Source organism: Microbacterium sp. H1-D42 (genome assembly GCF_022637555.1).
Classification (GTDB): domain Bacteria; phylum Actinomycetota; class Actinomycetes; order Actinomycetales; family Microbacteriaceae; genus Microbacterium.
The window spans coordinates 284,291-511,529 of the sequence record NZ_CP093342.1; the positions used below are offsets into that span (position 1 = coordinate 284,291).

A 227,239-nucleotide genomic window follows, 5' to 3' on the forward strand; every position below is an offset into this window, starting at 1 on the left:
CCCAGCACCTTCGCGGCGCTGCTCGGCGACGAGGATCACGGCCGCTGGGAACTGCGCCCGACCGATCCCGACGCGACCAGCTCTCGTCGCTACGACGACGACACCTTCGTGCTGATCACTCGCTGGGAGGTCGGCGATGCCGTCGCCGAGGTGCATGACTTCATGCCGATCGACCCCGACCCTGGTGTCCACCTGCGCCGCACCGACCTGATCAGGCGCGTGATCGGCGTGCGGGGGAGCATGACGCTGCGGCAGCAGCTCAGCATCCGATTCGACTACTCCCGCGCCCTGCCATGGGTGCGGCAGACCGGCACGCGCGCGCATCCCGAGGTCGTGGCGATGGCGGGACCGGACGCTCTGGTGCTGCGTGGCGGGGCGCTGCGCGCGAAAGGGCACCAGCACGTCGGTGAGGTGACGGTGGGGGCCGGCCAGACACGCGATCTGCACCTGACGTGGTTCCCGTCGTACTACCCCGCGCCCGCCGCGCTCGAGGTCGATGAGGCGCTGGAGGTCACCAAGGGCTGGTGGCAGAGCTGGGCCGACGAGATCGAGCACAGCGGCCCTCATCACGAGGACGTCGTGCGGTCGCTGCTGATCCTGCGTGCGTTGACCAATCACGTCACTGGAGGCATCGCGGCGGCCGCGACGATGGCCCTGCCAGAGGAGATCGGCGGCGAGCGCAACTGGGACTATCGCTACGTGTGGCTGCGCGACGCCGCCCTCACGCTCGAGGCGCTGCTCGACCACGGCTTCGTCGCGCTCGCCGAGCACTGGCGAGAATGGCTGCTGCGGGCGGTCGCCGGTGACCCGGCCGATCTGCAGATCATGTACGGACTGGCCGGCGAGCGGGGTCTCACCGAGTACACGCTCAGCTCCCTGCCCGGCTACGAGGGGTCATCGCCGGTGCGGGTCGGCAACGGCGCGGCGGCGCAGTACCAGGCGGACGTGGTCGGCGAGGTGCTCGTGACCCTGTCCGCCGCGCGGGCGGCTGGACTCACCGAGACGCAGTTCTCGTGGCCGCTGGAGCGCAAACTGCTGCAGTTCGCCGCTGAGGCGATGGATCGGCCGGATCACGGGCTGTGGGAGATCCGCGGCGAGCCGCACCTGTTCACGCATTCGCGCGCGATGATCTGGGCGGCGTTCGATCGCGGGGTGCGCGCCGTAGAGGAGCACGGGCTGGACGGTCCTGTCGATCGCTGGCGCGCGCTGCGCGACCGGATGCGCGCTGAGATCGACAGTCAGGGCGTCACCGACGGGTACTTCACGCAGTACTACGGCTCGACCGAGGTCGACGCGTCGTTGCTGCTGCTGGCCGAGGTCGGCTTCTGCACGCCGGATGACCCGCGGATGCTGGCGACTGTCGAGCAGATCGAGAAGACGCTTCTGCACGATGGGCTCGTGCACCGCTACCGCACCGACACGGGAGTCGACGGGCTGACCGGGGGAGAGAGCCCATTCCTGGCCTGCTCGTTCTGGCTGGTCGAGCAGTACGCCGCGACCGGGCGCCGCGACGAGGCCGAGGCGCTGATGGCGCGGCTGTGCGCGCTGACGAACGACGTGGGGATGCTGGCCGAGGAGTACGATCCGGTCGCGGGCCGTCAGCTCGGCAACACCCCGCAGGCGTTCAGCCACCTGGCGCTGGTGCGCGCCGCGGATGCCCTCACCCGCACCGAGCTGCGCCCGCGGTAGTTCGCTTCGTCCCTGCCCCTGTTCATCGCCCCCGCCCCTGTCTGTCGACGTAAGCCAGGAGGGGCGGCGACGGCCAGGAGGGGCGGCGACGGCCAGGAGGAGCGGTGACCAGGAGGAGCGGTGACCAGGAGGGCGGCGGCGACAGGGAGCTCGGCGGCGAGCGGCATCAGGCGTTGACGAGCAGGGTCTCGTCGATCGGGCGGCGGGTGCGCGGGGCGACCTCGCGTTCCTGCAGCGCCTCGGGCAGCCGTGTCGCATCGCCGAGGTCGCCGAGCGCGAGCACCGTCATCGGGGTCAGACGCTCGTCGATCCCGAAGGTCTCGCGCAGCTGGTCAGCGACGAAGCCGCTCATCTGGTGCACGTGCAGACCGTCGTGGTGCGCCTGCACCGAGAGGTGCGCGACGGCCTGACCGAGGTCGTAGACCGCGTGGCTGATCGGGGCGCCGTCGGCGTCAGTGGTCTCGGTGATCGCGACGATCAGCACGGCGGCGTCGCCGGCCCACACCTGGTTGAAGCCCATCAGCGCCGAGTGGATGCCGTGGTGCGCGGCCGATCCGCGCCGAGCCACGATGAACCGCCAGGGCTGCGAGTTGCTCGCGCTCGGCGACCAGCGGGCGGCCTCGAGAGCGGATGCCAGCTTCGCCTCATCGATGGGAGTCTCGGCGTCGTAGGCGCGGGGGCTCCAGCGCTCGGCGAGCACGTCGAGCACGGGGTGCTCGGTCTGGGCGGCGCGGTCGATGACGGTGTTGCTCATGTGGGATGAGGCCTTTCAAGTAGTGCAGCGAAAGGACCTCATCGTCCACAATCACCCCAGTCTATTCGTCCGCATGTTCCTGTTGCTGATCGTGCTGTCAGCCGCGCAGCGCCTCGCCCAGCTTCACGCGCGCACCCATCCGCAGCAGCGAGTTCTCGTAGATCTTCGCGGCGACCCAGATGGCACCGACACAGCTGGCGATGAGGATCGCGAGCGAGAGCAGCGCCTCCCACCACTGCGCCTCGCCGACGAACAGGCGCATCGGCATGCCCACAGGCGCCGAGAACGGCACGTACGACAGGATCGTCAGCACGACGGGGTTGTCGTTGAAGAAGATCACCAGGAAGTACGGCAGCATCACCAGCATGATCAGCGGCATGGTGGTCGAGCCGATGTCCTCCTGCCGCGACACCATCGACGCCGCCGCCGCGTACAGCGAGGCGAGCAGGATGAACCCGAACAGGAAGAACACCGCGAACCACAGGATCGGCGCGCCGATGCCACTGAGCAGCTCCTGCTGCCCTGTGACGATCAGGCCGACCACGGCGATCGCGGCGAGCAGGATGATCTGCGCCATCGCCAGGATCGTGTTGCCGATCACCTTGCCGGCCAGCAGCACCCGGGTGGGGATCGCCGAGATCAGCAGCTCGACCACGCGGGTCTGCTTCTCTTCCACCACGCTCTGCGCGATCGTGCCGCCGAAGGTCGATGCGGCCATCAGGAAGACCAGACCGAAGCCGAGGGCGACGATGTAGCGCACCAGCGGATCGGTTCCGGCGGGCTCGAGGATCTCGACGGTGGGCGTCTGCGACAGCGCCATCAACAGGCTCGTCGGCGCGTCCTCCTTCGCCAGCAGCACGTATCCGAAGCCGGACTCGTCGCCGGGGATCACCGCAGCGATGACATCGCCGGACTTCACGAGCTTCTCGGCCTCGGCGCGGTCATCGACCTCGGTCACCTTGGTGTTCGGCACGGCTTCGACGATCGACGCGGTCTGCGCGGTCGCGGCGACCGCGTCGGGCTCCGGCGACGCGCTGTTGAACCCGCCGATGAGCACGCCGACGAGGGCTGCGAGCAGCAGGATGCCGGTGGAGATCATGAACGCCTTGCTGCGCAGCTTCGAGGCGATCTCGCGCTCGGCGACGAGCCACACGGCCTGGGGGGTCGAGTTGGTCATGCGATGACCTCCTTGAAGATCTGAGCGAGCGAAGGATGCTGGGGTGCGAACGTCGTGACCGCGCCGCGGGTGACGGCCTGCTGCAGCACGCGCTGCGCTGTATCGGGGGAGTCGACATCGAACAGGGCCGAACCGCCCTCGAAGTCGAGCACCGTCACGCCGGGCTGTGTGCGCAGCCAGCCGACATCGGCCGACGACTGCAGCTCGTACTGCAGCGTGGAGTGCTGCGCGCGCAGCTGCTCGCGGGACCCGGCGGCGCGGATCGTGCCGTCGGCGATGATGATCAGGTCATCGCACAGCCGCTCGACGACATCGAGCTGGTGTGACGAGAACAGGATCGCGGCGCCCTGCGCGGCACGGGCCTGCAGCACGCCGGCGACGACGTCGACCGCGATCGGGTCGAGGCCCGAGAACGGCTCGTCGAGGATGAGCACCTCGGGGTCGTGCACGATGGCGGCGGCGATCTGCGCGCGCTGCTGGTTGCCGAGCGACAGCGACTCGATCTTGTCCTCTAGGCGCTCGCCGAGTCCGAGTTCGGTCAGCAGTGCGGTGGCGCGCTCGGTGGCATCCGACTTCGCGAAGCCGTGCAGGCGCGCGAGATACACGATCTGCTCGAGCACCTTCATCTTCGGGTACAGCCCTCGTTCCTCCGGCATGTAGCCGAAGAGGCGGCGGTCGGATGCTGTCACCGCCGTGCCGTCCAGGGTGACGGTGCCGCCGTCGGCGGCCAGCACACCGAGGATGATGCGCATCGTGGTCGTCTTGCCCGCACCGTTGCCGCCGACGAATCCGGTCAGTCGGCCTGGAGCGACCTCGAACCGGATGCCATCGAGCACGGTCCGCGAGCCGTAGCTCTTGGTGATCCCGTCGAGACTCAGTTGTCCTTGCATACCTCCACGTTATGGAGGCGAGTGGATGCCGGGCATCCCCCCTGCGGTGGATTGTGGGGACTCCGCCGTCCGGCGGACCGGCCCAGCGAGCCCGGGGGCGGGCATGGGGCGAGGTCAGCGCCGGCCGAGGTGCAGCACGGCCCGCACGAGCAGTCCCGCCACCAGCGACCAGAACGCGGCGCTGATGCCGAACAGGGCGATGCCGGATGCTGCCACCAGGAACGTCACGACGGCGGGCATCCGCTCGCCGGGGTCATCGATCGCCTGCTGCACCGACGAGCCGAACGCGGCGAACAGTGCGAGGCCGGCGACTGCCGGGATCACCGCGGCTGGCGCCAGCAGCACCAGTGCCGCGAACACCGCCGAGAACGCGCCGAGCACGATGTACGAGATGCCGGTCGAGACGCCGGCCACCCACCGCCTGGCAGGGTCGGGCTCAGCGTCGGGGGCTGCGGCGAGAGCAGCGCTGATCGCGGCGAGGTTGATGGCGTGCCCGCCGAACGGAGCGCCGATGGCCGAGCCGACGCCGGTGACGAGCATCGCCGGGCGCCACGGCACCTCGTAGCCATAGCTGCGCATCACGGCGATGCCCGGTACGTTCTGTGACGCCATCGTCACGATGAACAGCGGAAGTGCGATGCCGATGCTCGACCCGAGCGTGAAGGTGGGGGAGGTGAACTCCAGCGTGGGGATGAGCAGGGCAGGGTCGACGACCGTGTCGGATGCTGCGATGCCGACGATCACGACGACTGTGGCGGCCACGAACGCCAGCGGCACCGCCCAGCGTGGTGCGATCCGCGCGAACACCAGCCACGTCAGCACGACGGGGACGACGCCCCACGGGTTGGCGACGAGTCCGGTGATCGGGGCGAGGCACAGCGGCAGCAGGACGCCGGCGAGCATGGCCTGAGCGATCGACGGGGGGATCGTGGCGATCAGAGCCCCGATCCGGGGGACGAGGGCGGTCAGCAGGATGAGCGCGGCGACGACGATGAACGCACCGACCGCGGCCGGCCATCCGCCTTCCACTGCGCTGACCGCGGCCAGCAGCGCGGCGCCAGGCGTCGACCAGGCGGCGGTGATCGGCATCCGATATCTCCACGCCAGGATCACGCACGCGATGCCCATCGTGAGACTGAGGATCAGCAGGCCGCTGGCGGCCTGTGCGGGGCTGGCGCCGACCGCATCGAGGCCGGTGAGCACGACCGCGAACGAACTCGTGAAGCCCACCAGGGCGGTGACGACACCGGCCGTGATCGGGCGCGACAGAGAGGTGCGGGCGGCGTCTGTCATGCGTCACTTCACCGTCGCGGTGATCATCGGGTGATCCGACAGGTGCGACTCGACGACCTCGGCATCCGTGACGCTCATGCCCGAGAGCAGCAGATGATCGATCTGCGCTTTCTCGCTGGCGTCAGCGAAGGCATCTTCGGCGCCGGATGCCATCAGCGTGGCCCACGCGGCGGAACCACGCGTCGTATTGAGGTCACCGCCGGCGATGACCGGACTGTCCGCCGACGTGATGGCATCCGCGAACAGAGCGGCCTGCCGATCGGTGGCATCCGTCTCGTTGCCGTCGGGCTGCAGGTGCGTGGCGATGACGCTGACGTCCTTGCCGTCCCAGGTCACCGTGGCCGAGGTGTACGCAGCGCCGGTGAGCGCGTCGAACATCGGGTACTTCGTGGACGAGGCATCCGACATCGGCAGATCGGTGAGGATCGCATCGCCCCACACCGGGTCGGCGGCGGGGCCGAAGACCACGCGCATGTCCAGCATCCGAGCCAGGATCGACAGCTGATCCTGCCCGCCGTTGAGCAGCCACCCGCGATCGACCTCGCTGAGCAGCACCACGTGCGCTCCAGAGGAGCGGATCTGCTCGGCCACCGCGATCGGGTCGAACCGGCCATCGAGGCCGTAGCCCATCCGCACGTTGTAGGCCGTGACGCTGAGCTCGTCGTCAGCCGCGGCTGGGCGCGCGTCGACCGTGGGGACCGTCACGAACGGTGCGACCAGGGCGACGGCGGTCGCCGCCACCGCGCCCACCGCGACACCGGCGACGGCCCTGGCACCCGAATCGTCCATCCTGCGCTCGGCGGCCCGCTCGTCAGCATCCGACATCTCGCCCCCGGCGCGGTAGGCGAGCACCCACGCCGCCATCGCGACCGCCGCCACGACGATCACGAGGTCGGCCCGGTAGCCGAGGTCGTAGCCGGCGTAGTACGCGAAGAACAGCGCCGTCCAGATCACCGAGCCGATTCCCGCTCCCAGCGCCGACAGGCGAACCGAGTGCCCAGGGCCCGCGAACAGCAGCATCCGAGCGGCCGCCGCTGGGCCCACAGCGAACGCGATCAGCGCCCACGGGGTGAGCGACCCCTCGAATCCGGCGCGATCGACCTCGACCAGCAGTGACACGGCGAGCGACGCGACCAACAGCGCGGCGGCGATCCAGGGACGCTGCCGCGGCGACGGCAGCAGCGCGACGACGGCCGTCGCTCCCGTCCCGATCACGACCACTGACGGGCCCCATACGGTGTCGATCGTCGACGCGCGGCCGACATTGCCGAGTGCGAGCAGTACCAGCAGCAGCGTGGGCAGCAGCAGAACAGCCGTGCGCGGCGAGACCGGCTCCCGAGGGGCGTCGGATGCCCCTCGCACCGCGAACGCGAGAAGCACGGCCTGCACGATGAGGAGGCCGATGTCCCAGGCATCCGATCGCCACACTGCGCCGTACCCGCCCAGCATCGCATGCGTCGCCGTGCTCACGGCGACCCCGACGAACACGCTCGGAACCAGCGTGCGGCCGAGCGCCCCGGCGCACAGGCACAGCACAGCGACGACGAGGAGCACGCCGATCGAGCTGCCGTAGAGCTGCACGTCACCGCCGACCGGATTCATGCGGGTGACGATGCGCACGGCGAACGCGGCGATGAGCAGCCACGCCGCGAGCACAGGGGCCGGGCGCGACACGAACGCCACCACCACGAGCGGCGCTGCCATCACCGCCAGCGCGAACGCGCCCATGATCTCGGGCGGAGTCTCGGCGGCCTGCCCGAAGAGCGTGATGAGCGACGGCGTCCACAGCCGCCAGAAGTCGATGAGCAGCCACGCGGCGACGATGCCGACCAGGCTGAGAGAGAGCCTTCGCATCCCCCGAGTCTGGCCTGCCCCGCCGTAGGCGCCGCGCGCCGCGCCGCGTGCGCGAAGAGGGGATTGACAGAGCGGATGCCGGGTGTGAGTGTCAACGGGTCAGCAACGACCATCGATAGGGAGGTCATCATGACCGGCCGCATCATCATCGACATGTTCACCACGCTCGACGGCGTCGCCCAGGCGCCGGGCGGTCCGGAGGAGGACCCCAGCGACGGCTTCCCGTTCGGCGGCTGGCAGGCCCCGCTGCCCAGTGAGGCGGTCGGCCGCAGCGTCGACGAGGGCATGAAGACCCTTGACGCGCTGCTGCTCGGTCGTCGCACCTACGACATCTTCGCGGGGTACTGGCCGAACCACACGAGCGGGCCGGAGGGGTTCATCGGACAGCTCTTCGACCGGGTGCCGAAGTACGTCGCGTCGCGTGACGCCGACATCCGCCTGGACTGGCAGGGGAGCACCAGGGTGGGTGCGGACCTGGCGTCGGAGATCGCGGCACTGCGTGAGAAGCACAACGACGTGCACGTGATCGGCAGCATCGACTTCGTGCAGACGCTGCTCACCGAGAAGCTCTACGACGAGCTGCAGCTGTGGGTCTATCCGATCGTGCTCGGGCAGGGCAAGAAGGTGTTCCCCGAAGGGGCTGCGCCCGCGAACCTGCGGCTGCTGCATGCCGAGGCCGGCGACGGAGGCGCCCTGCTGCTGCGCTACGCGCCGCTCCCCGGCGAGGTGCAGACCGGCGTCATGGGCGACTGACGCCCGCCGCCGTCCGCTCGCCCAGCGGGATCGGGCGCGGGAGCGCAGGGAGCGGTCAGGTCAGGTCAGGTTGTGGCGGTGGGCCAGGACGACGGCCTGCACGCGGTCGCGCGCGCCGAGCTTCTGCAGCACCCGCGACACGTGCGTCTTGACCGTCGCCTCGCCGATGAACAGCGCGCCGGCGATCTCGGCGTTGCTGCGGGCATCGGCCATCAGCGTCAGCACTTCGCTCTCGCGCTCGGTGAGGGGCTCGCTCAGCACTCCAGCGGTCGAACCCGCGCGGGCGACAGCTGTCGGCGTCGCCGTGAGAGGCGCCGAGCTGGATGCTGCGAAGCGGGCCAGCACGCGGCGCGTGACCTCTGGCGCCAGCATCCCGTCGCCGGAGGCGAGAGCGCGCACGGCCGTGATCAGCTCTTCGGGGCCGGCGTTCTTGAGCAGGAATCCGCTCGCGCCGGCATCCAGGGCCTCGAACAGGTACTCGTCGCGGTCGAAGGTCGTCACGATCGCGACGGCGGATGCCAGGTCACTGTCCGCCACGATCAGGCGGGTCGCTTCGAGACCGTCCATGTCGGGCATCTGCACGTCCATCGTGATGACGTCGGGGCGCAGCCGCCGTGCGAGCTCCACACCCTCGGCCCCTGTGGCGGCCTCGCCGATCACCTCGATGTCGGGCTGCGTGCCGAGGATGGTGCGGAAGCCGGCGCGCAGCATCGCGTGGTCGTCGACGAGCAGAACGCGGATGGGAGTGTCAGGCATGTCGGCTTTCCGTCGAGGCGAGAGTCGAGTGGGGGGAGAGAGTTGCTCACGAGGCGGCGGTGAGGGGGATGCTGGCGCGTACCCGGAATCCGCCCTGCGGGCGCGGCAGCAGCTCGATCGACCCGCCGGATGCCAGTGCGCGCTCGCGCATGCCCAGCTGGCCGAGGCCGGGTCGGGGCGCCGCCGTGACCCGACCGGAGTTCACGATCTCGAGTTCGACAGCATCCGACTCGTACCGCACGCGCACGTCAGCCGTCGCGCCGACGCCGGCGTGACGGCGGGCGTTGGTCAGCGCCTCCTGAGCGATGCGGTACAGGTTCACGCCCACAGTGCTCGACACCGGCACGGGGGTTCCGATCACCGTGTAGTCGGTGGGCAGCCCGGCATCCCGCGACGACTGCGCGAGCAGCCCGATGTCGGCCAGGCCGAGCATCGTCGCAAACTCCTCGTCTTCGCCGCCCGGCGCCCGAAGAGTCTCGAGCAGTCGGCGGAAGTCGCCGATCGCCTCGCGCGAGGCCTCCTCGACACTGGTCATGATGGCTCTCGCGCGCTCGGGGTCCTGATCGACGACCAGGCGTGCGGCACCTGCCTGCACCCCCATCACCGACACATGGTGCGCGACGACGTCATGCAGCTCGCGCGCGATGCGCACCCGATCGAGCGCGACAGCCTGCGCAGCGGTCACCTCGCGCTCGCGCTCGAGCTCGTGAGTGCGCTGCTCCAGCGCGAAGCGCTGCTCGGCGGCGTGCCAGGAGCGCTCGCCGAAGTAGTACGCACCGCCGAAGTAGAGTCCGTTCAGCAGCAGCTGGATCATCATGAACGCCAGCACCGGCGAGAACGCCCCTGCTGCGACATCGGCATCGGCCGCACCGCTGATCGCCTCGCCGTACATCACGGCCAGCAGCCAGATGAACATGCCGACGATGATCCCGATGCGCACCCACATGGCCGCCCGCCGGTCGTTCATCCATGCGCCCACCGTGTACATCGCGATGAACATCGTGATCTGCACGACGTAGACCTCTGGCACCTTCAGCGACACGCTCGCGAAGAAGACGACGGCGATGAAGACCGCGACCGGTGCGGGCCAGCGCCGTCGCACGGCCAGCGGAGCGGCGACGCCGAGCACGACCAGCAGCGCAGACCACAGCGGCGCCTGGTCCTCGCCGTACATCTGCGCGATCGATGACAGGCCGGCGCTGATGACACCGCCCACGAGCATGACCGCCGCGAGCAATACGTCCTGTCGCAGGTCACGCGGCGTGGGGGTGCGCGTGAATGAAGCGGATGCGGGCATGCTCCTACCGTAGAGCGGAGCGACCCCCGCCCACATCCGTCGAGCGGGGGATGCGCCGCCGCGCCCGGCCTGCGCAGCCCGGTGCCTGACTCAGACGACGGTGCCTGAATCCGATGACGCGGGCTGATTCAGACGACCGCGAGCGCGTCGATCTCGACGAGCATCTCGGGATGCGGCAGCCCTACGAACACCGTCGTGCGGCACGGCAGCTCGCCGCTCGGCACGTGCTTGTGCACGAAGTCGCCGTAGGCCTCGTTCATGCCGGGGAAGAGGCTCTGCTCGGTGAGGTAGACGCGGAACATCAGCACGTCGGCGACCGAGGCTCCGCCGGCCTCGAGGATCGCCCGCACGTTCTCGAGCGTGCGCATCGTCTGTGCGTACACATCGCCCTCTGCGATGTAGGCGTTGGTCGCCGGATCCATCGGGCCCTGCCCCGAGACCTGAAGCATGTTGCCCTTGCGCAGTCCCTGTGAGAAGACGTGGGCCGGGGCGGGGGCGTCGTCGGTGCGGATGACGGTGGTTTCGGTCATTTCTCTCCGGAGTGGGGATCGGATGGAGGCCAGGCAGTTCAGGTGAAGTGCAGCCGGATCAGGTCGCGCACGCGCAGCTCGTCGTCCACCAGAGGCACGAGACCCCAGCGGTCGAGCGTCGTGCAGGGGTGCGAGATGCCCAACTCGACGAGATCGCCGACCCGAGGTGGGGCGCCGGCGCCGGCAGCATCCGCATCGAATTCGATGAACGCATGCTGGTCGGCGAGCTTGGCCACGCGCCCGACGAATCCGCGTGCGGCGGAGCCGTCGCGCCCGCGCACCCCGCGCACCCCGCGCACCGAAGGCAGGTCCTGATCGAAGCCGACATCGCGTCGCCCGCAGAGCGCGACAGCGAGGCCGGGCTCGGGGATGCTGAGCACCGGCGCCCACACGCGGATCGCCGACAGCAGGTCCGGTGCGCCGTCGCTGCCGCGTGCGCCAGGGGTGGTGCGCGCGTACAGCCCATCGTCGTGAGTGAGGTACGCGCCGCTGCGCAGCAGGATGCGCGCAGCCGGGATGCCGGCGGCGAGCAGCTCGTCGACCGCGACGTCGAAGTACGCGCTGCCGCCGAGGGAGATGATGCTGTCGGCGGGGAGCAGGCCTTCGGCTTCGAGGGTGGATGCCGACGCGGCGAGCTCGCGCACGAAGGCGTGCACCTTCTGCACCTTCTCGCCCTCGGTCTCGCCGCCGAGAGTGCCCTCGTAGGTCGCGAGGCCGATCACGCGGATGCCAGGGGCGTGCGCAGCTTGCGCGGCCAGTTCCCGAAGGGCGTCGAGTCCGCGCACGCCGGTGCGGCCGCCAGGATGTCCGACCTCGAGCAGCACGTCGATCGGGCGCGCCCCCGCTGCGGGTGGGGCGGATGTCGTCGCCGAGGCGGGTTCTGCGAGCAGCGCGAGCCCAGCGGCCGAGTCGGCGTACACCGGGCACACGAAGTGCGGATCGGCGGCGAGCTCGGCACGCAGCCACGCGATCGCACCGGGCTCGACGAGCTGGTTGGCCAGCAGCAGATGCTCGATCCCCGCCGCCCGGTACACCCGCAGCTGTGTCGGCGTTGCCGCCGTGATGCCCCAGGCTCCTGCATCCACCTGCCACTGCGCGAGCTTCGGCGACATCGCGGTCTTGCCGTGCGGGGCGAGCGCTACCCCGCGCGAGCGGACGTACGCCATCATGGCGTCGATGTTGTGCAGGATGGCACTCTCGCTCAGCGCGAGCTGGGGGAAGTCGCGATCAGAGGCGAACAGCGACGTGCCGGCGAGGTCGGTGGTGCCAGCGTCATCGAGCGCCGGGCCGAGACCCTTGGTGAGCGAGAGCGGAGACGATTCGATCATGATGACGGCCTTCCTGTGGTGACGGGCTCTTTCATCATGCACGGCTCGCCGCCGGCGAGGACAGGCCTTCCCGCGACGATCACGTCGGCGATCCCGTCGGCCAGCAGTGTGGGGGAGTCGTAGGTGGCGCGGTCGGCGAGACTGTGCGGGTCGACGAGGCAGAAATCTGCGATGGATGCCAGTCGCACGACACCACGATCGCCGAAGCCGAACCGGCGCGCGGCGCGCCACGACAGGTGCTCGGCGGCTTCAGACCAAGACCAGTCCTGCCAACCCAGGACGTGCCGCCGCAGCATCCGAGCGAAGCTCCCCCACGCGCGGGGGTGGGGATGGGTGCCGAGGAAGATGCCGTCTGAGCTGCCGAGGTGTGCAGGGTGATTCGCGATCGCGCGCACGTCGGCCTCGCCGTTCGCGGCGGGCTGGCGCACGATGACGCCGGCGCCGAGCCCCGTGTCGACGATGAGGTCGCACACAGCCCGACCGATCGAGCGTCCGGCGCGCTCGGCGACGGTCGTCAGCGTCAGGCCCTCGGCCCACGCCCAGTCCGGGTGATCGGCGACGCTGATGGTGAGGCGGGAGAGCAGCTCGGCGAGCGTGGGGAACCAGTCGCGATCGAGCTGTGCGCGGGTCGCGGGGTCCGCGAGTCGCGCGAGTGTCTGATCCGGGCCGTCCTGCTGCAGCTCGGCGGGGAGGGCGAGCATCGCGAGGATCGTGTTGCCGCGACGGTAGGGGTAGGAGTCGAAGGTGAGGTCGATGCCGTTGCCGAGCGCGGCATCCACGATCGGGAGCGCGAGTGCGGCGGGGGCGTGCAGGTGGGCGACATGCACCGCGGCGCCGGTCTCGCGGGCCAGCGCAATCAGCTCGCCGAGACCGCGCGGAGCATCAGCCTCGTAGCCGCGCACATGTGCGACGAGGGGCAGCCCGGTGTCGGCCGCGATCGTGGCGTAGCGGTGCAGCTCGGCGGCGTCGGCGAAGCTGCCCGGCACGTATTCGAGACCCAGTGAGATGCCGGTGGCGCCTTCGGCGATGGCCGTGCGGGTGATGTCCTCGGACTGATCGAGCTGCCGGGCGGTGAGCGGCGCGGCGGAGAAGCCGTTGATCGTGGTGCGCACAGTGCCCGCTGGCACGAGCATCCTGCACGTCAGGCGCGAGACGCGGGCGTAATGGGCGAGCAGCTGCGCGACGCTCAAGCCGCTCTCGTGACCGCTGGGAAGCGGGCCGTTGATGGCCGCAAAGTAGCGCTCGTTCAGAGCGGCGGAAGCTGGTGTCGTCGGTGCGAACGAGATGCCGTCCTGGCCGAGCACGACCCCGGTCACGCCCTGCCGCAGCAGTCCGTGCTCGCGATCATCTCGACCGAGGGCGCCTTCGCCGTGACTGTGCGCATCGATGAAGCCCGGCATCAGGATGCGACCGTCGGCCTCGATGACGTCGGAGCCCGTGGGGAGGTGCGCTGCGTCGATGTCGGGCGGGTGGATGCCGGCGACCTGGCCCTCCGCGATGAGCACGGTGCCGCGTTCGAGGTCAGTGCGCCCCGGGAGGGGGAAGCGCGCGTTCCGGATGGCGAGCGGCCGCTGTGCCGACGTGACCACGATCGCTCCCCAGTTTGTTAGATGCGTGAACTTACTGTGTCACATCTCGGCGGGGCATCGCAAACGCCCGAGCAATCGCGCTGCGGGGTCGATTGTGCAGGCTCGAGGACCCGGGCGGGGGGCACCCTCGACCTGGCACCGTGGCAGTTCGGCGCCGTCCGTAGGAAGGCGTCAGGCGCCCAGCACGCGCTCGATGACGATGGCGACGCCGTCGTCATCGTTAGATGGCGCGATCTCGTCGGCGGCATCGCGCACCGCGTCAACCGCGTTCGCCACGGCGACGCCGTGCCCGGCCCACTGCAGCATCTCGAGGTCGTTGAGGGCGTCGCCGAAGGCGAGCACCTCGCCGCGGTCGATGCCGAGCCGGGTGCAGACCTGCGCGAGTCCGGTGGCCTTGGTCACGCCCTCGGCCATCACCTCGACGAACGGCGCGCCCGAGAGGGTGGCTTCGAAACCTGTCAGCCCCAGCGACTGCAGTGCCGCGAAGATCTCGGGGATCGGCACGGATGAGTGCCTGATCACCAGCTTCAGGCTCGGGGCGCCCACGACCTCGGCCAGCGGCACACCGCCCATCGACTCGGGGTGTCGCTTGTGGTCGCTCAGATCGGCGATCGCCGCGTAGCCCTCCTGCGCGACGAATCCCTCGCCGGCATCGCGGACACTCGCGAACAGCAGATCGGGGATGACGGTCTGCAGCGCGTCGGCGAGTTCCTGCTGCACTGTCGACGGGATCTGCTCGGCGAACAGGTGCTCGCCGGTCGTGAGGTGCACGCCGTAGGCGCCGTTTCCGCACAGTGCCCAGTCGGCGAAGCCGGCCTGCTCGGCTATGGGCCGAAGGCCGATCGGCTGGCGCGCGGTGACAGGGACGGTCGCGATTCCGGCTTCCCGTGCCGCATCGAACGCTGCGCGCGTGCGCGCTGAGACGCGGCCGGCGCTGTCGAGGATCGTGCCGTCGAGATCTGTGGCGATGAGACGGATGCCCGTTGGCCCGTCCGCTGCGCCCGACTCGCTCACGCGAAGATCATCGGCATGTCGTCGTCATCGTCCTCGCCGCCGAGGTCGAGTTCGACGACCACCGGCACGTGGTCACTCGGCTGCTCGCCCTTGCGCTCCTCGCGATGGATGGACGCCCCCGACACAGCATCTGCGAAGGGCTGCGATCCGAGGATGAAGTCGATGCGCACGCCCTCGTTGCGGGGGAACTTCAGCCGCTGGTAGTCCCAGTACGTGAACCCCTCGGGGATCAGCGGGCGCACCACATCGGTGAGCCCGGCCGATTCGAGTGCAAAGAATGCTGCGCGCTCTTCAGGGGAGACGTGCGTCGAGCGGCCCTCGACGATGTCGGGGTCGCCGTTGTCCAAGGCGTACGGAATGATGTTGAAATCGCCGACCAGGGCGAGCGGGCGGCTCGGGTTGGCGGCGATCTCGGCCGCGGTGGCCGTGCGCAGCGCCTCGAGCCAGTGCAGCTTGTAGTCCAGGTGGGGGTCGCCGAGGGCCCGGCCGTTGGGCACGTAAAGGCTCCACACCCGCACGCCGCCCACGGTCACGCCGAGCGCGCGGGCTTCCAGCGGGGCGTCGGGACCCTCATGACCCTTCGCGAAGCCGGGCATCCCGTCGAACGACGTCGACACCTCAGTGATCGGCTCGCGGCTGGCGATCGCCACGCCGTTCCACTGATTCAGGCCATGCACCTCGACGTGGTACCCGGCCTCTTCGAACGGCGCATAGGGGAACTGCTCCGGCTTGCACTTGATTTCCTGGAAGGCGAGCACGTCGATGTCCTCGCGCACGGCGAAGTCGACGGCACGCCCGACGCGGGTGCGGATCGAGTTGATGTTCCAGGTGGCCAGACGCATGCATCCAGCCTAGGCGGGGGAGGGGACACCGGCCGTCCGGCAGCTCACCCCTGCCGGTGGAAGATCGCCGCCGCTTCGGTGCGGTTGGCTGCGCCGACCTTCGTGAGGATCGCCGACACGTGCACGGAGGCGGTTTTCGGTGAGATGAACAGGCGCTGTCCGATCTCGGGGTTGGTCAGCCCCTCGGCGACCAGTTCCAGAACCTGGCGCTCTCGGGCGGTCAACTGGGGCAGGCCGCCGGTGTCGGCATCCGCGAGCCCGGCGCGGGCGGCGAGTTCGCGCGCCCAGCGGGCGACGACGTCGATGCCGTGCGCGGGGGCGCCGTCGCCGATCATCTCCAACAGGGCCGACGCCTCGTCGCGTTCGCCGGCATCCAGCAGCGCCTCGGCGAGGCGGTAGCGCGCGTACCAGAGCTGGCGCACCGGGACGAAGCCGTCGGCGGCGAGGTCGGATGCTGCCCGCCAGGCATCCACGGTCTCCGACGGCGTCCCGGCTGTGCCGCGCGCGGTCTCCGCGGCGACGAGGGCTGCAATGGCCGGGCTCGCCTCATCGGCGCCGTGCCGGTCGAGCACGTCGGCGATCATGGCGCGGACCGGCTCCAGCGCCTCGGCATCCATCCCGGCGTGCATGGCATCGGCGAGCGCCCGCGCGGCCCCGACGACGTGCGGGCGGGAGATGCCGGGCTCCAGCTTCGCCCGCACGATGTCGAGCGCTCCCTCGAATGCCTTCTCGGCCGTGCGGGTGCGCTCGCCGGCATCCCGTGCGATCTCGGCGAGGTTCAGCAGTCGCTCCAGGGTGCAGGTGCCCCAGCCTGCGAGCTCCTCGCCGTCTTCGGCGGTGAGCGCGTCGATCTCGGTACGGAGCTGTTCGAAGCGCTGCCGTGCGAGCTCGGCCCTGTCAGACCAGATGTCAGCGAGACCCAGCAAGCGCCAGCCGTACGACACCATGATCTGAAGGCCGACGATGCCGTCGAGTCCGCGTTCCGCCGTGCGCCGTCCGTCCTCAGCCCGTCCCAGGCAGAACAGCGCCTCGGCATGATTGAGCTCGACGAAGTGCAGTCCGTCGATGTCACGCGGCAGGCCCCGCACGTTCTGCACGGTGGTCTCGTCGGCCTCGGCGTACCGACCCAGGCGCACGAGCACGTCCTGCTCGGAGATGAACAGCACCAGCTCCGTCCGGTTGGTCGGCGCATGAACGAGGTGAGCGCGGAGCCTGTCGAGCGCCCCATGGAGGCTGCCCGCAAGGCAGAGCAGCACGGCCGCGGCGTCGACCACCCGGGACTGCAGGATCGGGTCGTCCATACGCAGGGTGAGGGAGATCGCCTCGTCGGTGAGGCGCTGCAGCTCGGGGAAGTCGTCGCGCCGCAGCGATAATGCGGCTCCGCGCACCCGCGAGAGCAGGCATTCTGCCAGCAGCTCATGCTGGGACGGATCGTCGCGGTCGAGCAGTTCGAGCGCCTCGATGATGCTGTCGCGCGATGCGGCCGCATCACCGAGGATCGACAGGGCGTACGAGGCGATGTTCAGCAGCGCTGCCCTATCCGTGCGGTGCTCGGGAGGCGTCTCGAGCAGCCCCGAGCGGGCGATGCGCAGTGCGCGCCGGGGGTCGTCCAGACCGTCCTCGGCGGTCCGCGCGCAGAACCGCGACCGCGACATGCCGACCCGATCGGCGGCATCCGGGATCTGCGCCCACATCTCCAGCATCCGCTCGCCGATCTGCGACGCCACCATCTCGGGGGCGGTGTCGGTCGCGAATCCACGGGCGACGATGAGCGCGTCGAATGCGCGCACGCTGTCGCGCGCCTGCGCCCAGTGCTCAGCCACCTCTGCGGCCAGTTCGCGGTGCCCCTCGACGAGCCGGACGTCGAGCACGCCGGCGAAGCGGGCGTGCAGCCCGGAGCGGATGCTGGGCAGCACGTCATCGTGCACGGCCTCCTGCAGCAGCGCGTGACGGAAGCCGTATCCGGTGGAATCGGTCACCAGGATGTTCGCGGCCAGCGCCTCGCGCAGCCCGCCGTGCAGACGGTCGCGTTCGATCCAGCCCTGTGCGGCCTCGTCGAGCAGGTCGCTGTCGATGTGCACACCGCCGACGGCCAGCAGGTCGACGGCATCGCGGGCGCCGGTGCTGAGGGATTCGACTCTGGCGAGCAGCAGATCGCGCAGTGTCTCCGGCAGACGATCCTCGTGCAGAGCGACGAGCTCCTCGATAAAGAAGGGCAGACCGTCGCTGCGTTCGACGATGCGCTGGACGGCGGTGGCATCGAGCTCGGGGGCGAGCATGCGGGTCAGCGCCGCCGCGTCGTCTTGGGCGAGGCGCTCGAGGTCGATGAAGGTGACGGCGCGGTTGCGCTCGAGGTCGGCGAGCACGCCGCGCAGCGGATGCCCGCGCCCCACGTCGTCCGTGCGATAGGTCATCACGAGGGTGAGATGCTCACCGCGAAGCGTGAACGAGAGAGTCTTCAGCAGCGCGAGGGTGGCCGTATCCGACCAGTGCAGATCCTCGATGAGCAGGACCAGATGTCGGTCGTGACTGACGGTGTCGAGCAGTGCGCCGAGCGCGTCGGAGACGGTGTCGGCGTCGGATGCTGTGGCGCCGGATGCTGCGGGTGCGGCGATCTCGGGAAGGAGCCCGCGCAGCGCCAGACGGGCGCTCGGTGTGGCGGCGCTGAGGAGCTCGTCGCCGAGTCGGGAATGCAGGTCGCGGAGCAGCCGGCGGATCGGGGTGTACGGGCTGCCGATCTCGCCCATGTCGACGCACTGGCCGGTCGCGAAGACGGCTTCGGCGTCGAGGATCGTCAACTCGCGGTGGAACTCCTGCAGCAGGCGGGTCTTGCCGATGCCGGCCTCGCCGCGGACGATCACGATCTGCGGCGTGCCCTCGCGGCCGGCGTCGAAGGCCTGTCGGAGGGTGGATGCTGCCTCATCGCGGACGATGAGGACTGTCGACGGTGACATGGCCATGGCCCATGGTGACATGGCCGGCTCGGCCGGGCCAGAGGTCACGCGTGACGGACCGCGCGCTGCGTGGCGGTGTGCCGGCGAGCGGCGGGCCGCGCGAACAGGGCGGTGATGCGCCTGGCGGCGCTGGGGCGGTCGACGGTCAGCGTGCCGCGCTCCAGGGCGATGCGACGGCGCTCGAGTTGACGGTTGATGTCTGCGGTGCGCTGCGCGTCGATCATCGATGCGACGTAGAGGCCTGACTGGATCATGATGTTCTCCTTGTTCGGTCCCGCGTGCTGCGGGAGGTCGATGAGAACGACGATCCTCTCTGAGGGGTGGGTGCCGAATCGGGCGAGTGCCTTATCTTCGGGCACGCGAAATGTCTTAGGGGGCGGATTCCACAGCATCCGCCCCCTAAGACCGGCCTACTCGCCGTCAGCGCTGGGCGGGGTCGCCGGTGCCGATCAGGATGCCGCGGGCCAGCGTGTGGAAGTGCCGATTGAAGCCCAGCACGCCCGGCGTCGCTCCGACCTCGAGGTCGAGATGGTCGACGTCAAGCGCGTCGACCACGAAGAAGTAGCGGTGCACGCCAGTGCCGGCAGGCGGTGCGGCGCCGATGTAGCGCTCCAGACGCGCTTCGTTCGGCAGCACCCTGCTGCCTGCGGGCAGGCTCTTCGCCGTGCCGTCGCCGCTGGGCAATGAGCGGGTGCTCTCCGGCAGGTTGTACGCGGCCCAGTGCCAGAAACCAGAGCCGGTCGGGGCATCAGGGTCGAAGCACGAGATGGCGAAGCTGAGTGTGCCGGCCGGTGGCTGCGACCACTGCAGGGTCGGATGACGGTCTTCACCTGCCCGCTCTGTCGACCATGCGAATCCCGGCAGCGGACCGCCCGGCTCGAAGTCGGGGCTGGTCAGCTCGAGCGGCGCGACGGGGCGCAGCACGGCGAGGGCGGCATACGGATCGTACGAGAACATGTGGAGCCTCCTGCCTTCACGGTAGGCCAGCACCGGGCATCCGATGCGGGAACCCACGCCGAATACACTGGATGCCGTGACGAATCTCGCCGAAGACCGCAAGGCCCTGCTCGACCTGATCACCGCGGAGGCCGTGTTCCACGGCGACTTCACGCTGTCCAGCGGAAAGCAGGCGACGTACTACGTCGACATGCGCAAGCTCACGCTCGATCACCGGGCGGCTCCCGCCATCGGGCGCATCATGCTCGACCTGATCAAGGAGCATGACGTCTCCGCCGTCGGCGGGCTCACGCTCGGCGCCGACCCGATCGCGAACTCGGTGATGCACGCCTCGGTCGGCACGGACCGCCCGCTGGACGCGTTCGTCGTGCGCAAGGAGCCCAAGGATCACGGCCGCGGCCGTCAGGTTGAGGGTGCCGACATCGCCGGCAAGCGCGTCGTCGTGCTGGAGGACACCTCCACCACCGGCCAGTCGGCTCTGAAGGCCGTCGAGGTGCTGCGCCGTGAGGGTGCTGAGGTCGTCGCCGTTGCCGTGATCGTCGACCGCAAGACCGGTGCGCAGGCGGCGATCGAGGCCGAAGGCCTGCAGTGGCTGGCCGCATTCGACCTGGATGACCTGGGGCTCGCCCCGCAGTAACCTCGCGCTGGGCGCTTTTCGCGTGTTCGCCGGGCGGAGGCCAACCGCTACGGCCGGCGACCCTCCGCCGCGTCGGCGACCAGTTTCGCGATGCGGTTGGCGCGCGTCTCGGGGCGCTTGGCGATCGCGATCTGAGTGAGGCCGAGCTTCTTCGCGGACTTCGGGAACCCGTCCCAGGCTGCCCTGGCGGCTGGCGCCGCGTCGAGGGCAGTTGTCAGATCGTCGGGTTCGATGCCGGCCTCGGGACCGTCGAGCACCGTCCACGATCCGTCGGCCTTGGCGGCCTCGATCACGCGGATGCCGGCGGCGGCGAGCAGCCCCGCAGCCTCGAGCTCTATCAGGCGTGCCTTGTTCGTCGCCGCCCAACCACTGCCGCGGCGGCGCGGCGAGAACCACTGCCCGACGCTGCCGTCGTCGAAGGTGCGCACCGGCCCGTCGATCCACCCGAAGCAGAGCGCCTGCCGCACGGCGTCCTCGTACCCGATCCCGTCCGACGCGGCCCGCCGCACATGCAGCAGCCATACCCCGGTTGCCGTCTCGTGGTTGTCGGTCATCCAGGCTCGCCAGTCGGCAGCATCCGCCGCTGTCACCCGCTCGCCGTCGTCGAGAGCTCCCATGCGGTCAGCCTAGATCCTCACCCGCTGCTGCTTCCGGGCGCCACGTTCTGGACTTGGCAACGTTTTCATGGAACCCTGCCTCGTATGGGGAAGAAGAGCGGCGCGGACGCGGCGGGGCGGCCGACGATGAAGGACGTCGCGGCGCGCGCCGACGTCGGGCTCTCGACGGTGTCGCGAGTGGTCTCGGGCAAGGGCGGCGTCAGCCGTGCGAAGCGTCAGGCCGTCGAGAAGGCCGTCGCAGCCCTCGGCTACAGCCGCAACGACTTCGCGCACACCCTGCGCACGGGATCTGCGCGCACGATCGGCGTCGTCGTCACGCGCATCTCCGACCCGTTCTACGCCGAGATCATCGAGGCCGTCGAGTCGCGCGCGCAGGAGCGTGAGCTGCTGGTGCTCGTCGCCTCAGCGGGCGATGACTCCGACGAGAGCGAGCAGGTGATCAAGCGGATGCTGAATCGCCGGCTCGACGGCTTCATCGTCGTCGCTCCGGAAGAGGCCGACATGTCGTTCCTCGACGCGGAGCGCGCGGTCGGCACCCCGATCGTGTTCATCGACCGGCCGCCACGCGGGCTGCACGCCGACGTCGTGCTGGTCGACAACGAGCGCGGTTCCACCGATGCCGTGCGCCACCTGGCACGGGCGGGGCACCGCAGCATCGCCTGCATCGCACACGTCTCGGGCCGCTACACGTCCGAGCGCCGTCAGTCGGGCTTCCGCAAAGGGGTGCGCGATTGCGGCCTCGCCGATCGCGCCGAGCTCATCGTCGCCGTCGACGATGAGGTGGATGCCTGTGTCGAAGCGCTGCGCGAACTGTTCTCACTGCCCGATCCGCCGACCGCGCTGTTCACCACCAACAGTCGCACCACCAAGGCCGTGCTCGGCGCGCTGCGGCTGATGCACGCGCAGCCCGCACTCGTCGGCTTCGACGACTTCCCGCTCGCCGAGCTGCTCAACCCGCCGGTGACGACGATCGCTCAGGATCCGTGGACGATGGGAGAGGCTGCAGCCGACCTGCTGTTCGATCGGATCGCCGGCCTGCCAGGACCGGAGCGACACATCATGCTCGGCACCCGACTGATCACCCGCGGGTCGGGAGAGCAGTCGCCGAGCGGGACCTGAACGGCCGTTACGCGGTTGTGATTGCGGGCCTGTTGATTTTGGCAACGTTTTCAGTTTTCATGGCAACAGGTCCGCGGATCTCCGCGGAACACAGTTCCAATGGAGGATCACATGCGCAAAGCACTTGCAGCAGTCGCAGGTCTTGCCGTTGCGGGTCTGGTGCTTGCCGGGTGCTCCGGCAACGCCGACAGCGGCGACTCGGGCGGCTCGAACGACGCCAGCGAAGTCGAGGTGTTCACCTGGTGGGCGGCAGGTTCTGAGAAGGCCGGTCTGGATGCCCTCGTCAAGGTGTTCAACGAGCAGTACCCCGACACGAAGTTCGTCAACGCGGCCGTCGCCGGCGGCGCCGGCTCGAACGCCAAGAACGCGCTCGCATCGCGCCTGAAGGCCAACAACCCGCCGGACTCGTTCCAGGCGCACGCCGGTGCCGAGCTCACCGACTACATCGAGGCCGACAAGCTCGAGGACCTCAGCGGGTTCTACAAGGACAACGGCCTGAACGACGCCTTCCCCTCGACGCTTCTCGACCGCCTCACCGTCGACGGCAAGATCTACTCGGTGCCGAGCAACATCCACCGCGCGAACGTCGTCTGGCTGAACACGTCTCTGCTGACCGACGCCGGCATCGACCCGACCAAGGCGCCAGCAGACATCGACGCCTGGCTCGCCGACATGAAGACGCTCAAGGCGAACGGCGTCGAGACCCCGCTGTCGGTCGCCACCGACTGGACCCAGGTGCAGCTGTTCGAGAACGTGCTGCTCTCGGTGCTCGGCGCCGACGGCTACTCCGGACTGTGGGACGGCAAGACGAAGTTCGACGACGCCAAGGTCACCACCGCGATCGACAAGTACACCGAGCTGCTCACCTACGCGAACACCGACGGCACCGGTCAGGACTGGCCCGTCGCGACCGACATGGTGATCGACGGCACGGCCGCCTACAACGTCATGGGCGACTGGGCGCTGGCCGAGTTCGACGCCAAGGGCAAGGTCTACGGCACGGACTACACCACGTGGCCGACCCCCGGCACCGATGGCATGTTCGACTTCCTCGCCGACTCGTTCACGCTTCCGGTCGGTGCACCGCACGCCGGTGGCGCGAAGAACTGGCTGAAGACGATCAGTTCGGCCGACGGCCAGAAGGCGTTCAACCTCGCCAAGGGCTCGATCCCGGCGCGCACCGACGCCGACCCGGCCGACTACCCGGAGTACCAGCAGGGTGCGATGGCCTCGTTCGCGAAGGACACCGTGGTCAGCTCGCTGGCACACGGCGCCGCCGTGAAGGTCTCGTGGCTGAACGACATCACCTCGGCCATCGGACAGTTCGTCTCGACCAAGGATGGCGCGACGCTGCAGGACGCGCTGGTTCAGGCGCAGACCAAGGCGCTCGGCGAGTAGCATCCGAACCACCTGCGGGGCGGCGTGAATGCGCCGCCCCGCACACACGCTCGCGTCAAGGAGGACACCGATGCGCAAAGGCATCCGCAACTGGGGGCCCCCGCTGCTGCTGATCTCGCCGACGATCGTGCTGCTGGGCATCTTCGTCTACGCGCTCATCGGCGTGAACTTCTCCACCGCCATGACGAAGGACTCGGCGCTGAGCGCCTCGGAATTCGTCGGGCTGCAGAACTTCGTCGATCTGCTGACCGAGCCGCGCTTCCTGCACTCGCTCGCCAACCTCGGCATCTTCACCCTGGTGTTCATGACCGGCACGATGCTGTTCGGCTTCCTGTGGGCGTGGATGCTCGACAAGGGCGTGACCGCAGAAGGCGCGTTCCGCTCGATCTACCTCTTCCCCATGGCCGTCTCGTTCGTGGCATCCGGAGTCGTGTGGCGCTGGCTGCTCAGCTCGGCGACCGGCGATCGCGCCTCCGGTCTGAACCGCCTGCTCGACTCGATCGGCCTCGGCGCCCTGCAGAACGACTGGTACAACCAGCCGCTCTGGGGCATGGCGGCCATGGCGATGCCTGCCATCTGGCAGCTCGCCGGCTACGTGATGGCGCTGTTCCTCGCCGGCTTCCGCGGAATCCCCGAAGAACTGCGCGAGGCCGCCCGCATGGACGGTGCCAGCGAATGGAAGCTGTACCGGCACGTGGTCTTCCCGCAGCTGCACCCCGTGGCGCTGTCGGCCCTCGTGATCGTCGCGCACATGTCGCTGAAGGTGTTCGACCTGATCATGGCGATCACCGGGCCGGTCTACGTCACCGAGGTGCCGGCCACCTACATGTGGATCGCACTGACCGGCGGCGAGTACGGCAAGGCATCCGCCATCGCCACCGTGCTGCTGCTGCTGGTGTGCATCTTCATCATCCCGTACCTGATCTCCACAGCCCGCGCCGAGAGGAAGGTGCGCAGATGAGCGTCACAACCGGCATCGAGCGCCGCACCACCCCCGCCGCGCGCATCCCCACCGCGCACAAGGGCAGGGCCCGCATCGGACGCACCGCAAAGTACGTGCTGCTGGTGCTCTTCGTCGTCATCGTGCTGATGCCGGTGTACGTGCTGGTGGTGACGAGTCTGAAGCCGCCGTCGGACGTCAGCGCGGTCAGCTCGTGGGCGCTGCCCTCGCTGTGGCCGTGGCAGGCGGATGCCGATGGCGCGACCGGCTTCGGCAACTGGTCCGACGCGTGGAGCACTCTCGCAGCTCCCATCGGCCGCACGTTCCTGCTGGCGATCCCGGCGGCGCTGATCTCGGCGATGCTCGGCTCGATGAACGGGTTCGTGCTCTCGCGCTGGAAGTTCCCGTACGCGAACGTCGTGTTCACGCTGATCCTGTTCGGCATGTTCATCCCGTACCAGGCCATCATGGTGCCGCTGGTGCAGATGAAGACCTCGCTCGGCATGCCGAGCAACATCGTCACGCTGCTGATCGTGCACATCATCTACGGTCTGCCGATCTGCACGCTGATCTTCCGCAACTACTACGAGGGCGTGCCTGAAGAGCTGATGGAGGCCTCGCGCGTCGACGGCGCCGGCATGCTCGCCTCGTACTGGCGGATCATCCTGCCGCTGTCGCTGCCCGGGTTCGTCGTGACGATCATCTGGCAGTTCACCTCGGCGTGGAACGACTACCTGTTCGCACTGTTCCTCTCGGATGCCAACCAGGGGCCGGTGTCGCTGTCTCTGGTGAACCTGTCGCAGGGCGCCCAGCTGTCGAACTACGGTGCGTCGATGGCGGGTGCGCTGATCGCGTCGCTGCCGACGCTGCTGGTCTACATCATCCTCGGCAAGTACTTCATCGGCGGTCTGATGAGCGGATCGGTCAAGTCGTAGGGAAAAGATAGGTAGTTCTCCCGATGCCGTCGCGGGCGACGCCGAGAAGAGTGGATGCCATGACACTGGCATCCACGACCGACGCTCTGCGCGCCATTCCAGGACTGCACTTCCCAGACGAGCCCGGTTACGACGAGCACCGGCAGGCCTGGAATCTGCTCGCCGATCAGCATCCACTCGCGATCGCCGTTCCCGACACCATCGATGACGCTGTGCGGGTGGTCCGCGCTGTCACGGACGCCGGCCTTCGGATCGCGCCGCAGGCCAGCGGGCACGGGGCGGCGGCGATCGACGGCGACGCGCTGCGCGATGCGGTGCTGCTGCGGCTGCACCGACTGACCGGGGTCGAGGTCGACGCCGAGAACCGCAGTGCGCGCGTGCTGGGCGGCACCCTCTGGAACGAGGTCATCGCCGCGGCAGCGCCGCACGGACTCACGGCGCTGCACGGCAGCGCCGGAGATGTCTCGGTGACCGGATACATCCTCGGCGCCGGCATCTCCTTCTATGGACGCACGCACGGACTCGCCACGCACCGGATGAGCGCCGTCGAACTGATCACCGCCACGGGCGAGGTCGTACGGGCGACCGCCGACGAGCACAGTGACCTGTTCTGGGCGCTGCGCGGGGGTGGCGGGAACTTCGGCGCGGTCGTCGCCGTCGAGATCGACCTGCTGCCGATCCCCGACGTGCAGGCGGGGTTCCTGCTGTGGGACATCGTGGCGGCATCCGACGTCATCCCCGCCTGGCGGGACTGGACTCGCGGGCTCGACAGGGCGGCGACCACGGCGCTGCGCCTGTTCCGCTTCCCGCCGCTGCCCGAGCTGCCGCCGTTCCTCTCCGGACGCTCGCTCGTCATCATCGACGGGGCGATCCTCGGCGACGACGCGCTCGCCGCCGAGCTGCTCGAACCGCTGCGCGCGCTGCGCCCCGAGATGGACACGTTCGCGCGGATCCCAGCGCAGGCGCTGCTCGAGGTGCACATGGATCCGCCGATGCCGTCGGCCGCGGTCACGGATCACCTCATGTTCGGCGATCTCACCGACGCTGCCGTCACCGCGCTGCTCGATGCGGCGGGACCCGGCGCGGAAGCGGCGCCGATGGTCGTCGAACTGCGGCACCTCGGTGGCGCACTCGGGGACGCGCAGGATTCCGCCGTGCGCTGCTTCGACGGGGAGTACGCGCTGGTCGCCGTGCAGGTGGTTCCGGTGCCCGAATTCGCCCCGCAGGCGGTCAGACTGGTCGACGAAGTGGTCGAGACGCTGCGGCCGTGGGCAGACTGCGCGCCCTACCTGAACTTCGTCGATGTGCCGGTGGGCGCAGAGGTCGGCTTCGACGCCGAGACCATCGAGCGGCTGCGCCGAGTGCGCGAGATGTACGACCCGAACCGGGTGTGGGTGGCCGCGCACGCGCTGCCGGACCCGGCTGTCGCCGTGTGACGGCCGGGTCAGCCGCGCGGGCCTCGGGGGCGATCGTCGTCGTCCCAGGGGCCCTCGTACCACTCGCCGCGATTGTCCCTCTTGTCGCGGCGCAGCAGGCGGAACGAGAACAGGCCGAGTCCGGCCAGCCCGGTGCTGATCAGCACCAGGAACAGCAAGTCGTCCTGAGTCATGGGTTCAGCCTACGTCCCGCGGCTATGCGCTGAGCGGGATTCTCAGGCGCTGAGCCAGACGGCATCTCCGGCGCCGTCCGGCAGGGGGTGTCGGATGCCATCGAGCACGATCCCGTCGGCATCCGCCAGCGCAGGCGCCCCGACGGTCACGCCGATGCCCTCCAGCTGCTGCAGCAGTTCAGGATCGCGATCGCTGACCCGCAGCACGCGGCCGCTGTGCCCCTGCGCGGCGTCGGCGAGCAGCACGAACGGCTCGCGCACGACGTTGCCGTCGGCATCGGGAATCGCATCGCCGTGCGGGTCGAATCGCGGACGCCCGAGGCGCTGGTCGATGGCATCCAGCATCCGATCGCTGATGGTGTGCTCGAGAACCTCGGCCTCGTCGTGCACCTCATGCCAGGCGTAGTCGAACTCGCGCACCAGCCACGTCTCGATCAGTCGGTGGCGACGCAGCATCTGCAGCGCGCGCTCGCGCCCGGCATCCGTCAGCTTCACCGCGCCGTACGGCACGTGCGAGACGAGACCTGCGGCCGCGAGCTTCTTGACCATCTCGGTGACGCTCGACGGCGCGATGCCGAGAGCGGCGGCGAGCTGCGACGGGGTGATCGGCGCGTCCTGCCACTCGGTGTGCGAGTAGACGGTCTTGAGATAGTCGTCGAACGCGGGGGATGCCACGGATCAGCCTCCCAGCGAGACCAGCACCTTGAAGGCCGCGTTCCCCGCGAAGAACAGGATCGCGAATCCGCCCAGCGCCGCCAGCAGCGACAGGCGGCCGTCGTAATCGGTGACGCCACGGGTGCCGATCGCCCGAGCGCGGAATGCGAAGAACAGCGTCATCGCTCCGAGCGCGAGCTGCACCCATGGTCCGCCGACGGGCAGCAGATACGGCCAGATGACCAGGACGCCGCCCAGGAGGCCGCTGAGCAGGGCGAACCAGGTGCTCAGACGCATCGCCCGCACGGTTGCGGGGTCGTCGTGGGCAGGCTTGTCGGCGCGAGCGGAGGGCATGGGTAGAGCCTACCCGCGCCGTCTAGAGCGCCCCTCACCGTTCAGGTCGCAATGGTTGCCGCCATATCGCCGGCGAACCGGCAACGAGTGCGACCTGGAGTGGGTCAGGCGGCGGCGTGGGCGGCGTCGCCGGCGGCGGTGTCGCCTGCGGTGTCGTCTGCCCGTCGCCGTCGCCCCGCGGACAGCATCGCCACGAGTCCGACGATGATTCCGAGCAGGAGGCCAGTCAGCAGCGACACGACGATCGCCGCGAGCAGCTGACCGAGGTATGTGCCGAGGTCGGCATGCAGCAGGAAGCTCTGCCCGACGCTGCGCACGATGTTGCCCGCAGTGACCGCGAGGATCGTCACCCACAGCCCGCGACCGAACGCGCGGGGCATGCTCGGGTAGCGGTTCTTGCGCGATGCGGTGCGCAGCCAGATCCATGCCGTCAGCAGCATGACCGCCACTCCGAGCAGGTCGATCAGCCACAGGGCGACCGTCGTCTCGCCGAGCGGCGTGAATCTCAGGATCGGCCACATCGCCGGAAGGCCGAACGCCGGCGGGAACAGCAGCGCCACCACCCAGGTCGACAACCACCCGATCACTGGGCGGAATCCCGCCAGCCAGGCGAGCACGAGCAGTGAGACGAGCACGCTCCAGCCGACGCCGCCGAGCGCTGCGGCAGGGCGGGCAGGTGCGAGGGGGGAAGGCTCCGATGCCATGGCGGCGATGCTAGCATCCGACACAGACGACACGGCAATGCTGCCGGAAGGAGCCCGATGCGCAACCCGAGCCGCTGGATACTGGCGGGCGCACTCACACTCGTCATGGTCGGAGGGGCGGTCGCGGCTGCGGCCCGCGTCGCACCGCAGGCGACGACGGAGTTCATCACCGACGCTTCAGGGCGCGACCTGGTGCCGAACGGATTCAACACCGCGAGCAGTGCGAAGAGCACGCCCGACGGCATGCCGCTGTTCACAGAGGAGCAGCTCGACGCAGAGCATGCCGATGTCGGCACGAACTTCGTGCGCTTCCTGATCTCATGGCGCTCGGTCGAGCCCGAGAAGGGCGAGATCAACCAGGCCTACCTCGACGACGTCGAGGACCGGGTCGGCTGGTACGCCGAGCGCGGCTACCACGTCATGCTCGACATGCACCAGGACCTGTGGGGTTCGGCCATCAGCCCCGACCACCCCGGTTGGGGCAACGGCGCGCCGGCATGGGCGACCTACACCGATGACCTGCCCGTTGTCCCTGGCGACATGTGGGAGCTGGTGTACCTCGAGCCGGGCACGATCCGGGCGTTCGACCATTTCTGGAACACCACCGGCGAGCATCCCGAGCTGATGGAGCACTATGCCTCGGCGTGGAAGGCTGTCGCCGAGCGTTTCGCAGACAACGAGACCGTGGTCGCGTACGACCTGATGAACGAGCCCTACGGCGGCACTCTGCAGGGCGTCGCGTTCGAATCCGGCCCACTGACCGAGCTGTACCAGCGCACGACGAACGCGATCCGCGAGGTCGACCAGGACAGCTGGGTGTGCGTCGAACCGCAGGCGTTCGGGTTCAACTGGGGCGTGCCCAGCGCGCTCGGAGCGATCGACGACCCGCGCGAGGGCGATGCTCGCATCGCCTATTGCCCGCACCTCTACCCACTGCCGATGGACCTCGGTGATGGCTTCAGCGGCGGCTCGAAGGATCTCATCAAAGCGACGGTCGAGCAATGGGATCACAACGTGATGCGTGCCGCCGAGGTGCTCGGCCAGGGGAACGGCCCCGTGCCGATCATCCTCGGCGAGTTCGGCCTCGACACCACTCGCGACGGTGCGGAGGAGTACGTGAAGCTCGTCTACGACACGGCGGATGCCAGCGGCATGGGTGTCACGTACTGGTCGAGGGATGACGGCAGCTGGGGTCCGTACGAGACCGACGGCACCAAGCGCAATCTGATCGACTGGGTGCACCGCCCGTACGTGCGCGCGGCTGAGGGGCTGCAGTCGTGGCAGTCGGATGCTGACAAGCTGACCTTCACGGTGTCAGGCGGCGGCTCGGCGGAGGTCTACCTGCCCTCGAACACGTTCCAGGGTGAGCCGCAGGTTGACGGGGCTGAGGTCTCATCGTGGGATGCCGATTCGGGCATCCTCACGCTGGCGGTGCCCGCCGACGCGACGGTGACGATCACGCCCTGAGGGCGCGGCGGGTGTCAAGCGCCGGTGGTGATCAGCCAGAGCAGCACGGCGTTCAGGGTGATCAGCAGGATGGCGAAGATGATGCCGAGCACGGTCGTGCCGAGACGATTGGCGTGCACGCCGAGGGTGCGCCGCTGTGCGGTGAGCACGACGAGCGGGATCAGCGCGAACGGGATGCCGAAGCTCAGCACCACCTGACTCAGCACCAGCGCGAGCGTCGGGTCGAAGCCGACGCCGAGGATGATCAGTGCGGGGATCAGCGTCACCAGTCGCCGCGCGAGCAGCGGGATGCGGATGGTGAGCAGGCCGTGCATGATCTCGGCGCCGGCATACGCGCCGACCGAGGTGGACGCCAGGCCGGAGGCCAGCAGACCGACGGCGAACAGCGTGCCGATCACCGCGCCGAGGTTGTCGGTGATCGCGGCGTACGCACCCTCGAGTGAGTCGGTGCCCTCCACCCCGGCGAGGTTCGCCGCAGCCAGCAGCAGGATCGCGAGGTTCACCGAACCGGCGATGATCATCGCGATCGTGACATCCCAGCGGGTGACAGTGAGCAGCGTGCGGATCGACGGGGGATTGGGGTTGCGGGCGCCGGCGAAGCGGTCGCGGGAGAGCGCGGAGTGCGCGTAGATCGCGTGCGGCATGATCGTCGCGCCGAGGATGGATGCTGCCAGCAGCACCGACCCGCTGTCGGTGAATCGCGGGATCATCCCGCCGAGCACGCCCGCCGGGTCGGGCGGGGCGACGAAGAGTCCAGCGACGAAGCCGATCACGATGATCGACATCAGCCCGATGATGACGAACTCGAAGTGCCGTGGGCCGCGCAGCGTCTGCACGGCCAGCAGTGCCATCGAGACGGCGCCGGTGATCACGCCCCCCAGCAGCAGCGGGATGTCGAAGAGCAGGTAGAGGGCCACCGCGCCGCCGAGCACCTCGGCGATGTCGGTCGCCATCGCGACGAGCTCGGCTTGCAGCCAGTAGGCGCGTCGCGCCCAGCGATTGCGGATGCGAGTGCCGAGCACCTCGGGAAGGCTCTGCCCGGTGACGACGCCGAGCTTGGCGGAGAGGTACTGGATCAGCCAGGCCATGATGTTGCCCGCGAGCACGACCCACACCAGCAGGTAGCCGTAGCGGGCGCCGGCGGTCATGTTGCTGGCGACGTTGCCGGGGTCGAGGTAGGCCACGCCTGCCACCAGCGCCGGGCCCAGCATCCACACTCTGCTCTTCCAAGCGCGGCGCAGAGGCGACCGGCTCGGCGTCGTCGGCTGCTCCACCATCAAATTTTTAGGCACGCCTAAAAATTACCACTGAATCGGGCGCGATAGCCTGACGGAATGGATGAGGAGACTCCAGAGCACACCACGCACGGAGTCGGTCCCTACCCCGGTGGCCGCGAGGCGTGGCCCGTCGAGGACTACTTCGACCCCGAGCTGCTCGAGCACGGCGACACCCGCAACGTCATCGACCGGTACCGGTACTGGCGCATGGAGGCGATCGTCGCCGACCTCGATCTGCAGCGGCATCCGTTCCATGTCGCGATCGAGAACTGGCAGCACGACATGAACATCGGCTCGATCGTGCGCAGTGCGAACGCGTTCCTCGCCGACACGGTGCACATCATCGGTCGCCGTCGCTGGAACAAGCGCGGTGCGATGGTCACCGACCGCTATCAGCACGTCGTGCACCACCCCGATGTGGCGACCTTCGCGGCGTGGGCGGCGGCCGAGGGCATCCCGATCATCGCCGTCGACAACGTCGGCGAGGCGGTGCCGGTCGATCGGGCCGATCTGCCCGAGCGCTGCGCACTGCTGTTCGGTCAGGAGGGGCCCGGCCTGTCTGACGAGGCGCTCGCCGCAGCATCCGGCCACATCGAGATCACTCAGTACGGCTCCACTCGCTCGATCAACGCGAGTGCGGCTGCGGCCGTCGTGATGTACGAATGGTGCCGCCGGTACGCCTGAGTGGTCGCCGGACTCCGTCCAATCGGATGCTGAAGCAGTGCTTCCGTCGGGCTTTGGCGCCCGTTGTTGTGGAACGCAGTGTCGCGTACACTGAATCTCAGTTTCAGCGAAGGAGTGCACGATGGCATCCGAGTACATCCCCCCGGTCGATGACTACGCCTTCCTCTTCGGCGAGGCATTCGGGCTCGACCTGCCCGCCCGCAGCACGGGCGGCACGTTCAGCGCCGACGACGCCACCGAGATCATCGCCGGCGCCGGTGAGTTCGCCGCCTCTGTGCTCGCACCGCTCGAGACCGTCGGCGACCGCGAGGGCGCCCGCCTCGAAGACGGCCAGGTGCACCTGCCCGCAGGGTTCGCCGAGGCCTACCAGGCGTTCGTCGAAGCCGGCTGGATCACCGCCGAGGCACCCGAGTCCGCTGGTGGCGACGGCCTGCCGGCCTCGATCCGCGCTGGACTCGGCGAGATCTGGAACGGCTCGAACGCCGCCTTCGCGCTGTGCTGGCTGCTGACGGCCGGGCAGATCCATGCGCTCGACGCGGCAGCATCCGACGAGATCCGCGAGACGTACCTGACCAAGCTCGTCTCGGGCGAGTGGACCGGCACCATGAACCTCACCGAGCCCGAGGCCGGCACCGACCTGGGCGCGATCCGCACCATGGCGACCCCGCGCGCGGACGGCTCGTGGGGCATCAGCGGCCAGAAGATCTTCATCACCTGGGGCGACCATGACGTCGCCGAGAACATCGTGCACCTCGTTCTCGCGCGCACGCCCGATGCTCCCGCCGGCGCCAAGGGCCTGTCGCTCTTCGTCGCCCCGAAGTACCTGCCCGAGGCCGACGGCACCCCCGGCGCCCGCAACGCGGTGACGACCGTCGCGATCGAGCACAAGCTCGGCATCCACGGCAGCCCCACCTGCGTGCTCGCGTACGAGGACGCCACCGGGTACCTCGTCGGCGAGGTCGGCGGGGGACTGGCGGGCATGTTCGTGATGATGAACTCCGCGCGCGCAGGCATGGGTTTCCAGGCCACCGGCATCTCGGACCGCGCCTACCAGCAGGCTGTCGCGTACGCCGCCGACCGTCTGCAGGGGCCGGTTCTCGATCGCCCCGCCGGCACCAGGATCGCCGAGCACCCTGATGTCCGCCGTCTGCTGATCTCGATGCAGAGCCGTATCTTCGCCATGCGCGCCCTCGGCGTGTACCTCGGCGACCTGTTCGACCGCGCCGAGACCGACGGCACCGGCACGCTCGCCGAGTTCCTGGTGCCGATCCTGAAGGGCTGGGCCACCGAGGATGCCGTGGCGCTGACCAGCGACGCGATCCAGGTGCACGGCGGCATGGGCTTCATCGAAGAGACCGGCGTCGCCCAGCACTACCGCGATGCGCGCATCATGCCCATCTACGAAGGCACGACGGCGATCCAGTCGAACGACCTGATCGGTCGCAAGGTCATCCGCAACGGCGGCCAGACCGCTGAGTCGCTGTTCGCCGAGATGGCCCAGACGGTCGAGACCCTGCGCGGGCTCGGCAATGACCTGGCCACGCGCACCGCCGACCGCCTCGAGCGCGCGATCGCCGCGGCGCGCGCAGCGACGGCATCGCTGATCGGCTTCGGCATGACCCGCGATGCGTACGGCGTCAGCGTGCCGTACCTGATGCTGCTCGGCACGCTCGCCGGTGGCTGGATGCACGCACTCGCCGTCGTCGCCGTGCTTGGCCACGAGACGTCGGATGCAACGGACGAGGCGCGCCTGCGCAGCGCCGACTTCTACGGTGCGCACCACCTGCCGCGCGTGCACATGCTGGCTGAGACGGTGGCCGCCGGCGAGGTCGCCTGACCTCTCGTCGCGCTCGATCCGCGGCACCGCCCGCCAGCCGTCGGGCTACGCCCGCGTTTCCTGGGTCGCGCGGCGGTCGAAGTGGGCCGCTGTGCCGGTCAGAATCGAATCACCCGCACCGCAGCGGGACTGACCGACCGATGGAGATCGTGATGACCAACACCTACCCTGCGCCGCCCTTCGACCCCGAATTGGCGGCGGCGCTCGCCCTCGTCGGAGAGATGATTCCTTCGACGCTCACGCCCGAGATGATCCCGCTGATGCGGCAGATGCCCGCTGATCCGACCCTCGCAGATCAGGTCGCGGCGGTCGGCGCAGTCGCGGAGGACCACACGATTCCCGGGTTCGACGGCGCCGAGATAGCCGTCACCGTCTATCGGCGCCCCGACCAGGTCGAGCCGGGCCCCGGGATCTTTCACATTCACGGTGGCGGGATGATCATCGGCGATCGCTTCGGTGGTGTGCAGGGGTTCCTTCCGTACATCGCCAGCCACGGCGCCGTCGTGGTGACTGTCGAGTACCGCCTGGCGCCGGAGTTCCCTGACCCGGTGCCGGTCGAGGACTGCTATGCCGGTCTGCGCTGGACCGCCGACAACGCCGATCGGCTCGGCATCGACGTGACGCGTCTGGTGGTCGGCGGCGCGAGCGCCGGTGGCGGGCTGACGGCGGGCGTCACTCTGCTGGCGCGCGATCGCCAGGGGCCAGAGCTGCGCGCTTCTCTGTTGATCTATCCGATGATCGACGACCGCAACATCACGGTCTCCTCGCACCAGATCCAAGGGATCGGCGTGTGGGATCGCGTCAGCAATGACACCGGCTGGGACGCTCTGCTCGGGGACCGCCGTGGGACGGACGATGTCTCGATCTACGCGGCTCCCTCGCGTGCGACCGACCTGTCGGACCTGCCGCCGACCTTCATCGAAGTGGGAAGCGCCGAGGTGTTCCGCGACGAGGACGTCGCCTACGCCACGGCCATCTGGGCGGCAGGCGGCGAATGCGAGCTGCACGTGTGGCCGGGCGGGTTCCACGGCTTCGACGGTCTCGCGCCGCAGGCGCAGCTTTCTCTCCTGGCGACGGAGGCGCGCCACCGCTGGCTCACCCGCATGCTGGAAGCCTGACGACGACCTGACGGATATCGCTCCGTGCCGTTATGTCCCGCCCGCTTAGGGTGGGGCACAACGGTGAGAGGATGCTGCGATGAGGGAACTCGCCGGCCGGCTCAGCGCCCTGGATCCCGAGGCCAGTGAGACGCTGCGCGTGATCGAGTACTTCGACACGCTTGTCGACGGTCGCGTGGGATCCGAGGGAATGCTGCGCGGGGCGGCCGTGCTGAGCGGGGCGCCGATCGGATACCGCTCATCTGCGGCCTCACCTGCGCGGGTCTTCGAAACGGATCAATCGAAACCGCGCGACGGGAGCCCGGAGGGCTGGCCGTCCATGCGGCTCTCCGACGACGCCGTCGTGTGGATCGAGCGACTGGTCCTGCTCGCGAACGACGGGATGATCCTCGAACGGCTGGCGATCTCGCTGTCGATCATCTCGCGCCGACTCGACACATCCGCACCCACCAGGCGCGCCGTCGAGGCCCTGCTGTCGTCGGATGCTGATGCCGACGAGCGCGAGCAGGCCGTCGCTCACCTCGCCTTCCCCACTCATGCACTGGTTCGAGCGGTCGCGATGCCCCCAGCGGTGACCCTCGAAAGGACTCTTCCGCACGCGATCACCGCCACTCGGTTCGGCGTCGTCCGCGCCGTGCTCTTGCATGACGGAGCAGTACCGGGTGCGCGTGCCGGTATCGGCATCGTCGCGGAGTCGCCACTGGATCTGCGTGAGTCCTGGCGTTCGGCTCTGATCGCGCTGCGATTGGCGGACGCCCAGAGCCCGGTGGTCCGAGCGGACGATCTCGGGGTGCTGCTCAGCGTTGCGGATGCCGAGGATCAGCGTCCGTCGGCACACGCCGATGTCGCTGCGCTGGAGAAGATGCTCGAGTCGGGGTGGTCCGAGGCGGTCCTGCGGGGGATCGCTGCGGGTGCCAGCATCCGATCGCTGGCGTCGACCGCGGGCATCCACCACTCCTCGATGGACGGCAGATTGCAGAAGCTGCCGGAGACTCTGGGCTACAACCCGATGCTGCCTTCCGGGCGGACGCGCCTCGATGTCGCGCTCATGCTGCACCGCCTCGCTCACGTGCGTTTCGACGCCGACGCCTAGGCCGCTGAGGTGGTGTCGAACGGCCGCGACCGCGCAGATCCATCCCCGCCCGGTGGCCAGGCCCGGCGTCGTGCATCAGCTCACGGGCTGAAGAATCCGAGCAGATCGGGCTGGCCGCTGAACGCCCATAGGCCGAAGAGAACGGCGCTGGCGCCGATCGCTCCGACGAGAGCGCGAGTGATCATCCCACCATCGCTATGACGCCTTCGTATGCGCATGTCGCCTCCCCAGGCTGCTGGCTTCACCAGACTCGACACGGTCAGCATAGTCACCAGCGAGGGCCCGCGGGGTAGCAGTCCGTGTCACGATGGGGGCGTGACGGCATCGAGTGGGACCGCCCCCGAGCTGCGCACACCCCTGCTCCTCGGCGTCATCGTCCCCGTGTTGCTCACGGTCGTCTTGCTGCCCGCGTCGCTCATCGCGCTCGTGCAGCCGGTGGCGCTTCCGGTGCCACTCATCATCGTCGCCGCGGCGCTGTTCGTGGCCCTGCACGCCGCGTCGTTCCTGGCATCCCGGCATCCACGCGCGGCGTTCGCCGCGGCCAGCGCGATCATGCTGCTGCTGGCGCTGCTGCCTGTCTTCACCGGCGTCGGAGCCGTGCTGTATCCGTCGGGGCTGGCATATCTGCTGTGCGTGCATCAGGTGGCCGTGCGATGCGAGCGCCGCTATGCGCTTGGCGGCATCGCGATCGCCGTGGTGGGGTCGGCGATCGTCGCGATCACGACGCCCGCCCTGCCGGACCCGCTCCTGCGACTGGGCGTGTTCCTGGGACTCGCCGCAGCGAACGCCGCCGCGTGGGCGTTCGGTCTGCTGCAGCGGGTGCGCGCTGCGCAGGCCATCGAGCGCGAGCAGGTGCGGATGCGCGAGGCGCGCGCGGCGGAGCGCGCCAGGATCAGTGCCGAGCTGCACGATGTGGTCGCGCATTCGCTGACGGTGATGATCGCACAGGCGGATGTCGCGCGCGGCTTTCTGCGCGAGCAGCCCGATGTCAGCGACCGCGCACTCGGCATCGTGCTCGCCAGCGGCCGCGACGCGCTGCGCGGCATGCGCGGAATCGTGCGCGAAGATGTGGCTGGGACCGCCGGGCCGCGCGCCCCGGCGCCGCGCATCGAGACCCTGAACGCCGACCCCCTGAACCGCGAGTCCCTGGCCGCGCTCATCGATGCTGCGCGCAGCCCTGATACCCATATCGATCACAGCGAGTACGGCACGGCGCACAGGCTCCCCGCGCCCGGGCTGGCCGCGCTGCTTCCGGTCATCCGCGAGGGTCTGACGAACGCGATCCGGCATACTGCTCCGCCGCGCGCGGTGCACGTGCGCCTCGACTGGGGCAGCACCGCATTGACTGCGACGATCGATGACGACGGCGGCTCGGCCTCGACTGAGACCGGGCTCGGTTCCGGCACCGGTCTGATCGGCCTGGCAGAACGGGTGCGCCTGGTCGGCGGGTCGATCGACTCCGGCCCGACGCCGGACGGCGGCTGGCGGCTGCGCGTCATGCTGCCGCTCGCGGATGCCGAAACCGATGCCACCGAACAGGAGACCTCATGACTGTGCGCGTGCTGCTCGCCGACGATCAGGAGCTGCTGCGCGAGGCGCTGGCGATGATGCTCGCCCGCGACGAGCGGATCGAGATCGTCGGTTCCATCGGCTCCGGTGACGAGGCGATCTCGTTCGTGCGTGCTCACGCCGTCGACGTCGTGCTGATGGACGTGCGCATGCCTGGCACCGACGGCATCGCCGCGACGGCCGCGGTGCGCAGCATCCGATCCGACACTCGCGTGCTGGTGCTGACGACGTTCGATCTCGACGAGTACGTGTTCGGCGCGATCCGTGCCGGCGCGAGTGGGTTTCTGACGAAGGACGCGACGCCGCAGGCCGTCGCTGACGCCGTCGTCGCCGTGGCGTCTGGTGAGGCGGCGATGGGCGAGCACGCCGTCGCCGCGATGGTCGGGTTCGTGCGCGAGGGTGCGGCTCCGGACACCGCATCGGATGCTGTCGAATCGCTCAGCCCGCGCGAGCAGGAAGTGCTGCGGATGCTGGCCACCGGTGCCGGCAACGACGCCATCGCGCAACGGCTGTTCGTCTCGCAGAACACGGTCAAGACGCATGTGAAGGCGGTGCTCGCCAAACTCGGTCTGCCCGATCGCATCCACGTCGTGATCTGGGCTTACGAGAACGGCCTGCGCAAGCCCGGCGGCGGGCCGAGCTCCGGTCCTCACCCGCGCGGGTGAGTCGGATCGCCCCAGCGGGCGAAGCGGACGGATGCCCGTGATTTCTAGCGTGAAGACATGAACATCCGCACGAGAACGATCATCTTCCTGCTGTCGGCCCTCTGCGCGGCCGTCATCGCTGCGCTGTCGCTGATGCGCCTCACTGTTCCCACCTTCGCCGAGTGGTACTCCGGCCTCTCGCCGGCGCTGCTTGATCGAGTGGTCGACGGCTTCGCCGCCTCACTCATCGGGCTGCTCACCGGCGCCGTGGGCGTGGTCGTCTCGCTGCTGCTGCTCGCCCACAACGCGGAGACGCGCGCCAGCGAGCGAGGGGGCGCGAGAGCACGCGCGAGGGCAGCTGGGCCAGCATCCGTGGACGCCAGCGCGACCGCGGGCCACGTCGCGAGTACGAGTATGCGCACGAGCACAAGCGCAGCCCGGGCGCCAGTTCCTCCCGTGGTCGGCGCTCTCGCCGTGATGGTGGCGATCGCCGCAGTGCTGCTTGTTCCCGGCGATGTCATTCCGGTCGCCGGCTACACGTTCGCGATGGTGGCGATGGGCATCCTGGTCACCGGCGCTGTGCTGCTGACGATCCGGCATCCGCTGCCCGGCATTGCCGTGCTGGCCGCATTCGCCGGGGTCATCGTGTTCTTCACGGTGCGCGTCGACGACCCGACTCTGCTGCTGTCGCTGTTCGCCAGCCTCGGCGCCGAGCTGCCGCAGCTCGCTGTGACGGCCGCCTACCTGGCGCTCGCCGCGGGCGTCGCCCTGAGCGCGATCGGAGACGGGCGCGCGCGAGGCGCCGTCGGCCGCTGGGTGCTCGCGCACCGCATCGCGATCACGGTCGTGGCCGCGGTGTGTTCCGTACCGTACGTGTTCGTGCGGGCCAGCTGGCTTACGCCCTGGCCGCTGCTCTCACCCGGCTCGGACGTGCTCGCCGCCAACCCGGCTGTGCTGGCCACCGGGCTGTCGCTCGGGTTCGCGATGCTGGCCGGCGGCCTGCTCACCCTCGGCCTGGTGCGACCGTGGGGCGAGCGGTTCCCACGCTGGTTCGCCGCGGTGGGCGGACGCCCCGTGCCGGTCGGGCTGCCCGTCATCGCTGCGATGACGGTGGCTGTGCTGTTCACCGCCGGCGGGGTCGGCATGGTGGTGCAGGCCTTCGCCGGACAGTTCGGCGCACTCGGTGCGGTAGCGGTCGTCGAGATCGTGGCGGTCTTCCCGTTCTGGCTGTGGGGTCCCCTGCTCGCGCTGGCGGCGTGGGGATACGCGATGCACCGCGCCGATCGGCAGGCGGTGGATGCCGCTGCGTACGCCTCCACGGCAGGGCGAGTCTCAGCGACAATGTCGCCGCACACCCTGGCTCAGCTCGATGCCTGGGAGAGCCGCGAAGCGTGAGAGCGCATGCGGGGCGGCTCGGCAGGACTGCGGAGTTCCGCAGTCCTGCCGAATCAGCCCGTCCCCGCGGTGTGCGATGTGTGTGCGTCGCGACCACGCAGTAGCAGGTCGCCCCAGGTGCACCTGCCTCCCGCACGCCAGTCGCTTCAACATGCACGCCAGGGCCCGTTCACCGCGCTCGCACCTGCCGCCGCATTCGCGCCGGATCCGACCGCTCTCAGAGCGAGGGTTTGCGGCCCCGCAACCAGCATCCGGAGTGCTTGAGCAGCACGCCAGAGCTCACGCCTCCACCTTCGTCCAGGCGTCGGTGCGCACGCGCCAGCCGAGGGTCGCCAGGCGCGCGAGCATGTAGACACCGAAAAACGCGATCGCGAGCCACACCAGCCCGGCGGCTCCGTCGACGCCGCTCGCCGAGATGATCCACAATGCGGGCAGGAACGGCACGAGGTTCAGCAGCCCGACCACAGCGAGGTAGCGGGCATCATTGGCCCCCATCAGGACGCCGTCGAGCACGAAGACGACTCCGGCGGCGGGCTGCGCGACGGCGAGCACGAGCAGTGCGGGCATGACGAGGGCGGCGACGGCGGCATCTCCGGTGAAGAGGATGCCCATCACCGGCGACAGCGCCGCGATGATCGCACCGACGATCACGCCGAACCACACGCCCCAGGCGACAGTGCGGCGCAGCACGCGGTGCACTTGGTCGATGTCGCCGGCACCGAGGCTCTTGCCGATCAGCGCCTGTGCGGCGATGGCGAGGGCATCGAGCGCGAATGCCGCGGTCGAGAAGATGGTGAACGCGATCTGCCAGCCGGCGAGTTCGGTGGTGCCGATGCCTGTAGCGACACCGACGGTGGCGAGCAGGGCGACGCGAAGGCTGACCGTGCGCAGGAACAGCCAGCCGCCCGAGCGGGCGGTGCCGCGGATGCCGCTGCGCTGTGCCTTCATCGATGCGCCGTGATGCACGGCGAGACGGCGGATGACGATGACGTAGGCGGCGACCATTCCCCATTGCGCCATGACGGTGCCGAAGGCGGAGCCCGCGATGCCCCAGCCGAGACCGTAGATGAAGATCCAGTTGAGTCCGGCGTTCGCGGCGAAACCGAGTCCGGCGATCCAGAGCGGCGTCATGGTGTCCTGCATGCCGCGCAGCAGGCCGGTTGCGGCGAAGACGATGAGCATGGCAGGCAGGCCCCACATCGAGATCGACAGGTACGTGCGGGCCTGTTCGGCGACGGCGTCGGAAGCGCCGAACAGTCCGACCATGGCAGGGGTGGCCAGCGACCCGGCGAGGGCGAGCAGGGCGCCGAGGGCGAGCGCGAGCCACATGCCGTCGATGCCGACCGAGACGGCGTCGCCCGGCTTTCCGGCGCCGAAGCGGCGTGCCACGGCCGGGGTCGTCGAGTAGGCGAGGAACACCATCAGCCCGACGATCGTCTGCAGGACGGCGCTGGCGATGCCGAGCCCGGCGAGCGGTGTCGTGCCGAGGTGGCCGATCATGACGCCGTCGATGATCAGGAACAGCGGCTCGGCGACGAGCGCCCCCAATGCAGGCACGGCGAGCCGCAGGATCTCGCGGTTGAGCGTCGGCGACGCGGAGGGGGATGGCACCACTCGAGCCTATGGGGTGGGTGGGACGCCGCGACCGATCAGGCGGCTATGTCGTAGCGTGCTCGACCGCCGAGGCGCGGCGTTCGCGTCGAGTCGATGTAGGGCGGGGGGATGAACCACACTCGCGCCCGCGTTCCCGTGCCCTCGATGCGGATCTGCCACCCATTGTCGTGGATGCGGTGGTGACACGTCTCGCACAGCAGGATGCCGTTCTCGAGATCGGTGGGCCCGGCATCCCGTTTCCACCAGTCGATGTGATGGACCTTGGTCATTCCCGGTGGCAGCCCGCACATGGCACATCCGCCGTCACGGTCGACGAGGGCGAGCTTCTGCGCCGGGGTGAACAGCCGCCGCCTGCGGCCCCAATCGAGGATCTCGCTGTCCGACCCGAGAACGCACGGGATCACTCCACTCGACGCGGCCATCCGCCGCACCGCCCCGATGCTGATCGGCTGGTCGGTTCCGTCGATCGTGCCGAAGCCGGTGCCGTTTCGCAGATCTGCCAGGTTCACGCGCACGACCACGGTCGCACCGTTCATCGGGACACGGTCGTCATCGCATCCGAGCGCGTGAGCACAGATCCGCGCGAGCGCATCGGCTCGCATCATGGCCACCGTGCGGTGATCCGCGTCCGGACCGTCTGATCCGACCGATTCCTCACGCACGGAGAACTGCGCTGTCACGTTGCCGTCGACGGCGGCGCGCACCTCGGCGCCGGATTCGATGTCGGCGACCAGGTTCAAATGCAGCATCCCGTTGCGCTCGAACATCGTCAGCGAGCGCTGCGCTCGACGTTCCTGCTCGTCGGCTTCCAGATGCTCAGGTGCGAGCGTGGCCTCGGCGCGCGTGACGAGCCTGCGTGCATCGTCGAGTGAGAGCCCCTTGGCACGGTCGACCAGTTGACGCTCTGCCGTGGCGAGAGTGGCGAGCCGGTCGGCGTCTGCGCCGAGTCGCACGCGGTCGAGCATCGTGACGATGAGGCTTGCCGTGGGCGCCCCAAGGGCGCCGGACCTCAGCGCCGACTGCACGGCGGGGTACTTCGGCGGCAGCGGGTCGCCCACCAGGTCGGTGCGCGGCGCCACGGTCTTGCCCAGCTCGACGAGCCTCGCTGCATCTCCTGTCGAGCTGCCCGTCGTCGCCGCGATCATCTGCGCGGGATTGCGGAAGCCGTTCTGCTTCGCGAGGGAATCCGCTCCCAGCTCGGGGCGTGACTCATGAGCGATCTCGGCGGCCACCTCGACCTGCAGCGCATCCAGCTGTCGACGCATCGAGCCGAGCGCCGCCGACGTGGCCACGAGGCTCGGGCGCGACAGGTCGGCGGCAGTCCCGGCATCCGCCCACGTCGCATCGAGAGCCGACAGGGCCTCGTGCAGTGCGGACAGGTGCTGATGCATGAAACAAATCTACGCCAGGTGCCCGCTAGTGTCAATGGAAACCTAGAACAAATATACGATCACCATGCGCGCAGACGGCGCGGAGTGATGGTGATCCGCGTCGAGAAGGTGTCGATGATCTGATCGATGCTCTGCCCGTAGTCCTTGATCGCAGCCGAGTACTTCTGCTCGTAGGCGTCGCGGTGCGCCAGCATCCACTCCGCTGTGCCGTTCTCGGCCACCTCGGCGTCACCGTCGATGATCACCACGTCGTCGCCGTACGGTCCGCCGGCGTGCAGATGGAACTGCACGGGCGACCCGGCGAGCAGGTGGGTCACCTTCGCGGTGCCCGGTTGGGTGAGGACCACGATGCTCGTGTCGTCCCAGTAGAACCACACCGGCACTGAGCGAGGTTCGCCCTGGGCGCTCACCGTGGTGATCCAGCCGATCAGGTCGGACTGCAGCATGCCGAGTGCCTTCGCATCTCGCGTGTCGTTCGTGTCAAGCGTGAACATGTCGTACCTCCGCGACGACGGTAACGCGCACCTCGGACATCGACCCCGTACCCTGGAAGCACCGGAGGTGACGCCATGTCAGATGCGATGAGCGAGGCGGCCCGGTATCGCGCGCGGCAGGCAGCGGGTGAGACGGAGTCGTCGGATGCTGATGCCAAGGCGCCCATGGTGTTGAACGCGCAGAACAAGGCGGAGTTCGTCGAGACGGCGATCCAGATCGCGATCCGCCAGGGCCAGTTCGATAATCTGCCCGGCGCGGGCAAGCCGCTGGAAGGGCTCGGCACCCATCACGACCCGGACTGGTGGATTCGCCGCAAGATCGAATCCGAGAACCTGTCGGGGCTCGGCCCGCCGGCGCTGATGCTGCGGACTGAGGATCGCGCGCTCGACGGTGAGCTCGACCAACTCGGCCGCGAAGACGATGTGCGCACGGTTGTGGAGGACTTCAACCGCCGAGTCATCGAGGCGCGTCGGCAGCTCAGCGGAGGCCCACCCGTGGTCACGAAGACGCGTGACGTGGATGCTGAGATCGACGCCTGGAGAGCTCGTCGGGCATCCGATCCCGCCCGCGGGCACGAGGCCGCAGGCGCGGCCGAAGGCGCCGAGAAACCGCGCACCGGATGGCTGCGCCGTCGCTCGCAGTCACGACGACCGTAACGATCGCCCGCGGCATCAGTCCCGCCGTCACGCACCCCCGCGCAGCGCGAACCCGCCCCCTGGATAGGCTGACCGCGTGAACTCACTGCTCCGATTCGCCGAGCGCCTGCCACGGCCCGTCATCGTCGTGATCGCCATCGCGGCCATCGGAATCGGCATCGCGCTGGCTATCCGTCCCACCACGGCGCTTGGCGTGCTGGCACTGCTCATCGGCGCGGGTCTCGTGCTCGCCGGCGTGCTCGAGGCCGTGTCGCCTGCCGTCGCCGGCGAGAGGATTCGGATGCTGCTCGCCGGGGCCCTGATCGCCGGGGGCATCTTCGTGCTCGTGGCGCCTGGGCTCACGGTGCGCGCTCTCGCGATCGTCGTCGGTGTGACTCTGATCGTGCGCGGCATGATCGGGGTGAGCGCGATCATCGGCGGGCGGAATCTGTCGCTCGATCGTCGAGTTGCCGAGGTGCTGCTCGGCGTCGCCGGCATCACGTTCGGCGTTCTGGCGATGATCTGGCCCGACATCACGCTGCTCGTCGTCGCGGTGGTGTTCGGAGCATCACTTGCGCTGTTCGGCGCCGGCGTGCTGATCCGGATGATGCTCGCCCGTCGACAGAGGAAGCAGACATCAGACCACAAGCCCGAGTCGCTGTCACGTCGCTGGTTCCGCACGATCGGCGCCGTCTGCGCGATCGCCCTCGCCGCCGGAGCGGTCGTCGTCAGCGTCACGCTGCGGGAGGGGAGTCCCGTGGTCGATGACTTCTATGCCGCACCGCGGACGGTGCCCGAGCGGCCTGGGCAGCTGATCCGCGCGGAGGAGTTCACCCGCGACATCCCCGAGAATGCGACCGCCTGGCGGATCCTCTACACGACAACCCACGCTGACGGCAGCTCCGCAGTGGCGAGTGGGATCGTCGTCGTGCCGGATGTCGGTGAGCAGCATCCGGTCATCGCCTGGCACCACGGCACCACGGGGTACAGCCCCGCGTGTGCGCCGTCACTGGCATCCGCTCCGTTCGAATCGGGCGCGCTGTTCGTGACCGACGCGATCATCGATCGCGGCTGGGCGCTCGTCGCCACCGACTACGTCGGGCTTGGAACCGAGGGTCCGCACCCGTACCTGATCGGCGACGACAGTGCCCGCGCGGAGCTCGACGCGGTGCGCGCCGCGCGTCAGCTCTCGGATGCTGAGATCGGCGATCAGACCGTGGCGTGGGGTCACTCGCAGGGTGGGGCGGCGTCCCTGTGGTCGGCTGCGATCGCTGAGGACTATGCGCCAGACGTGCCGCTGGAAGGTGCGGTGGCGCTGGCGCCGGCGAGCGACCTGCCGGCCCTCGTCGCCAACCTGGGCGACGTCGCCGGCGGCAGTGTGTTCGCCTCGTTCTTGATCACCGCGTACAGCAAGATCTATCCCGACGTGAGGTTCGCCGACTATGTGCGGCCCGGCGCTGAGGTGACGGTGCGTCAGATGGCGACGCGCTGCCTCGCCGAGCCCGCCATGCTCGTCTCGGTGCTCACGATGCTGGCGCTGAAGGACGACCCTGACATCATCTCGCGTGACCCGGCATCCGGCCCGCTCGGCGAGCGGCTCGAGCAGAACGTGCCGCCCGCCTCATCGGCGGTCCCGGTGCTGCTCGGACAGGGTGAGGTCGATGATCTCGTGCTCTTCGACATGCAGTCGGCGTTCGCGCAGCGCATGTGCGCGGAGGGAGCGCCGATCGACTTCCGTTCCTACCCCGGGCGCGATCATCTTTCGCTCGTGCAGGTGGGGTCGGATGCTATCGACGACGCATTCGCGTGGACGGACGACCGCTTCGCCGGGGTGGCCGTGGCCGATGCCTGCGGCGTGTGACATATTCGGAAGGACACGCCGCAAGAGCCCGCGCGACCGGAAACGTATACCGGTATTTCGGATGCGGGTGAGCGCCGTTCGTCCGGTCACTACGATGGACGCGTCGTGAGGACTGATTGACAAGCTGATCAGCCATTCTCGCTGTCACGGTCGAGCTGTTCCTGCGGGTGAGACGTCGTTCGCGAGCCCGATGCGGATGGAACCGCTTCCATGGCGTGATCAGAGCGTGATCTATTCCTCTTGCCATCCGGGATGTATTCAAGTCAATATGACTGCCAGGAGTCGCTCAACTGGGGAGACGGCGGCTCTCAACTCTGGGGCCGGAAACGGATAGGCCGGTGTTGCTGGGGCACACCTGTTCAATGAACCCGTTTCCGCCACCCGGGGCGGCTTGTCAGGCGATCACGGCCCGATTCGAGAGCGTGAAGCCAGTGCCGCACAGCGCTGGCAGAGAAGTTGTGCAGAAGCTCGGCCTGCGCGACCGTGTGCAGGCCGTGATCGCCGCGTACGAGTCGGGGCTGGTGGTCCCGGGCGGGGAGCGGTGAGGCAGGCGGGTCAGATGTCGCCCACGCCGCATAGGCTTGACCGCATGACTGACGTTCTGCCCTCCGGCCTTGCCGTCTCGGAGTTCAACCCCTCCATCCGTCCGCAGGACGACCTCTACCGCCACGTGAACGGCACGTGGCTCGAGGCCGCCGAGATCCCCGCCGACAAGGCGCGCTGGGGCTCGTTCCACCTCCTTGCCGAACAGGCCGAGAAGGACGTTCACGCGATCATCGAAGAGTCGCAGACGGCCGAGCCCGGCACTCTCGCCCGCAAGGTCGGTGACCTGTTCAGCAGCTTCATGGACACCGACGGCATCGCCGCCGTCGGCACCGCACCGCTGGTCGACCTGCTCGCCAAGGTCGATGCCATTGACGGCATCCCCGCCTTCCTCTCCACCGTCGGCACGCTCGACCGTGACGGCGTCGCCGCGCTGATCGGCGCGTTCATCGAGCCCGACCCCGGCAACCCCGAGCGCTACGTGCCGTTCGTGGTGCAGGCAGGTCTCTCGCTGCCCGACGAGAGCTACTACCGTCTCGACAACTTCGCAGACACCCGCGCCGCCTACCGCGCACACCTCGAGCGGCTGCTGGCACTGGCATCCATCGACGATGCCGCTGGCAACGCCGACCGCGCCTTCGCGCTCGAGCACGAGATCGCCGGCCACCACTGGGACAACGTCGCCTCCCGCGATGCGGTGAAGACCTACAACCTCAAGACGTGGGACGAGTTCCAGCAGCTCGTCGGCGTCGACCTCGCCCCGTGGCGGGATGCTGTCTCGTCGGCCAACCCCGACTCGTTCGCCGACCTCGTCGTGTACCAGCCCAGCTTCTTCGAGGGACTCGGCGCACTGCTGGTCGAAGACCGCCTCGACGACTGGAAGGCATGGCTGCGCGCCAAGGTCGTGCACGGCGTGGCCGCGTACCTCACCGACGACTTCATCGACGAGAACTTCTCGTTCTACGGCACCGAGCTCACCGGCACCCCGAGCATCCGCGAGCGCTGGAAGCGCGGCGTCTCGCTCGTCGAGGGATCGCTCGGCGACGCGGTCGGCAAGATCTACGTCGAGCGGCACTTCCCTGCCGCCTCGAAGGTCGCCATGGATGAGCTGGTCGCCAACCTCATCGAGGCCTACCGGCAGAGCATCGAGACGCTCGAGTGGATGAGCCCGGAGACCCGTCAGAAGGCGCTCGCCAAGCTCGCGGCCTTCCGTCCGAAGATCGGCCACCCCGATGTGTGGCGCGACTACGAGAGCATCGAGATCTCAGCATCCGACCTCATCGGCAACGCGCGCCGCGCGACCCAGTTCGAACACGACCGTCAGATCAACAAGGTCGGTCAGCCGATCGACCGTGACGAGTGGCACATGCCGCCGCAGATGGTCAACGCGTACTACAACCCGCTGATGAACGAGATCGTCTTCCCCGCGGCCATCCTGCAGTACCCGTTCTTCGACGCGAACCGCGATGCGGCCGCCAACTACGGCGGCATCGGCGCGGTGATCGGTCACGAGATCGGCCATGGCTTCGATGACCAGGGCAGCCGCTACGACGGCGACGGCCGTCTGCAGGACTGGTGGACGGACGCTGACCGCGCCGCCTTCGAAGAGCGCACCAAGGCACTCATCGCCCAGTACGACGCGCTCACCCCGCTCGGCCTCAGCGACGAGCACCGGGTCAACGGTGCACTGACGATCGGCGAGAACATCGGCGACCTCGGCGGCCTCGGCATCGCGCTCAAGGCGTACGAGCTGTCGCTCGACGGCGCCGAGGCTGCGGTGATCGACGGCTACACCGGAGTGCAGCGACTGCTGCTGAGCTGGGCACAGGTGTGGCAGCAGAAGAGCCGCGATGCCGAGACGATTCGCCTGCTCACGATCGACCCGCACTCGCCGAACGAGTTCCGCTGCAACCAGATCCTCAGCAACGTCGATGCCTTTTACACCGCTTTCGATGTGAACGAGGGCGACGCGCTGTACCTGCCCGAGGGGGATCGCGTCACGATCTGGTGAAGTCCGGTGTGAGGGGATGGAGGAGACGGCTACGATGAACACGGCAGTCGGAATCGTGCGCACGGGGGAGTGCGATTTCGAGGGCCGACTCCTCCCCCCTTCCCCGTAAGGAACTGCGTGGTTTCGCACTCCTCTTCCTCCCTCCCCGAACCCGTCGAGGGACCGCGCGCTGCGTTGCGCGGGTCTCAACGCGGCAGCAGGCGCACGCCTCGACGGGCCGCGGTGGGTCGCCGCTCGTTCAGTTCGAGCCTGCGCGCGCTGGAAGAGCTTGCGCAGTCCGGAGCCCAGGTCTCGGTCCACGTCGCCGACCTCGACAGCGGCGATGTCGTGCTCTCCGGCGACGACCACGTCGCGCTCCCCATCGCCGGGCTCGGTGTGGTGCCTGTTCTCGTCGAAACCGCAGCCGGCCTCGACGTCGGCCGGATCGATCCGCTGCAGATCGTAGACCGGGTGCGGGCGCATTTCGTCACCGGTTCGGGCCTGTGGCGCAGTCTGCGCGCCCCTGCGCTGCCGATGATCGACCTCGCCGTCCTCGCCGCTGCGGCCGGGGATCCGAACGCTGCCAACACCCTGCTCGACGTCGTCGGACATGACCAGGTGCGCGCGCGCATGGTCAGCCTCGGGATGCCCCGGAGTGCCGTGCTCGATCGGTTCCGCGACAAGCGCGGCCCGGACGACGCCCCGCACGTCGCCGTCGGCACGACCCGCGAGTTCGCCGGCCTGTTCGCCGCGCTGGTGAACTCCACGGTCGTCAACGCCGCCGTCAGCGCGCAGGTGTCGGAGTGGCTGAGCCTGAACCATGACCTCAGCCTGGTCGCCGCGGCCACCGGGCTGGATCCGTTCGCGCATGAGCAAGACGCGCACGGGCTGCTGTTCATCAACAAGACCGGCCGCGACCGGGGCGTGCGCGCCGAGGCCGGTGTGCTCGCCGGACCCCGCGCCGGCGTCGCCTACGCGCTCACGGTCTGCTTCGACGATCTGTCGATCAACCACCGCCTGCGTGCACATGAGGCGTTCCGCATCCTCGGCACCGACCTGATGGAGTACGTGCACTGAGACCGGGGTCACGGCTCACGGATGCTCGGTGAGCCGGCATCCACTCGTCACCGTCGCTGACTCGCGCCGCGTCGGTTCCGGTCGCAATAAGTCGCGCCTGGCGAGCGCGCAAGCGGGAGAAATTGCGACCGGAACTGTGCGGATGACCGTCGGTGCGGGAGAAATTGCGACCGGAACGCGGGTCGCAGCCCGATCAGTCGCGCAGCGCCGGGCGCTGCTCGGAGTGCGGATGCCGCGGGATGAAGAACGTCAGCACGAAGGCGAGGATGCCCGCCGCGATCGCCAGCCAGAACGAGAACTCGAAGGCGTCGCGGGTGGGGATCGCGACGCCGTCGACCTGCGTGCTCATCGAAGCCAGCACGCCGCCCATGACCGCGGAGGCCGTCGACGTGCCCACCGAGCGGAACAGCGCGTTCAGACCGTTCGACGCGCCGGTCTCGTGGGCGGGCACGGCGCGCATGATGATCATCGGCATGGCCGCGAACGAGAAGCCGATGCCGACGCCGATCAGCAGGTTGGCCACGATCAGGTGCCAGACCTCGGTCGACCACAGCAGCACGAACGCGTAGGCGAGGACGATCGCGGCGGTGCCGACGGTGAACAGCGGGCGCGGCCCGACCGTGCGCTCGAGGAACCCCGACAGGGGCGAGATCACCATCATCACGACGCCGGAGGTGGCCACGACCAGCGCGGCGGAGAACACGTCGAGTCCGAGCCCCGACCCGGTCTCGACCGGAAGCTCGAGCAGCTGCGGGAAGGTCACGTTCGACGCGAACAGTGCGAAGCCCATGCAGATCGCCGCGACGTTGGTGAACAGCACCGCTGGGCGCACGGCGACGCGCAGGTCGAGCAGCGGATCCTTGGCCTTCAGCTGGTACCAGCTCCACAGCACCAGCACGACGATGCCGCCGATCAGCATGGCCAGCGAGGCCGGGGCCGTCCAGCCCCATTCCGCGCCGCGCGATACGTACAGCAGCAGTCCGGTCAGACCGATCGCCAGTCCGATCGCGCCGACGATATCGAGCTTGCCAGGGGAAAGCAGCACATCCGCCGGCACGACCAGCACCACGAGCACGGCGCCGATCAGGCCGAGCCCGGCGGCGAGCCAGAACAGCGCGTGCCAGTCGGCGTTCGCAGCCAGGTAGGCCGCCACTGGCATCCCGATCGCGCCGCCGACGCCCATCGTCGCGCTCATCAGCGCCACCGCGGTGCCGAGGCGCTCGGGCTTGAGCACATCGCGCATGATCGCGATGCCGAGCGGCACCACGCCGGTCGTCGCACCCTGCAGGCCGCGACCGATGATGACGCCGACGATCGAGGTCGACATCGCCGCGATCACCGACCCGACGATCAGGATGATCAGCAGCACGATGACCACGCGCTTCTTGCCGTACATGTCGCCGAGGCGCCCCGAGATCGGGGTGGCGACGGCGGCGACGAGCAGGGTGATCGTGACGACCCAGCTGGTGTCCTCGCGCGAGGCGTTCAGCAGATGGGGAAGGTCGGCCTGCAGCGGCACGACCAGCGTGAACATGAACGCCGAGCACAACCCGACGAAGGCGAGCACCGCGACGATCGCTGCGGGAGGAGGTGTGCGCGTCAGGCGCTTTCTTGCCCTGTCATCCGCATTGCCCATCAGATCAGCGTATCGGCCTCAGTCGTCGAGGTGCGGAAGCACAGTCTCGGCGATCCCGTGCAACTGGGTGATCTGCTCGTCGCTGAGGGTCTTCGTGACGTAGCGGCACACGGCCTCGTCGTAGGCGGTCTTGGCCTTCGCGTGCGCGGCGCGGCCGGCCTGGGTGAGTGCGATCTCCTGCCCTCGGCCGTCTTCGATGCAGGTGTCTCGGGTGATGAGTCCGCGCTGCTCCATGCGACGCAGCTGGTGTGAGAGGCGGCTCTTCTCCCACTCCAGATCGCAGCCGAGTGCGACCGGCCGCAGCGGGGCATCCGATCGCGACAGTGCGCCGAGGATCTCGTAATCCGCCTCGGAGAGCCCGGACGCCGCCGTCAGCTCGCGCGCGATGCGGGCGGCGAGCCGTGCCCGCATGCGCTGGTACGAGTCCCAGGCCTGCAGCGCGGTGGCGTCGGTGTGTTCCATGTGCATCAGTGTAGTTGACGTATCACCTAATTGCGATACACTCGATTCAGCGTCAAGTTGACGTATCAACTACAACTGTTCGGTCGGAGGACCATCGTGGGGGACAAGCCCGTGCTGACGAAGATCGCCGTTCTCGGAGTGGGCCGCGTCGGCACCGCCGTCGCGCGCACCGCAATGCAGGCTGGGTTGGCTGTCAACGTCGCCGCTTCCAAGGGCGCCGAGGAGATCGCGCTGATCGCCGAGATCATCACGCCGGGCGCGGTCGCGATGACCGCGGCGGATGCTGTCGCCGACGTCGACCTGGTGGTGCTGGCCGTTCCGCTGCACAAGTTCCGTACCGTCGACCCGCGCATGCTCGACGGCAAGATCGTCATCGACGCCATGAACCACTGGCACGACGTCGACGGCCCGCTCGAGGACGTCACCGGCGACCCCCGGAGCACATCCGAGATCGTCGCCTCGCACCTGGCGGGCGCGCGCATCGTGAAGGCGCTGAACCACATCGGGTACCACGAGCTCGAAGAGGACGCGCGGCGCGACATCGCATCGGGCGCCGAGGGGCGCGGGCTTGAGAGCCGCCGTGCTCTCGCGTACGCGACCGACGATGCGGATGCTGCCGCAGCGACCCATGAGCTGCTGGACCGGTTCGGATTCGAGCCCGTGTTCGCCGGCGCACTGGCATCCGGAATCGCCTTCGAATCCGGCACCGACATCTTCAACGACAGCTTCGACGCCGTCGGCATGCGCGCTGCGCTCGCCGACGCGGGCATCCCCGCGCTCGTCGCGGCCTGATCATCACTTCACTTCGGAAGGCACATCTCATGCAACTCGGCGCCTACAGCTTCGGCGACACCCCGCGCGACGCGGATGGCACACTCGGCAGCACGTCCGACGCGATCCGCAACCTCTTCGACGCGATCGTGCACGCCGACCAGCACGGCCTGGATTACTTCGGCGTCGGTGAGCACCACACGCTCGACATGCCTGCGTCGTCGCCGGGCGCGATGATCGCCGCGGCGGCGGGGGCCACGAAGAACATCATCCTCGGCAGCGGCGTCTCGGTGATCAGCACCGATGACCCGATCCGGGTGTTCCAGCAGTTCGCGACCGCAGACGCCGTCTCGGGCGGGCGCGTCGAGATCACGGCGGGACGCGGCTCGTCGGTCGAGTCGTTCCCGCTGTTCGGCTACGACCTCGCCGACTACGACCGCCTGTACGAGGAGAAGCTCGAGCTGCTGCGCGCGGCGAACGATGCAGGATCCGATGCCCGTGTGACCTGGTCGGGCACAGTGCGCGCACCGATCGACGGTCTGGAGGTCGTGCCGCGCCCGGTGCGCGGACGCCTGCCGATCTGGGTCGGCACCGGCGGCAGCGCGCCGTCGAGCATGCGCGCAGGGCGACTCGGCATGCCCGTGTCGTACGGCATCATCGGCGGAGCGCCGGCGCGCTTCGCGCCCCTCGTCGACCTGTACCGGCGGACCGCGGCTTCTGCGGGTCATGCCGGGGATGAGATCCGCGTCTCGGTGGCCGCTCTCGGGCTGATTGCACCGACCAAGCAGGAGGCGCTGGACCGCTTCTACCCGGGGTGGCACGCCATGAACATGTCGATGGTCGAGAAGCGGGGCTGGCCGGCACCGCAGACCGAGCACTTCCTCGCCCAGGCGCACGGCGCCGGCGCGTACTACGTCGGCGACCCGGATGACGTGGCCGAGCGGATCGCAGATCTGCACGGACACCTCGGTCACATGCGGCACTTCCTGCAGATGGACTTCGGCGGCCTGCCGCAGGAGCACTTGCTCGAGTCAATCGAGCTGCTGGCCACCGAGGTCAAGCCCCGCGTGGAGCGCCTGCTGGCCGCCAAATAAGGCACCGGGCGGACGGCTTCGTGCTGCGCGTCCATTCGCCGAGCGCACGGCTTCCCGCCCAGTGCACGAGGTATTGACGTGAACAGCTCGTGCGTTCGGCGAGATCCCGTGCTCTCGACGGAGTGAACAGCGGCGACGGAGCGGTAACGTCGGGGGATGCTTCCTGAAGACTGGACGCCGCACCGACGGGACGACGGCGAGCTGCTGGGCTGGATCCATCCGTCCGGCGACGAGTGGGTCGCCGTCGATGTGCTCGGACGTGTGGCATCCGACGCCGTCGACTGGCTCGACGCCGAGGCGGCGCTGGAAGCGGTCGGCCTCGCCTGGCTCGCCGACGTGTGGATGCTGGAGGGCGAAGCCCCCGGCCCGCTGCGCGTCCGCTTCATCGAGGTCACGCCGTCGGTCGGCTCTGAGATCGGCAGGGTCGTGGTGAAGGTCGACGACTTCGGTGACATGCAGCGCCCGCCCACCGAGCGCTTCACCCTGCCGTGGCCGGCGCCCGCTCGTCTGCGCCCCGCTCGCCCCGGCGACCCCGACGGCCGCACGCTCTGACACTGCGCCCGTTGGCGCCGCGTGCACGGCTTCTTGGCGCCGAGTGCACGGCTTGACGCCGAGTGCACGGGAAATCCGCGCGAATACCCCGTGCAGTCGGCGAGATCCCGTGCTCTCGACGGTGGGGGCGGGGCAGGAACCGGGGGTGCGCGGGCCGGTAGGGTGGCGAGCATGAGCAATGTGGCTCCGAACGACCCGGCGGCCGCGCGAGGCATCTCGCGCCGCACGCAGTCCGATATCTACCGCGCAGGCATCAGCGGTGCCCTTCCGGCGGTGCCAATCGACGCGCAGAAGCTGGATGCTGCCGCCGAAGCAGCCCTGACGAAAGAGGCGTACGCCTACATCGCCGGTGGCGCCGGTGGCGAGGCCACGATGAGAGCCAACCGCGCGGCGTTCGACCGCTGGCAGGTGTGGCCAAGGCCGCTGCACGATGTGGCCACCCGCGACCTGTCGGTCGAGTTCCTCGGACGCACCAGGCCCACGCCGCTGCTGCTGGCACCGCTGGGGGTCATGGAGCTTGCGCACCCTGAGGCCGATCTCGCCGTCGCGCGGGCGGCAGCATCCGCCGGCGTTCCCTACGCGATCTCGAATCAGGCATCCTTCCCGATGGAGCGCATCGCGCAGGCCGCCCCTGGCGCTGCGCGCCTCTTCCAGCTGTACTGGTCAGCATCCGACGAGCTCAACGCATCCCTCCTCGGCCGCGCCGAGGCATCAGGATGCGAGGCGATCGTCGTCACACTCGACACGCACCTGCTCGGCTGGCGCACGCGCGATCTCGACCTCGCGTACCTGCCGTTCACGCGCGGGATGGGCATCGCGCAGTACACCAGCGACCCGGTGTTCCAGCAGCTGGTCAAGGACCGGGCATCCGCTCCCGCCGCCGGCGGCGACGCCGTCAAGGTGACGCCGAAGACGATCGCCGCGGGCGTCTCGATCGCACGCAAAGGCGCGGCGCTGACCGGCAGCCGCAGCCTGCGCGACAACCTGCGCTCGCCGCTGCCTCGCACCGCCGTCGAGACGTTCCTCGACGTGTTCTCCACACCGAGGCTCACCTGGGACGACCTCGCGAACGCGCGCGAGTGGACGTCGCTGCCGATCATCCTGAAGGGCATCGTGCATCCCGACGACGCCGAGCGCGCAGTGGATGCCGGACTCGACGGAGTCTGGATCTCGAACCACGGCGGCCGGCAGATCGACCGCTCGGTGCCGACGCTCGACGTGCTGCCCGAGATCGCCGAGAAGGTCGCCGGGCGGGTTCCGGTGGTGTTCGATTCTGGCGTACGCGGCGGAGCGGATGCTGCCATCGCCCTCGCTCTGGGAGCCGATCTGGTCGCACTCGGGCGTCCATACGCCTATGGGCTCGGCATCGCAGGGGAGGCCGGCGTTCGCGAGGTGATCCGCAATGTGCTCGCAGAGCTCGACATCACGCTGGGTCTGGCCGGGTTGACATCGGCGGGGGAGCTGGATCGCGACGCGCTGCGCGCGGTGTGACCTGCGGCCCCGGTGACGGCTGCTCGCTCGCCGCGCGGCACGATCGCGCCCGGTCGTGATTCCATGGACGCATGAGCGCACACGACGAGCCCACTGCTGAGCAGCATCCCGCCGACACCGATTGGCACCGCTGGGCGCCGATCGGGCAGACTCTCGACGCGAGCGGCACGGTCGGCAGTGGTCCGGAGCCCAGCATCGCGGCCTTCGAACTGCTGCCGCTGGAGCCCATGCTGGTGCCGGAGAAGCCGCGCGGCGGAGAGCTCGACCAGTCGCAGTGCCACCACTGCAAGCCGTCGCCCTACGTGATCTGGCAGGACGACGAGTGGCAGGTCAGCGGCGGCATGCAGGGCCCAAGCGGGCTGCCGTTCATCGGCGCCATCTCGCCGCGTCGGCACGTGAAGCTCGAGGATGCCCCGATCGAGGTGCTCGCAGGACTCGGTCCTGTTCTGCAGCGGGTGTCGGAGGCGGCCAAGGCCATCCCGGCCGTCGCCCGCTGCCACTTCTCGCGCTGGAACGACGGCTCGGCGCACCTGCACCTGTGGGCGTACGCGCGCCCGGCCGGCATGATGCAGGGGCGCGGCGCGATCCTGCCGTACTGGGAGCAGAGCATGCCGGCGATGCCCGACGAGATGATGCAGGAGTACCTCGAGATCGTCGCGCACGCGCTCGCCGCAGGTGGCGGCGAGGCGTTCCCGAACCGCTGAATTGACTCTCCTGCAAGGGGAGAGTGGATGCTGGAATCATGTTGGGAATCGGTGAGTTCGCAGGATTGACGGGCCTCAGCGTGAAAGCGCTGCGGCACTACGACGACAAGGGTGTGCTGACACCGTCCGACGTGGACGATCGGTCGGGATACCGGCGCTACACCGAGGCGCAGGTGCGCGCCGGCGTGGAAGTGCGAGCGCTGAGGGATGCCGGTGTCGCGCTGCCGGAGGTCGCGGCCGCGCTTGCCGTCGATGATGCACTCGGGGCGCTGTCGGACCATCAGGAGAGGGTGCGGGTGCGGCGCTCCGAAGAGGACCGCGCGTTCGCCGACGCCGAGACCGCTCTGCGCGCTCTGCGCGTGCCGGTTGAGGTCATGGAGCGGCGCGTGGATGCCGTCCCGTACGTCGGGCGCGTGATCACCGTGCCGGTGGATGCTGCGGACGAGCTCACGGACGACCACGCCAATCACCTGTTCGAAGTGCTCTTCGCGCAGGTTCATGAGGCCGGCCTCGGCCCCGCCGGCACGTTCTGGACGACGATCCGCGCCGGCGACCGCGGTCAGGTGGAGCTGGTGTGCTGCTGGCCGACCGTGCGGCAGGCGGATGCTGGATGGGGTGGCCCCGATACAGAGGTGGCTGTGCTCCCCGCGCGCACCGAACTCATCGCGACGTGGCGGCCCGCCGCCGGCGAGGAACTGCCGGACGGATACACGCACCCGGCCGTGGTGGCCCTGTTCGAAGCCGTCGGAGCGCGGGGGATCGCGCTGTCTGACAGTGAGGTGCGGCAGCGTGTGCACGGCTCGAGCGATCAGGACTGGTGCGTCGAGGTGGCGATCACCATCTGATCGCGCGCGTTCGCCGGGCGCCGGTTTCGGCATCCGGGGTGAGAGGGGCAGACTGGGGTCGTGCGCACGATTCGAGATCTCGACACCGTTGAACTGATCATCGAGGCCCAGGGCCTGCTGGATTCCATCCGCGGACCCGAACGCGTCATCGATGCCGGCACGCTGCGCGCCCTTGAGCAGTCGGGCAACTACGTCGTCGGGCTGTTCGACGGCGATGACGGCGACGAGCGCATGGTCGGCGCGTCGGTCGCGTTCTTCGGCGCCCCTGGCAAGCGCACCATGCACTCGCACATCACGGCGCTGATCCCCGAGTACCGCGGTCGAGGCTGGGGCCGTGAACTCAAGGAGCACCAGCGCCAGTGGGCGTTCTCGCGCGAGGTCGGCCGCATCACGTGGACCTTCGACCCGCTCGTCGCCCGCAACGCGCACTTCTTCCTCACCGTGCTCGGCGCACGCGTGACCGGGTACGTCGTCAACCAGTACGGCATCTTCGGCGGTGGCGACGCGGGCGACGAGAGCGACCGGTTCGACGTGGAGTGGGCGCTCGCCGACATCGCGAAGCCGCCGGCATCCGACGCCGTCGTCGCGACTCTCGAGATCCCGACCGACGTCGAGACCATGCGTCTTTCGGACCCGGATGCTGCGCACGAATGGCGCCTGCGCCTGCGCGGCGAGATCGAGCAGCTGCTCGCCCAGGGACTGCGCGTCGCCGGCTTCGAACCCGCTCGCGGCTACCTCTTCACGAAGTAGGCAGCACGAACGCCCCGGTCTCGCCGGGGTTGATCGCGATCTCCCAGCGGAAGCCGTCCGGGTCGGTGAAGTACCCCGAATAGCCGCCCCACTCCCGGTGGGTGGCGGCCGAGACGCGGGCGCCGAGCGCCGCGGCCTCGGCGAGCACAGCATCCACCTCCGCCTCTGTGGCGAGGTTGTGCGAGAGCGTGATCGGGGCGAGGCCGGATGCCGGGGCTTCGCCGATCTCGGCGGTGAAGCCCTGCACGCTCCACAGTGACAGGATGACGCGGTCGGCGACGGCGAACATCAGCACGTCGTCGGATTCGAAGATCGGATGCCAGCCGAGCCCGTCCACGTAGAACGCGCGACTGCGCTCGACGTCCGCTACGGCAAGGGTGATGAAACTGACGCGCTGATCCATGCCGACACTCTGCCACGGGCATCCGACGTCAGCGCACACCCTTCATCAGCGCGAGCACGGGGCGCGAACCGAGCAGCAGCGCGATGCCCATCGCGATCGCGATGGCGCCGAGGATCAGGAAGTACGGCACCTCGTCGGTCGGGTCGTAGAACTGCGCGAGCCATCCGGCGATCGCGGTGCCCAGCGCCACCGACAGGAAGTACAGCGACACCATCTGCGTGTGGAACCGCGCGGGGGCGAGCTTGGTGGTCACCGAGAGCCCTGGAGGCGAGATGAACAGCTCAGCCACGGTGAACACGAGCAGGATGAACACGATCGCGATCAGCGGTGTCGCGTTGGCCGCGCCGTTCGCCCACGGCAGGAACAGCAGGAACGCGACACCCATGATGATCGCGCCGAGTGAGAACTTCACCGGCGCAGCGGGCGCCCGGTTGCCGAGCTTCGTCCAGACGAGAGCGAACACTCCGGACAGGATGATCACGAAGATCGGCCCGATCGAGTTCACCCAAGAGACGGGCATCTCCCAGCCGAAGATCGAGCGGTTCAGGCGCTCGTCGGAATAGATGGTCAGCACCGTGAACTGCTGCTGGTACAGCGACCAGAATCCGACGTTCACGATGAACAGCGGGATGAATGCCACGACCCGCGATCGGGCATCCGCGTCGATGTGCTTCGACGAGATGATGACGAAGAAGTACGCGATCGCCGCCACAAGGGTCACCAGGATCACGACCGCGGCGAGGTTGTCGGCGCGGATCACGCCGACCAGCACCAGCACGACGAGCAGGGCGAGCGCGCCGACGGCGATCCAGATCATGCGCGCGTAGCGATCCGCGGGGAGCGGGTTCGTCACGACACGGGACGATTCCGGCAGCTGCTTGCGGCCGAACGAGTACTGGATCAGGCCCAGCCCCATGCCCACCGCCGCTGCGCCGAAGCCCCAGTGGAAGCCGACGTTGTTCTGCAGCACACCGGTGATCAGCGGGCCGAGGAACGCACCGAGGTTGATGCCGAGGTAGAACAGCGAGAAGCCGGCGTCTCGGCGCACATCATCTGCAGAGTAGAGCGTGCCGACGACCGCTGTGGCATTGGCCTTCAAGCCTCCGGAGCCGACGGCGACGAGGATCAGGCCGACCCCGAGCCCCCAGACGTTCGGCAGCACGGCCAGTGCGATGTGACCGGCCATGATGACCCAGGCGCTGTAGAACAGCACGCGCTCCGAGCCGAGCAGGCGGTCGGCGAGCCAGCCGCCGAGAATCGTCGACAGGTACACCGTGCCGCCGTAGGCGCCGACGATGCCCGTCGCGATGCCGCGGTCGATGCCGAGGCCGCCCTCTGTGACCGAGTAGTACATGTAGATGAGCAGGATGCCCTGCATGCCGTAGAAGCTGAACCGCTCCCACATCTCGACGCCGAAGACGTGCGCGAGCGCCCATGGCTGCCCGAAGAAGCGAGTGTCATTGTCGCCGGATCCCCGCGTCAGCGATGGTGTGCTCATGTGCTGAAGGTAGCCCGGTACAGGGCCGCGCGGTAGCAGGACCCGCCTCATCCGCCGAGGGAACCGCCGGTAGGATTGAGGATGCCCGCCGTTCACGGGCGATTCCCCGTAGCATCCGACCATTGGAGCCACCGTGGCCGAACAGTCCCGTCTTGACAAGGTCATCGCCCTCGCCCGCCACCGCGGGTTCGTGTTCCAAGCGGGTGAGATCTACGGCGGTTCCCGATCGGCATGGGACTACGGCCCCCTCGGCACCGAGCTGAAGGAGAACATCCGCAGGCAGTGGTGGCAGACCTTCGTGCGCGGACGCGGCGACATGGTTGGGCTCGACTCGAGCATCATCCTGCCCAAGCGCGTCTGGGAGGCCTCCGGCCACGTCGCCACGTTCTCGGACCCGCTGGTCGAGTGCCTGCAGTGCCACAAGCGCCACCGCGAGGACCACCTCATCGAGGCATACGAGGCGAAGAAGGGCCGCAAGCCCGAGAACGGCATGGCCGACATCCCCTGCCCCGACTGCGGCACCCGCGGTCGCTGGACCGAGCCGAAGTCCTTCTCGGGTCTGATCAAGACGTACCTAGGCGTCGTCGATGACGAGTCGGGCCTGCACTACATGCGCCCCGAGACGGCCCAGGGCATCTTCGTGAACTTCTCGAACGTGCTCACCGCTTCGCGCAAGAAGCCGCCGTTCGGCATCGGCCAGGTCGGCAAGGCGTTCCGCAACGAGATCACGCCGGGCAACTTCATCTTCCGCACCCGCGAGTTCGAGCAGATGGAGATCGAGTACTTCGTGCCGCCGGCTGAGGCGCAGGAGTGGTTCGAGCACTGGGTCAAGGCATGCTGGGACTGGTTCATCGACCTGGGTGTCGACCCCGAGAACATGCGCCAGTTCGACGTGCCAGAGGATGAGCGCGCGCACTACTCGGCCGGCACGATCGACTTCGAGTACCGCTTCGGCTTCCAGGGCTCGGAGTGGGGCGAGCTGATGGGTGTCGCCAACCGCACCGACTACGACCTGTCGAGCCACAGCGAGGCCTCCGGCCAGAGTCTGACCTACTTCGACCAGGCGTCGGGAGAGCGTTACACCCCCTACGTGATCGAGCCGTCGTTCGGTCTGACCCGGTCGATGATGGCCTTCCTCGTCGACGCGTACGAAGAGGAAGAGGTGCCCAACGCCAAGGGCGGCACCGACACCCGCACCGTGCTGAAGCTCGACCCGCGCCTGGCGCCGGTCAAGGTCGCTGTGCTTCCGCTCTCGCGCAACGAGCGCCTCTCGCCGCTGGCGCGCGAGGTGGCCGACACGCTGCGCGGCCGCTGGAACATCGACTTCGATGACGCCGGGGCGATCGGTCGCCGCTACCGTCGTCAGGACGAGGTCGGCACCCCGTTCTGCGTCACCGTCGACTTCGACTCGCTCGACGACCGCGCCGTCACCGTGCGCGACCGCGACACCATGAGCCAGGAGCGCGTGCCGCTCGACGCCCTCGAGACCTACCTCGCGGAGCGCCTGCGCGGAGCCTGACCCGCTCTTCTCACACGCCGCCCCTGCTGATCGTCGCCGCCCCTGCTGGACGACGCGATTCAGCAGGGGCGGCGGCGTTGTGCAGGGGCGGCGACGGAAGTGCGCTGGCTAGAGTGAGCGCATGAGTGCACTGTCGGACGCTGGATCGCTGATCGAATCGGATGCTGTCGCACGCGACAACCGGGCGAGACGGCGCACCTGGGTGATCGGCGGCGCGCTGCTGGTGCTGTCGGCGCTGGTCGTATTGGTGCGGGTGCTCACGTATCGTGCCGGCATCGTCGGCGAGTCGCCGGCCTGGGCGTATTACATCAAGGATTGGCTGTGGGGGATCGGCGCATTGATTCTGGTGATCGGCCTCGGCCGTGCGGGCAGCATCACCGGCCGTCGACCATTCGCCACGATCTTGGTGATCCTGCAGATCATCGTCGCCTCGCCGGCGGCAGCGTGGTACCTGTCCACCCGTCTGCCCGATCTTCCGACGAGCACACACGCCGCGGAAGACGCCTGGACCGCCGTGTTCATCCCCTACTACCTCGCGGTCTTCGCACTCACATTCACCGCGGCACTTGCGATCGGCCTGGTGCGTGCGGTGCCAGCGCCCTGGTGCTGGGCGCCGTCGGTGGCGTTTCTCGTCGCGATCGTCTTCGGATCCGCGGTATCTGGGGGAGCGTACGTCCTGGGCGGGTTCAGCGTCGTCTACCTGCCGGTGATCAGCACTGGGCTCCTCGGCATGCTGGCCATCGTGCTGGGCATCCGCGCGGGGCGCGACGAGCCTGCAGAGACGAGAAGACCCCTCCCGGAATTCCAAGAGGGGTCTGCTCAGCGTTAGCTCAGAAGTCTTCGCCTTCGGCCTGCGAGGGGTGCTTGTCGAACCAGTAGGGGCGGCCGATGTGCAGGTGGGCGTCGCTGTCGAAGAGGGTGCTGTCGTCGCGTTCCATGAGTGGCTCCTTTGCGCGTGGATGAGGTCTACCTCCAGCCTCACTCAGGGTTCACCACTCTTATGGCGGATTCGATGCGAAAGAAACGCCATTCCTCAGCGATTGACAAGACGACAGGTGCCGCAGGCCCTGTCGCACCGATTCCGGGCATCCGACGCTGTTGACGAGAAAGGCGATCCGCTCGCAGCAGGTCGATCTCTGAGAAATCGACCTGCTCACGGCGGATCGCCTTTTCCGGGCGGGCGCGCAGCGCGCCGCCCACGTCAGCGCGCCTCAGGCGCGGGTGATGCGCACGGTGCGCACCTCGAACGGGCGCAGCGACAGCTTGCCGCCCGTGCGAGCGTCGTCGAGGTCGTCCTCGATCAGCGAGACCTCGCGGATGCCCGAGTGCGCGAACCCGACCGACAGCGCCCCCGTGGTGCGGCGACCGAGCGACTCGTACACGCGCACGATGACATCGCCGGAGCGGTCGTCGGCCAGCTTCACCGACGACACCACGATGCCTTCGCCGGTCACCGAGACCAGCGGCTCGACCTCGTTCGCTCCGCGGACCAGCGTCGCCGGCGCGTTGAGCTTGATGCCCTCCGCGGTGGCGATGGCGGCATCAGCGCCGATCACGAAGCCGACCTCGATCTCGTGGTGGCCGTGGTCGGTGTCCGGGTCGGGGAAGCGCGGAGCGCGCAGCAGCGAGAGGCGCACGGTCGTGGTGATGTCATCACCGTCGACCTCGCGCGACGTGTCGAAGCCGTAGATCGAGTCGTTCACGAGGGCGGCGCCGAAGCCGTCGTCCTCCTGCGCGAGCACGAAGCGGTGCATCGAGGTCTCGAACTTCGCAGCCTCCCAGCTGGTGTTCACATGCGTCACCCGGCGCTGGAAGCCGAACTGCGTCTCGGCCAGCGTCTCGCGCGCGAAGAGGTCGAGCGGGAAGGCGAGCTTGAGCAGCTTCTCGGTCTCGTTCCAGTCGATGTCGTTGATCAGCAGCACCGTGCGCGAGTCGGCTCGGAGCACGATGGTCTGCTCGATCGTGGACTTCGAGAACTCCCGCTTGATCAGAACGGTCGCCGCGCCGTCGATGACGGATGCCGAGATCGATGCGACCCCGGTCAGGTCGTCGACCCGGTTCTTGTAGTACCGATCGATGTCCCATGCATCCCACATGTTGGGGAAGTCCTGGTGCATCTGGAACAGGTTGGCGGGCTTGCCGGCGGGGATCGTCTCGCGGCCGGTGGCCTTGTCGATCGCCGAGATGATCAGACCCTCTGCCGAGACGACGACCGAGACCAGGTCGTTCTCCAGGCGGAAGCCGTCCGGCAGCTCGGTGAGAGTCGCCGGGCCGCTGCCGAAGTCGGCGGCGGTGACGGCGACGGCGCCGAGAGCGCGGTCATCGGATGCTGCCGTGAGCGAGGTCGGAGTGAAGCGCAGCAGCGTGTCACCCTCGCCTGCGAGGGCGTCGCGTGCCGCGGTGGACAGCTCTTCAGCATCCGAGATCACACCCGTCAGCACCTCGACGGCTTCGCGGTGCACCCACGCGATCGAGGTGCCGGGCAGGATGTCGTGGAACTCGTGCAGCAGCACGAGCTGCCACAGCCGGTCGAGCTCTTCGTACGGGTACTCGGTGCCGTGCTGCACGGCAGCGGTCGCCGCCCACAGCTCGGCCTCGATGAGCGCCTGCTCCGCCCAGCGGTGCAGCGCCTTGGTGGCGTGCTGGCTGGTGAGGGTGCCGCGGTGCAGCTCGAGGTAGAGCTCGCCGACCCAGACGGCGGGGTCGGTCAGCTCGGCGCGAGCGTCGTCGAAGAACTCGTCAGGGTGCTTCCACTCGACCTTCGCCGAGCCCTCGAGGTCGGCCAGACGCGACGCCTTTCCGGTCATCTCGCGGGTCGTGCCGCCGCCGCCGTCACCCCAGCCGACCGGGGCGATCGACATCGTGCCGACACGGTTCTCCTTGAACTGGCGGGAGGCCTTCGCGACCTCCATGCCGCTCAGCTGCGAGTTGTACGTGTCCATCGACGGGAAGTGCGTGAACATCCGCGAGCCGTCGATGCCCTCCCACAGGAACGAGTGGTGCGGGAAGACGTTGCGCTGGTTCCACGAGATCTTCTGCGTGAAGAACCACTCGAAGCCGGCGCGGCGCATCAGCTGCGGCAGCGCGGGGGAGTAGCCGAAGCTGTCCGGCAGCCAGACGCCCTTCGACCGGATGCCGAATTCACGCTCGAAGAAGCGCTGGCCGTGCGAGAACTGGCGCACCAGTGACTCGCCGGTGGGCATGACGGTGTCGGACTCGACCCACATGCCGCCAAGGGGCAGGAACTTCCCGTCGGCGACGGCTGCCTTCACGCGCTCCCAGACCTCGGGGCGGTGCTCCTTGATCCAGGCGTACTGCTGCGCGCTGGACATGCCGTACTTGAAGTCGGGCTGCTCGTCGATGAGCGTCGTCATCGACGAGGTCGTGCGGGCGACCTTGCGGATCGTCTCGCGCACCGGCCACAGCCAGGCGGAGTCGATGTGCGCGTGACCGATGGCGGCGATGCGGTGCGCGCTCGCGTCGGCGGGGGACGCCAGCACCTCGGTCAGCTGGGCACGGGCATCCGACGCGGTCTCGACGATGCGCTGCAGGTCGAGCGCATCCAGCGCGTTGTCGAGCGCCTGCAGGATGCGCATCCGGCGCGGGGAGGTCTCGGGCAGCTCTGCCTGCAGCTCGATGAGCACCTCGAGGTCGAGGGACAGGTCGAACACCTCCGGCTCGAACACGGCGAGGTCCATGTGCCGCACGCGGTACAGCGGCTCGGGGGACGAGGTCTGGATGTCACCCTCCTGCGTCGGCAGGAAGGGGTGGTAGTCGAGCAGCACCGGGTTCGATGCGCCTTCGAGGTAGAACTCGACGGCACTGCCCGGCTCGGCGTCGATGGCCACCCACTGGTTGCGCGGGTTGATGCTCTTCAGGGGCGTGCCGTCGGGGCGGTACGCGAGCGCCTCGCACTGGAAGCCGGGCATGTTGATGTCGAAGCCGAGATCGATGAGCGCCTCGATGCGCTTGCCTGCCCAGTCCGCCGGCACCTCGCCGCGCACGCGGAACCAGGTGGTGCTCCAGGCCGGGCCCCACATGGTGCCGGCGCTGAACGGCTCGAACTCGAGGGCGAGGCCGTCGGCCGGGGCGATCGGCTCGCCGGGCAGCTGGTTCGCGGTGATCTCGAGCGGGACGCGCGCCGAGTGGATGGCGGGCCGCACGCGCTCGGTGAGGACGCGGTTCACGCGTCCGACGGTGAGCGAGGTCTCTTCGTGCATCGGTGTGTCCTCCGGGTGGCGGAATGTGGGGTGGCGGATTGTACGTAAGAATGTGGGGAAGTGCTCGCACTGGGGACGAGCAACTAAAACGATCTAGTACGGTGAGTCTATGTCACGGTCCAAGCGTGTCACCATCGCGGACATCGCGCGAGAGGCGGGGGTCTCTCCCGGCGCGGTTTCCTTCGCGCTGAACGGGCGCCCCGGGGTGAGCGAGGAGACGCGTCAGCGCATTCTCGAGATCGCGGATCGCCACAGCTGGCAGCCGAGCTCGACAGCGCGCGCGCTGGTGGGCGCGAAGGCCGGTGTGATCGGGCTCGCCGTCAACCGCCCCGCGCGGACGCTCGGCACGGAGGCCTTCTTCACCGAGCTCATCGCCGGCGCGCAGTCGTCGCTCGCGACGCGGCGCATCGGGCTGCAGCTGGTGGTGGTGCCCACGATCGAGGACGAGATCTCGACCTACCGGCGCTGGAGCAGCGCGAACCAGGTCGACGGAGTGATCATGCTCGACCCGCGCGACGACGACCCCCGGCTGCCGGTGCTGCGTGATGTGCAGCTGCCGGCCGTGGTGATCGGCAGTGCGCCGCCCGCCGGCGATGACGACGGCACGGTGGCGGTCTGGCTGGATGACGCCGAGGCGGCGCACACCGTCTTCGACTACGTCGCCGGGCTCGGGCACCGCCGCGTCGCCTATGTCTCGGGTCCGGCCGTCTTCCAGCACACGCGCATCCGCGCGGACGTCCTGGAGGGGCTGGCGGCACGGGGGGTCGACGGCGAGACGATCGCCACGGACTTCTCGCCGGCCGAGGCATCGGCCGCCGCGCGCAAGCTGCTCAGTCGCACCGAGCGCCCCAGTGCGATCGTTTTCGACAACGACGTGATGTGCATCGCGGGGCTTCGGGTCGCGCAGGAGATGGGCATCGCCGTGCCGGGGGCGCTGTCGCTGGCATCCTTCGACGACTCAGTGGTCGCGGGGCTTGTGCATCCGTCGATCACCGCCCTCACGCGCGACACGTTCGAGCTGGGCGTCCGCTCTGCCGAGCTGCTGCTCGCGCGACTCGACTCCGCCGACGCACCGCGCGATCGGCAAGGGCCACGACCGACGCTGTCCGTGCGCGAGAGCACGTCCCGCCCCGGCGCCTGATCGCCCCGGCGCCAGGCCGCGTCACGCCGCCGTCAGGACCGCGGAAGCCAGGACACCGGATCCCAGCCGAACTCCGCTGCCCAGCCAAGCAGGTCTGCGCGCAGGGCGGCGGCGATGGTCGGATGCTGGGCAGACACATCCGTGGTCTCGGCCGGGTCGGCTGTGAGGTCGACGAGGATGCTGCTGGCCGGATCGAACGGCCCACCGAGATGCTCCCGTGCCGACAGTGTCAGCTTGTACCGCCCTCGACGGGCGGCCAGCTGCGGACCGTACTCCCAGAACAGGGTGCGCTCATCGAGCAGGGTGCGCTCATCGGCATCCGCTCCTCGCAGCACCTCGAGAACGCTCTGCCCGTCGATGCCCTCAGCGGCAGGGGCGCCGGCGGCCTCGAGCAGCGTCGGCAGAAGATCCATCATGGTCGCCGGCGCAGTCAGCGAGACGCCCTGCGGCAGGCAGGCCGGCCACGAGATGATCGCCGGCACGCGGATGCCGCCATCGAACAGTGAACCCTTGTTGCCGCGAAGGCCGCCGCTCGAACCGCCCTGGTAGTCGATCTCCTCACCGTTCAGCCAGTTGCGGCTCTCGGTCGACGGGCCGTTGTCAGACGAGAAGAACACGATCGTGTCATCGGCGATGCCCGCAGCGTCCAGGGCATCGAGGATCCGGCCGACCCCGTCATCCATCGCGGCGATCATCGCGGCCATGATGCGACGGTCATCGGGCAGGCCGGGGAACCGATCCATATACTCGGCGGGTGCGTGCATCGGGTAGTGCGGCGCGTTGAACGGCACGTACGCGAAGAACGGCTCGTCGCCCGCGCCGGCGATGAAGTCGACCGCCTTCTCGGCGATGACCTCGGTCAGGTACCGGCCGTTGTCGTACACCTCCTCGCCGTCGTCCCACAGGTCGTGCACCGGATTGACGCCCTGCCCCCAGTAGAAGATGTGCGAGTAGTAGTCGACGCAGCCGGCGAGGAAGCCGAAGTGGCGCTCGAATCCGCGGTCGAGCGGGCGGTACCCGTCACCGACCCCGAGGTGCCACTTGCCGAAGATGCCGGTGCGGTAGCCCTCATCACGCAATCGTGTGGCCAGCGTCGGCTGCTCGGGCAGGCCAGGGGTGCCGCGCTTGCCGCCGAGGATCTCCTGCACCCCGGCATGCACCGGGTGGAGCCCCGTGAGCAGCGCCGCGCGCGACGGGGAGCACACCGGGGAGTTCGAATACCAATCCGTCAGACGGATGCCACGGGCGGCGAGTCCGTCGAGGTGCGGCGTGCGCACGTCGTCGCTGCCGAAGCATCCGACGTCGCCGTAGCCCAGGTCGTCCGCGTAGATGACGACGACGTTCGGACGGCCCATCAGCTCACGACGGTGTTGTTCGAGGAGTACGTTCCGACGCCCTTCGTGAGATCGGGGCGCAGCAGCTCGGTGATGCCGCGGGCTGCGAGCACAGTGGCATCCGACGCGTCCTTCGACGTGACGAAGGCAGGGTCGACGCCGTCACTGATGGCATCCACCCATGCCTGGAAGATCGCGCCGCCCGGGCTCATCGCTCCGCGGCTGACCGGGATCTCGTCGTCGTCCACCTCGACGACGATGCCGAGCGTGCGGGCCGGCGTCGCCTGACGCGAGCGCAGTTCGGGGATGATCTCAGCGAAGCGCCTGCCGATCGGCTTGGCCGTGCCGTCGTTCGCGATAAGCCCCAGCGAGTACTCCAGCTCGGGATAGTCGGCGAGCGACCGGCTGACGTCATGCGAGCACCACCAGGTGACGCCCCAGAGATTCTCCGTTCGTGCGGCCGACCGCACGGTCGCCTCCAGGAATCCGGGGGTCTCCTCCGGCGTCAGGCAGTTCGAGGGTGCCCCGACCTCCTGCAGCCAGATGGGCCGGTTCGGGTCGGTCGCGAACGCGCGCGACAGCTCGATCATGTACTCGGCATGACGATCGGATGCCAGGGACGTGCCGCCGTACCGCTGCGCGGTGCCGTTGAAGATCCAGGAGTGCACGGTCGTCATGGCGCCGAGGCGCGACGCGTGGGCGGGCGTGAAGCCGTGCCCGTCCATGTACCAGGCGGCGTCGTACTCGCTGTGCACGTGCTCCTGCCGCGGCGCGGAGCGATCGGCCGCGTCGAGCAGCGTGGTGATCCAGTTCGCCGCCTCTGCCGGGGTGACGGGCCACTGGTGCGGGTGGGTCTCGGCCGAGAACTGGTTGGTCTCGTTGCCCAGCGTGAAGCCGAGGAAGTTGTCGGCGCCGCCCAGCGCAGCACCGAGCCGCTCGACCAGAGCGACCTGGCCGCTGAGGGCATCGGGGTGCGTGAACATGTTCTTGTCGTGCCAGGTGTACAGCCACGACGGCACGAAGTCGAAGCTCGACAGGTGCCCCTGGATGACGTCGACACTGGCATCCATCCCGAACTCGGCCGCCACGTCGACCACCGCGCGCACGTCGGCGACGGCCTGCTCGCGGATCAGGGTGCGGTTCGGCTGCAGCACCGTCCACAGCGGGAAGATGCGCACGTGGTCCATGCCGAGTTCGGCGAGGCCGGCGAAGTCGCGACGCACGTCGTCCAGGTTCAGCGACAGCCAGGAGTGCATCCACTCCGTCGCCGGGGTGTAGTTCGCACCGAAGCGCAGAGGGGTGTCGGGGCTCATGAAGTGCGTCCTTCCGGAACGGGCTGTCGAGGATGCGGGGAGTCGCCGAGCGCGAGTTGCAGATCCCACAGCTGCAGGGTCAGCTCGTCCCGGATGCCCGAATATGCGGGGTCGAGGTGCATGCTGTGCAGTTCGTGAGGATCCTTCTCGAGATCGAACAGCTCCCACTCTGGCGGGTAGGTGACGTTGCTCGCGTTGGGCAGTCCCATGCCGTCGGCGTAGAAGTAGATGAGCTTGTACCGCTCGGTGCGGATGCCGTAGTGCGCCCACACGTGGTGCATGTGGTCGTCGTGCTCGTAGAACCGGTAGTAGTGCGCGGCGCGCACCGGTGCGGGGTCTTCGCCGGTCAGCATCGGGGCGAGGCTCGCGCCCTGCATGGCGGCGGGGGCGGCGACGCCGGCGAAGTCGAGGATGGTCTGCGCGATGTCGACGTTCGAGACCAGGGTGTCGGATGCCCGGCCTGCGGCGACCCGCGATGGATAGCTCAGCACGAGTGGCATCCGCAGCGACTCCTCGTACATGAAGCGCTTGTCGAACCAGCCGTGCTCGCCGAGGTAGAAGCCCTGATCGGATCCGTAGACCGTGACGGTGTCATCGAACTGGCCGTTCTCGGTCAGGAAGCCGGTGAGCGCCTGCACGCTCTCATCGACGGCGGCCACGCAGCGCAGATAGTCCTGCATGTAGCGCTGGTACTTCCACACGGCGCGCTCGGCATAGTCGAGCTCGGTCGGCGGCTGCTGCTTGAGGTCGACGTCGGCCAGGTAGTCGGCGATGCGCATCGTGGCGTGGTGCGCTGGTGTGCCCCGGCCCTCGTAGTCGTCATCGAACGTCGGCGGCAGCGGGATCGGGTCGGTGAACAGGTCGCTGTGACGCGGATGCGGCAGCCACGGGCGATGCGGCGCCTTGTGCCAGACCAGCACGCAGTACGGCTCGTCGCCCTGCTCGGCCATCCAGGAGAGCGCCCTCTCAGTGAGGACATCGGTGACATACCCCTCATGCTGCACTGGGCCGTCAGCGGTGAGGAACTGCGGGTCGAAGTACTCGCCCTGATCGGGCAGCACCTCCCAGTGGTCGAAGCCGGTCGGGTCGTAGCCCTCACCATGACCGAGGTGCCACTTGCCGAACATCGCGGTGCGGTACCCGGCGGCCTTCAGCGCCGTGATGAACGTCTCATGATCGTTCGACAGCTGCGTCGAGAGAGTGGTCACCGCACTGGTGTGGCTGTAGGTGCCGGTGAGGATGGCCGCGCGGCTGGGGGTGCACAGCGAGTTCTCGACCAGTGCGCGATCGAAGCGCATTCCGGCCTCGGCGATCGCGTCGATGCCTGGGGTGGTGTTCACGACCGATCCGTAGGCGCTGATCGCGTTCGAGGCGTGATCGTCGGTGAGGATGAACACGAAATTGGGTCGTCTGTGCACGCTCATCGTGGCCTCCTTGTCGGCGATGCGGAGTTATGCAGGTGTGATTCCAGGGCGTTGGACGCGGGTTGTGTCCTGTGCAATACTTACCGTACTATATCGCTTTAGTAAAGGATGCCCGAGCACACCCGCTGAGGCTCCTGGCCACTTCGAAGGAGAATGCCCATGAAGATCCGATCGATTCTCGCCGCGGGTGCCGCGGCATCGGTCGTTCTCGTCCTTGCCGGTTGCACCGGTGCCGGCGCCCCCCAGAGCGGTGGCTCGGCGGACGGCGAGATCACAGGCGAGATCACGTTCCAGACGTGGTCGCTGAAGAACGACAAGTTCACCCCCTACTTCGAGAACGTGATCGACTCGTTCGAGAAGGAGCACGAGGGCGTCAAGGTCAAGTGGATCGACCAGCCGGCCGACGGCTACGAGGACAAGATCCTGCAGCAGGCAGAGTCCGGCGAACTTCCCGATGTCGTCAACCTGCCCCCGGAGTACGCGGCTGAGCTCGCCAAGGCCGGACAGCTGGTCGACCTGAAGAAGGACTCCAAGGTCATCGGCGACTACGTCGACGGCGGTCTCGCCGGTTACACCTACGACGGGCTCGAGGGCACCTACGGCTTCCCGTGGTACCTCGGCACCAACCTGAACTACTGGAACATGGAGCTGCTCGCCAAGGCCGGCATCACCGCACCGCCGGCGGACTTCTCCGCCACTCTCGACGCCGCAGACAAGCTCGCGGCCGAGGGTGTGCAGATGATGTCGGACATCCCCGACGTCAAGTCGCTGCAGTGGATGGTCACCGACATGGGCGACGAGTACCCCTTCCTCAAGGACGGCACGTTCCTCTTCGACACCCCTGAGGCCGAGGCGATCATCGAGCGCTACGCCGAGCTCTACAAGGCAGGTGGCGTCAGCCCCGAGGCGCTGCAGAACGCCGGCGCCGCGAACGCGAACGTCAACAACTTCAACAAGTCGACTGTCGCGTGGACCACGGCCGGCCCGAACTACATCGACAAGGACGTGGCGGTCAACGCCCCGAACCTGCTTCCGCATGTCAAGGTCAGCGGCGGCTTCGGCGACGCCCCGCTCTTCCTGCAGGGCATCAGCGTCGGCGCCACCAGCAAGAACCCGGCGACGGCCATGGCATTCGCCGAGTACGTCACCGACACGGCCAACCAGATCGAGTTCGTGAAGCTCGCAGCCGGCTTCTTCCCCGGCACCAAGGCAGCGAACGACGACCCCGAGGCATTCGCCGAGACCGCGCAGAACCCCGAGCAGGCTGAGGCGACGAAGTTCGCCGCGGCGCAGATGGACTCCGCTCGCACCCCGGGTGCCCCCGGCTTCTCCGAGGCGATGAACACCTACGCCAAGCAGCAGATCGCCCTCGCCGTGCGCGGCGACATCACGGCGAAGGAGGCCCTGACGAAGGGTCAGGACTACGCCAACGAGAACGCCACCGACTGATCGGTGATGCGGAGAGGGTGAGCAGATGAGACGACAGCGCTGGTACACGCCGTACCTGCTGGTACTGCCAGGTGTGATCTGGGTCGTGGTGTTCGCACTGTGGCCGTTCCTGAACACGGTGGTGCTCGCGTTCACGGATGCTCGCCCTCTCCGACCGGTCCAATTCGTGGGACTGGACAACTTCGCCAAGCTCGGCGGCGATGAGCGCTTCGGCTACGCACTGACCACGTCGCTCGTCTACGTTGCGGTGTGCGTGCCCCTGCTGACGTTCATCCCGCTGCTGCTGGCGCTGCTCGTGCACCGGAAGGTGCCGGGTATCGGCTTCTTCCGCACGACCTTCTACTTCCCGGTGATCGCTTCGGCCGTGGTGGTCGCCATCGTCTGGGAATTCCTGTTCTCCAGCACCGGAACGATCAACGCCGCACTGAAGTTCTTCGGGCTGGCCGACCGGCCGATCGAGTTCCTCTCGGACCGCTGGCTGCTGATCCTGTGCGCCATCGGCCTCACGGTGTGGAAGGGACTCGGCTACTACATGGTCGTGTACCTCGCCGCCCTCGGCAGCGTCGGGCGCGAGCTGCACGAGGCGGCCGCCATGGACGGAGCGGGCGCCTGGCGCCGGTTCTGGTCCGTCACCGTGCCCGGCGTCCGCGGACCGATGATGCTGGTCTCGGTGCTGATCTGCGTCGCCGCGATGCGCGTCTTCACCGAGCTCTACGTGCTCTCCGGCGGGTCCGGCGGGCCTGGTGGCCAATCGATGAGCATGGTGATGCTCATCCAGTCCATGGGCAAGGGGCTGAACGGCCAGATCGGCTACGCATCGGCGATCTCGATCGTGCTGTTCCTGCTCACCCTGGTGCCGCTGCTGATCGTCGGCATCGCCAACAACGGCGACATGATCCGCGAAATGGTGAACAACCGGCGTGCGCGTCGCGCGATGCGCGCCGCCAAGCGTGACGAGGAGGTCGCGGCATGAGCCTGATGGGATCCCGCGAGACGACGGGCCTGGTCGAGCAGACCGAGGAGAGCATCAAGAGGCGAGGCGGCGCCGCACGCGAACCGCGCCACAAGGAGAAGCCGTACCGCACCAAGGGATCGGTCGACATCCTGAAGCCCTCCCTCGGCGGCCTCATCGGCAAGTACGCGCTGATGATCGCGATCTTCGTCGTGATGGTCTTCCCGTTCGTATGGCAGCTCTCCACCTCGTTCAAGGGCGCGACCGAGAACATCTACGACTTCCCGCCCTCGCTCATCCCACAGGCGCCGACGTGGGACAACTACACCGAGGTGTTCCGCACGATCCCGGTGCTGGACTACGCCCGCAACTCGCTCGTGATCGCGGTCGGCACGGTGATCACCAACGTGATCTTCGCCACCCTCGGCGGCTACGCCCTCGGGTGCCTGAAGTTCCGCGGCAAGGGCATCATCATGGTGATCTTCTTCTCGACCCTGCTGCTGCCGGGCGAGGTCACCCTGACCAGCCAGTACCTGACGGTGAAGTCGCTCGGGCTCGCCAACACCCTGTGGGGCGTGTTCCTGCCAGGGGCGATCGCGGCGATCAACGTGCTGCTGATGACCGCTGCGTGCCGCATGATCCCGGCCGACACCCTGGATGCCGCGACCATCGACGGCGCGAACACCCTGCAGCGGCTCCGTCACATCGTGTGGCCGAACATCCGCGGGATGGTCTCGGTCGTCGCTCTGTTCGCCTTCATCGGCTCGTGGGACGAGTTCCTCTGGCCTCTGGTGGTGCTCTCGGACCCGGCCAACTACACGCTGACCGTCGGCATGGACTACCTGAACTCCACCTTCGGCGCGAACCCCCGTGTCATAGCCGCGGGCACGATGATCGCGCTCGTGCCGATCATCTTCCTCTTCGCCGTCCTGCAGAAACAGTTCTTCAAGGGCGTGGAAGAGGGCAGCGTCAAGGGATGACCGTCCGCTGGCTCGCCCTGCCGCAGCCGTCATCGGTGCAGCTGACCGACGATCGGTGGTCGCCCTCCGCCGTCGAGGTCGTCGTCGAGGACGACGGCTTCGCCGCGGAGGCGGCGAGACTGCGCGTCGAGCTCGCCGCCCTCGGCATCGAGCCGGGACAGGAGTCCCGCATCGTGCTGCGTCGCGCAGCGCCACAGGCCGCCTCGTCGGGCACGGCACTGGTTCCGGGGGGAGTCGCCGTTCCCGACGAGGCCTACGCGATCGACATCGCCGACCGGGTCGTCATCACCGCAGCATCCGACGTCGGCGTCTTCCGCGCCACCAGGCAGCTGCTGCACAATCTGAGCGCGCAGGGCTTCGTCCCACGCGGACAGGTCGCCGGCGCACCGGCCGTCGGCGAGCGCGGCATCCATGTCGATGCCGCGCGCAAGCACTATCCGGCGGACTGGATCATCGCGCTGCTGCACGATGCAGCAGACGTCGGGGTGAACGTGTTCCAGTGGCACTTCTCTGAGAACGAGGGGTTCCGCCTGGAGTCGCAGGCCTTTCCTGAGGTCGTCTCGGCCGAGCACATCACGCGCGCAGAGGCGGCGCAGATCATCGAGACAGCGCGGTCGCTGCACATCGATGTGGTCCCCTCGCTCGACATGCCCGGGCATCTGCGTCAGGTGCTCTCGGCGCATCCCGACCTGCGTCTGCCGCCTGGAACCGATCCGGAAGACCCCGCCGAAGCCGGGATCATCGGCACCGACCACGCCCTCGACATCACCCGCGACGAGTCAGTCGACTTCGCCTGCCGGCTGATCGACGACATGGTGGGCGTGTTCCCGCACAGCACGCGATGGAATCTCGGCGGCGACGAGTTCGTCGCGTTCGAGCGCATCGAGGACTATCCGGCGCTGACGGATGCCGCGCACGCGCGCTATGGCGAGAGCGGCACCGGGTTCGACCTGCTGACCGACTTCGTGAACAGGATCGCCGCGCACCTGCGCGGCCTCGGCCTGCAGCCGCGCGCATGGAACGACGGGATGCTGCGCAGCGAGATCGTGCAGCTCGACCCTGAGGTCGAGCTGACGTGGTGGACGAATTGGCACGCCGAGATGCGCCCAGTGTCGGATGCTGTCGCCGCCGGCCACCGGATCGTGAACGTCAACGATGCGCTGTTCTACTACGTGCTCGGCGAGAACGCCGGCTATCGCTATCCGTCTGCGCAGCGCATCTGGGAGGCCGACTGGCACCCGGGGCTGTTCCCCGCGCTGTGGGGTGCTGGCGGGCAGGCCACGCGGCGGCAGGAGCTCGTGGCCCCGTACCCCGACCTGCTGCTCGGCTGCTCGTTTGCGATCTGGTCCGACCGACCGGACGCTCAGACCGTCGAAGAGGCGGCAGCGGGCATCCGATCACCCCTTCGCGCGATGGCGGAGCGAGGCTGGAACGGCGGCAGCGCGCTGTCTCTCGACGAGTTCGTCGCGCTGGACGCGGCGATCGGCCAGACACGCGGCGAGTAGCCGCGACCGAACGCTGACACCCTCTGCTACGGTTCACTAAATCGCTATAGTTCCGGACCTCATCTCGTTCGGGATCGCGGCGATTCGATTCAAGAGATCCCCACTCGAAGAAGAGAGAAGTGACATGAAGAGAACGACAGCACTGGGCCTCGGTGCAGTCCTCACCGGCCTTGCGGCATTCAGCGTTGCACCCGCCATGGCCGAGGAGTCCCCAGCTCCCGTCGGCAACACGGCGCACTGCGAAGCCGAACCGCTGACGATGGCGTACTACCGCACCTGGCGCGATGTGACGGTGCCTCAGAACGCGAACTCGAACCTGCCCGACCCCAACGTCACGCGCATGAGCGACCTGCCCACCGAGATCGACGTGGCGATGGTGTTCGACGCCGGCGACACGGCCGACACCGACTACTGGGACACGTTGCGCGACGAGTACGTGCCGGCGCTGCACGCCCAGGGAACCCGCGCCGTCTACACGCTATGGATCGATGACCTGGCGAAGGCCGACATCCCGCTGACCGATGCCGCGTACCAGGAGTACGCCCAGGAGCTCGTCGACACCTACGTGACGCCCTACGGGCTGGACGGCATCGACGTCGACGTGGAGTCGTACCCCCGCGGCGACGACCTCACGCGTGCGATCGGCGTGTTCAACGCGCTTGGCGAGCTGATCGGGCCGAAGTCCGGCACCGACAAGCTCTTCATCTTCGACACGAACCAGACCGGCAGCACCGACCTGTTCGAGGCCGTCTCGAGCAATGTGTCCTTCGTGCTGCTGCAGGCGTACGGCCGCGACGTCACGCGGATGCAGTCGACGTGGAACACGTTCGCCGATGACATCGCGCCCTGCCAGTTCCTGCCCGGCTTCTCGTTCCCGGAAGAGCAGGATCGCACCCACTGGGGTGACGCCGAGGGTCTCTACGACCCGGCGACGGCTGCAGGCTTCACGGCGCACAAGTACGCGACCTGGCAGCCGGAGGTCGGCACCAAGGGCGGATTCTTCTCGTACGCCGTCGACCGCGACGGAAAGGTCTGGGGCGACAACACGATCACCCCGACCTCGTTCACGTGGATGAAGAACCTCGCCGCCGTGCAGGATGACGCCGCAGGCGTCGCACCGGATGCGCCCGAAGCGGCCCTCGCAGCGGATCGCGTGACCCTCAGCGGCATCGGCGCGCCCGGGGCCACGGTCGAGGTGTCGGTCGCAGGGCCGGGGCGCGTGCCCTCGGCAGCATCCACCACGGCCGCCGTGGACGGAAGCTGGACGATCGTCCTCGATCGCAAGCTCACCGTGCCGCAGACCGCCAGCGTCACTCAGAAGCTCGGCAACACCGGATCATCCGACGCGGTCGACGTGCGCTTCCGCCCGATGGATCGCTGACCGAGCCGAGATGTGAGAGCGGCGGGGTGGGACGCGGTCCCACCCCGCCGTCCTGCGCGGGCCGCGGGTGCCGCTGCACCCGAATAGACTCTCCAAGGCACGACCCGAGAGGATCACCATGACCGAGACACCGAAGAAGCACGTGGACTACAACCCGGGCCCGCGAGTGGGAATCACCTTCTCCACCTTCGATCTGCTGCACGCCGGGCACATCATGATGCTCGCCGAGGCGAAGCGGCAGTGCGACTACCTGATCTGCGGTCTGCAGATGGACCCCACGCTCGACCGCCCCGAGAAGAACGCTCCGACCCAGACGGTCGTCGAGCGCTACATCCAGCTGCGCGGCTGCGAGTACGTCGACGAGATCGTGCCGTACTCCACCGAACAGGACCTCGAGGACATCCTGCGCTCGTTCAAGCTCGACGTGCGCATCGTCGGCGACGAGTACGAAGATCGCGACTTCACCGGACGCGCGTACTGCGAAGAGGCCGGCATCGAGCTGTACTTCAACAGCCGCAACCACCGCTTCTCGAGCTCGGGCCTGCGCAAGATCGTCGCGGCGAAGGAAGCCGAGCGCCTCTCGCGCGGCTGACGCCCGAAACCGGCGTCACGACGCGTGCGTCGCGTTCGGTCGCACGACGCGACCCAGCGACCGTGCGTAATCCTCCTTGACGATGTCGAGGTGGGTCCAGCTCTCCAGCGCGCCCACCTCGGGGAGTGCGCGCAGCTCCTCGAGCACGGCCAGCACGCCGGCTGAGGACGAACCGGCGATCGTGGCGATGAAGTCGTAGACGCCGTGCGTCCGCGCCGCGAACTCGATCGCCCGCTGCTCGAGGATGTACTGGCGCACCGGCTCCGCGTCATCGCGGAGCGTCACGCCGACGCCGACCGCGAGCCGATTGCGCGAGAGTCCGCCGGAGGGGATGGCGGAGATGCGGATGACACCGGCATCGATGAGGCGGCGCACCCGTGCTCGGGCCGATGACGGTGACAGGTGAACTGTGTGGGCGAGTTCCTGGTAGCTGGCGCGCCCATCGCTCTGCAGCGCGGCGATCAGGCGCTCGTCGAGTTCGTCCAGCGTGATGTCAGTGCGTGACTCGGCGACGAAGAAGCCCTTGAGCACATCGGCGTAGGTCGTCACCTTCACCTGCTGCACGGCGGGGATCCGGCGCACCTGCTCCAGCATCGCGTGCAGCTGCCGGTCGTCGCCGTGGCGTGACTCGAACACGAGCGGCCGCGATCCGCTCACCAGCGACACGAACACCGCGTCGCTGATGTCCGCGATCTGCTCGGCCACAGGGCGGGCGGCGCCAGTCAGGCTCACCATGGCGTGAGTGAGCACGTGATGGCCGGCGAAGCCGGGGTCGAGTGCAGCGACGATCCTCAGCCCGCCGCGCTCGGTGAGCGAGCGCAGTCGAAGCGACACGAAGTCGCGAGGCGCATCCAGCAGCCGGGAGAGGTCTTGGATGCTGGTGCGACCATTCTCCTGGAGGGCGTGGATGAGCCTGCCGTCCAGATCGTCCACGTCGCGGTCGGGGCGCGCGGGGGAGCTGTCCAGGCTGATGGCATCCTCCAGTTGTCGACGGGGTGCGAATTCGCCGGATCTGCCGATCGGATGCTACAGATCGTCGGCATAGTGGCGCCTTGCACCCGTGAGTGAAGTCGTTTGGCGGAAACACTAGCGCAGATGTGCGGTCAACGGGGCGCTCGACGTGTGGATCTGCGTGCGGATCGGGCCTATAGTCGGCACATCCCCGACGCAGCAGCCGCCCATGGCTGCCCCACCCTGACAGAGCAAGGGAGCCCTGTATGACCACCTCCGCAGCCCAGCCGGTTGTGCATTCGCACCGCCGAGCCCTCCGGGCCGGCTTCGCAGCCCTGGCCGGCACCTCGATCGAGTGGTACGACTTCTACGTCTACGCGACGGCCGCCGCCATCGTCTTCCCCCAGGTGTTCTTCCCCGAGGTCGATCACGCACTGGGCACGCTCGCCTCGTTCGGCACCTATGCCGTGGCGTTCTTCATGCGTCCGCTCGGTGGCATCATCTTCGGCCACATCGGCGACAAGATCGGTCGCAAGCCCGCGCTCACCATCACCCTGCTGATCATGGGTGTCGCCACTGTGCTCGTCGGCTGTCTTCCCGACTACGCGACCTGGGGGCTGGCGGCACCGGTCCTGCTGATCATCCTGCGCATGGCGCAGGGCCTGGCCGTCGGCGGCGAGTGGGGCGGCGCGAGCCTGATGTCGGTGGAGAGCGCTCCGCCGAAGTACAAGGTGTTCTACGGCGGCTTCACGCAGCTCGGCAACCCGCTGGGTGCGCTGATGGCATCCGCCGCGTTCTGGATCCTGGCCGCGATGGGCGATGACGTGCTGCTCAGCTGGGGCTGGCGCGTGCCGTTCCTGTTCAGCATCGTGTTGATCGGCGTCGGTCTCTGGGTGCGCTTCCGCGTCGAGGAGACGCCGGTGTTCGAGCAGAAGATCGAGGGTCACAAGCAATCCACCCCGATCCTGTTCGCCCTGAAGAACAACTGGTGGCCGATGCTGCTCGGCTTCTGCATCGTGGCCATGTCCTCCGGCGGGTACGTCATCGCGACGACCTTCGTGCAGAACTTCGCGATCAGCCCAGAGGTCGGTCTCTCGGCCGCCATCATCCTGGGTGCGATGACGGTCGCCTCGTTCGTCGAGACGATCGTGACGCTGCCGCTGGCGCTGCTCGGCGACAAGTGGGGCGGCAAGTCGATCATCTACCTCGGCATCGTGCTGTCGTTCATCGTGTTCATCCCCCTCGTCTTCGTCATCCAGAACCACCAGGTCGGCATGATCTTCCTGCTGGTGTCGGTGCTGCGACTGACGCTCAGCGGTGCTTGGGCATCGCTCTCGACCGTGATGACGCAGATGTTCCGCCCACAGGCGCGATACACCTCGATGTCGCTGTCGTACGGCATCGGCGCAGCCGTCTGGGGCGGGCTGTCGCCGGCGATCGCGGCAGGGCTGCTGGTCGCGACCGGAAACTTCTGGTCCGTGGTCGGCTTCTTCGGGGTGCTCTCGGCGGTCGCCCTGTTCGGCGCGGTGTTCGCACCGCAGCATTCCGATGTCGCGCCCGTCACCGCATCCTTCGCCGCTCGCAAGGACACCACCACCATCCGCAACGTCCGGAGAAGCTGAAATGCGCCGACTGGCGACCTACGATTCGCGCGACGCCGTCGCGACGATCGTGACCGCAGAGAACATCCACACCGTCGATGAGCAGCATCCTCATGCCGAGGCGATGCTCACCGTCGGCGGGCGCATCCTGGCGGTGGGCTCTCTTGACGAGGTCGCGGCCGCGGCCGAGGCGGCGGGTCTTGACCCGGTGCGCAGCGACCACCCCGGCGCGACCATCGTCCCCGGTTTCGTCGACGCGCACGCGCACCCCCTGATGTACGGGCAGCTGCTGACCTGGGTGGACATCGGCCCCGATCTCGCCGCCTCGATCCCCGAGATCATCGAGCTCATGCGAGCACGTGCCGAGACCCTGGCGCCGGGCGCACCGCTGCGCGGCTACGGCTACGAACAGCGCAACCTGGCCGAGCGCCGCCATCCCACTCGGCAGGAGCTCGACCTGATCGCAACGGATCGCGAGGTGTACATCATGAACGCCTCCGGCCACGGCGGCGTCGTGAACTCCTACGCGCTGCAGAAGTACGGCATCACCCGCGACACCCCCAACCCCGACGGCGGCGAGTTCTTCCGCGACGCGGACGGCGAGCTGACCGGCGAGCTGTCGGATGCCGCATGCAACGTGCTCACCGGGCTGCACGGGGTGAAGGTCGGCCATCACGGCCCGAACTTCCACCTCGGCGACGAGCCCGCCGAGCATCAGCGCCAGCTCGACGCGGTGCAGCGCGAGTTCCTCGCCGGCGGTGTGACCACGATCGGCGACGCGCAGGTGTCGCAGCGTGAGTTCGCCGCCTACCTGGCGCTCGCCGACCGAGGGGCGCTCGACCTGCGAGTGTCGATGTACTTCCTCTCGCACCTGCTCGACCAGGCCATCGACCTCGGCCTGACCGGGCCGTTCGGCAACGCGTTCCTCTCGGCCGCCGGCATCAAGCTATACGCCGATGGCACACTCGGCGGCTGGACGGCGTACTTCCCAGAGGGCTATCGCGATGATCCCTGCCGCACCGGGCAGCTCTACCACTCGCCGGAGGAGTACACCCAGCTGGTGAGCAAGGCGCACCGAGCAGGCCTGCAGACCGCCACACACGCGCAGTCGCCCACCGCGATCAAGATGGTGGTGGATGCCATCGAGCAGGCACTCGGCGAGCGCCCGGACGCGGACGCACGGCACCGCATCGAGCACTGCGGTCTGCCCGATGCGGCTGAGATCCGGCGGATGGCCGAGCTCGGCATCCGTCCCGTGAACCAGACCCAGCACTACTACAACTGGGGTGAGGGAGTGGAGCAGGCCATCGGCACCCCCGGCGAGCGGTTCAACCCGCTCGGCGAGTTCCTCGAGGCCGGGGTGCCGGTCACGATCTCGTCGGATGCCCCTGTCGCAGAGCCCCGACCGCTCGAGGCGCTGCAGGCGGCGGTGACCAGGGTGACCCGTCGCGGGCACAAGCTGGGCCCTGACTCGCTGCGCATCAGCGCCGCGGATGCGCTGCGCGGGCACACGCTCGAGGGGGCCGCCTCGCTCGGCAGGGATCACGAGCTCGGCTCGCTGACCCCCGGCAAGCGCGCCGACTTCGTCGTGCTCGGCGCAGACCCGCTGGTGGTCGACGGGGAGAGCATCGCCGCCATTCCGGTGCTCGAGACCTGGGTCGACGGCAGTGTGAAATATCGGAGCCAGGAAGGATGACCGTCATGCAGACCGAGACCAGGCGCACCACCGGCTGGGTGATCATGGAGGCCCTGCGGGCCTACGGCATCGACACGGTGTTCGGCATCCCGGGCACCCACAACCTCGAGTTCTACCGGCCGCTGCCCGCTCTCGGCATCCGGCCCGTCACCACCCGGCACGAGCAGGGCGCCGGGTACGGGTCGGACGGCTGGTCGCTGCAGACCGGGCTGCCGGGGGTCGTCGTGACCACCAGCGGTCCCGGCCTGCTCAACGCGCTGTCGGCAGCGGGTACCGCCTACTGCGAGTCGCGGCCGATGATCATCCTCTCTCCCGGCCCTGCCCGCGGCAGCGAGTTCGCCGACGTCGGCACGCTGCACGAGACCAAGGACCAGCTCGCGGCAGCATCCGCCGTCGTGGAGTGGGGTCGTCGTGTCACCAGCGCCGCCGAAGCGGTCGCCGCGGTGCACGACGCATTCGCGCTGTTCGCGACCGGCCGCCCGCGTCCGGTCTACATCGAGGTCCCCCTCGACCTGCTCGAGGAAGAGGCCGTGGGACTCACCGCCGACGACCTGGCCGTGCGCGCGTTCCCGCCTGCCCCGGCCCCCGACTCGCAGGCGATCGCCGAGGCGGCGCGGCTGCTCGCAGCCGCGAGCGACCCTGTCATCCTCGCCGGCGGCGGCTCCCGCCGCGCCGGAGCCGCCCTGCGCGCGCTGGCCGAGCGGCTCGGTGCACCGGTGGTCACGACCGCGAACGCGAAGGGCGTGCTCGACGAGCACCACCCGCTCTCGCTCGGCTCCAACCTGCGTCTCGCCGCCGCCCGCAACCGTGCGCGCGACGCCGACGTGCTGCTGGTCGTCGGCTCGAAGCTCGGCGAGGCCGAGCTCTGGGTGGACCGGCTGGATGCCGGCGGCACCGTCATCCGCATCGACCTGCTCGCCTCGCAGATCGATAAGAACCAGCACGCTGACATCGGGATCGTCGGCGACGCCGCATCCGCCCTCGCAGCCCTCCTGACGGAACTCGGCGACGGCGCACCGCGGGCAGACGCCCGCGTCGCCGAGACCCTCGACGCCGTGCGCGCCGAGACCCACGAGCTGTCGCCGGCGAACGCGGCGCTCGCCGCGGTCATCGCCGACGCGCTGCCCGCAGACGCCGTCGTCGCCACTGACTCGTCGCAGATTGCCTACTGGGGTCTGATGAACGTGCTGCGGGTGTCGAAGCCGAACTCGATGCCGTACATGGCGACCTACGCCACGCTCGGCTACGGGCTGCCGGCCGCCCTCGGCGCTCGCATCGCCGACGACACGCGTCCGGCCTTCGTCGTCACCGGCGACGGAGCGCTGATGTTCTCGATGCAGGAGATGATCACGGTCGTCGAGCAGCAACTCGATGTCACCGTGATCGTCGTCGACAACGGCGGGTACGCCGAGATCAAGCAGAACGAGGCGGATGCCGGCATCGCACCGATCGGCGTCGATCTCGTCCAGCCCGACTGGGCTGCGCTCGGCACCGCGTTCGGAGGCGCCGGCCGTCGCGTCGGCTCGGCTGCCGAGCTCGCCGACGCCGTGCAGGGCGCCGTCGCGGACGGCGGCCTGCAGATCGTCCACATCGACCAGTCGACGTTCGCCCTCTGAGACAGGAACCTCCATGAGCAGCACACCCATCGGGCCAGCTGACGCCTCGAAGACCCCCAGATACGCGGGTCTGTCCACGTTCGCCCGGCTGCCCCGCATCGAGGACGTCGGCGAGACGGACATCGCCGTGGTCGGCATCCCATTCGACAGCGGCGTCAGCTTTCGCCCCGGCGCCCGGTTCGGACCAGAGCACGTGCGCGCCTCAAGCCGTCTGCTGCGCCCGTACAACCCGGCGCAGGACTTCGCCGGCTGGGAGGCGGTGCAGATGGCGGATGCCGGTGACATCGCCGCGAACCCGTTCAACATCCACACCGCCGTCGACCAGATCGCCGAGGCCGCGACCGAACTGGGGGAGCGCGTCGACAGGATCCTCACGATCGGCGGCGACCACACCATCGCCTACCCGCTGCTGAAGGCCATCAGCGCCAAGCACGGCCCGGTCGCGGTGGTGCACTTCGACGCCCACCTCGACACCTGGGACACGTACTTCGACGAGCCGATCACGCACGGCACGCCCTTCCGACGCGCGTCCGAGGACGGCTTCATCGACCGCACGGCGTCGATGCACGTCGGCACCCGCGGCCCGCTGTACGGAAAGAGCGACCTCGAGGACGACGAACGGCTCGGCTTCTCGATCATCACGAGCGAGTTCATCGAGGAGCACGGCGTGCCCGCCGCGATGGAACGGCTGCGGCAGCGGATCGGCGACCGGCCCCTGTACCTGTCTGTCGACATCGACGTGCTCGATCCGGCGCACGCGCCGGGCACAGGCACGCCGGAGGCGGGCGGTCTCACCAGCAGGGAGCTGCTGCGGATCATCCGCGGCCTCGCTGACCTGAACATGGTCGGCGCCGACGTCGTCGAGGTCGCGCCCGCCTATGACCACGCCCAGATCACCGGTATCGCCGCCAGCCATGTCGCCTACGAGATCCTCACCGCGATGGCACGTGCGATCGTCCGCGGACGCGGCGAATGAGTTTCAGGACGGACGACAAGATGAACACCGCACGACCACTCGCCGTCTACACGGACGTCGACGACACAGACCCCGGCCCGGGCATCGCGCTGCTGGAAGCGCACGGCTTCGAGGTGCGGGTGCTCGGCACCCGCGATCCCCACGAGATCGTCGCGGGCGCCCGCGATGCCGTGGCGCTGCTGCCCGGCTACGCCTCGGTCACTCGCGAGATGATCGCAGAGCTGCCGAACCTCGAGGTCATCGCGCTGATGTCGATGGGCTTCGACTATGTCGACGTCGAGGCCGCCGCCGAGCATGGCGTCTGGGTGACGAACGTGCCAGGGGCGGCGACCGAGGAAGTCGCCACCCACGCCCTGGCGATCATGCTGCACAGCATCCGCCAGCTGCGCTTCTACCTCGCCAGCGCGACCCCATCCGGTTGGAACGAGCGCGCGCCGAAGGCGCCGCCGCGGCTCAGCGAGCAGACCCTCGGCATCATCGGTCTCGGCCGCATCGGGCGCGAGCTCGCGCGGCAGGCCGGACCCCTGTTCGGGCGCGTGCTCGGCTACGACCCGCTGATGCCCGATACCGCAGAGGTGCGCGCCGACCTCGAGCGACTCGGGGTGCAGAGCGCGGGCCTCGACGAAGTGCGCGGTGCCGCCGACGTGCTCTCGCTGCACCTTCCGCTCACACCGCAGACCGAGCGCATGGTCGACGCGGCGTTCCTTTCCGGGATGCCGGCGGGGGCGCTCCTCGTGAACGTGTCGCGCGGGGCGCTCATCGACGAGCATGCCCTGGCGGCATCACTCGACGCCGGACACCTCGGCGGAGCCGCCCTGGACGTGCTCTCCGCCGAGCCGCCGCAGCCCGGGCATCCACTGCTGGGCAGGGACGACGTCGTGCTCACGCCGCACATCGCCTACTTCTCGGAACGCACCGAGATCGAGTACGTGCGCATCCAGGCGCAGAACGCCGTGACCCTGCGCGAGACCGGTTCACCCGAGTCGCCGGTGAACCGGCCGGCACCCCGCAACTGAGCACCGCGCAAATGAACACACAGCAAGAGGGGAACTCCGTGGCACACCTGACCGACGAGGCCAAGCAGACCGCCCGCACCTGGATCGACGAGCACCTGGTGCAGCTCACCGAGTGGCACACCCGCATCTGGGAGCTCGCCGAGCCGGCGTGGCGGGAGTACCGCTCGCAGGCCTGGTACGTCGAGCGGCTGCGCGCCGAGGGGTTCGAGGTCGAAGACGGCTCTGCCGGCATGCCCACCGCGTTCAGCGCGGTCTGGAGCAACGGCGACGGACCGACCCTGCTGACCTACGCCGAATACGATGCGGTGCCTGGCAACAACCAGGCCGCGACCACCACGGAGTCGCCGCGCGACGGACTCAGCCGGTTCGCCCCCGGTCACACCGATCCGCACTCCGTGCTCGGCATCTCGACTCTCGCCGGGGTGCTCGGCACCAAGCACGCCATGCAGCAGCACGGCATCGTTGGGACGCTGAAGTACACCGGTGAGCCGGCCGAGAAGATGCACGGCTCCAAGGTCGTGCACGGCCTGCGCGGCTACTACGACGGCGTCGACGCCATCGTGTCGTTCCACCCGTTCTACATGCTGCCGCTGTGCAACACCGCGCGCTGGGACACCCAGTGCGGCGCGTACTACAGCAAGGTGTACACCTTCGTCTGCGATCACCCCGAGACGTGGCAGATCTCCAGTGCTGACCCGAACTCGCCGATCCCGGCGTCGCACTCGGCGGCGCGGGCGCCGGGGGCGAACGTGGCGCTGACGCAGATGTACACCGCGTCGCGCACCATGCTCGACTCGATGCTGCCGGCGACCGGTGGGTGGAGCTTCTCCGACGCGATCCTCAGCGATGGCCAGGCGACAGCAGACAACCTGCCGCACCGGGTGGCCCGCCTGCAGTTCTCGTGGCGCACTCCCGACGTCGAGATGGCCGAGCACATCCTCGCGGTGCTCGACCGCAACGCGACGGCGGCCGCGATGATGGCGCACTGCGACCTCGAAGAGCGGTGGGTGGCGCGAAGCCGACCCGGTCGCACCAATCACGTCATGGCCGAGACGCTCTACGCCAACCTCGAGACGGTCGGCGCTCCCGTGTACGGTCCGGATGCCGTGGCGATCGCGCAGGACATCCAGCGCACCCTCGGATTCGAGCCGAGTGCGAAGCCGTTCCTGGCAGAGACCGAGCAGCTCATCGCCCCGCAGGAGGCGGAGCGGATCCTGCGCGAGCACATGCCGGCCTGGCAGCGCAACTGGACCAGCGATGACTACGTCGAGATGTCGCACTACGCGCCGCTGGTGCGCTTCTACGTGTCCAGGCCCGCGCTGCAGTCGGTGCCGGATGCTGGGCCGTACCCGGCCTGGGTGATGAACGCACTCGGGGGCATCCCCGAGACGATCGCACCGACGATCCTGACGGCCGGCAAGACCATCGCCGGCACGTTCCTCGACCTGCTCACCTCTCCTGAGACCCTCGCCGCAGCCCGCGCTGAGTTCGTCGAGCGCACTGAGGCAGATCCGATGCCGGCCCTGCTGCCGACCGACTTCGCGGCGCCCATCGACCTGCCGTGGCCCGACTACGCCGGCACGGAAGAGCACCGGCGCTGGTAGCGGCGTCAGGCGTCGTCCGTGGCGACGCGGATCGCGGGAACGCTTCGCGCCTTTGGGGTCATCATCCGGTGACGGTCAGTTCGGCCTGCTCGCTGCCGCCGGCCTCGCTCCACGCGAGAGAGCGGGTGAGGATGTCGCGCAGCACCTCGAGATCGACCTGCTCCAGATCCTTGATGTACAGGCATCCGACGCCCGTCGTGTGCGGACCGAGACGGGCCAGATCGTCCGCGTACTCCGCGGTGGACTCCAGGTAGATGGTCGAGGCCGTCTTGCGCGGCGCGAACGCCAGCAGCGGCATGTCGCCCTCGGTGCCGGTCGGGTAGCGGTAGTGGCAGCTGCCGAACCCGACGATCGTGCCCCACAGCACTGGTTCGCGGCCGGAGACGTCCTGCAGCAGGGCGGTCAGCGTCTCAGCATCCCGCTGCCTGCGAGCCGGCGTGACGGCGGCGAGGAAGCCGCCGACGCTGCCCCCGGTGGGCTTCACTGCTTCACTGCCTTCGCCGCGGCCTTCATGGCCTTCTTGTGCTCGCGCACCTTGGTCAGCGACTCGGGCGAGACGATGTCGGCGACGCTGCGGTAGGAGTCCTGCTCGCCGTAGGGGGCGGATGCCTCGCGCCAGCCCGCACCGTTGAACCCGTACTGCTTGCCGAGCAGCGCGAGGAAGATCTTCGCCTTCTGCTCGCCGAAGCCCGGCAGCTTCTTCAGGCGCTTCAGCACCTCGGGCCCGTCAGGGTCGTCGCGCGTCCACAGTGCATCAGCGTCGCCGTCCCAGTCATCGACCAGGGTCTGGCACAGCGTCTGCACCCGAGTGGCCATCGAACCGGGGAAGCGGTGCACAGCCGGTGTCTGCTTGAAGGCTTCGAGGAAGGCGTCCGGATCCATGGCGGCGATGGCACTGGCATCCGACGCTCCGGTGCGCTGCTCGATCTTGAGTGGACCCGCGAACGCGGTCTCCATGGGCACCTGCTGGTCGAGCAGCATGCCCACCAGCAGCGCCAGCGGGTTGTCGGTCAGCAGGGTGTCGGCGGCGGTGTCTCCGGTGATGTGAAGGGCCATGCGTCCAGTGTCGCATCGAGCGGGGTGGCGCGGGGATGCTCGCGCGGATGAGACAGCATCCGACGCGGAGAACAGCGCCTGACGCGGACAGAATCCGTGGATTCATCCGCGTCAAGCGCCGTTCTCCGCGCGAAGCGCACGCCGCTCAGGCGGCGAGTGCCGCCTTCTCAGGAGCGGATGCCACTGGCGCCGCGCCGCGGACGAAGAAGCTCCCGACGACGGCGATCAAAGACAGTGCGGCGCCGACAGTGAAGGCGAACGACACGCCGTGTGCCTGGGCGGCGACGTCGGCCACGCCGGAACCCGCCGCCTGCGCGGTGCCGAACGCCAGCACGCTGACGAAGAGAGTCGTCCCGATCGCTCCGGCCACCTGCTGCACGGTGCCGACGATCGCCGACCCGTGCGAATACAGGCTGGGTCCGAGCGAACCCAGGGCCGAGGTCATCAGCGGGGTCATCATGAACGAGACTCCGAGTGAGATGCCCACCAGAGCCAGTGCGGCGACCGCCGGCGGCGTCTGCTCATCGACGAAGGTCATCGCCCACAGCACCGCCGAGACGAAGATCGCCCCAGGGATCACCAGCGGACGCGGTCCGTACTTGTCGAACAGGCGGCCGACGAGCGGTGCGACGACCCCCATCACCAGCCCGCCGGGCAGCAGCAGGAGCCCGGTCGTGGCGGCGTCGACGCGCAGCACGTTCTGCAGGTAGAGCGGCAGCAGGATGATGGCTCCGAACATGGCTGCCATCATCACGACGATGAGGCCGGCTGCGAGCGAGAACGAGCGCGAGCGGAAGGTGCGCAGATCGAGCAGAGCCCGTTCGGTGCGCTGCAGTGCGATCTGACGCCACACGAACATCGCCAGACCGATAACTCCGGCCAGCAGTGCGACGATGCCAGCCGTGACTGGGGCCTCAGGGCCGCCGCCCACAGTGCTGATGCCGTACACGAGTCCGCCGAAGCCGATCGCGGCCAGCGGCAGTGACGGCACGTCCAGTGGTGTCCTGCTGCGCTCGCCGACGTTCTTCAGCAGCAGTGCGCCGACGGCCGCCATGATGATCGCGACGGGGAGGATCGTCCAGAACAGGAAGTGCCACGACAGCGTGCTCAGGATGAATCCCGACAGTGCAGGGCCGAGCGCGGGTGCGACGGCCATCACGATCGTGATTCGGCCCATGAAGCGACCGCGCTCGTGCGCCGGCACGACGTTCATGATCGTCGTCATCAGCAGCGGCATCATCATCGCGGTGCCGACGGCCTGCACGACACGGGCGAACAGCAGCACCGAGAAGTCCGGTGCGAGCGCACCGATCACGGTACCGATCGTGAACGCCGTCATCGCGAACAGGAATACCTGCCGGGTGGTGAATCGCTGCAGCACCCATCCTGTGGTGGGGATGACGACCGCCATGGTCAGCATGAACGCCGTCGTCGTCCACTGTGCGGTGGAGAGCGTGATGTCGAGGTCGGCGACGAGGTGCGGAAGGGCGACGCTCATCACGGTCTCGTTGAGCATCGTCACGAACGCGGCTCCGAGCAGCAGCCAGATCACGCCGGTGCCGCGGTTCGCGCGCTTCGGCGCCGTGGTGGTCATGGTGGTTCCGGTCATGATGCTCACGCCCCGATCAAGCGCAGCACGACGATCGCCAGCGCGACGAGCATCATCACCAGGTTGGGGGTGAAGGACTCGTTGTGCTTGCGGTGGGCGAAGATCGCGAGGAACTGGATGATCGCGATGCCCAGGGCCGCGAGCGGAGTGAGGAAGGTCAGGGTGCCGGTCAGCGCGGGCAGGATCAGCCCGACGGCGGCGGTGACCTCGGCGATGCCGATCCAGCGCACTTGAGCGGCGCTGTAGTCGTCGAGGGTCGGCATGGGGCGCTTCCCGCCGTGCGGCTGAATGATCTTCATGCTTCCGGCCATGAGGTTGGCGAGTGCGAGGAGGCCGGAGAGCGTCCAGGTGATGATCGTGAGTACGAGCATGAGGGTGAGAGCCTTTCCGAGTTACCTTTCGTAACTGATGTACGATGGGTAAGTATTCCCGATGGGGTGTCAGGAAAAGCAATGTCACCGAGGCACACGCATGTGACCAATGGGGCAGCGAAGGAGTCGAAGATGGTGATCGAGAGCGGCGGGATCCACGAACCGCGCATGCATGAGATCTGCGGTCATGATCCGGCCGAGGCCGAGGTCTTCCGCTCGATCCTGTCTCGCATCGGCGACAAGTGGAGCATGATGCTCATCGGCATGCTTCACGAGGGCCCGCGACGCTTCACCGAGCTCAAGAACATGACGCCGGGGATCTCCGCACGCATGCTGACGCACACCCTGCGTCAGCTCGAGCGCGACGGTCTGGTCGAGCGCGAGATGTTCGCCGAGATCCCGCCGCGTGTCGAGTACCGTTCGACACCGCTCGGCAAGAGTCTCGCCGAGCCCGTGCTCGCAGTCGCCGAATGGGCCTCTGCCAACCAGGCCGGGATCAGCGAGAACCGCGACCGATACGACGCCGCGCTCTAGTTGATGATCTCACCGCGGTTCGCCGCGACCTCGGCGAGGCGATCGCGCCACGTCTGCAGCGCCTCCGGCGTCAGCCTGGTCCAGTCGTGCACCTCGGCGACGACCCGCAGCGGCTCTCTGCTGCGATAGGAGCGGGTGGGGTTGCCGGGGAACTTCTTGTCGGTGACGTTCGGGTCGTTCTCGAACTCACCGGTCGGCTCGACCAGATACACGTGCGGGTCGCCGTCGCCCGCCGCGAGCTCTGCTGCGAGCCCCGCACCGTCGCGCAGCGCGGTGAAGTAGATGTGGTTCATCAGGATCTCGGGTCGATAGTTCGACGGGAATCCGGCCGTGAACAGGCCCCCGACCTGCAGTGCGGCTTTCGTGCCGTGGAAGAACGGGCCCTCATCCAGGATCTCGGTCATCGTTCCAGTGTCGCGCGCGCCGCGTCTGCGCGCGAGCGGCTCAGGCGATTGCGCTGTCGGATGCTGCCAGGCTGGCATCCGGAGCTTCGCCGGCCAGCCCGTACAGGGTCTCCAGCGCGGCGGTGAACTCGTGCCCGCGGCCTTCTGCGGCGAGCTCGTGCGCCCGTGCCGTGGGGGTGTGCAGCAGCACGCCGGCCAGGTGGCGCATCGCCTGCTCGACCAGTCCGTCCTCATCACCGCGGCGACGGGCGCGGTCGATCTCGGTCTCGAGCAGTCCGAAGATGTGGGTTCGGAAAGCCACCACCGCCGGTGCCACGCTCTGCCGCGAGCCGTCGACGTGGAAGCTCTCGGCCGCCTCGCGCACCACGTCGCGTGCGGCGTCGGTGGCCTGCAGCTCCTCCAGCGGGGCGTGCAGCCGGATCGTCTCCAGATCCAGCAGCGTCACGCCTTCGAGGTGCGCCACCTCAGGGTCGACGTTGCGGGGCATCCCGAGGTCGATCACGAGCTGCGAGTGCGGAGCGCCCGGCGCTGTCGAGGCGCCCATCGGGCATCCGGCGCCGGCCGCATTCGACAGACGCGACAGCTGGTCTGGACCGAGCACCGGATCGGTCGCGGTCGTGCAGGTGATCAGCAGTGTGGAGTGCTGCGCGACGGCCGCGTAGTCCGAGACCGCGCGCAGTCCGTGCTTCTTCGCGAACAGCTCGGCGCGCCCCGAGGGCGAGTACACCGAGATGTCGACGGCGCCGCGCTCGCGCAGCGTCGCCAGCGTCACGGCTGCGTACGCCCCGGTGCCGACCAGCAGCACGCGCTCGGCCGACCAGTCCGCGATGCGGCTGTCGGCGAGTTCGAGCGAGAGGCGCACAAGAGAGCGGCCGGCGCGGTGCAGGGCGGTGACGTTCTTCACCTTGCGCTGAGCTTGACTGGCCCGTTGGAACAGTCGCTCCAGTTCGGACGATGTGGTGCCCTGCTCGCGGGCATCCGACAGCGCACGACGCACTTGACCAGCGATCTCGCCCTCGCCCGACACGACCGACTCCAGTCCGGACGCGACGGCGAACAGGTGCTCGGCGACGTGTCGGTCGTCGACGACGCGGTACGAGCCGTCGAGATCGGATGCCGGGATGCCGGTGGCCTGTGCGACAGCATCCACCACTGCGTCGTGATCGAGCCCAGTGCCGTGGTCGAGCTCCGCGGTATCGACGTACGCCTCGAAGCGGTTGCACGTCGCGAGCACCACTGCGCCCTGCGCGCCGGCATCCATCAGGCTCGGCGCGACGATTTCGGGGTTGCGGCTGAGACGTTCCAGCAGTTCGAAGGAGGCGGTCTTATGACTGGCCGTGACGCAGAGCAGCACGGGGTGAGTGTACCCGCGGCATCTTTGAGCCTGCTCAGCGGCACCGATGTGTGTCCGGTCGTTACGGCAGATCGACGCGACAAGGAGACGCATAGGAGCAGATGCCACGATGGCGGCATGAGTGATCTGCTGCGTGCCCTTGCCGGTGAGACCCCCGAGCGCACCCCGGTCTGGTTCATGCGTCAGGCCGGACGTTCGCTGCCCGAATACCGCGAGCTGCGCGTGGGAACGCGGATGCTGGATGCCTGCCTCACCCCTGACCTCGCCGCTGAGATCACCCTGCAGCCCGTGCGCCGACACGGCGTCGACGCCGCCGTGTTCTTCAGCGACATCGTCATCCCGCTGCGGCTCGCAGGCGTGGACGTCGTGATCGAACCGGGGCGCGGTCCGGTGTTCGCGAACCCGGTGCGCACGGCAGCCGACGTCGCCCGCATCACCGCAATCGACCCGGCAGACCTCGATGGCACTGCCATCGCGGAAGCCGTGCGGATCACCGTCGCCGAGCTCGGCGACACGCCGCTGATCGGCTTCGCCGGCGCGCCGTTCACCCTCGCGGCCTATCTGATCGAGGGCGGCCCGTCGAAGGAGCACCTTCGCGCCAGGGCGATGATGCACGCCGACCCCGATTCGTGGAACGCGCTCGCCGGGTGGCTGGCGCGCATCTCGCGTCGGTTCCTCGAGATCCAGCGTGACGCCGGCGCCTCTGTCGTGCAGCTCTTCGACTCGTGGGCCGGCTCCCTCAGCCCGACGGACTACCGCACGCACATCGCCCCGCACTCGCATGCCGCACTGGAGGGGATCGGCCTGCCCAGCATCCACTTCGGTGTCGGCACCGGTCCGTTCCTCGCGGACATGCGGCTCGGTGGCATCGCGGACGCCGTCGGCGTCGACTGGCGGATGCCGCTCGACGAGGCGATCCGCGTGCTCGGCCCTGACGTCGCCGTGCAGGGCAACATCGACCCCGCGCTGCTGCAGGCGCCATGGCCGGTGCTCGAGGCGCACGTCCTGGATGTCATCGAGCGCGGACGCGGTGCCAAGGGGCACGTGCTGAACCTCGGCCACGGCGTGCCGCCCGAGACCGACCCCGACCAGCTCACCCGCATCGTCCGCCTCGCCCACGGCGAGCTCTGACGCTGGGCGCGGCGACCCCGTGAGTCCGGTGACCTGACCGTCGACCCGGTCCGATGGGGATTCCTCCCCATCGGCGGCTGCTCACCGGTCATGTAAATTCACAGGGGAGTTCACCGGGGGATCGAATGAGTGCAGAGAAGGTCGAGATCGACTACGACCTGCTGACGGGGGTGCGCGCATCGCTCACGCAGATCATCGCCGAGCTGGAGGATGCGCCTGAGCGCTCCGGCGACGTCGCGGGGGCTATCGGCGCTCCGTTCGAGCAGTCGCAACTGAGCACCCTGGCCGCCGACTTCCGCGGTGCGTGGGAGCCGAAGCGCGAAGATCTGATCGCCGCACTGGATGGCATCGCCACACACCTCGACGTCGTGATCGACTCGTACAGCGAGCTGGACGAGGGAGCCTGACATGGGGCACGAGTACGTGGAGGGTGGCACGGCCGGCGAGGCGGTCGGCGTCGGCGAGCAGATCCGCACGATGACCAGCGAGCCTTCGACGGTCGCTTCGAACGCGCAGAAGATGGAGGACTACGGCAGCCTGATGGGCACCGTCAGCGCCCAATTGCAACAGCTCGTCGAGGCGGACCTCACCCAATGGGCCGTCTCCGGCGCCGCGGTCGACAAGCTTCGATCGTCGATCGGCGAGAGCGCGCAGCTGCTGGCCGTCGCCGGCGCGATCTACTGGCCGATCGGCGCAGCGCTGAGCCGCTATGGACAGGCCGCCGAGGGGTGCCAGGACGACCTCAACGGGCTTGCCGTCTCCTGCAAGCTGGCCTGGACCCAGTACCAGGCGGCAGTCGACACGGCGCGCAACGCGACCGCACCAGACCCCGCTGCCGAGGACTTCGACCAGGAGAACGCGGACTATGAGCAGGTCCTGAAGTCGGCCGAGAACGCGCGCAGCGCGTGGGGCCAGGTCTCGACGCAGTGGAACAACCGCTTCGTCGGGTGGCGCGACGAATACGACCAGGCCGTGGCGGCACTCGCCGCTCCTGCGCTCGATGAGATCCGCAAGGGCGACAGAATTCCGGCTGTGGGAGACCCTGCGCTGTTCCCGAACGGGATACCGGGCTCGGGGGATGTGACTCAGGGCAGTATCGGCGACTGCTATCTGCTCGCGGCCCTCGCCGGCATCGCGAACGCCGACCCCGAAAAGATCATGGACATGATCACCATGAACGCCGACGGCTCGTACACCGTGCACTTCGCGGATGGCGATGTCGTCGTGACAGCGGACCAGATCTCTGACACCGATCAGGCGCTGTGGGTGCGCATCTTCGAGGGCGCCTACGAGAACCGGATCGGGTACGAGGACCTCAACGACGGCGGCTGGGCGCGCGAGGTCATGCAGGACATCTACGGCGAGGATGCCGACGTCAAGGACCAGGACTCGGGCTTCTGGGACTTCCTCACCGGCGGAAACGACATCGCCGACAGCTACGACGAGATCGACGCCGCGCTGGACGACGGTCTCCCCGTCGTCGCGAGCGCGCAGAACGGTCAACTCGGCTTCGACGGCGGCGGGCACGCCCTCACGGTGCTCAACACCTATGAGCAGGACGGTCAGCAGGTGATCGTGCTCCGCAACCCGTGGGGGCACAACAGCGGCCACGAAGACGCCATCCGCGCTGCCGGCGGCGAGCTGACCGAACCGCCGGACGGCACCTTCACCATGACAATGGAAGAGTTCACCAAGTCGTTCAACGTCGTGGAGGTCGGAAACAGATGATCGCGTCCAGAGCGGCAGGCATCATCGTCGCCGCATCCGTCGCACTGACGCTGACCGCGTGCAGCGCAGGCACTGAGGAGGATCCCATGCCCACCCCCGATTCGTCATCAACGGCGGCCGTTCAGGACCCGAACCCGGCCGAGCCGATCGCCCAGATCGTCTCCGGAGCCGATGTCATCGTGCGCGGTGTCATCGAATCGGTCGAGCCCGCCGTCGAAGACGCCGACAAGGACGTCTTCGCCGCGCAGACTGCGACGGTGCGGGTCGAGGCGGTACTGAAGGGCGATGCGCCCGCCGAGATCAGCGTCGTCAAGCCCGCAGGCACCTACTACTACCTCGTCGACCAGGCGCAGGAGTCGCACGACGCCAAGCACGAGGGACTCTTCGCGCTCAAGAACACCGGTGCGGGGTACGAACTGTTCGGCTTCGTTGGGGTGTTCGATGACTCCGCAGCTCCGCGCACCTTCGCGCGTCTGCTGGCCGGCGGGCCGGAGCGTCTGCCGGAGGCCACGCCCGCGCAGCTGGAGGAGTGGGCGAAGCGCGCCGACATCATCGTGTTCGCCGCGGCACGCGGCGACAGCGACGACATGGTGCTGCACACCCCGCGGATCGACTTCTCGGCCTCTGCGACGCTGGAGCCCATCGAGGTGCTGAAGGGCGAGATGCCGGGACCGCTGAGCGTCGTGCAGGGTCCGCAGCCCGAGGTGCCCGGTGGCACGTGGGCCTTCCCCATCAAGGACTCAGGGCAGACCGGGGTCTACTTCATCGACACCTCTGGCGAGGTTCCCGTGGTCATCAACACCACCGAGCCGAGCCGCATCAATCAGCGCCGCGTGCCGCTGGGAGACTGACCGCTGCGGAACGGGATCTCCACCACCGCACGATGCGAAGGTCGTCCGCGCCGAAGCGGCCGTCGGGCAGGGCGGCGCGGATGCGCTCGTCGCTGAACGGTCGCGACGGGCGCAGGCCGACGGGCAGTTCCGGTGCGGGCGGTGCGGCCTCGCTGACGCCCTCGGACAGCATCTGAGCCTGTGCCTTGGCGACGAGCGGGACGATCATGACCCACTCGGTCAGCTGCGCCAGCACGCGCACGGTCCACACCGGCATCGGAATGTACATCGGGCGCCGCCCCGCGACACGTGCGATGCGACGGATGGCCTCGCCGAGCGTCACCTCGTCTGCTCCCATCACGGCCACGGTGGGCTCGACGATGCGTCCCTCGATCGCGGCGACCAGCACGTCCACGGCGTCACTGACCGGAACAGGACGGGCGGTGCGCTCGCGGAAGCCGACGGTCCAGAAGAACGGCAGCGTGCGCACGGCCCGGGTGACGTGATCGACCATGTGGTCGCCTTCGCCGTAGATCATCCCCGACTTGAGGATGGTGTGCGGGATGCCGGACTCACGGATGATCTGCTCGGCCTGCCATTTGGACTCGTGGTAGGCCGAACCGCAGTCGGGCCGTGCCCGCAGGAAGCTCACCATGACGATGCGCTGCACCCCTGCTCGCCTGGCCGCCTCGACGACCGCACGAGTGCCCTCGACGTGCACGCGCTGGAAGGTCTGGTCGCCGAGCTCGCGGTTGATCCCGGCGCAGTGCGCCACGACCTGGCACCCCTCGAAGGCAGAGGCGAGTGCGTCGACGTCGGTGATGTCCACGCCGCTTCGGCGCGAGATCGGAACCGCCCCGGCGCCGAGGCGCTCGGCCAGGTGGCGGCCGACGAATCCAGTGCCTCCGGTGATCGCTGTTCGCATGACTTCTTCCTTCGCTTATTAGCTAGATGGCTAAAGAGTATCTAGCAAGAGTGCTATATTGCAACCATGACAGACAGTGCGACCGACATCTTCGCCGCGCTGGCGCATCCGACCAGACGGCAGATCCTGCAGGACCTGAAGGACGGCGAAATGGCCGCAGGCGAGATCGCGGCACGCTTCCACGTCAGCGGCCCCACGATCTCTCGCCACCTCAGCGTGCTGCGACAGGCGGGACTGGTCAGTGAGCGGCGCGACGCCAACCGCATCCTCTACTCCCTGGTCGGCGAGAGGCTCGCGCTGTCTGTGGGCGACTTCCTCTCCACGGTCTGCCCCGAGCAGATCGTGCTCCGCGAAGTGCGCAAGCGTCGCCCCACCAAGGCCGACGCTCCGGCATGAGTCGGTGGCGTCCCCGCGGAGCCATCGGACGCATAGACACGGGTGAAAGAATCGGGACATGAGCGATCACGCCCCCGAACTGGCCGCCCGCGCAGCACAGCAGCACATCGTCGTCATCGGCGGCGGCATCGGAGGGCTGGTCGCGGCGCGCGAATGCGCGAAGGTCGGCATGGGCGTGACGCTGCTCGAGGCGTCGGATGCCCTCGGCGGCAGCATCCGCTCGGCTCAGCTCGATGACCTGACGATCGATGCCGGCGCTGAGAGCTTCGCCACCCGCGGTGGGCACGTGCGCGCCCTCGTCGACGAGCTCGGCCTCGCCGATCAGGTGGTGGCTCCCGAAGGGGGAGGGGCGTGGCTCAGCGGCATCCCCGACGCCCCCGATGCGCCGCTGCCGGCCGGCGGCGTGCTCGGCATCCCCGCCAACCCCTTCGTCGACGACGTGCGCCGCATCATCGGCTGGCGCGGCGCATGGCGCGCCTACATCGACCGCCTGCGTCCGCCGCTCACCATCGGCCATCAGCAGAGCCTCGGCAAGCTGGTGCGCTCGCGGATGGGCGACCGGGTGCACGATCGCCTCGTCGCGCCCGTCACCGCCGGCGTCTACTCGGCGCTCCCGGATGATGTCGACACCGATGCGGCAGCCCCAGGGCTGAACGCGACGCTCACCAGGGTCGGATCGCTCAGCGGTGCGGTCGGCGTGCTGATGGGCGAGCGCGAGAAGAAGGCGCCGGGGTCGGCCGTGCTCGGCCTCGTCGGAGGCATGGGGCGCCTCGTCGACGCACTGCGCGCTGACCTCGACACGTACGGTGTCGCGGTGCGCACCGGCGCCCGAGTCACGAGCGTCGAGCGCGACGGCGCGTCGTGGACCGTCGCCTACGACGAGATGGCTGCTGCGGACGACGTGGATGCTGACGGCGCCGATCCGGCAGATGTCGGCGTGACTCTGACAGCAACCGGCGTCGTCGTCGCCACGGCCGAACCCGCCGCGCGGGGACTGCTCGACACCCTTGTTCCCGACCTCGGCACGGCTGGTGCGTCCCCCGAGATCGAGATCGTCAGCCTGCTGCTTGATGCTCCGCAGCTCGATGCCGCTCCGCGTGGCAGCGGAGTGCTCACGGTGCCTGGAAGCCACGTGGCCAAGGCCCTGACGCACTCCACCGCCAAGTGGGGCTGGCTGCGCTCGGCCGCAGGCGATCGTCATGTCGTGCGCGTGTCGTTCGGCACGCAGGGGGAGCCCGCCGCGACCGCCGCACTCGATGATGACGGCGCCGCCCAGCTGGCGCTGTCACAGGCATCCGCTCTGCTCGGTGTAGAGCTGCAGCCGTCTCAGCTGCTCGCAGCGCACCGCGCCAGCTTCGTGCAGGCTCAGCCCACCTCGCTCATCGGCGCCGCCGAGCGGCGCGCCGCTGCACGCGAGGCCGTGCAGGCGGTGCCCGGGCTGGCCGTGGTGGGAGCGTGGATGGCCGGAACGGGGCTCGCGCAGGTGATTCCGGATGCCATCGCCGAAACCGACCGGCTGCGCAGCGCCCTGCTCTGGGAGTGATCTGGGAGAACGCACGCTGAAGGCGAGGGAGTAGATGCCGAATCGGGCATATGCGACTAGCCTGGAAACCTATCGCGCGGGTCAGGCCAGTACTGACCCGGCGAAGACGCCGCAACAGGAAGTCAGGAGGCTCCCATGAAAGGGAAGATCGGACTCGTCGTAGGACTCGGCGTAGGTTACGTGCTCGGCACGCGCGCTGGGCGCGAGCGCTATGAGCAGATCAAGACGCAGTGGCTGAAGGTGTGGCACCTCGATCCGGTGCAGGCACAGGTCACGCGCGTGCAGGACTTCGCGAAGTCGCAGGCCGCCGCGATCCCAGGTGCGCTGTGGAACGGCGCCGTCAAGGTCGCCAAGGCCGTCTCGGACTCCGGCACGCCTGGTGAGAAGCTCGACAACGCGGTCGATGCGGCGAAGGATGCCGCAGGCGACGTGGCGGATGCCGCTGAAGACGCGGCCGAGGCCGTTCAGAAGCGCGCCGAAGCGAACAGCGCGGCCAAGCGCGCCTCGAAGCGCACCTCGACGAAGAGCACGGCGAAGCCGGCCACGAAGAGCACGACGAAGAAGAACGGCTCCTGACATGGGCCGCGGATACCGCGATCGCGCCGATGACAGTCTGCTGACACTGCTCGGCGATCTGCCCGAGCTGGTGCGCAACCTCGTCACCGCCGAGGTCGAAGCAGCCAAGGCATGGGTCTCGCGTGTCTCCAAGGACGGACTGTTCGGCAGCCTCTGGTTCATCATCACCCTGTTCCTGCTGTTCTGGGCGATTCCCGTGCTGCTGGCGTTCGGCATCATCGGTCTGTCGTCGTGGTGGGCTCCATGGGTGGCGGCGCTGGCGGTGTTCGGATTCCTGCTGCTGGGCGTCATGATCTTCGCTCTGCTCGGCATCCTGCGTTTCCGCAAGATCATCAAGAGCCAGAACCCCGGGCAGGCCGTGGCCACTGACATCCGACTCGTGAAGGAGGCCGGAGATGACGAATTCTGATCCGCGACGATCTGACCTGCAGGGCCGGCCAGTGAATCTGCCCCGCACAGCCGTGCCAGATGGCATCACCGATCCGGTCGAGTCCGCCCGCGCCGAGCTCAAGGCCGCGCTTGCCGCCATCGAGGTGCGCGGCAACTTCCCGCGCCGGATCGAGAAGGCCTCACAGCGCGGCATCGTGCGCGCCCGCGCCTTCGCGCACCGCAACCCCGTCGGCGCGGCTGCTGCCGTCGTGGGCGTGGCGGCGACGGTCGGCGGGCTGGTCTGGGTGCTCGTGCGCGCCGCCTCTCGCTGACCCGAGCTCGCTGAACCCGACTTCCGGTTCGCCGTCCTCGGATATAAGGGGCACACTGGAATCATGTCGGAAGCTCGTGATGACAACCCGTCCGGATTCACTCTTTGGGCCGTGTGGCGCCGCAACCCTGATGCGCCGTCCGGCGACTCTGACGCGACCGAACTCGAGACCATCGTCGGATACATCGAGGACTCCGGCGTCACGGTCCGCGGGTTCTACGACGTCAGCGGGCTGAAGGCCGACGCCGACCTGATGGTGTGGCTGCACGGCGACACCGCTGAGGAGCTGCAGCGGGCTCTGCGCCGTATGCGCCGCACCGACATGCTGAAGTCCCTGCTGCCGGTGTGGAACGTCATGGGCGTGCACCGCGACGCCGAGTTCAACCGTGCCCACGTGCCTGGATTCCTGCGCGGCATCGAGCCGAAGGGCTGGCTGTGCCTGTACCCGTTCGTGCGCACCCCCGAGTGGTACCTGATCGACGAGGCCGACCGACGTCGCATGCTCGCCGACCACGGCCGCAAGGGTGCCGCCTTCACGGGCGTAATCGCCAACACCGTCGCTGCCTTCGCGCTCGGCGACTACGAGTGGCTGCTGCCGCTCGAGGCGGATGACCCCACAGAGCTCGTCGACCTGATGCGCGACCTGCGCTACACCGAGGCCCGCAACTTCGTGAAGGAGGAGGTGCCCTTCTACACCGGGCGCCGCCTGCGCTTCGACGAGATCGCCGACGTCCTGCAGTGACCGCTGTCGCACCCGTCCCCATCCGGCTCGGCACGCGCCGCAGCGCGCTCGCGCAGGCGCAGTCCGGTCACGTCGCCGACGCGCTGTCGAAGATCGCCGGGCGCCCCGTCGAACTCGTGCCGATCGTCTCAGAGGGTGACACCAACCGGGCATCCCTGTCGCAGATCGGCGGCACCGGCATCTTCGCCAACCGCCTGCGCGAGGCGCTCATCGCCGGTGAGTGCGACATCCTCGTGCACTCGCTCAAAGATCTGCCGACGGCCGTTCCATCGGAACTGGTCATCGCCGCCACCCCGCCGAGGGCGGATGCCAGAGACGTCGTCATCACGCGCGGCGGCACGCCGCTGCATGAGCTTCGCAGTGGAAGCACGGTGGGTACGGGAGCTCCTCGGCGCATCGCCCAGGTGCGCCGCCGCGCCCCGCACGCGCAGGTCGTCGACATCCGCGGCAACGTCGACTCGCGTCTGGCCAGGGTCAAGTCCGGCGAGTTGGATGCTGTCATCCTCGCCGCCGCTGGGCTGTCACGTCTCGGTTCGGACACGAAACTGCACCGCGAGGAGCTCGGCCTGAGCGAATGGCCGACCGCCCCAGGGCAGGGATCGCTCGCGGTCGAGACGATCGCCGATGCACCCGCGGATCTGCTCGCGGCCCTCGCCGAACTCGACGACGAGGACACCCGAATCGCCGTCACGGTCGAGCGCGCGATCCTCGCAGGGCTCGAAGTCGGATGCCAGGCGCCGATGGCCGCGCACGCGATCGTCAAGGGCGACAGCGTCCGCGTCCGCGCCGTCGTCTACGAGCCGGGCGGCGGGCGCCGGATCGGCCTCGATGTCACCGAGTCCCTGAACCGGGGGTATATTCGGACGAACGGCAGCGGCAACGGTGCGGATGCTGCCGATGGTGCAGACCCGATGCGCGAAGCCAGTGATATCGGTGATTCTGCAGCCCATCGGCTGCTCGAACAGGGAGCGGCCGACCTCCTCCCGCGAGAGTGATCCTGATGACTGCTACCGATACGAAGACGGCCCGGCCGCTGGACGGCTGGCGAGTGCTGGTGCCCCGCGGCGGCCCGTGGGGCGACGGTGTCGCCGCGTCCCTGCGTGCGCAGGGTGCTGTCCCCGTGGTCGCTCCGCTGATCAATTTCGCCCCCACCACCGACCAGGATGCCCTGGACGGGGCCCTCGGACGACTGGCAGCAGGTGAGTACGACTGGCTGACCGTCACGAGCGCCACCACGGTCGACGTGCTCTTCGCCCACCGTGTGGAGATCCCTCGCAGCACCAAGATCGCCGCTGTCGGCGAGACCACCGCCGCAGCCCTGCTCGCGGTCGGCTACGAGGTGGCACTGGTGCCGGACCTCGACAATTCTGCGGCCGGCATGGCCGAGCAGATGATCGCCCTCGAGCCCGAGCCGCGCCGCGTGCTCTCCCTGCGCAGTGAGATCGCGAAGCCCGTGCTCTCAGTGATGCTGAACGACGCGGGGCACGACGTCGACAGTGTCGTCGCCTATCGCACGGTGGGGGTGCCTGTCACCGACCGCATCCGCCGCGACGTCGAGAACGGTCGCATCAATGCGATCCTGATCACCAGCGGCTCGGTCGCAGGTCAAGTGCGCGAGCAGTTCCCCGATATCCCCGACAGCACCCTGCTGGCCGCTATCGGACCGCGCACGGCGAAGGACGCCCGCAAGGCCGGGCTGACGATCACGGCGATCGCCGATCGCCAGACCGTCGACGCGCTGATCGAGACCGTCTCGCACTTCACGCTGCCGCACGCGTCCGACGAGTTCGCCCCGTGAGCCGCTTTCCCGACGCGCGCCTGCGCCGCCTTCGGCAGTCGGCGCCTGTGCGCAACCTCCTGCGTGAGACATCGCTCGAGGCGCGGCAGCTGGTGCTGCCGATGTTCGTGCGCGAAGGACTGACCGAGCCGGCGTCGATCGGGTCGATGCCCGGCGTCGTGCAGCACTCGCTCGATTCGCTGAAGAAGGCGGCGGCGGATGCTGCCGAAGCCGGCCTCGGCGGAGTGATGCTGTTCGGTGTTCCCGCGGTGCGGGATGCGCGCGGGACCGGGGCAGATGACCCTGCCGGGATCCTGAATGCCGCGACGGCCGCGCTGGCATCCGAGGTCGGCGATGCGCTGGTCGTGCAGACCGACCTGTGCCTGGACGAGTTCACCGATCACGGGCACTGCGGTGTGCTCTCGGCCGAGGGTGAGGTCGATAACGACGCCACCCTGGAGCGGTACCAGTCGATGGCCATCGCGCAGGCGCGAGCGGGCTCTCAGCTGCTGGGTCTCAGCGGCATGATGGACGGCCAGGTGGCCGCGGTGCGGCAGGCGCTGGACGCCGACGGATTCACGAATGTGCTGCTGCTGGCCTATTCGGCCAAGTACGCCAGTGCGTTCTACGGCCCGTTCCGCGAGGCGGTCGACTCGCAGTTGCAGGGTGACCGCCGCACGTACCAGATGGATCCGGGCAACCGTCGCGAGGGCGTGCGCGAAGCGCTGTTCGACCAGGACGAGGGCGCCGACATCGTGATGGTGAAGCCCGCGATGGGCTTCCTCGATGTGCTGCGCGAGGTGCGCGATGCCGTGGACGTGCCGGTCTGGGCCTACCAGGTCTCCGGCGAGTACGCGATGATCGAGGCCGCTGCCGCGAACGGGTGGATCGACCGTCGTGCCGCGATCCTGGAGTCGCTGGTGTCGATCCGCCGTGCCGGCGCCGACGCCGTCCTCAGCTATTGGGCGCTCGAAGCCGCCGACTGGCTCAAGTAGCCGCGTCAGCGTCGACACCCCATAGGACAGCCATAGCCGTGCGTTCTACTGTGGAGGCATGACCGATCGCAATGACTCCCTGTTCGACGCTGCGCGCGCGGTGATCCCCGGTGGCGTGAACTCGCCGGTGCGCGCGTACGGATCGGTCGGAGGGACGCCGCGCTTCCTGGCATCCGCTTCCGGCGCGACGGTGACGGATGCTGCCGGCGCGACGTATCTCGACCTCGTGGCGTCGTGGGGGCCTGCGCTGCTCGGCCACGCGCATCCCGAGATCGTCGAGGCGGTGCAGGATGCTGCCACGCGCGGTCTGTCGTTCGGGGCGCCCACCGAGGGGGAGGTCGAACTCGCCCAGGTGATCGCCGATCGCGTGCGCGTCGGCGACGCCCGTCCCGTCGAGCGGGTGCGCCTGGTGTCAACAGGCACCGAGGCGACCATGACGGCGATCCGCCTGGCCCGCGGCGCCACCGGGCGCGACCTGCTGGTGAAGTTCGCCGGGCACTACCACGGGCACTCGGACGGGCTGCTGGCCGCCGCAGGCTCCGGCGTCGCGACGCTCGCGCTGCCGGGCTCCGCCGGAGTGCCGGCGCCCATCGCCGCGCAGACCCTGGTCATCGACTACAACGACCCGGATGCCCTGGCTGCCGTGTTCGCCGAGCACGGCGACCGCATCGCGGCTGTCATCGTCGAGGCCGCGGCGGCCAACATGGGCGTCGTCGCCCCGCAGCCTGGATTCAACAAGCTGATCGCCGACACCGCTCACGCACACGGCGCGCTGCTGATCCTCGACGAGGTGCTCACCGGATTCCGCGTGCACCGCGCCGGGTTCTGGGGGCTGCAGCAGCAGGCGGGCGAGCAGTACCTGCCCGACATCATCACGTTCGGCAAGGTCGTCGGCGGAGGCATGCCCCTGGCAGCCCTCGGCGGGCGCGCCGAGGTCATGGACCTGCTCGCCCCTGTCGGCCCGGTGTACCAGGCTGGGACGCTGTCGGGGAACCCGCTCTCGGTCGCCGCTGGCCTCGCGACGCTGCGGCTCGCGACCGACGACGTGTACGCCCGCATCGACGAGGCCGCGGCGCGGCTGACATCCGCTCTCGATTCCGCGCTGTCGGATGCCGGAGTCGAGCACGCCGTCCCTCGAGCCGGCAACCTGTTCGGCGTCGCCTTCGCCGCCGAGGCGCCGCGCGACTACGCGCAGGCCCAGGCGCAGGCGTCGTTCCGGTACGCGCCGTTCTTCCACGCCATGCGCGAGCAGGGTGTCGCTCTGCCGCCGAGCGTGTTCGAGGCGTGGTTCCTCACCGCCGCGCACGGCGAGGACGAGCTCGCTGCGATCGAGGCTGCGCTGCCCGCGGCTGCTGCGGCCGCGGCGACCGCCTGACTCCGGAGTTTGTAGACGCCCACAGAATGATCGTTGCGGTCCTGTGAGCAAGTCGCAGGCATCAATCAGGACTGCGCTGGCAGACTGGATGCATGGTGACGCTGCTACTGGATCAGACACGACTCGAGGTCGTGCTGTCTCCTATCGAGCGGGCTTCGACCTTCCATCGTGACAACTTGCGCATCGAGCGCGAGCACATCACCAAGGTGCAGCTCACCGAAGACGCCTGGACGTGGATGCGCGGGGTACCGGGGCCCGGCACGTACATCCCCGGAATCCTCGCCGCCGGCACCTGGAAGGGTGCAGGGACGACCGATTTCGTGCTGATCCGCCGCCGTCGGCCCAGCGTCGTGATCGACCTCGACGGCGACCCGCAGTACCAGCGCCTCATCCTCACCACGCGGCACGGCCTCGCCCTGACCCAGGCACTGCGCCTGGACGTCACCGAGCACCCTGCCGATGTCGTCGACATCGCCTCGACCGCGCCGGTGCCGGTGTCGAAGCCGCGTCAGCGGCCGGTCATCCGCCCTCGCCCGGCCTGAACGCCGGGCGTCCGGCCTCAGCCGCGGTGCTGCTCGTCGTCGCCCTGCTGTGGCTCTGACTCCGCGCCCTCAGCCGAGGTGTCTGCGTCGTCCGCAGGCGCGCTCTCCTCGGCGTTCGGGCTGCCGTACGGGTAGTCCGGTGCCGAGCCGTCGAAGAAGCGGCTGGCCGCCGACGACAGCGAGGTGCGCATGGCTGCCAGTCGAGGGTCGTCCTCAGCATCGTCGACGGTGGAGTCGTCGTCCTCGTCGTGGGGCACGGGGTGCGCCGGCAGCGAGATCGCCGCGGTCGTCGTGATCGAGTCATCGGCATCCGACGGGATCCCGGTGATCAGATCGGTGAACGTGGGAACCTCGCTCGGAGCGGGGATCGAGACAGAATCCGTCGCAAGCGGAAGGATCGTGGGGCGGTCGTCCTGTTCGTCGCGTTCTTCCGTGACGTCGGATGCTGCCGCATCCGCGGCCCGCGGAGCCCAGGCGTCCGTCGCGTCGACGCCATCGACGCTGTCGTCACTGTCGGGGTTGTCGTCGCGGTGGTCACTGTCGACGTTGCCGTCACTGTCGGAACGGTCGGACGGCTCCGAAACGTCGGCGGACGGCAGATCCTCGGTGGTGGCAGCCTCGTCGGGCAGGTCCTCGGCGTCAGGACCCGCCGCGGGGGAGGACGGAACCGGGAAGGTGATGCCGACGGCGGGAGCCTCGTCATCGTGCCGCGGCTCATCGGTCAGCTCATTCGCGGCGAGCAGGTCGTCGATCGACGCGGGTGCATCGTCGACTAGCGCAGGTGCTTCTTCCAGCGGTGCGGCTTCGATGATCGCATCCGCCTCGGACGCGCCGGCATCGGAGTCGCCTGCCTCGTCGGTCCCGGCGGTCTCGGCGCCGGCGTCGGAGCCGCCCGCCTCGTCGGGCGCTTCAGCGGAATCCACCGGCGCCGCGGTGTCCACGGAGTCGTCGGCGTCCGCCCAGTCGGCGGTTTCAGCCGCGGCCGTGTCCACCGTCGCGGCGGCGGGCGTCCATGGGGCAGCAGTCTCTGCGTCTGCAGCAGCATCCGCAGCACCGTCAGCACCCGCTTCGTCAGCATCCACCGCTGTGGCCATGTCCTCGGCAGCATCCGCGTCCGCATCGGGAACAGCATCCACATCGGGGGTCACGTCGGCAGCATCCGAGCCGTCCGCGTCGGAGGTCCCCTCCGCGTCATCCGCAGCCGGCACGATGTCGATCGGCGCGGTGCCGTACCCGACGCCGGCCGCGGCGACCACGCCGCCATCCGCGACGACCGCGGCCGCGCCAGCCAGCGGCACGCCACCGGCCACCAGCGCGGCGTCGCCTGCGGGGCTGGCGTCACGTGCATCTCCGGCATGCGCCACGGGGTTCGCGACCACGTCGAGGCGCGGACTGTCGCTGCGGCGGCCGTAGATCAGGTCGAGGAAGACCTCTTCCAGGCTCGGGCCGCGCTGCTGCAGAGTGGTCAGGGCGATCCCCGTTTCGGCGGCGATAGCACCCACCTGGGCGGCATTCGAGTTCCGCACGGTGACGCCTGAGCGCAGCAGGTCGAACGTGAGTCCCGCCGACGTGAGCGCGGCGACCAGGGCGATGCGGTCGTCAGCATCCACCACCACGGCACCGCCGGCCGGGTCTGCCAGCTCGTCCATGCTGCCGGAGTACACCGCGCGACCACGCGAGAGCACCACGACGTTGTCGGCGACCTGCTCGATCTCGCTGAGCACGTGCGACGAGACGAGCACCGTGCGGCCCTCATCGGCGAGGCGGCGCATCAGCAGGCGCATCCAGCGGATGCCCTCCGGGTCCAGTCCGTTCGCGGGCTCGTCGAGCACCAGCACACCGGGGTCGCCGAGCAGAGCGTTCGCCACGGCGAGACGCTGGCGCATGCCGAGCGAGTAGCTGCCCATGCGGGTGTCGGCGTCGTCCTGCAGGCCGACCAGCTGCAGCACCTCTGCCACCCGCTCGACCGGGATGCCGTTGGCCTTGGCGGCGATCATCAGCTGTCGTGTCGCCGAGCGGCGAGGGCGGTACGCGGACTCCTCCAGAACGGCTCCGACGGTGCGCAGCGGCTGGCGCAGCTCGGAATAGGGCACGCCGCCGATGGTGGCGGTGCCGGAAGTCGGCTTGACCTGCCCGAGCAGGATGCGAAGCGAAGTGGTCTTGCCGGCGCCGTTGGGGCCGAGGAAGCCGGTCACAGCTCCCGGCTCGACGCGCACAGTGAGCTCTGAAACCGCCGTCACTGTGTTGAAACGCTTGGTGACCTCGGTGAACTCAAGCACCTGTCCTTCAGGCATGATGACTCCCCCTGTTGTCTGCCAGTTCCTCCCATCTTGGTGGAATTCTCTGAGAATGGTGGTTTCACCTGCCGAAAATGCTCATCCTGACGCGCGAATGGGGGCTTAACGGGAAGCGGAGTAGCCTGACGAGCGTGACCGACGTCGAAGAAGCCTCTGTTCAAGCCCCCGTGCCGGCCGCCGCCGAGCCCACTGTGCTGGTGCGCACCGAGAACTCCCTCGGCTGCATCACGCTGAATCGACCGAGGGCGATCAACGCTCTCGACCTCGGCATGATCGAGCAGATCATCGCCGCGCTGACGGCGTGGGTGCACGACACGGACGTGCAGACGGTGCTGATCGATGGCGCCGGCGATCGCGGACTGTGCGCCGGTGGCGACGTGCGCGCGCTGTACGAGCAGATCGTCGGAGGCAACCCGGAGGGCGCTGCCGATTTCTTCCGCGCCGAGTACGCCATGAACGCGCTGATCGCCGAGTACCCGAAGCCGATCGTCGTCTTCGCCGACGGCATCACCATGGGCGGCGGCATCGGCCTGGCCGGCCACGCCGCGGTGCGCATCGTCACCGAACGCTCGCGGCTCGCGATGCCCGAGACCCGCATCGGCTTCACCCCCGACGTCGGCGGCACGTGGCTGCTCGGCCGCGCGCCGGGCCGGCTGGGGGAGTACTTCGGCCTCACCGGGCAGAGCATGAGCGGTGCGGATGCTGTTTACATGGGCTTCGCAGACCACTTCGTCCCGTCGCAGAACCTCGAGGCGCTGCGCGAGGCGCTGGCGTACCGTGCCGACCCCGGCACTCCGAACGAGATGACGCTGCTGTTCGATGAGACGCCGGAGCCGTCCGAGCTGCCGGCCGCGCGCGCGTGGATCGACGAGGTGTTCTCCGCCGACACGGTGGGCGAGATCGTGCAGCGGCTGCGTGAATCGGATGCCGCGGATGCAGCATCTGCTCTGGCGACGCTCGAGGAGCTCGCCCCGACCGGCCTCGCCGTCACTCTCGACGCCGTCCGAGAGGCCCGCGCGATGAGCGGAGTGCGCGAAGCGCTGGAGGGCGAGTACCGCCGCGTGATGTGGTTCGGTCACAACCACCCCGACCTCGTCGAGGGCATCCGCGCGCAACTGGTCGACAAGGACCGTCAGCCGAAGTGGCAGCCCGCCACGATCGCCGAGCTGGGGGAGGACCCAGGCCGTCCGGCCCGCGAATTCGTGCCAGAGGTGCCCCTGTTCTGACAGGGTCAGACCGAGGCGATGAGCTCCTGCAGTCGGGCGACGTGCGCGCCCGCCACGCGGTCGCGGGCGTAGGCCACAGCGGACTCCCGGCGCGGGGCCAGCAGGCTGCGCGAGCCTTCGAGCTGCACGATCAGATCGGCCAGACCCTCAGCATCCGACGTCAGCGTGCCGAGAGCTGCGTCGCCGAACTCCTTCGCCAGCACCGGATCGCTGACGATCACCGGGCGTCCGTGCGCGAACGCCTCCAACGCCACCATCGGCTGATTGTCGAAGCCGAGTGACGTGATGAGCGCGGCATCCGCGGCGTCCATCAGCTCGCCGACGCGCTCGCCAGACACCGGTCCATGGAAGGTGACCCCAGGAACCGGGCGGTGCGTGCCGCCTGCCACATCGAGATGCACGCGACCCTGCCCGAGCCGGTCGGCGACCAGCCGCATGGCGTCGAGGGCGACGTCGACGCGCTTCTCGGGCGCGAAGCGCGCCACCCACAGCAGCCGCAGCGGTCCGTCATCGGCGGGAGCGGATGCCACACGCAGCGGCTGCGCCACGTTCGAGAAGGCCTCGACGCGTCCGGCGCCGGCCGCGCGCAGCGCCTCGGCCTGATGCCGCGACGGCGAGAGGACGATGTCGGCGCGCTGCGCGACGCGCAGGGTCATCGTGCGCAGAGCGTTGTTCATCGGGTGGCTGCCGGTGAAGCGATCGCCGCCGCGGATGCCGGTGAGCGAGCTGTGCACGCGCGAGACGACCGGTGCGAACGGCGCGAGCGCGGCCGGCGCCCGCCAGAAGAAGGTGTGCACCGTGTGCAGGGAGGGGATGCCGAGACGCCGGGCGACCGTGATCGCCGCCGTCGCGAGGGCGAACTCGGAGTGCACGATCACCGCACCGATGCCGTGTCGGCGGATCGTGGCGGCGACCAGCGGCTCGAGATCCGCGGCGCGGCCGAGCAGGGGCAGATCGAGGACGGGGATGGTCCCTCGGCGCGGCGGTGCGATGGTGATGAGCGGATGCTGGGGGGCATCCGACTTCTCGCGGTGAGCGGGCTGGGTCTCGACCGCGTCGGCGTCCGGCGCCAGCACGACCACGCGCACTCCCTCGCTCGCCAGCGCCTCGGCCTGCCGCAGGAAAGCGGTCTGGGCGCCGCCGAGGTATCGCAGCGAGTAATCGCACACCATCAGCACCGCAGGTGCGGTCGTGTCGTCCTCGTGCATCGGTTCCCTTCGCGTCGCCTCTGCGAGTCTATTCGGGCGTTTCGCTGTCAGCGAAGGTCATCCCCTGGGGGGAGACGAATGTCGGAAGTTCGTGGCACGCTATCGTGTGGCCGATTTTCGGCCCGCTCTGAAACTCCCAAGGAAGTCCGCCTGTGCTGGGAAAACTCCTCATCCGCTATCTCAGAAGATACTGGCTGCTGCTGGTCATCATCGTCGTGCTGCAGTTCGCGAGTGTCATGGCATCGCTGAACCTGCCCGCGATCAACGCCGACATCATCGACAACGGTGTCGCCAAAGCCGATATCGGCTACATCTGGAACCGCGGCGCCTTCATGCTGCTGGTCTCCCTGGGGCAGATCCTCGCCTCGATCGTCGCCACCTACTTCGCCGCCCGCATGGCGATGAGCGCAGGGCGCGACATCCGCGCCGACGTGTTCGCCCGCGTCAGCGGCTTCTCCGAGCGTGAGGTGTCGCAGTTCGGCGCCGGTTCGCTCATCACCCGCAACACGAATGACGTGCAGCAGGTGCAGATGCTGGCGATGATGGGCGCGACGATGTTCGTCACCGCGCCGCTGCTCGCCATCGGCGGCATCATCTACGCCGTGCGCACCGACGTCGGACTCAGCTGGCTGATCGCCGTGTCGGTGCCGTTGCTGCTGGTCATCGCCGTGCTCATCATCGGACGCATGGTGCCGCTGTTCCGCGCCAACCAGCGCAAGCTCGACAGCATCAACGGCATCATGCGCGAGCAGCTCACCGGCGTCCGCGTCGTCCGCGCGTTCGTCCGCGAGCAGATCGAAGAGCAGCGGTTCCGCCTGGTCAACACCGACCTGATGGTGCTCGGCCGCCGCATCGGCTCGCTGTTCGTGCTGATGTTCCCGCTGTTCATGCTGGTGCTCAACGTGACCGTCGTCGCCGTGATCTGGTTCGGCGGCGTCGAGATCAACGCCGGCAACGCCGAGATCGGCACGATCTTCGCCTTCATGCAGTACATCGGTCAGATCATGATGGGCGTGATCATGTCGAGCTTCATGGCGATGATGATCCCGCGCGCAGCCGTATCGGCAGAGCGCGTCGGCGAGGTGCTCGACGCCGAGTCGTCGATGACCCGCACCGAGAACGGCACGACCGAGTTCCCCACTCCGGGGTCCGTCGAGTTCGTCGATGCGGAGTTCACCTACCCCGGTGCCGAGGTGCCGGTGCTGACCGGCATCAGCTTCAGTGCCGCGCCGGGTGAGACCGTCGCGATCATCGGATCGACCGGCTCGGGCAAGACGACGCTCGTCTCGCTCATCCCGCGACTGTTCGACGCCACGGGCGGAACCGTCCGCGTCGGCGGTGTCGACGTCCGCGAGGCTGACCTCGACGAACTGTGGAAGGGCATCGGCCTGGTGCCGCAGCGTCCGTTCCTGTTCACCGGCACCGTGGCATCCAACCTGCGCTACGGCAGGGAGGAGGCCACCGATGAAGAGCTCTGGAAGGCGCTCGAGATCGCGCAGGGCCGGGACTTCGTCGAAGAGATGCCCGAAGGGCTCGAATCGCGCATCGCGCAGGGCGGCACGAACGTCTCGGGCGGTCAGCGCCAGCGTCTCGCCATCGCCAGGGCCATCGTGCATCAGCCGCAGATCCTCGTCTTCGACGACTCGTTCTCGGCGCTCGATCTGACCACGGATGCGAGATTGCGACAAGCGCTCTGGCGAGAGCTGCCGCATGTGACCAAGATCGTCGTCGCGCAGCGCGTCTCGACCATCACCGATGCTGACCGCATCGTGGTGCTCGAGGACGGCGCGGTGGTGGGTGTCGGCACGCACGATGACCTGCTCACCACGAGCACGACCTACCGAGAGATCGTCGAATCGCAGCTGGGGGTCGAGGCATGAGCTCTTCAGCAAGCGCGAAGGCGCAGAACGACGAAGTCACGATGACTGCCGCAGAGAAGGAAGAAGCGGAGCTCGCTGAGAAGGCGCGCCTTGAGGGCGGTGGCATGTTCGACGGCCCGGCTCCGGGCAAGGCCGACCACTTCGGGCCCAGCTTCCTGCGCATGCTGGGGCTGCTCAAGCCCTCAGCCATCTGGTTCGTGCTGGTCTCGATCGCCGGCGCCATCGGCGTCGTGCTCTCGGTCGCGGCACCGAAGGTGCTCGGCGAGGCGACCAACATCGTCTACGAGGGCTTCATCTCCAACGTGCTCGGCAAGGGCATCGGGGGCAGCCCCGGCTTCCCCGCGGGCACCAGTCAGGAGCAGGTCGTCGAGGCGCTGCGCGCCGCCGGCCAGGACGAGTACGCCAACATGGTCGGCGCGATGGCCGACTTCTCGGTCGGCGGCGGCGTCGACTTCGAGCGGTTGCGCTGGATCATCGTGGCGGTGATGGTGATCTACATCGGCTCGGCGCTGCTGAGCTGGGTGCAGGGCTACGTCATCAACGTGATCATGGTGCGCACCATGTGGCGCCTGCGCGAAGACGTGGAGGCGAAGATCAACCGTCTGCCGCTGTCGTACTTCGACAAGGTGCAGCGCGGTGAGCTGATCTCGCGCGTCACGAACGACATCGACAACATCACCCAGACCATGCAGCAGTCGCTGTCCGGGGCGCTGACCTCGGTGCTGACCGTGATCGGCGTGCTGGTGATGATGTTCTCGATCTCGTGGCAGCTCGCGCTGGTCGCTCTCGTCTCGCTGCCACTGATGGGCGTCATCTTCGGCGTCATCGGTCCGCGTTCGCAGAAGGCATTCGGAATCCAGTGGCGCAAGGTCGGCCGGCTCAACGCCCGCGTCGAGGAGGCCTTCTCCGGCCACGCCCTCGTCAAGGTCTTCGGCCGCGAACAGGATGCCCTCGACAGCTTCCAGGTCGAGAACGAAGAACTGTTCCAGGCGAGCTTCAGGGCGCAGTTCCTGTCGGGCATCATCATGCCCGCCATGACCTTCGTCGGAAACCTCACCTACGTCGGCATCGCCGTGCTCGGCGGGCTGATGGTCGCGAACGGCAACCTGCGACTCGGTGACGTGCAGGCCTTCATCCAGTACTCGCAGCAGTTCAGCCAGCCGCTGAGCGAGCTCGGCGGCATGGCCGCTGTGGTGCAGTCCGGTACGGCGTCGGCGGAGCGCGTCTTCGACTTCCTGGATGCTGAAGAGCAGGAGCCGGATGCTGAGGACGCTCCTACGGTGACCGACGGGCGTGGTGTGATCGAGTTCGAGCACGTCGCGTTCTCGTACAGCGAGGATCGTCCGCTGATCAAGGATCTGTCGTTCCAGGTGGAACCGGGGCAGACGGTCGCCATCGTCGGGCCCACCGGTGCCGGCAAGACGACGCTGGTCAACCTGATCATGCGGTTCTACGAGCTCGACTCCGGGCGCATCCTGCTCGACGGGCAGGACATCTCGCAGATGACGCGCGACGACCTGCGTGGTCGCACGGGCATGGTGCTGCAGGATCCGTGGCTGTTCGGCGGAACGATCCGCGAGAACATCCGGTACGGCAACGAGTCGGCATCCGATGAGGAGATCATCGCGGCCGCCGAGGCGACCTACGTCGACCGGTTCGTGCACTCCCTGCCGGAGGGCTATGAGACCGTGCTCGACGAGGACGCGTCGAACGTGTCAGCCGGTGAGCGCCAGCTGATCACAATCGCCCGCGCGTTCGTGGCGCGTCCCTCGATCCTCATCCTCGATGAGGCGACCAGCGCCGTCGACACTCGCACCGAGCTGCTGCTGCAGCACGCGATGGCGGCGCTGCGTCAGGGTCGCACCTCGTTCGTGATCGCGCACCGTCTGTCGACGATCCGCGACGCCGACCTCATCCTGGTGATGGAGCACGGCGACATCGTCGAGCAGGGCGACCACGAAGAGCTGATCGCCAAGCAGGGCGCGTACTGGCGGCTGTACCAGTCACAGTTCGAGCAGGCCGCGGCCGACATCGACGCCGAGGATGCGCTCACCGGCTCGACGCCGGTGATCGTCACCGGCGAGGCTGAGGCTGCGGCCGAGGCGGTCGCCGAGCAGGCCATCGCTCAGGCTCCGGACGCCGCGCAGCTGGCGGAGGCCGTGAAGGACGCCGAGTCCACGGCATCCGACCCCGCTCGCGACTGAGCCCGCACATGCAGAACGCCCGCCCCGAGTTCGGGGCGGGCGTTCTGCGTTTCGGCCCCGCGGTCAGTCGTTGTCGAGGCCGAGGAGCTCGAGCGGGTGGGTCAGGCGCCACCAGATGCTCGGCGGGGTGATCTCCTCCGCAAGCGAGACCGACGTCTCGGCGGTGCCGATGGGCCCTTCGGCGGTCAGGGTGCCCACCCTCGCGCCAGCATCGGTCTTGTCGCCGAGCTTCAGATCGGTGACCGCGGTCGCGGTGGCGCCGTTCCACAGCACGACCTGCGCGTCAGCATCCGTGACCACGTTGATCCGCTCGCCCCACTCGGTCGACACATGGCCGACGACGGTGCCCTTCGGAACGGCGATCGGCTGCTCGGCAAGGGACTTCTCGACATCAGCGAAGAGCTGTCGCGTCGCGGCGAGGCGAGCCTTGTTGTCGTCCTGGCCGAGTACCGAGGTGTACACCCGCACCGTGGAGTCGCCGACCGGCACGTCCTTGGCGGTCAGCAGGTTCCAGTGCGAGAGCGTGCCCGTCTTGATGCCGACGACGCCGGGATCGTCGAGCATCTGATTCGTGTTCGTGACGTTGCCGACCCCGGGGATCTCAGCCGAGCGGGTGCCGACGATCTCGGCGAAGACCGGGTTCTTCATGGCGAGCTCACCCAGCTTGAGAAGCGCAGCGGGCGAGGCGATGTTGTCCTCGTTGAAGCCGGACGGCGACTCGATCCTGATGTCCTTGAGCCCGTGGTCGGCCAGCCACTCGTCGGCGGCCTGCGAGAAGCCCCACTCCGAACCCCACACCTCGTCGGCGAGACGGTCGATGTAGTTGTTGGCGGAGCCGAGCAGCACGCCCTGCAGCATCTGATACTCGGTGAGGCTGCCGCCCACCGGCACATCGAGCGAGGACTGGTCCATGCTGCGGTACTGCCAGTAGTCGTTCGCGTCGCTCCAGTCGAAGTCGAAGCTCGGTCCCTGCTCGCCCGGCTGCAACGGCAGCTCATCGAGCACCATCAGCACGCTGACGACCTTCGAGATGCTGGCGATCTCGTCGCGGTCGGTGGTGGATGCTGCCGGGGCGATGCCCTGCACGCCGACGGCGGCGCTGCCCTTCGCCGGCCACGTGACCGAGGCGGCGGCAGCCGGTGCGATCTCGACCTTCGCGGTCGCCGCCGTCGGCGCCACCGCGTTCAACGGCCACAGCAGGGTGGTGGCGGCGTAGGAGCCGCACACGGCGGCCACGATCCCCACGGGGATGAGCACGCGGGGGCGCAGCCATCCTGGAACCAGTCGCGCGCCGGCGAACAGATCGGGTGCGTTCTGCCGCTCTGGCACCGACTCGGGTGACACGGTCGATGCGTCGAGCCACGTGAGTGCCGTCGGCGGGCGGTTCTCATCCGCCCAGGCGGTCTGCGGCGCTTCCGGCTCCTGCGAGACATCCGGCACGATGACGTTCTCGCGGGTCGGCGGCTCTGCGAGCAGCGCAGCGAGATCAGTGGTCTCGTCGTCATGATCGTCGCCGGGCAGGTCAGCTTCGGCCTGCTCGCGCTGCTCGTCGAGGACATCGTCCGCAGCATCCTCCGCGGCAGCGTCAGCAGTCTCGTCTGCGCGCATGCCGAGGAGGTCGGGCTCAGCGTCCGGCTCGACGGGGTTCACAGTCATAGTCTCTGGGTACCGGCGCGAAAGCGGGGGATCTGAGGGCTGAACGGCGGTTTCCGTGTCGTCGCCCACGAAGGGCACCTTCTCGATGAGGCCAGGGGCAGGGGGGCGCAGCGCGTTGCCGAACGCAGGCAGTGGAGCGTCGAAGGCGTCCGTCGTCTGCGAGTGCGAGCGCTCGCGCAGTTCACGGCGCGTCGCTGGGCGCGTGGACTCGGGGGAGGTGGTCACCAGCCAACGCTACCCAATGTCCCTGTGTGCGCCCGTCCGGCTATGATCGAAGGATCACCACGGGAGTCCGGCAAGCCGGGCTGAGAGGAAGCGAAAAGCGCTTCGACCGTCGAACCTGATCCGGATAATGCCGGCGCAGGGAGGAGTTCAGATGAACACGTCCACGACCATTTCCGCCCCGGCGAGCACGGGACTGCTGCGACCGGAGATCTGGCGCTGGCGCATCGTCGACATCGTCGTCGCCAGCGTTCTCGGTGTCGCCTGCGGATTCCTGTTCCTCGCCTGGAACGTCGGCTACCTCGGCCCGAAGGCCCTGCTCGAGCCGCTGCTGCCCGGAGTGCAGGGACTGCTCGACGGACCATGGCTGATCGCCGGTGTGCTCGGGGGCCTGATCATCCGCAAGGTCGGTGCGGCGATCTTCGTCGAGACCATCGCCGCGGTCGTCTCAGCGCTCGCGGGCGCGCAGTGGGGCGGATTCCTCACGATCGAGGCCGGTCTGGTGCAGGGCCTCGGTGCAGAGCTGATCTTCCTGCTGTTCGCCTACCGGGTCTGGACGCTGCCGGTCGCGATGCTCGCCGGCGCCGGCGCCGCTCTGCTGGGCGGAATCAACAACCTGATCCTGTGGTTCGCCGGGTCGGGTGCCGCTTTCACCGCCGTCTACCTGGTGTGCACCGTCATCTCGGGTGCCGTTCTCGCCGGCCTCCTCGGCTGGCTGCTTGCCCGTGGCCTCGCATCGACCGGGGCGCTGGACCGCTTCGGCTCTGGCCGCGAGGTGCGGGCGCGCGTCTGAGCGGGGCTGATATGAAGTCCGCCGAGACGCGGCCCGCGACCGTCGAGGCCCGCGGGTGGGGCTGGCGGCACGCGAGCCGGCTCGCCTGGGCGCTGCGCGACGTCTCGCTGCGCATCGAACCAGGCGAGCGGGTGCTGCTGCTCGGGGCATCCGGCGCCGGCAAGTCGACCCTGCTGCACGGCCTGGCAGGCGTGCTCGGCGGCGACGAGGAGGGCGAGTCCGAGGGCGAGCTGCTCATCGACGGCATCCCCGCCGCCGCTGCGCGCGGACGCGCTGGGCTCGTACTGCAGGACCCCGATGCGCAGGTGATCCTCGCGCGCGTCGGCGACGATGTCGCGTTCGGATGCGAGAACCTCGGCATCCCGCGAGACGAGATCTGGCGACGGGTCGACGCGGCACTGGATGCCGTGGGCCTCGACGTCCCACTGGACCGGCCGACCAAGGCGCTCTCCGGCGGACAGAAGCAGCGCCTCGCGCTGGCGGGTTCCCTCGCCATGCGCCCTGGTCTGCTGCTGCTCGATGAGCCGACCGCGAACCTCGACCCCGACGGCGTCGTCGAGGTGCGCGAGGCGGTGGAGAGGATGCTGCAGACGCAGCGCGCCACGTTGATCGTCGTGGAGCATCGGCTGGACGTCTGGCTGCCGCTGATCGACCGTGTGATCGTGATCGGCGATGACGGCGGCGGGACCGGGGTCATCGCCGACGGGCATCCCGATGTCGTGCTCGCCGCCGAGGGGGAGCGGTTAGCCCGAGCAGGAGTGTGGGTGCCGGGGTTCCCGCCCCAGCATCCGACGCCGCCGGCGTCTGCGCCGGGGGAGGCGCTGCTGCGCGGTGCGGGACTCGCCGTCGCGCGCGTACGCGGCAAGACGGTGGCATCCGGAATCGACGTCGCCGTGCACGCCGGGTCGGTGCTCGCGATCACCGGCCCGAACGGCGCGGGCAAGTCGACCCTCGGGCTGACGCTGGCCGGACTCCTGCCGCCGGCAGCGGGGGCGGTGACGGCGTCGGATGCTCTGGCGGGCGGCGCCGGCCCGCAGCCGATCCGCTGGACGTCGCGCCAGCTGCTGACCCGCATCGGCACGGTGTTCCAAGAGCCAGAGCATCAGCTGCTGGCATCCACCGTCCGCGACGAACTCGCGATCGGTCCTCGGTCGCTGGGGCTGTCGGATGCCGAGATCGCCTCCCGCAGCGATGAGCTGCTGCAGCGCCTGCGCCTCGACCGCCTCGCGAAGGCGAACCCCTACACGCTCTCCGGCGGCGAGAAGCGGCGGCTGACGGTCGCGGCGGCGCTGGCCACCCGGCCGCGCGTGCTGGTGCTTGATGAGCCGACCTTCGGGCAGGACGCGCGCACCTGGCAAGAGCTCGTCGCGATGCTCGCCGAACTGCGCGACGAGGGTGCGGCGCTGGTGACCGTCACGCATGACCTCGACGTCGTGACCGCGCTGCGTGCCGAGACCTTCACGATGGGGCTGGCGCCATGACCCTGCTGGAGACGCGAGCCCGCACCGGCGCGATGGCGCGGATCAACCCGGTGGCGAAGCTCGGCGCGAGCGTGCTGATCGCCGTGCCGCTGATCCTCACGCTCGACATGGTCTCCGCCGCCGTCGCGCTGGCACTGGAGTGCGTGCTGTTCCTGTTCGCCGGCATCGGCTGGCGCGAGTTCTGGGTGCGCACCTGGCCGGTGTGGCTGGCGGCCCCCCTGACGGGCGTCACGATCGCGCTGTACGGCGAGGCGAGTGGCACCGTCTACTTCGACTGGTTCCTGGTGCACGTCAGCGACGGATCGTTGGCGCTCGCCGGAGCCACCATGCTGCGCGTGCTGGCCATCGCCCTGCCCTCGGTGGTGCTGTTCATCACCGTCGACCCGACCGACCTCGCCGACGGACTCGCGCAGACCTGGCGCCTGCCGGCGCGATTCGTGCTCGGGGCTCTGGCCGGCCTGCGGATGGTGGGGCTGTTCCTCGATGACTGGCGCGCGCTCGAGCTGGCGCGTCGCGCCCGCGGGGTCGCCGATCGCGGCCGGGTGAGGCGCTTCGTGGGCATGGCTTTCGCGCTGCTGGTGCTCTCGATCCGCCGAGGCGCCAAGCTGTCGACTGCCATGGAGGCACGTGGCTTCGGCGCGCAGGTGCGGCGCACGTGGGCGCGCCCTGCGCATTTCGGCAGGAACGAGTGGATGCTGCTGCTCGTGGGTGCGGTGATCTCAGCATCCGCCATCGCCGCTGCCGTCGCGACCGGCTCCTGGAACTTCATCCTCGGTCCGGGGTGACCGCCGGTCGGGTCAGGTGGCGTTCCAGAGGTCGCGATAGTACGCGAGGCGCTCGCGGTCGGGTTCCAGTCCGTACGCCTCGATGAGGGTGTCTTCCCAGCCGGGGCCGTAGTTCCACTCGGTGCTCATGGATGCCACGGCGAGGTCCGCCCAGCGATCCGCGGTGCCCATCAGGCCGAGGTCGACATGCGCGAACCAGCGTCCGTCCGCGTCGAGCAGGGTGTTCGGGCAGCACGCGTCAGCATGCGAGACGACGAGACGATCGATCGGGGGCGTGTCGCGGAAGCGGTCGGGGACTCGGATGCCACGCCGCTCAGCGTTCTCGATGCGAGTGGCCACGCTCCACTCCCACGGGCACTCCTCGGTCGGCAGCGCGTCGTGCAGGGCGCGCAGTCCCTCGCCGACGGCGCGCACGGCGAGCTCGGGCCTGGTCTCCCACTGCGGTGCGACGGCGCTCTCGCCATCGAGGGCTGCGGTGACCAGCCACTCGTGCTCGGCATCCGATCCCTGTTCGAGCACGATCGGCACGCGGATCCACTGACGTGCCCAGCGCATCCGCTCGGCCTCATCGCGCAGGTTCGACTCGTCCTGCAGCGGTCCCCACTTGATGAAGAACGGTTCGCCGGCATCCGGCGTCGCGCGGAAGGTCAGTCCGCCGTAGTCGTTGTGCCAGACGCAGACCAGGGCGGCGCCGCCGGCCAGGTCGCGCACGCGGTCGGGGACGGCCACCGGCTCGAGGGGAATCGACACCCCACCAGTCTGCCTGCTATTGCGTGCCGGCGGCGCGACGCACGATCTCGGCAAGGCGCTCCCACGCGTGATCCGTCGGGTCTGTGAGGGCATAGGCCGTGGGCCACAGGCCGCTGTCGTCATCGAGCGCGGCCAAGTTGCTGACGCCGAAAGTCGAGTAGCGCTCCTTGTCCATCTGCCCGCTGCGGAAGAAGACCACGACCTTGCCGTCGCGGCTGTACCCGGGCTGGCCGTAGTAGAGCTTGGGTGAGAGGTCCGGTGCGACCTCGGCGACGATGTCGTGCAGCCGCTGGGCCATCTCACGGTCGCCGTCCGGCATCTGAGCGATCAACGCCTGCAGTTCCTTCTTCTCGGCAGCAGCCTTGGCCGCTCCCTTCTCCCGCTTGGCGTCAGCCTTCAGCTCGGCCGCACGCTGCTTCATGGCTGCGCGCTCCTGCGCCGAGAATCGTCCCTGGGTGTCGCTGGTCATGATCGCCTCTCTCTCTATTCGGTGACGGGTCGTCTTCTGGTGTCCTTTCACGGTAGTGAGACACCTGTGAGCAGGGCTTCTCGATTCCTGACCGATGCGGTCCGGTCCGGCCGCTGGCAGGATGGAAGCGTGGGCGAAGCAGGCGATCGAGCGGACATCACGGTCATGCGCCGCGTGCGCGACCGCATCGACCGCGAGTTCGCGCAGCCGCTGAACGTCGAGGACCTCGCTCGCGGCGCGCACATGTCGGCAGGCTTCCTGAGCCGCGAGTTCCGGCGCATCTACGGTGAGCCTCCCTATTCGTATCTGATGACGCGCCGCATCGAGCGTGCGATGACGCTCCTGCGGCGAGGCGACCTGTCTGTAACCGACATCTGCTTCGCTGTCGGGTTCTCGTCGCTCGGCACGTTCAGCACGCGATTCTCGCAGCTCGTCGGCGTCTCGCCGAGCGCGTACCGGGAGGACCCGTCGCGATCGGTGGAGGGCATTCCGCCGTGTCTGGCGAAGCAGATCACCCGACCGGTCAGGAATCGAGAAGCGTCCGATACCCCGCGGCCGTAGCGTGGGCGGCATGAACATCTCGATCCACAACACGTTCCTGCCGCACACCGACGCCGAGGCCGCGCTCGCGTTCTACCGAGACCTGCTCGGCTTCGAACTGCGTCAGGACGTCGGCTACAACGGCCTGCGCTGGCTCACCGTCGGGCCGGTCGGCGACTCGACCTCGATCGTGCTGCATCCGCCGGCAATCGACCCCGGCATCACCGACGCCGAGCGCGAGACGATCCTGAACCTCATCGCCAAGGGCGTCTACACCGCGCTGACGCTCGGCAGCGACGACCTCGACGGGCTGTTCGAGCGTCTCGAGGCCGGCGGCGCCGACATCGTGCAGGAGCCCACCGACCAGGACTACGGCGTGCGCGACGCCGCGTTCCGAGACCCGTCGGGCAACCTCATCCGCGTGAACCAGCTCTGACCGCGCGCGGCTGGGCGGGCGGAAGGGGGTGCCGTAGGCTCTGGGCGACGCCTCAGCATCCGAGATGAGCGCCGAAACCGGCGGAACTCGGAACCACGTATGCTGAGACCCAGTCGCACACGACGCCGGGTTCAGGTGCCGTGTCGTTTCGAAGGAGAACACGATGCAGATCACGGGACAGGGCGCACTCATCACCGGAGGCGCCAGCGGTCTTGGCCTTGCCACCGCGCGCCGACTGGCCGCCGCGGGTGCGCAGGTCACGATCATCGACCTGCCGAACTCGAACGGCACCGAGGTCGCCGCAGAACTCGGCGGCATCTTCGCCCCTGCCGATGTGACCAGCGCTGACGAGGTCGCCGCGGCCGTGGCATCCGCCCAGGCGATCGCGCCGCTGCGGGTCGTCGTCAACTGCGCAGGCATCGCGCCGCCGGCGAAGGTCCTCGACCGCGACGGCAATCCTGCCGACCTCGCCGCGTTCGAGCGCATCATCCGCATCAACCTCGTCGGCACCTTCAACGTCATCTCACGGGCATCCGCCGTCATCTCGCAGAACGAGCCGACGGACAGCGGCGACCGCGGCGTCATCGTCAACACCGCCAGCGTGGCGGCGTTCGACGGGCAGATCGGGCAGCCCGCCTACTCGGCCTCGAAGGGCGGCGTACACGCCATGACGCTGCCGATCGCCCGTGAACTCGCGCGCTACGGCATCCGCGTGTGTACGATCGCACCCGGCATCATGGAGACCCCGATGCTCGCCGGCCTTCCCGAGGCGGCGCAGGCGTCGCTCGGCGAGCAGGTGCCCTACCCGGCGCGACTCGGCAAGCCCGACGAATACGCGGCCCTGGTCGAGAGCATCGTCGCCAACGGCTACCTCAACGGCGAGACGATCCGTCTCGACGGCGCCATCCGGATGGCCCCGAAGTAAAGCCAGCCCACCCCCGCCACTCGCTCCCGTATGAGTTCTTGTCGCCTGCACGCCCTTCGAGCGACAGAAACTCATATGGGAAGCAGTGCGGTTGCAGGACGAACCAAGGAGAGAACATGTCCCTCGCAGGCAAGACCATCCTCATGTCGGGCGGCAGCCGCGGCATCGGCCTCGCCATCGCGCTGCGCGCGGCGGCCGACGGCGCGAACATCGCGATGCTCGCGAAGACCGACACCCCGCATCCGAAGCTCGAGGGCACGGTGCACAGCGCAGCCGAGGCGATCCGCGCCGCTGGTGGCCAGGCGCTGCCCATCGTCGGCGATGTGCGCGACGACGACGATGTGACCGGTGCGGTGCTGAAGGCACAGGGCGAGTTCGGCGGCATCGACATCGTCATCAACAACGCCAGCGTCATCGACCTGTCGCGCTCGCTCGACCTCGCGCCGAAGAAGTACGACCTGATGCAGGACGTCAACGTCCGCGGCACGTTCATGCTCTCGCGCGCTGCCGTGCCGCTGCTGACCGAGGCCGAGAACCCGCACATCCTCTCGCTGTCGCCGCCGCTGAACCTGTCGCCGAAGTGGCTCGGCGCGCACACCGGCTACACGCTCGCGAAGTACGGCATGACGATGGCGACGCTGGGTCTCGCGGCCGAGTTCGCGGATGCCGGCATCGCGGCCAACACGCTGTGGCCGCGCACCACGATCGCCACCGCCGCCGTGCAGAACCTGCTCGGCGGCGACCGCGTCATGGCCGCCAGTCGCACGCCGGAGGTCTACGCCGACGCCGCGTACGCCGTGCTCACCAAGCCGGCCCGCGAGTACACCGGCCAGACGCTGATCGTCGAGGACGTGCTCGAGGCCGACGGCGTGACCGACTTCTCGAAGTACGCCGCGGTGCCGGGCACCCCCGACAACCGCCTGTTCCCGGACATCTTCCTGGACTGAGCGCCTTCTTGGACTGAGCGCTTTCCTGGACTGAGGGTTCCTGCCGGCTCGCGCCCCGGGCTGTTCTAGTCGCAATTTCTCCCGCATCCGCATCGCCGGTGCGGGAGAAATTGCGACCGGAATGACCCGGTCGGGTGTCGTTGCGGGAGAAAGTGCGACGGGAGGGGACACCCCGCCCGGTCACTGCGCAGCCGCCCGCGCGGCGGCGATGAATGCGCGCACCAGGGCGGGGTCCTTCACACCAGGGGAGGCTTCAACGCCGCTGGAGACGTCGACTCCCCATGGCCCGGTGGTCTCGATGGCCGCGGCCACGTTCGCGGGGGTGAGGCCACCCGCCAGCATCCAGTCGCCGGCAGGGGCCGCCGCGGCCAGGGGTGACAGGTCCCACGCGATTCCGGAGCCCGGATCCGGCGCATCCAGCAGCAGCGTCTCCTCATGCATGCTGCCGACCGGCTCACCCGCGTAGTCACGCCACGAGATGGCACGCCAGATGCGGGGAAGGATGCCGGCTGCCTGTTCGAAATCGGTGACGGCGTACCTCGGGCCGTGCAGCTGCAGCACGTCGCCCCCGACCTCGATGGCCAGTCGGGCAGCATCCAGCGCCGCCATCTTGTTCACGACCACGACACGGTCGGCAGCGCTGCCGGCGAATGTGAAGATCTCGGCGGCCTTCGCAGGGGCGAGGTCGCGCTTGCTGCCGGGGCTGAACACGACGCCGATCGCGTCGGCACCCGCATCGAGGGCATCCCGCGCAGCGTCGATCGTCGTGATGCCGCAGATCTTGACGTACATGTCTTCCGTCTCTTTCGTCAGAACAGCAGGTACACCGCACCGAGCACCGTCAGCACGATCACGAGCCGGTCGAACAGCTGCTGTGGCATCCGCTTCGCCAGCGCGATGCCCAGCAGTGCTCCGACGACGACCAGTGGTGCGAGCACCAGGTCCATCAGCAGCACGCTCGGGGTGATCAGCCCGATGCTCGCCAGCATCGGCACCTTCACGATGTTCACGATCGCGAAGAACCACGCCGACGTGCCGAGGAACACCTTGATGGGCGTGCGTGTCGCGAGGAAGTACATCGACATCACAGGCCCGCCGGCGTTGGCGACCATGGTCGTGAAGCCCGCGAGCGTGCCGTAACTGGTGGCGGCGAGCGGACCGGACGCCTTCGCCGCCTTGCGCCTGCGCCACAGCGTCACGGCGATCATCGCGAGCAGGATCACGGCGATCGTGCGCCGCACCAGCTCGTCGGTCCCGACCGCGAGGAACAGGAACCCGAGCAGCAGACCGGCGACCACGGCCGGCGCGAGCCGCAGCAGCGTGCGCCAGTGCGCGTGCCGCCGATAGGCGATCAGCGCGAACACGTCGCCGACGATGAACAGCAGCAGCATCGCCGCCGTCGACGTCCGCGCCGGAAGGATGGATGCCAGGATCACCACCGACACCGTCGAGGCTCCGGGAACCGCGGTCTTGCCGAGCCCGGCGACGAGCGCAGCAAGACCGAGCAGCGCCCACGCCCAGGGTGCGAGATCGATCACTGCGGCATCAGCATGTCGGCGCGGCTCAGCCGCGCACGGCGGCGAGAGCTGCGGTGAAGCGCGCGGCGCGCGCCTCGAGGTCGTCCCAGTCGGAGGCTGCGATCGAGGTGCCGTTCGCCAGATCGCCCCCGGCGCCGACGGCCACCGCACCGGCAGCGAACCAGTCAGCGAGGTTGTCGGGCTTCACGCCGCCGGTCGGCATGAGCGGGGCGTCGGGGAACGGTCCGCGCAGCGCGCCGAGGAACGACGGGCCGCCGAGCGAGGCGGGGAAGATCTTCACGACGTCGACGCCCAGATCCAGCGCCACCATCACCTCGGTGGGCGTGAGGGCCCCCGTCATGACCACCCGGTCGGTGTCGAGCATCGCGCGGGTGAGGTCGGGCAGCGTGCCGGGGCTGACCAGGAACTCCGCGCCGGCTTCGGCGGCCGCGAGCGCCTGGGCGGGCGTGGTGACCGTGCCGGCGCCGATGTGCGCGGCAGCGCCGTGGCGGGCGATGAGCTCGCGGATCACGGCAGGGGCGTCCGGGGTCGAGTACGTCACCTCGATGCCGGTGATGCCACCGCGGATGATCGCCTCGGCGGCGTCCAGCGCCGCCGCAGGCGTCGGGGCGCGCAGCACGGCGAGGACGCCGCTGTCGCGGGTGCGGGTGAGGCGGTCGGTCATCGGGGCTCCGTCTGTCGACTCGGGCGGGTTCGTCTGATCCATTCTCGACCCCGACGGTTGTAATGACAACTTTGTGACGCCGAACCCCCTGGTGCGGGTTCGCCGGGGTCACCAGCCCCTTCCCTGGTGCGCTCCCGTACCCTTGATACATGCCTGCATCCGATGAGACCTCGCGCCCCCGCTCCACCCCGGTGCGCGCCACCGGACCGGCCAAGACGGCGCAGGTGCGCCCGGCGACAGAGGGCTGGACGCAGAAGAAGGATGCCGAGGGGCGTCCGATGCTGCAGTTCGCCAGCCCCAAGCGCGGCAAGCCGCCGGTGCACATGGCCGACCTGACCCCCGCCGAGCGCGTCGAGAAGATCAAAGAGCTCGGGATGCCCGGCTTCCGCGCCAAGCAGCTGTCGACCCACTACTTCACGCACTACACCTCGGATCCAGCTGAGATGACCGACCTGCCGGCCGCGCAGCGCGAAGAGCTCGTGGCCGGAATGCTGCCGCCGCTGCTCACCGAGGTCAAGCGCCTCGAGACCGACAAGGGCGACACGATCAAATTCCTCTGGCGCCTGCATGACGGCGCGCTCGTCGAGTCGGTGCTCATGCGCTACCCGGGCCGGATCACCCTGTGCGTGTCGAGCCAGGCCGGCTGTGGCATGAACTGCCCGTTCTGCGCCACCGGCCAGGCCGGCCTGACGCGCAACATGTCGACTGCCGAGATCATCGAGCAGATCGTCCGCGCCAACCGCTTGATCGCCGAGGGGGGCCTCGGTGGCAAGAAGGCCACCGACCACTCCATGGAGCGCGTCAGCAACATCGTCTTCATGGGCATGGGTGAGCCGCTCGCGAACTACAAGCGCGTGATGGATGCCGTCCGCTGCATGGTCGCCCCGCAGCCCGACGGCCTCGGTATGAGCGCCCGCGGCATCACGGTGTCGACGGTGGGGCTGGTGCCGGCGATCCGCAAGCTGAGTGACGAGGACATCCCGGTCACCTTCGCCCTGTCGCTGCACGCTCCGGATGACGAGCTGCGCGACGAGCTGATCCCGGTGAACTCGCGCTGGAAGGTCGGCGAGGCGCTGGATGCTGCACGCGAGTACTTCGACAAGACTGGTCGCCGCGTCTCGATCGAGTACGCGCTGATCAAGGACATGAACGACCACCCGTGGCGCGCCGACCTGCTCGCCTCGAAGCTCAACTCGCGTGGCCGCGGCTGGGTGCACGTCAACCCGATCCCGCTGAACCCGACGCCAGGGTCGATCTGGACGGCATCCGACAAGGTCGTGCAGGACGAGTTCGTTCGGCGTCTCAATGACGCTGGGATCCCGACCACCCTGCGCGACACCCGCGGCAAGGAGATCGACGGGGCCTGCGGCCAGCTGGTCGCGACCACCGAGGACGAGGTCGCCGCCGCCGCTATGGCGTGAGCAGGCTCGGGCACCTGCAGCTCAGTGCGGTGAGCGCAACCGGTCGGCCGGAAGCAGAGCGGTCTCTGCACGGCAGCCGAGCTCACCCGGCTGCAGCAGCACGCGCGGCACGCTCAGCACCTCGACTTCGCCGCTGGCGCGACGGGTGACGAGCAGGCAGTCGTCGACATCGCCCATCGCGAAGCCGATCTGCTGTTCCGAGACGACGGCAGACGGGTCGAATGCGACCTCGCGATCACCGGTCGGCTCCGGCATCCGCGCCTTGACGGCCGCCACGATGTCGGCGGGCGAGGCATCGGGCGCCGCAGTACCCAGCACTTCGACCACGACGGCCTCCGTGCCGTCGGGCACGACGGGTACCGGGCGGGTGTCGACGGGCGGAGGGATCGGCTTCGCGTCTGAGGTGCAATCGACGGGGAGCGCCACCGCGTCGTCGTCCTCCCAGTCCCCGAATTCTTCGGTGGCGACACCCCAGTAGTCGAACTTCGACTCGAAGCAGGCTGTGTATGGGTCGACCTGGCCCCCCAGCATCACACGCACCTGCAGTGCACCGAAGGGCTCGCCGTGCACGGCGCCGGAGTATGCCTCGTAGCCGATCAGCTCGACGGACGGATGCGTCGCCAGCTTCTCGTCCGCCCAGCGGGCGTAGTCATCGATCGTGTCAGTGGGGCCGCGGTAGAGATCGCGGGCGAAGTCGGCAGCATCCGCCTGCGCACGAGCTGCCAGCACGGCTTCGTATGCGTCTGCGGGGGTGACGGCGCATCCGGCGAGCGCGCCGGCGACCAGGAGCACGACGCCCACGGCGGTGGATGCGCGCGCGTTCACGCGTCGCCCGGAACTCGCAGTCTCAGCATCCGACCGCTGCCCTCGATCAGTTCCGCCCATGACCCGACCTCGATCGCGCACTCTGCGATCGCACACGTCGGGAATTCGACGAAGTCGCCGGTCAGCTCGGCCACGGCGTCCTGCATGCCGGGGTTGTGCCCGACGAGCATCGCGATGTCGGCATCGTCAGGAAGGTTCGCGGCGACGGCGAGGATGGAGCGGGCGGATGCGGCATACAGCAGTGGCTCATCGGCGACCTCGATCCCGTACGCTGCCGCATACTCGTCGGCGGTGCTGCGGGCCCGAAGTGCCGTACTCGCAACGATGTGGGTGAGTCGGATGCCCTCATCGCGCAGCCTGCGGGCCATCACCGGTGCGTCCCGGCGTCCGCGGGCGTTCAGCGGCCGATCGTGGTCGGCGAGGGCGGGATCGCCCCAGTCGGACTTCGCATGACGGGCCAGCAGCAGCGTCTTCATGCGGTCCATTCTGTCGCCGTGGCAGCGGCGGGCGCGAGCCTTTCCTGTGAACCGCCCTCAGCGATCATCCGGGAGTCCCACAGGCGCGCCTTTCTAACCTCGAAGGATGTCGTATTCCGCACATCGCCCTGGCCGGATGGATTCGCAGGGGCGGATCTCGTTCGAAGCCGATGGTCCTCAGGGCCCAGACGGGCAGCCCGGCGACGACGATCTCGACTTCCTGCGCGACTACGAGCCGACCGGCAGCACCCCACCCGAAGCGGACGAGCACGACACGGCGACGCGCCCGCATGACGTCATCGGACCCGACTCCGGCCCGGTGACCGAAGCAGACGCGAGCGCGGCCGAGCCCGTGGCATCCACTGGCCGCCAGGCTCGACCGAAGCGCGAGCGGATGCCGCGCGCCGAGCGCACCCCTCGGCCCAAGCGCGAGCGCATTCCTGGCTCGCGCCTGCGCACCCTCGCCATCCTCGGCGGCGCCGAAGGCGAGATCCTCGACCGCGTGCCCGGCGAGACCCCGCGTTTCGTGCAGATGTTCTTCGTGCTGCTCGGCACCGCCCTCGTCTCGGCGATCTCGATGATGTTCGCCCTCACCACCGGCGTGCAGGTCGCGATCTGGGTGGCCGTGCCACTGGCGCTCGTGTGGGCGGCGATCATCTTCAATCTCGACCGCTTCCTCACCTCGACCATGACGTCGACTCGCAGCGTCTTCAAGATGATCGCTCTCGCGCTGCCGCGCGTGGCGATGGCCGCGCTGATCGGCTTCCTCGTCGCCGAGCCACTGGTGCTGCAGGTGTTCCACAACGACATCGCGCGCGAGGTGGCATCCACCAACATCACCCAGTCGCAGTCCGACCAGGAGGCCCTGGAATCCGGCCCTGAGAAGCTCGCTCTCGATGCGGCGTCCGACCGCGTCGCGACGCTGGAGAACCAGGCCGCCACCGGCATCGTCGACGGCACCGACGCGGGCTCCGCGTCGACCTCGGCGGCCAAGTCGACGGTCGATGAGATCACCGTCAAGATGGCCGACCAGCAGAAGGTCATCGACGGTGCCCGCGCGCTGTACCAGTGCGAGCTGACCGGTGAGGGCGCTGGCACCGTGCCCGGCTGCACCGGCGTGAACGGGCAGGGGTCGAGCTCGGATGCCGCCAAGGCGCAGCTCGCGCAGGCGCAGCAGACCTACGACGCGCTCTCCGCGCAGCTGCGTAGCGCGAACGATGACCTCTCCGCGGCTGAGACCTCTGCGAAGCAGAACACCTCGTCGTCCGAGGCCACCAACCGCGAGCAGGCGAAGGACCAGCTGCCCGCCGCGCAGCAGACCTACCAGCAGGCGCTCGCCGCTTATAACGCGCGGGCCGACTCGGTCGCCTCGGGCAACGCGCAGGCGGTCGGACTGCTCAGTCAGATCACCGGGCTGAACAGGCTCGCCGCGAAGGAGCCGACCATCTGGTGGGCGCACTGGCTGATCGCCGCGCTGTTCTTCATGATCGAACTGCTGCCAGTGCTCGTGAAGGTGCTCACCAGCTGGGGAGACCCGTCGCTGTACGAGAAGGCGAAGGCGATCCGCAAGCAGGTGGACCTCGATCGGGTCACCGCCGACGGCTTCCGCGATCGGGCTGCGATCGTCGCCGAGCATGCTGCGCCGAGGACAGGAGCGAGCGCGGTCGGGGTGTCGGATGCTGCAGCATCCGATCCCGCCGACGCGGCCACCCGTGCGATCGACACGGCGCCCTCTGACGCCGGTCCGCCCACCGAGCCGGTGACGCGCGCCGACTTGCGCGAGCCCGCCGGCGTCTGAACCCCGACATCGCGCCGGCCGTGCCCGTCCAGGTCGCAATGGATGTCGTCATTCGCCAGGAATAGCGGCATCCATTGCGACCCGGAGTGCGAGACGAAGCCGGATGACAGCAGCGGTTGCGACCAGAACGGCCTTCGGAGAGGATGACGGCATGATGAGCACGAAACGGGTCGCCATGATCGGAGTGGCGGTCGTGACCGCCTACGCGGCCTTGGCGGCCGTGCAGATCCTGGTGCTGAACCCACTCGCCGCTGTTCCCGGCGCCCAACTCGGTGCGATCTACGCTGAGATGGCAGCGGCCGGCGAGACGATGCCGGTCGTGCAGACGCTGGTGTTCCTCGCACTCGGCGTCGTCATCGCCGTGGTCGTGGCGGTGCTCAGCATCCGATCCCGCCTCGACGCGCTCGTGACGGCACTGCTGTTCTGCATAGTGCTGGCACTGGGAGTGCCGGCGTACTTCGTCGCCTCGTTCGGCCCGGGCATGAACCTCGCAGATACGTTCGCGATATCCGGGGCGGACGGGTCGCCATGGGCGGCGCCGCTGTACATCGTGAGCCTGCTCGCGTCGGGTGCGATCGTCGGCCTCGCCGTGCGCCTTGCGCGCCGTCCGTCTCCGGCGGCCGCGACTGTCTGACCGGCAGTAGCGTTGTGACATGGTCAACTATCGCTTTCTCGGCAACAGCGGTCTCAAGGTCTCGGAGATCACGTACGGCAACTGGGTGACGCACGCGTCGCAGGTCGATGACTCGGCGGCGGTCGCGACGGTGCATGCCGCGCTGGATGCCGGAATCACCACCTTCGACACCGCGGACACCTACGCGAACACCGCCGCCGAGGTCGTGCTCGGCAAGGCGCTCGCGGGCCAGCGTCGTGCGAGCCTCGAGATCTTCACCAAGGTCTACTTCCCGACCGGCCCGCAGGGCCCGAACGACACCGGCCTCAGCCGCAAGCACATCTTCGAGTCGATCAACGGATCGCTCGAGCGTCTAGGCACCGACTACGTCGACCTGTACCAGGCGCACCGCTACGACTACGAGACGCCGCTCGAGGAGACGATGCAGGCCTTCGCCGACGTCGTCCGGCAGGGCAAGGCGCTCTACATCGGCGTCTCGGAGTGGACCGCAGAGCAGCTGCGCGCTGGACACGAGCTCTCGACGCAGCTGGGGTTCCAGCTGATCTCGAACCAGCCGCAGTACTCGATGCTGCACCGCGTGATCGAGGGCAAGGTGGTGCCGGCCTCTGAAGAGCTCGGCATCTCGCAGATCGTCTGGTCGCCGATGGCGCAGGGCGTGCTGAGCGGCAAGTACCTGCCGGGTCAGCCCGTGCCTGACGGCTCGAGGGCGACCGACCCGCACTCCGGGGCGCACTTCATCAAGAGCTTCCTGCGTGACGAGATCCTCGAGGCGGTGCAGCGGCTGAAGCCCATCGCTGCCGAGGCCGGGCTCACCATGCCGCAGCTTGCGATCGCCTGGGTGCTGCAGAACCCGAATGTCGCGGCGGCCCTGGTGGGCGCTTCGCGCCCCGAGCAGCTCGCCGACACCGTCAAGGCATCTGGCGTGGTGTTGGATGCCGGCACGATGGCCGCGATCGACAATGCGCTTGCGGGCGTGGTGAACGAGGACGTCGAGCACACCTACACGGTGTCGCCGAAGGCCCGCCTGACCTGAGGCCGGGGCTTGGGCGCGGCCGCTTTCGCTCCAGCTGCTCATTCCGGTCGCAATTTCTCCCGCTCGCGTGGCTGCGCAACGGGAGAAATTGCGACCGGAGTGGCGTGAGCCCGGCCGGGTCGGGGGCTATTCCTTCACGGCGCCGGACGTGAGCCCTGCGACGATCCAGCGGCTGGCGAGGGCGAACATCACCATGGTCGGCAGGATCGTCAGCACGGCGGCCGCGGCCATGGGACCCCACTCGATGTTGAACGTCGAGATGAAGCCGTTCAGCGCCGAAGGCACCGTGCGCTTGTCGTCGCTGTTGATGAGCACGACCGACAGGAACAGCTCGTTCCAGCAGTTGACGAAGTTGAAGATGAACGCCGCGATGATGCCGGGGCCCATCACCGGCACGATCACCCGGAACAGCGCGCCGATGCGCGAGCATCCATCGATCATCGCCGCCTCTTCGAGCGCATCCGGCACGTTCTCGAAGAAGCCGCGCAGCATGATCGTCGAGAACGGGATGCAGATCGCGACGTACACCAGCATCAGGCCGGGCCTGGTGTCAACCAGGCCGAGGTCGGACATCATCGAGTACAGCGGGCCGAGAGCGATGAACGCTGGGATCATCTGCGTCACCAGGAATGCGATCATCACCGCACCCTTGCCGCGGAATTCGAAGCGTGCGATCACATAGGCGCTCAGCAGTGCGACGAGCGTCGCCGCGACACCGGCGACCAGCGCCACGAGCGCCGAGTTGCCGAGGAAGACGCCGAACGAGCTGTCCTGGAACAGGCCGATGTAGTTCTCCACCGAGGGGTCACTCGGCCAGTACTCGATCGGGTAGCTGTTCACCGTCGCCGGCGACTTGAACGAGGTCAGCGTGATCCAGTACAGCGGGAACATCGTGATGATCAGCCAGAGGCCGAGGCCGACGAAGCGCACGACCCCTCCGACTGTGACCTTGCGCGGGCCGCGGCGCTGGTTCGCCGTGCTGTGTCGTGCGCTCTTCGAAGCGCCGGCCGTGGTGACGACCATTGTCGTGCTCATCGCTGCACCCTCTTCATCACCATCAGGTAGAAACCGCAGAACACGAACAGGAAGGCGACGACGATCAGGCCGATGGCGCTCGCCACGCCGTAGTTGCCCTGCTGGGTGAAGTTGATCATCCACGTGGTCACGATCTGGGTCTGGTTCGCAGGTCCACCGCCGGTCATCGCCCAGATGATGTCAGGGAAGTTGAAGATCCAGATGATCCGCAGCAGCACTGTCAGGAACAGCGTGGTCGCGATGTACGGGATGATCACCGAGAACAGCTGTCGCGCCTTTCCGGCACCGTCGAGGCTGGCGGCTTCGAGCACATCGTCAGGAACGGACTGCAGCGCGGCGAGGATCATGATCGCGAAGAAGGTGACGCCGTACCAGATGTTCGCGGTGATCACGGCGGTCATCGCCAGCGTCGGATCCGCGAGCCATGGCAGCGGCTGCGAGATGAGTCCGACCTTCATGAGCAGGTCGTTGATCACGCCGAACTCTGCGTTGAACATCCAGCGGAACAGCATCCCGATCAGGAAGCCGGACACCGCCCACGGGAAGAACACCAGCGCCTGGTAGACGCCGCGGAACCGGAAGCGCTTGCGCAGCGCGAGCGCGATGAGGAATCCGAGCACGAACTGCGGCACGAGCGAGCAGACCACCCAGAGCACGGAGTTCCAGGCGACGGTCGGGAACACCGGATCGCTGAACACTGTGACGAAGTTGTCGAACCCGACGAACGGCGTCGAGGTCAGGTCCCACAGGTTCCAATCCAGGAACGCCATCCGCGCGCCCTGAAGCATCGGCACGTAGGTGAACCAGCACACGAACACGATCGCCGGCGAGAGGAACGCCAGGATCGTCAGTGCATGCCGTGCGCGGAACGGGCGACGGCGGCCCGCCGGGGAGGCCCCGCTGATCGCGGGGCCTCCCTTCGCAGTGCGAGCGGACATGGATCAGCCCTTGCTCGACGCGTACTTGTCCGTCCAGTACGTGTCCCATGCCTTCAGCAGCTCGCTGGTCGTCATGTTGCCGAGCAGCACGTTCTGCACGTCCTCGTCGGACTTCTGGATCCACTCCGTCCACCAGCTCTCACCACGCGGCTCCTGCACCGTGATGTAGGTCTCGGGGTCGTCGGTCATCTCGACGTAGCTGGCCCACGCGCCCGTCGAGTAGAACGGGTCCTCCGAAGCGGACGTGATGGTCGGCACGAGGCTGTTGCCCTTGGCGAACTCGGTGGCGGGACCGGCAGAGGAGAGGTATTCGACGAGCTTGATCGCCGCCTCCTTCTGCGTGCTGCCCTCGGCGATGCCCCAGCCGGCGGTCGCGAACGGCTGAGCGGCCTTGCCGCTCGGCCCGACGAGACGCGGAGCGGTGCTCCACTGCTCAGGCGTGAGTGACGAGTCGTTGACCGCGGCGATCACCTCGGGGTCCTGCAGCAGGAACGCCGTCGAGCCGTTGGTGAAGCCTGCCACCATCTCGGGGTAGCCCCACGAGACGGAGGAGGGTGGGGAGGCCTCCTTGAACAGGTCGAAGTAGGTGTCGACGGCGTCCTGCGCCTCGGGGGCGGCGAAGATCGTCGAGCCGTCCTTCATCAGGAACGCGTTCTTCACATCGATGTCATCGGCCACGTACGCCTCGATCGCGACGACGACGTTGGTGTTGCCGTTCTTGCCGCCGCGGAACGCGTACCCGAACTGGTTCTTCGCCGGGTCCTGGATCGCCGAGGCCTGCTCGAGCAGCTCCTCCCAGCTGGTGGGAGGGCCGTCGAAGCCGGCTTCCTTCACGAGGTCGGTGCGGTAGAACAGCGACAGACCGTAGAAGCCGTACGGCAGGAAGTACGCCTTGCCGTCGATGTCTGCGGCGGCCTTCGCGTTGTCGGTGAGGTCGTCCCAGCCCTTCCAGCCGTCGAGATCCTTCTTCATGTCGTAGATCCAGCCGTTGTTCGAGAACGGCCCGACGGTGATGTCGCGCACCTCGAGCACGTCGACGCCCTTGCCGGACTGCAGCATCTGCTGGATCTTCTGGTCGGCCTGCTCTGTGGGCGGTGAGACCAGGTTGACCTTGATCTTCGGGTTCTCCTTCTCGAAGTCGGCGAGAAGGCTCTTGATCAGGTCGGTGCGGGCCGGGTTGGTCAGGCTCTCGACCATCTGCAGGGTGACGGTGCCGTCAGCTGCCGGTCCGTCACTGGACGAGCATCCGGTGAGGGCGAGGGCGGCAACGGTGCCGATCCCCACGGCGGTCATCAGGATCTTGTTCTTCACGATGTGCCTTTCGGTGTGTGTGGTGGTGTTCGGGTGCAGTCAGGAGACGATGGTGGATGCCGGGGCGCCGACGCCCGCTCGCTGCAGCAGCAGCGGGACGCAGCGTTCGACGAAGGCGTCGAAGTCGCCTCTCTCGGTGTACAGGTGCGCCGAGAGGCGGAAGTAGCCGGTGCCGCGGAAGCTGGTGAACGCGGTCTCGACGCCGGTCTCGTCGAGGAACTGCATCCGCAGCTCGTCGGCCTCTTCGCGGGTTCCGCCGAGCCCGAGGGGGAGACGGATCAGTCGCATCGATGGCACCGGTGCCGGGATCGGCGTCAGGGGCTCCTCTTCGCTGTGCGGACGCAGTGCTGCCGCGATGGCCTCAGCGCCGGCATCCGCCATCGCCGTCATCGCGACGCGGGTCTCGGCCCAGCCGAACTCGGATTCGATGAAGTCGATCGCCGCGGGAGTGCTGATGTAGGTGGTCGCGTCGATCGTGCCCTGGGTGTCGAAGCGGTGCGGGTACGGCTCGGGAGCACCCCACGAGTCGATCAGCGGCCACAGTTCCTGACGATCGGATGCTGTGGTGACGAGCATGGCTGAGCCGCGCGGCGCGCAGGGCCACTTGTGCAGGTTGCCGAACCACCAGTCGCCGCCGCCGTGTGCGGCCGGGTCGACGAGCAGGCCGGGGGCGTGCGCGCCGTCGACGAGGGTGCGGATGCCGTGTGCGGCCGCGTCGTCGGCGAGGCGCCTGGTCGGCAGCATCCGCGCTGTGGGAGAGGTGATCTGGTCGACCACGATGAGTCGCGTGGCCGGGGTGCGCGCATCGGCGAACCGCTGCACGATCTCGTCGTCGGATGCCAGCAGCGGCAGCTCGACGATCTTGACCCTCGCTCCGAACCGACGGGCGAGGCGCTCGGCGCCCATCGTGATGGCGCCGTAGCCGTGGTCGGTGGCGAGGATCTCATCGCCGGCCTCAAGTCGCAGTGCGTTGAACACGACAGTGGCCGCCGCGGAGGCATTGGGCACGAAGACGCTGTCGTCGGCATTCGCTCCGAGGAACGGAGCGGTGCGCTCGCGTGCTTCGCGGACGAGATCGGCGATGCGCGGGAACCAGCCGACGGGGCTGAGATCGGCTTGACGCTGCAGGTCGCGCTGATGCTCGACGACGGCGGTGGGGACGGCCCCGAAGGATCCGTGGTTGAGGTGGATGACCTCGGAATCCAGCGGCCAGGCATCGCGTGCGCGCGCGAAGGACTTCAGCCGTGGTGGGGCCGGGAAGGGGATGCTCGTCATTGATCCTCATCGACTGATCGGGGAGTTGTTGCACAACCTTGCCACATATGTGCCGGTCGCGCGACCGAATTACCGCACAGCCGGGAAACTTGTTATACGAATTGGTGGTAGACCTGGTATCCGTCAGAATCAGGACACCGCTGGCACCGCATCGAGGAGGTTCGGGATGACCGCACGGGATACCGCGCTCCATGGACTGCGGGCACTGATCGCCGATGGCACGCTGCGGCCGGGGGACCGGCTGCCAAGCGAGGGCGAGCTGTGTGAGCGGCTGGGCGTCTCGCGGGGGTCGCTGCGCGAGGGCATCCGCATGCTCGCGGCGCTGGGTGTTGTCGAGACCCGGCACGGCTCGGGCAGCTACGTCAGCGATCTTAATGCCGGCGACCTCATCGGGAGCCTCTCGCTGACGGTCGGTCTGCTGCCCTTGGAGTCGATCCTCGAGCTGTTCGAGGTGCGCAGATCACTCGAGGCGCACGCGGCCGCACTCGCGTCGGCCCGCATCGGCGAGGACGAGCTGGCGGAGCTCGATGCTCTGCTGGTCGAGCTCGAGGCCACCGACGACGACGAGGGTCAGTCGCGGCTGGACTACCGGTTCCATGCCCGCATCGCCGAGATCGCCGGCAACGCCGCGCTCGCCAGCCTGCTCGAGGTCTTCCGCGCGCGGTCGCGCGCCTACCGGATCTTCCGCACCGACAGTGCGGCCGACATCAAGGTGCTCTCGGATGCCGGACATCGGGCGATCCTGCGCGGGATGCAGTCACGCGACCCGGTCGCCGCCTCCGCCGCCGCTGCAGGGCACGTCGCCCAGACCGAGCACTGGCTGCGCCGACTGCAGCCCGAGGCCATCGGCCTCATCGACTGAACATCAGATCGCGCCGAAGACCGCACCGGGGTTCATGATGCCTGCCGGATCGAGGGCGCGCTTGATGCGCAGGTTCAGCTCGAGCACGTCGTCGCCGAGGTAGTCGGCCAGCCACGGCTGCTTCAGCCGGCCGACGCCGTGCTCGCCGGTGATCGTGCCGCCGAGGGCGATGGCGAGATCCATCACCTCGCCGAAGGCGATCTCGGCGTTCGCACGCTGCTGCGCGTCCGTCGGATCCAGCACGATCAGCGGATGCGTGTTCCCGTCACCGGCATGTGCGACGACAGCGATCTCCACCCCGCGGGTCTGCGCGATCGCGCGCATCCCGTCGATCAGGTCCCCCAGCCGCGGCAGCGGCACGCCGACGTCCTCCAGCAGTAGGGCGCCGCGCTTCTCGACCGCAGGGATCGCCTGCCGGCGCGCCTCGATCAGCGCCGCGCTCTCGTCGGGGTCGCTGGTCGCGTAGACCTCGGATGCCCCGTGCAGTCCGCACGTCTGCTCGATCGTCTCGATCTGCTGTGCTGCGACCTCGACGGACTCGTCGGACTGCACGATCAGCATCGCGGCCGATTCGCGGTCGAGATCCATCCGCATCATGTCCTCGACGGCGTTGATGGTGACGCGGTCCATGAACTCCAGCATCGAGGGGCGCATCGCCGCCTTGATGTCGACGACAGCCTTGATCGCCCCATCGACCGTGGGGAACATCGCCACCAGGGTCGTCGGCGTCTGCTGCGCCGGCACGAGCCGCAGGACCGCCTCGGTCACGATGCCGAGCGTTCCCTCACTGCCGACGAAGAGTTTCGTCAGCGACAGCCCTGCGACATCCTTCAGGCGCGGTCCGCCGAGTTTCACCGCTCTGCCGTCGGCGAGCACGACGGTGAGACCCAGCACGTAGTCGGTCGTCACGCCGTACTTCACGCAGCACAGTCCGCCGGCGTTGGTGGCGACGTTGCCGCCGATCGAGCAGAAGTCCTGCGAGGACGGGTCAGGTGGGTACCAGAGGCCGTGCTCGGATGCTGCTGCCTTGACCTCCGAGTTGAAGGCGCCGGGCTGCACGACTGCCATCTGCAGCCCCTGGTCGATGCGGATCTCGCGCATCCGCTCCAGCGAGATCAAGATCGCCCCGTCGACGGCCGACGAGCCACCGGACAGGCCGGATCCGGCGCCACGAGGCACGATCCCGACGCCGGCGCCGGCTGCGACGCGCACGGCGGCCTGCACGTCCTCGGTCGACGTCGCCCGCACGACCGCGAGCGGCGTGCCGGCATCCGGGTCCTCCGCGCGGTCGCGGCGGTACGCCTGCAGCGAGTCGGGGTCGGTGATGACCGCCCCTTCTGGCAGGGCGGCGAGCAGGTCGGAGACGACGTCGGAGGTCACAGATGCACCTTTGCAAAGAGGGGGGGCGGATGCCAGAGACGGGCGCTGGATCGGAAGGTCAGTCCAGCGTGATGTCGACCTGGATCTCGGTGGCGAGGCGCTCCAGCGCTGCGCGAAGGGCATCCAGGTCGGCGGATGCCGGAACGGTCGCGGTCACGGACGACTCGAACAGTCGTCCCCCGGCCATCGCCGCGTCACGCGTCTCGGTCGTCATGCTCTCGATGCTCAGCGCGTGCGCGTGCAGCACTCCCGACACCTCGCGAACGATGCCGGGGCGGTCGTTGCCGAGCACGGTGAGTGTGATGCGCTGCGCGGTCGGTGAGGCACTGGCATCCGATCCGGCGTTCGAGGTCACGGCGTGCACTGTCACCGTGAGCAGTCCGTCCAGCACACCGAGCGCTGCGCGCAGGTCGTCGACGCGGTCCGGTGCGACGGAGATCTCGATCACGCCGGCGAAGGTGCCGGCCAGCTCGGCGAGCCGGCTGTTCTCCCAGTTGCCGCTGTGGGCATCGACGACATCGGCGACGGCGGAGACGAGTCCGGGGCGATCCGCTCCCGCGACCGTGAGGATGAGCGTGGTCATGCGATCAGCGTAGCCCGGTGCCTGCCGTCGTCGCGCCACAACTCCGCAGACACCCCCGCCCCGAAGTCAGTGGATTCGACTTCGGGGCGGGGACGGGTCAGTTTCGCGCAGTGGTGGTGGTCACTGCGATTCGACGCGTGCCAGTCGCTTCCATCCGATCAGCGCGGTGCCGGCGGCGACGACGGCGGCGATCGCGAAGAACAGTGTGATCGGCCAGGTCGCACCTCCTGCGGTGAGCACGAGCCAGGCGGCGAACGCGGGGGTCGGCCCGGCGATCAGGGCGGCGGTGGGCTCGCGGACCAGCACGACGGCCGACAGGCGGTGCTGCGGGTCGAACAGGGCAGTGAGGATGGCGCCCTGGGTGGCGTACATGGTGGCGAGGCCGACCGAGATGCCGAGCACCATGGCGAGGATGATGATCGCCTCGTTGCCGGTCGCGAACATCGGGAAGACGAGCGCGCCGAAGACCAGGAACACGCCGGAGCCGAAGAGCCAGATGCGGCGTCGGCCGAGGATGTCGCCCAGGTGGCCGGTGAGCGGGACGATGCCGATCGCGAGCACGGACGAGATCAGGTTCGCCGTGAGGCCGAAGGAGGGCGGGTAGCCCAGCGTGCCGGTGAGGTACGACAGCAGGTACACCTGCGTGAGGGACGAGAACGCCAGGTACGGCCCGTTGATGCCGATGCCGATGAGGATCTCACGCCACTGCGAGCGGATCGCGTCCACGATGGGGAAGCGCGCGATGTTGCCCTTGGCGCGGATCGCGCGGAACTCCTCGGTCTCGTGGATGCCGGTGCGGATCCAGAGGCCGACACCGAGGGTGACCACGCTCATCAGGAACGGCACACGCCAGCCCCAGCTGAAGAGATCCGCCTCGGGCAGCAGCGAGATGAGCGCGAACACGCCGGTGGCGATGACGATGCCGCCGAAGACGCCCATTCCGGGGAGCGCGACGCGCAGACCGAACCGCTTGCGGTCACCGGACTCGGCCATCATGACCAGCGAGCCGACGTACTCGGCTCCGGCGCCCATGCCCTGAAGGATGCGGCACCCGGCCAGCAGCACCGGCGCCCAGAGGCCGATCTGCGCGTAGGTCGGCAGCAGGCCGATCGCGAGGGTCGACACGCCCATCAGCATCAGCGTCATGACGAGCATCGGCTTGCGGCCGATCCGGTCGCCGAAGTGGCTGAAGAGCACGCCGCCGATCGGGCGACCGAAGTATCCGATCGCGAAGGTCAGCAGCGAGTTGATCACCTGGGTGGCGGGGTCGGCACCGGGGAAGAACAGCGGGCCGAACACGAGCGCGGCGGCGAGGCCGAACAGGGTGAAGTCGTAGTACTCCACGACGCTGCCGACGATGCCGGCCCAGGCGGTGCGGCGGATATTCCGGGCGCGTTCAGGAGAATCCTCCGTGATAGCGGGGGCTTCAGTGGACATGGGTCACAACTCCTATGTTTCTGACGGGGACTCTCAAGGGGCACGTCGAAGATCCGCAGGAATCCGCGGGTCGACGGGGGATCCGTCCATTAGAACATCGGATGTTTACGGATGCCAAATCCGCTCTGTCACGACCTCAGAGCTGCGGATCCCAGGCGCCACCGGCCAGGAACTGCTCCATCCGGGCGCGGTGCGGTGCCAGATCCCAGCCCTGAGCTGCCACCCACTCATCGGAGTAATAGGTCTGCGCGTAGCGGATGCCGCTGTCGCAGATCAGCGTCACGACGCTGCCGGTCTGGCCGGCATCCCGCATCCGCCCGATCAGCTCGAATGCGCCGTAGAGGTTGGTGCCGGTGGATCCGCCGGCCAGGTGCAGACTGCGCTTGCGCAGCAGCCGGATCGCGGCGATCGAGGCGGCATCTGGCACCTGGATCATCTCGTCGATCACGCTCGGCACGAACGAGGGCTCGACACGAGGGCGCCCGATGCCCTCGATCCGGCTCGGCGCGCCCGTGGCATCCGCTTCGCCCTTCCAGGCGGCGTAGAACGCCGAGCCCTCCGGGTCGACGACGGCGACCTGAGTGGGGTGGCGGCGGTAGCGCACGTAGCGGCCGAAGGTCGCGCTCGTGCCACCAGTGCCGGCGCCGACGACGATCCAGCGCGGGATCGGATGCCGCTCCTGCGAGAGCTGGCTGAACACGCTCTCGGCGATGTTGTTGTTGCCGCGCCAGTCGGTCGCGCGCTCGGCGAACGTGAACTGGTCGAGGTAGTGGCCGTTGCATCCGGCGGCGAGGCTGCGCGCCTCGGGCGAGATGTCCTCGGCGCGGTCGACGAGGTGACAGCTGCCGCCGTAGAACTCGATGAGGTCGATCTTCTCCTGGCTGGTGGAGCGCGGCACGACGGTGATGAACTTCAGCCCCAGCATCCGCGCGAAGTACGCCTCGGAGACCGCCGTCGACCCGCTCGAGGACTCCACGAGCGTCGTGCCCTCATCGATCAGACCGTTGACGAGTCCGTACAGGATCAGCGAGCGCGCGAGGCGGTGCTTGAGCGAGCCGGTCGGGTGCACCGACTCGTCCTTCAGGTACAGGTCGATGCCCCACTCCGCAGGCAGCGGGAAGAGATGCAGGTGCGTGTCGGCCGAGCGGTTGGCATCCGCCTCGAGCACCTGGATGGCGGAACTGACCCATTCGCTCATGGTTCGAGCGTAGTCGGCGCTCTCACGCGATGCGGATGAGCGCGCCCCGCGAATTCTCGGCATTCAACTGGAACTCGAACCGCGAGCGGTCGCCGCGGTGGTACGCCACGAAGTACTCGATGGGCCGGCCTGACTCATCGCGGCTCACGCTGCGCAGCCGCAGCAGCGCGGCGCCGGTGCTCACGCCGAGCAGCTGGGCCTGTTCGTGGGTGGCGACCGTCGCCTCGGCAGAGCGCACGCCGTGGGTGGCGATGACGCCGTGGTCGGCGAGAAGGCGGTACAGCGACGAGTCGCGCAGGTCGGCATCGAGAGAGTGGATGCCGATGGCATCGGGCATCCACGTCGTCGACAGCGACCACGTGTCACCGTCGACGTGCCGCAGGCGCTCCAGCACGATCACCGGATCGCCTTCGCCGAGTTCGAGGGCGGCGGCGACCTCGGCATCCGCCGTGATGCGCTCGTGCCGCAGGACGTCACTGCGCACGTGCCCGCCGCGGCGCTCCACCTCGTCGTACAGGCCGACCAGGGTGTGCACCAGCGACTCGGGGGTGCGAGGATGCGCGACGAACGTGCCCTTGCCCTTGACCCGCTCGATCAGCCCCTCGTGCTCCAACTGGCCGAGCGCCTGCCGTACGACGGTGCGCGAGACGCCGTACTGCTCGCAGAGTCGGTGCTCGCCGGGCAGCGGATCGCCGGGCTGCAGACCTTCCTGCGCGATGTGGTCGATGATCAGCTGGCGCAGCTGGTCGTACATCGGTGCGGCGGAGTGGCGGTCGATTCCCTCGATCATGGCTGTTCTCCGATGGTGGGGCGGCGAGTCAGTACGCCACGCCGGCGTGCAGGATCACGTTGGCGTACGGCGTGAACTCGCCGGAGCGCACGAAGGCGCGCGCCGACTGCGTCTGCTTCTTGAACTCGACGTGCGGCACGAGTTCGATCTCGATGCCCGGCAGTCGCTCGCGCAGCGCCGCGAGCACGTGCGGGCTCTGCTCGGCGACCTCGGCCGACACCGTCGCGCCCTCCACCGCCAGCTCGGCGAGCACGGTGTCGAGCACGTCGAAGAACGCCGGAGCGCCAGGGCGGTAGGCGAGGTCGATGCGCTCGGCGCCGGTGGGGATCGGCAGGCCGGCGTCGGTCACGACGATGAGGTCGGTGTGGCCGGTCTCGCTGATGACGCGCGAGAGTGCGGGGTTGATCGTGGTGTTCGTCTTGCGCATGTTCGTCTCTCAGCTCTCTGACACTGGTACGGGACTCTCGGATGCGGGGTTCTCGGATGCCCGCGGGTGGCGCGCTGCGCCGGTGGAGGCCAGCAGGGCATCCACCTCGTCTCGACTCGGCAGGCTGGGGGATGCGCCCTGGCGGGTGACGGCGATCGCTCCGGCGGCGCTGGCGAGCCGGGTGGCATCGGTCAGCGACCAGCCCTCGGCCAGTGCCGCGCCCAGGTAGCCGGCGTAGGCGTCGCCCGCCGCTGTCGTGTCGACCGGCTCGACGGGGATCGGATCGATGAAGGTCGTGCCGTCCGGGGTGACCACGCAGGATCCCTTCTCCGCCATCGTGATCACGGCGGCGCCGGCGCCCTGCTCGAGGAACCAGCGGCCGGCGCGTTCGGCGGAGGACGCGTCAGTGACCTCGATGCCGCTGATCAGCGTCGCCTCGGTCTCGTTCGGGGTGACGATGTCGATGTTCGCCCAGACGGCGGCATCCAGGGTCGCGGCCGGGGCCGGGTCGAGTACGACGGTCATGCCGTGCTCGCGGGCGCGGGACGTGATGTGCAGGGTCAGGGCTGCCGGTGTCTCGAGCTGGGTGAGCAGCACTGACGTCGTGGGTGCGAGCGTTGCGAGTGCGGCGTCGACCTGCTCGGGGCTGAGGTGCGCGTTGGCCAGCGGCACCATGACGATGTCATTCTGCGCGGAGGCGTCGACGCGGATGTGGGCGATGCCGGTCGGGCCCGGCACGGTGCGCAGATGTGTGAGGTCGATGCCGGCGCCGCTCAGTCCGTCGACGACGAGGTCGTGGAACAGGTCGTCGCCGACGCAGCCGACGAAGCTCGTTCTGGCTCCGGCGAGCCCGGCGGCGACCGCCTGGTTCGCTCCCTTGCCGCCCAGCAGCAGGGTGAACTCGTCGCCGAGGATCGTCTCGCCCCGCGCCGGCAGGCGCTGCGAGAAGGTGGTCACGTCGGCGGTCACGCTGCCGACGATCACGACGCCGGTGCGGCTGGACTGGTCGCTGGTCATGTTCTCCCGATCGTCTTCGACGCGGCATCCTCTTTGACACGCTCTTTGACATGGACGGATGCTGTCATTACATTAGCCGCATCCCCACCTGTAACGACAGGTTGGCGTGTGTGAGGAGACCGGATGACCGCGCCGCGGCTGTATGTGGACAGTGCTGACATCGATCGGGTCGGGCGACTGCTCGCATCCGGCGTGGTGCACGGCGTCACGACGAACCCGACCATCCTCGAGCGCGGCGGTCGCACCGCCGCCGGGATCCCTGCGCTCTACGAGCGCTGGGTCGAGGAGGGTGCGCGTGAGGTGTTCTTCCAGACCTGGGGCGGCGATCGCGACGCGTTCCTGCGCAACGCTGACGGGCTGCTGTCGCTGGGTGACCGCGTCGCCGTGAAGGTGCCGGCCACCGCGGAGGGCTTCGCGGCAGCATCCGCTCTCGTGCGCGACGGCGCCTCGGTGCTCGTCACGGCGGTCTACTCGGTCGCACAGGCGCTCGCCTGCGCGAGCATCGGCGTGCGGTACATCGCGCCGTACCTCGGACGGATGCGCGATGCCGGTCTCGACGGCGATGCCCTGATCGCCCAGATGCAGGCGGTGTGCGAGGGCAGTGACACGAACGTGCTCGCAGCCAGCCTGCGCTCGCCCGATGACATCGTCGGCCTGCGGCTAGCCGGAGTGCCTTACTTCACAGCAGCGCCCGATGTGCTCGACGCGACGCTGTTCGACGCGGTGAGCGACAGCTCTGCCGCCGAGTTCGACGCGGCCATGGGGCGCCTCGACGCCTGACGGCGCTCGGCCGCCTTCAGGCGCCGAGGCCGTCCGTCAGGCGGCCACCGCTTGCTCGCACCTGAGCGAGTGGCGGGTGGAGTTCCAGGTGTGCGCCGCTAAGCCTGGGTCGCAATACCCTGGGTCGCCTGGCGCAGCCAGCGCTCGACGCCGGCGACATGTGCGGTCGCGAGCGATGACGCAAGTCCCGAGTCGTGCTGGGCGATGGCCTCGGCGATCGCCTGGTGCTCCGACAGGGTCCGCGCGACGGCGCCCTGCTCGGTGAGACCGCGCCACACGCGCGCACGGATCGTCTGGCTGCTGAGCCCGTCGATGAGGCTCGCGAGATAGCCGTTGCCCGCCAGACGCGCCACCTCGCGGTGGAAGCGGATGTCGTGCTCGACCAGGTCGTCGATGCTGACAGTGCCCTGGTCGACCGAGCCGATCTCATCGAGCAGCACCTGGGCCGCGTCGGGGGTGGCATTGCCCGCCGCGAGACCGGTGGCCTGTGATTCCAGCATCCGACGCACCGCGAAGAGCTCGAGGAGCGAGTCATCGTCGTGCATGTCGACGACGAAGCTGATCGCCTCCAGCAGCAGGTGCGGCTCGAGACTGGTCACATAGGTGCCGTCACCGCGGCGCACGTCGAGCACGCGGATCACCTCGAGCGCCTTCACCGCCTCGCGCATCGAGTTGCGGGAGAGGCCGAGACGCTCGGCGAGCTCTTTCTCGGGGGGAAGCCGGTCGCCCGGGTTCAATTCGCCCGACACGATCATCGCTTTGATCTTCTCGATCGCATCGTCAGTGACAGCCATGGCGCCATCTTCGCACAGTGGTCGGATGTCTGGGCCTGGTTCATGCCGAAATGCGGCAGGATGGGCGCATGCGCGTCGTCGATTCACATCTGCACCTATGGGACCCCGCTGTCCTCACCTACGACTGGCTCGAAGGGGCACTCGACGCAGCCTTCACCGAGATAGAGCTCATCGAGGATCAGATCCAGGATGCTGAAGAGGAGGTCGCGATCTTCGTGCAGGCGGGGACCGTCGCGGGTGACTATCTGGCTGAGGTGCGCTGGGTCGACTCGATCGCTCTCTCCACCGGCGTCGTCGCGATCGTCGCCGGCGCCCGACTCGACAGCGGCGCCGAGATCGAAGAGCACCTCGAGGCGCTCGCCGAGCACGAGCGCGTGGTCGGGGTGCGCCACCTGCTGCAGGGCGAGGCGGACGGCTTCGCCCGCACGGCGGAGTTCACCGCAGGCGCCCGCGCCGTGGCATCCCGCGGCTGGACCTTCGACGCCTGCGTCAGCGCACGGCAGATCCCCGACGTCACAGCGCTCGCCGCGGCCGTCCCCGACCTGCGGATCGTGCTCGACCACCTAGGCAAGCCGGCCGTCGGCACGGACGACGCCCCGCTGCGCCCGAGTGCGGAGTGGCTGCGCGACATCGCCGATCTCGCGCAGCACCCGCAGGTGCACGTCAAGCTCTCCGGCCTGCCCGCCGAGGCGGGCGGGCACTGGGACGCCGACCAGGTGCGGCCGTTCCTCGATGCGGTGCTGACGGCGTTCGGCGAGGATCGGGTGATGTGGGGGAGCGACTGGCCCGTGTCGGCCATCGACTTCACCGCCCCCGACGGAGGCGCCTTCATCGAGGGCGGCCGCGACGACTGGTGCCGCACGGTGGCCGACTGGGCCGCGGATCGCGGACTCGACGTCGACAAGGTCCTCTGGTCGAACGCGCTGGCCTTCTACGGCATCCGCTGATGAGCACGCCGACGTCGTCTCCGGTGCCGTCCTCGCAGGCCGGTCGCCCGAATGTCGTGCTGATCTGCGTCGACCAGTGGCGCGGGGACTGTCTGTCGGCAGACGGGCATCCGATCGTCCGCACGCCCTACCTCGACGCGCTCGCCGCGCGCGGGGTGCGCTTCCGCAACGCCTACTCGGCGACCCCCACGTGCGTGCCGGCGCGGATGGCGCTGCTGACAGGGCTGTCGCAGGAGCGGCATCGCCGCGTCGGCTACCAGGACGGCGTCGACTTCGACATCGCCGAGACGCTGCCGCGCTCGCTCGCCGAGGACGGCTACCAGACGCAGGCGATCGGCAAGATGCACTACTCGCCCGAGCGGATCCGGATCGGCTTCGACGACGTGATCCTGCACGACGGGTACCTGCACCATTCGCGGTGGCGCGAGCGCGACCCGCGGTTCTACGACGACTACCTGACCTGGCTGCGCGCGCAGGCCGGCTCCAGCGCCGTCGATGACTATCTGGAGAACGGCATCAACTGCAACTCGGTGGTGGCGCGTCCGTGGGACAAGCCAGAACGACTGCATCCGACGAACTGGGTCGTGACCGAGGCGGAGAACTGGCTGTACCGGCGCGATCCCACCCGGCCCTTCTTCCTCTATCTGTCGTTCCACCGTCCGCACGCGCCGTATGACCCGCCTGCGTGGGCTTTCGAGCAGTATCTCGACGCGCCGTTCGAAGAACCGCCGGTCGGCGACTGGGTGGGCGAGTTCGCGCACCTGCGCAACGACGCCCTTCCGGATGCCAATGTCGCGCGCTACGACGCGCGCACCTCGCACCGGGCGCGCGCGGGCTACTACGGACACATCAGCCACATCGACGCGCAGATCAACCGCTTCCTCGAGATCCTGGCGGAGTTCGGCGTCGCTGATGACACGTACATCCTGTTCACCTCGGATCACGGCGACATGCTCGGCGATCACGACATGTGGCGCAAGGGGTACCCGTACGAGGGATCGGCGCGCGTGCCGATGATCCTCGCAGGCCCCACGATCGCGCCTGGACAGGTGAGCGACGACATCGTCGAACTGCGCGACGTGATGCCGACGCTGCTCGGCTGCGCCGACGTGGCCGCGCCCGATCTCGATGGGCGCGATCTGCGGGCGACGGTCGGCGTGCGCGAGCCGGAGGCGTGGACCGGCGTGCCGCCGGCACCTGGTGTGGCGGGGACGGCTACGGCCGCGGCGTCGGCGTCGGATGCTGGGCGCGGGCTCTCCCCGGACGAGCCGCACCTGCACGGCGAGCACGTCATCCTCGGGCAGTCGATGCAGTGGATCCGGGCCGGTCGCTGGAAGTACGTCTGGCTGTCAGCATCCGGTCGGGAGCAGCTCTTCGATCTCGTCTCCGACCCCGGCGAACTGCGCAACCGCGTGCATGACGACGCGGCATCCGAGGCGCTGCGCGCTTGCCGTGACCGCCTCATCGCCGACCTGCGCGGCCGGCCAGAGGGCTTCGTCGACGGCGACGCTCTGGTGCCCGGCCGTCCCGTGCAGGCGCTGCTCCCCGAGCAGCACGTCTCGCGCGCCTGACCCGGCTGGGTGGCTCGCCTCCGGCATCCACCGCCTGCCCCGCGGCCGCCCGGCTCGGGGCTCCGCCGTGCCCGGCGACGACTGCCGGTCGTCTTACCCACCACAGTGTCATCCGTACGGACAGCTGCTCCGGTCGCAAATTCTCCGGCCTGAGCCGACGACAGGCGGGAGAAATTGCGACCGCAATGGCGTGGGTGGACTCGCATGCGGGAGAAATTGCGACCGGAGCGTCGGATGCTACGCGCGCAGCGCGTCCTGGATGCGCGCGATCAGCTCGTCCGGGCGGCGGTATAGCGCGTCGGTGACTTCGATGACAGTCCAGCCCGCGGCGCGCAGGGCCGCGATCCGCTCGACGTCAGCGGCATAGCTCGCGTGATGGAGTCTGCCCTGGTACTCGATGGCGATTTTCAGAGATGGATAGGCCAAGTCGACGCAGCCCAGGAACCTGCCGTGCTGGTCGAAGACGTCTTGATTGAGCAGCGGCTCGGGCAGACCTGCCAGCACGATCCGGCACCGCAGCATCGATTCGCGCGGGGACCAGGAGTCCTCGCGGATCAGCGTGACTGCTTCTCTCAGCCGCCCGATGCCGACCCGCCTGCTGTTCGAGACGAGTGCGCCCAGCTCTTCCACAGTGGTCCATGGGGCTGTACCGACGAGCTTCCGACCGAACCCGGGCCGATGCACCCGGCAGAGGTAGTCGCCGAGGGCGACGAGGTCAAGCAGACCCAGCGACGCCGACTGCGCCCAGGCGATGCTCGGATGCACGGCCGTCATCGCGCCTTTGCGAATACACGGAGTATCGGCGGAGATGCGATGCCCCTTGACGCCGACGGTGCGCACCAGCGGACCGGTGCCGCGAGTGCTGACGTGCACGGGTAGTGTGCCGCCGTCGACAGGTACGTCGTCCTCAAGCACGAGGGGGAGCGGGCCGCCGATCAGCGCGATGGCAGTCTCATGGCTGAAGAAGTGTTCCGGCCCGAGCCGCGGAGCGTAGTCGGATGCCCGGCTTTTGCGCTCGAATCGCTGTCGAGCGAAGGCATCAAGAGGGTTGTGGTCGGGCTCGTGCGGTCGAACGCGAACGCCTTGGAACGGCCGATCGAGGTCTGATCGATGAAGCCGGCCGCGGTTGACTCCCGCAGAGGTGGCTTCCTTCACCGTGAAACGTGTGCCGAGCTGCGCTGGTAGGGGGCGAGGGCGTGGCATCCGCCCACGATTCCACCTTCGGCTCGTCTGTCGCCGCGGTTATCCACAACCCAAGTGCGGCGCTCCAGTCGCAATTTCTCCCGTTCACCCGGTGAGCGAACGGGAGAAATTGCGACCTGAATGGTGACGCGACCCGCCGAGGCGGGAGAAATTGCGACCGGAAGGGCACAGACTGCAGCGGGCGGCTGCTGCCGCAGCCCGGACTACTCCGAGCGGAGGCGCAGCGCGGCCATGCCGCCGTCGACCTCGATGAACGTTCCCGTCGTCGAACCGGACAGCGGGCTGACCAGGTACAGCACGGCGCCGGCGACCTCGTCGGGCGCGACCAGGCGGCCGTGCGGCTGGCGGGCGTTCAGCGCCGCGCGCTCGGCGGCGGGGTCCGCAGCCGAGTCGAGCAGACGACCGACCCACGGGGTGTCGGCGGTGCCGGGGTTGACGGCGTTGACGCGGATGCCCTCGCGCAGGTGATCCGCGGCCATGGCGCGGGTCAGTGCCGAGACGGCACCCTTCGACGCCGAGTACAGCGCGCGCTGCGGCAGGCCCGTCGTCGAGGCGATGGATGCTGTGTTGCAGACCGCCGCCGAAGGCGACTTCCGCAGCCAGGGCAGAGCGGCCGCGGTCACGCGGGCGATGCCGGTGACGTTGATCGAGAGCACGCGGGCCCACTCGGCATCGTCGTTCGCCGAGATGTCACCCTGGGCGCCGATGCCGGCGTTGTTGATGACGATGTCGATGCGCCCGAACTTTTCGGCAGCAGCTGCGACGGCGGCATCCACCGACTCGCGGTCGGAGACGTCGGCCGTGAACGCTGCGAAGCGCTCGTCGGCTCCCGCGATGTCGCGATCGAGAACCGCGATCTGCGCGCCCTCGTCGTACAGCTTTGCCGCGACCGAGGCGCCGATGCCGGATGCTCCGCCGGTGACGATCGCCACCAGTCCGTCAAGCTGTCCGCTCACTTCGAGGCCTCCCATGCCACGAACTCCTGGCGCTGCGCGCCGAGGCCCTCGATCTCGATGTCGACGACGTCGCCAGCCTTCAGATAGGGGAACTTGCCGCCGAAGGCGACGCCCTGCGGGGTGCCGGTGAGGATGAGGTCGCCGGGCTCGAGGGTGACGTACTGCGACAGGTGGTGCACGATGGTGCGCACGTCGAAGATCATGTCGTCGGTGTTCGAGTCCTGACGGGCCTCGCCGTTGACGAAGCTCTTCAGCCGCAGGTTGTCGACGTCCACCTCGTCCGGCGTCACCAGCCATGGGCCGGTCGGGTTGAAGCCGAAGGCGATCTTGCCCTTCGACCACTGTCCGCCGGAGACCTCCATCTGGTACGCGCGCTCCGAGACATCGTTGGCCACGACGTAGCCGGCGATGTGGGCATCCGCCTCGTCCACCGAGTCGAGGTACGCGGCCCGCTTGCCGATGACGATGCCGAGTTCGACCTCCCAGTCGGTCTTCTCGCTGCCGCGCGGGATCGTCACGTCATCGTTCGGGCCGACGACGGTGTTGGGCGTCTTCAGGAACATGATCGGGATCGTGGGCGGCTCGGCGCCAGACTCCCGCGCGTGGGCGGCGTAGTTCTGGCCGATGCAGATGACGGCGCTGGGACGGGCGATCGGTGCGCCGATGCGCAGCGAGTCAGCATCCGACAATTCGGTGAGCGTGCCGGCATCCAACGCCGCCTGCGTGCGTCCGATCGGGTCCTCGGCGAGGAAGTCGCCGTTCACATCGGATGTCACGGGGCGCAGGTCGAAGGTGCGACCGTGGTCGATGACGACCGGAATCTCACTCCCCGGCTCGCCAAGTCGAGCGAACTTCATGATTCTCCTTCAGGTCTTCCTGACGGATGCCATCGACGGCCACCGTCAATTGACAGTATAGACGTCGGATGTTTACACTCCAAGTATCTGCGTCAGATCCGCGACGCATCGAAGGAGCATCGTGAGCCGTATCGTCGCGCTGGACACCAGCGACATCCGCTTTCCCACGTCGCTGAGCCTTGACGGCTCAGATGCCATGAACCCCGATCCCGATTACTCGGCGGCGTACGTGATCGTACGCACCGACGCCGATGATGACGTCGAGGGTCACGCCTTCGTGTTCACGATCGGCCGCGGCAATGACGTGCAGGTCGCAGCGATCGACGCGCTGGCCGGACACCTCGTCGGGCGTGAGCTCGAGCCGATGCTCGATGACATGGGCGGTATCTTCCGCGAGATCATCGGCGACTCGCAGCTGCGCTGGCTGGGACCCGAGAAGGGCGTCATGCACATGGCCATCGGCGCCGTGATCAACGCGCTTTGGGATATCAAGGCCAAGCGCGCAGGGCTCCCCCTGTGGCAGCTGCTCGCCCGCATGACGCCGGAGCAGATCGTCGACCTGGTCGACTTCCGCTACCTGACCAATGCGCTGACCCGCGACGAGGCGCTCGAGATCCTCCGCGCTGCCGTCCCCGGTCGGGAAGAGCGCGAAGCGCAGCTGCTGGCCACCGGCTACCGCGCGTACACCACCAGCCCCGGCTGGCTCGGCTACTCCGACGAGAAGCTGGAGCGGCTCGCCCGCGAGGCGATGGACGCCGGCTTCACGCAGATCAAACTCAAGGTGGGCGCCGACCTCGAGGACGACATCCGCCGCTTCCGCAAGGCGCGCGAGGTGTGCGGGCCCGACTTCCCGATCGCGATCGACGCCAACCAGCGCTGGGAGGTGTCTGAGGCCATCGAGTGGGTGAACGCCCTCGCGGAGTTCAACCCCGCCTGGATCGAGGAGCCCACCAGCCCCGACGACATCCTCGGTCATGCCGAGATCGCCCGCGGCGTCGCCCCCATCAGGGTCGCCACCGGCGAGCACGCGCAGAACCGGATGATCTTCAAGCAGCTGCTGCAGGCCGACGCCATCGAGGTCATGCAGATCGACTCGGTGCGCGTCGCCGGAGTGAACGAGAACATCGCCAACCTGCTGCTCGCCGCCAAGTTCGGCGTCCCGGTGTGCCCGCACGCGGGCGGCGTCGGTCTGTGCGAGGCCGTGCAGCACCTGTCGATGTTCGACTTCGTCGCCGTCACCGGCACTCGCGAAGGTCGCCTCATCGAGTTCGTCGACCACCTGCACGAGCACTTCGTCGTCCCGACCGACATCCAGGGCGGCTCGTACATGGCTCCCACCGAGCCGGGCACGAGCATGGAGATGAAGGCCGAGAGCATCGCGAAGTACACCTGGACCGGCCAGCATGTCACGGACTGAACTCACGCTGCCGACCCTCGGCTACGGCGCCGCGAACGTCGGAAACCTGTTCCGCGCACTCACCGACGATGAGGCGTGGGCGGTTCTCGAGGCGGCCTGGGATGCGGGCATCCGATACTTCGACACCGCACCGCACTACGGGCTCGGCGTCTCCGAGAAGCGCCTCGGCGCTTTCCTGCAGACCAAGCCGCGCGATGAGTTCGTGGTCTCGACGAAGGCCGGGCGCCTGCTGCGGCCGAACCCCGAGTATGTGCCGGGCGGCCTTGACACCGACAACGACTTCCACGTGCCGAACGACCTGCGCCGCGAGTGGGACTTCAGTGAGGCCGGCATCCGTGCCAGCATCGCCGAGTCGCAGGAGCGCCTCGGGCTCGCGAAGATCGACCTGCTCTACCTGCACGATCCAGAGCGGCACGACCTCGACCTCGCCCTGGCAGAGGCATTCCCCGCACTCGAGAAGGTGCGTGACGAGGGTGTCGTGACGGCGGTCGGCATCGGCGCGATGACGGCGGATGCCCTCGCACGGGCCGTCCGCGAGGCCGACCTCGACATCATCATGGTCGCGGGTCGCTACACGCTGCTCGAGCAGCCCGCAGCGACTGAGGTGCTGCCGGCGTGCGACGAGCGCGGCACCGGCATCGTCGCGGCATCCGTCTTCAACTCGGGTCTGCTCGCGCAGAGCGAGCCGAAGCGCGATGGACGCTACGAGTACGGGCAGCTGCCAGACGAGCTGTGGGAGCGTCTGGTTCGCCTCGCCGCGGTCTGCGCGGATCACGACGTGCCGCTGCCTGCTGCGGCCATCCAATTCCCGCTGCGCGCGGCAGCCGTCCGCTCGGTCGTCGTCGGCGGCAGCCGTCCGGCGCAGCTGCGGCAGAATGCCGAGTACGCGGCGCTGGAGATCCCCGCAGAGCTGTGGGCGAACCTCGCCGCTGAAGGGCTCATCCCCGTCTGAGCTCGCGCCGCGTGACGGGGCGCGTCGAGCTGCGTCATGCTCGCACGTCCCGACTCGTCAGCCGGCCGTCGATTCCCGCACGATCAGCTCGGCGCGGAAGCGCGTGACGGGCGCGGCGGGTGCGCTCGGATCGGCGAGCTGGCTGAGCAGGGCGGAAGCGGCGGCGCGTCCGATCTCGTAGCCGGGCTGACGGATGGTCGTGAGCGGCACCAGCGTTTCGTGGGCCTGAGCGACGTCGTCGAATCCGATGATCGCGATGTCCTCCGGCACGCGCAGCCCCGCGCGGAGAAAGGCTGTCAGCGCGCCGATGGCGAGCATGTCGTTGGCTGCGAACACGGCGTCAGGGCGAAGGTGCGCCGGCCGGGCGACGATGCGCTGCGCCGCATCGACCCCTGCTTCGATCGTCAGGCCCGGTGCTGGCAGGACCTCGATCTCCGCGAGCGTGTGCGCGGCATCCACGAGGCCGGCGAGGCGATCGGCCGTCTGGCTGACGGCATCCGGATCTCCCAGAAAAGCGATGCGCCGACGCCCGAGCTCGACCAGGTGTGCGCCGGCGAGACGACCGCCGCCGCGATCGTCGAATGGCACGAAGCCGACGGCATCCGACGCGTGCGACGGACCGATGATGACCGAGCGGATGCCGCGTGAAGACAGCTGCTCGAGCCGCGGCAGCACATCGCCAAGCGGGTAGATGATGATGCCGCGTGCGCGATGCGCCTCGAACATGTCGATGTTGCGCTGTTCCTGGGTGGCGTCCCGGCTGCTGTTGCTGAAGAAGAGCGACCATCCGTCCTCGCGTGTCACGTCCTCGACGCCGCGGGAGAGCTCGTGGAAGTACGGCAGCCAGGCATCCAGCAGGATGAGCGCGATCGTCCGGCCGGACCCCGCCCGCAATTGCCTGGCCGACTCGTTCGGCACGTAGCCGAGCTGGTCGATGGCGGCCTGCACTCGTTCCCGGGTGCGTGTGGTGAGCAGCTCCGGGTGATTCAGGAAGTTCGACACGGTGGATGCCGAGACGCCGGCGGTGGCGGCGACGTCTTTGACGCTGGCGCGCATGTGCTTCCTCTCCCACGTGTTCCAAGGCACACCATACCGGCTCTTGACACGTTGCAACTTTCGCGGGTACCGTCAGGTCAACGCAAATTGCAACGTGCCAATTCAGCGAAGGAGCTGCTGTGAACATCGGATGCCACGGACTGGTCTGGACCGGAACGTTCGACTCTGCGGGGATCCGCCTCGCAGTCGAGAAGACCGCCGAGGCCGGATTCGATCTGATCGAGTTCCCGCTCATGGATCCGTTCTCGTTCGACGTCGAGGCGGCGAAGGCGGCACTCGCTGACCACGGTCTGGCCGTCAGCGCATCGCTCGGACTGTCGGACGCGACGGATGTCACCAGCGCCGACCCGGCCGTCGTCGCGGCCGGCGAGGCGCTGCTGATCCGCGCGGTCGACGTGCTCGCTGAACTCGGCGGCACGCATTTCTGCGGCGTCATCTACTCGGCGATGAAGAAGTACATGCTGCCGGCGACGCCGGCGGGTCTGGAGAGCAGTCGTCAGGCCATCTCTCGGGTCGCCGATCACGCCGCGACGCGCGGCGTGCAGGTCTCGCTCGAGGTCGTCAACCGCTACGAGACCAACGTGCTCAACACGGCGCGCCAGGCACTGGAGCATCTCGCGCTCATCGATCGGCCGAACCTCGGCATCCACCTCGACACGTACCACATGAACATCGAGGAGTCGGATATGGTCGCCCCGGTTCTCGATGCCGCCCCGGCGCTGCGCTACGTGCACATCGGCGAGAGCCACCGCGGATACCTCGGAACGGGGACCGTCGACTTCGACGGCTTCTTCAAGGCTCTCGGACGCATCGGGTACGAGGGCCCGATCGTGTTCGAGTCGTTCTCGTCGGCGGTGGTCGCCGAGGACCTGAGTCGGATGCTGGGCATCTGGCGCAACCTCTGGACCGACAGTGACGAGCTCGGCGCGCATGCGAACGCCTTCATCCGCGACAAGCTCATCGCTGTGAGGTCGATCGCTCTGCACTGATTCGCGCTGCAGTGGGAGATGCTCTGCTCGGTGTGCACGCAGATGTGTGACCAACTTGTTATTACAGGTGTGGAATTCTCGCCTCAGGTGTAGTTACATGTGAGTACAGGTTGCGCATACGGCGCGATGGATACACAATTGATCCGATGTTTAGAATGGTTCCGTCGGAATCATCAGGGCCTCCAAGGGAGCAGGTGCAGGCATGAGTGACCCCATCCTCACGGTGGAGGGAATCAGCAAGGGATTCCCCGGCGTGCAGGCGCTCCAGGACGTGAGCCTTGAGGTCCGTGCGGGCGAGGTGCTCGTGCTCGTCGGCGAGAACGGCGCTGGCAAGTCGACTCTGATGAAGATCCTCTCGGGCATCTACACCCGTGACGAGGGAACGATCACGTTCGAGGGCGAGCCGGTCGAGTTCACCGGCCCGCTGCAGGCGCAGCAGCTGGGTGTCACCATCATCCATCAGGAGCTGAACATGATGCCCGACCTCACGGTCGCGCAGAACATCTACATCGGACGCGAGCCAACGGCTGGTCCTTTCGTCTCAGAGCGTCGACTGAACCAGCAGACCGAAGAGCTGCTCGCCCGCCTCGAGATCCGCCTTGACCCGCGTGAGAAGGTCGGAAACCTCACCGTCGCCGAGCAGCAGATGGTCGAGATCGCGAAGGCGCTCTCGTTCAACGCCAAGGTACTCATCATGGATGAGCCCACCTCCGCGCTCACCGACACCGAGGTCGAGACCCTGTTCACGCTCATCGAGCAGCTCAAGACCAAGGGCACAGGGATCGTCTACATCTCGCACCGGATGGACGAGCTGCGACGTCTCGCGGACCGGGTCTCGGTGCTGCGAGACGGTCGGTACATCGGATCTCTCGAGAAGTCCGAGATCAGCATCCCCACGATCATCGAGATGATGGTGGGGCGCGCGATCGATGAGGGCGCACGGCCCGCATCCCGCGATTTCAGTGCCGAGCCGGTCGTCCTGGATGTGCAGGGGCTGTCGACCAAGGCGCTGCTCAAGGACGTGTCGTTCCGGCTGCACAAGGGCGAGATCCTCGGATTCGCCGGCCTCATGGGTGCCGGTCGCACCGAGACGGCGCGTGCTGTCATCGGCGCCGACCCTCGTGATGCCGGCACCATCACGGTCGACGGCAGGCGCCAGCGCATCCGCCGCCCAGAGGACGCGGTCAAGCGCGGCATCGGCTACCTGTCGGAGGACCGAAAGATGCTCGGCCTCATGCTCGAGCAGAGTGTGACCTTCAACACTGTGCTCGCCTCGCTCGGGTCCTACGCGAACGCGATCGGCTGGATGGGCGACCGCGAGGCGAAGAACAAGACCAAGGACTACGTGCAGCAGCTGCGCGTGAAGACGCCCTCGGTCAACCAGGTCGTCAAGCTGCTGTCCGGGGGGAACCAGCAGAAGGTCGTCATCGCCCGATGGCTGATGCGCGACTGCGACATCCTCATCTTCGACGAGCCCACCCGAGGCATCGACGTCGGAGCGAAAGAGGAGATCTACCGTCTGATGCAGCAGCTCGCTGACTCAGGCAAATCCATCATCGTCATCTCGTCCGAGCTGCCGGAGCTGCTCCGCATCGCGAACCGCATCGCCGTGTTCGCGAACGGAGAGGTCACCGGCGAACTCGCGAACGACGAAGCCACCCAGGAGAAGATCATGCACCTCGCGGCGCACGGAGAGGACAACTGATGAGCAACTCGACGACGACAGTCGTGCAGACAGCGGTGTCCGAGAACACTGACAAGGGCCGCATCGCCGCAGCCCTGCGCAACTCGTTCCAGCAGTCCCTGGCCCTTGGCACCCTGGTGGTGCTGTTCGTGTTCTTCGCGATCTTCGGATCGAACTTCACCTCAGCATCCAACATCGAGAACATCCTCATGTCGACGGTGCTCGTCGGCGTTCTCGCGCTCGGCACGACGTTCGTGATCGTGACCGCCGGCATCGACCTGTCGCTCGGCTTCGGCATGACGCTGTGCTCGGTGATGATGGGCACGATGATCACCGGCTGGGGACTCCCGGTCTGGGTCGGCGTGCTCGGCGCGATCGCGACCGGCGCGCTGATCGGCCTGATCAACGGCGTGAACATCACGTTCCTGCGCCTTCCCCCGTTCATCGCAACCCTGGCGATGATGATGATCGCCCAGGGCCTGGCCCTCGTGATCTCGCAGGTGAAGCCGATCACGTTCGCCCCCGAGACCCGCACGCAGGTCACCAACATCGTGCAGTTCGACCCGGTGCTCGCGGCCTCGGACGGCTACTTCGCCAGCCTGCCGTCCGGCGTGCTGATCTTCATCGTCCTCGCGGTGTTCGCCTACCTCGTGCTGAACAAGACGATCCTCGGCCGTTACACCTTCGCGATCGGCTCGAACGAAGAGGCGACCCGCCTGTCGGGTGTGAACACCCGCCGCTGGACGATCATGGTCTACGTCTTCGCCGGTCTGTTCATCGGCATCGCCGGTGTGCTGCTGACCGCCCGTCTCGGCTCGGCGCAGCCGACCGCCGGAGCGGGGTACGAGCTGCAGGCCATCGCGGCCGTGATCATCGGCGGCACCTCGCTGATGGGCGGTCGCGGATCGATCGTCGGCACCGTCATCGGCGCGTTCATCATGAGCGTGCTGATCAACGGCCTGCGCAGCATGTCGATCCAGACCGAGTGGCAGTACATCCTCACCGGTGTCGTCATCCTGATCGCCGTGTTCTTCGACTCGCTGCGCAACCGCGGCAAGAGCTGACCGAATTCTCTTTTCCCCCGTCCACCGAGAATCACCCTGAAAGAACGATGGAGTTTCACATGAAGTACGGAAAGAAGATCGCCATCGCGGCGGTCGCGACCCTGACTGCGCTGTCGCTCGCCGGCTGCTCGACCGGCAAGGGCGACGAGCCCGCTGCCGGCGGGGACGAGGGCGGCGAGAAGACCATGTCGATCGAGCTCGTCTCGAAGGGCTTCCAGCACCAGTTCTGGCAGGCCGTGAAGACCGGCGCAGAGCAGAAGGGCGAGGAGCTCGGCGTGAAGATCACGTTCGAGGGCCCCGGAGCCGAGACCGAGATCGAGAAGCAGCTGCAGATGCTGCAGTCGGCGATCGACCGCAAGCCCGACGCGATCGCCTACGCGGCGCTCGACCCCGAGGCGTGCATCCCGGCGCTCGACAACGCTGCGGCAGCCGACATCCCGGTCGCCTACTTCGACGCTCCCTGCAACAGCGAGGTTGGCAAGACCCTCGCCGCGACCGACAGCAAGGTCGCCGGCGGACTGGCTGCAGAGCACATGGCAGAGCTGATCGGCGGCGAGGGCAAGGTCGCGATCGTCGGCCACTCGCAGATCAACTCGACCGGTGTCGAGCGTCGTGACGGCTTCGTCGACAAGATCAAGGCCGACTACCCGAACATCGAGATCGTCGACATCCAGTACGGCGATGGAGACCACCTGAAGTCGGCTGACATCACGAAGTCGATGCTGAACGCACACCCCGACCTCAAGGGCATCTACGCCACCAACGAGGGCTCGGCTGTCGGTGTCGCCAACGCTCTGACCGAGCTCGGCAAGACCAGCAAGGACATCATCGCGGTCGGCTTCGACTCCGGCGCCGCGCAGATGGACGCGATCAAGAGCGGCGTGCTCGCCGGCGCGATCACGCAGGACCCGATCGGCATCGGCGAGACCGTCGTGCAGGCGGCCTACGACCTCGCCAACGGCAAGGAGGTCGACGAGTTCTACGACACCGGTTCGTACTGGTACGACGCGACGAACATCGAAGACCCCGAGATCGCCGCAGTTCTCTACGAGTGATCTGATCCGGATCGCCTGATCTGAATCGATCTGGGCCCCTCGCCTTCGGGTGAGGGGCCTTTTCGTTCGGCGCGCTCCCTTCGGATGCTCAGCCCCTTGCGCCGTGCTGCTGTCGCCGAGTGCACCGGATGCTGTCGAGTGCACGGCCTGTTGACGTGAAGTACCCGTGCACTCGGCGAGATCCCGTGCTCTCGACGGAGGGGGAGGAGCCGAAACAGCGAGTCAGGGGCGCAGGGGCAGGAGGCGGGCGGGGTTCGCCTCCAGCATCCGATCTGTTGCGGCATCGCCGATCAGGGAACGCAGCCGCGGGAGGTACCGCTCGCCGAGGTAGGCGAGGCCTGGCATCCCGCCGTATGAGACGTACCGCGTGGCGCGGGCGACATCGCCGCCGAGCAGCACCCGGTCGCCTCCGCCGCCGTCGACGACGGCCGCGGTCAGCGTCAGCAGCTCCGCGTCCGAGCGCGTGCGCGGCCGTGCGAAGCCGTCGTAGCCGAGGTACGCGCCGCGCTGAGTGAGCGACAGGTGCAGCCCGGGGTCGGGGTCGCGGTCGGCGTGTGCGAGCACGACGCGGTCGGATGCCACGCCGCAGCTCACCAGCAGGTCGAGCACCTCGTGGGCGGCGGTGCAGAACTCCAGGTGCACCATGACCGGAGCGCCGGTCGCACGATGCGCGGCGGCCACAGCCTCAAGGGTCACCCGCTCGAAGGTGCTGATGCGCCAGTAGCCGACGCCCGCCTTGAGCATGCCGGCGCGCACCCTGCCGTTCGCAGCACGCGCCGTGGCGACCTCGGGAGAGACGAAGATGTCGGCGTCATCGGCAGGCATACCGTTCGTGATGTCGGCGGTGAACAGCGCCGTCAGGCGCTCGACGTCCCACACCTGCATCGGGTGGTCGTCGCCGTAGTGCGCCTCACGGTGCAACCCAGTGGTCGCGATCACGCCTAGACCGGTCGCCGCGCTGATCCGCGCGACGGCCTCGGGGTTGCGTCCCAGGCCGAACGGCGTGGCATCCACCATCGTCAGAAAGCCGCTCGCCTTCAGCGATGCGGCCTCCGCGCCGGACGCGGCCTCGTCATCGAGCTCGTCACCGGGAAGCAGGGGCGAGACCTGGAAGAGATGCTCGTGGTAGTCCACGCGGCCCAGCGACGCCGCGGCGACATCTCCGAGCACCGTGCGCACCGCAGCCATGATCAGCGCACCGACTCCGCAGCGGCCGCGAGCTCTTCGACGACGGCCGGCGTGAGCGAGATCTCGAACACGTCGGCGACGACCTGCGACCAGCCGTGGATGAAGTACCGCCAGCCGTCGACGACATGCAGCCCTCGATCGGCTGCCTGTGCCCGCGCCTGGTGCAGGAACTCCAGCGAGCCGCGGTAGTTGAACTCCCACACCCAGGCATCCGCCGGGAACACGACGGCGTCGCTGAGCGGGGAACCGGGTCGATCCTTGCCGAGACCGGTCGCGTTCGCGATCACCGACCCGGCAGGGGCCGCCGCGACCACGGCGTCAGCATCCGACGCGGTCGGCGTGAGCACGTATCGGATCAGGCCGTCACGCGTGCCGTGCTGGCGGTGCACCTCACGCAGGTGGTCGAGCTTCTGCTGCGACCGGTCCGTCACTGTCACGAGCGCCGGTGCATCCTCGCGCTCGGAGAGCGCCCAGCTGAGCGCAGTGCCCGAGCCGCCGGCGCCCAGGATCACGACCTCCGCGCCGGTGCGCGCGAAGTGGTCGGCTGGCAGGAAATCGTTCATCGCCAGGTCGACCGTGATCGGATCCTTGGCGCGGCCGATCAGCCGCTCGCCGCGCTGGGAGATGCTCGAGACCTCGCCGCACGAGACCGCGAACGGGTCGAGTTCGTCGAAGAGGTCGGATGCTGCCGCGTAGACGTTCATCTTGTGCGTCGTCACGAGGGCGCCGCGGTGGTTCGGATCGTCACGGATCTGCTCGACCATCGCGCGGTACTGCGACGGGTCCGCGTCCATGGGCAGGTCGTGGCCGACGAGCGTGCGGGTCGGCAGCCCGAGGATGTCGGCCCACAGGGGGAAGACGCTCATGATCGACGATGACCCTGTGGTCACGCCGACGAAGCCCATGTATCCGGCAGAGGGAGTGGCGGTGGTCATCGGGATCTCCTAGCGGGTTACGGGCCTAGTGGGTGACAGGGTAGGTCGGGGCGTCGCCGCGCAGCACGGCGAGAACCTCGTCGAGCGACATGGCGCCCATGTTGTCGACGGCCTGGGTGGTCTGCGCGGCGAGATGCGGGGTGACGATCACGCGGTCGGCGAGGTCGGTCGCGAGCAGCGGGCTGGCGCTCGCCGCGGTGTCGCCGTCGAGCGTGTCGGCGGCGTAGCCGGCGAGGATGCCCTCGCGCAATGCGTCGGCGACCGCGGCCTCGTCGATCAGGTCCGGCCGCGCGGTGTTCACCAGCACGGTGCCGGGGCGGATCTCAGACAGGCGAGCGGCATCGACGAGTCGCTGCCCTCCTGGCGCGTGCAGCGAGATGACGTCGGCGGTGCGGAACAGCTCGTCCAGGTCGGCCGGTTCTGCGCCGGTGTTGCGGATGTCGTCCGCGGGTACGTAGGGGTCGGATGCCAGCATCCGAGGTTCGAATCCGCGCAGCCGCGCGGCGACACCCTGCCCGATCCGGCCGAAGCCGACGATGCCGACGGTCGCGGCGCCCAGTTCTCGCCCGCGGCGCACGCTCCAGTCGCCGGCGCGCACGCGCCGGTCGCCGTCGGGGATCGTCCGAAGGGCCGCGAGCATGAGGCCGATCGCGTGGTCGGCGACGGCGCTCGCGTTCGCGCCGGGGGTGTTGGTGACGGGGATGCCGCGGGCGGCGGCCGCAGCCAGATCGACCGCTTCGTAGCCGACGCCGTAGCGGGCGATGACCTTGAGCTTCGGGGCGGCGGCGAGGTGCTCGGCGGTGACGGGGCCGGTGCCGGCGATCCAGGCATCGGCGCCGTGCAGCAGGGAGCGCAGCTCGGTCGGGTCGTGGTGCGCAGGGCCGCGCATGATGCGGTGACCGGCCGCGGCCGCGCGCTCGACGAGGTCGAGGTCGCCGTCCGAGAACGAGCGGCTGGTGACGAGGATCACGGCCATCAGCGGGTTCCTTCCTGTTCGGTCGCGCCGGCGCCTTCATGACTGCGCTCGAGGCCGCGCGGAGCCCTCGCGAACCACGGGGCGAGCGCCGTGTAGGCATCCGCGAAGCGGGTGTGCCGTTCCGCGTAGATCGCATGCCTGCCGGCATCCGGAATGAACTCCGCCGTCACCTCGCTCAACGCGCGCGCGGCTGAGAACTCGGCCAGCCCGAGACCGACCGCGGCCGTCACGGCGGCGCCAAGACTGTTCGCCTCTTCGACGATCGTGCGGCGGCGCACCGGAACGCCCCAGACGTCGGCCAGCACCGACAGGTACGCATCGCTCTGCGCTCCGCCGCCGACCGCGTCGATGCCGTCGATCACCGCTCCGGACTCGCGGAACGCCTGGATGCAGGTGAGCAGGTTGAACGCGGTGCCCTCGAGCACGGCCCGCACCAGGTGCGCACGTGAGTGGTGCCGGCCGATGCCGACGAACGCGCCGCGGGCGCTCGGGTCCCAGATGGGGGAGCGCTCACCGAGCAGATACGGCAGGAAGTAGAGGTCCTCGGTGTCGATGTCCGCACTGGCCTCGGCCGTCAGGCGTCCGGTCTCTGGGTGCGCGGGATCCGGCGAGAGCGCCTCGGAGATCCACTGCACCGAGGCGCCGCCGGCCTGCATGGTCGCGGTGGGCACGAAGCCGCCAGGCACGACGTTGTCGAACGTGAAGGTGCGCATCAGCGGGTCGTGCAGCGGGGCATTGGAGGCGAATGAGATCCATGAGCTGGTGCCGAGACACACGTACGCGCCGTCTTCGGGGGCGACGATGCCAGAGCCGACGGCGGCCATCGGGCCGTCGCCGCCGCCCATCACGACCTGCACGCCGCTTCCGAGTCCCAGTGCGTCTGCGGCGGATGCTGTCAGCGTGCCGACGATGGCGGTGGAGTCCAGTATCTCGGGGAACAGCGTCGGGTCGAGGCGCGCGGCTGCGAGCACTTCCTCCGACCACGTGCCGCGCTGCTGGTCGTAGGCGTTCGTCCCGGAGGCGTCCGAGCGGTCGGTCGCCAGACGCCCGGTGAGGCGCAGCACGATGAAGTCCTTCGCGACGCAGGTGCGACGCACGCGCGCCCAGACGTCGGGCTCGTTGTCGCGCACCCACATGATCTTCGACACCGAGTAGGTGGGGTTCAGTCGGTGGCCGAGCACCCGGTAGGCGTGCTCGGCGCCGAGTGCCGCTTCGAGTTCGCGCTGCTGGGCGCCCGAGCGGGTGTCGGCCCATATGATCGCCGGCCGCACTGGCTCTCCATCAGCATCCAGCAGCACCGCGCCCATCATCTGGCCGCTCACGACGAGCCCGACGATGTCGGCGGGGGCCGTTCCTGTGCGAGACAGCAGCTCGCGGGTCGCGGCGACAGTGGCATCCCACCAGTCCTGCGGGTTCTGCTCTGCGACGCCGCCGGCCGAGAAATGCGCGGGGTAGGGGACGGTGACGGATGCCACCAGCCGGCCGTCTGCATGGTGCAGGGACGCCTTGTCGCCGGTGGTGCCGAGGTCGTGCGCGATGATCACAGTTCGTCCTGTCTCGCCGTCTCGCTGGTTCGCGTTCTCGTCGTCTCGGTGATGCCGAGTTCCTGTTTCAGGCTGTTTGGAGTATACCTGTAATTACAAGTTACCAGGAGGCCCCCGTGAGCACCCATCCCGTCGTCGATCTCCCCGTTCCGCTGCTGATCTCGCCCGAGGGCGGCATCGAAGGGCGCTCGCGCCGGTATGAGAAGTTCCTCGGTGACATGGCCGGCGTCTACCACGATGAAGCCGCTTGGCAGGCTTCCGTCGCCGCCCGCGGCGCCGACGAGCTGATCTACTGGGTCGACGACCATCGGTATCAGGACGGGGTCGATGGTCCTGGTGCGCTGATCATCGGCACCAGCACGCTGCTGCCTGGGCGTTACGGCTCCGAGTTCGCCGTCACCCGCGGGCACCTGCACGCCATCGCCGACCGCGCCGAGCTGTACTACTGCCTGAGCGGCCGCGGCGTGATGCTGCTCGAGACGATCGACGGACAGTCCGAGGCGGTCGAGCTCACGCCCGGCAAGGCCGTGAACGTGCCTGGCCACTGGATCCACCGCAGTGTGAACACCGGTGACGAGCCGTTCGTCACGCTGTTCTGCTACGCCGCCGACGCAGGTCAGGACTACGCCCTGATCGCGGATGCCGGCGGCATGAAGAGCCTCGTCGTCGCCGACGGCGACGGCGACGGCTGGAAGCTGACGCCGAACCCGGACCACACGGGCTACCGGCCGAGCTGAGAAAGGATGTTGAATCCTCCCGTCCTGAGCGCCTTGACTGGGTCCTGACCCGCAACAGGCGGCAGCAGACCGGAGGCCGTATGCCCCATCGACCGAACATCGTCGTCATCATGGCCGATCAGTATCGTGCCTCCTCCCTAGGGATACTCGGTGAGGACCCGGTGCGCACACCGCATCTGGACGACCTCGCTAGGACCGGATGCCTGGTGACGCAGGCGGTCAGCTCGTATCCGGTGTGCAGCCCGCATCGTGCGATGTTCCTCACTGGCATGCGCCCCGACGTCAATGGGGTCGGGTTGAACGTCAACTCCGAGACCGCGCAGGATGGCGTCGGGCTGCGCGACGGCCTGCCGACCTGGGCGAGCACCTTGCGCGATCACGGCTGGCAGACCGGGTACATCGGCAAGTGGCACCTGGAGCCACCGACCGTTGATGACGAGCGGTTCGGCGAGGGGCGCCGCGAAGACGGCAAGGTCTGGGACGCCTGGTCGCCCCCGAATCGGCGCTTCGGGTTCGACTTCTGGTATTCCTACGGTGCGGCCGATCGTCACCTCGCCCCGCACTACTGGAGCACGCACGCCGGTCGCGACGAGCGCATCGACGTCGACCGCTGGTCGGCCGAGCACGAGACCGATGTCGCCATCGAGTTCGTGGAGCGTGAACGGGACGCCCCGTTCGCGCTCATGCTGTCACTGAACCCGCCGCACCAGCCATTCGATCAGGTGCCCGACCGGTACCGCATCCACTGCGCCGACCTCGATGAGCGCGAGTTGCTGAACCGGCCCAACGTGGCCCACGGCACTGAGGCTGCGGCTGAGGCGGCGGCGATCGCCCGAGACTATTTCGCCGCGATCGCGGGAGTCGATGAGCAGGTCGGTCGCGTGGTCGCTGCCGTTTCGATGATGAGGACGACTCGTCCGACGGTGATCCTCTTCACATCGGACCACGGCATGCAACTGGGCAGTCATGGCCTGATCTACAAGAACGTTCCGTTCGAGGAGTCGATGCGGCTGCCGCTGATCGTGCACGCCCCGGGACTCGTGCCCCCCGGCCGTGCCGAGGTGGTCGTCGACTCGCTCGACTTCGCGCCGACGATCCTGGGGTTGGCGGGCGTGTGCGCCTCCGACGCCCGCGTCGTGGGACGGGACAGGTCGGCTGCGCTGAGAGGGCATGCCGCCCCGGCATCCACGGACGCGTTCGACGATGCCACCATCTACCTGCGCCATGCATCGCGATCCGACCCGAGCAGTGCCCGCGGTCTTCGCACACCGCGCGGCAAGTTCGTCGCGACCTGGGTGCCGGCTGAAGGACTCGACGTGCAGTTCTTCGACCTGGTCGCCGACCCGTACGAACGTCGCAGCGCGCCGGATCGCGACGACACCGCGGTGTACGCCCTGGCACTCGACGACGCCCTCGGCTCAGCATGCGACCGTTGGGAAGGGCGCGCAGCGCTCGCCGCGCGCTACGCCGTGGGCGTCGCCGGCTGACGCAGCGGGGGCAGTCCCACTTCGGTGCGCCAGTGCTCGTGGGCGCGCCGCAGCTCGTGCACAACGTCGCCGTGCGCGTCGAGCAGGTTTTCGCGCTCGCCACGATCGGATGCCAGATTGCTCAGGAACAGTCCGTCGCCGGTCGTGGTGTGCTCGAGATCGCGCACATAGCGGGCGGTCTCGGAACCACCGTCCACCGATAACAGCTTCCAGTCGCCGCGACGCACAGCCCACTGCCAACCGCAATCCCAGTGCAGTTCGCGCGGGGGATGCGCTCCCTCGTCAGTCGGGCTGCTCGTGGCATCCGTCATCGCGTCGCCAGTCAGTACAGGGCGCAGGTCGATGCCGTCGGCATCCGCACCCGGCGCCGCCTCGGCGGCGGCGCGGAACGTCGCCGCCAGATCGAGGGCGCTGATCGGCTCACCCACCGTGCTGCCGGGCGTGGTGACGCCGGGCCAGCGAATGAGAAACGGAACGCGGATGCCGCCCTCCCACAGCGTGTACTTCGTGCCGCGGAGATCGCCGTTGTCCCCGTAGTTGCACTGCGATCCGCCGTTGTCGGTGAGGTAGACGACGATCGTGTCGGATGCTGCGCCGGAAGCGTCGAGTGCATCCAGTACCCGACCGATCGCCCGGTCCATGAGCTCCAGCTGCGCGAGGTAGTACGCGCGGCCGTTCGGGAGGTTGGGGCTGATCGCCCCGTCGTACCAGTCGACGTACTCGGAGGCGCCAGGATGCCAGTCCTCGAAGGTCGGCAGACCCCTCGCCTCGCGCTCGGCCTCGGGCAGCTGCCAGGCGAAGTTGTGCACGGCGTTGAACGCGACCATCGCGAAGTAGGGCTGAACATCCGGCTGCCGCTGGATGAAGTCGATCGCCCTGTCCGCGATCTCGTCGGTGGTGAAGCCGTCGAACTCGGACGTCTCCTCGCCGGAGTAGAACGGCTGCACGCCCATCGGGTGCGCAGCCTCGCCGTATTCGGCGACGGCGCTCTCGGTGTGATGCAGGTAGTGCAGACGCCCCATCGACTGCCCGGCGAGCCCGTAGAACGACTCGTCGAAGCCGTGATGCGGCGGGGCACCGCGGTCGGCGACCGTCTCGTCTCCGTAATGCACCTTTCCGAAGTAGCCGGTCGCGTACCCGGCGTCCCGCAGCTGCTCGGGGACCGTCGGAGCAGCGCCGATGTGGGAGGAGTCGAACCACAGGCCGCCCCAGCGCTGCTGATACTGCCCGGTGATCAGCCCCGAGCGGGAGGGCGAGCAGATGGGCGCGGTGACGTAAGCGTCGCTGCAGGTGGCGCCTTCGGCGGCGAGTCGGTCCAGCGTCGGCGTGTGCACGCCCGCTGTGCCCTGGGCGGAGCGATCGGCGTAGCCGTGGTCATCCGAGATGATCAGCAGGATGTTCGGGAGGGGCATGGTGTCTCCGGGATCAGGGCATCAGGGTGGCGGCGGCGCCATCCCAGGCGGGCGGGCCGAAGGCGCCGAGCGGATCGCCGTCCAGCGGACGGGTCTGCCCTGAGCCTTTCACTGGAAGCGCCGCTCCATCGGCCTCCGGGCGGGCGTGTTCGGCGAACCAGTCGTGCAGCATCCGTCGCAGCCGAGCCACCTCATCCACTCGGTCCGGATCGTCGACGATGTTGCGGCGCTCGCGCGGATCCTCGACGAGGTCGTACAGCTCATGCGGACCGTAGGGGGAGCGATGCACGTACTTCCGGTCGCGCGTGCGGATCATGCGTGCGGGGCCGTATTCGCTGTGAACGACAATCGGACGCTCATCCGCCGAGCTCTCGCCGCGCAGCTTCGACGCGAAGCTGCGGCCGGGGCCGGTCTCGAAACCCGCGGGGTCGAGGCCGAGCAGATCGAGCAGCGTGGCGGGAAGATCGTATGCGCTGAGCAGTTCATCGCAGACTCGGCCGCTGGGCACCAGATCGGGCGCGGCGACGATGAACGGCACCATCACCGACTCGTCGTACATGTTCATCGGGAACGTGCCGTTGCCCTTGCCCCAGAATCCGTGCTGTCCGCAGCTGAAACCGTTGTCGCTGAGGAACACCACGACGGTGTCCTCCTCGACTCCGTGTGCGCGCAGCCGATCGAGCACTCGGCCGATGGCGGCGTCCATCGCCGTCACGGCGGCGAAGTAGCCGATCAGTGCTTCACGCGTGTCGGCTTCACCGCCGATCGGGGCGCCGTCGAGGGTCTGCAGCCACGGATGGGGGTCCTCCTGCGGGCACGTGTCGAAGGCGCAGTCGCGGTAGAGATCGGTGAACTCGTCGGGGTGCTGGCCGGCGAACGGCTTGTGAGGGGCCGTGAAGTTCACCGCGAGGAAGAAGGGCTCCGCGCGCTCGTGCTCGGCATCGATGAACGAGATCGCATCGTCGGCGATGACGTCGGTCAGGTAGCCGGTGACGTGCTCCGCAGTGCCGTCGCGGTACATGACGGCGTCCTGGTAGGGGCTGCCGCCGCCTTCCAGCGCGTACCAGTGCACGAATCCGGGGCGTGGCACGTCGTTGGCTCCGAGATGCCACTTGCCTGACAGTCCCAACCGATACCCGGCATCCGCCAATGCGTCGGTCAGCGTGGGCAGGTCGCCGAGATGATCTCGACTCCCGCTACCCACATGAGCGCCATCGAGATAGTCGTGCACGCCGTGCGACGAGGGGATCTGCCCGGTCAGCAGGCTGGCACGTGCGGGCGAGCACACCGGAGACGCGCAGAAGAAGCGATCCAGGCGCGTGCCGCGACGAGCCAGATCATCGAGCACAGGGGTCCGGATCTCGTGGTTGCCGGCCGCGCCCAGCGCCCACGGGCCCTGGTCGTCGCTCATGATGACGATCAGGTTGCGCTGCGGCTGTGGCTGCGTCACGCCACGATCCCCTGCGGCAGCAGCGACAGCGCAGACCCTTCGGCGGAGGACCGGTAGGCGGCGAGCACGAGCTCGACGACATGCCGGGCATGCGCCACCGATACGGTCGGATCCGCGCCGCCGATCACCGCGGCGAAGTCGGCGAGCTGCGCCGTGAACGCACGCTGGATGTCTCCCGGCGCGCTTTCGTGCACCACGCGCGAGCGCCCGTCGATCTGAACGATCGTGCCGCGTCGCGGATCCACCTCGATGACGCCGTCGTCGCAGACGATCGCCATGGTGTCGGCCCGGGTCGCCGGGTCGCTGACGACCGCGATGCTCACACCCACGCCGTTGTCGAGGCGCAGCAGGATGGCGCCATCCGTCTCAACCGGCGAGCCGAACCGATTCACGGTGCTCGCCAGCATCTCCACGGCCCGCCCCCCGCCGAGCCACAGCGAACGATCCAGGCAATGCCCACCGATGTTGATCAGCGCTCCGCCGCCTGCGATCTCGGGGGAGAAGAACCACGGTGACCGAGTTCCGGGTCGGTAGTCGGTGCTGCGGTTGTCGCGGATCATCCGCACGGCGCCGAGTTCGCCCGAGGCGATGATGCGCTCGGCTGCGACCTTCTCCGGCATGTAGTGCTGGATATGCCCGACGGTCAGTGTCACGCCGGCTGCGTCGCATGCCGCGATCATGCGGTCGCAGTCCGCGACGGTGGTCGCCATGGGCTTCTCCACCATGACGTGCACGCCCGCAGTGGCCGCATCTTCGGTGATCGGCAGATGCAGCGAATGCGGAGTATTCACGATGACGGCATCCACGACACCGGCGTCGAGCATCCGACGGTGATCGTCGAAGACCGCGGCACCGGTGCCGGATGCTGCTCGACGCCCGGTCTGCTCATCGATGTCGCAGACGGCGGTGAGCTCCATCCCGTCCAGCTCCGCGGCTGCTGCGACGTGGAACGGCGCGACGGCCCCCGCTCCGATCAATCCGATGCGCACGTGCTCTCCTCTTCGATGGGATCCGGTGTCTTCAATGGCAGTCAATGGCCTTCGTGCCGATCGGCCGCGCCGCAGGAACGACGCACGACGATCCGCGGTCGCAGCCTGATCTGATGCAGAGGGCACTCGTCGCCCTCGATGAGACGACGCAGCATGACATCGGCCGCCATGCGTCCGATCCGGTACTTCGGCGGGGCGACGGCTGTCAGCGGCACCTCGGCGAGGTCGGCGACCTCGTCGTCGTACGAGACCAGGGCGACGTCATCGGGAACACGGATGCCACTGCGCCGAGCCGCTCCCTCGAGCATCGCCGCCTCGCGATCGCCGAACACGAGCGCTGCGGTGGGTTCGAAGTCGCGCAGCGCATGAAACGCGGACTCCGCGGAGTCCGCCTCCCACGCGGACTTCGGCTGCGAGAACTGCAGTCCGGGGACGAGGCCGAGATCGGCGATCGCCCGTCGATAACCGTGTGCGACACCGTACTCGGTGACCGTGCGCGAACGGGTCAGCAGGGCGATGCGGGTGTGGCCGAGGCGCGCGAGATGCGCGACCGCGTCGTACGCGCCGGCGGCGTGGTCCGAGCAGACGTGCTCGGTGGTGTCCGCAGGTCCGATGTCGTGCAAGCTGCGTTCGACGAGCACCACCGGCACCGGAAGCGCCATGAGCGCGTGGGCGCGTGCCAGCGGGTCATCGATTCCGGTGAACGTCGGAGCGAGCAGAAGCCCATCGACGCCGGTGTCCAGGAGCGACCCGATGGCATCGTCCTCCCGGTCGGGGTCGTAGCGGTAGGTGGCGAGCTGCAGCGAAGCACCTGCGGCCGAGAGCGCCTCATCGATCCCCTGCAGCACCCGCGGATAGTAGAGCTGGGTGTCAGGGAGCAGCACGCCGATGCGCCGGCGCACTCGTTCCTCGCGGGGGCGCAATTGTGCGACGAAGCTGCCGGCGCCCTGCCGACGCACGACGATGCGCTCGGCGACGAGTTCGTCGAAGGCCCGTCGAACGGTCGTCAGCGACAGGCCGGTCTCCTTGGAGAGCTCCTGCTCGGTCGGCAGCTTCTGTCCGGCCGTCCAGGTGCCTGCGAGGATGCCGCGACGAAGCTGGTCGGCGAGGATCTCGAACTTCAGCCCGCGGGTCTCCGCATCGCGCACCGCTGCACCACGTTTGCCTGCCATGCCCATCCTCCGTCGACTTTCTACGATTCTGATGCCTGAGAAGAGAGGAATAAAGACGTATTTTCGGATTGCTCCTCTCGACGGAACGCCTCGATTGCCGTCCCTAGGATGGTGAAGCTCACTCACTTCGTCAGTGATTTGGAAATACCCCTTGAATACTCACTTCGATGGGGCTGAGAGTCGAGCACCATAGGCGATGGCGCCTCTCTCAGACGGAAGGAAATCCGATGGCGAATATCCGAAGGCTCACAGCAGTCGCCCTCATCAGCGTGCTCGCACTCAGTGCGACCGGGTGCGCAACTGCCGCAGGCGATGACAAAGCCAGCGCAGGGGACTCGTTCACGTACTGGTCGATGTGGAAGGAGGGTGAGGCGCAGCAGAAGGTGCTCGCAGAGGCGATCGCCGATTTCGAGAAGGAAACCGGCATCGAGGTCGACGTCGAGTGGATGGGCCGGGACAACGTCAAGAAGGTCGTCGCCACGCTGAACTCGCGCAAAGTGCCCGACCTGATCGACGGATCGTACGCGAACCTTGCGCCCATCCTGGCCGAAGCAGGACAGGCGGCGCCGCTGACCGACGCATTCAAGGCGGATGCTGGCGATGCGGCTGTCAATGACGTCATCCCGAGCCAGTACCTGGGAGTCAAGGGCCTGTACCTCGACGACGGCGAGCCGTGGATGCTGCCCTATTCGCTCTCGTCGGATGCGATCTGGTTCAACGCCGCCGCGCATCCCGAGCTGGCCGAGACGCCGCCGGCCACCTGGGATGACTTCATCGCCACGCTCGAGCAGTTCAAGGCCGAGGGCGTCACGCCGATCGCCGCGGACGGTGACATCCCCGGCTACAACGCGTACTGGTACAGCTCCGCGATCGTCCGCATCGCCGGTGTCGGTGCGATGCGCGACATGGCGGCCGATGAGACCGGTGAGGCCTGGGAGTCGCCCGAGGCGCTGGAGGCGGCCAAGACTGTCGCGCAGCTCGTGGACGGCGGCTACCTCGCTCCCGGGTACGACGCCAGCAAGTGGCCGGCGCAGCAGCAGCTCTGGGCGGACAACGGCGCCGCTCTGCTGTTCAACGGCAGCTGGATTCCCACGGAGACGGCGACGTACGCCGCCGACGGCTTCGAATACGCCTCGTTCCCGTACCCGAGCCTGACCGGTGAGAACTACGCACGGTCCGACTTCGTGGGCTTCGCGGTGCCGAAGAAGGCCGACGGCTCGGCCGCCGCACAGCAGTTCGCCGCGCACCTCCTCGGTGCCGACTACCAGCAGGCGCTCGCGACGGATGCCAAGGTGCTGCCGATCCGCGACGGGATCGACGTGTCCCCGGAGCTGGCGACGGTTCAGAAGGCACTCGCCGAGGCGGACGAGCTCTACCAGCAGAATGACGGCATCGCGTTCTCCGGCTACAACGAGAAGCTTTTCTGGCCGGCATCCGATCGGCTGTTCCTCGGCAAGACGACCCCGGAGCAGTTCGTCCAGGAGATGAAGACGGGCCAGATCGAATACTGGGAGAACAACTCGTGACTGCGGTTCTGCAGCGCCCGGCCGCCCCTTCGGGGCGGCCGGGCCGCCGGCCCGAGCTCGTCTCGCGGGGGGATTCGATCACCCGCGAGCGGAAGAAGCTGTTCCTGCCGTTCGTCGGACCTGCGCTGGCGTTCTACACGATCCTGTTCGTCGCACCGACGGCGTACGCAATCTGGATCAGCTTCACCAAGTGGTCCGGTGGCGACGACATGACGTTCGTCGGGCTGCAGAACTACGTCCGGCTGTTCAATGACAGCCTGTTCATGAAGTCCTTCGGGAACACGCTCATCCTGCTGTTCGTCGTCGGGGCTGCGATCTTCATCATCGCCTTCGCCCTGACGCTCGTGCTGCGCGACATGTGGGGCAAGAAGGTCGCCCGCTCGGTGATCTTCTTCCCGCACCTGGTCAACTCGATGATCTTCGGCGTGCTCGCCGGATTCATCCTCAATCCCGGCGGAATCGTCAACGTGACGCTGGGATGGCTCGGCGTGACCGATCCGCCGCCATGGCTGGCGCAGCAGAACATCTTCCCGCTGGTCATGGTCATGATGACCTGGGTGACCACGGGCTACTACACCACCATCCTCATGGCGGGCGTGGATCGCATCCCGCAGTACTACTACGAGGACTGCGCGCTCGCCGGCGCGAACGCGTACCAGCGGCTGCGCCACGTCATTCTTCCTCTGACCTGGGATGTCTTCGGGACGTGCGCGGTGCTGTGGACCATCTCGTCCGTGAAGATCTTCGAGATCATCTGGGTCTTCGGCGGAGCCGGAGGAGCGGGCATGCCCCCGACCGACGCGTGGACGACGGCTGTGTTCACCTACGTGACCGCCTTCTCCGGTCAGTCGATACCCGCCTACGGGGCCGCCACCGCCTCGGCCGTGCTGTCGCTTCTTCTCGTGTCCGTCCTGGTCTTCCTGCTTCGTCGTGTGATGAAGCGGGAAGCCGTCGAGTTCTGAGGATCACCATGACCACTGAACTTCTCGTAGCCGGCAGGCCCCGCCGCCGACGCGCCGCCATCGGTCAGGAACGCAGCGTCCTTCGCACCGTCGGACTGATCCTGCTGTGGGCGTTCGTCGTGCTCAATGTCGCGTGGATGGTGTGGATGGTCATCCAGGCCTTCCGCGACACCCGCTCGATTCTGGCCGACCCGTGGGGGCTGCCCACCTCGCTGGATCCCGTCAACTTCGTCACCGCGTGGACAGCGGGTGACTTCGCGACCGCGACCCTGAACAGCACCGCGACCACGCTCATCTCCTCCGCTTTGACAGTGGTGATCGCAGCGCCGGCCGCCTACTACCTCGGGCGGGTCGAGAACCGGTTCACACAGTCGCTCACGATGTACTTCGTGCTCGGCCTCGGCATCCCGGCGCAGGTGATCCTCATCCCGCTGTTCGTGATGCTCGACCGCATCTATCTGACCGACAGTCTGATCGGGCTGAACCTCGTCTACATCGGCGTCTCGATGCCGTTCACGGTCTTCCTGCTGACGGCGTTCTTCCGGTCTCTGCCCACCGAGATCGAGGAAGCAGCTGCGCTGGACGGCGCCTCGGCGGCGGGAACTTTCTGGCGGATCACCCTTCCGCTCGCGAAGGGCGGCATCCTCACCGCCTTCGTCCTGCAGCTGATCGCGCACTGGAACGAGACACTGCTCGCGCTGACCCTGCTGCAGTCGACTGAGACGTACACACTGCCGGTCGCGCTGATCGCCTTCATCCAACAGCAGACGTACTCGGGTGCGGACTGGGGCGGGCTCTTCGCCGGTCTGTGCATCGTGGTGCTGCCCATGCTCGCGATCTATCTCTGGCTTGGCCGCCGCCTCACCGAGGGGCTGACCCTGGGCATGGGGAAGTGATGTCGGCATGGTGACCGAAGACGTCGCGCCGGTCCATGTCTCCAGCGGATCGCATCAGCGGACGCTCGCGTGGCGCCGTGCCGCTCTTGGTGCATTCGTGCACTGGGGACCCTCTGCGATCCTCGGCGGCGAATGGCGAGGTGAGCAGATCGAGGGTCTCAGCGAGTGGATCCGGTACCGTGCGCGCATCCCCGCCGACGAGTATCGCGCCCTTGCGGCGCAGTTCGACCCGACGTCCTTCGACGCGCGCGATTGGGTGTCACGGTTCGTCGACGCCGGGGCACGCTACCTCGTGTTCACCGCGAAGCACCACGATGGATTCGCGATGTATCGTTCGCGGGCCAGCGACTTCAACATCGTCGACGCGACGCCGTTCCGGCGCGACGTGCTGATGGAGCTCGCGGAGGCGTGCCGCGATCAGGGCATCGGACTGGGCGTCTACTACTCCCAGATGATCGACTGGGACGACCTCGACGCCACCGGACCGCGGGCGAACGAATGGGACCGCCCCACCAGGGAGCGGTCGTTCGACCGCTACTGGGCCGGCAAAGCCATGCCGCAGCTGCGCGAACTGCTCACCGGATACGGCGACCTGGCATCCGTCTGGTTCGACATGGCCGCGGGAATGACCGCCGAGAATGCGCGGGAAGCCCTGTCAGCGGTGCGCGAGCTGCAGCCCGGCGCCGTGATGAACAGCCGCCTGGGCCCTGTCGAGGCGGACTTCACCTCGATGAACGACAACTACGTCGACAACGTCCCACCGCGCACGCCGTGGGAGCTGGCGATCACGACCAACGAGACCTGGGGATACTCCACGCATCCCGGCAGGTGGAAGTCGACCGCGCAGCTGTGCAGGACGATCGCGCACGTCGCGGCACGAGGGGGGAACACGCTGCTCAACATCGGCCCCGACGGGCTCGGCGCATTCCCGGAGACCACGCGTGAGCAGCTCGCCGGCGTCGGCGAGTGGATGCGCCGGGCGGCTCCCGGCATCCGAGGGGTGCGGCCCTCGCCGCTGCAGAGTGATCTCGAGTCCGCGGATCTGACCGCGACGGACGATGCGCTGTACGTGCACTCCTACGCCTCCGAGGCGAGAACTCTCGTGATCCCGGGGCTGCTGTCCTCGCCGGAATTCGTTCGTGACCTCGCGACCGGGGCGTCACTGCCCCACGGGCTGCGCGATTCAGGGGTCGGCACCGAGCTGGCGATCGACGTCCCGCCCACCACGGGTGATCTGCCCGCGACGGTCGAGGTCGCATTCAGTGCCCCGCCGGAGATGGCAGAGGGCATTCAGCAGGCTGGACAGAGCCCCTCGGTGCTGCTCAGCACGGCGAGCGCGCACCGCGATGATCAGGGCGGGCTCCACTGGGACGTGCGGATCGCCGACGCGGGAGAGTACGACGTCGTCGCCGTCACTCGGGAGACCTCGTTCAGCCATGACCCGCAGTGGTGGGCTGACCGGCAGCGGGGCGTGCTTCACGCGGGAGACGCCGTGATCGAGTTCGCGCTATCCGATGATGCCCGCGAACCCGATGACGTTCTCGTGTTCTGGGAGCGGGTCTGCAGTGCGCTGGGAACCTTCACCGTCATCGAACCGGGCGCTCAGCGGATCAGCCTTCAGGGGCTGCGCGTCGTCGACGACAAGTGGGACGCCGACGGGGTGAACCTCGCGGGCATCCGCCTGCAGCGACGCGCACATCCGCACCCCCATGCGTGACGGCAGGGCCATGCACGCTGCACCCCTCATCGTCTCCCGCTAGCAGCGGGGCGGCACCGCAGGACCGGACTGCCCACGGGCGGCTTCGACACTCGAAGTGTCGAAGCCGCCCGTCGTCTACGCCGGGTTCAGTATCAGATCCCTCGTCGCGGCGTCTCGGCACTGCACCCGAAGGGTCGTCGTCCCCGACCCTGACGAAACCTCGACGTCGGCCGCATCGCAGGTCCAAGCGCCGGCGAGCACGATCGTCCGCCACGACGGCGCACTGGGGCTTCGCCGCCATGGTCGCGAGAAGCTGGTCTTGTCGCCGACATACACGCCGTCGGCGTCGTACTGATCGGCGTCCTCGCCTGTGTACAGGTGCAGGTCGGGATCCGTGACGGACAGGGCCAGTTGAGGCCCGACGGTGGCCCACATCAGCAATGCGGGACCGTCGACGGATCTCACCGCTTCGTCGAGGTCGTCCACGGAATCGAAGCACGCCGCGCCGGTGACTCCCGATGCGCGGTGACTCACGACGTGCGCGGAGGAGTCCTTCCGCATCACGGCGTACGGCGCCCGGTCTCCGCTCATCGCCGTGGTGAACTCGGCGATGCCCTGCGCGCCGACTCCCACGACGAGTGCGTACTCGTAGCCGCCATCGCGCGGCGCCGTGCCGTGCGCGAGGACAGCCGTGGCGTACGGCGCCTCCGCTGTCTGGGCATCGGTCTGATCGGGGCCCGACTGCACGGCCCTGATGCGTCGCAGCCGTTGGTCGCCAGCGACGTAGAAGCCGTTGCCGTGGGGATCCGTGATGCCCGTTCCGGCGGCCAGGTCGGCGATGCCGTCCGAGCCGTCCGCGTCCGCCGGTGACACGGCCACCTGGTACAGGGTCGTCTCGGTCTCGTGTGACGAGTCCGAGTTGCCGATGTCGCTGCCCAGGCAGATGACGATGTCATCGAAGCTGAACCGGGAGATCTTCGCGGTGTGCGTCGGATCGAACTTCGGATGCTCGATGAGATGCATCCCGAAGACGCCGTGCGTTCCCTTCCAGGACCCCGCACCGCCGAACGCCGACTTCGTCAGCGGCATCTGCTCGATCGTACCCGTCAGGTCGGCTCGCAGCTCTGCCCACGGAAGGTGGCGCGTGGTCGCTCCGGGAATGCGGTTCCAATCCCAGCCCGGCTGCACGAAGCCATTGGCTGCGTGCGTGATCTGACCGGCATCGTCCCGCTGCGACTGCACTTCGACTGAGCCGTATGTCAGGTAGCGCCCATACATGTTCGCGCCCTCGTAGATCTCCGCCGACCAGAGGTAGCGGTTGTGGCCACGCAGGGTCACGAGCCATTCATCGCGACGATGGAGGCCGCAGGCGGCGTAGCCGAGCGCGCGGTGCCCTGAGGGCGCCGGCTCCGCGGTGATGCCGGCTTCACGCAGATCCGCGGCGAGGGAGCGCTGTGCAGCACTGGCATTGGGGGGAAGCAATCGCAGGTAGGCGGCGCCGATCTCGCGGTCGTAGTCACCGTCCTCCCCAGGGAACGAGATCGCCGCGAGCTGCTGGAACGGGCCGATGCTCATGCCGGTGACGCCAGTGGGATGCCGTCCGGCGAGAGACAGCGGCCACTGCATCGTGTTCGCATACAGACGCATTGTGAGAAGGGCGCGTCGGAGCGCGCGACGGGCCGGGGCGGCCAACCCGAACGCCGTGCCGTGCAGGAGCGCGACGATGGGTGTCAAGCCGCCGAGTGCGTCACGACCGTAGTCGGGATAGGGGCCCATGTGATGGAAGATCGTCCCATCGGGCTTGATGCCGCCTTCGACCCCGGGTGAGTCCGTCAGCGACCCTTCGACCCAGCGCGTGACGGCCGCGAGGGTGCGTGCCTGCTGGTCGTCCGAATCGGCAGTGACGGCACAGATCGCCATGACGCCGACCAGGGTGTTCTGTATGTCGACCACGCCTCCGAAATCCGCCGGATCACGGAAATCGTGGGTGATCCGACCGAGCCCCGCGAACCACGACAGGTTCGCCCACGCGCGGTCCCACAGCCCGTGGTCGATGAGAACGTCTCGGGCGACGAGGAAGGAGTCCGCCATCTCCCGGTACTGATAGCCGATGTGGTGGATCGTGCCCTGCGCGCTGCCGGCGGCGAAGCCCTGGTCCTCGAGATGCACGAACATCCGCAGATAGAGCTCGTCGAACGCGGCGGCCGTCGGTGCGTCGGCTGCGCGGGCCTTGGCCGAAGCGGACGCGAGAGCGCGCATCCGCTGCCCGACGGCGCGCAGCGTGACGCCGGATGCGAGCGCGAGCACATCGTCGCGGATCGATGCCGGCCAGATCGCGGACTGGTAGCCGTTGATGAACGATCCGACGCCAGCGACGTCACCGGCATCGCGGAAGGGGACGCCGAGCGCCTCGACGTCCGCGGTTGCCTTCTGGAGTCCGGGGCTGGTGATATCTGCGGCGACGGTGGCTCGGCGAAGGAGGGCGCCGCGCACCGTCTCGACATCTTGTTGACCATCGGCGGCGGGGAGTCGAGTCGACTCGAGCTCCTGCCGGAAGCGCAGCAGATCCAGCCAATGGCGGTTGTCGGCGTCGACGACCTCGGGTTGCACGAACGGCACCTGGGCGTCGGGGGTGTGGTGATCGGGACGCATCTGCGTGTTGAGCACGACCTGGTCGATGTAGAGCGTGCCGGGTCGATCCGGAGCCACGAAGCGCACGCGGTTCATACCAGGGTGCGCTTCGCCCTCGGTGTCGTAACCCAGCCGCACCCAGCAGGTCCGCCAGCCGCTGAAGTCCAGACCGAAGTCGAACCAGGCATCCGTGTTCGCGCCGCGCCCGAACTCGATACGGAGTGGGGCGGATGTCGGCACGTCGTTGTAGATCCATACCGCGAAGGTCGCGACCGTGCCCATCAGGGCCTGGTCGGTCCCTGGAGAGTACTCGCTCGGCTGGAAGCGGAGAGGCTCCTTGATGGTGAGGGTGCCTCGCGCCGCGTGCTCCCAACGCAGACTCCGCGTTCCCACCTTCGCCCGCTCCGCGCTGATCTGCAGTGGATCAGTGCTGGTGAACTGACGGGGGACCTTCGTCTCCAGCAGAAAGATCGGTGGTGAGAGGGCTGCCGCACGTGCTTCGACGTCCACCGCATCCGCGGTCGTGTTCAACTGCGATGCCGCGTGCGCTGTCGCCGGTCCGCCCGGGTTCCAAGTGCACATCGCGGCGCTGCTCAGCGCGCCGACAGCCAGAAACGCCCGTCGTGAGATCTCCATTGAAGCTCCTGTTCATCGTGTGGGCTGAGCAGTGAGCGTCACACGGCGATTCGGGACCATTCAAGGTGTATTCCGCTTGCCTTGGTGGCGTGCGAGGCGCACACTGGCCACGTCGACCGATGAGAGGAGCAGAAATGGCACACGGTGACATCACCCACATCGACATCCCGGTGGGTGACATGGCGAGGGCGACAGCCTTCTACTCGGGGCTGTTCGGGTGGAACATCGCTGAGATGCCCGGGTTCGAGGGCTATCCGATGTGGCGGGCGCCGAACGGGATCTCCGGTGGCGGGCTCGCCCCGCGAGACGACGGATTCACCCAGCCGCGCTCGTACGTCGAAGTCGACTCGATCGACGACACGGTTGCCGCCGCCAAGGCTGCCGGGGGCACGGTCGCGATGGAGCGCTCGCCGATCACCGAGACCAGCGCCTGGGCGGTGATCGTCGATCCCGACGGCAACCACATCGGCCTTTTCGAGGGGGTCGTCGGCGGCTAGCCCACTCTGTGAGAAACCACTTCCCGTCCGAGAAACCATGCGTGCGGGGGTTTCTCACGCGGGAAGTGGTTTCTCGGCGGGTCAGGCGGGTGCCAGCGCGCGGTCGAGGTGCGCGAGGCCGGCGCGGCGCGCGTCGACGGTGACCCTGGCGAGCCCGGGATACTCGGCATGGCCGGCGGGCAGCACCTCCAACTCGAGCAGTGCGGCCGGCACGGCGTTCGCGACGGCGAACTGCCCTTGTGGCGGCACGGACTGATCCCACAGCGCCGCCTCGACCCGCACCGGGATCGTGAAGAACGCCGCCGACGTCGACGAGTCGAACAGTCGCAGCTGATCGCGCGCCTCAGGATGCCGCTGCACGTGCATCCGCTGGAACTCGCCACTGCCCAGGCACGGCACCGCCAGCCGCTCGTCGTACTGCCCGAACGTCGGAACGGCCAACGTCGCGCCGATGTACCGGTCATCCCACGGCACAGCCAGTGCACCGATGCCGCCGCCGAAGCTCTCGCCGACGAAGTAGAGAGGAAGGTCGCCGGCCAGGTCGATGAGTGCGTCCGCAGCGAGCCAGAGGTCGCGCGCGCAGAGGCCTGGCACGTACACATCGGGGTCTGTCAGGCCAGCGAGCACGTGCTGCTCAACAGGCTCCGGCGCACCCACCCCCGCGTTCAGCGCACCGAGCCCTCGCGCGACGGGGAAGATCGCGGCAGCATCCGACGGCACCCGGCCGAACTCGACGCGATCGCGCCCGCCGTACCCATGGCTGTGCACGATGCCGACGCGCGCCGCACCGCTGACAGGCTCGACGAGCCACGCCCGCAGATGCACGCCGTCGACGCCCGAGAGCTCGACCAGCGAGACCCGCCGACGCCCGCGCTGCTGCATCGACAGCACGCGCGGCGCAGCATCCACGTCGCGGGCCTCCGCTCGCCAGCGTCGCCACGTCTCGGCGAAGCCCGCCGGCGCGGCGATCGGCGAGACCGCGCGCAGCGTTTCGAGGGTGAAGCCGTAGCTGCCGTCGAATGCGGCGTCGGGGAACCAGGTGTCGAATGGTGGAGACCCGGTCACGACGCGTCCGCCTGCCGCGCACGATAGGCCGCCACGGCGTTGCGGTTCGCGCAGGTCGTCGAGCAGTACCGCTTCGACCGGTTGCGGGAGAGGTCGAGGGCGAGAGCCTGACACTCCTCATCGGCGCAGATGCTGATGCGGCTGCCCTCGTCGGTGCGGATCACGTCGATCAGCGCCATCGCCGTCTCGACAAGGATCCGTTCAGACAGGGGGTGGTAGTCGGCGACCGCGTGCAGGTGCCAGTCGGCGCCGTCGTGGCGCGCCAGCCGCGGAGTGAGGATGACGTCGGCGAGTGCGTTGTTGACCTGAGCAGCCATGTCGTCGCGCGGCGCGAGCAGCATGTCGCGCAGCCGCGGGCGAAGGTCCCGCAAAGAGCGGGCTTCTGCATCGTCGCGGTCGATCCGACCGGTGTAGGGGTACTCGCTCAGGAACTCCGCGAGGTCGAACGACTCCGGCGGCTCGGCCGAGTTCACCAGGGCGACGGCAGCGCGCAGCGCCTCTTCCGTGTCATCGGTGAACCTCACATTGACACCTTACATCTGTGACGCGTACCGTCATGGATCATGACCGCTTTGACCCATGACACCCGCCACCCGAGCGTCAGCACCGGGTTGCTCGTCGCCGTCGGCGCAGCTTTCGCGTTCGGCATGTCGGGCGCGTGGGCGCGAGGCCTCATCGATGCGGGGTGGACGCCTGGCGCCGCCGTCACCGCGCGCATCTGGGTCGCAGCCCTCGTGCTCCTGGCCCCGACGATCATCGCGCTGCGCGGACGCTGGGGCCTCGTGCGCAAGAACGCGGGCATGATCGTCATATACGGCCTGCTCGCGGTGACCGCCACGCAGCTGTTCTACTTCCAGGCCGTTGCCGTGATGGACGTCGGCATCGCCCTGCTGATCGAGTACACCGCTCCGGTCGCAGTCGTGCTGTGGCTCTGGGTGCGCCGCGGCGAACGGCCGAGCCGGCGCAGCATCCTCGGCGCGCTCGTCGCATTCATCGGACTGGTGCTGATGCTCGATGTGCTCACCGGCGCACGGATCGATGTCGGTGGCATCCTGTGGGCGCTCGGCGCCATGGTGGGAGCGGCGACGTACTTCGTGCTCTCCGGCCGCGGCGACACCGGCCTGCCGCCGATCGCCCTCGCCGGGCTCGGCCTGGCGCTCGGCGCCGTCGGGCTCACCGTCGCAGGGCTCGTCGGCGTGCTGCCGATGGAGTGGAACACCGACGACGTCGCCTACCGCTTCGGCACGCTGCCGTGGTTCGTGCCCGTGCTCGCCATCGGCGTGCTCGCGACAGCCCTCGCGTACGTGCTGGGGATCACCTCGACGCGGATGCTCGGCTCACGACTCGCGTCGTTCGTGGCGCTCGCCGAGGTGGTTGCGGCACTGCTGTTCGGGTGGATGCTGCTCGGCCAGCTCCCCGGGACCGTGCAGCTCATCGGGGGAGTGCTCGTGCTGGTCGGCGTCGTGCTGGTCAAACTCGGCGAGCCCGTCACGCAGGAGCTGGTCGAGCCGCTGCCTGAACCCGTGTGAGCGTTGGAAACAACAGACCGGTGCGGCGCGTCAGGCATCGGATGCCCGTGACGCGCCGCACGGCGGATGAATGATCTGGTGTTTCCGACAAGGCCCCCGCGTCACCCGATCCGGCGGCGGTAGATCCGCATGGCGATCACGTAGGCGATCACCAGGATGCCGATGCACCAGGCCAGGGCGACCCAGATGTCACTGCCGACCGGCGTGCCGGCGAACAGCGCCTGGATCGAGTTCACGATCGAAGTGACCGGCTGGTTCTCGGCGAACCAGCGCACGGGCCCTGGCATGGTCTCGGTCGGCACGAACGCCGAGCTGATGAACGGCAGGAAGATCAGCGGGTACGAGAACGCACTCGCCCCGTCGACCGTCTTGGCCGACAGGCCAGCGATGACGGCGAGCCAGGTCAGTGCCAGGGTGAAGAGCATCAGGATGCCGATCACCGCCAGCCACGCCCACACGCTCGCCGAGGTGCGGAAGCCCATCGCGAAGCCGACGCCGAAGATGATCGCCACGGTGATCGCGTTCGCGACCATCGACGTCAGCACGTGCGCCCACAGCACACTCGATCGCGCGATCGGCATGGAGTGGAAGCGTTCGAAGATGCCGCCCTGCAGGTCGGTGAACAGTCGGAACGCCGTGTAGGCGATGCCAGACGCGATCGCGATGAGCAGGATGCCCGGCAGCAGGTAGTTCACGTAGCTGCCGGAGCCGATGCTCTGCCGCAGCGCCCCGCCGAAGACGAAGACGAACAGCAGCAGCAGCGCGATGGGGGTGACGGCTGTGGTGATGATGGTGTCGGCACTGCGGAAGATGTGCCGCAGCGACCGGCCGGTCAACACGCTGGTGTCGGCCATGAAGTGAGTGCTCATGCGGCCGCGCTCCTCTCTGATTCGTTTGACGGGCCGACCAGCGCGAGGAAGATCTCCTCGAGCGTCGGCTGCTTCTCGACGTACTCGACCTTCGCTGCCGGGAGCAGCGCCTTGAGTTCGCCGAGCGTGCCGTTCGCAATGATGCGCCCCTGATGCAGGATCGCGATGCGGTCGGCGAGATGCTCGGCCTCATCGAGGTACTGCGTCGTCAGCAGCACCGTGGTGCCGGACGCCGCGAGCTCGCGGACGACCGCCCACACTTCCTGCCTGGCCTCAGGGTCCAGCCCCGTGGTCGGCTCGTCGAGGAAGATGACCTGCGGATGCCCGACGAGACTCATCGCGATGTCGAGCCGGCGTCGCATGCCGCCCGAGTAGGTTCCTGAGCGCCTTGACCCGGCCTCGGTCAGCCCGAATCGCTCGAGCAGCGAATCGGCGATCTCACCTGGATCATCCAGGTGGCGCAGCTGCGCGACCAGCACGAGATTCTCACGCCCTGTGAGCACCTCGTCGACGGCGGCGAACTGGCCGGTCAGGCTGATCACCTCGCGCACCTGCCGTGCATCTGCCGAGACGTCGAATCCCTGGACGCGTGCGTCCCCGGCATCCGATTTCAGCAGCGTCGACAGGATGCGCACCATCGTCGTCTTGCCTGCACCGTTCGACCCGAGCAGCGCGAAGACGCTGCCGCGGTCGACGTCGAAGTCGACGCCGCGCAGCACTTCGAGGTCCTTGAAGGACTTCCGGATGCCACGGACGTGCACAGCCGCATCGGTCATGATCCCTGCTCCTCTCGCTTCGCGTCGTCGATCGCGTCGATGAGACGCTGACGCTCCTTGTCGATCCAGCGCTTGCCGCCGTACGACTGTGCGAACGTCTCGGCGAACTCGATGGTGTCGTCGCCGACGATCGCGCTCACCGGCGTGCCGTCGACGGCCGCCCGCTCCCACAGATCGACGAGGTCGACGAACATCTGCATCAGCGTGTCGCCGTCGGTGATGCCGCCGTAGTACATGAAGTACCGGTGCAGTGCGCTTGCCGCCTCGCCGTAGGGCTGGGGCAGGGCATCCATCCGCGCCTTGGTCGCCTTGTACTGCTTCTTCTGCTCGAGCGATCCGGTGAGCGCTTCGATCCACTTCACAGCCATGTCAGTGTCCTTTCTTGCGGAGCTCTTCGATCCGATCGGAGATGAAGCTCCAGGTGGTCCAGAATTCGTTCAGTTCGGTGGTGCCGCTCGTGTTGAGCGAGTACACCTTGCGTGGCGGGCCCTTTTCGCTCGGCACCTTCTCGACGTCGACGAGCCCGCGTTGCTCGATGCGCACGAGAAGGGCGTAGACGGTGCCCTCGGCGAGGTCAGTGAAGCCGCGCTCGCGCAGCTGCGTGGTGATCTCGTAGCCGTACGCGGGGCGGTCGGTGAGCAGCGCGAGCACGATGCCCTCAAGCGTCCCCTTGAGCATCTCTGTCATCTGCTTGCCCATTGCCCCATCCTCACTACTCAGTGTTGCTGACTACCAGTACATAGTACCGCTGAGTAGTGAGAATGCAACCGTGAATCTGAAGATTCTTATGTATACGCAGCGGCACCTTGCCTTGGTCTCGGTGGTCAACAGGCGTCGTTGTGTATACACTGACGGCATGAGCACCGTCGTCGACCGCATCCGCGCGAGCGATCGTGCCTACGCGACCCTGCTTGAAGAGATCCAGTCCGGGGCGCTCGCCGCAGGCGCCGTGCTCGCCGAGGTCGAGCAGGCCGAACGCCTCGGCGTGAGTCGCACACCCATGCGCGAAGCGCTGCGCCGACTCGTCGCCGAGGGGCTCGTCGTGCAGCAGTCCCCGCGGGTCACCGTGGTTGCCGGACTCGATTCCTCTGACATCCGCGCGCTCTTCGAGATCCGTCGCGCGCTCGAGGAGAACTCGGCCCGTCTCGCCGCACAGCGGGGGGATGCTGCCGTCTTCGCCGCCCTGGCAGAGGAGTTCACCGGGGTCGACCTCACGCAGAGCCGAGGGCGCGACGCCTACTACGCGCTGATCTCGCGGTTCGACGCCGAGCTCGACGCCGCGGTCGGCAACGACTACATCAGCTCGGCCCTTCGGACCGTGCGCACCCACCTCGTCCGCGTGCGCCGCATGGCGCGCGACAAACCCGAACGCCTGGCCGCATCCGCCGCCGAGCATCGCCTGATCGCCCGCGCCCTGGCATCCCGCGACTCCGACCTCGCCGCCCACGCCACGCACGTGCACCTGCACAACGCGCTGGAGAGCATCTTGGAATCACTTGCACATCTGGAAGGAACACGATGACCGTCAACCACCACGTCCGCGTCTACCGCTCTGAAGAAGATCTGCCCCGTGAGGAGCAACTCGCGTGGAAGATCGCCGAGGTCGCCACCGATCCCGTCGACGTCGAGCCCGCGGTCGTCGACATGATCATCAACCGCATCATCGACAACGCATCGGTCGCAGCGGCATCGCTCACCCGCGGTCCGATCAACGCCGCCCGCGCCCAGGCGTTCGCGCACCCGGTCTCCACCGGCGGCAAGGGCGCAACGGTCTTCGGCGCCGAGCTCGACCACCGCACCAGCCCCGAGTGGGCGGCCTGGGCGAACGGCGTCGCCGTGCGCGAGCTCGACTATCACGACACCTTCCTCGCCGCCGACTACTCGCACCCCGGCGACAACATCCCGCCGATCCTCGCGGTCGCGCAGCACGTCGGCAGCGACGGTCAGGCGCTGGTGCGCGGCATCGCGACCGGCTACGAGATCCAGGTTGACCTGGTGAAGGCGATCTGCCTGCACAAGCACAAGATCGACCACGTCGCCCACCTCGGCCCGTCGGCAGCCGCCGGCATCGGCACCCTGCTCGGCCTCGACGCCGAGACGATCTACCAGGCTGTCAGCCAGGCGCTGCACACCACGACCGCCACGCGACAGAGCCGCAAGGGCGAGATCTCCACCTGGAAGGCGCACGCCCCTGCCTTCGCCGGCAAGATGGCGGTCGAGGCCGTCGACCGCGCGATGCGCGGGCAGACCTCTCCCTCGCCTATCTACGAAGGGGAGGACGGAGTGATCGCGTGGATGCTGGATGGCCCCGACGCCGCGTACGAGGTTCCGCTGCCTGCGGCCGGCGAGGCCAAGCGCGCCATCCTCGACACGTACACGAAGGAGCACTCGGCCGAATACCAGGCGCAGGCCTGGATCGACCTGGCGCGCAAGCTGCACGGCTCGAACCCCGAGCTCGCCGACCCGGCGAACATCGAGTCGGTCGTGCTGCACACCAGCCACCACACGCACTACGTGATCGGCTCGGGCGCGAACGACCCGCAGAAGTACGACCCGACCGCGTCGCGCGAGACGCTCGACCACTCGATCCCGTACATCTTCGCGGTCGCACTGCAGGACGGCACCTGGCACCACGTCGACTCGTACGCTCCCGAGCGTGCCGGCCGCGCCGACACCGTCGCGCTGTGGAACAAGATCACCACGCTCGAGGACGCCGAGTGGACGCGCCGCTACCACTCGCTCGACATCACCGAGAAGGCGTTCGGCGGTCGCGTCGAGATCACGCTCACCGACGGCACGAAGGTGATCGACGAGATCGCCGTCGCCGACGCGCACCCGCTCGGCGCCCGGCCGTTCGCCCGTGAGAACTACGTCAACAAGTTCCGGATCCTCGCCGAGCCCGTCCTGGAGCCCGCCGAAATCGAGCGGTTCCTCGAGCTGGTCCAACGTCTGCCCGAGCTGTCCGCCGCCGAGGTGGCCGAGATCTCGATCATCGCGAAGCCCGGCCTGCTGGCATCCGCTCCCGCCCCCGCGGGACTGTTCTGACCCACACCGGTCGGGCGTCGGCGTGACGCCCGACCGGTGAGATGTGAGGAGAAAACATGCTCTACTCCACCGTTCCAGCTCATGAGAAGCGCCGCGCCTTCCGCGAGCGTCTCGCCACGGGTGAGCTGCTGCGCTTCCCGGGGGCGTTCAACCCGCTGAGCGCCCGCCTCATCGAGCAGAAGGGCTTCGAGGGCGTCTACATCTCGGGTGCCGTGCTGTCGGCCGACCTGGGTCTGCCCGACATCGGGTTGACGACGCTCACCGAGGTCGCCGGCCGCGGGCAGCAGATCGCGCGCATGACCGACCTGCCGGCGATCATCGACGCCGACACCGGTTTCGGTGAGCCGATGAACGTCGCGCGCACGATCCAGACGCTGGAGGATGCCGGGCTCGCCGGCGCCCACATCGAGGACCAGATCAACCCGAAGCGCTGCGGTCACCTCGACGGCAAGGCCGTGGTCGATTCCGACACGGCGGTCAAGCGCATCCGCGCCGCCGTCGACGCACGCCGCGACGAGAACTTCCTGATCATGGCGCGCACCGACATCGCCGCCGTGGACGGGCTCGAGGCCGCGAAGGACCGTGCGAAGACGCTGGTGGATGCCGGCGCTGACGCGATCTTCCCCGAGGCGATGCGGTCGCTCGAGGAGTTCGCCGCGATCCGGGATGCCGTCGACGTGCCGATCCTGGCGAACATGACGGAGTTCGGAAAGTCGGACCTCTTCAGCGTCGAGCAGCTGCGCAGCGTGGGCGTGAACATCGTCATCTGGCCGGTGTCGATGCTGCGCATCGCGATGGGTGCGACCGGTCGCGCCCTTGATACGTTGATCGACGAGGGGCACCTGACAGGCAAGCTCGGCGAGATGCAGCACCGCGCCGACCTGTACGAACTGATCGACTACGAGGCGTACAACCATTTCGACTCGGGCGTCTTCAACTTCACAATTGACAACACCGGGTCACTGAGCGGAGCGAAGTGACTACCAACCCGGTTGCTGAGCGAGGAGCGCAGCGACGAGACGAAGTGCGACCGGTGACACACAAGGGAGTGAGCACAGCATGACCGAAGAGATCAAGAAGGGCCTCGCCGGGGTCGTCGCCGATGTGACGGCGATCAGCAAGGTGAACCCCGAGACGAACAGCCTGCTCTACCGCGGCTACCCGGTGCAGGAGCTGGCGGCGACGCAGTCGTTCGAGGCCGTCGCGTACCTGCTGTGGAACGGCGAACTGCCGACGGATGCGCAGCTGGCCGAGTTCCGCGCCACCGAGCGCGCGCATCGCGCCCTGACCCCTGAGGTCAAGGCCGCCATCGACGCGCTGCCGCTGGATGCGCACCCGATGGACGAGGTGCGCACCGCCGTCAGCGTGATCGGAGCGATCGAGACCGCTGGCACCGGCAACGTGCTCGACGCCGTTGGCACCCCCGAGCAGAACCTGCAGCGCAGCCTGCAGCTGTTCGCCGTGCTGCCCGCCATCGTGTCGTACGGGCAGCGCCGCCGGCGCGGCCAGACGATCGTCGACTCGCGTGACGACCTCGACTACGCAGCGAACTTCCTGTGGCTCACGTTCGGTGAAGATCCTGACCCTGTCGTCGTCGACGCGTTCAACCGCTCGATGATCCTCTATGCAGAGCACTCGTTCAATGCATCCACCTTCACCGCCCGCGTGATCACGTCGACGCTCAGCGATCTGTACTCGGCCGTGGTCGGCGCGATCGGCGCGCTGAAGGGCCCGCTGCACGGCGGCGCCAACGAGGCCGTCATGCACATCTTCGATGAGATCGGCACAGCCGACCAGGTCGTGCCGTGGCTCGACACCGCGCTCGCCGAGAAGCGCAAGATCATGGGCTTCGGTCACCGCGTCTACAAGCGCGGCGACTCGCGCGTGCCGACGATGAAGGCCGCGCTCGACACTCTGGTCGCACACTATGACCGACCAGATGTCGCCGAGCTGTACGAGACGCTCGAGCGCGAGTTCGTCGGTCGCAAGGGCATCTACCCGAACCTCGACTACCCGTCGGGGCCGGCGTACAACCTGATCGGCTACGACACCCTCACCTTCACGCCGCTGTTCATCGCGGCGCGCATCACGGGGTGGACCGCGCACATCCTCGAGCAGCAGGCATCCAACGCACTGATCCGGCCGCTGTCGGCGTATAACGGCCCGGACGAGCGGCACATCGAGGAGTACGCGCCCGACACGGCCGCGATCGACGTGCAGGAGCGCGCGGAAGAGGCAGCAGGATGACGTCTGGATCTCAGGAAAAAGTCGCGATCGTCGCCGGCGCCCGCACGCCGATCGGACGGTTCGGTGGCGGTTTCAAGGACACTGAGGCGTACGAGCTGGGTGCGGTCGCGACCACAGAGGCGCTTCGTCGCTCTGGCATCGCCCCGGATCGCGTCGGCGAGGTCGTCATCGGCACGATCGGGCAGGTCGCGAGCGACGCGTACATCGCGCGGCGCATCGCGCTGGCGGCCGGTCTCGATGTGAACACTCCGGCGTTCACCGTCAACCGACTGTGCGGCTCTGGCCTGCAGGCGATCTGGTCGGGTGCGCAGGAACTGCTCTGGGGCAGCACCGATGTCGTGGTCGCCGGCGGCGCCGAGAACATGACCCGGATGCCGTTCTACGACTTCAACGCGCGGTTCAACGACCGCCTCGGTCACCGCCAGCTGCTCGACGGCACGATCGCGATGCTCACCGATCCGTTCACGAACAAGCACATGGGCACCACCGCCGAGAACGTCGCAGAGCGCTTCTCGGTGTCGCGCGAGGACCAGGACGCCTTCGCGCTCGAGTCCCAGCGACGGGCGGCGTCAGATGCTGCGCAGGCGGCCTTCGCCGAGGAGATCATCCCGGTGACGACGTCGGGTCGCAAGCCGGTCGAGATCGCCCACGACGAGCACCCGCGCCCTGACACGACGCTGGAGACGCTCGCCGGTCTCCCGTCCGCGTTCGCGAAGGACGGCACGGTGACGGCGGGCAATGCGTCCGGCATCAACGACGGCGCTGCGGCGACCGTGCTGATGCGGGAATCGGATGCCCGTGCCGAGGGCGCCCCGGTGCTGGCAACGCTCGAGGCCGTGACCACAGCGGCGCTGGAGCCCGAGATCATGGGCTACGCGCCCACCCTGGCCCTGCGCAAACTGTTCGCGCAGACCGGACTGAAGCCGGCTGACATCTCGACGATCGAACTCAATGAGGCATTCGCCTCGCAGGCGCTCGCCGTCATCCGCGACACCGAGTTGGATCCTGCCCAGGTGAACCCGTACGGCGGAGCGATCGCCCTCGGGCATCCCGTCGGCGCGACCGGAGCCATCCTCACGGTGCGCGCCGCCCTCACGCTGCAGCGCACCGGCGACGAGTACGCCATCGTCACGATGTGCATCGGCGGGGGACAGGCGCTGGCTGCGCTGCTCAAGCGAGGCTGATCTGAAGACGGCACTCGGACTGCACCTTCGGGCGTCAGCGCGGGTGCCGTCTGTCGTTCCTGCCAGATCGTTAAGAACTGACCATCCTTCACGCTGAATCGGTCATCAGACGCGCCAATCCTTCCATAACGTAGAAGTGTGACCACCTCCTCCGACGTCGTGACCCGCGCCGCGTACTTCGTCTCCGACAGCACGGGAGTCACCGCCGAGACACTGGGCAGTGCGCTGCTGGCCAACTTCCCCGGCATCCGATTCATCAAGCACACGATCCCCTTCGTCGTCACCGACGGCGAGGCGCACAGCGTCGTCGCGAGCATCGACGCCGACGCGGAGGCCGGTCGCGAGCCGCTGCTGTTCATCACCGTCAAGAACGCGACGCTCCGCGGCATCCTCAGCACCTCCCGCGGTACCGTCATCGACCTGCTCGCCGGGCACCTCACCGAGCTCGAGCGGGCCCTGGGCGTCAGTGCCTCGGAGCAGCTCGGCAACTACCACGGCCTCGGCGACACCGAGCGGTACTTCGCCCGCATGCGCGCCGTCGAGTACGCCATCGAGCACGACGACGGGCAGAGCTCTCGCGCCCTCGACCAGGCCGAGGTCGTCATCATCGCCCCCTCGCGGTGCGGCAAGACGCCGACGACGATGTACCTCGCGCTGCAGCACGGCCTGCGGGTCGCGAACTACCCGCTCACCGACGACGACTTCCCCACCGAGGGACTTCCGAAGGCGATCGCGAAGTATCGCGACCGCTGCTTCGGGCTGACCACGACGCCGCTGCGACTGAGTCAGGTGCGCCACGAGCGTCGGCCAAGTTCGCGCTACTCCAGCCTCGAGCAGTGCACCATCGAGCTGCGCCGCGCCGAAGACCTCTACCGACGAAACCGCATCCCCTTCCTGAACTCCTCGACGAAGAGCGTCGAGGAGATGTCGGCGGTCATCATGCAGACCATGAAGCTGCGTGCCTGACCGAGCCTTCATGAACCCAACGAAACTCATGAACCCAACGAAAGCAGCACGCCCATGAGCAGCATCCTCTGGTTCGACGAGGTCGGCATGGCCGACCTTCCCCAGGTCGGCGGCAAGAACGCCTCCCTCGGCGAGATGGTCTCGCACCTGTCCGAGCTCGGCGTGCGCGTGCCAGGTGGATTCGCGACGACCGCCGACGCCTATCGCGCGTTCCTCGCGAACGACGGGCTCGACACCCGCATCCGCGAGGCCGTCGAGGCGATTGACGTCGACGACGTGGTGCAGCTCGCCCGGGTCGGCGCCGCGGTGCGCGAGTGGATCGAGCAGCAGCCGCTCCCGGCCGACATCGAGGGCGACATCCGCACGGCGTACACGCGCCTGGTCGAGAACGACCCGGAACCCGACTCGGTGTCGTGGGCAGTGCGCTCCTCGGCGACCGCAGAGGACCTTCCGGATGCCTCGTTCGCCGGTCAGCAGGAGACCTTCCTCAACATCGCCGGCATCGAGCACATCCTGCAGGCGATCAAGCAGGTGTTCTCATCGCTGTACAACGACCGCGCGATCGCCTACCGCGTGCACAACGGGTTCGACCACCACGACGTCGCCCTCTCGGTGGGCGTGCAGCGCATGGTGCGCTCCGACATCGGGGCGTCCGGCGTCATGTTCACCGTCGACACCGAATCCGGGTTCGGCGACGCCGTCTTCATCACCAGCTCGTACGGCCTCGGCGAGGCCGTCGTGCAGGGTGCCGTCAACCCCGACGAGTTCTACGTCTACAAGCCTGCCCTCGCAGCATCCCGCCCGGCGATCCTGAAGCGCTCCGTCGGTGAGAAGGCGATCGCCATGCGCTACACGCAGAGTCAGCAGGTCGGCGGCACCACCGTCTTCGAGGACGTGCCGGCCGACCAGCGTCGCCTGCTCAGCATCTCGGATGCCGAGGTCGAGGAGCTCGCCAGGCACGCCGTCACGATCGAGCAGCACTACCAGCGCCCGATGGACATCGAGTGGGCCCGCGACGGTGTCGACGGCAAGCTCTACATCCTGCAGGCCCGCCCCGAGACCGTCGTCTCGCGGGCGGATGCGAATGTGATGCGCCGCTTCGTGCTCTCCGGCCGCAGCGAAGTGCTCGCCACCGGCCGCGCGATCGGCCAGAAGATCGGCGCCGGCGCGGTGCGCGTGCTGCGCGGGATCGATGAGATGGCTCAGTTCCAGGCCGGCGACGTGCTCGTGGCCGACATGACCGACCCCGACTGGGAGCCGATCATGAAGAAGGCCTCCGCCATCGTCACCAACCGCGGCGGACGCACCTGTCACGCGGCGATCATCGCCCGTGAGCTCGGCATCCCGGCCGTGGTCGGCACCGGCGATGCGACCAGGGTGCTCGGCGACGGCACCGAGGTGACGGTCTCGTGCGCCGAGGGCGACGACGGCTTCATCTACGAGGGACTGCTCGACTTCGCCGAGGAGGAGACCCGGCTGGATCGGATGCCCGAGGTGCCGGTCAAGATCATGATGAATGTCGGCACGCCCGACCAGGCCTTCTCGTTCTCGCGCCTGCCGAACCGTGGCGTCGGACTCGCGCGCCTGGAGTTCATCATCAACCGCCAGATCGGCATCCACCCGCGCGCCCTGCTCGAGCGCGACACCCTGCCCGACGACCTGCGCGAGCAGGTGGATGCCCGCATCGCCGCGTACCCGTCGCCGCGCGAGTTCTTCGTGCAGCGCGTCACCGAGGGCGTCGCGATGCTCGCCGCGGCCTTCGCGCCAGAGCCGGTGATCGTGCGGATGAGCGACTTCAAGTCGAACGAGTACGCCAATCTGCTCGGCGGCGACCGCTACGAGCCGCACGAGGAGAACCCGATGATCGGCTACCGCGGAGCTTCGCGGTACATCTCGGCGGACTTCCGCGAGTGCTTCGACATGGAATGCGAGGCGATCCGTCGCGTCCGCGACGACATGGGACTCACGAACGTCAAGGTCATGATCCCGTTCGTCCGCACCGTGGCCGAGGGCGCCGCCGTGGTCGAGCTGCTGGCCGAGAACGGCCTCAAGCGCGGCGAGAACGGCCTCGAGGTCGTGATGATGTGCGAGGTGCCCTCGAACGCGCTGCTGGCCGACGAGTTCCTCGACCACTTCGACGGCTTCTCGATCGGCTCGAACGACATGACCCAGCTCACCCTCGGCCTCGACCGCGACTCGGCGCTTGTCGCGAGCACGTTCGACGAGCGCGACCCCGCCGTGAAGAAGATGCTCGCGATGGCGATCGAGGCGTGCCTGCGCCGCGGCAAGTACGTCGGCATCTGCGGGCAGGGTCCGTCTGACCACCCCGACCTGGCCGACTGGCTGCTGGATCAGGGCATCGAGTCGATGTCGCTGAACCCCGACACGGTCGTCGAGACGTGGATGCGCCTGGCCGAGCGCAGCCGCGCGAGCGCCTGAGTTTCAGCGACCCGGCGCTCAGTCAGCCCAGCTCGATCACCGACCACGACAGTGCAGGCAGCGTTGCACGCAGCAGGCTGTCCAGGCCCGACTGGTACCAGACGTTCCAATCGTCGAACGAGATGTCGACCTGCCCGCGGTGCTTGCCAGCCGCCTTCACCGCGTCGATCGTCGCGACCACGCCGTCGATGAAGGCATCCATCTCCACCGCCTCCGCCAGGAAGGAGGCCGCGTCGCCGTCGTGCTCACTGGTAGTGAAGAGTCTCATCATCGCATCGCTAGACTGCCGCACATGCGATTCGGCATCTTCATTCCCCAGGGCTGGCGGTTCGATCTGGTGGGCATCGAGCCCGCCGCGCAGTGGGACGCGATGCGCTCACTCGCGCAGGCGGCGGATGCCGGTCCGTGGGAGTCCCTGTGGGTGTACGACCACTTCCACACCACGCCGGTGCACAGCGATGAGGCCACGCACGAGGCGTGGACGCTCATGTCGGCGTTCGCCGCTTCGACGAGCCGGATCCGCCTCGGGCAGATGTGCACCTGCATCGGCTACCGCAACCCCGTCTACCTCGCGAAGGTCGCCGCGACCGTCGACATCATCTCGGGCGGACGCACCGAGATGGGCATCGGCGGCGGCTGGTACGAGCACGAGTGGAAGGCGTACGGCTACGGGTTCCCCGCCGCCGGAGATCGGCTTCGGATGCTGAACGAGGGCGTTCAGATCATGAGTCAGGCCTGGAGGACGGGCCATGCGACGCTCGACGGGCGCTACTTCCAGGTCGACGACGCCATCGTGCAGCCGACTCCACTGCAGGACGGCGGGATTCCGCTGTGGATCGCCGGCGGCGGTGAGAAGGTCACGCTGAAGATCGCCGCGAAGTACGCGCAGTACACCAACTTCGGGGGCACTCCAGAGGAGTTCACGGCGAAGAGCGAGATCCTGCGAGCGCACACGCAGACCGTCGGCACCGACTTCGACGCGATCGTGCGCTCGGCCAACTTCAACACCGTCATCGGCGCGACCGAGGCCGAGGTCGAGGATCGCCTTGCGGCCATCGAGGCGCGCCTCGCGCCGCACCTCGGCGACCGCACCGCCGGCGTCATGCACAACTACCGCAGCGAACAGGCGCTCGGCGTCGGCACACCAGAGCAGGTCATCGAGCGGCTGCAGGAGATGAAGCGCCGTGGCCTCGGCTACGCGATCCACTACTTCCCAGAGTCGGCCTACGACCGCTCCGGCGTTGAGCTCTTCGAGCGGGAGGTCATGCCGGCCCTGAGCTGACCCACTCAGCACCCCAGGAAGCCCCGAGTGGCGCCGGCCGCGGGCGCAGGCGCGATGATGGAGGCATGAGCAATGAAGCCGTCCTCGTCGATGTCGTCCGCACGCCCGTAGGGCGGGGCAAGCCCGGCGGTTCCCTGTCTGGAGTGCATCCCGTCGACCTCGCGGCGGGGATGCTGGAGGCGGTCCTCGAGCGAAACGGCCTCGAATCCGGTCAGGTCGACGACGTGCTGCTCGGCTGCGTCAGTCAGGTCGGCGACCAGGCGATGAACATCGCCCGGCAAGCTGTGCTGGCGGCCGGCTTCGACGAGCGCATACCCGGAACCACGATCGACCGGCAATGCGGCTCCAGCCAGCAGGCGGTGCACTTCGCCGCAGCCGGAATCGCGGCCGGTGAAAGCGACATCGTCATCGTCGGCGGTGTCGAGTCGATGAGTCGCGTGCCGCTGGGATCGTCCGCGGCGGGCGGCTCGCCGATGTCACCGCGCCTGCGCGCCCGCTACCCGCAGGGGCTGGTGAATCAAGGCGTCAGCGCCGAGCTGATCGCCCAGCGCTGGGGCTTCGACCGGCAGGCGCTGGATGCCTTCGCGGCGGATTCCCACGCCCGTGCCGCCCGAGCCTGGCAGGACGGCTTCTTCGACCGGACGGTCGTCGCCGTGCCCGAGGCGCCAGGCGCGATGGCGGATGAGACGGTGCGCGCGGGCACCACCGTCGAGAAGCTGGCCGGACTCCCGGCATCTTTCCGCACCGACGCGCTCGCCGCGCGCTTTCCGGACCTCGAGTGGAGCATCACCCCCGGCAACTCCTCGCCGCTCACCGATGGGGCTTCCGTGGCACTCCTGATGAGCGCGGATCGCGCCGAGCAGCTCGGGCTGACGCCACGTGCACGATTCCGCGCGTTCGAGGTCATCGGCGACGACCCGATGATGATGCTCACCGGGCCCATCCCGGCGACCCGTCGCGTGCTGGAGCGGGCAGGCCTCGACATCGATGACCTCGACGCGTACGAGGTGAACGAGGCGTTCGCCTCGGTCCCACTGGCCTGGGCAGCCGAGTTCCACGCCGATCCGCTGAAGCTCAACCCTCGTGGTGGTGCCATCGCGCTCGGGCACGCGCTGGGGTCGTCGGGCACCCGCCTGCTGGGCACCCTGCTCGATCACCTGGAGGCGACCGGCGGGCGGCTCGGCCTGCAGACCATGTGCGAGGGCGGCGGCATGGCGAACGCCCTCATCCTCGAACGTCTCTGACGGCCGATCGGCCCCGGCGGAGAAGAAGAACGGGCAGACACGCTGCCTGATCACGTCTACGTGTCAGCACGGATCTTTACCCCCAGGCCTTGTGCGCGCAGGATGCCAGAGGGATGATTCCGCCTGGACCGGTCACTGGGGCGGTTCACGGCAGTCGGGCGCCTGGGACTCCGCCCGGCCCAGCACGGCCGAGTGGAATCGCACGGCCGAGATTGTGAGGCATCATGCGCGGATCTCGTGCGCTCATTGCCGCCGGTGCCGTCCTGGCACTGGCGCTGACCACGCCGACGGTCGCGTCGGCGGCATCCGACCCGCCTGCGCCGCAGGAATGGTCCAACCAGGTGGCCATGCCCTACAGCCTCACCGTGGACGGGCAGCGTGTGCTCGTCGCGGACGGTGCGCTGGGGATCATCGGGCAGCTTCAGCCCAATGGCTCGATCGCGAACATCATCACCGGGGCAGAGGGCACCACCAGCGTCGCCACACGCGGCAAGTGGATGGCCTACACGACCTCCGTCGAAACGGGTGAAGAGGCGCCACCCGCGGAGAGTGGGCTTGAGATCATCGGACCGAACGGCCCGATGCCCTACGTCGACCTGCACGCCTACGAGTACGCGAACAACCCCGACGGGGGCAACACCTACGGTTTCGTCGACGGATGCCTTGCCGACGGCGGGAGCAATCCGGGCCTGCTCGACGCGCACGCGTACACCGTGGTCTCTTACCGAGGCGCGTGGCTGGTGGCGGATGCCGGAGCCAACGTCATCTGGCATGTGACCAATGACGGCGACATCAGCGTCTTCGCCGTGCTGCCGGCGGTGCCGGTCACGGTCGACGCGCAGGTGATGGCGATCATGGGGCTGCCGGACTGCGCGCTGGGGTCCACGTTCAACGCCGAACCCGTGCCGACGGGACTGGCCGTGGGGCCGGGCAACGTCGTCTACGTCAGCACACTGCCGGGCTTCCCGGGCATGGTGACGGGGGCCGGCCAGCTGTGGCGCATCGACCGCAGCGGTGAGCCGACGGCGATCGCCGCTGGGCTCTCCGGTCCGACGAGCATCTCGATGGCAGGTCCTGACGCGCTGTACGTCGCGCAGCTGTTCGGCGGCGGCATCGCGAAGGTGTCGACCTCTGGCCAGCACCTGGGCTTCACTCCGCTGCCGAACGCACTCGCGGTGTCGACTGCCTCGAACGGCACGCTGTGGGCGGCCACCGCGGCCGCCACGGACGATGTCGGAAACCCGACTGGTCCCGGCACGATCGTCAGCATCTCGAAGGGCAAGGTCAAGGTCAACGGCCACATTCTGCGCTGACACACGAGCCCACCGACACAGGGAGACCCCCGCCGACCCGATTCGGCGGGGGTCTCGCGGTCTGTGACCGCGGCGGGAGGCTGCGACAGCGCTCACCGCTGCACGGAGGATGACGGCACCCGATTCCGATCTGAGCCTTCTTCCGCGCACCAGCAGTTCTACGTGCGCGAGTTGTCCTCGGGGTGAACGGGAAGGGAACAATCCGCTCTTCGTTCACAGATCGCAGATAGTAGGTGTCCCTAGTAATTGCTCGTGAGGCCAACTATCATTGTCACTGTGCCAAAGAAGGCGCAGAGGAGTGTCAGCACAATGTCCCGATTGATCCCCCATTTCATCGGCGGAAAGCCCGTTGAGTCCACCGGCGGCCGCGTCGCGGACGTGTTCGATCCCAGTACAGGCGCCGTGCAGGCGCACGTGCCGCTGGCAAGCGCCTCCGAGGTGCGCGACGTGATCGCGAACGCCGAGGCCGCGCAGCCCGAATGGGCCGCCATGAACCCGCAGAAGCGCGCCCGCGTGATGATGCGCTTCGTCGAACTCGTGAACCGCGACATGGACGACCTGGCACGACTGCTCTCCAGCGAGCACGGCAAGACCTTCGATGACGCGAAGGGCGACATCCAGCGCGGTCTCGAGGTGATCGAGTTCTGCATCGGGGCACCACACCTGCTCAAGGGCGAGTACTCCACGGGAGTCGGCGCCGGCATCGACGTGTACTCGATGCGTCAGCCCCTCGGCGTCGTCGCCGGCATCACCCCGTTCAACTTCCCCGCCATGATCCCGCTGTGGAAGGCCGGCCCCGCCCTGGCATCCGGCAATGCGTTCGTCCTCAAGCCGAGCGAGCGGGACCCCTCTGTGCCGGTCCGCCTGGCCGAGCTGTTCCTTGAGGCGGGCCTGCCCGCCGGCGTCTTCAACGTCGTGCACGGCGACAAGGAGGCCGTCGACACGCTGATCACCGATCCGCGCATCCAGGCAGTCGGCTTCGTCGGTTCGACCCCGATCGCCGAGTACATCTACACGACCGCGATCAACCACGGCAAGCGCGCGCAGTGCTTCGGCGGGGCGAAGAACCACATGATCGTCATGCCCGACGCCGACCTCGACCAGGTCGCCGACGCCCTCATCGGCGCGGGCTACGGATCGGCCGGCGAGCGCTGCATGGCGATCTCCGTCGCAGTTCCCGTGGGGGAGGAGACGGCGGATGCCCTCGCCGCCAAGCTCACCGAGCGCGTCGCCGAACTCAAGGTCGGCCCGTCACTCGCCGAGAACGTCGACTACGGTCCACTCGTGACGGCGGATGCTGTGAACCGCGTCATCGGATACATCCAGCAAGGGCTCGACGAGGGGGCGACGCTGCTCGCCGACGGCCGCGGCTTCGAGGTCGAAGGTCACGAGCAGGGTTTCTACCTCGGACCCACCCTGTTCGACCACGTCACCACCGACATGGCGATCTACCGCGAAGAGGTCTTCGGCCCGGTGCTGGTGATCGCGCGGGCCGCTGACTACGAAGAGGCGCTGGCGATGGCATCCGATCACGAATACGGCAACGGCGTCGCGATCTTCACCCGCGACGGCGACGCCGCCCGCGACTTCGCGGCGCGCGTGAACGTCGGAATGGTCGGCGTGAACGTGCCGATCCCCGTGCCGATCGCGTATTACACGTTCGGCGGCTGGAAGAAGTCCGGCTTCGGCGACCTCAACCAGCACGGCACCGACGCGTTCCGCTTCTACACGAAGACCAAGACGGTGACGAGCCGCTGGCCCTCGCACGGAGTGCGCGACGGTGCCAGCTTCGTCATCCCCACGATGTGACCGATACGACCAGGACTGAGACGATGACACCCGTCACCACCCCCACCGCCGTCAGCGCGGAAGAGCGCGAGGCGATCCTCGGCGCCGTTCGAGACTTCGCCGAGTCCGAGCTCGCGCCGTACGCGGCCGAGCGCGACGAAAAGCACATCTTCCCGCGCGAATCGCTGCACAAGGCCGGTGAGCTGGGCCTTGGCGGCATCTACATCCGCGAGGACTTCGGCGGCACAGGACTCGCCCGCGTCGACACCGTCGCGATCTTCGAGGAGCTCGCCAAGGGCGACCCGGCTGTGGCCGCGTACATCTCGATCCACAACATGGTCGCGTGGATGATCGACACGTACGGCGACGAGGCGCAGCGCGGCCAGTGGCTGCCGAAGCTCACCGCGATGGAGGAGTTCGGCGGGTACTGCCTCACTGAGCCGGGCGCGGGATCGGATGCTGCGAACATCGCCACCAGCGCGACGCGTGACGGCGACGATTATCTGCTCACGGGTGTGAAGCAGTTCATCTCCGGTGCGGGCGAGGCCGCGGTGTACGTCGTGATGGCGCGCACCGGCGACGCCGGCTCTGGGGCCAAGGGGATCAGCGCCTTCCTCGTCCCGGGCGACGCCGAGGGGCTCAGCTTCGGCGCCCCGGAGAAGAAGATGGGCTGGCACGCCCAGCCCACCCGCCAGGTGATCTTCGACGGGCTGCGCGTTCCAGCATCCGCCATGCTCGGTGACGAGGGCCGCGGATTCGCGATCGCGATGTCGGCGCTCAACGGCGGCCGTCTCAACATCGCCGCCTGCTCGCTCGGCGGCGCGCAGTGGGCACTCGAGAAGGCCGTGCAGTACGTGCACGAGCGGGTCGCCTTCGGTGAGCCGCTGGCCGAGAAGCAGTCGATCCTGTTCACGATCGCCGACATGCGCACCGAGCTGCAGGCCGCGCGACTGATGGTGCGCGATGGTGCGCAGGCGGTGGATGAGAAGGCGCCGGATGCCACGATGCGCTGCGCCATGGCCAAGCGCTTCGCCACTGATGCCGGATTCGATGTCGCCAACAAGGCCCTTCAGCTGCACGGCGGCTACGGGTACCTTCAGGACTACGGGGTCGAGAGGGTCGTGCGTGACCTGCGCGTGCACCAGATCCTGGAAGGGACGAACGAGATCATGCGACTCATCGTCGGGCGAGAGATGCTGCGCCCTGCCGGATCCGCCTCCCTCCAGCGAAGCGGCGGAAATCAGATGCGGAGCGCGTCATGACGCGCATCGCATTCCTCGGCCTTGGCCACATGGGCCTGCCGATGGCTGTGAACCTGGTCAAGGCCGGGCACGAGGTGCGCGGCTACGATCCGGTTCCTGCGGCCGTCGAGGCCGCATCGGCGGCAGGCGTGCCGGTCGCCTCGTTCGGCATCGATGCGGTCGCCGGCACTGAGGTCGTCATCACGATGTTCCCCGCCGGCAAGCACGTGATCGCCGCGTATCAGGACGGCGTGCTCGCGGCTGCTGATCCTGGCACGCTGTTCATCGAGTCGTCGACCATCGCGGTCGATGAGGCGCGCACCGCGCACGAGATGGCGCTCGAGGCCGGTCACCGCAGTATCGACGCTCCCGTCTCAGGTGGCGTGGTGGGGGCCGAGAACGGCACGCTCGCGTTCATGGTGGGCGGCTCGGATGCTGACTTCGCGGCCGCTCTGCCGCTGCTGGAGGTCATGGGCAAGCGCATCGTGCACTGCGGCGGGCCTGGCCTCGGCCAGGCCGCGAAGGTCTGCAACAACATGGTGCTGGCGGTCTCGCAGATCGCCGTCGCCGAGGCCTTCGTGCTCGGGGAGCGGCTTGGTCTCGAGCATCAGGCACTGTTCGACGTGGTGTCGCAGGCCTCGGGTCAGTGCTGGTCGATCACGACCAACTGCCCCGTGCCGGGGCCGGTGCCCACGAGCCCTGCGAACCGCGACTACCAGCCCGGCTTCGCCGGTGCCCTGATGGCGAAGGACCTCGGACTCGCACTGCAGGCGATCGAGCAGACCTCGACGGATGCCAGGATGGGCCGACTCGCGCAGGAGCTCTACGCCGCGTTCGCCGCCGGTGACGGTGCGCATCGGGACTTCTCGGGCATCATCACCGACATCCGCGCCGGCGAAGTCTGATTCCGGCCGGACATCCTGCACAGAAATCCCCGATCCGCACACGGAATGGGGATTCGGTGTGCTGTGCGGGAAGAAGTGTGCAGGCGTGCACGACCCGAGGCGGCTGCGCCGCCTGGGATACTGGAGGGGCCGCAGCGTCGCGGCGGATGGAGTGAAGATGCCTGAAGAGAATGTCGCCGAGTACGAGACGATCCTCGTCGAACAACGAGGACGGGTGGGCTGGATCACCCTCAACAGGCCGGAGGCGCTCAACGCGCTGAACCGTCAGGTCGCCGTGGAAGTCGCCGGTGCGGCCGAGGCGTTCGACGCTGATGACGGCATCGGCGCGATCGTCGTCACGGGGTCGGAGAAGGCGTTCGCCGCTGGAGCCGACATCAAGGAGATGGAGTCGAAGACAGCATCCGAGATGCTCGAGACCGACCACTTCGGCGCGTGGACCCGTTTCGCGGCGGTGCGCACTCCTGTCATCGCCGCCGTCTCCGGATACGCTCTCGGCGGCGGATGCGAGGTCGCGATGATGTGCGACATCATCCTCGCCGCCGACTCGGCTCGTTTCGGTCAGCCCGAGATCAACCTCGGCGTCATCCCTGGCATGGGCGGCACGCAGCGCCTGATCCGCGCGGTCGGCTACTACAAGGCGGCCGAGCTGATCCTGTCTGGCCGCATGATCGCGGCCGATGAGGCGGAGCGCATCGGCCTCGTGTCGCGCGTCGTCCCGGCATCCGATCTGCTCGATGAGGCGGGGAAGCTCGCCGAGACGATCGCATCGAAGTCGCTGCCTTCGCTGTACGCGGCGAAGGCGACGCTGGATGCCGCCATGGAGACGTCTCTGGCAGATGGTGTCCTGGTCGAGAAGCAGCAGTTCGCCGCCCTGTTCGACACGGCCGACCAGAAGGAGGGGATGGCTGCGTTCCGCGAGAAGCGCCCCCCTCACTTCCATCACCGATGAGCACCGTCATGGACACGCAGCCCGACGATGCCGACCTGAAACTGTCAGAAGAGGACCGCCGAGAGCTCGTGGAGTGGACCGTCGCGTGCGCCGAGCGGATGCTGCCGCTGTTCCTCGCCGAGCGTCCGGAGGACGTGCGTCCCCGCGAGGCGCTGGAGGCTGCGCAGGCGTTCATCCGCGGTGATCTCGACATCGACGAAGTGCGCGAGCGCTCGTTCGGCAGTCACGCCGCCGCGCGTGAGGCATCCGACGCGTCAGCAGTGGCCGCCGCGCGCGTGTGCGGGCAGGCCGCGGCGGTCGCGCACATGGCAGGGCACGCCAGGCAGGTGCCGCGCTACACAGCCAAGGCGTTCCCTGGCGATCGTTCGCGCCGCGACGAGGAGCTCGCCTGGCAGCGCATGCGCGTGCCGGAGCGCTTCGACCGGTACGTGTACGACGGGGACTGAGGCCTCGGCCCGTTGAGACGTGTTCAGCCGCGCAGGTCAGCGAGCGCCTTCTCGAGGCGGCGTTCGCGCGTGGCATCCTGCTTCGCGTCGGCGATCGAGCGTGCGATCTCCTTGCGGCGCGAATAGGACAGAGCGTCGAAGGCCGTGCGCGCGGCGGGGTCGGATGCCAGTGCCGTGGCCAGTGCGTCAGGGATGTCCACCGTGCGCTCGGCCGTGTCGGCCGCGATCACGGCGTCGAACTCGTCGCCCAGTTCGACCGCCATCTCGGCGCGGACGGCCTTGCTGAACCCGATCAGGTTCTTGCCGCCCATCCGCGACAGGCGCAGCTTCGCGACGCGCTCGCCGATCCTCACGGCGACGGGAAACGCCTTGGCGGTGCTGAGGGTCGCCACCTGCTCATCCGAGAGCACGATCGCTCCGGCGGGGCCCATCGGCTCGAGGACGGTGTGCAGTCGAAGCTCGGTCATGGCGCGATCCTACGCGCGTGGTGCGGGGAACTGGGCGCTGATCGCGTCGTTGCGCTCGGTGATGACGCGTGCCAGATGGCGGCGCATGACGACGGCGTCCACCGCGCGGCCGAGCAGTCCGAACGGCGACCGGAACTCGATCGTGTCTCGCATCAGCGTGCCGTCCGTGGTGGGGAGGAACTCGTGCGTGTGCAGGAACGCGGCGAAGGGACCCTTCGTCTGCCGGTCGCTGAAGCCGTGTGGCCGATCGACGTCGAACACGAGAGAGGTCATCCGGAACCGCACGCCGAAGTGCCGCGCAGCCCACGTGATCTGCTCGCCTTCGTGGAGCATTCCCGAGGTTCGTCCTGCCGCCACGCGCTCGTCGTGGCTGCTCTGCGATTCCAGGTGCAGTCCGACGTCGAGTGAGAGGTCGAAGACCTGCTCGGAAGGTGCGGGGATCACTCGCTCCAGGACGATGGTGGCCATCAGAGCGGATCGGGCAGCGGACGAGGATCCGTGAAGTCCCCGGCGTTCTTGCGCAGCCGCGCGACGATTCCCACCAGGGCGTTCGCGTCATCGGCATCCAGGCCGGGGGAGGAGAACACCTCGGTGTTCAGCGCGGCCGTGGCGCGTTCGACGAGGTCGCGGCCGGTATCAGTGAGCGTCAGCAGCGCCGCACGTCCGTCGTGCGGGTGCGGATCGCGGCGCACCAGGCCGTCGCGCACCAGCCGCTCCGCGGTGCTTGTCACGCTGGTCGCGTGCACCTGCAGGCGGGCGACGACACTCGACAGGGGGAGGGTTCCCGAGCGGCTGAAGGCCAGCAGTCGTAGCACCTCGTACCGGGCGAAAGTCACACCGAACGGCTTCAGCGCAGCATCCACCCGCGCCAGCAGCAGCTGCTGGGCACGCATGATCGAGGTGACCACCGCCATCCCCTCGGCGGCATCCGTCCACCCGTGCGCGAGCCACTGCCGCTTCGCCTCGGCGAGCGGATCGATCGGCAGGGGACGGGGTCGAGCCATGAGGCCACGCTATCGGCTCGTGCGAAAGAACCAGCGATTCCGACACTGTGTATACATTCCGTGCAAGATTTCACGGCTCCTGTGCCGGTGCTTGGCGCATTGGCTACATAGAGTCGTGAAACGCGATTGGGTACGCGGAAAATGGCCGGATAGACTCAAATCCGGCGTGAGGAGGCTCGATGAAGATCTACGTTCTGGTGAAGGAAGTGCCCGACACCTACGGCGACCGCAAGCTCGATCTGGAGACAGGTCTGGCCGATCGTGCGGCCGGTGATGTCGTGCTCGATGAGATCACCGAACGTGCTCTCGAAGTGGCGCTCACCTACGCCGACAAGAACGCCGGCACCGAGGTCGTGGCCCTGTCGATGGCATCAGAGTCCTCGACGGCATCGATCCGTCGCGCACTCGCGATCGGCGCCGCAGCTGCAGTGCACGTCGTCGATGAAGACCTGCGCGGGGCCGACCTGACGCTCACGGCTGAAGCGCTCGCCGCCGCCATCCGCCGCGGCGAGCCTGACCTCGTGATCACCGGCAATCTCTCCACTGACGGCTCGGGCGGTGTCATCCCCGCCATGCTCGCCGAGCACCTCGGGTTCGCCCAGGCCACCGCGCTGAGCGCTCTGGAGATCTCCGCCGACCAGGTCACCGGCACTCGCACGGGCGATGACGGCACCCAGCAGGTCACCGCGCCGCTGCCGGCCGTGATCTCGATCACCGAGGCGCTGCCGGATGCCCGGTTCCCCAACTTCAAGGGCATCATGGCCGCGAAGAAGAAGCCCCTCGAGGTGCTCTCGCTGGCCGATCTCGGCGTCTCCGTCGACCCGGCTGAGGCGCCCCGCTCGATCATGACGACCGTGGCGGAGAAGCCCGCGCGCGCGGCAGGTGTCAAGATCACCGACGAGGGCGATGCCGCCGCTCAGCTCGTCGAGTTCCTCGCACAGAACAGGCTGGTGTGACATGGCGTACCCCGCGAACCCGATCCTCGTCCTCGTCGACGTCGACCCCGTCGGAGGCGCTGCCAGCAGCACTGCCGCGCTGATCGGTGCAGCCTCGACCGTCGGCGCCCCGGTCGCGCTGATCGTCGGCGGCAGCCAGGCAGCGGTCGATGCGGCCGCGGCCGCCGGCGCGCAGGTCGTGCTCACCGCCGCCGGTGACGCCGGCTCGCTGACCGTGCCGGTCGTCGACGCGCTGCAGGCCGCCTACGCACAGGTGCAGCCGGACGCCGTGCTGATCTCGAACTCGATCGCCGGCCGCGACGCCGCAGGTCGCCTCGCCGTGCGCGAGAAGCTCGCACTCTCGGTGGATGCCGTCGGCGTCGCCCGCGACGATGAGGGCGTCACCGCTCAGCACTCCGTCTACGGCGGCTCGTTCCTCACCGCATCCGCTCCCACGTTCGGCGCCCCCGTCATCACGGTGCGCCAGGGTGCGGTCGACGCCCGTGCCGAGGCCGCGACGCCCGCTGTCGAAGAGCTTTCGGTGACAGCATCCGGTGCCGCCGCGGCCACGGCCGGCGAGATCGCCGCCGAGGAGAAGACCTCGTCGCGTCCAGAGCTGCGCGGTGCCGCGCGGGTCGTCTCGGGTGGACGTGGACTCGGCTCGAAGGAGCAGTTCGCACTCGTCGAGCAGCTGGCCGACACGCTCGGTGCCGCTGTCGGCGCCTCGCGCGCCGCCGTCGACGCCGGATACGTCCCATACGCACACCAGGTCGGTCAGACCGGTGTCTCGGTGTCGCCGCAGCTGTACATCGCGCTCGGCATCTCGGGCGCCATCCAGCACCGCGCCGGCATGCAGACCGCCAAGACGATCGTCGCGATCAACAAGGACGGCGAGGCGCCGATCTTCGACGTCGCCGACTTCGGCATCGTCGGTGACGTGTTCACCGTCGTGCCGCAGCTGATCGAGGCGCTCGAAGCGCGGAAGAACTAGTCATGGCTGAGCGGATGCTGCGCCGCGGCCTGCCGCGGGTGAACGGCGGCGAGCCCTGGCCCCCTGCCACGACGGTCGACGTCCCCGGCTCTGCTGCTGCTCCGGTTGCTGCCGCTGCGGCGTCGACAGCACGGGATCTCGCCGAGAGCACGGATTCTTCACGCGAACAGGCCGTGCACTCGGCAGCATCCGGTGCAGTCGCGGAAGCGACCGCACCCGCCACGCCTGCCACGCCAGCCGTCGCGGCAGCGACCGCGGGCGTGAGCCTGCGCCGAGGTCTGCCCCGTGTCGCGGGTGGCGAGCCCTGGCCTCCGGCCGGCGCATCGGCCGCGGTCGCCGCACCGGTGGCATCCGCTGTCGCGGTGTCGGATGCTGTCGCCCAGCCGACTGTCGAGGCTGCCCCGTCTGCATCCACGCCGGTCGCCGTCGCACCGACCGCAACCGTCACGTCGACGGTCGACGGGGCCAGCCTGCGCCGCGGACTTCCGCGTGTTGCGGGCGGCGAGCCGTGGCCTCCGGCCGGCGCCGCGCGCGTCACCGTGACGACCACTCAGGAGGCCGTCGCCGAGGCGCCCGCCCAGGCAGCCGAGATCGCAGAGGCCCCGGGGACGGCCGTCGCCGTGGCATCCGCCACCGATGTCTCCACCCCGCTGCCGTTCACTCGCACGGTCTGGCAGGGCAAGGCGCCCCGCCATGCCGCAGAGCCGCTGCCGCAGCCGTCGAAACTGCGCCCGACGTGGCCGCAGGCCATCGGCGGACTGCTGGGCCTTGCCTCCCTCGGCCTGCTGGCGGTCGCCGCCGTCTTCTTCGTGCGGACGTTCCTCAGCCTTCCGTTCATGCAGGACTTCCTGACCACGTACCCGGGCGAGTACCACCCGGCGATCGAGGTCGCACCTGGCTTCGCGCCCTGGATCGGCTGGCAGCACTTCTTCAACATCTTCCTGATGGTGCTGATCATCCGCTCGGGTCTCGGTGTGCGCACCGAGAAGCGGCCGACGGTGTTCTGGACCCCCAAGGGCAACGCCAAGGGCAAGATCAGCCTGACCCTGTGGTTCCACCAGTCGCTCGACATCCTGTGGCTGGTCAACGGCGTGATCTTCGTCGTGCTGATCATCGCCACCGGACACTGGGTGCGGATCGTGCCGACGAGCTGGGAGGTCTTCCCGAACGCGCTGTCAGCGGGCCTGCAGTACGTCTCGTTCGACTGGCCCACAGACAACGGCTGGGTGAACTACAACAGCCTGCAGCAGCTGGCCTACTTCACGACCGTCTTCATCGCCGCGCCACTTGCGGCGATCACCGGCTTCCGGATGTCGGGCCTGTGGCCGAAGAAGGCCGAGAAGCTCTCGAAGGCCTACCCGGTGGAGTGGGCGCGCGCGCTGCACTTCCCGATCATGCTGTACTTCGTGGCGTTCATCATCGTGCACGTGGCGCTGGTGTTCCTCACCGGGGCGCTGCGCAACCTGAACCACATGTTCGCCTCGATGGGGTCCGTCGACGGCGTCGAGTACGCCGCCAACTGGACGGGCTTCTGGGTGTTCGTGCTGGCCATGGTCGTCGTCGCCGGTGGCTGGTTCGCCGCGCGTCCGCTGGTGCTGGCCCCGATCGCGAAGCTGTTCGGGCAGGTGTCCGGGCGCTGAGTCGTGCATTCACATGAGAGGTCCCTTCGCCGCGGCGAGGGGACCTCTCGCTTTCCCCAGCAGCAAGAACCCCTGTTCTTCAGGCGTCACATCCCAGGAACCGCCGGGCTTCTTCACGAGCGCTCAGTAGTCTGAGCGAAACTGTCAGAGCAGCAACGAACGAAGCAGAGACCGACGGGGATGTCGGGCAGGAGGATCGCAGTGACGCAGATCGGAATAGTGCGGGAAGGGCCGGACGAGGCGCGGGTCGCCGCGACGCCGGCGACCGTGCAGACGCTGAGAAAGCTCGGCTACGAGGTGGCCGTCGAGACCGGCGCGGGTGCGCGTTCGTCCTACCCCGACGAGGAGTACCGGCAGGCCGGTGCCGAGATCGTGTCCGCCGCCGAGGCGTGGTCGCGCCCGGTGGTGCTGAAGGTGAACCCGCCGTCGGATGCTGAGATCGCCGCCCTGGCAGACGGAGCGACCCTCATCGCCCTGCTGTCGCCGGCGCTGAAACCCGAGCTCGTCGAGAAGCTCGCCCAGCGCGGCATCACGGCACTCGCCCTCGACGCCGTTCCTCGGATCTCGCGCGCCCAGTCGATGGACGTGCTGAGCTCGATGGCGAACATCGCCGGGTACCGCGCCGTGGTCGAGGCCGCACACGAGTTCGGCAGGTTCTTCACCGGGCAGGTCACTGCCGCCGGCAAGGTCCCGCCGGCGAAGGTGCTCGTCGCCGGTGCCGGCGTCGCTGGCCTTGCCGCCATCGGCGCAGCATCCAGCCTCGGCGCGATCGTGCGCGCCACTGACCCTCGCCCAGAGGTCGCCGACCAGGTCTCGTCGATCGGCGGCACATACATCCCCGTCGACGTCGAGGTCGAGAAGTCGACCGACGGCTACGCGAAGGCGACCAGCGCCGACTACGACCGGCGCGCCGCCGAGATCTACACCGAGCAGGCAGCCGACGTCGACATCATCGTCACCACGGCGCTGATCCCCGGCCGTGCAGCGCCCCGCCTCATCACGGCATCCGATGTCGCCCGCATGAAGCCGGGCAGCGTCATCGTCGACATGGCCGCAGCGCAAGGCGGCAACGTCGAGGGCTCGGTCGCGGGGGAGCGGACCGTCACCGACAACGGCGTGATCATCCTCGGCTACACCGACCTCGCATCGCGCCTCGCGACCCAGGCCTCGCAGCTGTACGGCACCAACGTCGCCAACCTCGTCGAGCTGCTGACGCCGAACAAGGACGGTGCGCTGAGCATCGACTTCGAAGACGTCGTGCAGCGTTCCGTGACCGTCGTGCGCGACGGCGAGGTCACCTGGCCGCCGCCAGCGGTGCAGGTCGCCGCGGCGCCGTCACCCGCTGCGGCCAAGACGGAGCCGGCGCCGATCGCCGAGCAGAAGAAGATGAGCGCGGGCAAGAAGATCGCACTGATCGTCGTCGGCATCGCCGCGCTGTTCGTCGTCAACCTGTTCGCCCCTGACCCGCTGCCGCAGCACTTCACCGTGCTGATGCTGTCGGTGGTGATCGGCTTCTACGTGATCGGCAAGGTGCATCATGCACTGCACACCCCGCTGATGTCGGTCACCAATGCGATCTCCGGAGTGATCATCGTCGGCGCCATGCTGCAGATCACCGATTCGAACCCGCTCGTGCAGGTCGTCGCCGCGGTCGCGGTGCTGCTGGCCAGCATCAACATCTTCGGTGGCTTCGCCGTCACGAGGCGAATGCTCAACATGTTCGTGAAGGGCGGCCAGAAGTGACCGTCGACGCACTCGCCGGGGCGGCCTATATCGTCGCCGCCCTGCTGTTCATCCTGAGCCTCGCCGGTCTCAGCCGCCACGAATCCGCCCGCGCGGGTGTCGTCTACGGCATCGTCGGCATGGCCATCGCGCTTCTCGCGACCCTCGCCCTCACCATCGCCGACGCCTGGGGCGGCACCGGTGCTCTGCTCGGGCTCACCCTGCTCGGCGTCGGAGTGCTCGTCGGCGCCGCCATCGGGCTGTGGCGCGCCAAGGTCGTGAAGATGACCGAGATGCCGGAGCTGATCGCCCTGCTGCACAGCTTCGTCGGTCTCGCCGCCGTGCTGGTCGGCTGGAACGGCCACCTCGCGCACGCCGCCATCCCGCCGCAGCTCGTCGACATCCACAACGCCGAGGTCTTCGTCGGCATCTTCATCGGCGGCGTGACGTTCACCGGCTCGATCGTGGCGTATCTGAAGCTGTCGGCGAAGATCTCGTCGCGTCCGCTGATGCTGCCCGGCAAGAACCTGCTCAACGTCGGCGCACTCGTCGCGTTCGTCGGGCTCACCACCTGGTTCGTCATCGACCAGCAGCTCTGGCTGCTGATCGCCGTGACCCTGCTGTCGTTCGCATTGGGCTGGCACCTGGTCGCCTCGATCGGCGGCGGCGACATGCCGGTGGTCGTCTCGATGCTGAACAGCTACTCGGGCTGGGCGGCCGCCGCGGCCGGTTTCCTGCTGAACAACGATCTGCTGATCGTCACCGGTGCGCTGGTCGGCTCGTCCGGTGCGTACCTGTCGTACATCATGTGCAAGGCGATGAACCGGTCGTTCATCTCGGTCATCGCCGGAGGGTTCGGCATCGTGGCATCCGCCTCCTCCGACGAGGACTACGGAGAGTACCGCGAGACCAGCGCGGCCGGTGCGGCGGCGATGCTCACCTCGGCGAAGTCCGTCGTGATCACGCCCGGCTACGGGATGGCCGTGGCGCAGGCGCAGTATCCCGTCGCCGACCTCGTCGCCCGGCTGCGCGAGCGCGGCGTGGATGTGCGCTTCGGCATCCATCCCGTCGCAGGGCGCCTGCCGGGGCACATGAACGTGCTGCTGGCCGAGGCGAAGGTGCCGTACGACATCGTGCTCGGCATGGATGAGATCAATGACGACCTGGCGTCGACGAGCGTCGTGCTGGTGATCGGCGCCAACGACACCGTGAACCCCGCCGCCGCTGAGGATCCGGGCAGCCCGATCGCCGGGATGCCGGTGCTGCGGGTCTGGGAGGCCGAGAACGTCATCGTGTTCAAGCGGTCGATGGCCGCGGGCTATGCCGGAGTGCAGAACCCGCTGTTCTTCCGCGACAACACGCAGATGCTGTTCGGTGACGCCAAGGAGCGCGTGGAGGACATCATCCGGGCGCTCTGAGCCCGGGACGAGAATGGCCCTCCCGCGCACAGCGGGAGGGCCATTCTCATGTGAGGCTCAGCGCACGAAGCGCACCTCGGTGAGGGTCTCGCCGAGGAACGGCTCGGTGTGGCTGGCGCCGTCGAGCGTGAAGCCGTTGCGCACGTAGAAACGGTGTGCGCGCGGGTTGTCGTCGGCGACCCACAGGTACAGCGGCTCGTCCTTCTCGACGGCGGCATCGAACAGTGCTTGGCCGAGTCCAGTGCCGTGCTGGTCCTCGAGCAGGTAGATGAAGTACAGCTCCCGCATCGCGGGGGCGTCCTTGTCTCGGGCGGGGCCGGACCCGACGAAGCCGACGATCTCACCATCGACGAGCGCGGCGCTCATCTTGAAGTCGTCGCCCTGACGGGCCCAGTTGGTCCACAGCTCGGCCATGCGGCGCGGTGAGATCCGCTCCAGTGCGGCCTTGCTGATCAGGTGGTCGTAGGTCTCGTGCCACGTCTGCGCGTGCACGCGACCGAGGGCTTCCGCATCGACATCGCGGACCGGACGGACGATGATCTCAGGCTGGGCTTCGGCGCTCATGCCGCGACTCTACGCGCGCGAGGGCGAGAGATGAAATCGACCGGTAACACGTCTGGCGCTCTGTAGCAACCGTCCAATCAAGTTGGGGTGCACGTCGTCGGATCACTACTATCGCCCTTTGTGAATGTGATCTGGCGCACCATCCTCGTGATCCTCCAGGCCAGGCGGCGGGTCCGCCGCGGTCGAGTGCTCGCGCCGACGGAGATCGGGCGTGTCCGGCTGACCACGCTGCCCACGGACCTCGACATCCTGCGGCACATGAACAACGGCCGCTACCTGTCGCTGTTCGATCTCGGCCGCTGGGACCTGTTGATCCGCACCGGGCTGTTCGACGAGATGAAGAACCGCGGCTGGTACGCCGTGGTCTCCAGCCAGACCGTCACGTTCCGCAAGTCGCTGCAGCTGTGGCAGCGCTTCGACGTCGAGTCGCGCATGATCGGACACGACGACAAGGCGATATTCCTCGAGCACCGCGCCGTCGTCGACGGTGAGGTATATGCGCGCGTGATCGTTCGGGCTCGGATGCTGCGCCGCAGCGGCGGCACGGTGAGTCACGAGGAGCTGTTCGCGGCGGTCGGCCAGCCGGAGGGCATCCCTGCCATCGACGAGTGGATCCACGACTGGTCGGCGGCGTCCGTGCTCCCGCCCACCAAGGCGCCGGCGCCGAGCACCTGGAACTGATCAGGCCCGGCGGTCACCTGACTGAGCGGGCAGGGGCGACCGCTGTCGTCGCCGGGCTCGCCGGCGACGCGGCTCCGCTATGGTGGTGCCGAAAGCGACGTGGCGTGGGGGCGCTTCGGGATGGCGGAGGGAATTGTGCACGTCTCAGACACATCTGACATGAAGACCAGACGCAAGACGATGATGCTTGCAGCGAAGCTTCTGGTGGCGCTGGTGGTGGTGGCGGCGCCGGCGCTGATCACCGCGAGCTTCGTGCCGGGAGTCAGCGCGGTCGCCTTCTACGGCGTGCTGGCTGCGACCTTCGGCTGGATGAGCGGCGGCCCGCGAGTGGCCGCTGCTGTGGTCGTCGGGCTCACCGTGTTCGGCAGCATCTCGATACTGCTGCGCGATCAGATCTGGGCGCTGGCGCTGATTCTGGTGCTGCTCGGCGTGGGCTACGGTTATGCGGCCAGTCGTGGAATCGGCAAGGCTGTGCTGCAGCTGCCGATCCTGGTGCCGTACTTCATGCACTCGCCGCCGGCCCTGTTCCGGGATCCACCGGCCATCGGGCCGCAGTATTTTCTCTGGCTCGCCGTGATCATGCTGGTGATGGGGGCGTGGACGATCCTGATTCTCCGCGTAGCGGGCGGAGAACGGCACCTGTCCCCTGTGGAGGCTCCCGCTCCGCGAGTGGCGATCGCCTACGGCACGATCCTCGGCATCATCTCGTCCGCGGTGATGGTCGTGGGGACGACGACGGAGCTCGAGACGCACTGGGTGTGGGTTACGCTCACCCTCTACGTGCTCGCCGACCCGCAGCACCTGTTCACCCCAGCCAAGATGGTCGGGCGCGTCAGTGGCACCCTCGCCGGGTTCATCGTCGTCTCGCTGCTGACGCTCATGCCTCTGCCGGAGTTGGTCGTTGAGATCATCGCGCTGCTGGCACTGTGGATGTGTGCGGTGTTCATGCTGCTGAACCGCCCGTACTGGCAGTACGCGTTCTTCCTCACCGTCGCGGTGGTGCTGATGGATACCTCAGACGTGGATACTCTGCTGCTGGACACCGAGCGGTTCGGCTTCACGATCTTCGGCGCCGCCCTGTCGATCCTGACCGCGCTAGTGGTGAACCTCATCGCCTACCGGCGTGTTGCGCTCACCGCGCCTGACCAGGTGATGCGGTGACCTCCGGCAGCGTCGGTGAGCGGATGCTGTCGGCGACCCTTCTGGGCGTCGCTCGTGACACCCGGGGAGTGCGCCGACTGCGGCGCCCCGCCACAGCATCCGCTCCTGCATTCGAGCTCACATATGTGCGAACGGGGCCGAGCTCAGCGCGCCCGCCCGCTGTGGTGATCCCCGGAGGACCGGGGCTGGGATCCGTCCTCCCATATCGGACGCTGCGCGCGATCGCCGCACGTCGAGGGATCGAGCTGATCATGGTCGAGCACCGGGGCGTCGGACTCTCCCGCACCGATCTCTCCGGTGCGGATCTGCCGCCCTCGGCGATGCGCGTCATCGACGTCGTCGACGACATCGCCGCAGTGCTCGACCACGAAGGCATCCCGCGCGCGCACATCGTCGGCTCGTCGTACGGCAGCTATCTCGCCGCGGGTTTCGGCGTGAGGCATCCCGAGCGGGTCGCGGGGATGCTGCTGGATTCGGCTCTGCAGTCGGCCGACGAGCTCGGTCTCGAGCGCACGGTGATCCGCGGCCTGCTGTGGGAGGCACCGACCGAATCGGCCGCTCTGGTCCGGGAAGCGGCGGCCGCGGGCGTCGAGCAGCGTGTGCTGCTAGACGTGTCGCGGGCGGCGTATGAACTCGGCGGCGATCGGCTGCTGGTGCCGCTGCTGCGCCGTCGCCTTCGGGTCGGGCGTCACCTCATCTGGAAGGCGATCGAGGCTTATGCGACGCGTGACGCCCCCGGTGCGCGAATACCGGGGATCTACGAGTTCGATCTCGCGGGAGTGATCGGGTTCCGCGAACTCGGCTACAGCGCCGTGGCCGATGGCCTGCCGCTGGATCCCGCACTCACCTATGCTCCACTGCGTGATCGCTTCCCGCCCTTCGCGGGGGAGCCTTTCGAACTGAGCGCAACTGTGCGCGCTTTCACCTGGCCGCTGGTGCTGCTGACGGGGTCGCGCGACCTGCGGACTCCACCGGCGATCGCGGCGAGAATAGCGGCGGCTTCGCAGCACGCCGTGACCGTATGCATCGAGAACGGGCACAGCGCGCTCGACACCCATGCGGTCGCTCTGCTGAATGCACTGGAATGGCTCATCGATGGCCGTCAGGAGCTCCTGCCGGCCATCGCCGAGAAGCTGTCCGCCCTGCCGCGGCGCGGCGCAGCAGGGCGGACCGTGTCCTTGCTGGACGCGTGGTCGAGGCGGGCTCACACGCGCTGAGCGTGCACTTCCTCCAGAGCTTCAGCATCGTGCATGCTCATGCCGACGATGGGCTCGCCGTTCCAGACGATGTCATCGCCCATTGCCTTCAGCAGCTGCTCGCGGTGTCCGTGAGCGAGCTTCGCACCGTGGATGATCGCCGCCGGTCCCCACATCATCGCGAACGAGTCGTGCCATCCATGACCGACGTCGTGGACTTCGAGCAGGTCGTGCAGCGAGGTCTTCAGATGCGCGACCGGCTCTGTGAACGCATCCGCGAGCACAGCCAGCCGGATCTGTCGCTCGGTGCCTGCTTCGACGACTGCCGTGGACCCGTTTCGTCCGGCCAGCGCGGCGAGGAACTCGGCTGTCTCGAGAAGGATCACGCCGTTGGTGGGGCGCGGGTTGCATTCGATCGCGTAGAGCTCGCCGTGATGATTGACGAAGTCAAAGGACAGCTGCCCGGTGTATGTGGGATCGAGCTCATCGATGATGCGCTGGGTGTACTCGAGAGTGCGGGTGCTGTCCTCAGCGAGGAACGTGATGCCGGTGCTGTGGGCCCACTGCTCGGGTGCACTGTACGTGCACTGGGCGGTGACCCTTCCATCGACGATGATGCTGTACGTGCAGATCATCGGCCCATCGGTGAAAGGCTGCACGAGCCAGGGCTGATCCGGCGTCGGGTGGCAGTCCTCAACTGCCATCTTGCCCGCCAGTGGGCCCGTGTTCGTGAGCAGGCTCACGCCCCCACGTGAGAACACGGCACGTGCGAAGAATTGAGGGAAGCGCTCAATGGCTGCATGCAGCTCTTCTTTATCAGTGACGATCACGGTTTCCGGAATGGGCACGCCCGCGCGTTCGACGATGCGCTGGAAGCTGCCCTTGTCATGCAATTGAGCGAGTTTGTCGAATCGACCGGTGAACAGCGTGACGGCTGCGGGAAGGTCGGACTTTCGCGCAGCGAGGTAGAACGCCTCCTCGAAAGTGGGGATGATGAGGTCAATCTCGTGGTCATTGACGATGCGCGTTATGTCGTCGATGAACTGGTCGGTTTCGAACCGAGGTGATGCGACCACCGCGTGCGATGAGATGTACCGGGAGTGGCTTCCAATCGCACCGGCATACGTATCGGCGGCGACCACGTAGTGGCCGGTGCTTCCGAATTTTCGGATGATGTCGAGTGCGAACGTGTTCCGGGAGCTTGTGACGAGAATGCGCATTGACTGACCCTTTCGAATTACTGCAGTGTTCATCGAACGTGCTCGAGCTCACCATAGCGCCGAACATCTTTTCTGCACGCCTACCCGGCCTCATGGTCGGGACGCGACAGAGGGGTCAGGGCTGCTCGTGGGCGGCTCTGCGCAGCGCCCGAGTGAAAGCGCCGGTGTCGCGGCTGACCCCGGTGCCGATGATCATTCCGATCGCGATCGCGACGATGGCCCCCGCTGTCTGCAGCAGCAGATTGCTGCTGCCGGCGTTGCCCGACACGACCTCGGTGAGTCCGACGAACCCCATGGAGCCCGGAACCATCATCCAGTAGGCGCAGGTGAGCATCACGCCGGGCGGTGGCGCCGTCGGAAGGTGGGTCACGAGGTAGATCACGGGGACGGCGATCATCGCTCCGATCAGGCCGGACAGCGCCGCGCCGAGCAGGGCGTGGCCCAGCAGTTGGGCGGAGTAGGCGACGGTGAGGGCGAGCAGGATCCACAGGAACGAGCGCTTCGGGGCCACGGAGAAGAAGTAGTATCCGATCGCCACCAGGGGGATCCCCAGCCATGAGGCCCACACACCCAGAGGCGTGCCGGTCGACGTGTGCGGGTGGGAGACGCCGGTGAGGACGATGCCCAGATAGAGGCCGAAGGCGAGCAGGGCGAGGGTGGCAGTGCCGTAGAGCAGGCGGCTTGCGCCGGCGATGATCTGGCCGTTTGTGAGTTCGACTGCGGCGTTGGTGAGCGTGAGGCCGGGTAGAAGGCTGACCAGCGCTGGCGTGACGAAGCTGAGCATGCTTTCGCTCGCCAGGCTGGGAGCGAGGATTCCGACGAGTGCCGTCGCGATGAATGCCGCCGCCACTGGAAGTACCAGTGCAAGCGTTCGCACGCGCGAGCCGGTGAGGACGAGTACGCCGACCACGAGGCCGAGGGCGGCATAGATGGGCAGCGAGGACGGCACAGGGCTGATGATGAGCCCGAATCCTTCGGCGAGGAGCACATGTCCCAGAAGTGCGGTCCAGAACCCGAAGCGCGGGGGTGCGGCGACGATCTGCTGCGTCTGGTCGATCACTGCATCGGGGTCGGTGCGGTCGCGTGCGGCGTGGGTGATGAGCGACTCGAGTGATGCAACCTGATCCAGTCGGAGCGCCTTGGGGGACACCTCGAACACCGCAGTGTGATGGGCGTCGGCGGCGGGATCGTCGATGATCACGAGAGTGGGCAGCGCGACGATGCGCATGTCGGGACGCCCGTAGGTACGCGCGAGAGACGTGATCGACACGGCGACCTCGTTCGTGGGCTGCGAGCCTGCGAGAAGCGCGGCCGACAGCAATCCCAGCATGTCGATGAGGCGTTTAGATCTCGCGGCGATGGGCGGCTGTGGCGCGTCCGTGGCGTGCAGCGCGGCGAGTGCGCGCTGTAGGCGTGAGTGTCGAAGATTCATTCTCGTCCTCCAAAAGTGTGTGGTGAGCCTCGCCGAAGGGCTGCAGACAGTTCAGACAAATTTTGCTTGATTTCGGTGCGGGGTGTACTGCTATGGTGGCGTCTAACCGGGGGCGGGTGTTGTTGTGAAACAACTTCGATACCCGAATGGGCATGAAATCTGCCCGCAGAGTTCGGAGGGGGGAAGCGAAGTGATCTTCGTTTCGGAGGGGGCGATTTATCGCTCCCGAGCTCGATTTCGGCGCGCCCGCAATGCCGTGCGGTCCGCGCTCTCTTTGAATCCTCTCTTTGTCGGAATTCGTTGCATTCGCTCGCGCGACCACCTTGAGAGGATCATTTATGTCTGAACTGTTCCGCGCTGCATCCACCCAGGACGATAGCGCTCAGCTGGAGATCAAGCCCGTTTTCACTCGCCCGGGTGAGGCCGATACGCTGCCCATATTCGAGCTTCCCGAAGGCATGCTCTCGCCGGAGACCGCATACCAGCTCGTGCACGATAAGGCGATGTTGGACGGAAACTCGCGAATGAACCTCGCCACGTTCGTCTCGACGTGGATGGACGATAACGCCCGCAAGATCTACCTGCAGGCCGCTGACAAGAACATGATCGACAAGGACGAGTATCCGGCCACGGCCGAGATCGAGGACCGCTGCTGGCGGATGCTCGCCCACCTCTGGAACGTGCCTGACGCGGATGACACGATCGGCACCTCGACGATCGGATCCTCGGAAGCCTGCATGCTCGGCGGCCTCGCACTGAAGCGGTTGTGGCAGGAGCGTCGCAGGGCCGAGGGCAAGTCGACCGAGCGCCCGAACCTGATCCTCTCCGCCGGCGTTCAGGTCGTGTGGGAGAAGTTCTGCAACTACTGGGATGTCGAGGCGCGCTATGTGCCGGTCACCGAGGAGCACCTGGTGCTCGACGGCTTCGAGCTCGAGAAGTACGTCGACGAGAACACCATCGGTGTCGTCGCGATTCTCGGACAGACCTATACCGGTCTGTATGAGCCGGTGAAGGAGATTGCCGCGAAACTGGACGAGATCCAGGCGAGCACCGGAGTCGACGTGAAGATCCACGTGGACGGTGCATCGGGCGCGATGGTCGCTCCGTTCTGCCAGCCCGAGCTGGAATGGGACTTCCAAATCGACCGAGTCAACTCGATCAGCACCTCGGGCCACAAATACGGCCTCGTCTACCCTGGCGTTGGCTGGGTCGTGTGGCGCAGCAAGGCGGTGTGTCCCGAGAGCCTCATCTTCCACGTGAGCTATCTCGGCGGCGACATGCCGACCCTGGCGTTGAACTTCTCACGTCCCGGTGCTCAGGTCCTGCTGCAGTACTACCAGTTCCTTCGACTTGGTCGCGAGGGCTACCGCGCGGTCCAGCAGGGGTCGATAAATGTGGCGACCTATTTGTCGTCCCACATCGCGAAGATGGGGCCGTTCCAGCTGATCAGCAAGGGCGACACGATTCCCGTGTTCGCCTGGAAGCTCGACAAGACAGAGCGCAACTGGGATCTGTATGACCTCGCGGATCGACTGCGCATGCGCGGCTGGCTGGTGCCGGCGTACCCGATGCCCGAGGACATCGCTGACATGGTCGTGCAGCGCATCGTCGTCCGCGCCGATCTCAGCATGGATCTCGCGAGCTACCTGCTCACGGCGATCGAGGAGGAGGTCGCGTACCTCGATGCGCTCACCACTCCACTGCCACGCGAGGCCAAGAAGCAGGGCTTCGCACACTGACTCAGCCGTGTGGGGTGGTGCCGTCGACGGCACCACCCCGTACAGCATCCGTAACGGAACGGAGCCATAGATGACGAAGGTCGCCATTCACGCCAGCCCGGCTTCTTTTCTCACGCCGACCCTGACCAAGCAGAGCGTGTTCTTCATGGTGGGGGGATCGCTTTTCGCGGTGGGGGCCGCCGCGTCGATCTGGGATATCGCCGGTGCGGGCGCAACCAACTGGCTGAGCTTCATCGGCGCGTGGTTCTTCACGACGGCCGGTTTCATGCAGGTGCTGCTCAGCGGGGATGCGACAGTGCCGACGCCGGGGGGAACTGGTAAGACCCCACGCGCTGAATGGCTCGCGGCGGCGACGCAGAGTCTCGGAACACTGCTGTTCAATGTGAGTACGACGACCGCATTGACGGCGAAGTCGGTCGCAGACGAGAAGCACTACATGTGGAACCCGGATGCGGGTGGCTCGTTCGCGTTCCTCGTGAGTGCCTGCTTCGTCTACGTGGCGTTCTACCGCGAGACCGGAACGCTGTGGAAGCCGGTCGCAGCATCGTGGTGGTCAGCACACATCAACATGATCGGGTGCATAGCCTTCGCGTTGTCTGCGGTCGGTGCCTTCGTCCTCGATGACGGTTCCAGCAAGGATGCCGGTCTGTCGAACTGGGGCACGTTCATCGGTGCGATCTGCTTCGTGCTCGCCTCAGCTGTCGTGCTGCCTCAGCTGCCATGGAATCGCGCTGCAGCAGCGATGGCGTCGCCCGACGACAGGGCGGCACGCTGACCTGACCAGCCCGGGGTCGGAGTCGAGTCCCGGGATCAGTCCGAAACGTAGAAACGCGCGCTCCAGCGCGCGAAAGAAAGGAAATCCTCGAAATGTGTACACGAGTGCTGTGGCCGGATGCGAACGGAACGGTCATCGTCGGCCGGAACATGGACTTCCACATGGATCTGCTGACGAATCTGTGGAAGATGCCCCGTGGCGTGGAGCGCAAGGATGGTGCCAACAACAAGTTGGTGTGGAAGGCGAAGTACGGCAGCGTGATCGCTACCGCGTTCGATCTCATCGCCACCGATGGGATGAACGAGGAGGGCTTCGCCGGGCACATCCTGTGGCTCGCTGAGTCGGACTACGGACAGCCGAAGGAATCGGACGTGCAACTCAGTCAGGCGGTCTGGCTGCAGTACTACCTCGACAACTTCGCCACCGTGGCCGAAGCCGTCGAATGGACCAACAGCGCCGACGTCAAGGTGTCGCAGCTGTTCGACCCGACGGGCCATCTGGTTCCCACCCTGCATCTGGCCATCAATGATGCGTCCGGAGACTCGGCGATCATCGAGTACGTCGGCGGAGAAGTGCAGGTCTACCATAACCGCGACTACAAGGTGATGACGAACTCACCGACATTCGACAAGCAGCTCGAACTGGTCAAGCAGATTGAGGGTCTGGGAGGCGACAAGCCGCTGCCGGGATCGACCCTGGCTGCTGATCGCTTCGCTCGCGCGTCGTACTACGTCGAGCATCAGGTGCAGCCGCAGACGCAGTTGCAGGCCATGGCGGCGATGTTCAGCATCATCCGCAACGCGGCGCAGCCCTTCCGCACTCCGGAACCGGGCAAGCCCGACGCCTCGCAGACCATCTGGCAGGTCGTCGCGGATCTCACAAACAAGCGCTATGCGTTCGAGTCCACCACCCGTCCGAACATCATCTGGGTCGACTTCGAGAAGCTCAGCTTCACCGAGGGATCGAAAATCCTGAAACTCGATTTGATCGGAGAACTGGCGCTGGAAGGTGGGCTGTCGGGTGACGTGAGCCACAAGTTCTCCGACGCCGGCGAACTGGGCATGGGGCTCGTCAGCACCGGCATCGAGGCTCTCGAGTTCGTCGCGCGGAAGAAGGATGAGTTCGCCGAGATCGCGAAGCTGCTCAAATCCCTCGGACAGGGCACTGCCCAGGGAACGAAATAGTATCTCGCTGAAGGAGGGCGCCTCGTCCGCGATGGCAGATGAGGCGCCCTCTCAGTCAGCTCTTCGTGCTTTTATCTCCGCTTGACTCTGCAGTCGCAGGGGTGGTTTCTGCCTTTGACAGGTTGATTACGCCGAGTATGGCAATGAGCCCACAGATTGCAATCAGGAGCAATGACAAGGGCGACGCATTTGTGGCCTCGTGGAGAATGGTGATTCCAATGAGCACGGAGACAGCAGGATCAATGACCGTCGTGCCCGCGACGACGATATCTGACGGGTTGCATGTGTACGCCGTCTGGATGTAATAGATCGCAAGAAATGAAGCCAAGCCCACTCCGAGAAGGCATGCCAGAGTGAGCACGGTGCCGCTGTTGAAGACGAAGCTGTCGGCTTTCAGGAGCGCCTGGATGCGCAGGATGACCGTCTTGCCGAGCGAGGCCACGAAAGCGTTGAAGACGCCACCGAGCACGACGTAGATGATCGGCGCACGACGTGCCTGTCCGTGGTTGATCACGCGCACGACGCCGACGGCGAGCAATGCGATGAACAGGGCGCTGAGGATCGCGATGAGCTCGGCATCATCGATGGGTTTCTGCTTGCTGACCTGGGCTGCAATGATCACATATCCGGCCACGCCGATCAGGCATGTGGTCATCGCACGGTAGATCTCTCGACTGGGGCTGGTGCCACTGAGTCGAGCCCCGAGGAACACCGCGAACACGAGGGCAAGGATCCCGATCGGCTGCACGAGCATGAGCGGGGCGAAGGTCAAGCTCGCGATCTGCAGCAGCATCGCGAGCCCATACATCGCGGCGCCCATCAGCCACACACGAGTTTTGAGCATCGTGACGAAGAGCTTCTTGTTGCCCTTGTTCTCGGTGGCCAGTTGCACGCCTCGGCTCTGCCAGATATTTCCGATCGAGAGGGCGGCGGCGGAGAGCACCGCCAGTGAGATTCCCAGAATATGAAATTCGGTGGTTGCCACAGTGGAAAGCCTCTCGAGAATGGGCGCGGGTTGAGCGAAAGATCAGACTATCGGCAGACGGGCGTGAAATCTTGGTAATGCGTGTGCGGGCTGGTCTATAGTTGTTCGAGAAAGCCCGGCAGGAATGTCCAGGGGGTAGTCGAACTATTCATCGACATTCATCTTGGTAATAGCGGGGGTGCTCGACAGCCGTTGCCGAGAGTGCGCGATGGTCTTGAGGGGGAGCAGGGATGCACAACGTGGTGGCAGTGGCTGGGCGGGATTTGCGAAGGATCCTTCGCGTCCCGCAGGCCGTGGTGATCCTGATCGGGCTCATCATCATCCCTGCGCTGTACGCGTGGGTGAACATCATCGCGTTCTGGGATCCGTACTCCGACACGAAGGAAGTGAAGGTCGCCGTCGTCAACCTCGATGAGGGGGCGACGTCCGAACTCACCGGCGACCTGCGCGTCGGCGATCAGGTCGTGGCTCAGCTCAAGGAGAACGACCAGCTCGGGTGGCAGTTCCTCGGCAAGGACGCCGCGATGACGGCGGTCGAGTCGGGCGAGGTCTACGCGACGATCGTCATCCCCGCAGAGTTCAGCCGGGACCTGCTCAGCATCGCCACCGGCGACTTCGTCGAGCCGAAGCTCGAGTACTACGTCAACGAGAAGGCGAACGCGATCGCCCCGAAGATCACCGATGTGGGGGCCACGACTCTCGAGACGCAGATCAACTCGACGTTCGTCTCCACGGTCGCGCAGAAGGTCGCCGAGGCGCTGGAGGGTGCCGGCGTCTCGCTGGGCGACCGCCTGGTCGGTGCCCGCGATGAGTCGCTCACCTCGCTGTCCGAGGCGAGCGAGCAGGTCGCGGGTGCCCGGGCGGGTCTGGCTGAGATCGAGGCGAGCCTTTCCAGCGGCGAGACCGCGCTGGCTGACGCGCGAAGCGCCCTGCAGCGCATCGAGTCGACCATCCCCGAGGTGCAGGCGGCGATCGCGGACGCCCAGGCGATCGTCTCCGACGTGCAGAGCGGTCTGATCGACTTCACGAACGCGGTGACGCATTCCTTCACCGCCGGCTCCGCGCAGCTCTCTCAGATCTCGGGCAAGCTGAACCAGCGGTTGTCGACGCTGGCGGCAGGTGCCAACAGTGCGAACGTCGAGATCGCCACGGCGATCGGCGATGTCGAAGGTGTGCTCAAGGCGGCCGAGCAGGCGGTGGAACGACTCGAAGCGCTGCGTGACACGGTCGATCCGACGGACCCGCTGTACGACTCCCTGAGCGAGGCGCTGGAACGCCTGCGAGCGCACATCGATCAGGATGAGGCCGTGCTCGCCCAGCTGACGCAGCTCAACGGCGACGTGTCGAATGTCGTCGAGCGCGTGCAAGCATCCTCGGATGCGATCAACGCGGCGGTCGGCGAGACCGCACAGGCCGCGAATGCGGTCGGCGACGTGCTGCTGAGGACGCTGCCCGACATCAACCGCTCGATGAATGCGCTGTCGGCGAGCGCGGGTGGCTTCTCGGCGGCGCTCGATGCGCAGAAGTCTCTGGTCGCGCAGGCCGTGGGTCTGCTCGACGAGCTCGACACGCAGCTGAAGGAGGCCGGCACGGCCAGTGAGTCGCTGGACTCGAGTCTGGCCGGCGTCGAGCGGAATCTGTATGACGTGTATGCGGATGTGAGTGCGCTCAGCTCAGCTGACCTGCTGGACAAGGTGCAGGCGCTCACGGGGCTCGATCCTGACAAGATCGCCAAGTTCATGGATTCACCGGTGCTGGTCAAGGAGAAGATCGTCTTCCCCGTGCCCACGTACGGATCGGCGATGGCGCCGCTGTTCACGAACCTCTCGCTGTGGATCGGCGCCTTCGTGCTCGTGGTGCTTCTCAAACAGGAGGTCGACACCGAGGGGATCAAGAATCTCACGGTGCGCCAGGCCTACCTCGGTCGGTGGATGCTGGTCGCGCTGATCAACTTCTTCCAGGCGGTTCTGGTGAGCGTCGGCAACATCGTGATCGGCGTTCAGATGATCAACCCGGTCGCGTTCGTGGCCACCAGCGTGTTCATCGGCTTCGTGTACATGGCGGTGATCTACGCGCTGGCGGTGTCATTCGGATACATCGGCAAGGGAATAGCTGTTCTGCTCGTGATCATGCAGATACCCGGTGCGTCGGGGATCTATCCGATCCAGATGATGCCGGAGTTCTTCCGCGCGCTCTTCCCGATCTTCCCGTTCACCTACGGCATCGACGCGCTTCGCGAGACCATCGGCGGCTTCTACCAATGGGACTACTGGCGGTTCGTCGGGGTGCTGGCGCTGTTCGCCGTGCTCGCGGCCGTGCTGGGCCTGTTCTTCCGACAGCGGCTGGGGAACTTCGCCCGCCTGATGAACCGCAAGCTCGGCGAGACGAACCTCTTCGTGAGCGAGAACGTCCAGGTGCTCGGGTCACGACGTCGGGTGACACAGCTCGTGCAGGCGCTGACCAACCGTGAGGCATTCCGTGCGAAGGTCGCCGAACGGGCGGAATGGATGGACCGACATCACCTGAGCATCCTGCGGCTGACGCTGCTGGTCGGTGTGTCATGCACGGCGCTGCTCGCACTGTTCGCATGGCTGGTCCCCGACGCGAAGGCGACTGTTCTGGCGCTGTGGGGGGTCCTGTGCCTGCTGGTGATGGCGGCGGTCATCACGCTCGAGTACCTCAAGCAGACCAACCACTTCGCGCAGCAGGTGGAGGGCCTCGACACCGAGCAGCTGAAGGCGAAGCTCGCCCGCGAGGAGCGCGCCACGCATGCGAACGCTGAACTCGGCAAACTGGACGCGGAGGTCTGACCGCCATGAAGAACATCTCGGTCATCTTCCGTCGCGACATGCGGATGATCCGTCACAACTCGATCGCCATCGTCGTGCTGTTCGGCGTCATCGTGCTGCCCTCCTTCTTCGCCTGGTTCAACGTGCTCTCGAGCTGGGACCCGTTCGGCAACGTGAAGAACCTGAAGGTCGCGGTGGCGAACTCCGATGACGGGTACCAGAGTGATCTGTTCCCAATGAAGATCAATGTCGGTGAGCAGGTCATCGCGAACCTGCGCGCGAACTCCGACCTGGACTGGGTGTTCACCAGTGAGGAACAGGCGATCGAGGGCACCAAAGCGGGGGATTACTATGCTGCACTCGTGCTGCCCAGCTCATTCAGCCGCGACATGATGACCTTCCTCTCGCCTGGGGCGCAGCAGGCGCAGATCGAGTACTACTCCAACGAGAAGAAGAACGCGCTTTCGCCGAAGATCACCCAGGAAGCGGCTTCCGACGTCTCCACCACCATCAACTCGACGTTCACGAAGACGCTCAACGAGGTCGGGCTCGCCCTGATCTCGTCCGTGGCCGAGTACGCCGGATCGGATGCATCGCGCGATGCGCTGCAGCGTCTGGACTCGAGCGTGGTGACAGCCGCGACCACGCTGGACTCCACCGCGACGACTCTGGAGATGTTCGGCTCCCTGATCGGGTCGAGCAGGTCGCTGGTGGCCGGGGCATCGTCGCTGACGGATGCGACGCGCGATGCCGTCCGCAGTGCCTCCGGTGCGATCGGCTCGGGCGCGGGAGCCGCGGAGTCGCTGAAGTCCGTCCTGGGCTCCGCCACCTCGACGATCTCGGCGGCGCTGAGGGACACGTCGGCAAGCTACAAGGACCTTATCGATCAGGTGTCTGCGCTGGATGCGTCGTTCGTGGCGCAGTCCAAGAGCGCCACGGCGCTGTTGAGAACCGCGAGCACGGGTGTCGACGGACAGATCGCAAAGTACACCCAGCTCCGTGACGACCTGCAGGCTCAGGCGGATTCCACGACCGACCCCGCGGTGCAGGAGGCCCTCGAGCTGGTCGTCACCAGGCTCGACGGAGCCATCGACCGGCAGCAGGAGCTCAAGACGGGCCTCGACGGTGCCGTGTCTCAGCTCGAGACCACGAACGCGGGCATGGGGACCACTCGTGGCGAGATCGTCTCGCTCGCCGACGAGGCGCGTGCGAGTCTGGACGGTGCCCGTGGAGCCTACGACGGAACACTGCGCCCTGAACTGGACCGGCTCGCCGGTTCTCTCGACAGGATCGACAGCGGCTTCGGGCAGATCGGTCGCGACCTCGACTCCGCGGCCGCCACGCTCTCCGGGGGCTCCGACTCGCTGCTGGTGTTCCTGACGCAGACCGAGCAGACGACGGACGGGATCGCGCAGGATCTCCGTGAGCTCTCGACACTGTTCGGCGAACTCTCCACGGCACTTCAGGCCGCGGTCGACAGCGGTGATCTGTCTGAGGTGACGGAGCTCATCGGAGCCAATCCTGACGTGCTCGCCGGCGAGTTGACGACGCCGGTGGGTCTGGAGCGCATCGCCGTCTACAAGGTCGACACCTTCGGTGCTCAGATGGCGCCGTTCTACTCCGTTCTCGGCCTCTGGGTCGGCGCCCTGCTGCTGTCGGTGCTGATTCGCACCGACGTCGCCTACGACGCGCTGCCAGCAGGCACGAACCTGACGAAGTATCAGGAGTACATCGGTCGCTACGGGATCTTCGCGATCCTCGCACTGCTGCAGAGCTCGTTGGTCTATCTGGGCCTGATGGGGTTCGTGGGCGTGCAGCCCGCGCATCCGGTGCTCCTGCTGCTGGCGGGGTGGGTGATGTCCTTCGTCTTCTCGCTGATCACCTATACGCTGGTGCTCTCGTTCGGCGAGGCGGGCAAGGCGCTGGCGGTGTTCCTGCTGGTCGTGCAGATCTCCGCGGGTGGTGGGGCGTACCCTCTGGCCGTGCTGCCGCAGTGGTTCCAGAACATCAGTCCATGGCTTCCGGTGACGCACGCGACGGACGCGGTCCGTGCGGCGATCGCCGGCATCTACCAGGGGGATTACTGGATCTCGCTCGGGATACTGGCGCTCTTCCTCGTGCCGACGC

General features: G+C 68.2%; 208 protein-coding genes, 1 pseudogene and 1 riboswitch (2 of these 210 cut by a window edge). Of the genes and pseudogenes, 119 read left to right on the forward strand and 90 right to left on the reverse strand.

Annotated elements, in window-relative coordinates:
• Positions 1-1,689: the 3' portion of a glycoside hydrolase family 15 protein gene (locus MNR00_RS01330; RefSeq protein ID WP_241927374.1), read on the forward strand. Its footprint begins 108 nt before the window's first position; only the last 1,689 of its 1,797 coding nucleotides appear in the window; the start codon falls outside the window, past its left edge; its stop codon occupies positions 1,687-1,689.
• Positions 1,690-1,855: 166 nt separating this feature from the next.
• On the opposite strand, the gene MNR00_RS01335 is transcribed toward MNR00_RS01330, so the two are convergent.
• The 5 genes from MNR00_RS01335 to MNR00_RS01355 form a co-directional block, all read right to left on the reverse strand.
• On the reverse strand, positions 1,856-2,443 hold the full coding sequence (locus MNR00_RS01335; protein ID WP_241927375.1) for a nitroreductase family protein: 588 nt from the start codon (positions 2,441-2,443) through the stop codon (positions 1,856-1,858).
• Between the two features lie 97 nt (positions 2,444-2,540).
• The gene (locus MNR00_RS01340) at positions 2,541-3,620 is read right to left on the reverse strand and encodes an ABC transporter permease (protein WP_241927376.1); all 1,080 of its coding nucleotides are present in this window, start codon (positions 3,618-3,620) and stop codon (positions 2,541-2,543) included.
• Entirely contained in the window at positions 3,617-4,510 is an 894-nt protein-coding gene (locus tag MNR00_RS01345) for an ATP-binding cassette domain-containing protein (protein ID WP_241927377.1), read from the reverse strand. The genes MNR00_RS01340 and MNR00_RS01345 overlap by 4 nt, the downstream gene beginning before the upstream one ends.
• Before the next feature lie 114 nt (positions 4,511-4,624).
• Positions 4,625-5,803 (reverse strand): benzoate/H(+) symporter BenE family transporter, encoded by a 1,179-nt coding sequence (locus MNR00_RS01350; RefSeq protein WP_241927378.1) that lies wholly within the window; start codon positions 5,801-5,803, stop codon positions 4,625-4,627.
• Between the two features lie 3 nt (positions 5,804-5,806).
• Positions 5,807-7,657 (reverse strand): endonuclease/exonuclease/phosphatase family protein, encoded by a 1,851-nt coding sequence (locus tag MNR00_RS01355; RefSeq protein WP_241927379.1) that lies wholly within the window; start codon positions 7,655-7,657, stop codon positions 5,807-5,809.
• Positions 7,658-7,786: 129 nt separating this feature from the next.
• On the opposite strand from MNR00_RS01355, the gene MNR00_RS01360 reads away from it, so the two are divergent.
• Entirely contained in the window at positions 7,787-8,410 is a 624-nt protein-coding gene (locus tag MNR00_RS01360; protein ID WP_241927380.1) for a dihydrofolate reductase family protein, read from the forward strand.
• A gap of 60 nt (positions 8,411-8,470) precedes the next feature.
• Here MNR00_RS01360 and MNR00_RS01365 read toward each other — a convergent pair whose 3' ends face one another.
• From MNR00_RS01365 to MNR00_RS01410, 10 genes are all read right to left on the reverse strand, one after another.
• Positions 8,471-9,166, reverse strand: coding sequence for a response regulator transcription factor (locus MNR00_RS01365; RefSeq protein WP_241927381.1), 696 nt, complete (start codon positions 9,164-9,166; stop codon positions 8,471-8,473).
• Between the two features lie 46 nt (positions 9,167-9,212).
• Positions 9,213-10,463 (reverse strand): sensor histidine kinase, encoded by a 1,251-nt coding sequence (locus tag MNR00_RS01370; RefSeq protein ID WP_241927382.1) that lies wholly within the window; start codon positions 10,461-10,463, stop codon positions 9,213-9,215.
• Between the two features lie 128 nt (positions 10,464-10,591).
• Positions 10,592-10,993: a RidA family protein gene (locus MNR00_RS01375; protein WP_241927383.1), complete on the reverse strand. Its 402-nt coding sequence runs from the start codon at positions 10,991-10,993 to the stop codon at positions 10,592-10,594.
• Positions 10,994-11,031: 38 nt separating this feature from the next.
• Entirely contained in the window at positions 11,032-12,321 is a 1,290-nt protein-coding gene (locus tag MNR00_RS01380) for an alanine racemase (protein ID WP_241927384.1), read from the reverse strand.
• Positions 12,318-13,910 carry an amidohydrolase family protein gene (locus MNR00_RS01385; RefSeq protein ID WP_241927385.1) on the reverse strand — a complete coding sequence of 531 codons (1,593 nt, stop codon included), beginning with the start codon at positions 13,908-13,910 and terminating at the stop codon, positions 12,318-12,320. Before MNR00_RS01385 ends, MNR00_RS01380 begins: the two co-directional genes overlap by 4 nt.
• A gap of 171 nt (positions 13,911-14,081) precedes the next feature.
• Positions 14,082-14,924, reverse strand: coding sequence for an HAD family hydrolase (locus tag MNR00_RS01390; protein ID WP_241927386.1), 843 nt, complete (start codon positions 14,922-14,924; stop codon positions 14,082-14,084).
• A complete protein-coding gene (locus tag MNR00_RS01395; RefSeq protein WP_241927387.1) occupies positions 14,921-15,766 on the reverse strand; it encodes an exodeoxyribonuclease III in 846 nt (281 codons plus the stop codon). Before MNR00_RS01395 ends, MNR00_RS01390 begins: the two co-directional genes overlap by 4 nt.
• A gap of 44 nt (positions 15,767-15,810) precedes the next feature.
• The gene (locus MNR00_RS01400) at positions 15,811-18,720 is read right to left on the reverse strand and encodes a helix-turn-helix transcriptional regulator (RefSeq protein ID WP_241927388.1); all 2,910 of its coding nucleotides are present in this window, start codon (positions 18,718-18,720) and stop codon (positions 15,811-15,813) included.
• Between the two features lie 44 nt (positions 18,721-18,764).
• Positions 18,765-19,079 (reverse strand): hypothetical protein, encoded by a 315-nt coding sequence (locus MNR00_RS01405; RefSeq protein WP_241927389.1) that lies wholly within the window; start codon positions 19,077-19,079, stop codon positions 18,765-18,767.
• Positions 19,080-19,140: 61 nt separating this feature from the next.
• A complete protein-coding gene (locus MNR00_RS01410; protein ID WP_241927390.1) occupies positions 19,141-19,677 on the reverse strand; it encodes a YbhB/YbcL family Raf kinase inhibitor-like protein in 537 nt (178 codons plus the stop codon).
• Positions 19,678-19,720: 43 nt separating this feature from the next.
• Between MNR00_RS01410 and pyrE the strand changes: the two genes are divergently transcribed.
• Positions 19,721-20,314 carry an orotate phosphoribosyltransferase gene (gene pyrE, locus MNR00_RS01415; protein WP_241927391.1) on the forward strand — a complete coding sequence of 198 codons (594 nt, stop codon included), beginning with the start codon at positions 19,721-19,723 and terminating at the stop codon, positions 20,312-20,314.
• A 47-nt stretch (positions 20,315-20,361) separates the two neighbouring features.
• Here the strand turns inward: pyrE and MNR00_RS01420 are convergent, their stop codons facing one another.
• Entirely contained in the window at positions 20,362-20,931 is a 570-nt protein-coding gene (locus MNR00_RS01420; protein WP_241927392.1) for a YdeI/OmpD-associated family protein, read from the reverse strand.
• An 84-nt stretch (positions 20,932-21,015) separates the two neighbouring features.
• Here MNR00_RS01420 and MNR00_RS01425 point away from each other — a divergent pair, with 84 nt between their 5' ends.
• The 5 genes from MNR00_RS01425 to MNR00_RS01445 all read left to right on the forward strand — a co-directional run bounded on the left by MNR00_RS01425 (position 21,016) and on the right by MNR00_RS01445 (position 26,759).
• Positions 21,016-22,050, forward strand: a complete 1,035-nt coding sequence (locus tag MNR00_RS01425; protein WP_241927393.1) for a LacI family DNA-binding transcriptional regulator — start codon at positions 21,016-21,018, stop codon at positions 22,048-22,050.
• A 111-nt stretch (positions 22,051-22,161) separates the two neighbouring features.
• A complete protein-coding gene (locus MNR00_RS01430) occupies positions 22,162-23,448 on the forward strand; it encodes an extracellular solute-binding protein (protein WP_241927394.1) in 1,287 nt (428 codons plus the stop codon).
• A gap of 70 nt (positions 23,449-23,518) precedes the next feature.
• Positions 23,519-24,409, forward strand: a complete 891-nt coding sequence (locus MNR00_RS01435) for a sugar ABC transporter permease (RefSeq protein WP_241927395.1) — start codon at positions 23,519-23,521, stop codon at positions 24,407-24,409.
• Positions 24,406-25,323 carry a carbohydrate ABC transporter permease gene (locus tag MNR00_RS01440; RefSeq protein ID WP_241927396.1) on the forward strand — a complete coding sequence of 306 codons (918 nt, stop codon included), beginning with the start codon at positions 24,406-24,408 and terminating at the stop codon, positions 25,321-25,323. The genes MNR00_RS01435 and MNR00_RS01440 overlap by 4 nt, the downstream gene beginning before the upstream one ends.
• 59 nt (positions 25,324-25,382) lie before the next feature.
• Positions 25,383-26,759 (forward strand): FAD-binding oxidoreductase, encoded by a 1,377-nt coding sequence (locus MNR00_RS01445; protein WP_241927397.1) that lies wholly within the window; start codon positions 25,383-25,385, stop codon positions 26,757-26,759.
• Positions 26,760-26,767: 8 nt separating this feature from the next.
• On the opposite strand, the gene MNR00_RS01450 is transcribed toward MNR00_RS01445, so the two are convergent.
• From MNR00_RS01450 to MNR00_RS01465, 4 genes are all read right to left on the reverse strand, one after another.
• On the reverse strand, positions 26,768-26,932 hold the full coding sequence (locus tag MNR00_RS01450; protein ID WP_241927398.1) for a hypothetical protein: 165 nt from the start codon (positions 26,930-26,932) through the stop codon (positions 26,768-26,770).
• Positions 26,933-26,974: 42 nt separating this feature from the next.
• On the reverse strand, positions 26,975-27,607 hold the full coding sequence (locus MNR00_RS01455; RefSeq protein ID WP_241927399.1) for a metal-dependent transcriptional regulator: 633 nt from the start codon (positions 27,605-27,607) through the stop codon (positions 26,975-26,977).
• A 3-nt stretch (positions 27,608-27,610) separates the two neighbouring features.
• Entirely contained in the window at positions 27,611-27,940 is a 330-nt protein-coding gene (locus MNR00_RS01460; RefSeq protein ID WP_241927400.1) for a hypothetical protein, read from the reverse strand.
• A gap of 104 nt (positions 27,941-28,044) precedes the next feature.
• The gene (locus tag MNR00_RS01465; protein WP_241927401.1) at positions 28,045-28,644 is read right to left on the reverse strand and encodes a hypothetical protein; all 600 of its coding nucleotides are present in this window, start codon (positions 28,642-28,644) and stop codon (positions 28,045-28,047) included.
• Positions 28,645-28,701: 57 nt separating this feature from the next.
• On the opposite strand from MNR00_RS01465, the gene MNR00_RS01470 reads away from it, so the two are divergent.
• Positions 28,702-30,111: a glycoside hydrolase family 5 protein gene (locus MNR00_RS01470; RefSeq protein ID WP_241927402.1), complete on the forward strand. Its 1,410-nt coding sequence runs from the start codon at positions 28,702-28,704 to the stop codon at positions 30,109-30,111.
• 14 nt (positions 30,112-30,125) lie between these two features.
• Here the strand turns inward: MNR00_RS01470 and MNR00_RS01475 are convergent, their stop codons facing one another.
• A complete protein-coding gene (locus tag MNR00_RS01475; protein ID WP_241927403.1) occupies positions 30,126-31,322 on the reverse strand; it encodes an Nramp family divalent metal transporter in 1,197 nt (398 codons plus the stop codon).
• A 123-nt stretch (positions 31,323-31,445) separates the two neighbouring features.
• Between MNR00_RS01475 and MNR00_RS01480 the strand changes: the two genes are divergently transcribed.
• The 7 genes from MNR00_RS01480 to MNR00_RS01510 all read left to right on the forward strand — a co-directional run bounded on the left by MNR00_RS01480 (position 31,446) and on the right by MNR00_RS01510 (position 39,728).
• Positions 31,446-32,072, forward strand: coding sequence for a TrmH family RNA methyltransferase (locus tag MNR00_RS01480; RefSeq protein ID WP_241927404.1), 627 nt, complete (start codon positions 31,446-31,448; stop codon positions 32,070-32,072).
• 121 nt (positions 32,073-32,193) lie between these two features.
• On the forward strand, positions 32,194-33,909 hold the full coding sequence (locus MNR00_RS01485; RefSeq protein ID WP_241927405.1) for an acyl-CoA dehydrogenase: 1,716 nt from the start codon (positions 32,194-32,196) through the stop codon (positions 33,907-33,909).
• A 152-nt stretch (positions 33,910-34,061) separates the two neighbouring features.
• On the forward strand, positions 34,062-35,027 hold the full coding sequence (locus tag MNR00_RS01490; RefSeq protein ID WP_241927406.1) for an alpha/beta hydrolase: 966 nt from the start codon (positions 34,062-34,064) through the stop codon (positions 35,025-35,027).
• A gap of 79 nt (positions 35,028-35,106) precedes the next feature.
• Positions 35,107-36,120, forward strand: a complete 1,014-nt coding sequence (locus MNR00_RS01495; protein ID WP_241927407.1) for a hypothetical protein — start codon at positions 35,107-35,109, stop codon at positions 36,118-36,120.
• Positions 36,121-36,435: 315 nt separating this feature from the next.
• Positions 36,436-37,671, forward strand: a complete 1,236-nt coding sequence (locus MNR00_RS01500) for a histidine kinase (protein WP_241927408.1) — start codon at positions 36,436-36,438, stop codon at positions 37,669-37,671.
• On the forward strand, positions 37,668-38,354 hold the full coding sequence (locus tag MNR00_RS01505; RefSeq protein ID WP_241927409.1) for a response regulator transcription factor: 687 nt from the start codon (positions 37,668-37,670) through the stop codon (positions 38,352-38,354). The genes MNR00_RS01500 and MNR00_RS01505 overlap by 4 nt, the downstream gene beginning before the upstream one ends.
• A gap of 57 nt (positions 38,355-38,411) precedes the next feature.
• Positions 38,412-39,728: a hypothetical protein gene (locus MNR00_RS01510; RefSeq protein ID WP_241927410.1), complete on the forward strand. Its 1,317-nt coding sequence runs from the start codon at positions 38,412-38,414 to the stop codon at positions 39,726-39,728.
• 279 nt (positions 39,729-40,007) lie between these two features.
• Here the strand turns inward: MNR00_RS01510 and MNR00_RS01515 are convergent, their stop codons facing one another.
• Genes MNR00_RS01515 through MNR00_RS01525 form a run of 3 tightly spaced genes read right to left on the reverse strand, consistent with a single transcriptional unit; the run spans position 40,008 to position 43,227 of the window.
• Positions 40,008-41,339: an MATE family efflux transporter gene (locus MNR00_RS01515; RefSeq protein WP_241927411.1), complete on the reverse strand. Its 1,332-nt coding sequence runs from the start codon at positions 41,337-41,339 to the stop codon at positions 40,008-40,010.
• A gap of 38 nt (positions 41,340-41,377) precedes the next feature.
• Complete coding sequence (locus MNR00_RS01520; protein ID WP_241927412.1) at positions 41,378-42,733, reverse strand: DUF222 domain-containing protein; 1,356 nt, start codon at positions 42,731-42,733, stop codon at positions 41,378-41,380.
• Positions 42,734-42,792: 59 nt separating this feature from the next.
• Positions 42,793-43,227 carry a pyridoxamine 5'-phosphate oxidase family protein gene (locus tag MNR00_RS01525; RefSeq protein WP_241927413.1) on the reverse strand — a complete coding sequence of 145 codons (435 nt, stop codon included), beginning with the start codon at positions 43,225-43,227 and terminating at the stop codon, positions 42,793-42,795.
• 75 nt (positions 43,228-43,302) lie between these two features.
• Between MNR00_RS01525 and MNR00_RS01530 the strand changes: the two genes are divergently transcribed.
• The 4 genes from MNR00_RS01530 to MNR00_RS01545 all read left to right on the forward strand — a co-directional run bounded on the left by MNR00_RS01530 (position 43,303) and on the right by MNR00_RS01545 (position 49,334).
• Complete coding sequence (locus tag MNR00_RS01530; protein ID WP_241927414.1) at positions 43,303-43,884, forward strand: DUF1992 domain-containing protein; 582 nt, start codon at positions 43,303-43,305, stop codon at positions 43,882-43,884.
• A 76-nt stretch (positions 43,885-43,960) separates the two neighbouring features.
• Positions 43,961-45,724, forward strand: a complete 1,764-nt coding sequence (locus MNR00_RS01535; RefSeq protein ID WP_241927415.1) for a lipase family protein — start codon at positions 43,961-43,963, stop codon at positions 45,722-45,724.
• Positions 45,725-46,313: 589 nt separating this feature from the next.
• Positions 46,314-48,278, forward strand: coding sequence for a M13-type metalloendopeptidase (locus MNR00_RS01540; protein ID WP_241927416.1), 1,965 nt, complete (start codon positions 46,314-46,316; stop codon positions 48,276-48,278).
• Between the two features lie 222 nt (positions 48,279-48,500).
• Positions 48,501-49,334 carry a serine hydrolase gene (locus tag MNR00_RS01545; protein WP_241927417.1) on the forward strand — a complete coding sequence of 278 codons (834 nt, stop codon included), beginning with the start codon at positions 48,501-48,503 and terminating at the stop codon, positions 49,332-49,334.
• A 193-nt stretch (positions 49,335-49,527) separates the two neighbouring features.
• Here the strand turns inward: MNR00_RS01545 and MNR00_RS01550 are convergent, their stop codons facing one another.
• Positions 49,528-50,970: an MFS transporter gene (locus MNR00_RS01550; protein ID WP_241927418.1), complete on the reverse strand. Its 1,443-nt coding sequence runs from the start codon at positions 50,968-50,970 to the stop codon at positions 49,528-49,530.
• 18 nt (positions 50,971-50,988) lie between these two features.
• Positions 50,989-51,432, reverse strand: coding sequence for a MarR family transcriptional regulator (locus MNR00_RS01555; RefSeq protein WP_241927419.1), 444 nt, complete (start codon positions 51,430-51,432; stop codon positions 50,989-50,991).
• A gap of 96 nt (positions 51,433-51,528) precedes the next feature.
• On the opposite strand from MNR00_RS01555, the gene MNR00_RS01560 reads away from it, so the two are divergent.
• From MNR00_RS01560 to MNR00_RS01590, 7 genes are all read left to right on the forward strand, one after another.
• On the forward strand, positions 51,529-52,224 hold the full coding sequence (locus MNR00_RS01560) for an NAD(P)-binding domain-containing protein (RefSeq protein ID WP_241927420.1): 696 nt from the start codon (positions 51,529-51,531) through the stop codon (positions 52,222-52,224).
• A 29-nt stretch (positions 52,225-52,253) separates the two neighbouring features.
• Positions 52,254-53,297 carry an LLM class flavin-dependent oxidoreductase gene (locus tag MNR00_RS01565; protein WP_241927421.1) on the forward strand — a complete coding sequence of 348 codons (1,044 nt, stop codon included), beginning with the start codon at positions 52,254-52,256 and terminating at the stop codon, positions 53,295-53,297.
• Positions 53,298-53,453: 156 nt separating this feature from the next.
• Positions 53,454-53,849 (forward strand): hypothetical protein, encoded by a 396-nt coding sequence (locus tag MNR00_RS01570; RefSeq protein WP_241927422.1) that lies wholly within the window; start codon positions 53,454-53,456, stop codon positions 53,847-53,849.
• 171 nt (positions 53,850-54,020) lie between these two features.
• The gene (locus MNR00_RS01575; RefSeq protein WP_241927423.1) at positions 54,021-55,340 is read left to right on the forward strand and encodes an alpha-hydroxy-acid oxidizing protein; all 1,320 of its coding nucleotides are present in this window, start codon (positions 54,021-54,023) and stop codon (positions 55,338-55,340) included.
• Between the two features lie 71 nt (positions 55,341-55,411).
• Positions 55,412-56,044: a hypothetical protein gene (locus tag MNR00_RS01580; protein WP_241927424.1), complete on the forward strand. Its 633-nt coding sequence runs from the start codon at positions 55,412-55,414 to the stop codon at positions 56,042-56,044.
• A 38-nt stretch (positions 56,045-56,082) separates the two neighbouring features.
• Positions 56,083-56,889 (forward strand): MerR family transcriptional regulator, encoded by an 807-nt coding sequence (locus tag MNR00_RS01585; protein WP_241927425.1) that lies wholly within the window; start codon positions 56,083-56,085, stop codon positions 56,887-56,889.
• Positions 56,890-56,949: 60 nt separating this feature from the next.
• The gene (locus MNR00_RS01590) at positions 56,950-57,639 is read left to right on the forward strand and encodes a GNAT family N-acetyltransferase (protein WP_241927426.1); all 690 of its coding nucleotides are present in this window, start codon (positions 56,950-56,952) and stop codon (positions 57,637-57,639) included.
• On the opposite strand, the gene MNR00_RS01595 is transcribed toward MNR00_RS01590, so the two are convergent.
• Entirely contained in the window at positions 57,629-58,042 is a 414-nt protein-coding gene (locus MNR00_RS01595; protein WP_241927427.1) for a VOC family protein, read from the reverse strand. The genes MNR00_RS01590 and MNR00_RS01595 overlap by 11 nt on opposite strands.
• Before the next feature lie 28 nt (positions 58,043-58,070).
• Complete coding sequence (locus tag MNR00_RS01600) at positions 58,071-59,540, reverse strand: oligopeptide:H+ symporter (RefSeq protein ID WP_241927428.1); 1,470 nt, start codon at positions 59,538-59,540, stop codon at positions 58,071-58,073.
• 133 nt (positions 59,541-59,673) lie between these two features.
• On the opposite strand from MNR00_RS01600, the gene MNR00_RS01605 reads away from it, so the two are divergent.
• The gene (locus MNR00_RS01605; RefSeq protein WP_241927429.1) at positions 59,674-61,059 is read left to right on the forward strand and encodes a glycine--tRNA ligase; all 1,386 of its coding nucleotides are present in this window, start codon (positions 59,674-59,676) and stop codon (positions 61,057-61,059) included.
• Positions 61,060-61,180: 121 nt separating this feature from the next.
• Complete coding sequence (locus MNR00_RS01610; RefSeq protein WP_241927430.1) at positions 61,181-61,888, forward strand: hypothetical protein; 708 nt, start codon at positions 61,181-61,183, stop codon at positions 61,886-61,888.
• Between the two features lie 149 nt (positions 61,889-62,037).
• Here the strand turns inward: MNR00_RS01610 and MNR00_RS01615 are convergent, their stop codons facing one another.
• Positions 62,038-62,259, reverse strand: a complete 222-nt coding sequence (locus MNR00_RS01615) for a hypothetical protein (protein WP_241927431.1) — start codon at positions 62,257-62,259, stop codon at positions 62,038-62,040.
• An 11-nt stretch (positions 62,260-62,270) separates the two neighbouring features.
• Positions 62,271-65,279 (reverse strand): glycoside hydrolase family 38 C-terminal domain-containing protein, encoded by a 3,009-nt coding sequence (locus tag MNR00_RS01620; protein ID WP_241927432.1) that lies wholly within the window; start codon positions 65,277-65,279, stop codon positions 62,271-62,273.
• 109 nt (positions 65,280-65,388) lie between these two features.
• Here MNR00_RS01620 and MNR00_RS01625 point away from each other — a divergent pair, with 109 nt between their 5' ends.
• Positions 65,389-66,420: a LacI family DNA-binding transcriptional regulator gene (locus MNR00_RS01625; RefSeq protein ID WP_241927433.1), complete on the forward strand. Its 1,032-nt coding sequence runs from the start codon at positions 65,389-65,391 to the stop codon at positions 66,418-66,420.
• A 32-nt stretch (positions 66,421-66,452) separates the two neighbouring features.
• Here MNR00_RS01625 and MNR00_RS01630 read toward each other — a convergent pair whose 3' ends face one another.
• Genes MNR00_RS01630 through MNR00_RS01640 form a run of 3 tightly spaced genes read right to left on the reverse strand, consistent with a single transcriptional unit; the run spans position 66,453 to position 70,491 of the window.
• Positions 66,453-67,775, reverse strand: coding sequence for a sulfatase-like hydrolase/transferase (locus MNR00_RS01630; protein WP_241927434.1), 1,323 nt, complete (start codon positions 67,773-67,775; stop codon positions 66,453-66,455).
• Positions 67,775-69,067 carry a glycosyl hydrolase gene (locus tag MNR00_RS01635; RefSeq protein ID WP_241927435.1) on the reverse strand — a complete coding sequence of 431 codons (1,293 nt, stop codon included), beginning with the start codon at positions 69,065-69,067 and terminating at the stop codon, positions 67,775-67,777. The genes MNR00_RS01630 and MNR00_RS01635 overlap by 1 nt, the downstream gene beginning before the upstream one ends.
• Positions 69,064-70,491, reverse strand: a complete 1,428-nt coding sequence (locus MNR00_RS01640; RefSeq protein ID WP_241927436.1) for a sulfatase — start codon at positions 70,489-70,491, stop codon at positions 69,064-69,066. The genes MNR00_RS01635 and MNR00_RS01640 overlap by 4 nt, the downstream gene beginning before the upstream one ends.
• Before the next feature lie 159 nt (positions 70,492-70,650).
• Between MNR00_RS01640 and MNR00_RS01645 the strand changes: the two genes are divergently transcribed.
• The 6 genes from MNR00_RS01645 (at position 70,651) to MNR00_RS01670 (ending at position 77,350) form a co-directional block, all read left to right on the forward strand.
• Complete coding sequence (locus tag MNR00_RS01645; RefSeq protein WP_241927437.1) at positions 70,651-71,940, forward strand: extracellular solute-binding protein; 1,290 nt, start codon at positions 70,651-70,653, stop codon at positions 71,938-71,940.
• 25 nt (positions 71,941-71,965) lie between these two features.
• Positions 71,966-72,913 (forward strand): sugar ABC transporter permease, encoded by a 948-nt coding sequence (locus tag MNR00_RS01650; protein WP_241927438.1) that lies wholly within the window; start codon positions 71,966-71,968, stop codon positions 72,911-72,913.
• Positions 72,910-73,872, forward strand: coding sequence for a carbohydrate ABC transporter permease (locus MNR00_RS01655; protein ID WP_241927439.1), 963 nt, complete (start codon positions 72,910-72,912; stop codon positions 73,870-73,872). Before MNR00_RS01650 ends, MNR00_RS01655 begins: the two co-directional genes overlap by 4 nt.
• Positions 73,869-75,377, forward strand: a complete 1,509-nt coding sequence (locus MNR00_RS01660) for a family 20 glycosylhydrolase (RefSeq protein WP_241927440.1) — start codon at positions 73,869-73,871, stop codon at positions 75,375-75,377. The genes MNR00_RS01655 and MNR00_RS01660 overlap by 4 nt, the downstream gene beginning before the upstream one ends.
• Positions 75,378-75,501: 124 nt before the next feature.
• Positions 75,502-76,758: an Ig-like domain-containing protein gene (locus MNR00_RS01665; protein ID WP_241927441.1), complete on the forward strand. Its 1,257-nt coding sequence runs from the start codon at positions 75,502-75,504 to the stop codon at positions 76,756-76,758.
• Between the two features lie 118 nt (positions 76,759-76,876).
• Positions 76,877-77,350 (forward strand): adenylyltransferase/cytidyltransferase family protein, encoded by a 474-nt coding sequence (locus MNR00_RS01670; RefSeq protein WP_241927442.1) that lies wholly within the window; start codon positions 76,877-76,879, stop codon positions 77,348-77,350.
• 15 nt (positions 77,351-77,365) lie between these two features.
• On the opposite strand, the gene MNR00_RS01675 is transcribed toward MNR00_RS01670, so the two are convergent.
• The gene (locus MNR00_RS01675; protein WP_241927443.1) at positions 77,366-78,283 is read right to left on the reverse strand and encodes an Lrp/AsnC family transcriptional regulator; all 918 of its coding nucleotides are present in this window, start codon (positions 78,281-78,283) and stop codon (positions 77,366-77,368) included.
• A gap of 284 nt (positions 78,284-78,567) precedes the next feature.
• Between MNR00_RS01675 and MNR00_RS01680 the strand changes: the two genes are divergently transcribed.
• The 6 genes from MNR00_RS01680 to MNR00_RS01705 are packed head-to-tail and all read left to right on the forward strand — an operon-like array spanning position 78,568 to position 86,810.
• Positions 78,568-79,923, forward strand: coding sequence for an MFS transporter (locus MNR00_RS01680; protein WP_241927444.1), 1,356 nt, complete (start codon positions 78,568-78,570; stop codon positions 79,921-79,923).
• Between the two features lies 1 nt (position 79,924).
• Complete coding sequence (locus tag MNR00_RS01685) at positions 79,925-81,598, forward strand: amidohydrolase (RefSeq protein ID WP_241927445.1); 1,674 nt, start codon at positions 79,925-79,927, stop codon at positions 81,596-81,598.
• Positions 81,595-83,214 carry a thiamine pyrophosphate-dependent enzyme gene (locus MNR00_RS01690; protein ID WP_241927446.1) on the forward strand — a complete coding sequence of 540 codons (1,620 nt, stop codon included), beginning with the start codon at positions 81,595-81,597 and terminating at the stop codon, positions 83,212-83,214. The genes MNR00_RS01685 and MNR00_RS01690 overlap by 4 nt, the downstream gene beginning before the upstream one ends.
• Positions 83,215-83,227: 13 nt before the next feature.
• On the forward strand, positions 83,228-84,190 hold the full coding sequence (gene speB, locus MNR00_RS01695; protein ID WP_241927447.1) for an agmatinase: 963 nt from the start codon (positions 83,228-83,230) through the stop codon (positions 84,188-84,190).
• Between the two features lie 20 nt (positions 84,191-84,210).
• Entirely contained in the window at positions 84,211-85,206 is a 996-nt protein-coding gene (locus tag MNR00_RS01700) for a C-terminal binding protein (RefSeq protein WP_241927448.1), read from the forward strand.
• A 38-nt stretch (positions 85,207-85,244) separates the two neighbouring features.
• Complete coding sequence (locus MNR00_RS01705) at positions 85,245-86,810, forward strand: amidohydrolase (RefSeq protein WP_241927449.1); 1,566 nt, start codon at positions 85,245-85,247, stop codon at positions 86,808-86,810.
• Positions 86,811-86,871: 61 nt separating this feature from the next.
• On the opposite strand, the gene MNR00_RS01710 is transcribed toward MNR00_RS01705, so the two are convergent.
• The 4 genes from MNR00_RS01710 to MNR00_RS01725 all read right to left on the reverse strand — a co-directional run bounded on the left by MNR00_RS01710 (position 86,872) and on the right by MNR00_RS01725 (position 89,846).
• Positions 86,872-87,294 carry a DUF1801 domain-containing protein gene (locus MNR00_RS01710; RefSeq protein ID WP_241927450.1) on the reverse strand — a complete coding sequence of 141 codons (423 nt, stop codon included), beginning with the start codon at positions 87,292-87,294 and terminating at the stop codon, positions 86,872-86,874.
• Positions 87,291-87,866, reverse strand: a complete 576-nt coding sequence (locus MNR00_RS01715) for an HhH-GPD-type base excision DNA repair protein (protein ID WP_241927451.1) — start codon at positions 87,864-87,866, stop codon at positions 87,291-87,293. Before MNR00_RS01715 ends, MNR00_RS01710 begins: the two co-directional genes overlap by 4 nt.
• 145 nt (positions 87,867-88,011) lie before the next feature.
• On the reverse strand, positions 88,012-89,475 hold the full coding sequence (locus MNR00_RS01720; RefSeq protein WP_241927452.1) for an MDR family MFS transporter: 1,464 nt from the start codon (positions 89,473-89,475) through the stop codon (positions 88,012-88,014).
• A gap of 5 nt (positions 89,476-89,480) precedes the next feature.
• A complete protein-coding gene (locus MNR00_RS01725; RefSeq protein ID WP_241927453.1) occupies positions 89,481-89,846 on the reverse strand; it encodes a DoxX family protein in 366 nt (121 codons plus the stop codon).
• A gap of 132 nt (positions 89,847-89,978) precedes the next feature.
• Between MNR00_RS01725 and MNR00_RS01730 the strand changes: the two genes are divergently transcribed.
• A complete protein-coding gene (locus tag MNR00_RS01730) occupies positions 89,979-90,380 on the forward strand; it encodes a winged helix-turn-helix transcriptional regulator (protein ID WP_241927454.1) in 402 nt (133 codons plus the stop codon).
• Here the strand turns inward: MNR00_RS01730 and arr are convergent.
• Positions 90,377-90,784 (reverse strand): NAD(+)--rifampin ADP-ribosyltransferase, encoded by a 408-nt coding sequence (gene arr / locus MNR00_RS01735; protein WP_241927455.1) that lies wholly within the window; start codon positions 90,782-90,784, stop codon positions 90,377-90,379. The two genes, MNR00_RS01730 and arr, sit on opposite strands and share 4 nt — an antisense overlap.
• Positions 90,785-90,824: 40 nt before the next feature.
• The gene (locus tag MNR00_RS01740) at positions 90,825-92,138 is read right to left on the reverse strand and encodes a glutamyl-tRNA reductase (RefSeq protein ID WP_241927456.1); all 1,314 of its coding nucleotides are present in this window, start codon (positions 92,136-92,138) and stop codon (positions 90,825-90,827) included.
• 117 nt (positions 92,139-92,255) lie between these two features.
• Here MNR00_RS01740 and hemE point away from each other — a divergent pair, with 117 nt between their 5' ends.
• The 4 genes from hemE (at position 92,256) to MNR00_RS01760 (ending at position 95,848) form a co-directional block, all read left to right on the forward strand.
• Entirely contained in the window at positions 92,256-93,269 is a 1,014-nt protein-coding gene (hemE, locus tag MNR00_RS01745; RefSeq protein WP_241927457.1) for a uroporphyrinogen decarboxylase, read from the forward strand.
• Positions 93,270-93,394: 125 nt separating this feature from the next.
• Positions 93,395-93,676 carry a hypothetical protein gene (locus tag MNR00_RS01750; protein WP_241927458.1) on the forward strand — a complete coding sequence of 94 codons (282 nt, stop codon included), beginning with the start codon at positions 93,395-93,397 and terminating at the stop codon, positions 93,674-93,676.
• 1 nt (position 93,677) lies between these two features.
• Entirely contained in the window at positions 93,678-94,997 is a 1,320-nt protein-coding gene (locus MNR00_RS01755) for a C2 family cysteine protease (protein WP_241927459.1), read from the forward strand.
• A complete protein-coding gene (locus MNR00_RS01760) occupies positions 94,994-95,848 on the forward strand; it encodes a hypothetical protein (RefSeq protein WP_241927460.1) in 855 nt (284 codons plus the stop codon). The genes MNR00_RS01755 and MNR00_RS01760 overlap by 4 nt, the downstream gene beginning before the upstream one ends.
• Here MNR00_RS01760 and MNR00_RS01765 read toward each other — a convergent pair.
• On the reverse strand, positions 95,817-96,752 hold the full coding sequence (locus MNR00_RS01765) for an NAD(P)H-binding protein (RefSeq protein ID WP_241927461.1): 936 nt from the start codon (positions 96,750-96,752) through the stop codon (positions 95,817-95,819). The genes MNR00_RS01760 and MNR00_RS01765 overlap by 32 nt on opposite strands.
• A 66-nt stretch (positions 96,753-96,818) precedes the next feature.
• On the opposite strand from MNR00_RS01765, the gene MNR00_RS01770 reads away from it, so the two are divergent.
• The 11 genes from MNR00_RS01770 (at position 96,819) to MNR00_RS01820 (ending at position 105,398) form a co-directional block, all read left to right on the forward strand.
• Complete coding sequence (locus tag MNR00_RS01770) at positions 96,819-97,148, forward strand: metalloregulator ArsR/SmtB family transcription factor (RefSeq protein ID WP_241927462.1); 330 nt, start codon at positions 96,819-96,821, stop codon at positions 97,146-97,148.
• Positions 97,149-97,206: 58 nt separating this feature from the next.
• Positions 97,207-98,691, forward strand: a complete 1,485-nt coding sequence (locus MNR00_RS01775) for an FAD-dependent oxidoreductase (RefSeq protein ID WP_241927463.1) — start codon at positions 97,207-97,209, stop codon at positions 98,689-98,691.
• A 135-nt stretch (positions 98,692-98,826) separates the two neighbouring features.
• On the forward strand, positions 98,827-99,267 hold the full coding sequence (locus MNR00_RS01780) for a hypothetical protein (RefSeq protein WP_241927464.1): 441 nt from the start codon (positions 98,827-98,829) through the stop codon (positions 99,265-99,267).
• A 1-nt stretch (position 99,268) separates the two neighbouring features.
• Positions 99,269-99,676 (forward strand): phage holin family protein, encoded by a 408-nt coding sequence (locus tag MNR00_RS01785; protein ID WP_241927465.1) that lies wholly within the window; start codon positions 99,269-99,271, stop codon positions 99,674-99,676.
• Positions 99,663-99,968: a hypothetical protein gene (locus MNR00_RS01790; RefSeq protein ID WP_241927466.1), complete on the forward strand. Its 306-nt coding sequence runs from the start codon at positions 99,663-99,665 to the stop codon at positions 99,966-99,968. The genes MNR00_RS01785 and MNR00_RS01790 overlap by 14 nt, the downstream gene beginning before the upstream one ends.
• Before the next feature lie 63 nt (positions 99,969-100,031).
• Positions 100,032-100,709 (forward strand): hydrogen peroxide-dependent heme synthase, encoded by a 678-nt coding sequence (hemQ, locus tag MNR00_RS01795; RefSeq protein WP_241927467.1) that lies wholly within the window; start codon positions 100,032-100,034, stop codon positions 100,707-100,709.
• The gene (gene hemC / locus MNR00_RS01800; protein WP_241927468.1) at positions 100,706-101,704 is read left to right on the forward strand and encodes a hydroxymethylbilane synthase; all 999 of its coding nucleotides are present in this window, start codon (positions 100,706-100,708) and stop codon (positions 101,702-101,704) included. Before hemQ ends, hemC begins: the two co-directional genes overlap by 4 nt.
• A 5-nt stretch (positions 101,705-101,709) precedes the next feature.
• Positions 101,710-102,507, forward strand: coding sequence for a uroporphyrinogen-III synthase (locus MNR00_RS01805; protein ID WP_241927469.1), 798 nt, complete (start codon positions 101,710-101,712; stop codon positions 102,505-102,507).
• Positions 102,504-103,481 carry a porphobilinogen synthase gene (gene hemB / locus MNR00_RS01810; RefSeq protein WP_241927470.1) on the forward strand — a complete coding sequence of 326 codons (978 nt, stop codon included), beginning with the start codon at positions 102,504-102,506 and terminating at the stop codon, positions 103,479-103,481. The genes MNR00_RS01805 and hemB overlap by 4 nt, the downstream gene beginning before the upstream one ends.
• 58 nt (positions 103,482-103,539) lie before the next feature.
• Positions 103,540-104,856, forward strand: coding sequence for a glutamate-1-semialdehyde 2,1-aminomutase (locus tag MNR00_RS01815; protein ID WP_241927471.1), 1,317 nt, complete (start codon positions 103,540-103,542; stop codon positions 104,854-104,856).
• A 92-nt stretch (positions 104,857-104,948) separates the two neighbouring features.
• Positions 104,949-105,398 (forward strand): hypothetical protein, encoded by a 450-nt coding sequence (locus MNR00_RS01820; RefSeq protein ID WP_241927472.1) that lies wholly within the window; start codon positions 104,949-104,951, stop codon positions 105,396-105,398.
• A 17-nt stretch (positions 105,399-105,415) separates the two neighbouring features.
• Here MNR00_RS01820 and MNR00_RS01825 read toward each other — a convergent pair whose 3' ends face one another.
• Positions 105,416-107,692, reverse strand: coding sequence for an ATP-binding cassette domain-containing protein (locus MNR00_RS01825; protein WP_241927473.1), 2,277 nt, complete (start codon positions 107,690-107,692; stop codon positions 105,416-105,418).
• 170 nt (positions 107,693-107,862) lie between these two features.
• Here MNR00_RS01825 and MNR00_RS01830 point away from each other — a divergent pair, with 170 nt between their 5' ends.
• Positions 107,863-108,921: an enoyl-CoA hydratase/isomerase family protein gene (locus tag MNR00_RS01830; protein WP_241928893.1), complete on the forward strand. Its 1,059-nt coding sequence runs from the start codon at positions 107,863-107,865 to the stop codon at positions 108,919-108,921.
• 5 nt (positions 108,922-108,926) lie between these two features.
• Here the strand turns inward: MNR00_RS01830 and MNR00_RS01835 are convergent, their stop codons facing one another.
• Positions 108,927-110,129, reverse strand: coding sequence for a glycosyltransferase family 4 protein (locus tag MNR00_RS01835; RefSeq protein ID WP_241927474.1), 1,203 nt, complete (start codon positions 110,127-110,129; stop codon positions 108,927-108,929).
• Between the two features lie 152 nt (positions 110,130-110,281).
• Between MNR00_RS01835 and MNR00_RS01840 the strand changes: the two genes are divergently transcribed.
• Together MNR00_RS01840 and MNR00_RS01845 are read left to right on the forward strand one after the other, a co-directional pair.
• Positions 110,282-112,009: an ABC transporter ATP-binding protein gene (locus MNR00_RS01840; protein WP_241927475.1), complete on the forward strand. Its 1,728-nt coding sequence runs from the start codon at positions 110,282-110,284 to the stop codon at positions 112,007-112,009.
• Entirely contained in the window at positions 112,006-114,213 is a 2,208-nt protein-coding gene (locus MNR00_RS01845; protein ID WP_241927476.1) for an ABC transporter ATP-binding protein, read from the forward strand. The genes MNR00_RS01840 and MNR00_RS01845 overlap by 4 nt, the downstream gene beginning before the upstream one ends.
• A gap of 63 nt (positions 114,214-114,276) precedes the next feature.
• On the opposite strand, the gene MNR00_RS01850 is transcribed toward MNR00_RS01845, so the two are convergent.
• On the reverse strand, positions 114,277-116,094 hold the full coding sequence (locus MNR00_RS01850) for a D-alanyl-D-alanine carboxypeptidase (RefSeq protein ID WP_241927477.1): 1,818 nt from the start codon (positions 116,092-116,094) through the stop codon (positions 114,277-114,279).
• A gap of 49 nt (positions 116,095-116,143) precedes the next feature.
• Positions 116,144-116,253: riboswitch (TPP riboswitch) on the forward strand.
• On the opposite strand from MNR00_RS01850, the gene MNR00_RS01855 reads away from it, so the two are divergent.
• The 3 genes from MNR00_RS01855 (at position 116,246) to MNR00_RS01865 (ending at position 119,150) form a co-directional block, all read left to right on the forward strand.
• On the forward strand, positions 116,246-116,884 hold the full coding sequence (locus MNR00_RS01855; protein WP_241927478.1) for an ECF transporter S component: 639 nt from the start codon (positions 116,246-116,248) through the stop codon (positions 116,882-116,884). It overlaps the preceding riboswitch by 8 nt.
• An 11-nt stretch (positions 116,885-116,895) precedes the next feature.
• Positions 116,896-118,365 (forward strand): ABC transporter ATP-binding protein, encoded by a 1,470-nt coding sequence (locus MNR00_RS01860; protein WP_241927479.1) that lies wholly within the window; start codon positions 116,896-116,898, stop codon positions 118,363-118,365.
• Entirely contained in the window at positions 118,362-119,150 is a 789-nt protein-coding gene (locus MNR00_RS01865) for an energy-coupling factor transporter transmembrane component T (protein WP_241927480.1), read from the forward strand. Before MNR00_RS01860 ends, MNR00_RS01865 begins: the two co-directional genes overlap by 4 nt.
• A gap of 12 nt (positions 119,151-119,162) precedes the next feature.
• Here MNR00_RS01865 and MNR00_RS01870 read toward each other — a convergent pair whose 3' ends face one another.
• Entirely contained in the window at positions 119,163-119,900 is a 738-nt protein-coding gene (locus tag MNR00_RS01870) for an aminoglycoside 3'-phosphotransferase (protein WP_241927481.1), read from the reverse strand.
• 16 nt (positions 119,901-119,916) lie between these two features.
• On the reverse strand, positions 119,917-120,369 hold the full coding sequence (locus MNR00_RS01875) for a DUF1801 domain-containing protein (RefSeq protein WP_241927482.1): 453 nt from the start codon (positions 120,367-120,369) through the stop codon (positions 119,917-119,919).
• A 165-nt stretch (positions 120,370-120,534) separates the two neighbouring features.
• Here MNR00_RS01875 and MNR00_RS01880 point away from each other — a divergent pair, with 165 nt between their 5' ends.
• The 4 genes from MNR00_RS01880 (at position 120,535) to MNR00_RS01895 (ending at position 123,217) form a co-directional block, all read left to right on the forward strand.
• On the forward strand, positions 120,535-120,930 hold the full coding sequence (locus tag MNR00_RS01880) for a helix-turn-helix transcriptional regulator (protein ID WP_241928740.1): 396 nt from the start codon (positions 120,535-120,537) through the stop codon (positions 120,928-120,930).
• A 10-nt stretch (positions 120,931-120,940) separates the two neighbouring features.
• Entirely contained in the window at positions 120,941-121,345 is a 405-nt protein-coding gene (locus tag MNR00_RS01885) for a VOC family protein (RefSeq protein WP_241927483.1), read from the forward strand.
• A 163-nt stretch (positions 121,346-121,508) separates the two neighbouring features.
• Positions 121,509-122,270, forward strand: a complete 762-nt coding sequence (locus MNR00_RS01890) for an SDR family NAD(P)-dependent oxidoreductase (protein WP_241927484.1) — start codon at positions 121,509-121,511, stop codon at positions 122,268-122,270.
• A gap of 116 nt (positions 122,271-122,386) precedes the next feature.
• Positions 122,387-123,217: an NAD(P)-dependent oxidoreductase gene (locus MNR00_RS01895; RefSeq protein ID WP_241927485.1), complete on the forward strand. Its 831-nt coding sequence runs from the start codon at positions 122,387-122,389 to the stop codon at positions 123,215-123,217.
• Between the two features lie 180 nt (positions 123,218-123,397).
• Here MNR00_RS01895 and MNR00_RS01900 read toward each other — a convergent pair whose 3' ends face one another.
• The 3 genes from MNR00_RS01900 to MNR00_RS01910 are packed head-to-tail and all read right to left on the reverse strand — an operon-like array spanning position 123,398 to position 125,419.
• The gene (locus tag MNR00_RS01900) at positions 123,398-124,009 is read right to left on the reverse strand and encodes a phosphoribosylanthranilate isomerase (protein WP_241927486.1); all 612 of its coding nucleotides are present in this window, start codon (positions 124,007-124,009) and stop codon (positions 123,398-123,400) included.
• 17 nt (positions 124,010-124,026) lie between these two features.
• The gene (locus tag MNR00_RS01905) at positions 124,027-124,755 is read right to left on the reverse strand and encodes a sulfite exporter TauE/SafE family protein (protein ID WP_241927487.1); all 729 of its coding nucleotides are present in this window, start codon (positions 124,753-124,755) and stop codon (positions 124,027-124,029) included.
• Positions 124,756-124,780: 25 nt separating this feature from the next.
• On the reverse strand, positions 124,781-125,419 hold the full coding sequence (locus MNR00_RS01910; protein WP_241927488.1) for a bifunctional 4-hydroxy-2-oxoglutarate aldolase/2-dehydro-3-deoxy-phosphogluconate aldolase: 639 nt from the start codon (positions 125,417-125,419) through the stop codon (positions 124,781-124,783).
• A 149-nt stretch (positions 125,420-125,568) separates the two neighbouring features.
• On the opposite strand from MNR00_RS01910, the gene rlmN reads away from it, so the two are divergent.
• Positions 125,569-126,840 (forward strand): 23S rRNA (adenine(2503)-C(2))-methyltransferase RlmN, encoded by a 1,272-nt coding sequence (gene rlmN, locus MNR00_RS01915; protein ID WP_241927489.1) that lies wholly within the window; start codon positions 125,569-125,571, stop codon positions 126,838-126,840.
• 21 nt (positions 126,841-126,861) lie between these two features.
• Here rlmN and MNR00_RS01920 read toward each other — a convergent pair whose 3' ends face one another.
• Positions 126,862-127,665: a hypothetical protein gene (locus tag MNR00_RS01920; RefSeq protein ID WP_241927490.1), complete on the reverse strand. Its 804-nt coding sequence runs from the start codon at positions 127,663-127,665 to the stop codon at positions 126,862-126,864.
• Positions 127,662-128,141, reverse strand: a complete 480-nt coding sequence (locus MNR00_RS01925) for a histidine phosphatase family protein (protein WP_241927491.1) — start codon at positions 128,139-128,141, stop codon at positions 127,662-127,664. Before MNR00_RS01925 ends, MNR00_RS01920 begins: the two co-directional genes overlap by 4 nt.
• Positions 128,142-128,247: 106 nt before the next feature.
• Here MNR00_RS01925 and MNR00_RS01930 point away from each other — a divergent pair, with 106 nt between their 5' ends.
• The 3 genes from MNR00_RS01930 (at position 128,248) to MNR00_RS01940 (ending at position 131,606) form a co-directional block, all read left to right on the forward strand.
• Positions 128,248-129,939: a DUF4407 domain-containing protein gene (locus MNR00_RS01930; RefSeq protein ID WP_241927492.1), complete on the forward strand. Its 1,692-nt coding sequence runs from the start codon at positions 128,248-128,250 to the stop codon at positions 129,937-129,939.
• A 151-nt stretch (positions 129,940-130,090) separates the two neighbouring features.
• Positions 130,091-130,573 (forward strand): hypothetical protein, encoded by a 483-nt coding sequence (locus MNR00_RS01935; RefSeq protein WP_241927493.1) that lies wholly within the window; start codon positions 130,091-130,093, stop codon positions 130,571-130,573.
• Between the two features lie 19 nt (positions 130,574-130,592).
• A complete protein-coding gene (locus tag MNR00_RS01940) occupies positions 130,593-131,606 on the forward strand; it encodes an aldo/keto reductase family protein (RefSeq protein ID WP_241927494.1) in 1,014 nt (337 codons plus the stop codon).
• A 126-nt stretch (positions 131,607-131,732) separates the two neighbouring features.
• Here MNR00_RS01940 and MNR00_RS01945 read toward each other — a convergent pair whose 3' ends face one another.
• Genes MNR00_RS01945 through MNR00_RS01960 form a run of 4 tightly spaced genes read right to left on the reverse strand, consistent with a single transcriptional unit; the run spans position 131,733 to position 136,165 of the window.
• On the reverse strand, positions 131,733-132,641 hold the full coding sequence (locus MNR00_RS01945) for a carbohydrate ABC transporter permease (protein WP_241927495.1): 909 nt from the start codon (positions 132,639-132,641) through the stop codon (positions 131,733-131,735).
• Positions 132,638-133,579, reverse strand: a complete 942-nt coding sequence (locus tag MNR00_RS01950; protein ID WP_241927496.1) for a sugar ABC transporter permease — start codon at positions 133,577-133,579, stop codon at positions 132,638-132,640. The genes MNR00_RS01945 and MNR00_RS01950 overlap by 4 nt, the downstream gene beginning before the upstream one ends.
• A 3-nt stretch (positions 133,580-133,582) precedes the next feature.
• The gene (locus MNR00_RS01955; RefSeq protein ID WP_241927497.1) at positions 133,583-134,890 is read right to left on the reverse strand and encodes a sugar ABC transporter substrate-binding protein; all 1,308 of its coding nucleotides are present in this window, start codon (positions 134,888-134,890) and stop codon (positions 133,583-133,585) included.
• A gap of 39 nt (positions 134,891-134,929) precedes the next feature.
• Positions 134,930-136,165, reverse strand: coding sequence for an aminotransferase class V-fold PLP-dependent enzyme (locus MNR00_RS01960; protein ID WP_241927498.1), 1,236 nt, complete (start codon positions 136,163-136,165; stop codon positions 134,930-134,932).
• Between the two features lie 166 nt (positions 136,166-136,331).
• Between MNR00_RS01960 and MNR00_RS01965 the strand changes: the two genes are divergently transcribed.
• Positions 136,332-137,027 carry an FCD domain-containing protein gene (locus MNR00_RS01965; RefSeq protein WP_241927499.1) on the forward strand — a complete coding sequence of 232 codons (696 nt, stop codon included), beginning with the start codon at positions 136,332-136,334 and terminating at the stop codon, positions 137,025-137,027.
• A gap of 3 nt (positions 137,028-137,030) precedes the next feature.
• Here MNR00_RS01965 and MNR00_RS01970 read toward each other — a convergent pair whose 3' ends face one another.
• From MNR00_RS01970 to MNR00_RS02000, 7 genes are all read right to left on the reverse strand, one after another.
• On the reverse strand, positions 137,031-138,407 hold the full coding sequence (locus MNR00_RS01970; RefSeq protein ID WP_241927500.1) for an FAD-linked oxidase C-terminal domain-containing protein: 1,377 nt from the start codon (positions 138,405-138,407) through the stop codon (positions 137,031-137,033).
• 58 nt (positions 138,408-138,465) lie between these two features.
• Positions 138,466-138,990, reverse strand: a complete 525-nt coding sequence (locus MNR00_RS01975; RefSeq protein ID WP_241927501.1) for an ACT domain-containing protein — start codon at positions 138,988-138,990, stop codon at positions 138,466-138,468.
• Positions 138,991-139,110: 120 nt separating this feature from the next.
• Positions 139,111-140,427, reverse strand: a complete 1,317-nt coding sequence (locus MNR00_RS01980) for an MFS transporter (RefSeq protein WP_241927502.1) — start codon at positions 140,425-140,427, stop codon at positions 139,111-139,113.
• A gap of 136 nt (positions 140,428-140,563) precedes the next feature.
• Positions 140,564-141,625, reverse strand: a complete 1,062-nt coding sequence (locus tag MNR00_RS01985; protein ID WP_241927503.1) for a PLP-dependent cysteine synthase family protein — start codon at positions 141,623-141,625, stop codon at positions 140,564-140,566.
• A gap of 22 nt (positions 141,626-141,647) precedes the next feature.
• Positions 141,648-142,415: a GntR family transcriptional regulator gene (locus tag MNR00_RS01990; protein WP_241927504.1), complete on the reverse strand. Its 768-nt coding sequence runs from the start codon at positions 142,413-142,415 to the stop codon at positions 141,648-141,650.
• A gap of 28 nt (positions 142,416-142,443) precedes the next feature.
• Positions 142,444-142,842 (reverse strand): D-ribose pyranase, encoded by a 399-nt coding sequence (gene rbsD / locus MNR00_RS01995; RefSeq protein ID WP_241927505.1) that lies wholly within the window; start codon positions 142,840-142,842, stop codon positions 142,444-142,446.
• A 9-nt stretch (positions 142,843-142,851) separates the two neighbouring features.
• Positions 142,852-143,859 carry a ribokinase gene (locus MNR00_RS02000; protein ID WP_241927506.1) on the reverse strand — a complete coding sequence of 336 codons (1,008 nt, stop codon included), beginning with the start codon at positions 143,857-143,859 and terminating at the stop codon, positions 142,852-142,854.
• Positions 143,860-143,982: 123 nt separating this feature from the next.
• Between MNR00_RS02000 and MNR00_RS02005 the strand changes: the two genes are divergently transcribed.
• Positions 143,983-144,639: a transaldolase family protein gene (locus MNR00_RS02005; protein WP_241927507.1), complete on the forward strand. Its 657-nt coding sequence runs from the start codon at positions 143,983-143,985 to the stop codon at positions 144,637-144,639.
• 98 nt (positions 144,640-144,737) lie between these two features.
• Here MNR00_RS02005 and MNR00_RS02010 read toward each other — a convergent pair whose 3' ends face one another.
• A complete protein-coding gene (locus MNR00_RS02010) occupies positions 144,738-145,433 on the reverse strand; it encodes a FadR/GntR family transcriptional regulator (RefSeq protein ID WP_241927508.1) in 696 nt (231 codons plus the stop codon).
• Between the two features lie 68 nt (positions 145,434-145,501).
• Between MNR00_RS02010 and MNR00_RS02015 the strand changes: the two genes are divergently transcribed.
• Together MNR00_RS02015 and MNR00_RS02020 are read left to right on the forward strand one after the other, a co-directional pair.
• Entirely contained in the window at positions 145,502-146,380 is an 879-nt protein-coding gene (locus MNR00_RS02015; RefSeq protein ID WP_241927509.1) for an amidohydrolase family protein, read from the forward strand.
• Positions 146,380-147,951, forward strand: a complete 1,572-nt coding sequence (locus tag MNR00_RS02020) for an arylsulfatase (protein ID WP_241927510.1) — start codon at positions 146,380-146,382, stop codon at positions 147,949-147,951. The genes MNR00_RS02015 and MNR00_RS02020 overlap by 1 nt, the downstream gene beginning before the upstream one ends.
• A gap of 237 nt (positions 147,952-148,188) precedes the next feature.
• Here MNR00_RS02020 and MNR00_RS02025 read toward each other — a convergent pair whose 3' ends face one another.
• Positions 148,189-148,866 (reverse strand): DUF559 domain-containing protein, encoded by a 678-nt coding sequence (locus MNR00_RS02025; RefSeq protein ID WP_241927511.1) that lies wholly within the window; start codon positions 148,864-148,866, stop codon positions 148,189-148,191.
• 39 nt (positions 148,867-148,905) lie between these two features.
• Here MNR00_RS02025 and MNR00_RS02030 point away from each other — a divergent pair, with 39 nt between their 5' ends.
• Positions 148,906-149,058 carry a hypothetical protein gene (locus tag MNR00_RS02030; RefSeq protein WP_241927512.1) on the forward strand — a complete coding sequence of 51 codons (153 nt, stop codon included), beginning with the start codon at positions 148,906-148,908 and terminating at the stop codon, positions 149,056-149,058.
• A 299-nt stretch (positions 149,059-149,357) separates the two neighbouring features.
• On the opposite strand, the gene MNR00_RS02035 is transcribed toward MNR00_RS02030, so the two are convergent.
• Together MNR00_RS02035 and MNR00_RS02040 are read right to left on the reverse strand one after the other, a co-directional pair.
• Positions 149,358-150,125 carry an SDR family oxidoreductase gene (locus tag MNR00_RS02035; protein WP_241927513.1) on the reverse strand — a complete coding sequence of 256 codons (768 nt, stop codon included), beginning with the start codon at positions 150,123-150,125 and terminating at the stop codon, positions 149,358-149,360.
• Positions 150,107-150,967, reverse strand: a complete 861-nt coding sequence (locus MNR00_RS02040) for a fumarylacetoacetate hydrolase family protein (protein ID WP_241927514.1) — start codon at positions 150,965-150,967, stop codon at positions 150,107-150,109. Before MNR00_RS02040 ends, MNR00_RS02035 begins: the two co-directional genes overlap by 19 nt.
• A gap of 121 nt (positions 150,968-151,088) precedes the next feature.
• Between MNR00_RS02040 and MNR00_RS02045 the strand changes: the two genes are divergently transcribed.
• Positions 151,089-152,384 (forward strand): L-fuconate dehydratase, encoded by a 1,296-nt coding sequence (locus MNR00_RS02045; RefSeq protein WP_241927515.1) that lies wholly within the window; start codon positions 151,089-151,091, stop codon positions 152,382-152,384.
• Positions 152,371-153,336 (forward strand): aldo/keto reductase, encoded by a 966-nt coding sequence (locus tag MNR00_RS02050; protein WP_241927516.1) that lies wholly within the window; start codon positions 152,371-152,373, stop codon positions 153,334-153,336. The genes MNR00_RS02045 and MNR00_RS02050 overlap by 14 nt, the downstream gene beginning before the upstream one ends.
• A gap of 57 nt (positions 153,337-153,393) precedes the next feature.
• Here the strand turns inward: MNR00_RS02050 and MNR00_RS02055 are convergent, their stop codons facing one another.
• On the reverse strand, positions 153,394-154,392 hold the full coding sequence (locus tag MNR00_RS02055; RefSeq protein ID WP_241927517.1) for a LacI family DNA-binding transcriptional regulator: 999 nt from the start codon (positions 154,390-154,392) through the stop codon (positions 153,394-153,396).
• A gap of 119 nt (positions 154,393-154,511) precedes the next feature.
• On the opposite strand from MNR00_RS02055, the gene MNR00_RS02060 reads away from it, so the two are divergent.
• From MNR00_RS02060 to MNR00_RS02075, 4 genes are all read left to right on the forward strand, one after another.
• Positions 154,512-155,381: a sugar phosphate isomerase/epimerase family protein gene (locus MNR00_RS02060; protein ID WP_241927518.1), complete on the forward strand. Its 870-nt coding sequence runs from the start codon at positions 154,512-154,514 to the stop codon at positions 155,379-155,381.
• Positions 155,382-155,583: 202 nt separating this feature from the next.
• Positions 155,584-157,086: a sugar ABC transporter ATP-binding protein gene (locus MNR00_RS02065; RefSeq protein ID WP_241927519.1), complete on the forward strand. Its 1,503-nt coding sequence runs from the start codon at positions 155,584-155,586 to the stop codon at positions 157,084-157,086.
• Entirely contained in the window at positions 157,086-158,129 is a 1,044-nt protein-coding gene (locus MNR00_RS02070) for an ABC transporter permease (protein ID WP_241927520.1), read from the forward strand. The genes MNR00_RS02065 and MNR00_RS02070 overlap by 1 nt, the downstream gene beginning before the upstream one ends.
• A 59-nt stretch (positions 158,130-158,188) precedes the next feature.
• Positions 158,189-159,184: an ABC transporter substrate-binding protein gene (locus MNR00_RS02075; protein ID WP_241927521.1), complete on the forward strand. Its 996-nt coding sequence runs from the start codon at positions 158,189-158,191 to the stop codon at positions 159,182-159,184.
• A 222-nt stretch (positions 159,185-159,406) separates the two neighbouring features.
• Here the strand turns inward: MNR00_RS02075 and MNR00_RS02080 are convergent, their stop codons facing one another.
• Genes MNR00_RS02080 through xylB form a run of 4 tightly spaced genes read right to left on the reverse strand, consistent with a single transcriptional unit; the run spans position 159,407 to position 163,827 of the window.
• On the reverse strand, positions 159,407-160,372 hold the full coding sequence (locus MNR00_RS02080) for an aryldialkylphosphatase (RefSeq protein ID WP_241927522.1): 966 nt from the start codon (positions 160,370-160,372) through the stop codon (positions 159,407-159,409).
• A 2-nt stretch (positions 160,373-160,374) separates the two neighbouring features.
• Positions 160,375-161,307, reverse strand: coding sequence for a shikimate dehydrogenase (locus tag MNR00_RS02085; protein WP_241927523.1), 933 nt, complete (start codon positions 161,305-161,307; stop codon positions 160,375-160,377).
• Between the two features lie 25 nt (positions 161,308-161,332).
• Positions 161,333-162,283: a phosphoglycerate dehydrogenase gene (locus MNR00_RS02090; RefSeq protein WP_241927524.1), complete on the reverse strand. Its 951-nt coding sequence runs from the start codon at positions 162,281-162,283 to the stop codon at positions 161,333-161,335.
• On the reverse strand, positions 162,283-163,827 hold the full coding sequence (xylB, locus tag MNR00_RS02095) for a xylulokinase (RefSeq protein WP_241927525.1): 1,545 nt from the start codon (positions 163,825-163,827) through the stop codon (positions 162,283-162,285). Before xylB ends, MNR00_RS02090 begins: the two co-directional genes overlap by 1 nt.
• Positions 163,828-163,943: 116 nt before the next feature.
• Between xylB and MNR00_RS02100 the strand changes: the two genes are divergently transcribed.
• Complete coding sequence (locus MNR00_RS02100) at positions 163,944-164,564, forward strand: glucose-6-phosphate isomerase family protein (RefSeq protein ID WP_241927526.1); 621 nt, start codon at positions 163,944-163,946, stop codon at positions 164,562-164,564.
• Between the two features lie 110 nt (positions 164,565-164,674).
• Positions 164,675-166,051: a sulfatase gene (locus MNR00_RS02105; protein ID WP_241927527.1), complete on the forward strand. Its 1,377-nt coding sequence runs from the start codon at positions 164,675-164,677 to the stop codon at positions 166,049-166,051.
• Here MNR00_RS02105 and MNR00_RS02110 read toward each other — a convergent pair.
• Genes MNR00_RS02110 through MNR00_RS02125 form a run of 4 tightly spaced genes read right to left on the reverse strand, consistent with a single transcriptional unit; the run spans position 166,027 to position 171,074 of the window.
• Positions 166,027-167,463 (reverse strand): sulfatase-like hydrolase/transferase, encoded by a 1,437-nt coding sequence (locus MNR00_RS02110; RefSeq protein WP_241927528.1) that lies wholly within the window; start codon positions 167,461-167,463, stop codon positions 166,027-166,029. The genes MNR00_RS02105 and MNR00_RS02110 overlap by 25 nt on opposite strands.
• A gap of 13 nt (positions 167,464-167,476) precedes the next feature.
• On the reverse strand, positions 167,477-168,913 hold the full coding sequence (locus MNR00_RS02115) for a sulfatase-like hydrolase/transferase (protein ID WP_241927529.1): 1,437 nt from the start codon (positions 168,911-168,913) through the stop codon (positions 167,477-167,479).
• Positions 168,910-169,902 (reverse strand): Gfo/Idh/MocA family oxidoreductase, encoded by a 993-nt coding sequence (locus tag MNR00_RS02120; RefSeq protein ID WP_241927530.1) that lies wholly within the window; start codon positions 169,900-169,902, stop codon positions 168,910-168,912. The genes MNR00_RS02115 and MNR00_RS02120 overlap by 4 nt, the downstream gene beginning before the upstream one ends.
• Positions 169,903-169,943: 41 nt before the next feature.
• Complete coding sequence (locus MNR00_RS02125) at positions 169,944-171,074, reverse strand: substrate-binding domain-containing protein (RefSeq protein ID WP_241927531.1); 1,131 nt, start codon at positions 171,072-171,074, stop codon at positions 169,944-169,946.
• A 227-nt stretch (positions 171,075-171,301) separates the two neighbouring features.
• On the opposite strand from MNR00_RS02125, the gene MNR00_RS02130 reads away from it, so the two are divergent.
• The 4 genes from MNR00_RS02130 to MNR00_RS02145 are packed head-to-tail and all read left to right on the forward strand — an operon-like array spanning position 171,302 to position 176,175.
• Positions 171,302-172,600: an extracellular solute-binding protein gene (locus MNR00_RS02130; protein ID WP_241927532.1), complete on the forward strand. Its 1,299-nt coding sequence runs from the start codon at positions 171,302-171,304 to the stop codon at positions 172,598-172,600.
• Entirely contained in the window at positions 172,597-173,562 is a 966-nt protein-coding gene (locus MNR00_RS02135) for a sugar ABC transporter permease (RefSeq protein WP_241927533.1), read from the forward strand. The genes MNR00_RS02130 and MNR00_RS02135 overlap by 4 nt, the downstream gene beginning before the upstream one ends.
• An 8-nt stretch (positions 173,563-173,570) precedes the next feature.
• Complete coding sequence (locus MNR00_RS02140; RefSeq protein ID WP_241927534.1) at positions 173,571-174,458, forward strand: carbohydrate ABC transporter permease; 888 nt, start codon at positions 173,571-173,573, stop codon at positions 174,456-174,458.
• Between the two features lie 7 nt (positions 174,459-174,465).
• Positions 174,466-176,175, forward strand: coding sequence for an alpha-L-fucosidase (locus MNR00_RS02145; protein ID WP_241927535.1), 1,710 nt, complete (start codon positions 174,466-174,468; stop codon positions 176,173-176,175).
• A gap of 117 nt (positions 176,176-176,292) precedes the next feature.
• On the opposite strand, the gene MNR00_RS02150 is transcribed toward MNR00_RS02145, so the two are convergent.
• The gene (locus MNR00_RS02150) at positions 176,293-179,424 is read right to left on the reverse strand and encodes a chondroitinase family polysaccharide lyase (RefSeq protein ID WP_241927536.1); all 3,132 of its coding nucleotides are present in this window, start codon (positions 179,422-179,424) and stop codon (positions 176,293-176,295) included.
• A 134-nt stretch (positions 179,425-179,558) separates the two neighbouring features.
• On the opposite strand from MNR00_RS02150, the gene MNR00_RS02155 reads away from it, so the two are divergent.
• Entirely contained in the window at positions 179,559-179,921 is a 363-nt protein-coding gene (locus tag MNR00_RS02155) for a VOC family protein (RefSeq protein WP_241927537.1), read from the forward strand.
• Positions 179,922-180,002: 81 nt separating this feature from the next.
• Here MNR00_RS02155 and MNR00_RS02160 read toward each other — a convergent pair whose 3' ends face one another.
• A complete protein-coding gene (locus tag MNR00_RS02160; protein WP_241927538.1) occupies positions 180,003-180,986 on the reverse strand; it encodes an acetylxylan esterase in 984 nt (327 codons plus the stop codon).
• Positions 180,983-181,510 (reverse strand): CGNR zinc finger domain-containing protein, encoded by a 528-nt coding sequence (locus MNR00_RS02165; RefSeq protein ID WP_241927539.1) that lies wholly within the window; start codon positions 181,508-181,510, stop codon positions 180,983-180,985. Before MNR00_RS02165 ends, MNR00_RS02160 begins: the two co-directional genes overlap by 4 nt.
• Positions 181,511-181,549: 39 nt before the next feature.
• Here MNR00_RS02165 and MNR00_RS02170 point away from each other — a divergent pair, with 39 nt between their 5' ends.
• Positions 181,550-182,515: a DMT family transporter gene (locus MNR00_RS02170; protein ID WP_241927540.1), complete on the forward strand. Its 966-nt coding sequence runs from the start codon at positions 181,550-181,552 to the stop codon at positions 182,513-182,515.
• A gap of 101 nt (positions 182,516-182,616) precedes the next feature.
• On the opposite strand, the gene MNR00_RS02175 is transcribed toward MNR00_RS02170, so the two are convergent.
• From MNR00_RS02175 to MNR00_RS02190, 4 genes are read right to left on the reverse strand one after another with little or no spacing between them, the layout of a single operon-like run.
• The gene (locus MNR00_RS02175) at positions 182,617-183,384 is read right to left on the reverse strand and encodes an ABC transporter permease (protein ID WP_241927541.1); all 768 of its coding nucleotides are present in this window, start codon (positions 183,382-183,384) and stop codon (positions 182,617-182,619) included.
• Positions 183,381-184,160 carry an ATP-binding cassette domain-containing protein gene (locus tag MNR00_RS02180; protein ID WP_241927542.1) on the reverse strand — a complete coding sequence of 260 codons (780 nt, stop codon included), beginning with the start codon at positions 184,158-184,160 and terminating at the stop codon, positions 183,381-183,383. Before MNR00_RS02180 ends, MNR00_RS02175 begins: the two co-directional genes overlap by 4 nt.
• The gene (locus MNR00_RS02185; RefSeq protein ID WP_241927543.1) at positions 184,157-184,528 is read right to left on the reverse strand and encodes a DUF1048 domain-containing protein; all 372 of its coding nucleotides are present in this window, start codon (positions 184,526-184,528) and stop codon (positions 184,157-184,159) included. Before MNR00_RS02185 ends, MNR00_RS02180 begins: the two co-directional genes overlap by 4 nt.
• A 1-nt stretch (position 184,529) precedes the next feature.
• Positions 184,530-184,859: a PadR family transcriptional regulator gene (locus tag MNR00_RS02190; protein ID WP_241927544.1), complete on the reverse strand. Its 330-nt coding sequence runs from the start codon at positions 184,857-184,859 to the stop codon at positions 184,530-184,532.
• Positions 184,860-185,016: 157 nt separating this feature from the next.
• Here MNR00_RS02190 and MNR00_RS02195 point away from each other — a divergent pair, with 157 nt between their 5' ends.
• From MNR00_RS02195 to ppsA, 7 genes are all read left to right on the forward strand, one after another.
• Complete coding sequence (locus MNR00_RS02195; RefSeq protein WP_241927545.1) at positions 185,017-185,682, forward strand: GntR family transcriptional regulator; 666 nt, start codon at positions 185,017-185,019, stop codon at positions 185,680-185,682.
• The gene (locus tag MNR00_RS02200; protein WP_241927546.1) at positions 185,679-187,205 is read left to right on the forward strand and encodes an MmgE/PrpD family protein; all 1,527 of its coding nucleotides are present in this window, start codon (positions 185,679-185,681) and stop codon (positions 187,203-187,205) included. Before MNR00_RS02195 ends, MNR00_RS02200 begins: the two co-directional genes overlap by 4 nt.
• Positions 187,206-187,261: 56 nt before the next feature.
• Positions 187,262-188,185 carry a methylisocitrate lyase gene (gene prpB, locus MNR00_RS02205; protein ID WP_241927547.1) on the forward strand — a complete coding sequence of 308 codons (924 nt, stop codon included), beginning with the start codon at positions 187,262-187,264 and terminating at the stop codon, positions 188,183-188,185.
• A gap of 79 nt (positions 188,186-188,264) precedes the next feature.
• A complete protein-coding gene (locus MNR00_RS02210; RefSeq protein WP_241927548.1) occupies positions 188,265-189,452 on the forward strand; it encodes a bifunctional 2-methylcitrate synthase/citrate synthase in 1,188 nt (395 codons plus the stop codon).
• Positions 189,449-190,636, forward strand: a complete 1,188-nt coding sequence (locus MNR00_RS02215; protein WP_241927549.1) for a thiolase family protein — start codon at positions 189,449-189,451, stop codon at positions 190,634-190,636. Before MNR00_RS02210 ends, MNR00_RS02215 begins: the two co-directional genes overlap by 4 nt.
• A 138-nt stretch (positions 190,637-190,774) precedes the next feature.
• The gene (locus MNR00_RS02220) at positions 190,775-191,602 is read left to right on the forward strand and encodes a pyruvate, water dikinase regulatory protein (protein ID WP_241927550.1); all 828 of its coding nucleotides are present in this window, start codon (positions 190,775-190,777) and stop codon (positions 191,600-191,602) included.
• Positions 191,603-191,656: 54 nt separating this feature from the next.
• Positions 191,657-194,041 (forward strand): phosphoenolpyruvate synthase, encoded by a 2,385-nt coding sequence (gene ppsA, locus MNR00_RS02225; protein ID WP_241927551.1) that lies wholly within the window; start codon positions 191,657-191,659, stop codon positions 194,039-194,041.
• Between the two features lie 79 nt (positions 194,042-194,120).
• On the opposite strand, the pseudogene MNR00_RS02230 reads toward ppsA, so the two are convergent.
• Positions 194,121-194,288 (reverse strand): annotated as a pseudogene (locus MNR00_RS02230) (alpha-L-arabinofuranosidase); the annotation flags it as partial.
• Positions 194,289-194,333: 45 nt separating this feature from the next.
• On the opposite strand from MNR00_RS02230, the gene MNR00_RS02235 reads away from it, so the two are divergent.
• The 8 genes from MNR00_RS02235 (at position 194,334) to MNR00_RS02270 (ending at position 203,209) form a co-directional block, all read left to right on the forward strand.
• A complete protein-coding gene (locus MNR00_RS02235) occupies positions 194,334-195,323 on the forward strand; it encodes an LLM class F420-dependent oxidoreductase (protein ID WP_241927552.1) in 990 nt (329 codons plus the stop codon).
• A gap of 65 nt (positions 195,324-195,388) precedes the next feature.
• Complete coding sequence (locus tag MNR00_RS02240; protein WP_241927553.1) at positions 195,389-196,567, forward strand: thiolase family protein; 1,179 nt, start codon at positions 195,389-195,391, stop codon at positions 196,565-196,567.
• A 224-nt stretch (positions 196,568-196,791) separates the two neighbouring features.
• Positions 196,792-197,880 carry a ScyD/ScyE family protein gene (locus tag MNR00_RS02245; RefSeq protein ID WP_241927554.1) on the forward strand — a complete coding sequence of 363 codons (1,089 nt, stop codon included), beginning with the start codon at positions 196,792-196,794 and terminating at the stop codon, positions 197,878-197,880.
• Positions 197,881-198,189: 309 nt separating this feature from the next.
• Positions 198,190-199,689 carry a CoA-acylating methylmalonate-semialdehyde dehydrogenase gene (locus MNR00_RS02250; protein ID WP_241927555.1) on the forward strand — a complete coding sequence of 500 codons (1,500 nt, stop codon included), beginning with the start codon at positions 198,190-198,192 and terminating at the stop codon, positions 199,687-199,689.
• Between the two features lie 23 nt (positions 199,690-199,712).
• Positions 199,713-200,930, forward strand: a complete 1,218-nt coding sequence (locus MNR00_RS02255; protein ID WP_241927556.1) for an acyl-CoA dehydrogenase family protein — start codon at positions 199,713-199,715, stop codon at positions 200,928-200,930.
• Positions 200,927-201,814, forward strand: a complete 888-nt coding sequence (mmsB, locus tag MNR00_RS02260; protein ID WP_241927557.1) for a 3-hydroxyisobutyrate dehydrogenase — start codon at positions 200,927-200,929, stop codon at positions 201,812-201,814. Before MNR00_RS02255 ends, mmsB begins: the two co-directional genes overlap by 4 nt.
• 157 nt (positions 201,815-201,971) lie before the next feature.
• Entirely contained in the window at positions 201,972-202,763 is a 792-nt protein-coding gene (locus MNR00_RS02265) for an enoyl-CoA hydratase-related protein (protein WP_241927558.1), read from the forward strand.
• A gap of 8 nt (positions 202,764-202,771) precedes the next feature.
• Positions 202,772-203,209, forward strand: a complete 438-nt coding sequence (locus MNR00_RS02270; RefSeq protein ID WP_241927559.1) for a putative immunity protein — start codon at positions 202,772-202,774, stop codon at positions 203,207-203,209.
• A gap of 23 nt (positions 203,210-203,232) precedes the next feature.
• On the opposite strand, the gene MNR00_RS02275 is transcribed toward MNR00_RS02270, so the two are convergent.
• The 3 genes from MNR00_RS02275 to MNR00_RS02285 are packed head-to-tail and all read right to left on the reverse strand — an operon-like array spanning position 203,233 to position 204,680.
• Entirely contained in the window at positions 203,233-203,676 is a 444-nt protein-coding gene (locus MNR00_RS02275; RefSeq protein ID WP_241927560.1) for a YdeI/OmpD-associated family protein, read from the reverse strand.
• Positions 203,677-203,685: 9 nt separating this feature from the next.
• Positions 203,686-204,144: an SRPBCC family protein gene (locus MNR00_RS02280; RefSeq protein WP_241927561.1), complete on the reverse strand. Its 459-nt coding sequence runs from the start codon at positions 204,142-204,144 to the stop codon at positions 203,686-203,688.
• Positions 204,144-204,680 carry a MarR family transcriptional regulator gene (locus MNR00_RS02285; RefSeq protein WP_241927562.1) on the reverse strand — a complete coding sequence of 179 codons (537 nt, stop codon included), beginning with the start codon at positions 204,678-204,680 and terminating at the stop codon, positions 204,144-204,146. Before MNR00_RS02285 ends, MNR00_RS02280 begins: the two co-directional genes overlap by 1 nt.
• A 179-nt stretch (positions 204,681-204,859) precedes the next feature.
• Here MNR00_RS02285 and MNR00_RS02290 point away from each other — a divergent pair, with 179 nt between their 5' ends.
• The 5 genes from MNR00_RS02290 (at position 204,860) to pntB (ending at position 211,386) form a co-directional block, all read left to right on the forward strand.
• Positions 204,860-205,636 carry an electron transfer flavoprotein subunit beta/FixA family protein gene (locus tag MNR00_RS02290; protein WP_241927563.1) on the forward strand — a complete coding sequence of 259 codons (777 nt, stop codon included), beginning with the start codon at positions 204,860-204,862 and terminating at the stop codon, positions 205,634-205,636.
• Position 205,637: 1 nt separating this feature from the next.
• Complete coding sequence (locus MNR00_RS02295) at positions 205,638-206,606, forward strand: electron transfer flavoprotein subunit alpha/FixB family protein (protein WP_241927564.1); 969 nt, start codon at positions 205,638-205,640, stop codon at positions 206,604-206,606.
• A 2-nt stretch (positions 206,607-206,608) separates the two neighbouring features.
• A complete protein-coding gene (locus tag MNR00_RS02300; protein WP_241927565.1) occupies positions 206,609-208,246 on the forward strand; it encodes a cytochrome b/b6 domain-containing protein in 1,638 nt (545 codons plus the stop codon).
• A gap of 201 nt (positions 208,247-208,447) precedes the next feature.
• Positions 208,448-209,989, forward strand: a complete 1,542-nt coding sequence (locus tag MNR00_RS02305; RefSeq protein ID WP_241927566.1) for a Re/Si-specific NAD(P)(+) transhydrogenase subunit alpha — start codon at positions 208,448-208,450, stop codon at positions 209,987-209,989.
• Positions 209,986-211,386 (forward strand): Re/Si-specific NAD(P)(+) transhydrogenase subunit beta, encoded by a 1,401-nt coding sequence (gene pntB / locus MNR00_RS02310; protein ID WP_241927567.1) that lies wholly within the window; start codon positions 209,986-209,988, stop codon positions 211,384-211,386. Before MNR00_RS02305 ends, pntB begins: the two co-directional genes overlap by 4 nt.
• A gap of 57 nt (positions 211,387-211,443) precedes the next feature.
• On the opposite strand, the gene MNR00_RS02315 is transcribed toward pntB, so the two are convergent.
• Positions 211,444-211,950, reverse strand: coding sequence for a GNAT family N-acetyltransferase (locus tag MNR00_RS02315; protein WP_241927568.1), 507 nt, complete (start codon positions 211,948-211,950; stop codon positions 211,444-211,446).
• 120 nt (positions 211,951-212,070) lie between these two features.
• Between MNR00_RS02315 and MNR00_RS02320 the strand changes: the two genes are divergently transcribed.
• The 3 genes from MNR00_RS02320 to MNR00_RS02330 all read left to right on the forward strand — a co-directional run bounded on the left by MNR00_RS02320 (position 212,071) and on the right by MNR00_RS02330 (position 215,009).
• Positions 212,071-212,631, forward strand: a complete 561-nt coding sequence (locus MNR00_RS02320) for an acyl-CoA thioesterase (protein ID WP_241927569.1) — start codon at positions 212,071-212,073, stop codon at positions 212,629-212,631.
• A 159-nt stretch (positions 212,632-212,790) separates the two neighbouring features.
• The gene (locus MNR00_RS02325; protein WP_241927570.1) at positions 212,791-213,792 is read left to right on the forward strand and encodes an FUSC family protein; all 1,002 of its coding nucleotides are present in this window, start codon (positions 212,791-212,793) and stop codon (positions 213,790-213,792) included.
• Positions 213,789-215,009 carry an alpha/beta fold hydrolase gene (locus MNR00_RS02330; protein WP_241927571.1) on the forward strand — a complete coding sequence of 407 codons (1,221 nt, stop codon included), beginning with the start codon at positions 213,789-213,791 and terminating at the stop codon, positions 215,007-215,009. Before MNR00_RS02325 ends, MNR00_RS02330 begins: the two co-directional genes overlap by 4 nt.
• On the opposite strand, the gene MNR00_RS02335 is transcribed toward MNR00_RS02330, so the two are convergent.
• Positions 214,997-216,208, reverse strand: a complete 1,212-nt coding sequence (locus tag MNR00_RS02335) for a carbamoyl-phosphate synthase large subunit (RefSeq protein ID WP_241927572.1) — start codon at positions 216,206-216,208, stop codon at positions 214,997-214,999. The two genes, MNR00_RS02330 and MNR00_RS02335, sit on opposite strands and share 13 nt — an antisense overlap.
• A gap of 115 nt (positions 216,209-216,323) precedes the next feature.
• Positions 216,324-217,538, reverse strand: a complete 1,215-nt coding sequence (locus tag MNR00_RS02340) for a threonine/serine exporter family protein (protein ID WP_241927573.1) — start codon at positions 217,536-217,538, stop codon at positions 216,324-216,326.
• Positions 217,539-217,978: 440 nt separating this feature from the next.
• Between MNR00_RS02340 and MNR00_RS02345 the strand changes: the two genes are divergently transcribed.
• From MNR00_RS02345 to MNR00_RS02355, 3 genes are all read left to right on the forward strand, one after another.
• Positions 217,979-219,379 carry a glutamate decarboxylase gene (locus MNR00_RS02345; protein ID WP_241927574.1) on the forward strand — a complete coding sequence of 467 codons (1,401 nt, stop codon included), beginning with the start codon at positions 217,979-217,981 and terminating at the stop codon, positions 219,377-219,379.
• Positions 219,380-219,449: 70 nt separating this feature from the next.
• Positions 219,450-220,154, forward strand: coding sequence for a hypothetical protein (locus tag MNR00_RS02350; protein ID WP_241927575.1), 705 nt, complete (start codon positions 219,450-219,452; stop codon positions 220,152-220,154).
• Between the two features lie 92 nt (positions 220,155-220,246).
• Positions 220,247-221,338: a linear amide C-N hydrolase gene (locus tag MNR00_RS02355; protein WP_241927576.1), complete on the forward strand. Its 1,092-nt coding sequence runs from the start codon at positions 220,247-220,249 to the stop codon at positions 221,336-221,338.
• 55 nt (positions 221,339-221,393) lie between these two features.
• Here MNR00_RS02355 and MNR00_RS02360 read toward each other — a convergent pair whose 3' ends face one another.
• Positions 221,394-222,323: a DMT family transporter gene (locus tag MNR00_RS02360; RefSeq protein ID WP_241927577.1), complete on the reverse strand. Its 930-nt coding sequence runs from the start codon at positions 222,321-222,323 to the stop codon at positions 221,394-221,396.
• Between the two features lie 293 nt (positions 222,324-222,616).
• On the opposite strand from MNR00_RS02360, the gene MNR00_RS02365 reads away from it, so the two are divergent.
• A complete protein-coding gene (locus MNR00_RS02365) occupies positions 222,617-225,133 on the forward strand; it encodes a YhgE/Pip domain-containing protein (RefSeq protein WP_241927578.1) in 2,517 nt (838 codons plus the stop codon).
• Positions 225,134-225,138: 5 nt separating this feature from the next.
• Positions 225,139-227,239, forward strand: partial view of a YhgE/Pip domain-containing protein gene (locus MNR00_RS02370; protein ID WP_241927579.1) — the 5' portion only. It continues 86 nt past the right edge of the window; 2,101 of the gene's 2,187 nt are visible here — the first part of the coding sequence; it begins with the start codon at positions 225,139-225,141; its stop codon lies beyond the right edge, outside the window.

What these genes read in the sequence shown, in the direction of transcription:
- MNR00_RS01335 (WP_241927375.1), bottom strand. Translation starts at nt 2,443, where the DNA reads ATGAGCAACACCGTCATCGACCGCGCCGCCCAGACCGAGCACCCCGTG.
- MNR00_RS01340 (WP_241927376.1), bottom strand. Translation starts at nt 3,620, where the DNA reads ATGACCAACTCGACCCCCCAGGCCGTGTGGCTCGTCGCCGAGCGCGAG.
- MNR00_RS01345 (WP_241927377.1), bottom strand. Translation starts at nt 4,510, where the DNA reads ATGCAAGGACAACTGAGTCTCGACGGGATCACCAAGAGCTACGGCTCG.
- MNR00_RS01350 (WP_241927378.1), bottom strand. Translation starts at nt 5,803, where the DNA reads ATGACAGACGCCGCCCGCACCTCTCTGTCGCGCCCGATCACGGCCGGT.
- MNR00_RS01355 (WP_241927379.1), bottom strand. Translation starts at nt 7,657, where the DNA reads ATGCGAAGGCTCTCTCTCAGCCTGGTCGGCATCGTCGCCGCGTGGCTG.
- MNR00_RS01360 (WP_241927380.1), top strand. Translation starts at nt 7,787, where the DNA reads ATGACCGGCCGCATCATCATCGACATGTTCACCACGCTCGACGGCGTC.
- MNR00_RS01365 (WP_241927381.1), bottom strand. Translation starts at nt 9,166, where the DNA reads ATGCCTGACACTCCCATCCGCGTTCTGCTCGTCGACGACCACGCGATG.
- MNR00_RS01370 (WP_241927382.1), bottom strand. Translation starts at nt 10,463, where the DNA reads ATGCCCGCATCCGCTTCATTCACGCGCACCCCCACGCCGCGTGACCTG.
- MNR00_RS01375 (WP_241927383.1), bottom strand. Translation starts at nt 10,993, where the DNA reads ATGACCGAAACCACCGTCATCCGCACCGACGACGCCCCCGCCCCGGCC.
- MNR00_RS01380 (WP_241927384.1), bottom strand. Translation starts at nt 12,321, where the DNA reads ATGATCGAATCGTCTCCGCTCTCGCTCACCAAGGGTCTCGGCCCGGCG.
- MNR00_RS01395 (WP_241927387.1), bottom strand. Translation starts at nt 15,766, where the DNA reads ATGCGTCTGGCCACCTGGAACATCAACTCGATCCGCACCCGCGTCGGG.
- MNR00_RS01400 (WP_241927388.1), bottom strand. Translation starts at nt 18,720, where the DNA reads ATGTCACCGTCGACAGTCCTCATCGTCCGCGATGAGGCAGCATCCACC.
- MNR00_RS01410 (WP_241927390.1), bottom strand. Translation starts at nt 19,677, where the DNA reads ATGTTCTCGTACGATCCGTATGCCGCCCTCGCCGTGCTGCGCCCCGTC.
- pyrE (WP_241927391.1), top strand. Translation starts at nt 19,721, where the DNA reads ATGCGGGAACCCACGCCGAATACACTGGATGCCGTGACGAATCTCGCC.
- MNR00_RS01420 (WP_241927392.1), bottom strand. Translation starts at nt 20,931, where the DNA reads ATGGGAGCTCTCGACGACGGCGAGCGGGTGACAGCGGCGGATGCTGCC.
- MNR00_RS01425 (WP_241927393.1), top strand. Translation starts at nt 21,016, where the DNA reads ATGGGGAAGAAGAGCGGCGCGGACGCGGCGGGGCGGCCGACGATGAAG.
- MNR00_RS01430 (WP_241927394.1), top strand. Translation starts at nt 22,162, where the DNA reads ATGCGCAAAGCACTTGCAGCAGTCGCAGGTCTTGCCGTTGCGGGTCTG.
- MNR00_RS01435 (WP_241927395.1), top strand. Translation starts at nt 23,519, where the DNA reads ATGCGCAAAGGCATCCGCAACTGGGGGCCCCCGCTGCTGCTGATCTCG.
- MNR00_RS01440 (WP_241927396.1), top strand. Translation starts at nt 24,406, where the DNA reads ATGAGCGTCACAACCGGCATCGAGCGCCGCACCACCCCCGCCGCGCGC.
- MNR00_RS01445 (WP_241927397.1), top strand. Translation starts at nt 25,383, where the DNA reads ATGACACTGGCATCCACGACCGACGCTCTGCGCGCCATTCCAGGACTG.
- MNR00_RS01450 (WP_241927398.1), bottom strand. Translation starts at nt 26,932, where the DNA reads ATGACTCAGGACGACTTGCTGTTCCTGGTGCTGATCAGCACCGGGCTG.
- MNR00_RS01460 (WP_241927400.1), bottom strand. Translation starts at nt 27,940, where the DNA reads ATGCCCTCCGCTCGCGCCGACAAGCCTGCCCACGACGACCCCGCAACC.
- MNR00_RS01465 (WP_241927401.1), bottom strand. Translation starts at nt 28,644, where the DNA reads ATGGCATCGGAGCCTTCCCCCCTCGCACCTGCCCGCCCTGCCGCAGCG.
- MNR00_RS01470 (WP_241927402.1), top strand. Translation starts at nt 28,702, where the DNA reads ATGCGCAACCCGAGCCGCTGGATACTGGCGGGCGCACTCACACTCGTC.
- MNR00_RS01475 (WP_241927403.1), bottom strand. Translation starts at nt 31,322, where the DNA reads ATGCTGGGCCCGGCGCTGGTGGCAGGCGTGGCCTACCTCGACCCCGGC.
- MNR00_RS01480 (WP_241927404.1), top strand. Translation starts at nt 31,446, where the DNA reads ATGGATGAGGAGACTCCAGAGCACACCACGCACGGAGTCGGTCCCTAC.
- MNR00_RS01485 (WP_241927405.1), top strand. Translation starts at nt 32,194, where the DNA reads ATGGCATCCGAGTACATCCCCCCGGTCGATGACTACGCCTTCCTCTTC.
- MNR00_RS01490 (WP_241927406.1), top strand. Translation starts at nt 34,062, where the DNA reads ATGACCAACACCTACCCTGCGCCGCCCTTCGACCCCGAATTGGCGGCG.
- MNR00_RS01495 (WP_241927407.1), top strand. Translation starts at nt 35,107, where the DNA reads ATGAGGGAACTCGCCGGCCGGCTCAGCGCCCTGGATCCCGAGGCCAGT.
- MNR00_RS01505 (WP_241927409.1), top strand. Translation starts at nt 37,668, where the DNA reads ATGACTGTGCGCGTGCTGCTCGCCGACGATCAGGAGCTGCTGCGCGAG.
- MNR00_RS01510 (WP_241927410.1), top strand. Translation starts at nt 38,412, where the DNA reads ATGAACATCCGCACGAGAACGATCATCTTCCTGCTGTCGGCCCTCTGC.
- MNR00_RS01520 (WP_241927412.1), bottom strand. Translation starts at nt 42,733, where the DNA reads ATGCATCAGCACCTGTCCGCACTGCACGAGGCCCTGTCGGCTCTCGAT.
- MNR00_RS01525 (WP_241927413.1), bottom strand. Translation starts at nt 43,227, where the DNA reads ATGTTCACGCTTGACACGAACGACACGCGAGATGCGAAGGCACTCGGC.
- MNR00_RS01530 (WP_241927414.1), top strand. Translation starts at nt 43,303, where the DNA reads ATGTCAGATGCGATGAGCGAGGCGGCCCGGTATCGCGCGCGGCAGGCA.
- MNR00_RS01540 (WP_241927416.1), top strand. Translation starts at nt 46,314, where the DNA reads ATGACTGACGTTCTGCCCTCCGGCCTTGCCGTCTCGGAGTTCAACCCC.
- MNR00_RS01550 (WP_241927418.1), bottom strand. Translation starts at nt 50,970, where the DNA reads ATGGGCAATGCGGATGACAGGGCAAGAAAGCGCCTGACGCGCACACCT.
- MNR00_RS01555 (WP_241927419.1), bottom strand. Translation starts at nt 51,432, where the DNA reads ATGGAACACACCGACGCCACCGCGCTGCAGGCCTGGGACTCGTACCAG.
- MNR00_RS01565 (WP_241927421.1), top strand. Translation starts at nt 52,254, where the DNA reads ATGCAACTCGGCGCCTACAGCTTCGGCGACACCCCGCGCGACGCGGAT.
- MNR00_RS01570 (WP_241927422.1), top strand. Translation starts at nt 53,454, where the DNA reads ATGCTTCCTGAAGACTGGACGCCGCACCGACGGGACGACGGCGAGCTG.
- MNR00_RS01575 (WP_241927423.1), top strand. Translation starts at nt 54,021, where the DNA reads ATGAGCAATGTGGCTCCGAACGACCCGGCGGCCGCGCGAGGCATCTCG.
- MNR00_RS01580 (WP_241927424.1), top strand. Translation starts at nt 55,412, where the DNA reads ATGAGCGCACACGACGAGCCCACTGCTGAGCAGCATCCCGCCGACACC.
- MNR00_RS01585 (WP_241927425.1), top strand. Translation starts at nt 56,083, where the DNA reads ATGTTGGGAATCGGTGAGTTCGCAGGATTGACGGGCCTCAGCGTGAAA.
- MNR00_RS01595 (WP_241927427.1), bottom strand. Translation starts at nt 58,042, where the DNA reads ATGGATCAGCGCGTCAGTTTCATCACCCTTGCCGTAGCGGACGTCGAG.
- MNR00_RS01600 (WP_241927428.1), bottom strand. Translation starts at nt 59,540, where the DNA reads ATGAGCACACCATCGCTGACGCGGGGATCCGGCGACAATGACACTCGC.
- MNR00_RS01610 (WP_241927430.1), top strand. Translation starts at nt 61,181, where the DNA reads ATGAGTGCACTGTCGGACGCTGGATCGCTGATCGAATCGGATGCTGTC.
- MNR00_RS01620 (WP_241927432.1), bottom strand. Translation starts at nt 65,279, where the DNA reads ATGCACGAAGAGACCTCGCTCACCGTCGGACGCGTGAACCGCGTCCTC.
- MNR00_RS01625 (WP_241927433.1), top strand. Translation starts at nt 65,389, where the DNA reads ATGTCACGGTCCAAGCGTGTCACCATCGCGGACATCGCGCGAGAGGCG.
- MNR00_RS01630 (WP_241927434.1), bottom strand. Translation starts at nt 67,775, where the DNA reads ATGGGCCGTCCGAACGTCGTCGTCATCTACGCGGACGACCTGGGCTAC.
- MNR00_RS01635 (WP_241927435.1), bottom strand. Translation starts at nt 69,067, where the DNA reads ATGAGCCCCGACACCCCTCTGCGCTTCGGTGCGAACTACACCCCGGCG.
- MNR00_RS01640 (WP_241927436.1), bottom strand. Translation starts at nt 70,491, where the DNA reads ATGAGCGTGCACAGACGACCCAATTTCGTGTTCATCCTCACCGACGAT.
- MNR00_RS01645 (WP_241927437.1), top strand. Translation starts at nt 70,651, where the DNA reads ATGAAGATCCGATCGATTCTCGCCGCGGGTGCCGCGGCATCGGTCGTT.
- MNR00_RS01650 (WP_241927438.1), top strand. Translation starts at nt 71,966, where the DNA reads ATGAGACGACAGCGCTGGTACACGCCGTACCTGCTGGTACTGCCAGGT.
- MNR00_RS01655 (WP_241927439.1), top strand. Translation starts at nt 72,910, where the DNA reads ATGAGCCTGATGGGATCCCGCGAGACGACGGGCCTGGTCGAGCAGACC.
- MNR00_RS01660 (WP_241927440.1), top strand. Translation starts at nt 73,869, where the DNA reads ATGACCGTCCGCTGGCTCGCCCTGCCGCAGCCGTCATCGGTGCAGCTG.
- MNR00_RS01665 (WP_241927441.1), top strand. Translation starts at nt 75,502, where the DNA reads ATGAAGAGAACGACAGCACTGGGCCTCGGTGCAGTCCTCACCGGCCTT.
- MNR00_RS01670 (WP_241927442.1), top strand. Translation starts at nt 76,877, where the DNA reads ATGACCGAGACACCGAAGAAGCACGTGGACTACAACCCGGGCCCGCGA.
- MNR00_RS01680 (WP_241927444.1), top strand. Translation starts at nt 78,568, where the DNA reads ATGACCACCTCCGCAGCCCAGCCGGTTGTGCATTCGCACCGCCGAGCC.
- MNR00_RS01685 (WP_241927445.1), top strand. Translation starts at nt 79,925, where the DNA reads ATGCGCCGACTGGCGACCTACGATTCGCGCGACGCCGTCGCGACGATC.
- MNR00_RS01690 (WP_241927446.1), top strand. Translation starts at nt 81,595, where the DNA reads ATGACCGTCATGCAGACCGAGACCAGGCGCACCACCGGCTGGGTGATC.
- speB (WP_241927447.1), top strand. Translation starts at nt 83,228, where the DNA reads ATGAGCAGCACACCCATCGGGCCAGCTGACGCCTCGAAGACCCCCAGA.
- MNR00_RS01700 (WP_241927448.1), top strand. Translation starts at nt 84,211, where the DNA reads ATGAACACCGCACGACCACTCGCCGTCTACACGGACGTCGACGACACA.
- MNR00_RS01715 (WP_241927451.1), bottom strand. Translation starts at nt 87,866, where the DNA reads ATGGCCCTTCACATCACCGGAGACACCGCCGCCGACACCCTGCTGACC.
- MNR00_RS01720 (WP_241927452.1), bottom strand. Translation starts at nt 89,475, where the DNA reads ATGACCGGAACCACCATGACCACCACGGCGCCGAAGCGCGCGAACCGC.
- MNR00_RS01725 (WP_241927453.1), bottom strand. Translation starts at nt 89,846, where the DNA reads ATGCTCGTACTCACGATCATCACCTGGACGCTCTCCGGCCTCCTCGCA.
- MNR00_RS01730 (WP_241927454.1), top strand. Translation starts at nt 89,979, where the DNA reads ATGGTGATCGAGAGCGGCGGGATCCACGAACCGCGCATGCATGAGATC.
- arr (WP_241927455.1), bottom strand. Translation starts at nt 90,784, where the DNA reads ATGACCGAGATCCTGGATGAGGGCCCGTTCTTCCACGGCACGAAAGCC.
- hemE (WP_241927457.1), top strand. Translation starts at nt 92,256, where the DNA reads ATGAGTGATCTGCTGCGTGCCCTTGCCGGTGAGACCCCCGAGCGCACC.
- MNR00_RS01750 (WP_241927458.1), top strand. Translation starts at nt 93,395, where the DNA reads ATGAGTGCAGAGAAGGTCGAGATCGACTACGACCTGCTGACGGGGGTG.
- MNR00_RS01755 (WP_241927459.1), top strand. Translation starts at nt 93,678, where the DNA reads ATGGGGCACGAGTACGTGGAGGGTGGCACGGCCGGCGAGGCGGTCGGC.
- MNR00_RS01760 (WP_241927460.1), top strand. Translation starts at nt 94,994, where the DNA reads ATGATCGCGTCCAGAGCGGCAGGCATCATCGTCGCCGCATCCGTCGCA.
- MNR00_RS01765 (WP_241927461.1), bottom strand. Translation starts at nt 96,752, where the DNA reads ATGCGAACAGCGATCACCGGAGGCACTGGATTCGTCGGCCGCCACCTG.
- MNR00_RS01770 (WP_241927462.1), top strand. Translation starts at nt 96,819, where the DNA reads ATGACAGACAGTGCGACCGACATCTTCGCCGCGCTGGCGCATCCGACC.
- MNR00_RS01775 (WP_241927463.1), top strand. Translation starts at nt 97,207, where the DNA reads ATGAGCGATCACGCCCCCGAACTGGCCGCCCGCGCAGCACAGCAGCAC.
- MNR00_RS01780 (WP_241927464.1), top strand. Translation starts at nt 98,827, where the DNA reads ATGAAAGGGAAGATCGGACTCGTCGTAGGACTCGGCGTAGGTTACGTG.
- MNR00_RS01785 (WP_241927465.1), top strand. Translation starts at nt 99,269, where the DNA reads ATGGGCCGCGGATACCGCGATCGCGCCGATGACAGTCTGCTGACACTG.
- MNR00_RS01790 (WP_241927466.1), top strand. Translation starts at nt 99,663, where the DNA reads ATGACGAATTCTGATCCGCGACGATCTGACCTGCAGGGCCGGCCAGTG.
- hemQ (WP_241927467.1), top strand. Translation starts at nt 100,032, where the DNA reads ATGTCGGAAGCTCGTGATGACAACCCGTCCGGATTCACTCTTTGGGCC.
- MNR00_RS01805 (WP_241927469.1), top strand. Translation starts at nt 101,710, where the DNA reads ATGACTGCTACCGATACGAAGACGGCCCGGCCGCTGGACGGCTGGCGA.
- MNR00_RS01815 (WP_241927471.1), top strand. Translation starts at nt 103,540, where the DNA reads ATGACCGATCGCAATGACTCCCTGTTCGACGCTGCGCGCGCGGTGATC.
- MNR00_RS01820 (WP_241927472.1), top strand. Translation starts at nt 104,949, where the DNA reads ATGGTGACGCTGCTACTGGATCAGACACGACTCGAGGTCGTGCTGTCT.
- MNR00_RS01825 (WP_241927473.1), bottom strand. Translation starts at nt 107,692, where the DNA reads ATGCCTGAAGGACAGGTGCTTGAGTTCACCGAGGTCACCAAGCGTTTC.
- MNR00_RS01835 (WP_241927474.1), bottom strand. Translation starts at nt 110,129, where the DNA reads ATGCACGAGGACGACACGACCGCACCTGCGGTGCTGATGGTGTGCGAT.
- MNR00_RS01845 (WP_241927476.1), top strand. Translation starts at nt 112,006, where the DNA reads ATGAGCTCTTCAGCAAGCGCGAAGGCGCAGAACGACGAAGTCACGATG.
- MNR00_RS01855 (WP_241927478.1), top strand. Translation starts at nt 116,246, where the DNA reads ATGAACACGTCCACGACCATTTCCGCCCCGGCGAGCACGGGACTGCTG.
- MNR00_RS01860 (WP_241927479.1), top strand. Translation starts at nt 116,896, where the DNA reads ATGAAGTCCGCCGAGACGCGGCCCGCGACCGTCGAGGCCCGCGGGTGG.
- MNR00_RS01865 (WP_241927480.1), top strand. Translation starts at nt 118,362, where the DNA reads ATGACCCTGCTGGAGACGCGAGCCCGCACCGGCGCGATGGCGCGGATC.
- MNR00_RS01875 (WP_241927482.1), bottom strand. Translation starts at nt 120,369, where the DNA reads ATGACCAGCGACACCCAGGGACGATTCTCGGCGCAGGAGCGCGCAGCC.
- MNR00_RS01880 (WP_241928740.1), top strand. Translation starts at nt 120,535, where the DNA reads ATGCGCCGCGTGCGCGACCGCATCGACCGCGAGTTCGCGCAGCCGCTG.
- MNR00_RS01885 (WP_241927483.1), top strand. Translation starts at nt 120,941, where the DNA reads ATGAACATCTCGATCCACAACACGTTCCTGCCGCACACCGACGCCGAG.
- MNR00_RS01890 (WP_241927484.1), top strand. Translation starts at nt 121,509, where the DNA reads ATGCAGATCACGGGACAGGGCGCACTCATCACCGGAGGCGCCAGCGGT.
- MNR00_RS01895 (WP_241927485.1), top strand. Translation starts at nt 122,387, where the DNA reads ATGTCCCTCGCAGGCAAGACCATCCTCATGTCGGGCGGCAGCCGCGGC.
- MNR00_RS01900 (WP_241927486.1), bottom strand. Translation starts at nt 124,009, where the DNA reads ATGTACGTCAAGATCTGCGGCATCACGACGATCGACGCTGCGCGGGAT.
- MNR00_RS01910 (WP_241927488.1), bottom strand. Translation starts at nt 125,419, where the DNA reads ATGACCGACCGCCTCACCCGCACCCGCGACAGCGGCGTCCTCGCCGTG.
- rlmN (WP_241927489.1), top strand. Translation starts at nt 125,569, where the DNA reads ATGCCTGCATCCGATGAGACCTCGCGCCCCCGCTCCACCCCGGTGCGC.
- MNR00_RS01925 (WP_241927491.1), bottom strand. Translation starts at nt 128,141, where the DNA reads ATGAAGACGCTGCTGCTGGCCCGTCATGCGAAGTCCGACTGGGGCGAT.
- MNR00_RS01930 (WP_241927492.1), top strand. Translation starts at nt 128,248, where the DNA reads ATGTCGTATTCCGCACATCGCCCTGGCCGGATGGATTCGCAGGGGCGG.
- MNR00_RS01935 (WP_241927493.1), top strand. Translation starts at nt 130,091, where the DNA reads ATGATGAGCACGAAACGGGTCGCCATGATCGGAGTGGCGGTCGTGACC.
- MNR00_RS01940 (WP_241927494.1), top strand. Translation starts at nt 130,593, where the DNA reads ATGGTCAACTATCGCTTTCTCGGCAACAGCGGTCTCAAGGTCTCGGAG.
- MNR00_RS01945 (WP_241927495.1), bottom strand. Translation starts at nt 132,641, where the DNA reads ATGAGCACGACAATGGTCGTCACCACGGCCGGCGCTTCGAAGAGCGCA.
- MNR00_RS01950 (WP_241927496.1), bottom strand. Translation starts at nt 133,579, where the DNA reads ATGTCCGCTCGCACTGCGAAGGGAGGCCCCGCGATCAGCGGGGCCTCC.
- MNR00_RS01960 (WP_241927498.1), bottom strand. Translation starts at nt 136,165, where the DNA reads ATGACGAGCATCCCCTTCCCGGCCCCACCACGGCTGAAGTCCTTCGCG.
- MNR00_RS01965 (WP_241927499.1), top strand. Translation starts at nt 136,332, where the DNA reads ATGACCGCACGGGATACCGCGCTCCATGGACTGCGGGCACTGATCGCC.
- MNR00_RS01975 (WP_241927501.1), bottom strand. Translation starts at nt 138,990, where the DNA reads ATGACCACGCTCATCCTCACGGTCGCGGGAGCGGATCGCCCCGGACTC.
- MNR00_RS01980 (WP_241927502.1), bottom strand. Translation starts at nt 140,427, where the DNA reads ATGTCCACTGAAGCCCCCGCTATCACGGAGGATTCTCCTGAACGCGCC.
- MNR00_RS01985 (WP_241927503.1), bottom strand. Translation starts at nt 141,625, where the DNA reads ATGAGCGAATGGGTCAGTTCCGCCATCCAGGTGCTCGAGGCGGATGCC.
- MNR00_RS01990 (WP_241927504.1), bottom strand. Translation starts at nt 142,415, where the DNA reads ATGATCGAGGGAATCGACCGCCACTCCGCCGCACCGATGTACGACCAG.
- rbsD (WP_241927505.1), bottom strand. Translation starts at nt 142,842, where the DNA reads ATGCGCAAGACGAACACCACGATCAACCCCGCACTCTCGCGCGTCATC.
- MNR00_RS02000 (WP_241927506.1), bottom strand. Translation starts at nt 143,859, where the DNA reads ATGACCAGCGACCAGTCCAGCCGCACCGGCGTCGTGATCGTCGGCAGC.
- MNR00_RS02005 (WP_241927507.1), top strand. Translation starts at nt 143,983, where the DNA reads ATGACCGCGCCGCGGCTGTATGTGGACAGTGCTGACATCGATCGGGTC.
- MNR00_RS02010 (WP_241927508.1), bottom strand. Translation starts at nt 145,433, where the DNA reads ATGGCTGTCACTGACGATGCGATCGAGAAGATCAAAGCGATGATCGTG.
- MNR00_RS02015 (WP_241927509.1), top strand. Translation starts at nt 145,502, where the DNA reads ATGCGCGTCGTCGATTCACATCTGCACCTATGGGACCCCGCTGTCCTC.
- MNR00_RS02020 (WP_241927510.1), top strand. Translation starts at nt 146,380, where the DNA reads ATGAGCACGCCGACGTCGTCTCCGGTGCCGTCCTCGCAGGCCGGTCGC.
- MNR00_RS02030 (WP_241927512.1), top strand. Translation starts at nt 148,906, where the DNA reads ATGGCTGAAGAAGTGTTCCGGCCCGAGCCGCGGAGCGTAGTCGGATGC.
- MNR00_RS02035 (WP_241927513.1), bottom strand. Translation starts at nt 150,125, where the DNA reads ATGGGAGGCCTCGAAGTGAGCGGACAGCTTGACGGACTGGTGGCGATC.
- MNR00_RS02040 (WP_241927514.1), bottom strand. Translation starts at nt 150,967, where the DNA reads ATGAAGTTCGCTCGACTTGGCGAGCCGGGGAGTGAGATTCCGGTCGTC.
- MNR00_RS02050 (WP_241927516.1), top strand. Translation starts at nt 152,371, where the DNA reads ATGTCACGGACTGAACTCACGCTGCCGACCCTCGGCTACGGCGCCGCG.
- MNR00_RS02055 (WP_241927517.1), bottom strand. Translation starts at nt 154,392, where the DNA reads ATGCGCGCCAGCGTCAAAGACGTCGCCGCCACCGCCGGCGTCTCGGCA.
- MNR00_RS02065 (WP_241927519.1), top strand. Translation starts at nt 155,584, where the DNA reads ATGAGTGACCCCATCCTCACGGTGGAGGGAATCAGCAAGGGATTCCCC.
- MNR00_RS02070 (WP_241927520.1), top strand. Translation starts at nt 157,086, where the DNA reads ATGAGCAACTCGACGACGACAGTCGTGCAGACAGCGGTGTCCGAGAAC.
- MNR00_RS02075 (WP_241927521.1), top strand. Translation starts at nt 158,189, where the DNA reads ATGAAGTACGGAAAGAAGATCGCCATCGCGGCGGTCGCGACCCTGACT.
- MNR00_RS02080 (WP_241927522.1), bottom strand. Translation starts at nt 160,372, where the DNA reads ATGGCTGCGGTGCGCACGGTGCTCGGAGATGTCGCCGCGGCGTCGCTG.
- MNR00_RS02085 (WP_241927523.1), bottom strand. Translation starts at nt 161,307, where the DNA reads ATGACCACCGCCACTCCCTCTGCCGGATACATGGGCTTCGTCGGCGTG.
- MNR00_RS02090 (WP_241927524.1), bottom strand. Translation starts at nt 162,283, where the DNA reads ATGGCCGTGATCCTCGTCACCAGCCGCTCGTTCTCGGACGGCGACCTC.
- MNR00_RS02105 (WP_241927527.1), top strand. Translation starts at nt 164,675, where the DNA reads ATGGCCGATCAGTATCGTGCCTCCTCCCTAGGGATACTCGGTGAGGAC.
- MNR00_RS02110 (WP_241927528.1), bottom strand. Translation starts at nt 167,463, where the DNA reads ATGCCCCTCCCGAACATCCTGCTGATCATCTCGGATGACCACGGCTAC.
- MNR00_RS02125 (WP_241927531.1), bottom strand. Translation starts at nt 171,074, where the DNA reads ATGGCAGGCAAACGTGGTGCAGCGGTGCGCGATGCGGAGACCCGCGGG.
- MNR00_RS02130 (WP_241927532.1), top strand. Translation starts at nt 171,302, where the DNA reads ATGGCGAATATCCGAAGGCTCACAGCAGTCGCCCTCATCAGCGTGCTC.
- MNR00_RS02140 (WP_241927534.1), top strand. Translation starts at nt 173,571, where the DNA reads ATGACCACTGAACTTCTCGTAGCCGGCAGGCCCCGCCGCCGACGCGCC.
- MNR00_RS02145 (WP_241927535.1), top strand. Translation starts at nt 174,466, where the DNA reads ATGGTGACCGAAGACGTCGCGCCGGTCCATGTCTCCAGCGGATCGCAT.
- MNR00_RS02150 (WP_241927536.1), bottom strand. Translation starts at nt 179,424, where the DNA reads ATGGAGATCTCACGACGGGCGTTTCTGGCTGTCGGCGCGCTGAGCAGC.
- MNR00_RS02155 (WP_241927537.1), top strand. Translation starts at nt 179,559, where the DNA reads ATGGCACACGGTGACATCACCCACATCGACATCCCGGTGGGTGACATG.
- MNR00_RS02170 (WP_241927540.1), top strand. Translation starts at nt 181,550, where the DNA reads ATGACCGCTTTGACCCATGACACCCGCCACCCGAGCGTCAGCACCGGG.
- MNR00_RS02175 (WP_241927541.1), bottom strand. Translation starts at nt 183,384, where the DNA reads ATGAGCACTCACTTCATGGCCGACACCAGCGTGTTGACCGGCCGGTCG.
- MNR00_RS02180 (WP_241927542.1), bottom strand. Translation starts at nt 184,160, where the DNA reads ATGACCGATGCGGCTGTGCACGTCCGTGGCATCCGGAAGTCCTTCAAG.
- MNR00_RS02185 (WP_241927543.1), bottom strand. Translation starts at nt 184,528, where the DNA reads ATGGCTGTGAAGTGGATCGAAGCGCTCACCGGATCGCTCGAGCAGAAG.
- MNR00_RS02190 (WP_241927544.1), bottom strand. Translation starts at nt 184,859, where the DNA reads ATGGGCAAGCAGATGACAGAGATGCTCAAGGGGACGCTTGAGGGCATC.
- MNR00_RS02195 (WP_241927545.1), top strand. Translation starts at nt 185,017, where the DNA reads ATGAGCACCGTCGTCGACCGCATCCGCGCGAGCGATCGTGCCTACGCG.
- MNR00_RS02200 (WP_241927546.1), top strand. Translation starts at nt 185,679, where the DNA reads ATGACCGTCAACCACCACGTCCGCGTCTACCGCTCTGAAGAAGATCTG.
- prpB (WP_241927547.1), top strand. Translation starts at nt 187,262, where the DNA reads ATGCTCTACTCCACCGTTCCAGCTCATGAGAAGCGCCGCGCCTTCCGC.
- MNR00_RS02210 (WP_241927548.1), top strand. Translation starts at nt 188,265, where the DNA reads ATGACCGAAGAGATCAAGAAGGGCCTCGCCGGGGTCGTCGCCGATGTG.
- MNR00_RS02215 (WP_241927549.1), top strand. Translation starts at nt 189,449, where the DNA reads ATGACGTCTGGATCTCAGGAAAAAGTCGCGATCGTCGCCGGCGCCCGC.
- ppsA (WP_241927551.1), top strand. Translation starts at nt 191,657, where the DNA reads ATGAGCAGCATCCTCTGGTTCGACGAGGTCGGCATGGCCGACCTTCCC.
- MNR00_RS02235 (WP_241927552.1), top strand. Translation starts at nt 194,334, where the DNA reads ATGCGATTCGGCATCTTCATTCCCCAGGGCTGGCGGTTCGATCTGGTG.
- MNR00_RS02240 (WP_241927553.1), top strand. Translation starts at nt 195,389, where the DNA reads ATGAGCAATGAAGCCGTCCTCGTCGATGTCGTCCGCACGCCCGTAGGG.
- MNR00_RS02245 (WP_241927554.1), top strand. Translation starts at nt 196,792, where the DNA reads ATGCGCGGATCTCGTGCGCTCATTGCCGCCGGTGCCGTCCTGGCACTG.
- MNR00_RS02250 (WP_241927555.1), top strand. Translation starts at nt 198,190, where the DNA reads ATGTCCCGATTGATCCCCCATTTCATCGGCGGAAAGCCCGTTGAGTCC.
- MNR00_RS02255 (WP_241927556.1), top strand. Translation starts at nt 199,713, where the DNA reads ATGACACCCGTCACCACCCCCACCGCCGTCAGCGCGGAAGAGCGCGAG.
- mmsB (WP_241927557.1), top strand. Translation starts at nt 200,927, where the DNA reads ATGACGCGCATCGCATTCCTCGGCCTTGGCCACATGGGCCTGCCGATG.
- MNR00_RS02265 (WP_241927558.1), top strand. Translation starts at nt 201,972, where the DNA reads ATGCCTGAAGAGAATGTCGCCGAGTACGAGACGATCCTCGTCGAACAA.
- MNR00_RS02270 (WP_241927559.1), top strand. Translation starts at nt 202,772, where the DNA reads ATGGACACGCAGCCCGACGATGCCGACCTGAAACTGTCAGAAGAGGAC.
- MNR00_RS02275 (WP_241927560.1), bottom strand. Translation starts at nt 203,676, where the DNA reads ATGACCGAGCTTCGACTGCACACCGTCCTCGAGCCGATGGGCCCCGCC.
- MNR00_RS02280 (WP_241927561.1), bottom strand. Translation starts at nt 204,144, where the DNA reads ATGGCCACCATCGTCCTGGAGCGAGTGATCCCCGCACCTTCCGAGCAG.
- MNR00_RS02285 (WP_241927562.1), bottom strand. Translation starts at nt 204,680, where the DNA reads ATGGCTCGACCCCGTCCCCTGCCGATCGATCCGCTCGCCGAGGCGAAG.
- MNR00_RS02290 (WP_241927563.1), top strand. Translation starts at nt 204,860, where the DNA reads ATGAAGATCTACGTTCTGGTGAAGGAAGTGCCCGACACCTACGGCGAC.
- MNR00_RS02295 (WP_241927564.1), top strand. Translation starts at nt 205,638, where the DNA reads ATGGCGTACCCCGCGAACCCGATCCTCGTCCTCGTCGACGTCGACCCC.
- MNR00_RS02300 (WP_241927565.1), top strand. Translation starts at nt 206,609, where the DNA reads ATGGCTGAGCGGATGCTGCGCCGCGGCCTGCCGCGGGTGAACGGCGGC.
- MNR00_RS02315 (WP_241927568.1), bottom strand. Translation starts at nt 211,950, where the DNA reads ATGAGCGCCGAAGCCCAGCCTGAGATCATCGTCCGTCCGGTCCGCGAT.
- MNR00_RS02325 (WP_241927570.1), top strand. Translation starts at nt 212,791, where the DNA reads ATGAAGACCAGACGCAAGACGATGATGCTTGCAGCGAAGCTTCTGGTG.
- MNR00_RS02335 (WP_241927572.1), bottom strand. Translation starts at nt 216,208, where the DNA reads ATGCGCATTCTCGTCACAAGCTCCCGGAACACGTTCGCACTCGACATC.
- MNR00_RS02340 (WP_241927573.1), bottom strand. Translation starts at nt 217,538, where the DNA reads ATGCTGGGATTGCTGTCGGCCGCGCTTCTCGCAGGCTCGCAGCCCACG.
- MNR00_RS02345 (WP_241927574.1), top strand. Translation starts at nt 217,979, where the DNA reads ATGTCTGAACTGTTCCGCGCTGCATCCACCCAGGACGATAGCGCTCAG.
- MNR00_RS02350 (WP_241927575.1), top strand. Translation starts at nt 219,450, where the DNA reads ATGACGAAGGTCGCCATTCACGCCAGCCCGGCTTCTTTTCTCACGCCG.
- MNR00_RS02355 (WP_241927576.1), top strand. Translation starts at nt 220,247, where the DNA reads ATGTGTACACGAGTGCTGTGGCCGGATGCGAACGGAACGGTCATCGTC.